We start from the raw sequence: 230,686 nt of genomic DNA, 5'->3' as shown, positions 1-230,686 counted from the left end.
TTCGCTCAGGGCAAGAAAGTACCGGGCTATCTGGAAGAAGAGGGCGCGAATAAAACCAGCAACACCGAAACGTTCGTTGCTATCCGTGTCGACATTGATAACTGGCGTTGGGCGGGGGTGCCGTTCTACCTGCGCACCGGTAAGCGTCTGCCGACCAAGTGTTCTGAAGTGGTTGTGTACTTTAAAACACCGGAACTGAACCTGTTCAAAGAGTCCTGGCAGGATCTGCCGCAGAACAAGCTAACGATTCGTCTGCAGCCGGATGAAGGGGTGGATATCCAGGTACTGAACAAAGTGCCGGGTCTCGATCACAAACATAATTTGCAGATTACCAAGCTGGATCTGAGCTATTCCGAAACGTTCAATCAGACACATCTGGCAGATGCTTATGAGCGTCTGTTACTGGAAACAATGCGCGGTATTCAGGCGCTGTTCGTGCGTCGTGACGAAGTGGAAGAAGCCTGGAAATGGGTCGATTCCATCACGGAAGCCTGGGCGGCGGATAACGACTCGCCGAAACCTTACCAGGCGGGAACCTGGGGGCCAGTGGCCTCGGTGGCCATGATCACCCGTGACGGCCGTTCCTGGAACGAGTTTGAGTGATTTGCTGTCGGTTAAAGTTGCGCAATTTTACCGGTAACATGATCTAACTCAGCTATCCGAACAATTTTTCATCTTTCAAGCCCCGACTGGATTCACCAGCGGGGCTTTTTTTATTACACTGGCTGAAGCGATTTTGCCTTTGGGGCGCGGCGCTCTGGTGTTTTCAGCTTGTTACGTAAAGCTAATCGCACTGTTAACGCGGCTTCCCCGGACAGATAAATTTCAGGAGCCTCTATGAACCCGACAATGTTACGCGTAACAAATCGAATTATTGAACGTTCGCGCGAAACCCGCTCAGCCTATCTGGCACGTATTGAACAAGCGAAAAGCGATACCGTACGCCGTTCAACACTCGCCTGTGGTAACCTGGCGCACGGCTTTGCCGCTTGCCAGCCCGATGATAAAGCCTCCCTCAAAAGCATGTTGCGCAACAACATTGCGATCATCACGTCTTATAACGACATGCTCTCCGCGCACCAGCCTTACGAGGTTTATCCGGATATCATCCGTAAAGCACTGCATTCAGTAAATGCAGTTGGGCAGGTGGCTGGTGGTGTTCCGGCCATGTGTGATGGCGTAACGCAAGGCCAGGACGGGATGGAATTGTCCTTACTGAGCCGCGAAGTGATTGCGATGTCTGCTGCGGTCGGCCTGTCGCACAACATGTTTGATGGTGCGCTGTATCTTGGCGTGTGCGACAAAATCGTCCCGGGACTGGCAATGGCAGCATTGTCGTTTGGCCACCTGCCGGCACTTTTTGTGCCATCAGGCCCGATGGCGAGCGGCCTGGCAAACAAAGAGAAAGTGCGTATCCGCCAGCTTTATGCTGAGGGCAAAGTCGATCGCATGGCTCTGCTGGAATCTGAAGCCGCATCCTATCACGCTCCAGGCACCTGTACCTTCTACGGTACTGCCAATACCAACCAGATGGTGATTGAGTTCATGGGCATGCAGTTGCCGGGTTCCTCGTTTGTCCATCCTGATGCGCCGTTGCGCAAAGCGTTGACGGAAGCTGCGGCCCGTCAGGTAACGCGTCTTACCGGTAACGGCAATGAATGGATGCCGCTTGGCAAAATGATCGATGAAAAAGTGGTGGTCAACGGTATCGTTTCGCTTCTGGCGACCGGGGGGTCCACTAACCACACGATGCATCTGGTGGCGATGGCGCGAGCTGCAGGCATCATCATTAACTGGGATGATTTCTCCGATCTCTCTGACGTTGTTCCTTTACTGGCGCGCCTCTACCCGAATGGCCCGGCGGATATTAACCACTTCCAGGCCGCAGGCGGTGTTCCGGTATTACTGCGCGAGTTGCTGAAAGGTGGCCTGCTGCATGAAGATGTCAATACGGTCGCAGGTTTTGGTCTGGCGCGCTATACCCATGAGCCGTGGCTCAATAATGGCGAACTGGACTGGCGTGAAGGCGCAGCCGCGTCGCTGGATGACAACGTTATCGCCAGCATCGATAAACCGTTTTCTAAACATGGCGGCACTAAAGTGCTGAGCGGCAACCTCGGGCGTGCGGTAATGAAAACCTCCGCTGTTCCGGTAGAAAACCAGGTGATTGAAGCGCCGGCGGTGGTTTTTGAAAGCCAGCATGACGTACTGCCTGCCTTTGAAGCAGGTCTGCTGGACCGCGATTGTGTGGTGGTTGTTCGCCATCAGGGGCCAAAAGCGAACGGTATGCCAGAATTACATAAACTCATGCCGCCACTTGGTGTATTATTGGACCGCCGTTTCAAAATTGCATTAGTTACTGATGGACGGCTGTCAGGGGCATCAGGTAAAGTGCCGTCGGCAATCCACGTTACACCAGAAGCATATGATGGCGGGTTGCTGGCAAAAGTGCATGATGGCGACATGATTCGGGTTAACGGGCAGACCGGCGAATTAACGCTGCTGGTTGATGACAACGTTCTTGCCGCACGTCAGCCACATATTCCTGACCTTAGCGCGATGCGCGTGGGCACAGGGCGTGAAATGTTTGGTGCGCTGCGGGAAAAACTTTCCGGCGCAGAGCAGGGCGCGACCTGTATCACTTTTTAAGACGACAAGATTTTAGTTCTGGCGAGAGAAAAACACTGATGAAAAACTGGAAAACGAGTGCAGAAGCAATCCTGAAAACGGGTCCGGTAGTGCCGGTAATCGTAGTGAACAAACTGGAGCACGCCGTACCAATGGCGAAAGCGCTGGTTGCAGGTGGTGTTCGCGTTCTGGAAGTGACTCTGCGTACGGCTTGCGCTATCGATGCTATTCGCGCTATCGCGAAGGAAGTGCCGGACGCGATTGTCGGTGCGGGTACTGTGCTGAACCCGCAGCAACTGGCAGAAGTGACCGCAGCTGGCGCACAGTTCGCCATCAGCCCGGGCCTGACCGAGCCGCTGCTGAAAGCCGCGACCGAAGGCACTATCCCGTTGATCCCGGGTATCAGCACCGTTTCTGAACTGATGCTGGGTATGGACTACGGTCTGAAGGAGTTTAAATTCTTCCCGGCGGAAGCCAATGGCGGCACCAAAGCGCTGCAGGCGATTGCGGGTCCGTTCTCGCAGGTACGTTTCTGCCCGACTGGTGGCATCTCTCCGGCTAACTACCGTGATTACCTGGCGCTGAAAAGCGTGCTGTGCATCGGTGGTTCTTGGCTGGTACCGGCCGATGCGCTGGAAGCAGGCGACTACGATCGCATCACTAAACTGGCTCGCGAAGCAGTTGAAGGCGCGAAACAGTAATTTTCGCTGGGCCTGAAGCCCGCCTGATAAAAGCCCGGTTGTATAACGTCGACCGGGCTTTTTTTATGACTCTGACTCGTCTTGGGTCACGGACATCGAAAGATGTGATTCTGGTTAATGCCCCCAGAGTTAACTCTCAGGGGGCTGGCAGGTGCTTCTTTATTAAGGGGCCTTGTGCGTTTCAGTAAATACTCACGCCCCTACAGGAAGGGCAGTTTACCCGTTGACCTTCACCGCCGCCGCTGCCGCAACGGCGTATTCCACCGCTTTTTCGACGTTATCTGCCACAGCCAGCGCGACCCCCATACGGCGGGAACCCGCAATTTCCGGCTTGCCGAACAGGCGCAACTGCACGCCAGCACCCACAGCGTTGTCCACATTATCAAAGGTGACATTCTGACTGGTCAGGCGTGGCAGGATCACGGCCGAAGCGGACGGTCCATACTGACGAATGGCGCCAATGGGCATGCCGAGAAACGCGCGGACATGCAGGGCAAACTCGGAAAGATCCTGCGAAATCAGCGTCACCATGCCGGTATCGTGCGGGCGCGGAGAAACTTCGCTAAAGATAACGTCATCGCCGCAAACAAAAAGCTCAACGCCAAACAGACCGTAACCGCCAAGCGCCAGCACCACTTTGCTGGCAATAGCTTGCGCGCGCTCCAGCGCCAGGGGCGACATTTGCTGCGGTTGCCAGGATTCGCGGTAGTCGCCATCTTCCTGGCGATGACCGACTGGTGCGCAGAAGTGAACACCGTCGACGGCGCTGATGGTCAGCAGCGTGATTTCAAAATCAAAATTGACCACGCCTTCAACAATGACGCGCCCGGCACCGGCACGACCACCTTGCTGGGCATATTCCCAGGCGCTTGCTAACTGATCGGCGCTTTTAATAAAGCTCTGGCCTTTACCGGAGGAGCTCATCACCGGCTTTACAATACAAGGCAAACCTATCTCCGCGACGGCTTGCTGAAAGGCAGCTTCACTGTCGGCAAAGCGATAGCTGGAGGTCGGCAACTGTAACTCTTCAGCCGCCAGGCGGCGGATACCTTCACGATTCATCGTAAGCCTGGTGGCGCGTGCGCAGGGGACAACATGTTGACCCTGCGCTTCCAGTTCAATCAGCGTATCGGTGGCGATAGCTTCGATCTCCGGCACGATAAAGTGGGGCTTTTCCTGCGCAACCAGCGTTTTCAACGCTGTGCCATCGAGCATATTGATGACATGCGAGCGATGCGCAACATGCATCGCTGGTGCGTCGGGATAGCGATCCACGGCGATCACTTCAATACCCAGACGCTGGCATTCGATAGCAACTTCCTTGCCCAGTTCGCCAGAGCCTAATAACATCACGCGTGTTGCTGCAGGGCGCAGCGCCGTTCCTAAAAGAGTCATAGCATTGTACCGTTAGAAAAAATTTGCGCGCAGTATAAACGAAAACGTTTGCGTCTGTCTTTTATCACTTGCGGTGGTTTTTTCATCGCGCTACTATACTGTATAAATACACAGTTAAATGAGGCTGCATCATGGCGGTAGAAGTTAAATACGTAGTCATTCGTGAAGGTGAGGAAAAAATGTCTTTTGCCAGCAAAAAGGAAGCCGACGCTTACGATAAGATGCTCGATTTGGCCGAAGTTCTCGGTGACTGGCTTGCAACAGGGCCGGTAGCACTGGAAGACAACGTGCGTGATGAGATGGCGCTGTGGCTTGCTGAGCAAAAAGAGGCGCTTAACGGCATTCTGAAATCAGGCAAATTACCGGGTGCTGAAACGGAAGACGCGGCACCGGCCGACTCTTCTGATGCAGAAACCGCTGACGCTGTGGATATCAAAACTGCAGCGAAACGCGTGAAAGTCGCCTGATCTTGCACTGCCAGCAATTTGTACCATGCTTTGAAGGGGTAAAAACCAGGAGATAAGCATGAAAATAGCAGGAGTTTTCACTGGTCTGCTTTTGCTGGCAGGTAGCACGGCGGCGTATGCCGCCACGGATAAGTCGGTGAAATTTCCCTCGTGCGAGGGGCTCAAGGCAGACGGCATTGCCGCCAGTGTTAAGCGGGATTATTTGCAGAATCGTATTGTTCGATGGGCTGATGATCAAAAGAAACTGGGGCAGGCCGATCCGGTTGCCTGGGTCAATCCGAAGGACATTACTGGCAAGGATGATAAATGGGTTGTGCCGTTAACCGTTCGCGGGAAAAGCACGGACATTCACTATAGCGTCGCCATCGATTGTAAAGCTGGAACCGCAGAGTATCTGCCGCGATCGTAACAGCGCATTTTCCCATTCTTTTCAGATATAGACACTTCCTGACATCCCCCTCGCTTACTCTGTGCGCACAACTATCATGGTAAGCGAGGGTTCTATGAGCTGGTTAAATCAACTGCAGTCGTTACTTGGTCAGAAAAGTGATACACAGACGCCGAGTTCAGGTGGGCAGGGGCTTAATAATTTATTGGTGCCGGGTGCATTAGGTGGCCTGGCGGGTCTGCTGGTTGCCAGTAAATCATCGCGTAAATTGCTCGCGAAATATGGAACGGGTGCTTTGCTGGTGGGCGGCGGCGCCGTTGCGGGCAGCGTGCTGTGGAATAAGTACAAGGATCGCATCCGGGATGCACATCAGGGTGAGCCGAAATTTGGCCAGCAAAACACGCCCCTGGATGTACGCACTGAGCGGCTGATCCTGGCGCTGGTATTCGCCGCTAAAAGCGACGGACACATCGATGATAAAGAACGCGCGGCGATAGAACAGCAATTGCGTGAAGCGGGTGTGGAAGCGCAAGGGCAGCAACTGGTGTCGAATGCTATAGACCAGCCGCTGGATCCTGCGCGACTGGCGCAGGGAGTGCAAAACGAAGAAGAAGCGCTGGAAGTTTACTTCCTGAGTTGCGCCGTTATCGATATTGATCATTTTATGGAGCGCAGCTATTTAAACGCGCTGGGTGATGCGTTAAAAATTCCGCAAGACGTGCGAGAAGATATCGAGGCGGATCTCAAAAAGCAGAAATTAGCGCTTAGCTCATGATCTACATTACGTTTCGCTTGCATCGCGCGTGGGTTTTGCCACCCTTATAGGTATGTAAAACCAAATAAGAATTGTGTTATGTCGCCGAAAGCAAAAAAAATCCCGCACGCCATGACAATGCATGGTGATACGCGTATCGACAACTATTACTGGCTGCGGGATGATACGCGCTCGCAGCCAGATGTTCTGGATTATCTCCATCAGGAAAATGATTACGGGCGTGAGGTAATGGCCTCCCAGCAAGCGTTGCAGGACGACGTGCTGGCAGAAATCATCTCGCGAATACCTCAGCGCGAAGTCTCCGCGCCCTATATTAAAAATGGCTACCGTTACCGGCACATCTACGAGCCGGGAAATGAATATGCCATTTATCAGCGTCAGTCGGTTCTCAGTTCCGAATGGGATGAGTGGTCGGTGTTACTGGATGCCAACCAGCGTGCGTCACACAGTGAGTTCTACACCCTTGGCGGCATGGAAGTCTCACCCGACAACACCATCATGGCGATTGCCGAAGATTATCTTTCCCGCAGACAATATGGTCTGCGTTTTCGCAATCTTGAAACGGGCAACTGGTATCCGGAAATGCTGGATAATGTCTCGCCGGAATTTGTCTGGGTTAATGATTCTGAAACGCTCTACTATGTGCGCAAACATGCCACAACTTTACTGCCTTACCAGGTCTGGCGACACACGATAGGCACGCCTTCGCAGCAGGATGAGCTGGTGTACGAAGAGCAGGACGAGACCTTTTATGTTGGCCTGAGCAAAACTACCTCCCAGCACTACATCACTATTCATCTCGCCAGCGCGACTACCAGTGAAGTTCTCCTGCTTGATGCAGAACTGCCGGATGCGCAACCGCTGCGTTTTCTGCCAAGACGTAAAGATCACGAATATAGCCTCGATCATTACCAGCACACCTTTTATTTGCGATCTAACCGGGACGGTAAAAATTTCGGCCTGTATCGCACCAAAGTGCGCGATGAACGGCGTTGGGAAGTGCTGATCCCGGCGCGCGAGCAGGTGATGCTCGAAGGGTTTACGCTGTTTACTGACTGGCTGGTTGTGGAAGAACGGCAGCGCGGCTTAACCAGTTTGCGCCAGATTAACCGCAAAACGCGGGAAGTTGTCGGTATTGCGTTTGATGATCCCGCCTATGTCACCTGGCTTGCCTACAATCCGGAACCGGAAACATCACGCCTGCGTTATGGCTACTCATCAATGACCATGCCGGATACGCTGTTTGAGCTGGATATGGATACCGGAGAGCGGCGTGTGCTGAAACAAATGGAAGTAGCGGGGTTTGATTCCAGCGATTATCGCAGCGAGCACTTGTGGATCCATGCCAGAGATGGTGTCGAAGTGCCGGTGTCGCTGGTTTATAACCATAAACATTTCCGCAAAGGCGAGAACCCATTATTGGTTTATGGGTACGGTTCTTACGGCGCCAGTATGGATGCAGATTTTAGCAGTAGCCGGCTCAGCTTGCTGGATCGCGGGTTTGTCTGCGCTATCGCGCATATTCGCGGCGGCGGCGAATTGGGGCATTCCTGGTATGAGGACGGGAAGTTCCTCAACAAAAAAAACACCTTTAATGATTTTATCGATGTCACCGACAGCTTGCTGGCGCAAGGCTATGGCTCGCCACTGTTCTGTTATGGCATGGGGGGGAGCGCGGGCGGATTACTGATGGGCGCAGTCATCAACCAACGTCCATCGCTGTTCCATGGCGTCATTGCCCAGGTGCCGTTTGTCGATGCTCTGACCACCATGCTTGATGAGTCAATTCCGTTAACCACCGGGGAATTTGAAGAGTGGGGCAATCCGCAGGATGAAACCTATTATCACTACATTAAAAGTTATAGCCCGTACGACAATATTGCAGCGCATGCCTATCCGCATATGCTGGTAACGACCGGTCTTCACGATTCGCAGGTGCAATACTGGGAACCCGCAAAATGGGTGGCGAAACTGCGTGAATATAAAACCGATGATAATTTGCTATTGCTGTGCACGGATATGGATTCCGGACATGGCGGGAAATCCGGCCGGTTTAAATCCTATGAAGGTGTTGCGCTGGAATATGCGTTTTTAATCGCCCTGGCGCAGGGAACATTGCCCGGAAAAGGGAACGGTTACTCTTCGCCCAAGTAGTGTTTTAATGTTAATCGCAGCTCCGGGCTCATGCGCTCCAGGTTGTTAAACAACCAGCGCAGGTATCCCGGATCGCGATCGGCGATTTCAGAAACGGCTTTCCCCCGGTATTTACCGAACGTAAATGTTGTCAGCAACGCGGGGCGACCGGTTACTGTGGCCATTTGATCGGGTGTCCAGCCGGACACCTGCATAATGTCGATCAACAGCGCAGCGGTGATGTAGCAATCATATAACGCGCGGTGGTGATGCAATCCGGCAGGCGTTTGAACACTCAACTTACGTGATTTATACAGCGCCATATTGCTGTATTTGATGCCGGGCCACAGGCGGCGCGCCAGTTTCATGGTACAAATCCACTCTCCCGGCATTTCAGGCAACACCCGGCGGTCAAAACTGGCATTGTGCGCGACATACCAGTCGCTCCCGTAATAGTGCGGGACAACCTCCTCAATCCACGGCTGATGAGCGACCATCGCTTCGGTGATATGGTGTATCGCCATCGCCTGCGGGCTGATTGGCCTGTCCGGGCGTACCAGATGGCTCATCGGATTAACAATCTGCCCGTTGACGACATCAACGGAGGCAATTTCAACAATGCCTCCTTGCAAATCGCAGGTTTCGGTATCGATAACGCGTAACATGCCTGGCTCCATTATTTTACTTTGGGCTCGTAAGGCAGGCGGGAGAGCGACACAGAGGCCAGACGGTGGGCTATCAACCGCTCTCTAAACCAGTTCCGCAGATGTTCCGGTTGCTCGCGTTCAACGGCTTCGGCAATCACCGGCATGTTGTAACGCTCTTTAAACGCGACACCCGCCGCAGCAAGGTCAACGTTGACCTTGTCCATCTCTTGTTGTTCAAGCTGCGCAAGATTGGTAATCATGATGTTCTCCTGGGTTCACGCGGCAAAAGTTACTAAGCCTGTCGCAGAAAGACAAGCGTGCCGACGATGATACTCGACGCGATTATTGTACAGCGTTATTCTTTGTGTCATATGCATAACTAAAAGGAATGAACAATATGCCTGTTGCAGCCTGTCGCCACTGGCGAGCCATCGCATTGATTGTCAGCCTCTTCGCGACACCTGTTGCTCTGGCGCATGCCCATCTTAAAGGGCAGTACCCCGCCGCAGATGCCGCCGTTGTGGCCGCGCCACAAGCATTAACGCTGAATTTCTCTGAAGGCATCGAGCCTAAATTTAGCGGCGTCGCAGTGACCAATGCGCAGCAGCAAATTATCAAGACTGGCGTGGTAAAGCGCAATGAGAATGACAAAAAGCAGATGATTGTTCCGCTGGAAGAACCGCTGCCAACGGGCAACTATACTGTTAACTGGCATGTCGTTTCCGTTGATGGGCACAAAACCAGTGGCCAATACGCATTTTCCGTGAAGTGACTGATGTTAGCAGCCGTGTTGGTTGGATTACGTTTTGTGCATTTTGCGTCTCTGATGCAGGTCTTGGGCTGCACGTTATTTAGTGTATGGTTCGCGCCGGGCAGCCTGCAACGGCTTCTCGCGCAACGCTTTCTTTTTTGGCAACGAGGCTATTTATGGCTTGCCGCAGTCAGTGCAGCAGCGATGTTTGCCGTGCAGGGCGGTGTAATGGGCGATGGCTGGTCTGATGTGGTGCGTCCCGATATCTGGTTGGCAGTCGCTGGCACACAAACCGGGGCGGTGCTGGTGTGGCAAGTTGTTGCTGCGTGTCTGGCGCTTGTTGTCGTGCTTATGCAACCGTTACAGCAACGTAAAATACTGCTACTGGTAATTCTGCAATTTGTACTGGCCGCAGGAATAGGGCATGCCGCGATGCGTGAGGGCGCAATGGGCGTCGTGCAGCGGGGTACTCACGCAGTGCATTTATTATGTGCCGCGATGTGGCTGGGCGGGTTGTTGCCGGTATTATTCTGCATGAAACTGGCTCGCGGCCCCTGGCGTGCATCGGCAATTGCCGCCATGATGCGCTTTTCCTGGTACGGCCATTTCGCCGTCGCGGGGGTGATCCTTACTGGCGCTATCAATACGCTCTTAATACAGGGTTTGGCCAGGCCATGGCAGAGCCTCTGGGGCCAGGGGTTATTGTTGAAATGTGCGCTTGTGGCGTTGATGGTAGTAATAGCTGTCATGAATCGGTATGTTCTGGTGCCGCGACTGACTCTGCAAAGTGACACTGCCCGGCAGCGTTTTATCGCATTGACCTGGGCTGAAGTCGGGCTGGGCGCACTGGTGCTGGCAGCAGTAAGTTTATTTGCAACATGGGAACCTTTTTGAATGAACCTGGCGGGAAAAATGAAGAAGAGTTTATTAGTTCTGGTAATGCTGGCATGTTCAGGTACGGCACTGGCTTCGCCGCAGGTCATTACGGTAAGCCGCTTTGAGATTGGCAAAGACAAATGGGCATTTAACCGTGAGGAAGTGATGCTGACGTGCCGGCCAGGTCATGCGTTGTATGCCATCAACCCCAGCACGTTGGTGCAATACCCATTGAATGATGCGGCTGAAAAAGAAGTTGCCAGTGGTAAGACTATTGCTCAGCCGATTAGCATCATCCAGATCGATAATCCTGCCAAACCTGGTGAAAAAATGAGTCTTGCCCCTTTTATTACGCGAGCTGAGACGCTTTGTTAAAATCCAGCGTTAATCCGCTGATCCACAATAAAAAACCGCAAGCCTGAATAAACAAGCCTTGCGGTTTTCGCCTTTCATTAGCGTGACGGTAACCCAATTTTTCTGACCACTTTTGTCGCGGACTGGAAAACCTGACGCCGTCATCTATTCTTAAAGTGCAAGGCGACTTAGCCTGCATTAATGCCAACTTTTAGCGCACGGCTCTCTCCCAAGAGCCATTTCCCTGGACCGAATACAGGAATCGTGTTCGGTCTTTTTTTATCTCTACGTCATGCAGGTTTCTTTATCTCGTCCTGAAAATTCCCAAAACCGTGCATCGCCACAAACCATAACATATTCTGCACCGCGTGCGTCCAGGTATTTTTTTGTGATTACGATGTTTTTATGACTACAACAATGCGTGCCAGAACATCTCTTTATGCCGCATCTAATAACCAGCCTGTAAGCCACGGGAGACCGTCACGTACCGCGGGGTTATGGTTTCCCGAGGCTCAGAAGTAAAAGCATCTACGCTGGAGAGGTTCTGATCGGGAGTCCGTTGATAGTTTCACGCGATGTACGTCAGTTTTAACGAACGTTTTTGACCTGTTTGCCCTAGTTCTGGAGCTTCGCTGACATCTTCACATCACTCCGGTCGCGGCAACCCGCGTAAGTCAAAAGAAGTACTGCTCGCAAAAAACATTGCATGAAATAGCAACATGCAGAGCGTAGTGATGAAAAATGTAAATATTACGACGATATAACCGATAAAACGATCCGCCTTTTCAAGGGAATGCACTTATTATGAAAATAAAGATGTTATTAGCTTCCATGGCGCATGTGGTTTATGGGTAGAGCAATATATAACGTAATGAGCTGAACAGGCTGTCATTAATTTTTTTGAGAAAAGTAACTTAATCCCGGCAGGGTGCCAATTCGTAAAGGAAAACCAGGCAAAAGACCCAAATAACCAACCGGCAAAGGAAATGCTGCCAGGTCTTTGTGATAGCAATATTGCTTTTATAAAGCCGGTATCTTTCTCTGAACTTTCACTACACCGATATGCGGGAGAGTCTTATATCTGCGGTGTCATCTCAGGAGAAACTGAACTTGGCCGTAGAATTGGCATCCGATTTATTTCAGCAGAATCTAGTCACCTGTTATCGGTTTTACGTTCTCGCGACGACCGATTACCTATATTGCTAAAAACCCGCTTGCAACTCTCGAATACCGTCGGGAAATGGATTCGTTTATTAATCTCAATAGCGAAATTTGCCTTTAGGCCTGCTGGTATTAAAGCTCGATAATTAGTTGATATTCTGGCCGTATTTTGCATCGCTGGCACAGCGAGTTGCCGCAGTTCAGGAATACTCCACCGTACTCGCGGCAATATTAAACAGCTGACAATTACATTGACTTCACGGAGGGGACAGGCCAGTGGCGCGAAGCATCAGGAGAGTGCTTGTTGAACCCAGAGGATTTGATGAAAAAAAAACACAGCGGGCACAAGAGAATATCAATCGTCCAGTCCAGGGAGCAACTCACGCTAGCTGGACGATTTATCAACACACGCTGTTATGCCGCAAATAAGTGGTTAATTTTTACAATCACATCGTCCAGTAATTCGAAACGGCGGCGGTATTCAGCACGTTTTTTACTGGCGATCGCCTCCAGCGGTTTACGCGCGAATTGCACCGGTAAACGCCAGCGCCATGCACTCTCTTTTTCGCCTTCAATTGACGCCCAAAACTCATCATAGCTGGCGTGGAAATGGCGGCCTTTGCTCAGGCGATAGCGCAATGCGTGGAATACGTGCCCGTTGTCACTGACGCCATACATTGCTGAAACGCCGGTAAGCAGGGCAATCTGACTTAAGACTTCAAGCAACATTTTTTTCGGGAAGATACCGTGGCAGGCGCGAGTTGCGACTTTAATCACTTCATGGCTGACACTGCGGCGCGGGCCTTGTAAACCACCAATCACCAGCGCGCGATGGCCTTCTTCTCCCACCACACTAAAGGTTACGCTTGCCAGCAAGGTCTGCTCACCATCATACATCCACAGGGTGCTTTCTCCCTCGCGTTCAGCTTTACTGGCGCAAGAGGCATAAACGCTAAAATGCGCATCATCCTTACCGGTAAATTCAATTATCTGCACCGGGACGGGCGAACTCAGCGCTTCCGCCAGTTTCGGCGATACTTTTTCATCAAGCCAGGCGTAGTGGCTGATGATGGCATCTGCACGTTGCGAAGCATTTAACCCGAGCGTTAAATATTGGCGATGAGATTTGCTCGGCAGCGTTATTTGCGCGTCAAGTAAGCGGCTAAAATCCGGGCGCTGAGAAAGCGCGGTAAGCATCCGGTTTGTGGACGACCAGAACAGCAGCGAACGTAATAAAAACTTAATGCGGTAATTACTTTTCTCCCAGATAGGACCTGGCACAAGACGTCCGCTTACCAGGTCGGAAATAATATGCGCATTATAATTTGAGTTAAGTTCTGTTTGCAGGCTGGTATTGGACACGGAGAAAGACCTCTAAAAGTTCAGCGCTTAGTTTAGAGATCATGGAAATACAAATTAACCTTGCTCCCGGCTTTATTTCCGTTCTGTTTAACTTCTATTTAGAAATAGAGGCAAAAAACGATTCTCTCTTCCTGGTGCAGGATTTTCCTATACTGGAAAGAGAGGGGGAATGAATATGTATCAACGTATTGACGGCATTCACTGGCGCCATATCTGGATTGTCGGCGATCTTCATGGTTGTCACCAACGTTTAATGCAAGCCTTACGGGAACGTCACTTTGACCCCTATCAGGATTTACTTATCTGCGTCGGGGATTTAATCGATCGCGGTCCGCAGAGCCTGCAATGCCTTGAATTGCTCAAAAAACCCTGGTTTCGTACCGTGCGTGGTAATCATGAACAGATGGCTATCGACGCGCTACGTTACGGCGAGATGGCAATGTGGCTGCTTAATGGCGGCAACTGGTTTAGCGCGCTTGATGAAGCACAGCAGCAACAGGCGCTCGAAGCACTGCGAGCTTGCGCTGAATTGCCATACATTATGGAGCTGCGCTGCAAGGGGGAGGTGAATGTGATTGCCCATGCAGACTACCCGGCCGAGGAGTACCTGTGGGAACAGGCGGTGGATCGCGAATCCGTGCTCTGGCGTCGCGACAGGCTTAACCAGTTGCTGGCAGGTAAAGGGAGTCGTATCGCGGGGGCCGATCATTTCTGGTTTGGTCATACTCCACTCAAGCAGCGTTTTGATGGGCAAAACCAGCACTATATCGATACCGGGGCAGTTTTTGGTGGCGAATTGACGCTGGTACAGATTCAGTGATCAGAAATCGCTGAACTCATTAGCCGGGTGCCAGAAACCATCGATAAACTCTTCTACAGGAAAACAGCCGCCGTGGCGCATGCGCTGCTCCTTCATTGCGATAAGGCACTGCTGTTCCGTGTTATAGACATCGACCACGATGTCATCGCATCCACCATCCAGGTAGCAAACAAATAATACCAGAGCGAACATTCCATCCTCGGCGCTGTACAACGTAACGATAAGTGTAGGGGATGAATGAGGGCAGGGGAAATCGGGCAGGTAAATAACCCGTCTTGCGGACGGGTTCCCATTGGGTCAGGCAAGACGCATAACCCAGGTATCAGATTTCTGATCGTAATGTTCGCGATAAAGCACCGAGTGTTCACCATTCAGGATCGCGGGAATGCTGGTATCCGCGTCCCAGGCATCAAGCTGCATACATAAATCCGGGTCAGAACTGCAGGGAATGCGTAACGTTCGCTCGCCCTGATTATCTCCCTGCAACTCGGCATCATCGATTTCAAATGCGCCAATACGCACGCTGGTTTTCGTCATAATGCTCTCCGTTGATGGTCAAAAAATGTGGTATGACCAGTAATGTCACCCCTATTTCAGCCTGGTACAACACTGAGCAAGTCGCCAGTCAAAAAATGCGTTTTTTTAGCGCGCCGTCACGCATGACCGGCGAACAATCGCCCATCACGAACCAGTTCACGGGGATAACTGTTTTTCAGACGCGAACCGATTTTTTTGGCAAGCCCCAGAGGCTGGCCCTGGAACGTGACAATCACTTCATCACCTTGGGGGGGATTTTGCGGGTAAATATCGCGCCCGCGATACCACTCTTCCGCCTCGGCGAGCGTTAGCGCAAATGCCAGCGGATTATCACGGCTGGCGAGGGCAATAATCGCTTCATGTTGCCAGCGATACCCTTTGTTATAGGTCTCAGCAAGACGAATACCGATACGTGAAAAACGCACTTTACCAATCAGTGGTTCTATCTGTGCCGGGAACAGCCAAATCTCTTTATCCCGCAGCCATAAATGCAGCTCGTCGCCCCATTGAAGGCCAACTTGTGCGGCAGCCGTTGCCACCAGAGCGGAATCTTTAGGTTTCAGCGGGGTAAAGGGAAAATTACCGACCTTGTAAGTCGGCGCGGGCATCGGCGCTATCGCGGCGGTTTTACGCAGGCGCGCGACGAAAAAACCTTCGCAGTCATAAATCTGAGGGAACACATGCAGAAAACCTTCTGCAGTTAGCGCCTGGCTGGCTTGCGGGAACAGATCCCCAAGCGGCAAAAACTGTACAGCATGCGGATATTGCGCCTGCAGCCAGTGGCAAATCGCTTCGTTTTCGTCACGATTGAGGGTGCAGGTTGAGTAGACCAGGGTTCCCCCGGGTTTTAAGGCGTGAAAGGCGCTGTCGATCAGCTCGCGCTGGGTGGCGGCAATCTCAAGGTTACTGGCAACAGACCAGTTTTTTAGTGCGTCGGCATCTTTACGTACCACACCTTCGCCGGAGCAGGGCGCATCAAGCAAAACGGCGTCGAACATCTCTGGCAATGCCGGACCGAATACGCGTCCGTCAAAATGGGTCAGCGCCACGTTGCTGATGCCGTTGCGACTGATGTTGGCATGCAATACTTTTACGCGGCTGGCGGAAAACTCATTCGCGAGGATCGCGCCATTGTTGCCCATCCGGGCTGCAATCTGCGTGGTTTTAGAACCGGGGGCCGCGGCAACATCCATCACTCGCTGTGGCATTTCTCCGTCGGCAAACAGCGCCGCGACGGGTAGCATTGAACTGGCTTCCTGAATATAAAACAGGCCGCTCAGGTGCTCTGCGGTGCTGCCCAGGGGCAATGCTTCTTCATCATCGCGCTCGATCCAGAAACCTTCCGCACACCACGGCACTGGCGTTAATTGCCAGCCATAAGGCGCGACCAGTTCCAGAAAGTCGTTAACGGAAATTTTCAGCGTATTGACGCGGATACTGCGTCGTAGCGGGCGTTGACAGGCAGCGATAAATTCATCGAATGAGAGATGTTCCGGCATCGTTTGACGCATTTGCGCCAGAAATTCATCCGGAAGATAGACAGCGTTTTGAGCCACGGGGCGTACCACAGGAGTAAAAACAGGCGCGCAGTGTAACATAAAGGCTCCGGCGCAAGCACGCCGGAGCCCGCAGGCTTAACGCGGCAGGGCAGTGCCCCACTGGCGCCACTCTTTGGGTTCGCTTTCCAGCAGCAGGAAGTGTTTACCCGGTTGCGCTTTCGGTGCCAGCGGTGTTTCCGGCGGCGTAGCGAAAGCGATACCACCGCGAATAAACTGGTTGAACGTTCCTGTTTTCACCACGCCGCCAACCAGGCCAAAGTCCAGCGAGTAGCCGGAAGCGAGCCAGAATACCGAATTATTCCGTACCAGATGCTGATAGCGTTTACTGATCCGCATGCCAATCATCACGCGATCGGAAAGCGTTCCCAGCATCATGCCGGTTACAGTGCCCACTTCGATACCACGGAACAACACCGGCGTGCCGATGTTGATCGAACCCGCTTCCGGCGCTTCGACGACGATATTGAGGCCATCGAGGTAGCGGGAATCCGTAATGGTGGCTTCTGAAATCTCAAAGTCGCGTCGCGCATCGCCGCGGCCAGGCTCCACATTGATATAGGGTTGCAACAAGGTATCGAGATGTTCGACACCCGCCGCGGAGATTTGCGGGGTGATCACCGAGAAGCGTGACCCGGCGCGGGCGAACGTCTGGACATATTCCGGATACAGCACCGCGCTCGCCTGGACTTCGTTCTTATCGGTAATCAGTTGCAGATTCTGAATCTGCCCGATATCAATTCCCAGATAACGAATAGGCATGCCCGCAGCCAGTTTGCCGGCGTCAAAGGCATGTAATGTAATCTGTCCACCGACCGCGCGAGCCGCGGTTTCCGAAGCGTAAAGTACGCGTTTATCGCCTTTGCGCACGCGGCCACTGGCGCCGCTAAGGTTATCGAAACTGATAGCGCCTTTTATCGCACGCGAGAGCGGAGACGCCTGTACGGTAAGGCCGCTACCGTTAAGTTGTACTTTCGCGCCACCTTCAGCCCAGAAAACGCTATTGCTGGTCAGTAAATTGCGGTATTCCGGTTTGATATGCAGTTCGATATCAAAAGCATTCGCGCGCGGACGCACGGTAATCACTTCGCCCACTTCAAACTTGCGGTACAGCACCACCGACCCGGCCTGCACGTCTGGCAGCGTGTCTGCCGTCAGTGTCAGCGTGGTGGTTGGCAGGTCGCTCAGGCTGTTTTCGAGAGCCTTATCCAGGTTGGCGAACAGAGGGTAACTGTTTTTCATCTCGCCTTTGGCACCAGGCAGAATGCGGATGCCGCCGCTGAGCCACTCGTTAGCGCTGGCGGCGAGGAACTCAACGCCATCCAGCCCCATTTTGACATCAACGCGACTGTTGACGACGAACTTGCTATCCCCGTGCACTAAATCGCGATACTGCGGATCAATAGCGACGGCAAACGTCACGCCCTGGTTCGTCAGGTTGCGCTCCAGCACCTGGCCGACCTGCACACCATGCAAAATCAGCGGTTGCCCGGCGTCAATACCGTAACTTTCCGGTGCGGTAAGCGTCAGGGTTACAACACCGGGTTCCTGCAACAGGTTTTTGTCCGCCGGCAGAACAACAAACTGATTACGGGGTTGACCTTCACCCGGCACCAGCTCCAGCGTGCTGCCGGTCAGCAGGGAACTGAGATTGGTATTACTCAGTGAGATTTTTGGATTGTGCATCTCGATACGCGTGTTATCGCGCAACAGATTCACCACACTCGGATCAACCGTTAATTCGCCGCTGACAGCGCCGCCAGGGTTGAGATTGATTTTAGTCAGTTGGCCTACTTCCAGCCCCTGATACATCAGCGGTGTTGAACCGGCTTTTAATCCCTGGCCACCAGGCAAATCGAGTTTCACCAGTACGCCGCGCTGGCTGTGCGCCAGGTCTTCGTATAAACCATATTCGTCGTCCTGGGCGGCGGGCTGCGAGGCTTCGGGGGAGTCAAAAGCGATGGCGCCGTTGACCAGTGCCGCCAGGCTTTCAAGTTCGACTTTGGCCCCGCTCAAGCCGACATCAGCTTTTACACCGGAAACGTTCCAGAAACGGCTACCTTTTTTCACCAGGTTAGTAAAACGGCGCTCGATCAGGACATCAATGGTTACGCCCTGTTTATTGGTATTGATCGAATAGTCGTAGACGCGACCGACCGGGATTTTACGGAAATAGACCAGCGAGCCGCTGTTCAGCGCACCCAGGTCCGGAGCATGAAGGTGGATCATTAATTCGCCGTTGTTAAGGCGATATTTGGGTTGCGTATCCAGGGCGGTGAAGTGCTCCTGCGGCTCACCTTTACCTGGCATCATGCCAATATAGTTACCGCCTACCAGCGCATCGAGCCCTGAAACGCCCGCCAGCGACGCTTTCGGTGTAACCAGCCAGAACTGCGTTTCACTGCGCAGTGCATCTTTCATATTGGATTTGATGCTGACGCGGACTTCGATTTTTTTCAGATCTTCACTCAGGCGGATGTCCTGCACCGTGCCGACTTCAACGCCCTGATAGCGGACAGGCGTTCGCCCAGCAACAATGCCATCGGCGGACATAAAATCAATCGTGATGGTGTTGCCACGATCCTCATAAGTGCTCCAGATAAGCCAGCCCGCAATGAGCAGGGCGATGACAGGGAGCAACCAGAAAGGCGAAATGCGCCGTTTTGTTTTAATACGCGCCTCAGTCGGCGAAGCGGGGGTTTCCTGACTCATTTGCATCCCAAAGTAAGCGGCTGTCCAGCCATTCCACAGCAAGAATAGTCAAAATTACCGCCGCGCCGAAATAAAACGCAGCGGGTCCCATCGTAAAGTTGAGTAACTGGTCGCGATTAATCAGTGACATCATGAGTGAAATGACAAACAGATCGAGCATCGACCAGCGCCCAATCCAGGTCACAAAGCGCAAAAGTAAAATGCGAGTGCGTAACCCCTGTTCAAATTTGAAATGGATGCTCAGCAGCAGTGTAAAGAGCACAATCACTTTGGTAAACGGCACCAGAATACTGGCGATAAACACCACACCTGCCACGGCAATATTGCTGTGCGCCAGCGAAATAATCCCCGACATAATCGTATCTTCTTGTCGCGAACCATTGACGTAAATAACGGAGATCGGTAACAGGTTCGCCGGGAAAAGAAAGATCAACGATGCGAGAAGTGACGCCCAGCATTTCTGCAAACTCTGTTTACGGCGAAGCGTTAATGGAATGTGGCAGCGAGGGCAGCGGCCGCGAACGTCGGGAAAGCCCGTAAAATGACAGCCCAGACAGACCTGCAATTTGGGATCGGGGCGTTTCGCCGGGCGTTGCGGATAAAAACGCTCCCATAACTGTTCTACGTTCAAATGGATCAGCGTCATTACGCTTAACATCACAAGCGCGCCAAACGCGAACAGCCCGATCCCTGGTTGTAGATAGGCGTAATCCTGCACTTTGATAGAGGCGACGCCAACGCCAACCAGATAGATATCCAGCATCACCCACTCTTTGAGTTTTTCCAGCATTAGCAACACGGGACGCAAATTCATGCCGAGGATGTTGCCAAGCCATAAATAGGCGATAGCCGTAACCAGCACCAGCGGCGCGCCAACGGTGCAAAACAGCACCATCGCGCCGGTAATGGGCGAGCCTTGCGCGGTCATTTGCCAGATACCCTGCAACAAATTGGCGTCAATACGTACACCGAGCAAATAGAGATGCAGCAGCGGTTCACCCCAGGCGAAGGGCATCAAGAGGATCATGGTTACCGCCATCGCACCGAGGCGCGTTAAGGACCAGTCGCGTCCGTCACGGACTTTGGCATCACAACTGGGGCAAAATGCGCTTTGGTGCGATTTCATAACCGGTAACGCAAAAAGCGTATCGCACTGGGGACAGCGCTGATAATGTGCGCGTGGCAGCGCTTCGCCCACGCGATGAACGGCGATTTTTTTCCCCGGCGTAATTTGTTGTATCTTTAGTGCCATTGCGGGTATCAAAAAATGTTTAGATGTATCTATCTTAACTCATGAATGGAACATCTTGAGCATCAACGCATTTAATGCTTATTTTAATAGGCTAAGCAGTTTTTCGAAGTAAGACACCAAAGTGGTTGGATAATGAACAAAACAGAATTTTACGCGGACTTAAACCGCGATTTTCAGGCGTTAATGGCAGGTGAAACCAGTTTTTTAGCGACGCTCGCGAATACCAGCGCGCTGTTATTTGAACGCCTTGATGGGGTGAACTGGGCCGGTTTTTATCTTCTGGAAGCGGATACGCTGGTATTAGGGCCGTTCCAGGGCAAAATTGCCTGTGTGCGCATTCCTGTTGGGCGTGGCGTTTGCGGCACTGCGGTCGCGCAGAACCGCGTACAGCGTGTGGAAGATGTGCATCAGTTCGATGGTCATATTGCCTGCGATGCGGCAAGTAATTCTGAAATTGTACTGCCGGTAACGGTAAATAATCAGATTATTGGCGTACTGGATATCGACAGCGTCGTCTTTTCTCGCTTCACCGCCGAGGATGAACAGGGGCTGCGCGAGCTGGTTTCGCATCTTGAAAACGTTCTTGCGGCGACCGATTATCAAAAAATCTTTGCACCCGTCGCAGGATAATCAACGGATAACGTAGCATTTACCGATAGCGTCATTATAATGACGCCTGTTCATGCCTGCGCTTGTTGGCAACGTCCGTTGTAATCAGGAAATTTCATGGAAAATCAACCTAAGTTGAATAGCAGTAAAGAAGTTATCGCTTTTTTGGCCGAACGTTTCCCACACTGTTTCAGTGCTGAAGGCGAAGCACGCCCCCTGAAAATCGGTATTTTTCAGGATCTCGTCGAGCGTGTGGAGGGTGAGATGAATCTCAGCAAAACCCAACTTCGTTCCGCTTTACGTCTTTATACTTCAAGCTGGCGTTACCTGTACGGTATCAAAGCTGGCGCGGCGCGTGTGGATCTCGATGGCAACGCTTGTGGCGTGCTGGATGAGCAACACGTAGAGCATGCCCGCAAACAGCTTGAAGAAGCCAAAGCGCGCGTTCAGGCACAACGTGCTGAACAGCAAGCGAAAAAACGAGAAGCCGCTGCTGCCGCAGGTCAAGAAGAAGCGCCGCGCCGTGAGCGTAAAGCCCGCCCGGCTCCGCGTCGTAAAGAGGGTGCAGAACGCAAACCTCGTACTGACAAGCCTGTTGCGAAAACCCAGCGTGCGCCCCAGCAGGAAGTGCGCCACACGCCAGTTTCAGATTTATCTGTGCTCAGCGTGGGTCAAAACCTGAAGGTGAAAGCAGGGAATAATGCGATGGACGCCACGGTGCTGGAAATCACTAAAGATGGCGTTCGCGTACAGCTTAGCTCGGGTATGTCGATGATTGTACGCGCAGAACATTTAATGTTCTGAAACGGAGGCCTGGCCTGGCATGAACACTTTGTTTAAGCGCACAGCATTGGCTGGTCTGTTATTTGTAACAGGCCACGCTCTGGCTGTGGAAGATATTACCCGTGCCGATCAAATTCCGGTATTAAAGGAAGAGACCCAGCACGCGACGGTGAGTGAACGCGTAACCTCGCGTTTTACCCGCTCTCACTACCGTCAATTTGATTTAGACGCCGCTTTTTCGGCGAAGATTTTCAATCGCTATCTCAATCTGCTCGACTATAGCCACAATGTGCTGTTGGCGAGTGATGTCGAACAGTTCTCCCAGAAAAAAAGCCTGATTGGCGACGAACTGCGCACCGGTAAGCTGGACGTATTTTACGACCTGTACAACCTGGCGCAGAAACGTCGTTTTGAGCGCTACCAGTACGCGCTGAAGGTGCTTGAGCGTCCGATGGATTTTTCCGGTAACGACACCTTTAATCTTGATCGTAGCAAAGCGCCATGGCCGAAAGATGAAGCCGAACTGAACGCGCTCTGGGACAGCAAAGTTAAGTATGACGAACTTAGCCTCAAGCTGACCGGGAAAGACGAGAAAGAGATCCGCGAAACGCTGACGCGTCGTTATAAGTTTGCGATTCGCCGTTTGGCACAAACCAATAGCGAAGACGTGTTCTCGTTAGCCATGACCTCTTTTGCGCGTGAAATTGACCCGCACACCAACTACCTCTCTCCGCGTAATACCGAACAGTTTAATACCGAGATGAGCCTTTCTCTTGAGGGGATTGGCGCGGTGTTGCAGGGAGATGACGACTATACCGTGATCAACTCTATGGTCGCAGGCGGCCCGGCAGCGAAAAGCAAAGCCATCAGCGTTGGCGATCGTATCGTTGGTGTTGGGCAAACCGGGCAAAACATGGTCGATGTCATCGGCTGGCGTCTTGACGATGTGGTTGCGCTGATTAAAGGACCCAAAGGCAGTAAAGTGCGCCTCGAAATCCTGCCGGCGGGTAAAGGCACCAAAACGCGCATTGTTACACTGACGCGTGAACGGATTCGCCTCGAAGATCGGGCGGTGAAAATGTCCGTGAAGAGCGTCGGCAAAGAAAAAGTTGGCGTACTGGATATTCCTGGTTTCTATGTCGGTCTGACTGACGATGTCAAAGTCCAGTTGCAAAAACTTGAAAAACAAAACGTTAGCAGCGTGGTTATCGACCTGCGTACTAACGGCGGCGGCGCGCTAACGGAAGCGGTATCGCTCTCGGGCCTGTTTATTCCGTCCGGCCCGGTGGTACAAGTGCGTGATAATAACGGAAAAGTGCGTGAAGACAGCGATACCGACGGCGTGGTCTATTATAAAGGCCCGCTGGTGGTGCTGGTTGACCGCTTTAGTGCCTCGGCATCAGAAATCTTTGCCGCTGCGATGCAGGACTATGGTCGTGCGCTGATCGTCGGCGAACCGACGTTCGGTAAAGGTACTGTTCAGCAATATCGCTCGCTCAACCGTATTTACGATCAGATGCTTCGTCCTGAGTGGCCGGCGCTGGGATCGGTGCAGTACACCATCCAGAAATTCTATCGTGTAAACGGTGGGAGTACGCAGCGCAAAGGCGTAACGCCGGACATTATTATGCCGACGGGGACGCAGGTTACTGAAACCGGTGAGAAATTTGAAGACAACGCATTGCCGTGGGATAGCATTAACGCGGCGACGTTCGTGAAGTCTGGCGATTTAAAACCGTTTGGCGCGGAGCTGCTCAAAGATCATGAGGAACGGATCGCCAAAGATCCTGAGTTCCAGTACATCATGAAGGACATTGCGCGTTTCGATGCGTTGAAAGGTAAACGTAACATTGTTTCTCTTAACCTGGCGCAGCGTGAGAAAGAGAATGCGGAGGATGATGCCATTCGTCTCTCGCGTCTCAACGATCGCTTCAAACGCGAAGGCAAGCCGCTGCTGAAAAAACTGGACGATTTGCCAAAGGATTATCAGGAGCCCGATCCGTATCTCGATGAAACGGTTCATATTGCCCTGGATCTGGCGCATCTGGAAAAAGATCAACCCGCGGAACAACCCGCTCCCACGAAGTAAAAATAAAACAGGCACAAGAAATTGTGCCTGTTTTTTTAACAACTCTTCTCTGGCGTAAGCAATATACTACAAAATGTAAAGTTGTGTTTTTCTCGTGACTTACGCTGCCCTGATGCTTGAAAATAACCGGTATGCCCATACGATGTGGGTAATCGCATAGTGCGTTTTGTTAAGTCGAGGTTAAAAGAAAATTATGATGCGAATCGCGCTCTTCCTGTTGACTAACCTGGCCGTCATGTTGGTGTTCGGTCTGGTACTTAGCCTGACGGGCATTCAGTCGAGCAGCGTTCAGGGCTTGTTAATTATGGCGCTGCTGTTTGGTTTTGGCGGTTCGTTCATTTCGTTGTTGATGTCGAAATGGATGGCGCTGAAATCTGTTGGTGGTGAAGTGATTGAACAGCCACGTAACGATATGGAGCGCTGGCTGATGGACACCGTTGCCTGGCAGTCTCGCCAGGCGGGTATCGCGATGCCGCAGGTGGCTATTTACCATGCGCCGGATATCAATGCCTTCGCAACCGGTGCGCGCCGTGATGCTTCGCTGGTTGCTGTCAGCACCGGCCTGCTGCAAAACATGAGCCGCGATGAGGCCGAAGCCGTTATCGCCCATGAAATCAGTCATATTGCGAATGGCGACATGGTCACCATGACGCTGATTCAGGGTATTGTGAACACTTTTGTTATCTTCATTTCTCGCATCATTGCGCAAATTGCGTCAGGTTTCCTCAGTGGTAACCGTGATGATGGCGAAGAAACTAACGGCAACCCGTTGATCTACTTCGCGGTTGCAACGGTGCTGGAGCTGGTGTTCGGTATCCTGGCGAGCATTATCACTATGTGGTTCTCGCGTTACCGCGAATTCCATGCCGATGCCGGATCTGCAAAATTGGTGGGGCGTGAGAAGATGATTGCTGCTCTCCAGCGTTTGAAAACCAGTTATGAACCGCAGGAAGCAAGCAGCATGATGGCTTTCTGTATTAATGGTAAGTCAAAATCGCTGAGCGAACTGTTCATGACTCACCCGCCGCTGGACAAGCGTATTGAAGCATTGCGTTCTGGCGAATATCTGAAATAACAGGTTATCCGGAAGTAAAAAAACGCGTCGAATGACGCGTTTTTTATTGCCCGTTCAAAACCACGCGCTTAGGACGTGGTAAACAACATATTTTGGTACCTCAGGACTTAAAGCTTACAGAACGTTAATCTTTTCGATTGTTTTATCAACGACTTGTTATACAAGTTTTTTACTCACTGGCGCGCGGCTGTGTAATTCGTAAGCTGCTGATTACGGCAGCAATCGTGGCGAGCGTTCCTGCAAGTAGCAACGAGGTATGCGTCCCATGCGTTTCAAAGAGATTAAACATCAACGCTACCAGTGCGGCACCGGAGCTTTGCCCCAGTAAACGCGCCGTACCCAGCATGCCACTGGCACCGCCACTGCGCTGGCGCGGTGCGGCAGTAATGATCGTGTGGTTGTTGGGCGATTGAAACAGGCCGAAACCCGCACCGCATAACGCCATTCGCCAGATGATTTCAATATCTGTCGGTGCCGATGGAAGCAGTGCTAGTGCAAATAACCCGCCCGCCATCATGACCATTCCTAACCCACCCAGAAGCCCGGCATGTACACGCTCAATCAGATATCCGGCCAGCGGAGCCATTACCATTGTCGCCAGCGGCCAGGGCGTTAACAGCAAACCCGTTTCCACTTCACTGCGCCCAAGCACCGTCTGCAAGAAGAAGGGCAGGGAAACCAGAGCCAGCATCTGCGCGCAAAATGAACAAACAGAGGTGCCAATCGACAGGGAAAAAAGCGGGATCCGCAATAAATCAACCGGTAATAAAGGCACCGGTAATTTCAGCTGCCGGCGAACAAAAAGTGAACCGATGAGCAACAATGCGACCAATTCCACTAACACTAACGTCATGGATTGTCCCTGAGCGAAGCTGCTAAGTGCAGTGATTAACAGGCCGAATGTCAGCGCATTCATCACCGCGCTGGGCAGGTCAAATTTAGGTTTTGCACTGCGTGTCGCATTGGGGGGTAAGTATTTTACTGCCAGCAGCAAAGCGAGAATACCCAGAGGCACATTGATCAGGAATAACCATTGCCAGGAGGCAACAGAAAGAATAGCCGCTGCAATGGTTGGCCCTGCTGCGGATGATACGGCAACAACGAAGGAGTTAATGCCCATGCCGCGCCCCAGGCTGCGATAGGGATAAATCAGCCGAATGAGCGCAGTATTGACGCTCATCAGCGCCGCACCGCCAAAGCCCTGCGCAACACGCGCCAATGTTAAGGTCAATAACGAGTCGGAAAGCGCGCAGAGTAATGAGGTAAGCGTAAAGAGCACCAGTCCGCATTGATAAACCCGGCGATAACCAAACATATCGCCAAGGAATGAAAGGGTTAGTAGTGAAACGACAATGGCAATTTGATAGGCGTTAACGATCCAGATTGAACTCGCAGCGGAAGCATTCAGATCCCGTGCAATGGTCGGTAGAGCAACGTTAGCAATTGCACCGTCAAGCACGGCCATGGCGATGCCAAGAATAATTGTCAGAATTGCGCCGTAACGCTGTGGAATGGGCAAGCCATCAAAGGAAGATTTATCCATGGAAATTTCAGGGTTAATGTCACAAAGTTATTTGTATAATAATTCTATCATTGGCATTCCGGTTTTATGTCGCAGATTTGTAACGAAGTTGACAAACGCACATTGCGGTGACCGGATGACGAATTTATAATAAAAACCGATTCTGAATTTTATAAAACACAGGCGATGAGGTGATTAATGGCAATCGCAGATTTGGACAAGCAGCCAGATTCTGTCTCTTCTGTATTGAAGGTATTTGGCATTCTGCAGGCGCTCGGAGAAGAGCGTGAAATCGGCATCACCGAGCTTTCGCAGCGTGTCATGATGTCGAAAAGCACCGTCTATCGCTTTTTGCAAACCATGAAATCGTTAGGTTATGTCGCGCAGGAAGGGGAGTCTGAAAAATATTCCCTGACGCTGAAGCTTTTTGAGCTTGGTGCGCGGGCATTGCAAAACGTTGATTTGATCCGCAGCGCGGATATCCAAATGCGCGAGCTTTCTCGTCTGACGAAAGAGACCATCCACCTGGGCGCGCTGGATGAAGATAGTATCGTCTACATTCATAAAATTGATTCAATGTACAATCTGCGTATGTATTCACGCATTGGTCGCCGTAACCCGCTGTACAGTACTGCGATTGGTAAAGTCCTGCTGGCATGGCGCGATCGTGAGGAAGTGCAGCAGATTCTCGAAGGTGTAGAGTATAAGCGCAGCACTGAGCGCACTATCACCAGCACCGAAGATCTGTTGCCGATGCTGGATATTGTGCGTCAGCAGGGGTATGGCGAAGACAACGAAGAACAGGAAGAAGGCTTACGCTGTATTGGCGTACCGGTTTTTGACCGTTTCGGTGTGGTGATTGCTGGTTTAAGTATTTCTTTCCCGACATTGCGCTTTTCGGAAGAACGCCTGCATGAGTACGTTGAAATGTTGCACAATGCCGCGCGTAAAATTTCCGAACAGATGGGTTATAACGACTATCCGTTCTGAATGAAGACAAAAAAGCCGCCTGAAAAGGCGGCTTTTTCTTGTGTAAAGGGTTAGCCGTTATCGACTACGGTATCGCTTTTGCGCAACAGCGGGCAGTTTGCCAGACCAAAAAAACCATTACTGGAATGCACATATTGTGCGGTGCTGGTGCCTCGTGCAGTAGCATATTTACATTGCAAGCCCAGCCCAGCCGCGTTTTCCGTACTGTTAATCAGCACCCCGTAACCGCTCAGCAAGAGCCCAATCCACAGCAGCGCCACAATGATAACGCTTCGTATGAGTGTACGCATATTTGCTCCTTGCATATCGGTAGACTTTATCACAAGGCTACGGTATTTACCTGGTGAAACAAGTCCAGCATTCCTAAAAATACCGAAAGGAGATACAGTTAGTCGCGGTTTAAGGAAGCCATGATAACCTGGTTACACCTTGCAACGTATCGGAGAGTGGAGTGAGAAAATATAGATGGCTGATTCTGGCTGCCGTATTGGTAGTCTGCCTGCTGCTCTGGACTCAAATGCTTAACGTGATGTGTGATCAAGATGTACAATTCTTCAGCGGCATCTGCGTCATCAATAAATTCATCCCCTGGTAGTGGCATTTTTTCAGTGAGAGATTTCCTTCCTTGACGTCAGTGGTAGAATGCCGCGTCTATATTGAGGTGGTGAAATGAACGAAGTTTTAAATTCAGGCGCGATCAACCTTGCGTCAATAGTCCTTTCTTTGGTGGTTCTGCTTGTCGGTCTGGTTTTGTGGTTCTTTATCAATCGAGCCAGTTCGCGCACGAATGAACAAATTGAGTTGCTCGAAGCGCTGCTGGATCAGCAAAAACGACAAAATGCGCTGCTGCGCCGCTTGTGCGAGTCTAATGAACCCGAAAAAGACGAAGCGGTTGAGCCAGTAAAAGCGCAAGAAAAAGGCGATGATGATTTCATTCGCCTGGTCGCAGAGCGCTAACCTGCCCGGGAGTGCGAGATGGTGTGGAGAAACCCCTGGTATAATCCTGCAATCTCGCACCATACGCCGGAAGGTTTTACCAACTCGGCATCTGTCGCCCATCAACCCGGAGATGTTAAGCGCTGGCGAAAAGAGCGGCAGGCCGCCGGCCTTCCCAGACCACCTTCCTGCGGTTACCCAGGATTTATCGAACAGTGGTGGCAAAAAGCTAATGTTGTTGGCGAGGAAGATTGCCTCTGGTGGTTAGGCCATGCCAGTATGCTTTTGCGTCTTCAGGGTCAATATCTTCTCACAGATCCCATCTTTTCCCGTCGTGCCTCACCTGTAAGTTTTGCAGGTCCACAACGTCATACACCGACAGCGCTCTCAATTGTTGACATTCCACAGCTGAATGCGATTCTTATTTCTCACAACCATTACGATCATCTGGACGCATGGACGGTGCGCGCGCTGCTGCGTCGCTTTCCGGATGTGCATTTCTTTGTACCGCTGGGGGTTGGCGATTGTCTTCGTTGCCGCGGTGCGCAGCATGTCACTGAGTTAGACTGGTGGCAAAGTTTTATATTACAGGGAATAACCTACACCGCAGTGCCTGCACAACATTGGAGCATGCGCACATTATGGGATCGCAATCGTTCATTGTGGTGCGGCTGGGTCATTGAATCATCAACGCAGCGTTTTTGGTTTGCGGGTGATACAGGTTACACGCCAGAATTGCTCACCATTCCTCAACGGTTAGGTCAACTGGATACTATCGCGCTGCCAATTGGCGCTTATGCGCCACGCTGGTTTATGGCGATGAATCATATGGATCCCCAAAGCGCTGTTACACTCTGGGAACAGCTGGGGACACCACTTGCTGTTCCCATTCACTGGGGAGTATTTGAACTGGCGGACGAATCGCTTGATGAACCGGTAAAAGAGTTACAGAGAGCATTAACCGAAACGGCAGTGGAAAAGGACACCTTTCGCATCTTAAAAATTGGGCAGTATTTGCCCCTTTGTTAATTCAGACCGTCCTTCAAAAAGATGAGTTTTTTTATAATCATCTTCTTTTATTTATATCGAAACGTTTTCTTTGCCTTTTTATGAGGCAGTGTCATCATAATTTCATTATTTTGGTGCACAACTTTGCTTATTTGCACAAGAAATATCCATAATGGTTCGAGGTAATAGCTTCCGCGATGTGTATATTTGTTTAGGAATCTTCCTAGTCTAAGAAAATGGCATAAGTATGCGCAAAAAGTTCTTACGATATACGCTATATGTATAGCGGAGCAGGAGCGGACGTGGAGCAACGGAACTTATTGAGCTATAGTAATAAATTCGCTGCTTTGAGTATTGGTATTGGTGTTCAGAGCGTCTGTTATAGCGTTCAATGTTATGCATAAACGTGCACAACAAGTGTTGATGACCGTAGAATTTGTGCGACGGATCCAGACATGTTTAAAAATGGCTTGCCATAATTTACGTATTATGTGATAACACGTTTTGGGTCAATCGAGGTACAGTTCTGTTTATGTGTGGCATTTTCAGTAAAGAAGTCCTGAGTAAACACGTTTCGTTGAATACAGCTTCTCTGCCGAACCTTATATTAGTGCCTCAAGCAGTAATGTCTCAGTTTTCTCAGTCAATGCCTGCGGGCGAAGTATATACATTAAGGAATTTTGCAAATGGCAAAGATTAAAGGTCAAGTTAAGTGGTTCAACGAGTCTAAAGGTTTTGGTTTCATTACTCCGGCTGACGGCAGCAAAGATGTATTCGTACACTTCTCTGCAATCCAGGGTAACGGCTTCAAAACTCTGGCCGAAGGCCAGAACGTTGAGTTTGAAATTCAGGACGGCCAGAAAGGCCCGGCTGCAGTTAACGTAACTGCTATCTGATTTCGACACCCCTGAGCTTGAAGCGCATGTAGCGCATCAATGTCAGACATAAAGCCTCGCCTTCGTGCGGGGCTTTTTAATTTCCACGGCACAACAAATGGCGGTACACTTTCGCCCTTTAAGAATGCCCCGGAGTTTTTATGGCCTTCAGTTGCCCGCTCTGCCACGAACCTTTGCACCGTCGAGATAAATCCTTCTTTTGCGCGCAGCGGCATCAGTTTGATGTTGCGAAAGAGGGGTATGTTAATCTTTTGCCCGTTCAGCATAAACGCTCAAAAGATCCTGGTGATAGTGCGGAGATGATGCAAGCGCGCCGCGCTTTTCTGGATGCGGGGCATTATCAGCCCTTACGTGATGCAATTGGTGACATTTTGCATGCGCGACTATCGCTGTTAGCCGATGCGGTGCTGGATATAGGCTGCGGGGAAGGGTATTACACCCAGGCTTTTGCCGCGATTGCACAGCAACATGGCGCGCAAATGTTAGGGCTGGATGTTTCAAAAGCGGCGATCCGCGCGGCTGCAAAGCGCTATTCGGCAATCATGTTTTGTGTTGCTTCCAGCCACCGCTTGCCTTTTGATGATGGCTGCATTGACGGGCTGGTGCGTATTTATGCGCCCTGTAAAGCGCAAGAACTGGCTCGCGTAATGAAACCAGAAGGTATTGTCATCACCGCATCACCAGGACCCCGCCACCTGATGGAATTAAAGGGGCTTATCTATGATGAGGTGCATTTGCATGCGGAAAATAACGGCGATATTGCAGGGTTCAGGCTACTGGAACAGCAATCGCTCTCTTATGAGATGACATTGACGGGCCAGCAAGCCGTTGCGTTATTGCAAATGACGCCTTTTGCCTGGCGGGCAAAACCGGAAGTGTGGGAAAAATTAGCGGCAATGGAGCAATTCCACTGCCAGACCGATTTTACGATCCACTGTTTACAGCGGGTAAGTTAAGCGGCGAAGTGGCTCCACAAGATCTGCGCGCCAATGCCAATCAGTACGATCCCGCCGAGGATTTCGGCGCGCTTTCCAAGGATGGGGCCAATAAAGCGGCCAATCATGATCCCTACCGTGGACATAATAAAAGTGGTGCAGCCAATCGCCAGTGCGGTCGCCACAATATTCACTTGTAGAAAAGCGAGGCCAACACCCACGGCCATCGCGTCGAGGCTGGTAGCAATTGCAGTGGTCACCAGCAGCCAGAAACCATGGCGCTGAGGCGTTTCTGCTTCGCTGTCCTCATCGCTACGTATTCCCTCCAGCACCATTCGGCCACCGAGAAACACCAGCAGCACAAACGCTATCCAGTGATTCCATTCCAGGACAAATTTCGTTGCCAGCAGGCCCAGCCCCCAGCCAATCAGCGGCGTCAGGGTTTCAATCACGCCAAAGATAAGACCGGTGCGCAATGCTTCAGAAAACTTCGGCTTATGTAAGGTGGCACCTTTACCGATAGAAGCAGCGAAAGCGTCCATCGACATGCCGAAAGCGAGGAGAAGAGTGGCAGATAAATTCATGTGAGCGTCCTGACCGGGAGTTCCATATAACACATCTCTGCCCCCAGTAAACAGCAGTTGATGTGCCAATGGTCTCGCCTGACTGATAACTTCAGTCCGTACGTGCCACGTTTTGCAACGAGTATGTTGACACGTACATTTCCTGGTGGTGGAAATCGGCTACTCCCCAACGACGAACGCACCTTAACATATTTTGAGAATATAAAACAACAACAGCAATATATAATGTTGTTTATTTATCGATAACGATTAGTATTTAGATTTATTGGTAATAATTACGTTAATAAATATAAGTACATCGCCCCATAAATATAGCAAAGGCTATAAGTTTGTTGATTATTTACGCGGAGCGATCTCCGCGCCACAAAATCTTAACTTACTGAGTTTTAAGTAAAACAGCAGAGATCTTTTCCAGGTCGTCGATATTTCGTACGCGAATAAGCAAACGTCGTTGTTCTAATTGCATCACTAACACACCATCTTCCGATAAATTCATCTCTTTTATACGGCAATATTCAATCCACGCATTTGCAAAGAAAAAACCTCGCATTTTAAAGATGATTTTGGGGGCGCGGATCCAGAATAGATAAATACCCAGTAAAGCCAGCGCAAATAATAACCACAGGGTTAATGGTGAACCGCCATTAGCCGTGTTGTTATAGATAAGGATCACCAGTAAGCCGACAAAAATAGCGCCATCGGTACGACTTCTGCGTAACAGGGGAACCGCCAGGAGCGTGGCACCATTGCGGCGTGGCATAATGAATTCATCATAGATGGCGAAAGCCAGCAGGGCGGCGATAAACAGTACCAATACGATATCCGTAATCGTCATTGTTTCTCCTTACATAAAAAAACCGGGGGCAAGCCCCCGGTTATCACATCACACATTACAGACCCAGAAGACCAATGGCGTAACCCACAATCCCGATTACGAAGAAGCCAACGATAATCCACAGCGGGTTAACTTTCTTACGCAGCAGCCACATGCAGGCGAAAGTCAGCAACAGCGGTACCAGGCCCGGCATTAATTGATCGAGAATGGTTTGCACCGTCGTGACGTTGGTTTTACCGGTCTGATCGGTAATTTCTGACACCACAAGCGGAATGTTCACATGCGTCCACTTGTTAACCAGCGCACCCATGACGAACAGGCCGAGAATTGACGCCCCCTCGGTCAGTTTTTGCAGGAAACCACCGCCCATATCTTTAACAATGTCGATACCTTTACGGTAGCCGTACGCCACGCCGTAATAACGTGTCGCCAGGCGGACGATATTGAACAAGAAGAAGAACAGCAATGGCCCGAGCAGGCTGCCACTCATGGCAATACCCGCACCGAGCGCCGCAAATACCGGACGCACCGTACCCCAGAAAATCGGGTCACCGACGCCTGCCAGTGGCCCCATCAGACCAACTTTGATGCCGTTAATCGCACCATCGTCGATCTCTGCGCCATTTGCACGCTGCTCTTCCATCGCCAGCGTCACACCAAGTACTGGCGCAGCAACGTATGGATGGGTGTTAAAGAACTCCAGATGACGTTTGATGGCCTGACGGCGCGCTTCGTTATTTTCCGGGTACAGGCGTTTGATCGCCGGCACCATCGAGAAGCAGAAGCCCAGTGCCTGCATACGTTCGAAGTTCCATGACCCCTGGAACAGGTTAGAACGCAGGAACACGCCACGAATGTCACTCTGGGTGAGTTTTTTCTCAGTCGGAGTTTTTGTCATATCAACCATGTCGTTCACCTGTTAATCCAGTTCGTTATCAAGATCGTTGGAACCCGCAGCCGGAGCAGCGCCGCCTGCTGAACGGTTATATTTCGGGCTGAGCTGAATGTAGAGAATCGCCATGACTGCACCGATAACACCCAGCGAAACGAGGTTGAAATTGGTGAATGCCGCCGTCACGAAGCCGAGATAGAAGAACGGCATCAGGTAGCCTGCGCGCATCATATTAATGACCATCGCATAACCTACCACCACGATCATGCCACCGGCGATATTCAGGCCACTGGTCACCACTTCAGGAATGGCGTTCAGCATGCTCTGTACTTCACTGGTACCGACAGAGATAGCGACAATGACCGCCGGGATAGCGATACGCATAGCTTGCAGGAACAGGGAAGAGACGTGGATCCAGGAAAGTGCCGTCAGGTTGCCGGTTTCGGCTGCCTTATCCGCGGCATGCTGGAAGCCGACGGTAATGGTACGAACAATAATGGTCAGAACCTGGCCTGCCGCCGCCAGAGGAATGGCCAGCGCGATACCGGCGCCAATACTCTGATGACCGCCGATGACGAGAATGGTCGAGATAATCGACGCCAGCGCTGCATCGGGAGCGACCGCCGCACCGATGTTCATCCAGCCCAGAGCAATCATTTCCAGCGTACCGCCGATAATGATACCGGTTTTCATATCACCCAGAACGATGCCCACCAGCGTACATGCCACCAACGGACGGTGGAACTGGAATTCATCGAGTATCGACTCCATACCGGCAATACACGCGACGACGAACACCAGCACAATCTGAAGAGTGGTAATCTCCATTGTACTTCTCCTATAGCTAAATCAGACGTAAGTGTGAAAACTGAGTCAATCAGGCCGCCGCGGTTATTTCGCCACTTTGCTGATTAAATCCATCATTTTCAGTTTCGGATCGTTGGAAACTTTGCGGACTTCCAGCTCGATATTGCGTTCGTTCAATTTCTTGAATGCGGCAATATCTTTCTCATCCACCGAAACCGCGTTATTCACCTGGGTTTTACCCTGACGGTAAGCCATACCGCCGATGTTGACGGAGGTGATTTTTACCCCTTCTTCAACGACGCGCAGCACATCCGTCGGATTGGTGAACAACAGCATCACGCGCTCGCCCGCGTATTTAGGGTTGTTATATACACGCACCATTTTGGCGACATCAACGACATGCGCCGTCACGCCTGGAGGCGCAACCTGAGTCAACAGGGTTTTACGGACATTATCTGCTGCCACTTCGTCGCTCACGACGATAATACGCGTAACGTTAGTCTCTTTTGTCCAGCGGGTAGCAACCTGGCCATGGATCAGACGGTCATCGATACGGGCAAGGCCGATAACCATATAATCGTTCGGTCCCATGGGTTTGGCTGGCGCTGCCGCTTTCGGTGCCACAGGCGCCGGTGTGGGTTTGGCCACCGGCTGGGCTTTGAGCGCTTTCACGCCTTCACGTCCGGTCTCCACCGCCAGCGCCACCAGTTCGTCAAATGTCGGGTTGTCATCCCGGGCCATCAGTGTTTCCACCAGCATCGGAATATTGACGCCAGCAATAACTTCATAATGCTCTTTATCGACGACAATGCGGCTGGCAGCGTTAAACGGGCTGCCGCCCCACGTATCAACGAGAAACAGCACACCTTTGCCGGTATCCAGCTTCGCCAGTTGTGCGTTGTACTTTTCGATCAACGTTTCCGCATTTTCACCGGGAACAAAATCAATCCAACCGACGTTCTCCTGCTCGCCCAGCAGCATCTCGGCGGTTTTGAGCAACTGTTCCGCAGCCCAACCATGTGTGCCTATAACAATAGCAATGGTCACTTGCTACCTCCTTCTTCTTGTCGTTAACACATCATTAATTGATGTATTGTGAATCTGTCCCGGTAACGGTAAACCGAATCGATTCAGATAAGGGTTAAAGAGAACACCTATGACTTTCGGGAATTATTTTAGATAGCGAAAAAATAATTTATGTGATGAAGATCCGTAATTTAGGTTTCCTCTTCGTGAAATTTCGAAGCGCAAAATATCCACACAAATTGCAAATTCCGGTAAATCTTTGCAAATGCCAAAGTCTCTCTGATATGTTTATCCTCCGTTTAATTAGTCAGGAGTATAGGGCAGCAGCCCACCGTATGGATCGTCACCGACGTCAGTTCACTTTTTGGCCTTCTCGTGCCACGCAGTCCGGCGTTTTCCGCCATTTCCCATCGACGTTCAATGTCATATTTGTGCGTTTCCGCACACTGAATAACGCATCTCTTATCAGGAGCCTGTCATGGAATTCTTAATGGATCCCTCGATTTGGGCGGGATTATTGACGCTGGTTGTTCTGGAAATTGTTCTCGGTATCGACAACCTGGTGTTTATTGCCATCCTTGCCGACAAACTGCCGCCGAAACAGCGTGATAAAGCGCGTCTGATTGGCTTGTCGCTCGCGTTGGTGATGCGACTGGGGCTGTTGTCGCTGATCTCGTGGATGGTCACGCTGACACAACCGCTTTTTTCCGTCTGGGATTTCACCTTCTCCGGTCGCGATCTGATTATGTTGTTCGGCGGTGTGTTCCTGTTATTCAAGGCGACGACGGAGCTGCATGAACGGCTGGAAAACCGCGAACATGACAGTGGGCATGGCAAAGGCTACGCCAGTTTCTGGGTGGTCGTCGTGCAGATCGTTATTCTTGACGCGGTGTTCTCACTCGATGCGGTCATCACCGCGGTAGGTATGGTCAATCACCTGCCGGTAATGATGGCGGCTGTCGTTATTGCTATGGCAGTGATGCTGCTGGCGTCAAAACCGCTGACGCGTTTTGTAAACCAACATCCCACGGTGGTTGTGCTCTGTCTGAGCTTCCTGCTGATGATTGGTTTGAGCCTGGTGGCCGAAGGTTTTGGCTTCCATATTCCGAAAGGTTACCTGTACGCGGCGATTGGTTTTTCCATCATCATTGAGTTCTTTAACCAGATTGCGCGCCGGAACTTTATTCGTCATCAGTCACATCTGCCGCTGCGCGCCCGTACGGCTGATGCCATCCTGCGTCTGATGGGCGGCCGCCGCCAGTCGAACCCGCAAATTGAAGCGGATAGCCAGGCCTCCGTGCCGGTGCCGGAAGGGGCGTTTGCGGAAGAAGAACGTTATATGATTAACGGCGTATTAACGCTGGCCTCACGCTCGCTTCGCAGCATTATGACGCCGCGCGGTGATATCAGTTGGGTAGATGCCAACCTGGGTGTTGAACAGATCCGCCAGCAACTGCTGTCCTCGCCGCACAGCTTGTTCCCGGTTTGCCGTGGTGAGCTGGATGAAGTCATTGGCATTGTGCGGGCGAAAGAGATCCTGGTAGCGCTGGAAGAGGGCGTGGATGTTGCAGCGATCGCGTCGGCAACACCGGCGATTGTTGTGCCGGAAACCCTGGATCCGATTAAGCTGCTGGCCGTATTGCGCCGGGCGCGCGGAAGTTTTGTTATCGTCACCAATGAGTTTGGTGTCGTGCAAGGCCTGGTAACGCCGCTGGACGTGCTGGAAGCCATCGCCGGGGAATTCCCGGACGCGGATGAAACGCCAGAAATCGTTGCCGACGGTGATGGCTGGCTGGTCAAAGGCACCACAGATTTACATGCGCTGCAGCACACCCTGGGCCTTGACAACTTCATTGATGAAGACGAAGACATTGCCACCGTGGCCGGTCTGGTGATTGCCGCGCGAGGGCAAATCCCGCCAGTGGGCGAAACCTTCGAAATGGCACCGTTGCATATCACCGTGATTGAAGCCAACGATTACCGTGTTGATCTGGTCCGTATTGTTAAAGAGCAACCTGCTCACGACGAAGAAGAGTAATTTTTACCCCGGCATTAACGGCGCGACATGGCCGTTATGCCGTTCCGGCGGCGGGGAGATATTCCCTGCCAGCCAGGCCGGAAAATCCTTCACCGGCATGGGTGCCGCAAAAAGAAATCCCTGCAACATATGCACACCCTGTTGACGTAAATACTGCGCTTGCTGCGTGGTCTCCACCCCTTCGGCGACCAGCTCGATATTCAGCCGTTGGCCGAGCGCAATAATCATATCGGTCACCGTCGAGTTCACTGCATCCGTACCGATAGCTGCGGTATAAGACTTATCAATTTTCAGAATGTCCGGGTGTAATTTCTCCAGCCATGAAAGCGAGCTATTCCCCGTACCGAAATCATCAATGGCGATCTTCGCGCCATGGCGATGAAGTTCGCGCAGCATTCGTGATTCGACATCCAACAGCGCATCGCGCTCCGTGAGTTCAATGGTTAACTGCTGGGCAGGATTTTTGCTAAACCAGAGCTGGACGACATCTTTTAGCAATTCACCGTGCCGTAAATGGCTTGGTGCGGCGTTGATACCAATATGAAAGTGAGGATCATCCGGGAAGAGCGCCAGCTGACGCTGCGTTTCAGTCAACACATAACGTGTCAACGGCGCGATCAGGTGCTGCTCTTCGGCGATCGGGATAAATATTTCCGGCGAAATCCAACCCTGGCGCGGATTGTGCCAGCGCAACAAAATTTCGACGCCCGCACACTGCATGTTGTGTGCATTGAGTAACGGCTGGCAAAACAGCTCAAACTCATGCCCGGCAAGCCCGAGGTTTATCTCGCGGGAAAAACTCATGCGATTGGCGGTGGCAAACCAGGCAATAAACCCGGTCAATAAACTCATCATCAGCGCCAGAGGCAACTGTGAAGGCAAATGCCACAGCGCCAGCCGCGTAGAACCCGGCCCGGTAACGCTGACGGTAAAAGGAAAATGGGCAGAGGTACGCTGGTAGCGCTTTTCGTTTTCCAGCGGCGGTAAGTTATCCAGCACACCTTTGCCTTCGACCAGATGTTTGCCGCCCACGCTGAGGCTAACGCTGGTAATCAATGGCGCTTGCGGCTCCAGCATTAAGTTGCTCAGCAGCTCAATATTTACCGCTTCCATCACACCGCTTTGCCCGTCTTCGCTGGTGGGATACCACATGATCAAGATAGGGCGATCTTTTAATAGTGATTGATCAGTGGTGAGTACCAGCTTTTGCGAACGTGAAGGCAGCGAGGGTTGAAGATGGTGAATGGCAACATCACGTTGGCCAAAGATACTCGAACAATAGAGCGTTCCGTTTTGAATCAGACCGATAGATCGCACGGTCTGCAGGCTTGCTGCTAGTTTGCGAAGTTGCAGGTGGATTTCGTTACAGGGAATGCCAACCAGAGGCACCAGCACACTGCGACCCGCTTCCAGCGGCAGCATCAAGCGCTCAAGGGTTTGAACTGCGTGGCTGGTAAAGGCGTAAACGCGCTGATGATTTAAATTACGCTCCGAAATAAAGCGAAACGTGAGGGTCAAAAATAGTGCGACAGCGCCAACCAACACGCAAACAATGGCGCGCCGTCGTCGGTAACTTTTAATGATCCGTTGAGCCGTTTGCATGCCGCTGCCGCCTGTAAAATCCCTGGCCTGATTTCCATGCCAGAACACTCAAAGTGTAGTGGGGAATTACCGAAGCGACGATAAATCGGTGAAAGCTCACTCAACTGCAGCAAAGGTTAAAAAAAACGCCGTTCGGCTGAACGGCGTTGATAAGCAAGCATTAATCACACTGTACTTTGATGGCCAGCCCGCCACGCGATGTTTCACGGTATTTGGCGTTCATATCTTTCCCGGTCTCGTACATCGTTTCGATCACTTTATCGAGCGAGACGCGTGGCGCACTGGTGCGGCGCATGGCCATACGCGAGGCGTTAATCGCTTTCACCGATGCAATAGCGTTACGCTCAATGCACGGGACTTGTACTTGCCCGGCCACCGGGTCACAGGTCAGACCGAGGTTGTGCTCCATGCCAATTTCCGCCGCCACGCAGACCTGTTCCGGGCTGGCACCCAGCAGTTCCGCCAGGCCCGCTGCCGCCATAGAACAGGCAACGCCCACTTCGCCCTGGCAGCCAACTTCGGCACCGGAAATGGAAGCATTCATTTTATACAATGCGCCGATGGCGCCAGCGGCGAGGAAATAGCGGATATAAATATCCGGGCTGACGGATTCGATAAAGTGGTCGTAATAGGCCAGCACCGCCGGAACGATGCCGCAGGCACCGTTAGTTGGCGCGGTGACCACGCGGCCGCCGGCGGCGTTTTCTTCGTTAACCGCCAGCGCAAACATATTCACCCAGTCGATAACGTTCATCGGATCGCTGGAGAGCTTGTCACTGGCAACCAACATACGACGCAGTGCGGAAGCGCGGCGCGGAACGCGCAGCGGCCCCGGCAATACGCCTTCCGTATTCATGCCGCGATCGATACAGGCGCGCATGGTAGACCAGACATTACCGAAGTACTCTTCAATCTCTTTTTTCGAGTGCAATGCCAGTTCGTTCTGCATCACCATGCCAGAAAGCGACAAACCGGTTTCTTTGCAATACTCCAGCATCTGGGTCGCGGAATTGAACGGATAAGGGACATCGACCGAACTGGTGGTCTCTTTACCAAAATGCTCTTCATCGACGATAAACCCCCCGCCGATGGAGTAGTAGGTTTTGCTGTAAATGACGCTTTCGCCATTCAGCGCGGTGATGCGCATGCCGTTCTCATGCAGCGACAGGTTATCGCTGTGAAAACGCATCCCGTCATTCTGTGGGAAATCGACTTCATGATGCCCCTGCGCCAGCAGCAGACGCCCGCGATTTTCCACATCACGGATAAAACCCGGAATTGCATCGATATCGACCGTGGCCGGCTCGTTGCCCGCCAGCCCCATGATGATGGCGATATCGGTATGGTGACCTTTCCCGGTAAGGGAGAGCGAGCCGTACACATCAACCACCACGCGGGTGACGTTATCCAGCAATCCTTTTTCGACCAGGTCATCGACGAACTGCTTACCGGCCTTCATCGGGCCTACAGTGTGGGAAGATGAGGGACCGATCCCCACCTTAAACATGTCGAATAGACTAATCACATTAACGCTCCTGACAGGGTTACCGGCGTTTCCAGTAACGATGTAATAACTGCGCATAGTGTAAGAGGGAAGGCCATCATCAGCTTAACTATTCACATGAATTAAACTAATGGCTAACCCTGATTTTACTAATAGCGCGTACACTGTCACAAAAGTGCGATATGTAAAGTATAGTCAAGGTCTCCGCCCAATCTGCAGCGCCAGCGAGCGAATTATTCCTGCCGTCATGCCCCAGACAAAATAATGCTGATACCAGGATAACCACACCCGATGCGCATTGCCGTGGCGGTGAATATCCAGCGGATGATAGCGACCAAGACGCAGCGCTTCGGCCAGCGGCATCTCAAACACCGCGGCCACTTCGTCTTCACTGGCGTGATAGGGCAAATCCGGCGGGATAATGCCGACCACTGGCGTAACCTGAAAACCGGTCACGCTATCAACCGGCGGCAAAACGCCAATCACCTCGACGGCTTCAGGCGGAATGGCGACTTCTTCCTGCGCCTCACGCAGCGCCGCAGCGATGAGCGACGCATCCGTGCTGTCAACCGCGCCACCGGGGAACGCGACCTGACCGGCATGCTTGCGCAGCAGAGGCGAGCGTTGCGTCAGTAATAAGCCGGGCTGCTCACGGCGTACCACCGGCACCAGCACCGCCGCCTGACGTGTATTTGCCACCGGCGGGTTGAGTTGCGGGCGTAGAAGCTGAAAGCGCGATAAAAAATCATCCAGAGTTAAAGCCGGTTGCTCCACGAATCATCTCTCCAGTTGCCGCAGGATACGGTTAACTTTATCAAAAGTTTCCTGATACTCCGCCTCTTCCTGGCTGTCGGCCACGATGCCACCACCTGCGGAACAGTAAATTTTCCCTGCACAGGCGCTGAGCGTGCGAATGGTGATGCTGGTATCCATGTTCCCGCAGAAACTGAGATAGCCAATCGAACCGCACCAGGCGTTACGCCGTTGCGGTTCAAGCTCGTCAATAATTTCCATCGCCCGCACTTTCGGAGCGCCAGTGATCGAGCCCCCCGGAAACGCCGCGCGCAGCAGATCGCTGGCATGTCGCCCGGCGGGCAATTTTGCCGTTACGGTGCTGACCAAATGGTGCACGGCAGGAAAAGGTTCGACCACGAACAGTTCCGGCACGCGCACCGAACCGGGAGTCGCCACGCGTCCGATATCATTACGCATTAAATCAACAATCATCAGATTTTCAGCCTGGTCTTTCGGCGAGGCGGCGAGTTTCTGTGCTTGCTGCGCATCGGCCTGCGGGTCGGCAAGCCTTGGCAGTGTGCCTTTAATGGGACGCGTTTCGATATTGTCGCGTTCGAGGCGAATAAAACGCTCCGGCGACAAACTCAGGATCGCGCCGTGTTCAAGGCGTAAAAAAGCGCTGAACGGCGCACGGTTTTCGCGATTGAGTTGGCTAAATGCCAGCCACTCATCCCCGTAATAGTCCGCCGCAAAACGTTGCGCCAGATTGACCTGGTAGCAGTCGCCGCTGTGTAACCACGCCTGAACCTGGCGGAATTTTTCGCCATATTCGCGACGCGTCATATTGGCCTGCCAGGCGGATGTCAGCCGAAACGCCTGGCGCTGCGGTTCACGTTGCGCCTGTAACCATGCCAGCCTTGTGTTAACATCGCGATGGCTGAACAACGTCACACGTTGCAACTGATGGTCGACAACCAGCGCCCAGTCATAAATCCCGACTGCCATATCCGCAATGCTAATGTCCTGTTCGGCAATCGCCGGCAGCTTTTCGAAACGGCGGCCTAAATCATAGCCAAACAGCCCCAGCGCACCGCCCTGAAACGGCAGATCCGCATGAGGTTCACATCGAAAGGGGTAGGCATCCAGACGCTGTTGCAGCAGGTGTAGCGGATCTTCCAAAGATATCTCGCTACCATTAAGGGTCGTTGCCTCGCCGCGCGTCGTCAGCGTCTCCAGGGGATCGGCCACCAGAATATCAAAACGATTATGCGGATGTTCTGCATGGCCAGAATGCAACAGCATAGCCCAGGGCTGGTGGCTGAGGGGGGCAAAGTAGTGTTCGGCGGCGTCCTGGCGCCACGGCAGTGAAATAACGGCAGGGGATAACGTCTTCATTGATCCTGACTCATGTGCGTCTGCGCTGGTGAAGCGCGCCGACGCATGGAATAATTAGCGCCAACAATTTAGCAGGAGTTGACAATGTTTGCAGGTTTACCTTCCCTCAGCCACGAGCAGCAGCAAAAAGCGGTAGAGCGTATTCAGGAATTAATGTCCGGTGGCATGAGCAGCGGGCAGGCGATTGCGCAGGTTGCTGAAGAGTTACGCGCCAGCCATACCGGCGAACGGATTGTGGCGCGCTTTGAAGATGAAGATGACGAGTAATTAGACTGCGGCGATGATTTTGATTTCCACTTTATAACGCGGGTTCATCAGTTTTGCCTGCACGGTGCAGCGCACCGGTGCATGGCCCGCCACAACCCAGGCATCCCACGCTTTATTCATGGCGGCGAAGTCGCCGTCATCGGCCAGAAAAATGGTGGCATCAAGAATGTGCGTTTTATCGCTGCCTTGCTTGTGCAGAACCGCATCTATTTGCGCCAGCGTATTGGCCGTCTGTTCAAACGCGTCGGCATCGAGGTTTTCCGGCACGCCAGTGTAGTAAAGCGTCTGGTTGTGAATAACCACATCAGACCAGCGGGCTTCCGCATCAATACGCTTAATTGTCATTATCTGTTCCTTCTTATTTGCCATGAATTCGCGGGCAAGAGTGCCATAAAAACCTGGCTGGCGTAAATCCGCTCGCCCTGACATAATCACTGGCGATTTAACCAGGGGGTAGTGTGACGGACGATTTTGCAACAGACGGCCAGTTAGCCAAAGCCATTGCGGGATTCAAACCGCGTGAACCGCAGCGCCAGATGGCGCAAGCCGTCACACACGCGATTGAGAAAACGCAGCCGCTGGTGGTGGAAGCGGGTACCGGTACCGGTAAAACCTACGCCTACCTTGCGCCTGCGCTGCGCGCCGGGAAAAAAGTGATTATCTCCACCGGTTCGAAAGCCTTGCAGGATCAGCTTTACAGCCGCGATTTACCCACCGTCGCCAAAGCGCTTGAGTTCACCGGCCGTACTGCTTTGCTGAAAGGGCGCTCCAACTACCTCTGTATTGAACGTCTCGAACAGCAAGCGCTGGCAGGCGGCGATCTTCCTGTACAAACCCTCAGCGATGTTATTTTGCTACGCTCATGGTCGAATCAAACCATCGATGGTGATATCAGTACCTGCGTCAGTGTGGCGGAGGATTCGCAGGCGTGGCCGCTGGTGACCAGCACCAACGATAACTGTCTGGGTAGCGACTGCCCGATGTACAAGGACTGTTTCGTGGTCAAGGCGCGCAAAAAAGCGATGGATGCCGACGTGGTGGTGGTCAACCATCATCTGTTTCTTGCCGATATGGTGGTGAAAGAGAGCGGTTTCGGGGAGTTGATCCCGGAGGCCGAAGTGATGATCTTTGATGAAGCGCACCAGCTTCCGGACATCGCCAGCCAGTATTTTGGTCAGTCACTCTCCAGCCGCCAGCTTCTTGATCTCGCAAAAGACTTCACCATTGCCTATCGCACCGAACTGAAAGATACCGCGCAGTTACAGAAGTGCGCCGACCGCCTGGCGCAGAGTACGCAGGATTTTCGCCTGCAGTTAGGTGAGCCGGGTTATCGCGGTAACCTGCGCGAGCTGCTGGCGGATGCGCATATTCAACGTGCGTTGTTGCTGCTCGATGATGCACTGGAACTCTGTTACGACGTGGCGAAGCTGTCGCTGGGTCGCTCCGCACTGCTGGATGCCGCGTTCGAACGCGCAACGACATACCGTGCCCGGCTGAAACGGCTCAAAGAGATCAACCTGCCAGGTTACAGCTACTGGTATGAATGTACCTCGCGCAACTTTACGCTGGCGTTAACGCCGCTGACCGTAGCGGATAAGTTTACCGAGGTGATGGCGCAGAAAAAAGGTAGCTGGATTTTCACTTCAGCAACGCTTTCAGTGAATGACGATCTGCACCATTTTACCGCGCGGCTTGGTATTGAAGGGGCGCAATCGCTGTTGCTGCCAAGCCCCTTTGATTATCAACGCCAGGCACTGCTGTGCGTTCCGCGCAATCTTCCGCAGACCAATCAGCCAGGCGCTGCGCGCCAGCTGGCGGCGATCCTCAGGCCGATGATCGAAGCCAACAATGGCCGCTGCTTTATGCTGTGCACCTCGCACGCCATGATGCGCGATCTCGCCGAACAATTTCGCGCCACCATGAGCCTGCCCGTATTGCTGCAGGGAGAAACCAGCAAAGGGCAACTGTTGCAGCAATTTGTGAATGCCGGTAATGCGTTACTGGTGGCAACCAGTAGCTTCTGGGAAGGGGTGGATGTGCGTGGCGATACGTTATCGCTGGTCATTATCGATAAGCTGCCGTTTACGTCTCCGGAAGATCCGTTATTAAAAGCGCGGATGGAAGATTGCCGTCTGCGCGGGGGCGATCCCTTTGATGAAGTTCAACTGCCGGACGCGGTTATTACCCTGAAACAGGGCGTCGGCCGTTTAATTCGTGATATTGACGATCGCGGCGTGCTGGTCATTTGCGATAACCGACTGGTGATGCGCCCATACGGTGCCGTGTTTCTTGCCAGCCTGCCGCCTGCGCCGCGAACCCGTGATATTCGCCGCGCGGTTGAATTCCTCGCCTCTCCCCCGGCGCAGTAATTTTCTGCGGACTGTGGTAAGATGCGCGCCATTTTGTTTTTCATGGACCGCTATACCCATGCGCATTCTGGCTATTGATACTGCCACAGAAGCTTGTTCTGTCGCCCTATGGAACGATGGAACCACCTTCGCTCACTTCGAACTTTGCCCACGTGAACACACGCAACGCATCCTGCCACTGGTCAGGGATGTGCTTGGCGACGCTGAACTTAAACTGACGCAGCTGGACGCACTCGCCTTTGGTCGCGGCCCGGGAAGTTTTACCGGCGTGCGCATTGGCATTGGCATTGCGCAGGGGCTGGCGCTCGGCGCTGAACTGCCGATGATTGGCGTTTCAACGCTGGCGACGATGGCGCAGGGCGCGTGGCGCAAAACGGGCGCGACACGCGTACTGGCGGCGATTGACGCACGGATGGGCGAAGTCTATTGGGCAGAGTATCAGCGCGATGAAAATGGCGTCTGGCATGGCGAAGAGACGGAAGCGGTAGTAAAACCGCAAGCCGTAACTGAACGTCTGCAACACCTGGATGGCGAGTGGGCGATAGTCGGTACTGGCTGGCCCGCATGGCCTGAGATGAGCAACAACAGTACGGCAACACTGCGCGACGGCGAGATCTTATTGCCCGCCGCGGAAGATATGCTGCCCATCGCGCGTCAACTGTTGGCTGCGCAGAAAACCGTCGCTGTTGAACATGCCGAGCCGGTTTATTTGCGTAACGAAGTGGCGTGGAAGAAACTTCCTGGCCGGGAATGAATCTCAGTAGTATCCACTGGGGTAAGGAGTCGCATCATGGCGGGTCAAAAAAAGGTTGTGCGCGGATTGCTGGCTGGGCTGGCGATCGCGGTATTAAGCGGTTGTGTTTCTGTGCCTGACGCGATTAAAGGAACCAGTCCCACGCCGCAGGATGATTTAGTGCGGGTGATGAGTGCACCGTCGCTGTATGTCGGCCAGGAAGCCCGCTTCGGCGGTAAAGTCGTTGATATCCAGAATCAGCAGGGGAAAACCCGGCTTGAGATCGCAGCCGTACCGCTCGACAGCGGTGCGCGTCCGATTTTAGGCGAGCCATCCGTCGGGCGTATCTTTGCCGAGGTGAACGGTTTTCTCGACCCGGTCGATTTCCGCAATCAGCTGGTGACCGTGGTTGGCCCGATAACCGGCACGGCCGACGGCAAAATTGGCAACGCACCGTATAAATTTATGGTCATGCAGGCGGAAGGTTACAAACGCTGGCGGTTAACCCAGCAGGTGATGTTGCCGCCGCAGCCTATCGACCCGTGGTACTGGGGGCCGGGGCCGCACCCACGCGCGTGGCACGGCGGGTACGGTGGATGGGGCTGGTTCCCACCCGAACCTGCGCGAGTCGAGACAGTCGTAACAGAGTAATTTCTTGTTTTATCAGGAAAACGAAACAGCGGCTAAGCCGCTGTTTTTTATATTGGGCTTTGTATAAGAAAAATAATTAGTGACGCGCTTCGCAACCTTCAATCCGCTTAATTAATAAACTGGTACGCTGAGTTAATATTATGTTAACGACTTGTTTATTAACTGGGGTTGTGATGACCAAGAATACTCATTTTAGAGGTGATGCATTGAAGAAGGTTTGGCTAAACCGGTATCCCGCCGATGTTCCGGCGGAGATCAATCCTGACCGTTATCAATCCCTGGTTGAATTATTTGAACACTCCACGGCGCGTTACGCCGACCAGCCTGCGTTTATCAACATGGGCGAGGTAATGACGTTTCGTAAACTTGAAGAGCGCAGCCGGGCGTTTGCGGCTTACTTACAGCAGGGGCTGGGGCTGCAAAAAGGCGATCGCGTTGCGTTAATGATGCCGAACCTGTTGCAATACCCGGTGGCGCTGTTTGGTATCTTGCGCGCCGGGATGATCGTGGTGAACGTCAACCCGCTGTATACCCCGCGTGAACTGGAGCACCAGCTTAATGACAGCGGGGCTGCCGCGATTGTTATTGTGTCGAATTTCGCCCATACGCTGGAAAAGATCGTTGATAAAACACAAGTGCGGCATGTCATTTTGACGCGCATGGGCGACCAGCTTTCCCCGGCAAAAGGGACGCTGGTGAACTTCGTGGTGAAATACGTGAAACGGCTGGTGCCCAAGTATCACCTGCCGGACGCGATCTCCTTTCGCCGGGCGCTGCAGACCGGTTATCGCATGCAATACATCAAACCGGAAGTGGTCGCCGACGATCTCGCCTTCCTGCAATACACCGGCGGCACAACTGGCGTGGCAAAAGGAGCAATGCTGACGCACCGCAATATGCTGGCAAACCTTGAACAGGTGAACGCGACTTACGGGCCGTTGCTGCATCGCGGGAAAGAGCTGGTGGTAACCGCGCTGCCGCTGTACCACATTTTCGCCCTGACCATGAACTGCCTGCTGTTTATTGAGCTCGGCGGGCAAAACCTGTTGATCACTAACCCGCGCGATATCCCCGGGCTGGTGAAGGAGCTTGGCAAATATCCCTTTACGGCGATGACCGGTGTGAACACGCTGTTCAATGCCTTGTTGAATAATGAAGATTTCCGCAAGCTGGACTTCTCCTCGCTGCATCTGTCCGCCGGTGGCGGGATGCCTGTTCAGCAGGCGGTTGCCGATCGGTGGGTGAAATTAACCGGACAGTATTTGCTGGAAGGTTACGGTCTGACCGAATGTGCGCCTCTCGTTAGTGTGAACCCGCATGATATTGATTACCACAGCGGTAGCATCGGCCTGCCGGTTCCCTCAACAGAAGCTAAGCTGGTCGATGACGACAACAATGAAGTTGCGCCAGGCGAACCGGGCGAGTTGTGCGTGAAAGGGCCGCAGGTGATGCTGGGATACTGGCAGCGCCCGGACGCCACGGATGAGATCCTGCGCGACGGCTGGCTGCACACTGGCGATATTGCGGTAATGGATGAGGAAGGCTTCCTGCGCATCGTCGATCGCAAAAAAGATATGATTCTGGTTTCCGGTTTTAATGTCTATCCGAATGAGATCGAGGATGTGGTTATGCAACATGCCGGCGTGCAGGAAGTGGCGGCTGTTGGCGTACCGTCGGAAAACAGCGGCGAAGCGGTGAAGATTTTCGTGGTGAAAAAGGACGCCTCGCTGAGCGAAGAGGCGTTGATCGCTTTTTGTCGCCGTCAACTGACCGGATATAAAGTGCCGAAGCTGGTTGAATTTCGCAATGAACTGCCAAAATCGAATGTCGGTAAGATTTTAAGGCGAGAATTGCGTGACGAAGCGCGTGGCAAAGTGGACAATAAAGCTTGAGCTATGCGTAAGTCCCCTTAACGCCGGTTAAGCCGGCGTTTTTTATGGGCGCAACTAAAGAGAAGATGACGTGAATTACCAGATGATAACGACGAACGATGCGCTCGCAGCGTTATGTGACGCCGCCCGCGCATTTCCAGCGATTGCCCTGGACACCGAATTTGTCCGCACCCGCACCTATTATCCGCAACTGGGGTTGATCCAGCTGTATGACGGTGAACATGTGGCGCTGATTGATCCGCTGACCATCACCGACTGGACGCCGTTTCGCGATTTGCTCATCAACACTGCCGTGACCAAATATTTGCATGCGGGGAGTGAAGATCTGGAAGTGTTTCTCAATGCGTTTGGCGTACAGCCTCAGCCGATGATTGACACGCAGATCCTCGCCGCGTTCTGCGGCCGCCCGCTGTCGTGGGGCTTTGCTGCGATGGTGGAAGAGTTTACCGGGCTGGTGATTGATAAGAGCGAATCCCGCACCGACTGGCTGGCGCGTCCGTTAACCGAACGCCAGTGCGATTACGCCGCCGCCGATGTGTGGTATCTCCTGCCTATCGCCGGTAAATTACTGGCGGAAACCGATCAGGCGGGAAGGCTGGATGCCGCGCTGGATGAGTGCCGCTTGATGATGCAACGCCGCCAGGAAGTGTTAGCCCCGGAAGAGGCGTGGCGCGAAATTACCAACGCCTGGCAATTACGTACGCGCCAGCTTGCCTGTCTGCGCTTACTTGCCGACTGGCGCCTGCGTAAAGCGCGTGAGCGCGATTTAGCCGTCAACTTTGTGGTGCGTGAAGAGAATCTGTGGGCAGTGGCGCGTTACATGCCTGGCAGCATGGGCGAGCTGGACAGTATTGGCCTTTCCGGCAGCGAAATCCGCTTCCATGGCAAGACGTTGCTGGCGCTGGTCGCGCAGGCGCAGGCCTTGCCGGAAGAGGCGCTGCCGGAGCCCCTGCTTAACCTGATGGACATGCCGGGTTATCGTAAAGCGTTCAAAGCTATCAAAGCGCTGGTGCAGACCATCAGCGAAAGTCAGAGCATTAGCGCTGAGCTGCTGGCATCACGTCGGCAGATAAATCAATTACTCAACTGGCACTGGAAATTGAAACCGCAAAATTCGTCACCGGAATTAATTAGCGGCTGGCGCGGGGAATTGATGGGCGAGCAGCTGAAAATATTACTTGCGGAATACCCGCGTTAAATACTGTAAATAAATACAGTTTATTTGCGGAAATAAAATAAAAAAGGCAGAGAATATTCTGCCTTTTTTTATCCTTGCATTTGCGGGGATCTATTTTGTCTCTTCGGTTTCCGGTAAGGTGACGTTCAGTTCCAGAATGGAAATATCATCCCCTTTTTGCTCCAGTTGCACCGAAACCATTTCCGGATCGATTTGCACATATTTGCAGATCACTTCCAGAATGTCCCGCTTCAGTTGCGGTAAATAATGTGGTTCAGCATCGCTGCGGCGGCGTTCTGCAACAATAATCTGCAGACGCTCTTTCGCAATGCTAGCGGTGTTCTTTTTTCTGGAGAGAAAAAAGTCGAGTAATGCCATAACTTATCCTCCGAACAGGCGTTTGAGGAAACCTTTCTTCTCTTCTTCAATGAAGCGGAAAGGACGATCTTCTCCCAGCAGACGCTCCACGGCATCGGCATAGGCTTTGCCGGCGTCAGCATTGGTATCTAAAATAACCGGCTCACCCTGGTTTGACGCACGCAACACCGACTGATCTTCCGGGATCACGCCAATCAGTTTGATACGCAGGATTTCCAGCACATCTTCCATACTGAGCATGTCACCACGGTTTACGCGACCCGGGTTATAACGGGTGAGCAACAGGTGCTCTTTAATCGGCTCTTCGCCATTTTCCGCGCGGCGGGATTTCGACGCCAGAATACCGAGAATCCGGTCAGAGTCGCGCACGGAAGAGACTTCCGGGTTGGTGGTAATAATCGCTTCATCAGCGAAGTAGAGCGCCATCAATGCGCCAGTCTCAATGCCTGCCGGGGAGTCGCAGACGATAAAATCGAAGTCCATTTTCTTCAGGTCTTCCAGCACCTTATCGACGCCTTCGCGAGTCAGTGCGTCTTTATCGCGCGTTTGCGATGCCGGGAGAATGTAGAGGTTCTCAGTGCGTTTATCTTTAATTAACGCCTGGTTGAGTGTGGCATCGCCCTGAATAACGTTAACGAAATCATAAACCACGCGGCGCTCGCAGCCCATAATCAGGTCGAGGTTACGCAGGCCGATATCGAAGTCGATAACGACGGTCTTTTTGCCCTTCTGGGCTAAACCAGTAGCGATGGCCGCGCTGGAGGTGGTCTTGCCAACGCCCCCTTTACCCGAAGTAACAACAATAATGCGTGCCATAGGAGTTCCTTGTTAAAAGGGCTTAATTTAAGGGTTGAATTGTCAAAGCGTCGTTGGCCAACTGCAAACGCGCCGCTTTGCCATAAAATTCGGCCGGGATCTGATCGCTCAGCCAGTATTCCCCCGCAATGGAGACCAGCTCCGGCGTGAGATGAGAACAGAATATTTGTGCGTCTTTATCACCACTGGCGCCTGCCAGCGCCCGACCGCGCATCATGCCATAGACATGAATGTTGCCATCGGCGATAAGCTCCGCGCCCGCACTGACGTGGCTGGTCACAATCAAATCACAATTTGGCGCATAAATGCGCTGCCCGGAACGTACCGGCGCGTCAATTAAGCGTGTTTTTGTGACCGGAGCCGCAACCGGCGACGGTTCCGCAGCGCGCTCTTTACGCGGTGCTTTCTCTTTTCCTTCCGTCAGCAGCGGAAGGCCAGCGCGTTCAACTTCAGCCTTCAGTTCTGGATCTTTGCAGCCGCTGATGCCAACCACATGTAAATCTGTTGTGGTAATAGCCTGCAATAGCGCGGGCCAGTTAACAGCGCCTTCCAGCGCGGAGACATTGACAACAATAGGAGCGTGCAGCAAAAAAGCGGGAGCCTGAGCGATTTTGTCTTCTAACGCCTGACGAATAACCTCGGGTTTTGCATCATGCAAGTGAACCACTGATAAGGTAAAACTACTGCCTTTTAGCTCGATGGGCGTATTTGACATCCTGACCTTACTCATTTTGCTATTATCACCCGTATCTTGAGTGATATTCCGAAGACTATCAGGCATGTTATAGTCACTATTATTTTCAGGCAAGTAACCTCCCGATAATTCCGAGTAAAAGTATGTTTTGTGTGATCTACCGAAGTGCCCGACGCGATCAGACTTATCTGTACGTCGAAAAAAGAGACGATTTTTCCCGCGTTCCGGAAGCATTAATGCAAAGTTTCGGTCAGCCGCAACTGGCAATGATTCTGCCGCTTGATGGACGGAAAAAATTAGTCGGTGCAGATTTAGAAAAAGTAAAAGAGGCGTTAATTTCGCAGGGCTATTATTTGCAACTTCCTCCGCCGCAAGAAAATTTATTGAAGCAGCATCTCGCCGACCAGGGTAAAGAATAATCCTGCGGCAATAACGGCGGAGCTCTCCGCCGTTTCTTATTTATGGCTATTGTATCGCCGTAACATATTGGCATTTGACAAACCGCCGGGTGGCGCGGATAGTCATTTTTCGCTCATGTTCAATGTGTTACCGGAGGTCGTACACCATGTATCAACATCATAACTGGCAGGGCGCTCTGCTGGATTTCCCGGTGAGTAAAGTGGTTTGCGTTGGCAGCAACTATGCCAAACATATTAAAGAGATGGGGAGCGCTACCCCGGAAGAGCCTGTACTGTTTATTAAGCCCGAAACTGCGTTGTGCGATCTTCGCCAGCCGCTGGCGTTGCCGCAGGATTTTGGTTCGGTTCACCATGAAGTTGAGCTGGCGGTGCTGATTGGCGCAACGCTGCGTCAGGCGACGGAAGATCATGTGAAAAAAGCGATTGCCGGTTATGGTGTCGCGCTCGATCTGACGCTGCGCGATCTGCAAGGCAAAATGAAAAAAGCCGGGCAGCCATGGGAAAAAGCGAAAGGGTTTGATAACTCCTGCCCGATCTCAGGGTTTATCCCGGCGGCGGAATTCCAGAGCGATCCGCAAAACACCACGCTTGGACTTAAAATCAACGGCGAAGTGCGCCAGCAAGGCACCACGGCAGATATGATCCATAAAATTATTCCGCTGATTGCTTATATGAGCCGCTTTTTCACCTTAAAAGCCGGCGATGTCATTCTGACCGGCACGCCAGAAGGGGTAGGGCCGCTAAACAGTGGCGATGAGCTGGAAGTCAGTTTTGACGGGCTGTCGTTAACGACCCGCGTACTTTAAAGCAGTTTGCCGCCTTTCCTGGCGGCAAAACTTGCATCCGCGTGCCAGACTGGTTATAAGGTGCACCCTGGATTTCAACGGCGGATTTCATCATGAGCGACACTCCTTTCTGGCAAAGCAAAACCCTCGAGCAAATGACGGATGCGGAGTGGGAGTCACTGTGCGACGGCTGCGGACAGTGCTGCTTGCATAAACTGATGGATGAAGACACTGACGAAATCTATTTCACCAACGTCGCCTGTCGTCAGTTAAACATAAAAACCTGCCAGTGCCGCAACTATGAACGCCGCTTCGAGTATGAGCCGGACTGCATCAAGTTGACCCGCGAAAATCTCCCCACTTTCGAATGGCTGCCGCCAAGCTGTGCTTATCGCCTGCTGGCGGAAGGCAAGGCGTTGCCGCTATGGCACCCGCTGCGCACCGGCTCAAAAGCCGCTATGCATGCTGAACGTATTTCGGTGCGCCATATTGCGGTGAAAGAGTCAGAAGTCCGCGACTGGCAGGAGCATATCCTCAATAAGCCGGAATGGGCTGATTAACGAAAACGTCATAAATAACCGAGACAATCAGTAGCCAGCAGGGCAGAGAAAAGTGAAGAACCGCTTTCTTGTCACGATTGCAGTTTAGGCTCAACAAGATGACAAAAGTGATGAGCAGGCAGGCAACTAACAGGCCGGTAAGAAGCGCATTTGCGGCAGCAATGTGCAGAGCCACGTAGAGAATAAAAGAAGAGACAATGGCGAACAGCTTAATTTTCTGCGTAAAAACGACCGTCCCTAATGTGAAGTAAAAGAGTGCGATAATTCCAGCCACCCGAATCGTCCTTTTCCCTGTGGGTATTTATTTTTGTGGATGTTTCTGTCCCCGGATCAGTCAAAAAAAACGCTCCCGAAGGAGCGTTCTGTTAACGACCAAACAGGTCACGTTTTTTCGGTTTAAACGGCTGGGCAATCAGCACCAGCAGCGCAACAACCAGATAAGCGACAAAAATACCCAGTAACCATTGTGGCATTTCCAGTGTCAGGAATGACCACTGGCGCTCGGCACAGTCGCCGGAAGCAACAAACACCTGCGGCAGCCATTTATCCAGCGGCAGCCAGGTCGGAAAACGCGCGGCAAAATCGCACGTCATAAACGGCGAGGGATGTAACTGGATCATCGTATGTTCCCAGGCCAACTGGATGCCGCGCCACGCGCTGTAGATCCAGATAGCCAGAGCGACATAACGTAATGGTGTTTTCGGCGCAATGGCCCCGACAATACCCGCGCCCATTACGCCAAAGAGCGCGCTGCGCTCATAAATACACAGGACGCAAGGTTTAAGCAGCATGACATGCTGGAACCACAATGCGACCATTTCCAGCGCCAACGCTGTTAGCGCCATCAAAATCCAGGCACCGCGCCCGCGTGAGCACCCGTTTAAATATCGCAACATAATCATTTCCCTGGGAGATGCGTAGACAAAGCAGTGTAAACGAAATCATTGCGCAGGCCACTAGCGGGTAAGAAAATAATGCATAATCGAATGTTTATCATGCGAAAAGTCAAACCTGGCAACAAAGTGCTGCCATTTACGCAACAAAATATCCGGCGTCCTGCGGCGTCACGAGTTCGTATTAAAGCCCTGCCGCTGTTGCGGATAAGCGCCGTTAAATCGCCAAAATGGATCCCCGATCCCCTTTTTTCTTCATGAGGTACGCTATCTGCACCGGGTGCGGTCTGGTATGATGAGTGTCCTTTGCTTAGCTGTGTAATGGAAATCTCTCTATGGTCATTAAGGCGCAGAGCCCGGCGGGTTTCGCGGAAGAGTACATCATTGAAAGTATCTGGAATAGTCGCTTCCCTCCAGGGTCGATTCTTCCGGCTGAACGCGAACTCTCTGAACTGATTGGCGTCACTCGTACCACATTGCGTGAAGTTTTACAGCGCCTCGCCCGTGATGGCTGGCTGACAATTCAGCACGGCAAACCGACAAAAGTGAACAACTTCTGGGAAACCTCCGGGCTGAATATTCTGGAAACGCTGGCGCGTCTCGATCACGAGAGTGTTCCGCAACTGATCGATAACCTGCTTTCGGTGCGTACCAACATTTCCACGATTTTTATTCGCACTGCGTTTCGTCAGCATCCGGAAGACGCGCTGAAAGTGCTGGCCAGCGCGCGTGAAGTTGAAGATCATGCCGATGCCTTCGCTAACCTGGATTACAACATTTTCCGCGGTCTGGCCTTTGCATCCGGTAACCCGATTTATGGTTTAATCCTTAATGGCATGAAAGGACTCTATACGCGAATTGGTCGCCACTATTTCTCAAGCCCGGAAGCCCGCAGCCTGGCGCTCGGTTTCTATCATCAACTGGCGCAAGTGTGCGAACAGGCGCAGCATGACAAAGTCTACGAAGTCGTGCGTCGGTATGGGCATGAAAGTGGTGAGATCTGGCATCGCATGCAGAAAACGATGCCGGGTGATTTAGCCTTACAAAGCCGATAAGCAAAGAAAACCCCTCAACAGAGGGGTTTTTCATTACAGGCTGTTGGGGCGGGGCGGGCAACGTTCCAGTAACTCCACACTACCATCTTCGTTTTGCTGTTCCAGCAACACATCAAAACCCCACAAACGATGCACATGTTTCAGCACTTCGCGGCGGCCCTTATCGAGCGGCGCGCGGTTGTGCGGAATATAGCGCAGCGTCAGCGAACGGTCGCCGCGCAGATCCACATTCCACACCTGGATGTTGGGCTCAAGGTTGCTGAGATTATATTGTGACGACAGCTTCGAGCGGATCTCCCGGTAACCCTCTTCATTATGGATAGCGGCGATCTCAAGGTAATTGTTACGGTCATCATCCAGTACGGTAAAGAAGCGGAAATCACGCATGATCTTCGGCGACATAAACTGGCTGATAAAGCTTTCATCTTTGAAATCGCGCATCGCGAAATGCAGCGTTTCCAGCCAGTCCGAACCGGCAATATCCGGGAACCAGTAGCGGTCTTCCTCAGTTGGCGACTGGCAAATACGCTTAATATCCTGGAACATCGCGAAGCCCAGCGCATACGGGTTAATGCCGCTGTACCACGGGCTGTTATAGGGCGGCTGGAACACCACATTGGTGTGGCTGTGCAAAAATTCCAGCATAAAGCGGTCGGTCACTTTGCCTTCGTCATAGAGGTGATTAAGGATGGTGTAGTGCCAGAACGTCGCCCATCCTTCGTTCATCACCTGCGTCTGTTTTTGCGGGTAGAAATACTGGCTCACTTTACGCACAATGCGCAGGATCTCGCGTTGCCACGACTCCAGTAACGGCGCATTTTTTTCCATAAAATAGAGCAAGTTTTCCTGCGGCTCCGCCGGGTAGCGACGCGCTTGCGCGATAGTGATTTCTTCTTCGCGTTTGGGCAGGGTGCGCCACAGCATATTCACCTGGCTTTGCAGATACTCTTCACGACTTTTCTGCCGTGCCTTCTCCTCCTGCAACGAGATTTTCTGCGGGCGTTTGTAACGATCGACGCCGTAGTTCATCAGCGCATGGCATGAGTCGAGTAACTTTTCCACTTCGTCCACACCGTAGCGTTCTTCACAATCGGTGATGTATTTACGCGCGAAAATCAGGTAGTCGACAATCGAGCTGGCATCGGTCCAGCTGCGGAATAAATAGTTGTTTTTAAAGAAAGAGTTGTGCCCGTAGCAGGCGTGCGCCATCACCAGCGCCTGCATGGTAATGGTGTTCTCTTCCATCAGATAAGCGATGCAGGGGTTAGAGTTGATGACTATCTCGTAGGCCAGCCCCTGTTGCCCATGCTTATAAAGCCGCTCGGTTTCAATAAATTTCTTGCCGAACGACCAGTGAGGGTAATTGATCGGCATGCCGACGCTGGAATAAGCGTCCATCATCTGCTCTGAGGTGATCACTTCGATTTGGTGCGGATAGGTATCCAGCCGATAAAGTTTCGCCACCCGGTCAATCTCTGCCAGGTAATCATCCAGCAGTTCGAAAGTCCAGTCGGGTCCATCGCTCAGACGAATAGAATCCTTATTCATTGAGTCAATCGTAGCCATTAGCGCGCCCTCGTTGTTAACGACACTCTCTGTATGGAGCGTCTCATTTCAAGCATAGAACACGCAATTAAATCTGTACCTAAGCCATAAATTTTTCTTCGCGATTTTTCATCACATCAACGGCGTAAATAGCAAGTGTTGCGAAATATTATGCTGCGGCGAAAAGTCGTGCAGCAGGAGATGCTAAATAACAGAAACCCTTGTCATACGGCGAAGCTGTGAGGAAGCTCACCATAAAAAAGCCATATGTTGAATAATATTTTCATCTGGGTTATCAATTTGTAATCAGATGATCGTGCTTTACTCACAGGAGAGGGATATGCGAGTTGTTGTATTAGGCAGTGGCGTGGTGGGTGTCACCAGCGCCTGGTATTTACGCCAGGCCGGGCATGACGTCACGGTGATTGATCGCCAGCCTGGCCCCGCGCAGGAAACCAGCGCCGGTAACGCCGGGCAGATCTCACCGGGCTACGCTGCGCCCTGGGCGGCTCCAGGTGTGCCGTTAAAAGCGATTAAATGGATGTTCCAGCGCCACGCGCCGCTCGCAATTAGCCTTGATGGCACCTCATCGCAACTGAAATGGATGTGGCAGATGCTGCGTAACTGCGACACGCGCCACTATATGGAAAACAAAGGGCGCATGGTGCGCCTGGCGGAATACAGCCGTGATTGCCTGAAACTGTTGCGCGAAACCACCGGCATTCAGTATGAAGGGCGGCAGGGCGGCACATTGCAGCTCTTTCGCACTGCGGAGCAGTATGAAAACGCCACGCGCGATATTGCCGTGTTGCAGGATGCCGGCGTGCCTTATCAATTGCTGGAGTCTGCGCGGCTGGCGGAAGTCGAACCCGCGCTGGCTGAAGTTGCACACAAACTGACCGGCGGTTTGCGTCTGCCAAATGATGAAACCGGTGACTGCCAGCTTTTCACCCAGCAACTGGCGCAGATGGCGGAACAGGCGGGCGTGGCGTTTCGTTTTAACACGCCGGTGGATCGCCTGCTATACGAAGGCGAGAACATCTACGGTGTGAAGTGCGGTGAAGAGGTGATCAAGGCCGACGCGTATGTGATGGCATTTGGCTCCTGGTCTACCGGCTTACTGAAAAACATCGTCGACATCCCGGTGTATCCACTGAAAGGGTATTCATTAACGATCCCCATTGCCGAAGAAGACGGCGCGCCAGTGTCAACGATCCTTGATGAAACCTACAAAATTGCCATTACCCGCTTTGATCAGCGTATTCGCGTCGGCGGCATGGCGGAAATCGTCGGGTTTAATACTGAACTGCTGAAACCACGCCGCGAAACGCTGGAGATGGTGGTGCGCGATCTTTTCCCGCGTGGCGGATTTGTCGAGCAGGCAACCTTCTGGACCGGCCTGCGCCCCATGACGCCAGACGGCACGCCAGTTGTCGGACGCACACCGTATAAAAATCTGTGGCTGAATACCGGGCACGGCACCCTTGGCTGGACGATGGCTTGCGGTTCCGGCCAACTGCTAAGCGACCTGATGTCCGGCAGCACCCCTGCGATTGCTGCCGATGATTTAAGCGTGGCGCGCTATATGCCAGGTTTTACCCCTGTGCGCGCCCGGCATTTGCACGGTGCTCATAACTGATTCGAAGAAGGAATAGGAATGTCTCGTCCGGTTCTCGCCACGCTTGATTTAACGGCGCTGAGCAATAATTTACAGGTCGTGCGCCGCGCGGCACCCGCCGCAAAAGTCTGGTCGGTGGTGAAGGCGAACGCGTATGGCCACGGTCTGGATCGTATCTGGCGCGCCCTCAACAGCACAGATGGCTTCGCGATGCTCAATCTTGAAGAGGCAATTTTGCTGCGCGAACGCGGCTGGAAAGGGCCGATTCTGATGCTGGAAGGGTTTTTCCATGCCGATGAACTGCCGCTGTTTGACAAATATCGCCTGACGACCAGCCTGCACAGCAACTGGCAGATCAAAGCCTTGCAGGACGCACGCCTGCAAGCGCCGCTCGATGTTTACCTGAAGATCAACAGCGGCATGAACCGGCTCGGTTTTATGCCTGAACGCGTACATACCGTGTACCAGCAACTCAACGCCTTAACCAACGTAGCAACGGTGACGCTGATGTCCCATTTTGCTGAAGCGGAGCGGGCTGACGGTATCGCCGCGCCGCTGGCGCGCGTTGAACAGGCGGCTGAGGGTATTGACGCGCCGCGCTCGCTGGCTAACTCTGCCGCCACGTTATGGCACCCCGAAACGCATTATGACTGGGTACGCCCCGGCGTAGTGCTGTATGGCGCTTCGCCATCGGGCGCGTGGCAGGATGTCGCCAACAGCGGTATCCGCCCGGTCATGACGCTCAGCAGCGAGATCATTGCCGTGCAGACGCTAAAAGCCGGTGAGACGGTGGGGTATGGTTGTCGTTATCGTGCGCAGAGCGAGCAGCGTATTGGTGTTGTCGCCTGCGGTTATGCCGACGGCTACCCGCGCATCGCGCCTTCCGGCACGCCAGTACTGGTGGATGGCATTCGTACCGGCATTGTTGGCGCGATCTCAATGGATATGCTGACGGTGGATTTAACCCCGTGCCCGCAGGCCGGCATTGGTACGCCGGTTGAGCTCTGGGGTAATGAGATAAAAATCGATGAAGTGGCGGCGGCGGCCGGAACGGTAGGGTATGAGTTGATGTGCGCCCTGGCGCCGCGTGTACCGGTTGTGACAGTGTAACTTAATGCGAGGCGGTTATTCCGCCTCGTCTTCTGCCACGCGAACGCCGACTTTCAGTACGGCATTATCGGCTTTTTCCGCTACTGTCCAGATCATCCCAGCGAACTCGACCTGATCCCCCACGACTGGCGCGGCACCCAGCAGTTGCTGCACAATATCGCCCAGCGTTTGCTGGCTTTCACGATACTCCAGCCCATCTTCCAGGCCGTAAATCAGCGCCACATCGGCAAATTTCGCGTCGGCTTCAAGGATAAAATCACCGAAGAATCGCTGATCCAGCGCCACCGGCGGAGACTGGCTAAACAGTTTCCCGAGCGCGGGGAGATCGCTTTCGCGGCCAATTACGCATAACACATCACCTTCACGCAGCCGGGTGCTGCCGGTGGGGTGCAGAAGGCTATTGTCACGAAATAGCGCGGCAATGCGCGTATCCGCAGGCATATGTAAATCGCGCAGCGCGGCACCCACGCACCATTTATCCGCACTGAGTTGATAAACGAACTGCTCAAACGGGTTGTCCGGATGAATATCCAGACCAACCCGGGAGACCGGCCAGCCAACCGGCGGCACGACAACTTTGGCTTTTTTCGCTGCCCACGAGAGTGACGTTCCCTGGAAAAGCAGCGAGATTAACACCACGAAGAAGGCGACATTAAAGAACAGGCGCGCGTGATCAAGCCCGGCCATCATCGGGAAGGTGGCGAGAATAATCGGCACTGCGCCGCGCAGACCCACCCAACTGATAAAAACGCGTTCGCGCAGGTTAAAACCGCGAAACGGCAACAGACTGGCGAACACGGACAGAGGGCGGGCAACAAAAATCATCCATGCCGAGAGGATGAGTGCGGAGGCCGCAATCGGCAACAAATCAGACGGTGTGACTAACAACCCGAGCACCAGGAACATGGCGATTTGCGCCAGCCAGGCCAGACCATCAAAGTTTTGCAGGATGCCGTAACGGTTACGGATAGGGCGGTTGCCCAGCACAAAACCACACAGGTAGACCGCCAGAATGCCGCTACCGTGCAGGGCCGTGGTTAAGGCGAAAACCAGAATCCCGCCGCTCAGCGCCAGCAGCGGGTAAAGACCCGGCGGCAGAGAGATGCGGTTAATCATCTGCTGCAACAGATAACCGCCCAACCCGCCGAGCAGAATACCGAGACCAAACTCCCGCACAATATGCACCAGGAACATGATATCGAGGTCAGCGTTGTGCTTCTGGATCATCTCAATCAGCGTGATGGTGAGGAACACCGCCATCGGATCGTTGCTGCCGGATTCGATTTCAAGCGTTGAGCCGACGCGTTCGTTCAGCCCTTTACCGCCGAGCAGCGAGAACACCGCAGCGGCATCGGTGGAGCCAACAATCGCGCCGATCAAAAAGCCTTCCATAATATTGAGCTTGAACAACCAGGCCGCCATCATCCCGGTTAAGCCTGACGTGACCAGCACACCTATGGTTGCCAGGGAAAGCGCGGGACCAAGCGCTACGCGAAACGAGCTGGCGCGGGTACGCATGCCGCCATCAAGCAAAATGATCGCCAGCGCGAGGTTACTGACCATGTAAGCAAACGGGTAGTTATCGAACGGAATACCGCCGATACCGTCAACACCGGCTAACATACCGATTGCCAGAAAGATAACCAGAATGGGAATACCAAGGCGGGAGGAGAAAGAGCTTAATAAAATACTGCAGGTTACAAGAACTGAACCCAGAATAAACAGACTGATTATCGCCTCAGCGTCCAATGGTGTGCATCTCCTTAATTTTCACCGTGCTGGATCCCGGGCGGCGTTGACCGGCCGGGTTGAATAGTGCGCCATATAATAACGGCAGAAACAACGTTTTAATAAGCGCATAAAGGGCTTTTTTTACATCAAGATCGTGGGATGACCCGATAAGGTCAGTTGCGTCTTTTCAGCATGTTGCAACCGGGCATGCGCGCCGAGCGGCAGTGTGACGGTCTGCGGTTCATGACCAAACGCCAGCCCGCTGACAACCGGGATCGTCAATTGCGCACGCAGATAGTCGATCATCTTATTAAGATTGTAGCCCGCATCGTAATCGTTGGGTTGCGCCAGTGAGAAACTGCCGAGGATCAGCGCCCGTTGCTGCGCCAGAATGCCGGCGTGCAACAACTGCAACAGCATGCGTTCCACGCGGTAGGGATGTTCATTGATGTCTTCCACGACCAGAATACCGCCGGGTATAGAAGGCAGCCAGGGCGTACCAATCAGCGAGGTTAACATCGCCAGATTTCCCCCCCACAGGAGGCCTGCCACGTCACACTGCGGGCCTTCACCGTGCCACTCGATAGTGAAGGTTTCATTGCTGATAGCTCGCCAGAAGTGCTCTGCCGTAAAGGTATCCAGCGTTTCGGCACCGAAATTTCCCGCCAGCATTGGCCCGCTAAAGGTGATGACCTTTCCGTGTGCCAGCAACCCAAGTTGAATGACGGTGAAATCGCTATGGCCGCAAATCAGCAGCGGGTGATGCTGCTGGCGCGCTACCAGCGCCTGCCAGTCGATATCCGGCAGCAGACGGCTGGCGCCGTACCCTCCGCGCACCGGCATCACGATAATGTTTTCACCCGGCAATTGCGCCAGTGCGTTGATATCCGCCAGTCGTTCTTCGTCACGCCCGGCGAAACGCTCATGACGGCGGGTAATGACGTGTTGGTTGTTAACCTGATGTCCCTGCTGAGTAAGACGTTCGACGCCACGCGCCGCTGCGTGCTGGTTAATGCAATAGCCGGAAGGGGCAATCAGGTGGAAGGTGGACATGGCAATTCCTTGCTGACATCTATAGGGAAACGGTTATCATGCCGCTAACCTGTGTCGTTGTCATCCGTCGCCGATGACACTTATAGAAGGATTAGCTTGCGTGAAATTGAGATGGTTTGCTTTTTTAGTGGTACTGCTCGCCGGATGTAGTTCAAAGCAGGATTATCGTAACCCGGACTGGAACCCGGAAGTTCCGGTAAAACGCGCAATGCAGTGGATGCCCATCACCGAAAAAGCCGGTGCAGCCTGGGGCGTCAGCCCGCAATTGATCACCGCGATGATTGCCGTGGAATCCGGCGGTAATCCTAATCTGGTCAGTAAATCAAACGCTGTTGGTCTGATGCAGCTTAAAGCCTCCACCGCCGGGCGCGAAGTTTACCGTCATATGGGCTGGAGCGGACAACCGTCCACCAGCGAACTCAAAAACCCGGAACGCAACATCTCCATGGGGGCGGCTTATTTGAGTATTCTCGAGCATGGGCCGCTGGCCGGCATCCGCGATCCGAAAGTGATGCAGTACGCGCTGGTGGTCTCGTATGTGAATGGCGCAGGCGCGCTACTGCGGACATTTTCGTCCGACAGAAGCGAAGCCATTGAAGAGATAAATGATTTAAGCGCAGACGCGTTTATGAAGCATGTGGCGGAAAACCACCCCGCGCCGCAGGCGCCGCGCTATATCTGGAAAGTGCAAAAAGCGATGGATGCGATGTAATTAGCGCACCCGGTTGGCGCGTTCGCGCGCCTCGCGCTCCAGGGCAAAAATAATGCGCTGGAGCTCGCGCTCCACGCCCGGGCTGACATTCAAAAAGCGAAAACTCAGGCGCGGCGTAACAATGGTTTCATTCTTGCCATCAACGACTTTACGCTCGCCAATCGCAATCAACTGGGCGTCAAAATAGAACTGCCCCCACGACGCCATATCCAGTTCCACTTTGGAAAAACGCATGCCTGGTTGTAACGCGGCAGGCGCTTCGCCATCCAGCAGGGCGCCCATGCCACCTAATGACAGGTCGAACAAACGAAAGCGGATCTCGCTTTTATCCGGCATAAAGGCTTTACAAAAATAGGCCGGGTGGAGCGGGGCGCTGATGCGAAAATATTCACGGCGTTGAATAAACCACAGCGTTTCCGGAAGCGGAGTAATAAAAGCAGGTAACGCCTGAAAATCGCCGGCAGAAAGTTTTGTCAGTGTGAATTCGACTTTGGCGCCGTGTGTTTCAGCGGTCACGGTCACTTTTCCGGCACGCTGTACTGCGTTGTTCTCGTACTCCTGGCTACCAAAATCCATGATCAGCTCTTCTGGATTCACTTCCAGTATCTTACTGATGAACTGACCGCTACCCCAGGTAATGCACACGGGTACCTGGTTTTTTTGCAGGTCGCGTAACACGCCCAGCACGGCCAGAGGATTTTGTTTCAGGAACTGCTCACTGTAATTGCTCACGCCGAATGGCTCCTTGATGGCTGACACACCTTCGTTGCGTTATCGGCATTTTCAGCAAGAACTTAATACAAATAACGTAATTATTTTCGTAATCCGTTTGAATTAAGTCTGTGAGATGAAAATGTTTTATGACCGACAACTATACTGTAGCTAACGCGTCGCCGAAGTGGTATGGGCGCGTCAACAAGACTAACAGAAGGAGAGAGAAACATGGGCATTCTCGCGTGGATCGTTTTTGGCCTGATTGCTGGCGTTATTGCGAAATTGATTATGCCAGGACGGGATGGGGGCGGTTTCATTCTGACTTGTATCCTTGGGATCGTCGGGGCCGTGGTCGGCGGCTGGCTCGCGACACAATTTGGCTATGGCGGAGATATTACTGGCTTCAACTGGCACAGCTTCCTTATTGCGGTGCTGGGTGCGATTGTTGTGCTGGCCGTATTCCGGCTGTTCAGACGAGGTTAACCGCCTGTTCATCCGTTTTTGAGACAAAAAAGCCGCAACATGATTGTTGCGGCTTTTTACTGCGTGCGGATTACTGCGCGACGGCTTGCTGCTGTTTTTGCGGCTGCGTCGTCGTTTCCACCTTCGCGGCAGGCTGCTGTGCGGGCTGCGTTTGCGGGACGCTGTCGCACGGTTTCTCTTTCGGGCAGATCAGGTCGAGCATTTTCAGCGTCACACCGTTCGTCCAGCCGAAACCGTCCTGCAACGGATATTCGCCTCCGCCGCCACCAGTACCGGTCGTGCTGACATCATATTTCTCGACCAGCTTTTTCTCACGATCATAGGTGTGCTGCACATTGGTCAGAAAACGCCAGCTCACTTCCATCGCCAGTTTCTGCTGATCGTAATTTTGCAGCCCAGCTGTTGCCACCCATTGCAGCGGTGCCCAGCCATTCGGCGCATCCCACTGCTGGCCGCTGTTTACCGTGGTGGTCGCAATTCCCCCTGGTTTCAGCAACCGTTCTTTTGCCGCGCTGGCCACTTTATCGGCGCGATCTTTGGCGGCGGCATTAACAAACAACGGGTAAAGCGCCGCGGCTGTCAGCTGATTACGCACCTTCTTCGTCTTCAGATCGTAATCCGCGTACCAGCCCTCTTTTTCATTCCACAGATTGGCTTCAATGCCTTTCTGACGCGCGTTCGCCAGTGCATCATACTGGCTTGCTTTTGCGCTATCGCCGGCGGCCTGATAACCACGGGCGAGCATTTTTTCCATCTTGAACATCAGCGCATTCAGATCGACCGGCACAATGCTGGTGGTCCGGATAGTCCCAAGCTGATTGGGATCGTCCATCCAGCGGGAGCTAAAATCCCAGCCCGACGCGGCGGCAGAACGCAAATCGCGGTAAATCTCGGTAGCCGGGCGATTGGGGTTATTTTTTGCCGTCGTCACATCATCCAGCCACGACTCCGGGCGCGGCGTATCGCGATCGTCCCAGTAGCGGTTCAGCACGCTGCCATCGCTGAGCTTAACCACGCGCTTACTGGCCTGGCCTGGTTGCAGTGTATCCGCACCTTCCATCCAGTACTGGTACTCTTTTTCCATTTGCGGCAGCCAGGTTTTCAGCGCCTCATCACCGTCGTGCGTGGCCAGCAGTTCCACCATCAACGAGAAGAATGGCGGCTGCGAGCGGCTCAGGTAGTAGCTGCGGTTGCCGTTAGGAATATGACCCCAGGTATCGATTTCATGGCCAAAGTTGGTGACCATGTCTTCAATCTTGTCCCAGTGGCCGCTCTCGGCGAGGCCAAGCATCGTGAAATAGCTATCCCAGTAATAGACTTCGCGAAAACGTCCACCCGGCACCACATACGGTTTTGGCAGTGGCAGCAGCGAATCCCACTTCCCGGCGCTGTCGGTGGTGCGTGTTAACACCGGCCACAGCCCGTCGATATGTTCACGCAGGTTTTGCCCTTCAGGCGGAACATATTTTTCCCCCTCTTTGGGCAGCGTAAAGTTCACATTCACAAAGTGGCGTAAATCGAAACTGGTTTGCGTGCGTTGCATGCGGTAATCGGCGAGGATCATCAGCGGGTCGCCTTTCGGCACAGCATCAGCGAAGGTTTTTTGATCGGGGAATAGCTTAGCGCTTTGCACATCGCTAAACAGCGGACCGAACAGAATATCCGGTGGCTGCGGCGAGTTTTGCGCCTCGGTGGCGAAAGTGTGAGGCGCAGAGGCGAGTAACGCGCCGCCTAACGCGATTTGCAGTACCAGCAGCAGGGCGCGCGGCCGGTGTAGAACAGGTCTTGTCATCGATTATTCTCCTTAGCGGGTGCACAGCGGTGCTGCCGCAATCAACCTTGCACAAAACCATAGTCGAAACTGAAACAAATCGTGTGTCGCGTTTGGCATTTTGCACGATTCCAGACAATTTCCCCGTTTGGCTGGCAGAGTAGGAGGGCGGATTTTTATGCGATCCGCGCACGAATAGTGCGCGCCAGTTGCATATTTGTTCGCCATGAGCCTTTTATTTATTTGCTCAAAGGCGCATTGCGGGTAAATAGTGCGCTGAATCAATTCTGCTGAAAGGGTTCATTTATTACCTGTTCACAAGAATTAAGTATGACTACACAATTTAAAGAGGGGGGACGTTTCATATGAAAGTAAAAAATGTTTCCGCGCAGGAACTGTTACACCCTTGACTATCTTGCCAGGGAAATAATCTTTTTTTGTTCAATATATTTTGCCTATCAACGCAGAAATAACACCTTTGCCTGTCTTTTATGTTAATCCGCACTTTTATTCCGGTAATTTCACTACTAAATATCGTAGGGTTTATCACATTAAATTAGCTTTTAGGATTCATCCTATCCCGCAACTTAAAATATATGCTATTGGATTGTGATTAATAATATCTATTAATAATCAGCCATTTATGCAAAGATCGCGCACCGTTATTAACGTGGTGGGTTGGCATCTTTAGGGATTATCATCTAAAGTGAAATTCTTTCTTGAGAATTGTCCTAATTTGCAAAAAAATTAAATAATAGTATTTCAACAGGTCGGAGATCATATTGAATTGAATAACCTGATCTGTAAAATTGTGTCACGATAGTCAATGAAAAGTAATATTATTGCGGCCTGTCCCTGCGACAGACTCATGCGGTAGCTATGCCTTTTATTCATTATCTGAGCGTTTAACTGGACATGGATTTGCGTCATTTAGAGCGATTTAAATACCCTTTCCAAAACGCTCCAGGTCAACACAGTAATATATTTGCAATGGAAAAAAACGTTATGAACATGCGAATGGTATTGGCTCTTCTTTTTGTCTTTGGCGTTTCGGCTTGTAAAGCGCCACCTAAGCCCGCCCCGACCGATGACACCATCGTCACCAGCGAAGTGAACGGTGTCACGCTGACACACCGCTACGCGGTTATTCCGCCGAAGGAATTCCAGCCTATCAAACAAGACTATCGCGCGCTTTACCCGGCGTCGGTGATGAGCACGCCGGATTTCGGCGGCAAAGTGATTCGCCAGCTGCAAGCCGGTAAAACCTATGTGGTGCTGGGCCAGGTTGAACACTTCTGGATGGCGCTGGCCGATGAAGGTCAGGAAGAGCTGATTGGTTATGTGCCGATGCGTGCCGTAGTGAAAAGCGAACTGTACGAAAAAACCCTGCGCGATGACAAACGCCGCGTCGTGCGTAAAAAACAGACCTGCGTGACTGTCGATGGCAGCGGTAAGGCTTGCAAAAACGCCAACTCCGGAACGTGGATCATCAATTAATCCAGCCGTGACGAGTACCTGGTATGAATAATAATTCGGTTGTACGCCAGATTAGCCTGGTGTTTTTCTTTGTGCTGGCCACCCTGGCCAGCGGTTGTGGCTCCTCTTCACACAGCGTACCTACCAGCTATAACCTTCAATTCAGGGCTCATCCGCAGATCAATGAGTCCGCTCCCCTTAAAGTCAGGGTGTTGCTGTTGAAATCGGACGCGACATTTATGTCCGCCGATTTCTGGTCGCTGCAAAACAACGCAGATAGCGTACTTGGCGCCAACCTGCTGAACAGTGATGAATTTTTCCTGATGCCCGGCCAGTTGTCGAAAACGCTGAGTGGTAAAAGCGCGCCCGACGCGCGTTACATCGGCGTGATGGCCGAGTATCAGGCGCTGGATGGCAAAAAATGGCGGATGTCCTTACCGCTCCCGGTACAGGGAGAGACGCACTTCTACGAATTCTGGAAATCCTCGTCTGACGAACTGGAAGCCAACATCTTCCTCGACATCAATGGCATCCGCGTGATTTCCAAATAGCGCCAGTCTTAACAGGAAAACCGTATGAACAAAGCAGAAAAGGTCGTGTGGACCGAAGGTATGTTTCTGCGCCCTCATCACTTTCAGCGTGCGGAAAGCTATCTGCAACACCATATTCGCGAGTGGGGGACACTGCAGCGCCCGTATCTTTGGGGCTACCTTGATATCGAGCTCGACGATGCCATGCTGCGCCAGGGCTGTATTGCCCTGAGTTATGCCAGCGGTTTACTGCCGGATGGTACCTTCTTCTCATTCCACGATGCTCGCCAGGCGCCCACACCGCTGGCTATCCCTGACAACATCAACAATGAGCGTGTGGTGCTGGCGCTGCCGGCCCGTCGCGGCGGGCGTGATGAGGTGATCTTCAGCGAAGAGAAAGACTCGCTGGCGCGTTATGTCACCTGGGAAAGCGAAGTCGATGACGATAACGCCATGTCAGTAGGACCGGCGGCGGTACAGTTTGGCCGTCTGCGGCTGAAACTGATGCTGGAAAAAGATCTCTCGGCAGAGTGGACGGCGATCGGTGTCGCGCATGTCGTAGAAAAACGTAACGATAACCACGTTCGTATTGATAGCCGTTATATTCCGCCGATGCTGAATGCGGTTAACAATCCGGCGATTTACGCCATTATCAACGATCTGCAAAGCCTGCTGATGCAGCGTAGCCAGCAGATTGGCCAGCGTCTGCGTCAGCCGGGGCGTTTTAATACCTCCGAAATGGTGGAATTCACGCTGCTGGCGTTGATTAACCACCATGTCGGCCAGGTTTCCCATCTGAAAACGTTGCCGATGATCCATCCGGAAGAGTTGTGGCGTAGCTGGCTGGCGTTTGCCACCGAGCTGACCACCTGGACCGCCTCGCGCGCGCCGGAAGAGACGCTGCCGGTTTATGACCATGACGATCTGGCCGGCTGTTTTGGCAAGTTACAACTGATGCTGCGCAACGGATTGTCTCTGGTGATGGAAGAGCACGCCATCCAGTTACCGCTTACCGAACGCACGCATGGGTTGAATATCGCCACCTTGCCGACCACCACCATGGCGCGCGAGTTTGGTTTCGTGCTGGCAGTGAAAGCCAGCGTGCCAGGCGAAATTCTGCAAACCCATTTCCCGGCACAGATGAAAGTCGCGCCGGTGACCAAAATCCGCGACCTGGTGCAGTTGCAACTGCCGGGTATGAAGCTGCGCACCATGCCGGTCGCGCCGCCGCAAATTCCGTGGCATGCCGGTTACAACTATTTCGAACTGGAAAAGGGCGGCGAGCTGTGGAACGAAATGGAGAAATCGGGGGCTTTCGCCCTGCATCTGGCAGGTGAATTCCCGGGTCTTGATATGGAGTTTTGGGCCATCCGTAGCCCGACTGAATAATACAGCGAGCGCACAATATGCAGGAACAACAAGCCTCCGGCAGCGATGCCGCTCTGGCAGGAGCAAGTGGCAACAATCCTTTGGTCGCGGCCGCCAACCCGCTACTTAACGCCATACCGCAGATCCGCTATTCCGTTTCTCATGATGATCAAAGCGGTCTGCGCCAGCACTTGATTGATGAAATTCGCCGTTTTGAAGTGCGCTGCCAGCAATCCGGGCTGGCCTATGAAGTGATCGTCGGCGCCCGTTACTGTTTATGCACCGCGCTGGATGAAGCGGCGGCGCTCACTCCGTGGGGAAGCCGTGGCGTCTGGTCCGGTAGCGGTCTGCTGGTGACCTTTCACAACGAAACCTGGGGCGGGGAGAAATTCTTCCAGCTGCTGGCGCGCTTATCGCAAAACCCGCGCGAGCATATCGCGCTGCTGGAGCTGATCAACTTCTGCCTGTTACTCGGTTTCGAAGGGCGTTACCGGGTGATGGACAATGGCCGCACGCAACTGGAAACCATCAAACAGCGCTTGTGGCAGATGATTCGCGGTGTGCGTGGCAACTATCCGCCGCCGTTGTCGCCGCACCCGGAAGATCAACCGGTGATGCGCAAATTGTGGCGTCCGGTGATCCCGCTGTGGGCTTGTGTCGGGCTGGCGGGTTTTCTCGCCTGCCTGTTCTATATCGTGCTCAACTGGCGTCTGGGTGACAGCACCAACCCGGTGCTGGCGAAAATTTATCAGACTCAATTGCCGGAAGCTTCCATTGAGCAACCGGTACAAAACGTGCAGCCGGTGCTTAACCTGCGCGCGTTTCTGCGCCCGGAAATTGAGGCAGGGCTGGTGGCGGTACGCGATGAAGCCGATCGCAGCGTCGTGACGCTGAAAGGTGATGGCCTGTTCGCTTCCGGATCGACCGTCGCACGCGAAAGCTATGAACCGGTTATCGATCGTGTGGCGCAGGCGATGAACAACGTGAGCGGGAAAATTCTGGTGGTCGGCTTTAGTGACAACGTGCCGATCCGCAGTGCGCGTTTCGCCTCGAACTACGAGCTGTCGCTGGAGCGTGCGCGTTCTGTGCAGTCGCTGTTGCAAAAACACCTGTCGCAACCGGCGCGCGTGAAAGCGGAAGGGCGAGGGGAGATGAACCCAATAGCGCCGAACAACTCGGCTGAAAACCGCGCCCGTAACCGCCGCGTTGAGATTACTTTGCTGGTGTCGCCGGGAAATACGGCCGCCGAGCTGAACGGATTGCCGCAAGGAAACTAAAGGATGAATATGTTGCTTTCATTGCTGACCAACCGCATTTTGTGGGGTTTCCTTGGCGTAACGGGGCTGGCCGCAGTTATCTGGATGATTGGCCCGCTGCTCTCCGTCGTGGACTCCCGCCCGCTTGAGTCTGAGCAAAACCGCATGATCACCATTGCGGTGATGTACCTGATTTGGGTTCACAGCCACATTGTGCCGCGTCTCTACAACGCCTGGCTCAACCGCAAGCTGATGGACAACCTGAAAAGCGAAGAAGCGAAAGATCCGGTTGAGCGCAAACGCCTCAATAACGAAGATCAAGTGCTGAACGAGCGTTTCGAAGAAGCCGCGCAGGTGCTGAAAAAAGCGCACTTCAACCAGCCCGGTCAGCGCGGACAGTGGGCGCAGCGCTTCAGTACCCAGTATCTGTATCAGTTGCCGTGGTATGTCATTATCGGTGCGCCGGGTTCCGGCAAAACCACCGCGCTAGTGAACTCCGGTCTGCAATTCCCGCTGGCCGATCGCTTTGGTAAAACCGCGCTGCGCGGTATTGGCGGTACGCGTAACTGTGACTGGTGGTTTACCAACGAAGCGGTACTGCTCGATACCGCCGGGCGCTATACCACGCAAGAGAGTGAGCAGGTTCAGGATGCGAGCGAATGGCTGAAGTTTCTGGGCCTGCTGCAAAAGTATCGCCGTCGCCAGCCGATTAACGGCGTGATTGTGACGGTGAGCATTGCCGATCTGCTCACCCAGTCCGCCGAGGCGTCGCGCGAACAGGCGCTCAACCTGCGCCAGCGTTTAACCGAACTGCATGAACAACTGGGTATTCGTTTCCCGGTGTATGTGCTGGTTACCAAAGCGGACTTGCTGAAAGGTTTTCGCGCCTACTTTGCTGGCTTTGATAAAGCGCAGCGCGATCAAATCTGGGGTTTCACCTTCCCGTGGGAAAAAGCCAAACTGGCGGATTTCGACCTGCAGGGCAGCTTTCTTCAGGAGTTCGCGCTGCTGCAACAGCGTCTGGACGCGGCGCTGCCGGATACGCTGCTGCGCGAAAGCGATGCGCAGGCCCGCGCGGAATGTTTCCTGTTCCCGCAGGAGTTCGCCGCGCTGCGCCCGCTGCTGGCTGATTACCTGAACACCATTTTTGCCCGCTCCAACTTTGAAACCGAGTTCTCCCCGCGCGGCATCTATTTTGCCAGCGGTACGCAGGAAGGCCTGCCGTTTGACCGCGTGATGGGCGAGCTGAACCGCGCGCTGTCGCTGCCGCAAGGGAAATCGGGCGATAACTGGGATTCGGTCAGCAAAGAGGAGCCGGTGCCAGGCGGGAAAGGGCAGAGCTTCTTTATCAAGCATCTGCTGCAAAACGTGATCTTCCAGGAAGCCGGTATCGCCGGGCAAAACCGCTGGTGGGAACTGCGCAGCCGGGCGGTGATTTGGTCGGGCTACGCGGCGCTGCTGGCGCTGTTGATTATTATCAGCGCCTTGTGGTTCACCAGTTACGGCAATAACCGCGATTATCTGGATGAAGTGCAGGCCAAAGTGCCAGCGCTCGATCAACAAATCAAAGCGCTGCGTAACCGCCAACAGGGCGATCTCTTTGCCTTGCTGCCGCTGCTTAATGGCCTCTCCGCGCTGCCGGAAAGTGAGAAGTTTGACGTCAATAATCCGCCGATCACCCGCCGTATGGGGCTGTATCGCGGTAACGATGTCGCCGACGCCTCGCAAACGCTGTACCAGAAAGCGCTGCAACAGATGCTGCTACCGGAAGTGGCGATGCGCATCACCACCTGGTTGCGTAACGACAACGGCAGCGATGTGGAATACAGCTATGAAGCGCTGAAAGCCTATCAAATGCTGTATCAGCCGAAGCATTACGACGGTAAATTCCTGCATTCTTGGGTGATGCTCAATCTGCAACGTAACCTGCCGCAGAACGTCACCAAAGCACAGTTAAGCCAGCTTGAGTGGCACCTGGCGCAACTGCTGGAGCCGCAAATTCAGTCCTCGCCGTATGCCAAAGACGAGGCGCTGATTAGCCGCGAACAGGCATTAATCAACCAGCAACCGCTCTCCACCCGCGTTTACGGGCGACTGAAACGCCTGCTGGAGCGCGATGAAAACCTGAAACAGGTTTCGCTGGCGTCGCTGGGCGGCCCGCAGAGCGAGCTGGTCTTTTCCCGCAAAAGCGGCAAGCCGGTCGGTGAAGGGCTGCCGGGGTTGTATACCCCGGAGGGTTACTGGAACAGTTTCAATGCGCAAATCGCGCCGGTCACCGCCTCGCTGCATGAAGATGATGTATGGGTGCTCGGTTCCACCACGCAAGCAGAAGACAAACAGCAAACCGATAACGCGGTGCGCCAGCTCTATGCGCGTGATTTTATCGCCATCTGGGATAACTTCTTAAGCGATATTCAGTTGAATAACAGCGCGGATCTGAACCAGCGCATCAACACCGCGCGTCTGCTTTCCGGGAATAACTCGCCGCTGCGCCGGCTGGTTATCAACCTCAGCCAGCAGTTGAAACTCAGCCGCGATGAGGTGGCTGACGGCAAAGAGAAAGCGCCGGAGAGCAGCAACCGTGGCACGCAGATGCTCGAAACGCTGTTCAGCAACCACGACAGCGCGTCAGCAACGGCAAACGCCGCCGCCAGCCAGACGCCGGAACAGCGTGTCACCGAACATTTCGCGCCAATCATTGAACTGGCGCAGCCGCTGGAAAAGGGCGGCAAGACCATTGTGTTTGATGATTTTCTCAAACAGGTTGATGAGCTTTATCGTTACCTGACCGCCGTGCAGGATGCCGCCAACAGCGGGATGCCACCGCCGGGCGGCGAAGCGATTAGCCGTTTGCAGGCCAGCGCCGGGCGTTTACCGGGCGGGCTGCAAACCATGTTCAGCAATATGGCGGTCGGCGCGAGCAGTGATACCCAGCGCCGGGATATGGAAAACGTGCGCAAGCGCATCAGTGTTGAAGTGGGCAGCTTTTGCCGCCAGGCGATTGCCGGGCGTTACCCGTTAGTGCGTTCCGCCAGCGCAGAAGTGACCCCGGACGATCTGGCGCGCATGTTTGCGCCGGGTACCGGTCTGATGGATGTCTTTTTTCGCGACAACCTGACCAACAAAGTCGATACCACCCAGGCAACCTGGCGTTTTATGCCGGGCATCGATGGTAAAACCTTGCCGGGCAGCGAAGGCGTGCTGGTGCCGTTTCAGCAGGCGCAATCCATTCGTGATGCGTTCTTTGCCAACGGCAGCGCAACCCCGTCGTTTCGCACCACGGTGCGTACGGTGCGCATGGATAACACCATCCTGAATATGACGCTGGATGTGGACGGGCAAATCCTTCGCTACAGCCACGGCCCGCAGGCGGTGCAAATCGTTAGCTGGCCGGGTTCCGGCGGCACCAATCAGGTGCGCATGCAATTAGGGCTGGCCAACGGCACAACGGCTACGCTTGTGACCAACGGTGCCTGGGCGCTGAACCGCTTTTTCGATAAAGCGCGCGTCAGCCCCGGCAGCAGCAGCCTGAGCCGCCAGGCGACATTCACGGTTGACGGACATCAGGTGACGCTGGAATTCGCGCCGAACAGCATCCGCAACCCGTTCCAGCTTCCACGTTTCGCATGTCCTTGAACTGCAAAGGAACGCCTAATGACTACGACTTCTGCAATTAGCTGGTATGGCAAACTGCCCAGTGCGGGCGATTTTTTACAACGCCGCTTTCCTGATGCGCTTCAGCGTCAGTGGTCCCACTGGTTCCAGGTGGGGTTGATGAACTGGCAGAAAGAAGAACAGCGGGCAAGCGACCGGCAGTTCAGCAATGCACCGATCTGGAATTTTGTCGTGCCGCCAATGCTCGGCGGGCAGCAGGTGCAAATGGGCTGCCTGCTGCCAGGGCGTGACAGCGTCGGTCGCCAGTATCCGCTGTGTGCGTTGATGGCGATTAACCCGCTGGAGTGGTCGCCGCGCCATTTAGCGAAGGCGGGCGACTGGTATGAACAACTCGGACGAACCATGCTGCATGCCGTGCGAAATGGTTTTTCGCCCGAACAGCTCGACCAGGCGCTGCTCTCCATTCCACCCGTACAACTGGTGGAGCCGGAAACGCGCTCGGAAATTCTGGATGTGATTGGTTATGACGGCGACGGCGAATCCACCATCGGCTGGCGACAGGCCGCCGAATGTTTTGATCCGCTGCGCCAGATAAGTTTCTGGTGGACCAACCGCAGCGATGGCTACCCGCTCTATACGCATGTGCACAGCGGCAATTTTACCGGCCAGCTATTCACGCTGTTGTTTGAGCCGGCGGGGGGCGCAAGACCCGGTCGCCACGGCCTCTACCCACCGATGTTTGAAGAATAAGCAGGTTGCGGATGACTATAGAATCGTTACTCGCTCCGGTCAGCCCGGAGCAACCGTGCGGTGAGAATCTGGAGTACGACGCCGATTTCCAGGCGATGGAGCAGGCGAGCCTCGGCAAGGCCGAGCAGCAGTTTGGCAGCACCATTATTCCCGCCGAACCGGCAGACTGGACGCGGGTGGAAAAACTGGCCACCGGGCTTCTGGCGCGCACCAAAGATATCCGCGTAATGATGGCATTAACCCATGCGTGGACTCGACGTCGCGGACTGGAAGGCTATGCTGATGGTTTAATGCTGTTAGGTCAGGCGCTGGCGCTGTACTGGGATCAACTCTGGCCTGCGCTGACGGACGGCGGTGAGTTCGATCCGTTTTATCGCATTAATGCGCTGGCGGGGTTAAGCGATAAGTCTTCGCTGACCACCACGCTGCGCCAGGCGACGCTTTTGCGCAGCAATGGTGATGAGCTAAACGTGCGCGACGCGCAGGCGTTGCTTGACGGCAGCAAAACGGAATGTGCAGGCTATCCTGGCGGTCGGGTGCGTCTGATTGATGAACTCACGCGCGGCGGTCAGCCGGGGGTTGAAGCCATTGGTCAAATCGAAGGGCGTCTGCAAACGATCCGTACATGGCTGCTCGAACAACTGGGCGAAAGCGGGGTGCCGGAAATGGAACAGTTACTCAAAACGGTCGGGTTGATAGCCGGCGTCAGCCGCGCTAACCGCACGCAAGAGCCACAGGCGACAGAACAAACGGCGCCTGCGGATAGCGCGCCGCAACCGGTCGTCGCCGCGCCGCTGGCGGCGCATACTGACTGGCGAACCGCGCAGGTTACCACGCGTGCCGATGCGCAACTGATGCTGGAAAAAGTGAAGCAATATTTCACCCAGCATGAGCCGAGCCACCCCGCGCCGTTGATGATTGACCGCGTACAGCGGCTCATCGAACTGGACTTTATGGAGATTATTCGCGATCTGGCGCCCGATGGCGTGAATCAACTGCAAAACATCTTTGGGCGTCAGGACTGACGCGTACCGAGTTATGACGGCAGGCGTGTTGCCGATCGTCAAACCTTCACCGCGCATATTCGATGGAGAACATCATGGCAATAAGTAACAGTGGTCAGAAATTTATCGCCCGCAACCGTGCCCCCCGCGTACAGATTGAGTACGACGTGGAAGTGTACGGCGCGGAGCGCAAAATCCAGCTTCCGTTTGTGATGGGCGTAATGGCGGATCTGGTAGGGAAACCGGTGGAGAACTTACCCTCTATTGAGGATCGTAAATTCCTCGAAATCGATGTCGATAACTTCGACGAACGCATGAAAGCGCTGAAACCGCGCGTGGCGTTCAATGTCGACAACACCCTGACCGGCGAAGGCCGTCTGAACGTCGATTTAACCTTCGACAGCATGGATGATTTCCTGCCGGACGCGGTGGCGCGCAAAGTTGAGCCGCTGAACAAACTGCTGGAAGCACGCACGCAGCTCTCCAACCTGCTGACCTACATGGACGGCAAAAACGGCGCGGAAGAGTTGATTGCCAAAGTGTTGCAGGACCCAACCCTGCTGAAATCGCTCAGCCAGTTACCGAACAGTGAAGACAGTGCGCAAGGTAAAGAGGAGTAAACCATGAGCAACCCTTCTCAACAGCAAGAATTGCAGCAGGGCGCACAGGCCTTTAGCCAGGATGAATTCAGCGCGCTGCTCAGCAAAGAGTTCCGTCCGAAAACGGACCAGGCGCGTTCCGCGGTAGAAAGCGCGGTGAAAACCCTGGCGCAACAGGCGCTGGAAAACACCGTCACGTTTTCCAGTGATACCTACCGCACCATTCAGAACCTGATTGCCGGTATCGATGAAAAACTGTCCCAGCAGATTAACCAGATCATCCACCACGAAGATTTCCAGAAACTGGAAAGCGCGTGGCGCGGTCTGAGCCATCTGGTGAACAACACCGAAACCGACGAGATGCTGAAAATCCGCTTTATGAGCATCTCCAAGCAGGAACTGGGCCGTAACCTGAAACGCTTTAAAGGCGTGGGCTGGGACCAGAGCCCGCTGTTCAAAAAAATCTATGAAGAAGAGTATGGCCAGTTTGGTGGCGAGCCGTTTGGCTGCCTCGTTGGCGATTACTATTTCGACCACAGCCCGCAGGATGTCGAACTGCTGGGCGAAATGGCGCGCATCGGCGCGGCGGCGCACTGCCCGTTCATTACCGGTACTGCGCCAAGTGTAATGCAGATGGAGTCCTGGCAGGAGCTGGCGAACCCGCGCGATCTGACGAAAATCTTCCAGAACACCGAGTACGCCGCCTGGCGTTCACTGCGCGAATCTGAAGATGCCCGTTACCTTGGCCTGGTGATGCCGCGCTTCCTGTCGCGTCTGCCATACGGTATTCGCACCAACCCGGTTGACAGCTTCGATTTCGAAGAAGAGACCGACGGCGCGAACCACAACAACTATTCGTGGGCGAACGCCGCGTATGCGATGGCAACGAACATCAACCGTTCATTCAAAGAGTACGGCTGGTGTACCTCGATTCGCGGTGTGGAATCCGGTGGTGCGGTGGAAAACCTGCCATGCCATACCTTCCCGAGCGATGACGGCGGCGTGGACATGAAGTGCCCGACCGAGATCGCCATCAGCGACCGTCGCGAAGCAGAACTGGCGAAAAACGGCTTTATGCCGCTTATCCACCGTAAAAACTCCGACTTCGCCGCGTTTATTGGCGCGCAGTCGCTGCAAAAACCGATGGAGTACCACGACGCCGACGCGACCGCTAACGCACGTCTGGCTTCGCGTCTGCCGTATCTGTTCGCCTGCTGCCGTTTTGCGCACTACCTGAAGTGCATTGTGCGCGACAAAATCGGCTCCTTCCGCGAGCGTGACGAAATGGAACGCTGGCTGAACGACTGGGTGATGAACTACGTCGATGGCGACCCGGCGAACTCCTCGCAGGAAACCAAAGCGCGTAAACCGCTGGCGGCGGCAGAAGTGCAGGTGCAGGAAATCGAAGACAACCCTGGCTACTACGCGGCGAAATTCTTCCTGCGTCCGCACTACCAGTTGGAAGGTCTGACGGTTTCTCTGCGTCTGGTATCGAAACTGCCATCGCTGAAAACCAAAGAGGCGTAAGCCAGGCGGGCCGGCTTCATTAACCACAAGGATGTGACGATGCGACAGCGCATTATGTTAGCCGGTCTGTTGTTCTGTTCAGCGTTAAGCTGGGCAGAACAGGATTACACCCCGCGCGCGCAGGCGTTGCCGCAGGACGATACGGCTAATTTTTTGCGCGACCCGGCGTTGCTTACCAGCCAGGATGTGAATATGTCCGGCGAGCGCTTTTTCAACGCCTGGACATCAAAAAGCAACGAGCGCGAGCGCATTAAAGCCGATCTCTATTTATTAGGCGTGCTGGATACCACGGAAGGGACAGTCTGGTGCAGTTACCGGCGGTTCAAATCCATCACGCTGCATGAAATTGTGTATAGCTACTTTCGCAGCTTGCCACCTGAGAGGCTGAAACAGGCGCGCGCGTCGAGGTTAATTATCGACGCGATGACGCAGCATCATGGTGGCTGTGAAAAAAACAAACCATCGCGCAATAAATAACGCGAGCGAATTATCTGAACGCTGATAGTGCTATTTCCGTAACGCCACGTCGTTATATTGGCGTCAGAATGTCATGAATTCTTTCTCTCAACCGAGGGAATGAGTGTTTCTGAACAGATGCATAATCTTTTCAGAATCAAACGAGGCAGAGGTAAAATATGGACGGTTTTATTCGGCCCCATGCTTACCCGTTTGCCATATAAGCGCTTTTTCGAAAGCAATATTTATCATTAACGAAGAGTAAATATTATGGCTATTGATATGTTTCTGAAGGTCGATGGAGTTACGGGTGAATCTAAAGACTCTAACCACACCGGCTGGACTGATATCACATCTTTTTCCTGGGGTGCTTCACAACCTGGAAATATGAGCGTTGGCGGTGGCGGCGGTGCCGGTAAAGTCAATTTTAATGACCTGCATGTTAACGCACTCATTGATAAATCCACGACGGCTATCCTGAAACATTGCGCCAGCGGCAAGCACTTGACCAAAGTTGAGCTGTCTGTCTGCAAAGCAGGCGGCCAGCAGGTTGAGTACGCGCGCATCACGCTGGAAGATGTGCTGGTGACCTCCGTTCAGTACACCGGTGCTGACAACGGCGACACCGTGGGCGTGACCTACGCATTCCAGGCGGCGAAAGTGAAACAGCAGTACTGGGAGCAGTCCTCCTCTGGCGGTAAAGGTGCTGAAACCAGCGCTGGCTGGAACATCAAAGAAAACAAAGAAGCGTAATTGCTGTGGTGAGCCCGCAAGGGCTCACCGTGTTTTTATTCTGCCAAATCACGATTTACTTATTACATTGCTGTCTCTTTTTAATATCGGATGAGTCGCGTTGTCCCCAACAGAATAATTTGCTACTCAAACGCAGCCGCTTTTATGAAAGCTGTTTCTTTTGAGTGCGTATAAATATTAAAAAATATTTTGAGGATGAACGAATGAGTGTTATGCGCAAGGGTGATCGTGGTACGAATGTTAAAGAGTTACAGCAGCTGCTGAATAAATCGGGAGCGAAAGTCGGTGAAGATGGTATTTTCGGCTTAAAGACCGAACTGGCTGTCAAACAATTCCAGGCGAAACAGAATTTACACGTCGATGGTATTGTCGGGCGACGCACCCTTGCGGCATTGGGTAAACCGGTCACCACCCGCGCGCCGCAGCCGCCTATCTCCGGCAGCGCCGGGCGACAGGCTGTCGGTGCGATGGATATCTCCGCCAGTGGCATGACCTTTATTTTTCATCGCGAAGCCTGGGCAAACAAAAGTTGTTACCTGCACTGGCCTGGCGGCGCGAGCGGCGTGACGCTTGGACCGGGCTACGATATGAAAGAGCGCTCTGAGCAGTCCGTTAAAGCGAAAATGATTGAAATCGGCGTTGATGCGATCACCGCAGAAAAGATCAGCAAAGCGGCGGGATTAAAAGATGATAAGGCCAGTCAGTTTGTCGCCGATAACGCCAAACTGGTGCGCCTTACCGCCGATCAGGAGACCAATTTACTGCGTGCCACCGTTCCGCCGTACGTTAACGCGGTGAGAAATGGTATTTTTGTGCCGCTCAAGCAGTATGAATTCGACGCGCTGGTCTCCTTTGCGTATAACCCAGGCGGACGGCTTAACAACGTGTTTGGTTTTATCAACCGCGGGCAGATCTCTGACGCGATGACGGAAATTAAACGCGCGAATACCAGTAAACACAAAGTTATGAAGGGTTTGATTAATCGTCGTAATTTTGAAGTGAATCTTTTCTTAAACGGCGACTACGGGACAAATTGATCAATGACGACTCACACTAAACAGATCGCAGCGGCAACCATTACCTGCCTGGCGTTGTTCTCTTCGGCGGTGCTGGCGGGCAATTCACCGGTACAGGGCGAGTGGCAAGTAGAGAAAGCGTTTATTAATACCGAAACAGAGCGCACCCTGAATTATCAGTTCAACGATGATCGCCTTGTCGGGCGCTTTCTGAGCGTGACGCCGCAAGGCATCAGCACTACGCTGCCGGGCGGCGCGAATTGCCAGTCGCCGGTGATGAAAGAAACGAGCAGTACACTGGATGCCTGGGTTGCAGCAACGCAATCCATCCCTGAAAAAGACGCGGCGAAAACCTATGAGCTGGGGTTAGACGGGAGCGCGAAAACGCAGGTCGAAAACATTACCTGCGCAGCGGGCCACTTTGCTAACGGCGATGCGGGTGGTGATGCCAGCCTGGCGTTAGTCAATCAGCGTTTACTGCTGAACTGGACGGATGGCACCATCCTGTTGCTCACGCCGGTGGATAAAAACAGCAAACCACAGGCATCGTTTGATTGTGCAAAAGCCGCTTCCGCGCCGGAAAAAGCAATTTGCGGCGATCGCGAACTGGCGTCACTGGATAACAGCGTTGCCCGTTCTTACCGATCATTTCGTAAAGAAGCCGTTTCGCTTGGCAATAAAGATCTGGAAAACAAACTGCAATCGCAGCAGAAAGCCTGGTTAAGCCAACGCAATAGCTGCAATAGCGATGTGCAATGCCTGAAAAAATCGATGAATGATCGTCTGGAAACGCTGGCGCACAGCCTGGATGGGGTCTGAGTCGTAGCTGGTAATAAGGGGATGGCGGGCTGCCATCCCTGCTAAGCAGTAAACCTTGTACCTATTGCGCAATCGAATAACGAACTGGCGGCCTGGGATCGCAGCGTGACCGATGCCTACACTATTCAGTTGCAGCAACAGCAAGAAATTGACCCGGCGGATAAAACCGCGTTGGCGGGCATGAAAGCGGCGCAGCGCGACTGGCTTAAAAAACGCAACCAGTGCCAGACAGACGCGGCCTGCTTAACAAAATCAATGCAACAACGGAGCTTTGAATTGGTCAGTAAAATCCAGTAAAACAAGAGACTTATCCGGTGGCTGCGCCGGATTCGCGAACGTCGACCTTCTTTTCGCTTGTATTCAAACGCAGCCGTTTTAGCTAAAGCGGCACCGTTTGAGTGCACATAACTCCAGCAGGAATACGCGATGCGATTCACTATTATTACCAGTAAACCCGGTCATCAGCCGCCACAAAGTAGCTGCGACTTTTATCCCCCGGGCGGCACCATTGGCCGCGGCACGGACAACAATCTGGTGCTGCCGGACAATGACCGTTCCATTTCACGTTTGCAGGCGATTGTTCATATTGCCGGTAATGGCGAATGCCGCGTCACCAACCGTGGCAACGTGACCCGCGTTGTACTGAATGACATCCCCCTGGAGCGTGGTCGTCAGGTTGAGCTGCAGGATGGCGATATTCTTGGCATCGATGAATACCGTATTGAAGTCACCGATCTGATCCAGGATACCCGTCCTGTCACCCGTATGGCGGAAGAGATGTATCCGAAGCCAGCGCAGCCGCAGGTGGCAAAACCGGCACCTGCTCCGGCGCAGAAAAGCGCGCCAGAAGGCGCACCGGCGTCCGTGCCGACGGAAATCTGGGACAGCCTGATGCAGGAGTTTTCCATCTCCGACAGCATCTCCAGCAGCCGTGCGAAACCGCAGGACGCGCAAAATCTTAACCCGTTCGCCGCGCCGAAAGGGCCGGAACGTAACCCGGAAGATCCGCTGTCGCTGCTCAATAACAATGAACCGCTGGTAACGCCGAAATCGCTGGCCTCGGATCAGCTGTTTAACGACGAGCAGTTGTTTAAAAACGACAGCATTTTCAACGACTCCACACCTTCTGCGCTGGTGCCGCCGGTTGAACCGGCACAAAAATCGCACTCGCCGGATAGTGACGAACTCGATCCGCTGGCGCTGTTTGGCGGGAGCGGTAGCACGAAGCAAACCCGCAGCGACGATCCGCTTGGTCTGCTGAGCGGCGCGGTGCCGCTGGCGCATGCCGATGAACTGGCAGCGCAGAAACCGGCTGAACCGAAACCGATCATTACCGATCTGAACACGCCGGAGCCGCAGCCAACCACTCAGCCGATTATTACCGACCTGCGCCCGGAAGATTTAAGCTCGACGCCGCTGTTTGCCGACGACGCGCCGCTCGCCGCGCCGGAAGAGGTGCAGGAGCCGCAGGATTACGCCGGTATCACGCTGCCAACACCGCAGGCGGTACAGCGCAGCGCAGCGCAAACACCGAAAGGGCGTCTGCGTATCGACCCGGTACAAAGTAATGGCGCCAAAAGCGCGCCGTCTGCCAGCACCGGCGACAGCGGTGATGTACTGAAAGGCGAACTGCTCGACGCGCTGCTGGAAGGCATGGGGCTTAGCGATATGCAGCCAGTGCCGCAGTTCGATAAAGAAAACATGCGCCAGTTTGGTCAGATGCTGAGCATGTTCTCGCAGGGTACGGTCGCGCTGTTGTCGTCGCGTTCTATTCTCAAACGCGGTGTAAAAGCGGACATGACGATGGTGCTGGACGATGCGAACAACCCGTTCAAACTGTTGCCGTCCGGTAAAACCGTATTAATGCAGATGTTCGGTACGCGTATGCCTGGTTTTATGCCGCCGAAAAAATCGGTGCGTGATGCGCTGATTGATTTGCAGGCGCACCAGCTGGGGATGATCTCCGGTATCCGCGCGATTATCGCCGCCATGTTGCAGCAATTTAATCCGGAGCAACTGGAAGATGACGCCAAACGCGACGGCGCAACCGCGCGGCTTGGCGTGCTCTCTAACCGTAAAGCCGCGTTATGGGATTACTACGTACGTACCTACGCCCAGACGGCCGGTGAGATTGACGATGACTTCCACACCCTGTTTGGCGAAGCGTTTCTCCACGCTTACGACATGGAAGTCAACCAGTACAAAGACTCACAAAGCGGATCGGAAGAATGAATATCAGCACGGCCTCTATTTCGCGACAGGGCGAACGTGCCAGTAATCAGGATCAGACCGGGGAAACCATCGGCGAGCGCGCCGCCTGCTTTGTGGTCTGCGACGGCATCGCCGGTTTACCCGGCGGTGACGTGGCGGCGCAACTGGCGCGAAATGCCATTATCACCCGGTTCGACGGTGATGAGCACCTCAATGCCCAGTACATTCGTCAATACGTGAACGGCGCTAACCGCGCCATCCGCGAAGAGCAAAAAGCGGTGCAGGATTATCACCGCATGGGCACCACCATGGTGAGCCTGTTTATCGACCGCGATTACCAGCTCGCCTACTGGGCGCACGCCGGTGACAGCCGGTTGTATCTGTTTCGTCGCGGCTGGCTTTACCACGTCACCACCGATCACAGCCTGGTGCAGCAGATGAAAGACGCCGGGCACCAGACCGAAGGCATCAACGGTAACTTGCTCTATTTCGCGCTGGGATTGGGCGAGGATGAGCGTGAACCGAGCTACAGTGATGTGGTGCCGATTGAAGATGGCGACGCGTTTTTGCTGTGTACGGATGGTTTCTGGCACGGCGTCACCGAGGAGCAGATGCAACAGTCGCTGCACATGGTCAATACGCCTGATGAGTGGCTGACGTTGATGAATCAAATCCTGCTGAAAAACGGTGTCGGGGCGCAGACCCAGCAGGACAACTATAGCGCCGTAGCGGTGTGGATGGGCACGCCTCAGGAGACGACGCTTTTGCATACGCTCTCTGAAGCCGCGCAGTTTTTCCCTCTTCGTGATTGATACAGCTTACAAGGACTTTTATGAAACTTTGGCTACCGGGTTTGGCCCTGCTGGCAGTGTGTGGCAGCGTGCAGGCAGAAAACTACCGCATCGTGCAATCGCCTTCGCAAAAACTGGATGTCTGGATCGACAACATCGCCGATAACACGCCAAAAAGCTGGTGTGCGAAGACGCTGCCGTTGCGCATTGTCGCCAGCGGCGATAAAAAACCCTCGGTACTGAATAGCTTTTTACCGCGTCTGGGCGCGCTGCTGGAAAACCAGTGCGGCACGCTGACTCAGGTGCGCTGGAAACTGACCGACCCACAAGGCACGACGCTGGCAGAAGGCACCGCCGATAAAGCCAAAGAGTGGGACCCGGTAGTCACGTCAACCGGTGCGACTAACGCGCCCGCCACTACCCAGACTTCCGGGCTGATTGCGCCAGCCGGACGCGCCGAAGATCTTTCCCCCGCCGCTAACCGCGCGCCATGGCAGGAGTTCACCCTGCAGGATGGTTGCCATTTGCGCACCTTCTGGCAGGGCGGTGCCAGTACGCCTGCGCTGTTTATTCCTGCTAAAGAAGATGGCAAGTGTGAGAAGGGCGGCTGGCTGAACGGGCGCAGCGTGGTGACGCAACTCAGCAACGGCGTGGAAAAGAAAATCACCATGACCTTTGTGCATGGTTTCCCGGTCAGCGGTCTGAATGCCAGTGTGGATGCGGATCGCCTGTTGATCACCACCGTCAACAACGAACGTATGGTGGTCAGCGAAGGTACGCTAGCGCAGAGCTGGATGATCCTGCCGTATGTCGACAGCCTGAATGGCTGGCAGGCCAACGGCACCGTGGCGGTGGAGATCTCCCGCGATGTGGCAAATGACCAGGCGCGTTTACAGGCGCGTATTGATGAAGTGCGCAAAGCGTGGACGCCGTGGTTTGAACCGGGTACGCATCTGAACATTTTGCTGATTGACTCGCTGCACCCGCAGCTGCGCAACCCGGCGGTTGGCACCTACAAAACGGTTAATTAAGGAGCGGCGATGAATACGTTGTTTCAACAGCTGGCGGGCGAATCGTTGCAGGAAAGCCTGGCGCAGCTCGAAAGCCGTATCCGCACACAGCCGGGCGACGCCGATCTGCGCGCCGCTTTTGCCCAACTGTTGTGCCTCGATGGTAACTGGTCGCGCGCGCTGGCGCAGTTAAAAAGCTGGCAGGCGTTAAAACCGCAGGCACAGCCAACTGTTACGCTGCTGGAGCAGGCGATTGAAGGCGAACGCCAGCGCGCGGAAGTGATGGCCGGGCGCGCGCGTCCGGTTACGCCGGATCAACAATGGCCGTGGCTGGCGTCAATGGTCAGCGCGCTGGATCCGGAAGCGGCGAATGCCGGCGCGGATCGTGAAACCGCCCTGGAAATGGCCGACGCCAATCCTGGCCAGTTAACGACGCAGGACGGTCAAACCCTGAGTTTTGACTGGCTGATGGATGGCGACTGCCGCTTTGGCCCGGTCTGCGAAGCTATCGTCAATGGCCGTTATTTTTGGCTGCCGTTCAGCGCCATTTCCGCGATGCAATTCCAGCCCCCGGCCAGCGTCACCGATTTAGTGTGGCGTCACACGCTGGTGCGCTTACAGGATGGCAGCGAACAGGTGTGCCAGATCCCGGCGCGCTACCCGCTGGATGTCAATGCCGATGACCGCTTCAAGCTGTGTCGCGTCACCGAATGGCAACAGTTGCCTGGCGATGCGCCGCACTATATCGGGCAGGGACAAAAAGTGTGGCTTAACGACAGCGCTGAATATTCGCTGCTCGATCTGGCAACCCTCAGTTTCAACGTGGAAGCCGCAGATGAGTAACTCTGCGCATGATGAAGAGAGCGACCTGCTGCGTAGCGGCTGGCGCTCACGGCGCGGGAAAGAGACCGTTGGTGCGCGCGATAAAATGCAGCCGTCGCTGCTCGATCGCCTGACGGATGACGCGCCGGACAAAGCGCAGGAGCCGGTGAACAGCAATCTGGTTTCGCACTCCGCGCTGCGCCGCCATGTGCTGCGCGATTTGCAGTGGCTTTTCAACACCATTAATAACGAAGCGCAACAGGATCTCTCAGGTTTTGACCAGGTGCGACGTTCGGTGGTGAACTTTGGCGTGTCGCCGCTGGCGGGTAAGCGCATGTCGGATATCGAATGGCAGGATATCCAGCGCAAACTGACCGACGCGATTTTGCATTTTGAACCGCGCATTCTTCCGCAAGGATTGCAGGTGCGCTGCATCTCCGATACCCAGTCGCTGGATCTGCATAACGTCCTGTCGATTGAGATCAAAGGGCGCCTGTGGTGCGTGCCTTATCCGTTGGAGTTCCTGTTTCGTACCGATGTGGATCTGGAAAACGGCCATTTCGAGCTGAAAGACGCGGGGTAACGATGGACAGCAAATTACTCGAATATTACAACCGCGAACTGGCCTGGCTGCGCGAAATGGGCCAGGAATTCGCCGGACGCTACCCGAAAGTTGCCGGGCGTCTGGGCATGCGCGGCATGGACGTCTCCGACCCGTATGTCGAACGCCTGATGGAAGGTTTTGCCTTTCTGACCTCGCGTGTGCAGTTAAAAATGGACGCCGAGTTCCCGCGCTTCTCCCAGCGTTTGCTGGAAATGGTCGCACCGAATTACCTCGCGCCCACGCCGTCCATGGCGATCGCCGAACTGCAACCGGACAGCGCGAAAGGCGATTTAAGCAACGGTTTTGTGGTGCCGCGCGGCACCATGATGGACAGCCAGGTGATGAAAAAGAACGGTGTCACCTGTAGTTACACCACCGCGCATGATGTCACGCTGCTGCCGCTGAAAATCAGCCAGGTGGAACTGGGCGGCGTACCCGCCGATCTGCCGCTGGCGCAGGTTGGTTTAAGCCAGCGCGGGGCGCAAAGCGCACTGCGCATTCGCCTGAGTTGCGACGGCCCGGTCAACCTCAGCCACCTTGATTTCGACCGTCTGGAGTTCTTTTTAAGCGGCCCGGATATGCAGGCGCTGAAACTTCTCGAACTGATCATGGGTCACCAGGTCGGGATGCTGTGTCAGGCGAACGGGCAGAAAACCCCGCCGCTGGTGCTGGCCGACGATGCGCTGCGCCAGGAAGGGTTCAGCGCAGACCAGGCGCTGCTGCCGGACGATCTGCGCAACTTTGACGGCTACCGTCTGTTGCAGGAGTACTTTGCTTTTCCGTCGCGCTTCCTGTTTATCAGCCTGCATGGCTTGCGCACGATGCTGGCGCAAAGCGGCGAAGCGAAGTCCTTCGATATCATCATCCTGCTCGACAAAGCCGATGCGCAGCTTGAGCGGGTGGTGGATAAAAGCCATCTCGCGCTGCACTGCACGCCGGTGATTAATCTGTTCCCGAAAGTGGCGGAACGCCAGAAGCTGAGCGACAGCCTGCATGAGTACCATCTGGTGGTCGATAATATTCGCCCGCTGGATTACGAGATTTACGCCGTGACCAAAATTCACGCCAGCATTGATGGCCAGCGTGATGAGCAAACATTTCGCCCGTTCTGGAGTAGCTGGAGCGAGGACGAGGGCAACTACGGCGCCTACTTTTCGCTGCGCCGCGAGCAGCGCGCGTTATCAGAACATGCGCAGCGTTACGGCACGCGTACCGGCTACATCGGATCTGAAGTGTTCGCCTCGCTGGTGGATGAACAGCATGCGCCGTGGCGTGAAGAATTACGCTACATCACCGCCGAAGTGCTGTGCACCAGCCGCGATCTGCCGCTAATGTTGCAGCAGGATATCGGCCAGTTTGTGTTACCGGATTCACTGCCGGTCAAAACCTTACAACTGCGAAAAGGCCCGACGCCGCCGCGTCCGGCGCTGGCGGAAGGGCTGAGCACCTGGCGGCTGATCAGTCAGTTGCAGATGAACTATTTAAGCCTGATGGATGGCGAAGACGGCGCGGGCGCCGCGGCGCTGCGCCAGTTGCTGGGACTCTATACCCGGCTGGCGGAAGCGCCGGTCGCGCGTCAGATTGAAGGCGTGCGCCACTGTGTGCTCGAACCGGTACATCGCCGGGTGCCGGAACCGGGGCCGATTGTTTTCGCGCGCGGTATTGGCATCACGCTGACGGTCGATGAGCAGGCCTTCTCCGGCTTCAGCCCGTATCTTTTTGGCAGCGTACTGGAGCGTGTTTTTGCCCGTCTGGTCGGCATGAACAGCTTTACCGAGTTCACGCTTAAGAGCCAGCAGCGCGGGGAAGTGGGTTACTGGCCGCCGCGCATGGGCAAGAGGGCGCTGATATGACCGAAACGCTGAGCAGCGCGCCGGTCATTACGCGCGCCAGTGCGTTGCCGGAGGCGTTCTGGCAAAACGTGATGGCGACGCCGTGGCGTTACGATCTGTTTACGCTGCTGCGCCGCGTCGATGCGCGAGGCGGCGAGCGTTACCCGCTGGGGCGCGCGCCGCTACCGCGATTCGAACCGTTGCGCATTGGTCAAACCCCCTCGCTTGGCTTTGCGCCGTCGACGCTGTCAAGCGTGCGCCAGCGCGAAAACTCGTCGCTGTATGACGTATCGATTCTGAGTTTTGGCCTGTTTGGCCCCAACGGCCCGCTGCCGGTTCACCTGACTGAATATGCCAGCGAGCGTATCGCGCACCACCAGGATGACAGCCTGAGTGCCTTCGCCGATCTCTTTCATCACCGCCTGGCGCTGCTGTTTTATCGCGCCTGGGCTGATGCGCAGCCGACCGTTTCACTGGATCGCCAGGACAATAAACGGTTTGAGCAGTACATCGCCTCGCTGATCGGCATGGGCCAGCCCGGACAACTGGAAAAAGGCAGCTTAAGCCCGCATGCGCGCTTTGCTCTGGCCGGACATCTGACCCGCAACGGACGCGACCCGGAAGGGCTGGAGAAGATCCTGCGCAGCTATTTCAACGTGCCGGTCACCATTGTCGAAAACGTGCCGCAGTGGATGCCGCTTAGCGAACGTGAACGCGCGCGCTTACAGGGCGGGCGACACGCGCCGCGCCTCGGGCAGTCGGCGTTTCTTGGCGAAGCCGTGCGCGATGTGTGCCATAAGTTTCGCATCGAAATTGGCCCGCTTCCCGTCGATACCTACCGGCGCTTTATGCCGGGTGAAAAAGATGTTGCCGCGTTACGCGACTGGGTGCGCCAGTATCTGGGCATTGAGTACCAGTGGGCGGTGAAAGTGATTTTGCGCAGTGAAGATGTCGCCGGTGCCACGCTTGGCGGCGCCGGGCGTCTGGGTTACAGCGCCTGGCTTGGCGCTCAGCCGACGCCACAAGCGCGAGGAGATTTGGTTTTCAGCCCGGAGGGGTAACCTCCGTTGTTAGTTTCCTGGTCTGACGTACGCACACATCCTGCATGTCGTATCGCGCGACGAGCTGGCTTGTCAGGATGACTGCACACTAATTATGAATAATGGATGAACTCATGTCAGAAATCAGCCGCGCCGTTCTGTTCGGCAAACTCGATACGCTGTTATTTACCTCGCTGGAAAGCGCCACCGCCTTTTGCAAGCTGCGTGGCAACCCGTATGTGGAGCTGGTTCACTGGCTGCATCAACTGATGCAACAGACGGACGGCGATCTGCAGCAGGTTATTCGCCACTTTTCGCTGGATGAAGAGGCGCTGACGCGCGATATCGTCGCGGCGCTGGACAAACTGCCGCGCGGCGCAAGTTCGGTTTCCGACTTGTCAGAACACATTGATACCGCCGTTGAACGCGCGTGGGTGTATGGCTCGTTAAAATATGGCGTGACGCGCATTCGCGGCGGCCATCTGCTGGCCGGGATCCTGAAAACCTGGAGCCTGGCGAACGTGCTGAAAGGCATTTCGCCGCAGTTTGAGCGTATCAGCGCCGATGCGTTGCTGGATAACTTCGACGCCATTTTCGCCAACAGCAAAGAGAGCCAGCAAGTGACCGTGGCGCTGAACGATGCCGCAGGCGCGGGCGTACCGCAGCAGCAGGGAACACTGGCGCAGTATGGTCAGGATCTGACCGCCCGGGCGCGCGACGGCAAAATCGATCCGGTAGTGGGGCGTGATGAAGAGATCCGCCAGATGGTGGATATTTTGATGCGCCGTCGCCAGAACAACCCGCTGCTGACCGGGGAAGCGGGTGTCGGTAAAACCGCGGTGGTTGAAGGGCTGGCGCTGCGCATTGCCGCAGGCGATGTACCGGAGCCGCTGGAAAATGTGCAACTGTGGCTACTTGATATCGGTATGTTGCAGGCGGGCGCGGGTATGAAAGGCGAGTTTGAAGCGCGTTTACAGTCGCTGATTAACGAAGTGCAATCGAGCCCGACGCCGATCATTCTGTTTATCGACGAAATCCACACGCTGATTGGCGCAGGCGGTCAGCAGGGCACGGGCGATGCCGCTAACCTGCTGAAACCGGCGCTGGCGCGTGGTCAGCTTCGCACCATCGGCGCGACCACTTGGGCGGAATACAAAAAATACATCGAGAAAGATCCGGCGCTGACCCGCCGTTTCCAGACCGTACAAGTCGCGGAACCCGACGAAGAAAAAGCGGTGCTGATGCTGCGCAGCACCGTGTCCGCCCTGGAAAAACACCATCGCGTGCTGCTGCTGGATGAGGCGGTTGTCGCGGCGGTGAAACTCTCGCACCGCTACATTCCGGCACGCCAGTTACCGGATAAAGCCGTTGCGCTGCTCGATACCGCCTGTGCGCGCGTCGCGGTAAGCCAAAGTTCACCGCCGCCGCAGTTAGAAGATTGCCTGCACCGCATTGCTGCGCTGGATGTGGAGATTGAGATTGCCAACCGTGAAGCGAAAATGGCGACCGGGGAAAGCGATCGGGTGGAAAAATTGCAGGTCGAGCTGGAAAAACTGGCGCAACAACGCGACGAACTGACGGCGCGCTGGGAGCAGGAGCAGGCGCTGGTTGACGCGATTATTGCGCTGCGCGCGCAGTTGCACACCTCGCCGGAAGAGTCGCTGGCCGATTTACGCGCCACGCTGACGCAACAGCAGGCCGAACTGCGAACGCTTCAGGGTGACGCGCCGCTGCTGTTTACCTCGGTCGATGCCAACGTGGTGGCGGCAGTGGTTTCCGACTGGACCGGCATCCCGCTGGGCCGGATGGTGAAAAACGAAATCGACGCGGTGTTAAAACTGGCCGATACCTTGAACGAGCGCGTGATTGGACAGCGCCACGGTCTGGAGCTGATTGCCAAACGCGTGCAGACCTCGCGCGCGCGGCTGGACGATCCGAACAAACCGGTAGGCGTCTTTATGCTGTGCGGCCCGTCTGGTGTCGGTAAAACCGAAACCGCGCTGGCGCTGGCGGAGTCGCTGTACGGCGGCGAGCAGAACGTTATCACCATCAACATGAGTGAATTCCAGGAAGCGCACACGGTTTCCACGCTGAAAGGTGCGCCTCCGGGCTATGTGGGTTACGGTGAAGGCGGTGTGTTAACCGAAGCGGTGCGCCGCCGTCCTTACAGCGTGGTGCTGCTCGATGAGATCGAAAAAGCCCACCCGGATGTGCATGAAATCTTCTTCCAGGTGTTTGATAAAGGCTGGATGGAAGATGGCGAAGGCCGCCATATTGATTTCCGTAACACCATTATTATTCTCACCTCCAACGTCGGGACAGAGCTGATTACCGGCATGTGCGCCGATCCGGAACTGATGCCGGAACCGGATGCCCTGCGCGACGCGCTGCGCCCGCCGCTGTTGCAGGTTTTCCCGCCCGCGCTGCTGGGCCGTTTGCTGGTGGTGCCGTACTACCCGCTCAGCGACGAGATGCTGGCGATGATTGTGCGCCTGCAGCTTAAACGCATTCAGCGCCGTCTGGCGGACAACCACGGCATTGTGTCGGAAGTGGACGACAGCGTGGTGGCGCAAATTGTTGCCCGCTGTACGGAAGTCGAATCAGGCGGCCGTATGGTGGACGCCATCCTTACCAATACACTGCTGCCGCTGATGAGCCAGCTATTACTCGACGCCAGCGCGCGCGACGAGCAATATAAGCGCTTACGGGTCACGTTTGAGCAGGGTGAGTTTCACTGTCAGTTTGCGGCGTAAAGCCATTATCAAGAGAGTTTTCCAATATGACGGATCACGATAACAACCGGAGTGTACCGAATGCGCTGCCACCGGGATATCGCTTCAACGAGTTCGAAATTTTAGAAGTGATCGGCGGCGGTGGTTTTGGCATCGTCTATCGCGCCAAGGATCACCAGCTTGAGCGAACCATCGCGATTAAAGAATTTATGCCGTCGTCGCTGGCGGTACGTAATGATGACATGACGCTGGTGCTGCGCAGCGAGCGCTTCAGTAAAGCGTTTACCGCCGGACTGAACAGTTTCATTCAGGAGGCGCGTCTGCTGGCGCGCTTCAACCACCCGAACCTGCTGCATGTGCTGCGCTTCTGGGTACAGAACGACACCGCCTACATGGGAACGGTGTTTTACAGCGGTACCACGCTTTCCCGCCTGCGTGAAAAGAACCCGACGCTGATTAATGAAGCGTGGATCCGCCGCATGCTGCCGATGCTGCTGGGGGCGATCAAAACCATTCATGACGAAGGCTATCTGCACCGTGATATCTCGCTGGATAACATCCAGATTCAGGATAACGGTCTGCCGGTGTTGCTCGATTTTGGTTCTGCGCGCCGCAGTATTGGCTCGGTATCCGATGAAACCGAAACCATGCTGCGTCCGGGTTATGCGCCAATTGAGCAATACACCGACGACAACGAAAGCGAGCAGGGGCCGTGGACCGATATTTACGCCCTTGGCGCGGTACTGCACACGCTGATTATTGGCTCACCGCCGCCGGTAAGCGTGGTGCGCAGTATTCAGGACACTTATGTCCCGCTGACGCAGCGCGGTTTGCCGGGGTATTCACACACGCTGTTGCAGGCGGTGGACCGCGCGCTGTCGCTGAAAATGGAAGACCGTCCGCAAACGGTGGATGAATTCGCTGCGCTGATTGAAATGCCGGTCGCCGGCATCGACGACGTCATGAGCGTAAAACAGCCGGGTACCATGCTGGTGCCGGTGGAAGAAACAGCGGAAAAAACCGATGCGCTGAGTAGCGTGAAACGTTACAAAGTGCCGGGGCTGGTGGCGGCGGGCGTGATCGTTGGGGTGATTGCGGGGGCGGTGCTGTTTGGCGGGAGTTCCTCGCCGGACACGGCGGCGACGCAAAATGCCAGCAACACCAATCAGCAGCAAACCACGCAGCAGGTCGCTGAGCCGCCGCGCCAGAGCGTGCAGGAGACAACCACCGCAGCTGCGGCGACGCCTTCGCAAACTACGCAGGCACAAAGCCAGACCACGGCACCTGCGGTACAGGAGCCGGTTGCGCAGATTTTTGTGCGTATGAACGAGGGCGAAAAACTGACGCTCAACGGCGAAGCGCAGTCTGTTTCTCCGGCCACTAACGGTTTTGCTTCGCTGAAGCTGCAACCGGGGCGTTACAACCTGGTGTTGCAGGGCAATGGTCAGACCCGCAGCCAGACCATTACTATTGGGCAGCCAGGCACCTGGCTTATTAACCCGCAAGCGCAATAGTGATGATTCCTCCGGGCTGACGCCCGGTAGCGTGCGGGAAGCCATTCCCGCGCGCGTCATTTTTCACATTGCATGATGGTGCAATGTCTTCTTGTAGCAATAACAACGCTCGTCTCGCTCGTTATATTAAAAAGACAGAACTATGAATTTATTAACACACAGCAATCAGGGTGGCGGTGAATTTACGTTTGTCGTATCGCGAAGTAATGCAAAAGCTGACGATAAAGTTCACGCCCTCGCAGCCCGAAAAACGCGTGAACTGGAGATGACGCTCATTGATTTTCATCTTGAATCGTCGGAAATGCTGGAAGTGGACGGTTATCCCGCCGTGGAGCTCTTCTACCAGTTCAAAAATGACAACCACGTTATCTTCCAGCGGCAGACGTTAATTTTGCTCGACGATCCCGCCGGTAAAAAAATGGTGAGCTACGTAGGCACCTGCCCCGGCGAATTCAGCGAAGAACACCAAAAGCAATATCAACAAATTATCCAGAGTATTAAATTTCATCGCGCAAAATAGCGTACAGATTTTACCATGCGCTGATTGCCGCTGACGGACATTGAGTAGGGATCTCTTGTTATGCAGAACAGAATCACGGTCAGGCTGCCGGTCGACGGCCTGCTTTTCTGGAAACTCTCCGGGCGCGAGGCGCTGTCGGAGTCATTTACGCTGGCGCTGACGGTGCTGAGTACCGATGCGCGCGTCGACCGCAGCAAGCTGCTGGGCCAGCCGGTGACCGTCAATATTCCCACCCAGGGAACGGGCACGCGCTATATCAACGGCAAAATCACCCGCGTGGCGGTGAGCGCCGTGGAACTTTCCGGAACGCGTTACGCGGTGTATCAGCTCACCGTGGAGCCGGATTTGTGGCCGATGAAACGCGACCGCAACCTGCGTATCTTCCAGGGCCAGACTGCGCCGCAGATTGTGAAAACGCTGCTCGGCGAATATCAGGTGAACGTGGAAGATAAGCTGACCGGCAGTTACCGCACCTGGGATTACTGCGTGCAGTACCAGGAATCGAGCCTCGATTTCATCAGCCGTCTGATGGAGCTTGAAGGCATCGCCTACCATTTCCGCCACGAAGCCGACCGCCATGTGCTGGTGCTGACCGACGCGGCGACGGAACATCAGCCTTTCAGCGGCTATGAAACCATTCCCTATCACCAGACGCCGTCCGGCGGCAGCACGGACGAAGAGGGCATCAGCCAGTGGGCGCTGGAGGACAGCGTGACGCCGGGCATTTACAGCCTCGACGATTATGACTTCCGCAAACCAAACGCGTGGCTGTTCCAGGCGCGGCAGAACCCGGCGTCACCGCAGCCGGGCAGCATTGATGTTTATGACTGGCCGGGGCGCTTTGTCGAGCACGGTCACGGGGAGTATTACGCGCGTATCCGCCAGGAGCGCTGGCAGGTGGAGCACCAGCAGATTCAGGGCACCGCCACGGCGATTGGCGTGGCACCGGGAAACACCTTTGCGCTGTATAACGCGCCGTTTTTCAGCGATAACGGCGAGTACCTGACCACCGAAGCGAACTACTTTTTCGAGGAAAACCGCTATGCCAGCGGTTCCGATGGCGAAACGGTGCACCGTATCGATTTCACCGTGATTCCGTCGACGGTGGTGTTCCGCCCGGCGGCGGTGACGGCGTGGCCGAAGACCTACGGTCCGCAGACGGCGAAAGTGGTCGGGCCGCAGGGCGAGAGTATCTGGACGGATAAATATGGCCGGGTGAAGGTGAAATTCCACTGGGACCGGCTGGCGAAAGGCGATGACACCAGCTCCTGCTGGGTGCGTGTGTCGAGTGCCTGGGCGGGGCAGGGCTTCGGCGGGGTGCAAATCCCGCGCGTGGGCGACGAAGTGGTGATCGACTTTATCAACGGCGACCCGGACCGGCCGATCGTCACCGGGCGTGTCTATAACGAATCCAGCATGCCGCCGTGGTCACTGCCGGACGACTCAACGCGCATGGGCTTTATGACCCGCAGTAAAGACGGTAGCAAAGACAACGCCAGCTACCTGTTTTTTGAGGATCGGTTAGGCAGTGAATCCGTCGATCTGCATTCGGAACGCGATATGAATGTATCGGTTGAAGGTGTTCATAATGAAGTTGTGCACCAGCAAACGATATACACGCACAAGAATACCCGTTCGGTAACCGTTGATGATCACGATACGCAGACCTTTAATAAGGGCCAGACCATCTCGATTACCGCTAAAGGACGCGAAGAGACAATCGTTGATAACGAGAAAAAGTCTGTTACGGGGTTCTCAGATAACAGCTACACGAGCAATTTGGTGTTTAAAACCGATGCGAGTGTAAGTACGACTGCTGCCGCGAAAATAATGTATGAAGTTCCGGAAGTCGTATTTGGGCAAGTTATCGATGCACAGGGTAATGAAAGTTCTGTGACGCCCGTGCCTTTTGATATAAAGCAGACAAAAGGTCAAGTACTCGCACCTATGGGTACCGTTACAACAGCTGCAGATTTTTTATCATCTGCATCAAGCGCGGCTATTAGTGCTGCGACTAAAGTAACTTACAAGAAAGGTGTGGTAACAGATATTCAAGGTGTAGATAAGCTGACGGTTCATCAGAATCAAATCACTGACGTTAAGGGAAATGTCGCAAGAAGTATCACTGGGCAACTTAATGAAAATGTGTTTGGTGGCATGGACTTTTATTCCCCGAAAAAAATCACTATCAAAAGTGATGAAAAGGTTGAAATAATAAGTCCTTCTGAATACTTCGAATATAAAAATGCATCTTCAAGTCTGAAAATTAATGACATCTCAGTAAATATGACTTCAATCGGCGCCACTCCTATTTTAGGTGTTTCGGCTAATGGGTTAAAGCTCGAAAACGCAGGTGCGGTAATTAAGAAGGATGGCGGTAATATTATAATCCGCATTGGCGGTACTAATACGAGGATTACTACTATGTCTCAATTCATTAATGCATTAACATCTTTTTTATAAATGAGGGATTATGAGCTTTTTATCATATATTATGCCTAAGCTTGCTTGGTTTATTCCACTGTGCATACTGTTATTCGTTGGCTATGTTGTTCATAAGAATAGGCAGCGCGATGCATATGATGCATATATTAAAGAGCACGGTGTTAGTCTGGAAGCTGAAATATCAGATGTGGTTTATGACAAGATTCAAAGGATAAACAATTATTTTGTGGTGGTAGCTACGGTGAAATATAATTACAACGGAAAGAATATTACTTCTAAAAGAGGGCTTTCTTTCTTAGTAACCGATAAGGAAAAAATCGAACCTGGGAAAATTATAAAAATCAGAGTAAGTCGTGATATGCCAGAGCGGTTTTATTATGAGGAGTATCAAAATTATTAACAAAAAAGCTTAAGGTTAGTATACTTTATGATTTGTTAATTCAATTTTAGCTTCTTAGGCAATACCAGCACGATTAGGTTGTCACATATATAATCAAGGAATCTCTTCATGGGTTATTTGAAAGGACTGCATGTTGTATTGGTCGTGCTGGTAGTTGGTCTTATAGTTTATTTTATTTGTAGCGACATAGTTCGGGGCGTAATTAAAAGAGTAATTCTTAGAGATCCGGTCTATACCCATGCGACTATCTCTGCCGTTATGCCAGGAACTCCATCATCTGCCGGATTGGTTAACTTAACGATTGATTATGAATTTAAAGATCTAACTGGAGCGAACTATTCTCGCAAGAACGTACTGACAATAATTAAAACAATAAACCTTTTCGAATACCAGATCGGTAATACCGTTCCGGTTGTCTATTTACGGACTAATCCTGAAAAACATTTTCTGAACGAAGGGAAAGATGGCGTGTTAGTCAGGTGAATCTCTATTGTCACCATTCCATTCACGAATCCAAAATTTGGGTGTTAATCCGATTTGTTTATTTACATGACAGTGAATATGAGTGCTTTCACAGAAACTCCTTTAATAATTGGTGTTATCGTATCTATCCTGGGAATTATACTGGCCTTTTGATTATAAATAAAATCTATAACGCTTTTAAAACAATGAATAAAGATGCTTTTGAATTAATATCGTATGTATATATATTTTTTTTTGATATTATATTTCAGCTGAAGATATTCATTAAAAGCCATCATATCGACAAATATAAATCTTAAGAGGGCATAATGTTCACTGGCGATAATGTTGGCCTGATATTAAGTATTGCAGCGCCATGCTTCCTTATTTATTTAGTATTTCATATAGGGATGGTTCATGATGATTTTAAAAATAACGGTATAAGGACAGTTGCTAAGATAAACAATATCAAGCAAATATCCACTTCAGGAACGGGGTCGCCAAAATGTGTTTTTACACTTTTCTTTTACTACGCAAGACGGTCAAGAGATAACTCTGGAAAAAACACAGGTTGTTACTGTATTAGATATAATGCCTCTTGAGCGAGAGCGCAAAGTGGATATTTATTACAAGAAAGAAAATCTTAAAAAGTATGGCTTATACTTGAATCCGAAAGTCGCATAAAGTAATTACAAATGGTTTTGTCTGGGCGTTGTCACCGACAACGTCTCACTTCTACTATCGTGCTAAGCGCACGGTTATGTTAATTGAAGCAGAAAGTGCCATCTTCAACCACAACCAAACGAAAACCATCAAGAATGGATGTACGCTGAATATTACCCGCGGTGGCGTAAGTAATCTAAACAAGAAATTAACGGGTTAGCAGCTCTTTAAGGTTAATAGATGTCAGATTCAACTATGTGGTCTATTGCGCTCACTGTATTAATTATAGCCTGGCTTATTTATGGGATTATGAAGGCCGGTTATGATGATGACAAGTTTAGAGCTAAGGGCATTAAAGTAGAGGCAAGGATTGTTGATAAGAAAAATATCGGTGTATCCGGCACGGGTAATATTAAATATAAAGTTGTAGTGGAGTTTGAAACAAGAAATGGTGTCGTCAGAGCACAAACTAAAAGATATTTTACACCTGAGGACTTGATCAAAGTAATGAGAAAAAATACGGTGCAGTTATTTTATTTGCCAGAGGATCCTCAACAAATCTATTTGGTTCCTCAAGATATGGAATAGCCACTTTGTAAATGGTGACTCGAATCGAACAGTTGCAAAGTTAATCCTGATCGGCTTTTTTAAAGGTCGGAGGCTATAAAGCTATCGCTTTTAAATTGAGTTCATTCTTTTTTAAAGTGAAAAATTAATTTATATTGTTTAAATTATTTAAACCACGGCGGCTATCGTGCTTGACTCTCCCGTTGTTACCATCTCAATTATTTTTATTGTTTGCATGGGTGTCTTTTTATACTGTTATCATACAGGTGTTGTTCACGATAAATTTAAGAAAGAAGGGATCAGAACAGAAGCGAAAATTTTAAGTAAGGAGAAAATTGGCGCATCAGGCACGGGAAATACCCGATTTCGCATGGTTGTCGAGTTTACAAATAAAAATGAAACTATAACCGTTACAACTAAAAGATACTTTACGCCTGAGGATTTAATAAAAATCATGAGGAACAACACTGTTGTGCTTTACTATCTCCCTCAGGATCCTCAACAAGTACTTCTTATGCCGAGTGAAATGGAATAAGTTAACTGGTTTTTTTTGAGTGTACGTGACTGGTTATACTATCGGGTTGCATTTCAAAAAAATTTAAAGCGTTAATAACAACTACACGGCATGATTAAAAGGTCCAAATGGCAATTTCTTACTATGTTACTTATCCCTTGCTGGTTGTCTTTTTTGGCATGTTTGTCTTCTTTATCTATAACATCATCATGGCGGGTAGAGGGGCGGTTAAAATTGACCCGGCTGATGCGGGGCAAGCACAGGGGGAGATTATTAACATTCGTAGTTCCAGTGGCGAGAACTCCGCATTTATTAATGCGATTATTCAGGTGCGGTTTATTACCGCCGATCATAAAATCGTTAACACTGAAGTCAAAGCAGTTATTGATGTAGTTAAGGTTCCTGAATATCAAAAAGGAGCAAAGGTGCCGTTGATTTACTCCAGGAAAGAACCTAAGAAAATAAAGTTGAAAATCCCCTCTCCACTGGATAAGTAAATTGCCAAGTATCAGTGAAAAGGAATAGCAATTCAGTCTGCCCTGTCCGAAACGTACTCCCGTAGATGGTAAAAACAAGGAAAAACTAGGCAACTATTTTAGTTGCCAGAAAACCCTTAACGGATTTTATTCGATTTTTCTAAAATTACGACAAAACCATGTTTACATCAGTTCTGAAGTCAGTTTGTGTTTTTCTATGTATTATATTTGCACAGTTGTTGACTATGTGCTTATGTAAAAAGGATTGAACAATATGATGGGGATTTTATTAGCGATTGGCATGCTTGCTGTGATGGTTATTATGTGTTTTGTTTCTGTTAATAAAAGGGAGAAAATAATCCGTGACGGCCGCCAAATTATGGCCGTGATTGAAAATATCAGACCTGTTTCCACGGATGAATCAGGGAATACAACTGTAGCTTATGTTTTAAATGTTGAAGGGCGTAAAATTAAAGGTCGTGAAAAGATCGATACCTTTTACGCTCCACAAATGCAACCTGGAATGCAAATAAAAATTATGTATGTCGATGATAAACATTATGTTTTCATGTTTGAGAAATAAAATACATACAATAACAAAACCCAGTGTGCTGCTTATTATTGACTGTTGTTTATTATTGAAAGTGAAATTATCGCCTGCAAAATAAGCGGCGATAGATTTGGCAATGACTTCTTTTATGATATTCGCTTTTATCTGCCGGGCGATACTCAACTCTACATTGCTAAGACGCTGGTGAATATTTCTCAGATGCCATTGATCCAACCTGGACTGCGAATCAAAGTGAAGAAAGGAAGCGAAGGCCGCTTAGCGGTCATTAAAATTGAGTTTTAGCGAAGATAAGGTATTGCCATTCATGACGGACCTCATTGCAAAAAACCTCACGCTCTTTACATGGTCTATATTGGCTATTTTTATTTACCTTCTCACTAAAGGTCTGCGTGAGCCTACAGGTGACGCGAAATTAATCCAGGATCGTGCAACGTTACGTGACTGGTATGGCCCTGAAAAAGAGGGGGTGCTGGAAACATGGGAACCGTTAAAATCAACGCGAGAAGGCGAATATTTTCTATTTCACTTCATCATTGTGATTGACCGGAAAGCGCAAAAGAAAAAAGCAGCGGCTTTCATTAATGCAAACGATATCGCAAGATTAAAACCGGGTCTTAAGCTGCGCATAAAATATCAAGGGTTGCTAACAAAGAAAATCGCTGTCGCCGATATTATTTTTGATGAATCATCTCAGGAAACGTAATGGATTATTTTAAGTATCTGGCTTCTCTCTTGCCCGCGCTGGTAGTTGTTGTTTTTATTAAAATCGCGATTCGCGATATAAAAAACAACCGAATAAAAAAGCGCATCGCCAGCGATCCTGTGCATGTCAATGCGCGAATAACTCAGGCCGTGCCGGGAACGCCCGCGCCAAATGGCATCGTCAATGTCACACTGGATTATGAATTTAACGATCATACCGGCAGGGTTTTCACCCAACAAAATGTGGTTACCGTGGTGAAAACGATGGAGATGCTTAACTATAAAGTGGGCGAAACCGTTCCGGTCATGTATTTGCGCAGCGATCCGTCACTCAATAAGGTTAATCTCCCGCGCGTATTCTAAATTCATTAATCATTTCATCGTAAGGCGGTCTTTCCTGACGTTAAAAAAACGCCAACGATACGCTTAATCTTCCAAAGGATGTTATATGAAGATTATTAAACCGCTGCGGCTGAGCGTGCTTAATCGCCCATTTCGCCTGCAGGGGCAAAATCACCTGGGTGTTTCTGTTCTCGCGCTGCTGGATATGGGCGCACAACCAAAATTACGTCCTGAAGTTGAGCTTTGGCAACTGGCTGCCAGCGAGCTGCAAACCAGCGGCGGCGTGCTGGATATGGCAATGCCGAAAGCGCGCGCCGAATTCCTCGCTACCGGCTTCGCTTACTCGCACCATCATCAGGATAAAACCGCCTGTGCGGTGCGCATTGAGATCGGCGAGCTCAGTAAAACCCTGGCCGTCACCGGCGATCGTTACTGGGCCGGTTCGCGCCCGACTGCTGCCAAACCTTTTGATCAGATGCGCCTCGACTGGAGCCGCGCTTTCGGTGGCGAAGGTTTTGAGGAAAACCCGCACGGTATCGGTGCCGTGGAAGAAGACCACAACGGTACCCGGTTCCGCCGCCTGCCCAATATTGAACTCTTAAATCAGCGTATTACGTCTCCGCGCGCTAAACCAGAACCTGCCAGTTTCGGCCCGCTGGATCTGCTGTGGCCACGCCGCTTTCGCCGGATGGGTAAAAACTACGATGCCCGCTGGTTGCAGCATGATTTTCCTGGTTTTGCGCCCGATATCGACTGGCGGGTATTTAACGCCGCCAGCCCCGATCAATGGTGGGAAGATAAAGATGCGTTACCGCCGCAGGCCGTATGGCGCATCTGGAATATGCACCCGGAACAGCATTTGCAGGAAGGCACGCTGCCGCCGTGGCAGGCGCGCTGCTTTATGCAGCGCCAGCGCGGCGATGAGATCCTGTTTGAAGAGATCGCGCTGCGCGCCACCACGGTGTGGTTTTTCCCCCATCTTGAGCAGATGGTGCTTATCTGGCAGGGCAATCAGCGTATTAATGAAGACGATGCCGCAGACGTTTTGCAACTGATGCCGGCGCTTGAAAAAACCGGTGCTGCCCGTTCGGTCAACCACTATCGCAAAGTCCTTCATCAGCGGCTGGATAAAGAGAAAGGCGCGCTGTTTGCCTTCCGCGAAAAAGATCTGATCCCTGAAGATATCATCGGCCCGTGGATTGACAGCGAGGTACAGGAAAACCACAGCCCGATGCGTGATAACCAGCAAAACCGCGCTATGCAGCTTCGTGAACAGCATCGTGCGCGGCTGGAAGCGCAGGGGGCGGATACCGCCGATCTGCTCAAGGAGATGGAGGAACCCGCACTTCCGAAGCTGGAGGATTTGCCTGAATTTATCGAAGAGATGGAGCGCAAAGCCCAACAACTGCAGGAGCAGGCCGAAACACGCAAAGCAGAAATGGAGGCGCGTTTCCCGCAGATGAATGCGCAGGAAAACCAGCCACGCGGGCCTGAGTCGATGATGCGCATGCAGGATTTACTGGAGCGTAACGCCGACAACATGAGTGAGAAAAAGCTCAAGCAGAGCCGGGAAGCGCTGCACAAACTCTATCTGATGTCTGCTGCCGAACAACCACCTGCCATCAAACTGACTGGCGATATCGCGCTGATTATTCGCCAGCGTGCTGAAAGAACGATGGCGCAGGGCGGGGATTTCAGCGGGCTGGATCTGACCGGCGCGGATTTCTCCGGCATGGATTTGCGCGGCGCCAATTTCCGCAATGCACTGCTGGAGTGTGCGAACCTCAGCCAGTGCCAGCTTGACGGCGCTGATTTCAGCCACGCGATGCTGGCGCGCACGGATTTACAGGGGGCTTCGCTTCGCGAATGCAACTTCACCGAAGCAAGCCTCGCGCTGGCGCAGTGCCGCCAGACCAATTTCACCGGCGCGCAGTTTACAGAATCCGAAATGACTGACGCGCTGTTTGACGCGTGTGATTTCAGCCATGCACGGCTGGAAAACCTGCTGCTGCGTAAAACCGGCTTTAGCCAGTGCGTATTCCGTCATGCGACGCTGGATAACTGTGTATTTATGGAACTTACGCTACCGCAGCCTGACTTCAGCGCGGCAAACATGAATAAAAGCAGTTTTATCAAATGCGAACTGCAAAGTGCCTCGTTTGCCGGGGCGCACCTGGATGGCTGTTCCTGGGTAGAAAGTCGCCTGGAGCGCGCCCTGTTTCGTGACGCCACGCTTATCACCTGTGCGGTGGCATCCGCAGGCACGCTGTGCGGCGCGGATTTCAGCGGCGCGCAGCTTAAGCAGAGCAATTTACGCCAGGCGGTGCTGACTGGCGCGCATTTCGTTCGTGCGAAACTGGATAACAGCGATCTCAGCGAGGCGCAATGTGAAGGCGCGGATTTTAGCGGCGCGACGCTAACCGGCAGCCTGTTTATACGTACTGATTTCCGGGGCGTACGTTTTACTGACGCCAATTTAATGGGCGCGATGATGCAAAAAAGCCGCCTTGAAGGTGCCGATCTGAGTTTCAGCAATCTGTTCCGCGCCGATCTTTCCCAGTCTATCGCGGACAGCGCCACAAAATTTGAGGGTGCCTATAACAAACGCGTGAAAACCCTGCCGAAGCGCGACGGGGAGGTGATATGAGTCAGTTAAGTGCCGCAGAGCTGCAACAGAAAGTGAAAAGCGGCGAAGCCATTATGGAACTCAACCTTGATGGCTGCGATCTGCGCGGATGTGATTTATCCGGCGGGATTTTTCAGGAGGTGTCGTTCGCAGGGGCCAATCTGCAAGGCTGTAATCTGCAGGAGAGCGTTTTTACCGAATGCCAGCTTAGTGGCGCGGTGTTCACCGCAGCCCACCTCGAAGAGACCGTGTTTAACCAGTGCGATTTAGCCACGGCGAATTTCAGCAATACCTCGCTGCTGCGCTGCGTATTCAATGAATGCACATTGACCGGCTGCGACTTTTCACAGTCGGCTTTTGACAGCACGCAGTTTATGCGCAGCCCGCTGAACAAAACTGTTTTTACCGGTGCGCATCTGGAACGTTCGACCCTGTTTGAGTGCCCGCTTGACGGGGCGAAGCTCAATCATTGCCATAACCTGCTGACCACGTACTACGGCATTGATCTGCGCGATACGGATCTCAGCGGGAGCCAGTTTGAACGGGCGGTGTTCTTTAACTGCGACCAGCGCGGCAAAAACTATGCGCAACATCAGTTCACTGGCTGCCAGTTTACCGATAACCAGCTTGATGGCGCTGATTTTAGCGGGGCGCAACTCACCCAGTGCAATTTCAAAGGCGCATCGCTTAAACAAGCACGACTGAACAACGTTAATGCCACGCAGGCGCTGTTTATGCAGGCCGATTTGAGCGGCGCACACGCCCACGGCAGCCTGTTCGATCAGGCGATTTTTGTCGGCGCGACATTGCACCAGGCCAGCTTTAAACAGAGCCGTTTTTTTCAGAGCATCCTGCAACATGTTGCCGCCCGGCAGGCCGATTTCACCCTGTGTGATTTTACCTATGCCGACTTCAGCGGCGCGGAGGTGGGCGACGCCGATTTTCGCGGCGCGACCTTCTCACGCAGTCGTTTTCATCGCGCGCGGCAAGAGGGCGCGCGTTTTGCCGATCGCAAAGGCATTCTTGAGTACGACGAAGAGTTACTGGCGGCGGAGGCCTGGACTGCCGAACGCCACAGCCGAATTTACGGAGACCCGCAATGAACAACCTCAACCAACCTTTGACTCTCGCCACGCTGCCCGGCGGGCAATTTTCCGCACGCGTCACCCACTGTTTTGACGATGGCAGCCTGATGGTCGAATGCGACGGGCGCGGCTGGCACTGCCGCCGGGCAGTAAGCTGCGTGATCGCGCCGCAGGCGGGCGATACGGTGCTGATAAGCGCGGTCGATAACCAGATGTGGCTACTCGCCGTGCTGGAGCGCGGGAACGAGGACGCCACCGAGCTTAATGTGCCGGGCGACTTACGTATCACCAGCCTGGGCGCGTTAACCCTGAGCAGCGATGCGCTGAATGTCAGTGCGGCGAAAGGTGATTGCCATATCAGCGAGATGAACTATAGCGGCGACAACATTTCCGCGTGGGTTACGCTGTCGCGCATTGTTGGTAAACGCGCGGAATCCGTTTGGCAGACGGTCACGCAGATAAGCCAGCACCTGTTTCGCACCACCCGTCAGACCGAGCATGTGCGCGCCGGGCAACTGGATATGAAAGCGGAAGATTATTTGCGGATGCACGCACAAAACACGGTGATCACTTCGAAAGCGATCACCAAAGTTGATTCTGAACAGATCCATATGGGGTAATTCGATGTTTGCAAACTGCCAGTTGATGGGTGTTGATCTCGCGTTTCCGGATGTCTGCCTGACGCCAATGCCCGCCCCGACGCCAATCCCGTATCCGGATATCGCGCTGGGGCCAACCGCGATCCCGAACGCGCTCAATATTCTGTTTATGGGCATGCCCGCACACAATATGGCGACCATTACGCCGCTGACCAATGGCGATAACCCAGGTGTGGCGACGGGGGTCGCGTCCGGTACGGTGATGGGGCCGTCGCGCCACCTGACCGGCGCATTCACCGTGCTGCTAAAAGGCACTCCGGCAACGCGTTTAACCAGCGTCAGCCTGCAAAATTCCACCAATGCCATTGGCATGCGCATTGTACCCAGCCAGTTCAAAGTGCTAATGCTGGCACCGTAACGGCACACGCTACGCACAGTCTTTCCCACTTAAAAAAACGAACGCACAGGCCAACAGCAAGTGCGCTTTCCGGTGATTGATTTTTACGGAATCATGGTTATGGCGAACAGAATCACGGTCAGGCTGCCGGTCGACGGCCTGCTTTTCTGGAAACTCTCCGGGCGCGAGGCGCTGTCGGAGCGCAACGGCGAGCGTCGCCAAACCAGCACCATTGCTGTTGATAATGGATAATGGTTTTAGTAACGAGAAAAGCAAAGAAGTTATGCCGTTTAGTGATAGCGTGGAGGAGAAAATAAAGTGTTCGTCAAATGGGATAACGTACGATGCTTATATGCAAAATAAGACATTTCATTAAAATACCTTTTATTATGCTGGCTTTATTCTCTTCGCCCAACTTGTTTGCGGAAGGAAATAATACCGAAATTGAATCATTGTGGCGATTCGCAACGCAGCTTAAAAACACCGTAGGACAAGATGTAAATAAACTTGATGCAATAATTCCTGTGCCGCTCGTACGTGAAGATCAAAATATTGCTGAGCGGTTAAAAGCTGCACCTTTCTCTATTGAAGGCGGGATAGAAATCACGAAGATGAGCGTTCGCCTTGATCCCGATAATCCGGGTAAGATTTATATTATTTCTTACGATGTGGCGAATGCTAATATTTTGTTAGAAGACGTCAGGAAAACCTACCCACAATTAAAGCTAATTGACGTTCCGCACGGGCATTCAAAGGATGAAACTTTCTCCTGGATCACACCCTTTGATAAAAACGGTAACGGTATTGGATTTGGTTTCCCATATGCGCAACCCTCTTATTTAAAAAATATGACCCTCCGCAATTTTGTAAATTAACCTGTGCAATATACCCACAAGGAAGGACCTTTTCGCTATGTCCGGTCAGCTGGTTGGACACCAGTACGACTATGCTTAGCGATGCACTTTTATTGCCGGTGTTTTATAGAATTATCAGGAGAAGCTATGGCTGAAGTGAACGTTATCCATAAAGAAAAGGGCGATTTCTTTATTTTGCAAAGCGACGACAAATATCTTATTTGCATGATTTGGCCCTATAACAGTATGTGGGATGTGCAAAAATGTTTTATTCTCGACAATGCCGAGTTAAGTCGATACAGCGATTTTCATGAAATGGTCTCGTTAGCAAAAGATATGCGCGACAATTATGATAAATACAAACATCGTGAAGTCCCGGTTCCTGAGTTTAAAGTGCGCTAAAACGGATGTGAATTAAATTTATGCGAGATCTTTTTTCTGGCCATGTGCGTTCGATCCTTTTTGTTTGCTTGTTCTCTTTTTTCTCCTTTGACGCTGCTGCGGTTATTGATATTAACCATTTTGACACGCTCGAAACTGTCGAAAATATCACCATGGATAAGCAGGTGCAGGCGTCGTTAAAAAAAGTATTAGGGCCGGATTACGCTGCGTTTACAGGTAATTTCGATGTCTATGGCGAACCGCGACACACTGCGGATGGCGGGTTATTCGTGGAAGGCTGGCTGAAAGATCTCTATCTGGAAAATGCCTCCGCATTTGTCATTTACCCCGATGGCCGGCTTTCTGCCGCATGGGTATTACCAACGGCATCGGTTGCGCACTATAAAAGCAACACAGGCGAAAAACGCATTCCTGACGCGCTGCAACAATGGGTTAGCCGCTTTCAGAACGTGTCGTTTAACACGCCCGCGGTTAATCAAACGGCTGAGACCTTCGTCGATTTTTTTGAAACCCCTAAATTTACGATAAAAGTGGTCACGGTGTGTGGTAACGGCGCGAATTGTGACGAGGCAACGTACTATGGCGTGCGTAAAAATGATCGGGCCGAAGTCAGTCTGCACGGCTTTGCGGTGCGCAAAGCGTGTGAACAGGCAATCTGCCCTGTTATTACCTACACCTTTAAAAACGGCACCACCACTTATCTGCTGAGTAAAATTGATAACAGCTTAACCGTAATACAAAACAATAAAATCCTTCTCGATGAAAAAGGTATCTGGAAAGCGCATGAGTAGATTCGCATGCCATGTCACCATGCGTTCCAAAGGCGCAAGTAATAGTGCTGAAAACAGAGATGCGTTGATGGCGTTATCGAGGGTAATTATTTCAGCCATCATCTTTTCGCTGCTGGATTAACCGTATGAGAAAATGCGCATGGATCTGTTAACCCGTGAAGAGGGCGAAGCGTTACTGAACAAATTCCTCAGCCGAGCGCTTAAAAATCCGGCGGATATTGAAACATTAATGACACTGGCCAGAGAACATCCATCGACCATTCCCATGAAAGGGATTATCTACCAGTACGATCGCATGGAAAAAAACGTGTTATCGAAAGCGGATCTTGACGATCTCTCGACACTGATGTTCTTTTACGGGCCTTAAGAATCAACTTATTTGCTGTGATGCTGAAAGGAACAGATGCACGTTATGCACCGTATATATTCAACTCACCCAAGGTTCTATTTTGTCGCTGCGAGCTTTTTACTCTCCTGTTGCGCCAGCGCGGTGTCGGCAGCTGATTTTTCCGGGCAGTGGCACGGCAGTGAAAGCAGCGAATCTACACTTTCCCTGAAATTATCCCAGCAGAATAATACGCTCAGCGGATCGTATTGCTTTATTACTCAGCGCGGCAACCGCATCGATTGCCCGGATGAACAGCAGGATAACCTGCGCGGCGAGGTTAAAAATAATACTGCCATCGTAACGTTTGATTCGAGCTTTGGCGGTAAAAATGGCAAAGCTACACTGGTTATTAATGGTGACAAACTGGCGTGGCATCTGACGCAACCACCTGAACACGGTGACTATTACGCCCCGGAAAATTACGCGCTAATTAAAGAACGTGTTCATGCTGGCGCGACGACGAAAATTATCCGCACTGATAATTTTATGATTGCCATCCGCAATAATTGCGGCGCGTTCACCACGCCTTGCGATGACCTGCTTTATACCGGCGCACGAAACCGCGACAGCCAGCAGATTAGCCTGCACGGTAAAACGCGGGTGGATGATGCAAATCGCGTGAATGGCGCAGAATTCCGTAATGGCGATGTGCTTTACCTTATCGATTACAACCCGCCGAAACTGGTGGTGACGCAGGCGGGTAAAACGCTTGTCAACCAGCCGGGTAGCTGGCTTAAATAGCGCTTCTTTTGACGGGAGATGGAAAGGTTAATGCGTCGAATATTCCCTGTTTTTGCGCTGCTGTTTGGCTTTTCTGCCCAGGCGTCACCAACGCCGCTGACGGAAAACGACTTCACCGTGGAAATTAATAACCAGGCTATTACCCTGGGGCAGGAGTGGGATCGCCATCTGATGGCGGCGCTCGGAAAACAAGCCAGCGAGGATTTTGTCGGTGAAGTGCCGTTTGGCGATGAAAACTATAAATTTTACCGCCACATTTATGCGGGCTTTGATATCTACAGCGCCAATATCGACTGGCAGCAGCGCGGAAAAAGCATCGACAGTTATGTTATCGGGCAAATAACGCTGCATTCCCCCGCATTGCATACCGCGCGTGGTGTGGCGCCCGGCGATGCGACACAGCGTGTGATTGAGCATTATGGTGCGGGTGAAACCGATAACAGCGATGGACAGCAGTGGATTATGTATTCACTGAAACGCAAAAATATCGCTTTCGATGTCACCGGTGGCAGCGTGCAGGCCATTAATATCAGCGTTGGAAATGACTGAGCGGGCGGCCTGTCCCGGCCGGAGTGACGAAGATGAGAATCGACAAATTTATTAAGAAACGCGTCATGCTGCACGATGGCGTTGAAACGCGCTTTTTTAATCAACGTGTCGAATTGATTTGTCCGCGTTGCCAGAAGCCAATTGAGCCGGATCTCTACCAGAGCCAGGATTTTGCCCGGCTGCCGGAGCACATCCAGGCCGCCGTGGCGGCCAGAATCAAAGCCATTACTTTCCATCCTGAGGCGTTTACCCGTTACTCCGCGCCAGAGGGCTCGCTTCTTTGTTCTGCGCATAGTTGTGAGGACGGGCAGGGGAAAACGCTGGTTATCTTCAGTTATAAAGAGCAGCAGCCTGCCCGTTACATCGCCACACTTTATGCGCTGCTGGTGGTTAGCGATGATCAATAAAGCGTGGCGCGAGGAGTTGCAGGAACTGAAGCGCGATGGTTCTGCCTGTCAGTTTCATGACGCCGAGTGGGGCGTTATTCGCCTTAAATTGCTTTACCGGGGCGAGTTTCTTTTCTTTCAGCTTAATGAACGGGCACTGATTTGTGAGGTTTCTGCGCGCTACAGCACGCTGGATAAAACGAGCCTTAAACGATGGGATGACGGCAGTGTCATTGGGGATGGCGAACGTGAAGCGCTGGCGAAGATTATTGCGCGCTATTATCGGCTCTGCTGGAAAGATGATCTCCGCATCAACTAAACATGCGCTGATCTATGAACAATAAAAACCCCCGGTCGGGAACGCCGCCGGGGGTTTTTGACATTTTACTTAACGCTGGTTACAGCCGGCGCACTGTTTGTTCTGGATCTGCTGGAAGAAGTCGTTACCTTTGTCATCCACCAGAATGAACGCCGGGAAGTTCTCCACTTCAATTTTCCAGATCGCTTCCATACCCAGTTCCGGGTAAGCCACGCATTCGAGGCTCTTAATGCTCTGCTGCGCCAGTACGGCAGCCGGGCCGCCAATACTTCCCAGATAGAAACCGCCATGTTTGGCACAGGCATCGGTCACCTGCTGGCTGCGGTTGCCTTTTGCCAGCATGATCATGCTCGCGCCGTGCGATTGCAGCAGATCCACGTAGGAATCCATACGCCCGGCGGTGGTTGGGCCAAGCGAACCGGAAGCATAGCCTTCTGGCGTTTTTGCCGGGCCGGCGTAGTAGATCGGGTGATCTTTCACGTACTGCGGCAGCTCTTCGCCATTATCAATCAGCTCTTTCAGTTTCGCGTGGGCAATATCGCGCGCCACGATAATTGTGCCGTTCAGCGAAACGCGGGTCGATACCGGGAACGCGGAAAGCTGGGCGAGGATCGCTTTCATCGGCTGGTTGAGATCGATTTTCGCCACATCGCCTTCGCCCTGCTGGCGCAGTTCTTCCGGAATATACTGCCCCGGATTGTGCTCCATCTTCTCGATCCAGATCCCGTCGCGGTTGATCTTCGCTTTGATATTACGGTCGGCGGAGCAGGAGACGCCCATGCCGATAGGGCAGGAGGCACCGTGGCGCGGCAGGCGGATCACGCGGATATCGTGAGCAAAATATTTACCGCCAAACTGTGCGCCAAGACCGAGGTTCTGCGCTTCTTGCATTAATTCCTGTTCCAGCTGGACATCGCGGAACGCCTGACCGTGCTCGTTACCTTCAGTCGGCAGACCATCGTAGTAGCGGGTGGAGGCCAGTTTCACCGTTTTCAGCGTTGATTCAGCCGACGTACCGCCAATCACAAACGCGATATGGTAAGGCGGGCAGGCTGCCGTGCCGAGGGTACGCATTTTCTCAACCAGGTAGTTTTTCAGCTTCGCCGGGGTAATCAGCGCTTTGGTTTCCTGATAGAGATAGGTCTTGTTAGCTGAACCGCCGCCTTTGGCGATACAGAGGAATTTGTACTCGTCGCCGTCCACGCTGTAGAGATCGATCTGTGCAGGCAGGTTAGTGCCGGTGTTGACCTCTTTGTACATATCCAGCGGTGCATTCTGCGAATAACGCAGGTTGTCTTCGGTGTAGGTGTTGTACACACCACGCGCCAGTGCCGCTTCATCGCCGCCGCCGGTCCACACGCGCTGACCTTTTTTACCCATGATAATTGCCGTGCCGGTGTCCTGGCAGGTCGGCAACACGCCTTTGGCGGCGATTTCGGAGTTACGCAGGAATTGCAGAGCAACGTATTTGTCGTTTTCGCTCGCTTGCGGGTCATGCAGAATGGCGGCAACCTGCTGCTGGTGGGAAGGACGCAGCATAAAGGAGGCGTCATGGAACGCGCGTTGTGCCAGCAGCGTCAGCGCTTCCGGCTCGACTTTCAGCACTTGCTGGCCGTCAAAGTCGGCAACAGAGACATATTCACGGCTCAGCAGATAATATTCCGTATCGTCTTTCGCCAGCGGGAACGGGTCCTGATAAACAAAGGGTTTGTTCGACATAGCTCTTTACTCCATAAAAATAAAACCGCCGGGAATGCCCGGCGGTTACGAATCAGAACATCATGGTGATCCACGGATAACCAATCAACAGCAGGGCGGCCAGGAAGATAGCACCGAAGATGGTGCCCAGACGCCAGTAATCTTTGGTCGGCAGGTAGCCGCTACCGTAGTAAATCGGGCTTGGGCCAGTACCGTACGGGGTGATGATGCCCATCACGCCGAGCGAAGTACACAGCACCAGAACCACCACTTCCATATTGATGCCAGGAATTGTCGCGGCGATGGTCAGCATCGCAGGCAGCAGCGCCGTGGTGTGCGCGGTAGTACTGGCGAACAGATAGTGCAGCAGGTAGAACGCCAGCAGCAGGGCGATGGTCGCCATCCCCGGAGAGATACCGCTCATCAGCAGGCCACCTTCTTTACCCAACCAGGCGATAAAGCCAGTGGTGGAGAGACCATCGGCCAGCGCAACTAACGTGGCGAACCAGACAAAGGTGTTCCAGGCCGGTTTGTTGCTGGTAATGTCGTTCCAGGTTAACACGCCGGTCCACAGCATCAGCACGACCACCAGCAGCGCGGCAAGCGCAGGCTCGATAAAGTCGGCGGCGAAGATCCACATCAGCAGCGCACAGCAGACAAACACCAGCAGCAGGATCTCATTGCGTGACATTCTGCCCAGTTTTTCCAGCTCGCGGCTCGCCCACAGCGGCACTTCGTCATTGATTTTCACTTCTGGCGGGTAGAACCAGTAAGCCAGCAGCGGCATGGTCAGAATCAACAGCACGCCCAGCGGCAGGAAGGCGATAAACCAGCTACCCCAGGAGATGTTAATGCCAACGGTGCTTTTCACCAGCGCCAGCGCCAGCAGGTTCGGTGCCAGTGCGGACAGGAACATAGAACTGGTGATACAGGCTGCGGTAATCGCTACCCACATCAGGTAAGAACCGATGCGGCGCGCGCTCGGATCATTCGGTTTAGAACCGTACAGCGGCGGCAGGTTGGCGATAATCGGATAGATGGTTCCGCCGCTACGCGCGGTGTTTGACGGGGTGAACGGTGCCAGCAGCAGATCGGCGAAAGTAATGGCGTAACCGAGCGTCAGGCTGCGGCGGCCAAGGTATTTCACCAGAATCAGCGCCAGGCGGCGACCAAACTGGGTTTTATCGTAACCGGCGGCAAACATAAACGCGCCGAAGATAAGCCACACGGTGGAGTTACCGAAACCGCTCACCGCCCATTTAAAGGACTGGCCAGCCAGCTTGAATTTCGGGTCGGCCAGTTGTTCCGGGCTGAATAACAGCCACTGGCTACACAGCGCGATAACCACCACGCCGGTCATGCCGATAACCGCACCCGGCAGGGGTTCGAAAATCAGGCCGACGATAACGCCAACGAAGATAGCAAAGTAGTGCCAGGCGAACGGCGGTAAACCTTCCGGTACCGGGACAAACAGCAGAAGCACTGCCACGATAATCGGTAACGCCATCATTATCAGGCGGTTTTTATTTCCGGCTTTGGCACTGGCTGCAGGAGCAGACGGTGGGGTTGTTGTTTTCTCTGTCATAGTGAGCATCTACAAGTAGTTAAAAATTCGGTCATGCGCGGAAAGTGAATCTCTGATTATTTTAGTTTCAAAAGTTACTTTAATTTTTTATTGAGACTTTTCACATTCTGGCATGTGTTGTTTAACGCAAATTCAATCGCATTAAATAAAAATCTGAGCGTATTTATATATTGCTCTTCCATTGGTGAAGGCTATTGATTGAGATCAAGAAAACGAAACGAACGACACTTTTTTTAATAAAATGAATACCCACAGAGTATTATGTGGTTAATTTCACAAAATTACCGTAAATGTTAAAAAACGGTGCTGATAATAACTCTCATTAACGTGGATTTTTCTTTTAACTGTATGATATTTTTCTGTTTTATTGTTTTAATAAAGCTGGAAAGGAAAAGTGCTAAGTAATCGCAATGTTACCGGTAATTAAAGTGATGTGAACGCGATATTTAAAAATGATAATACGCTGGAGGTAGCTCTGTTATTAGGGTGGTTAAATAGTTTTATAACTAACGTAATTAATTTGGTAATTAAAATTCACGGTATATTAAATACACGACATCAGGATTAATAAACAGAACGAAAAATAAATCCGTCACCGAATTCAAAGTTTTTAATTTTTAGATTTGGAGTTTAATTATGACCAGCAACGAACGCATCCTCAGCCCGTTTACCTTGCCGAATGGCGCAGAACTGAAAAACCGTTTGTTAATGGCGCCAATGACCACCTGCACAGGTTATTTTGACGGCACTGTCAGCAGTGAACTGGTGGAATATTATCGCGCCCGCGCCGGAAGTATCGGCACCATTATTGTTGAATGTTGTTTTATCGATGATCTCGGCCTGGCATTTCCGGGTGCGATTGGTATTGATAACGACGAAAAAATCGCCGGTCTGGCGAAAATTGCCTCGGCGATTAAATCCGAAGGCTCGAAAGCGATTTTGCAGATTTACCACGGCGGCCGCATGGTCGAACCGAAACTGATTGGCGGCCGTACTCCGGTTGGTCCGAGCGCTATTGCCGCTCCGCGTGATGGCGCGGCAACCCCGGTAGCGCTGACTACCGCTGAAGTGGAAGGGATGATCGGTAAATTTGGTGAAGCCGTGCGCCGCGCCATTCAGGCCGGTTTCGACGGTGTTGAAATTCACGGTGCCAATACCTATCTGATTCAGCAATTCTTCTCGCCAAACTCCAACCAGCGCGATGATGAGTGGGGCGGCAGCCGCGACAATCGCGCGAAGTTCCCGCTGGCCGTACTGGACATCACCCATAAAATGGCGCGCCAGTACGCCGACGATGCCTTTATTATCGGTTACCGCTTCTCGCCGGAAGAGCTGGAAGTGCCCGGCATCCGTTTCGATGACACCATGTTCCTGCTGGAAAAACTGGCGGCGCGCGGTGTTGATTACCTGCACTTTTCGCTGGGTGCGGCGCTGCGTCCTTCCATTAACGACACCAGCGATCCGACGCCGCTGATTAAAAAATATTGTGCCATGCGTTCCGCTACGCTGGCGCAAGTGCCGGTGATGGGTGTTGGCGGTGTGGTTAACGCCGCCGACGCTGAGCAGGGGCTGGATCACGGCTATGACCTGATTGCGGTAGGCCGTGCGTGCATCGCGTACCCGGACTGGACGGCGCGTATTGCTAACGGTGAAAACCTGGAGCTGTTCATTGATAGCACCCAGCGTGAAGCGCTGAATATCCCGGAACCGCTGTGGCGCTTCTCTCTGGTCGAAGCGATGATCCGCGACATGAGCATGGGCGCATCGAAATTTAAGCCAGGTCTTTTTGCTGAAACGGTTCAGGACGACGCCAACGAACTGGTTATCAATGTCAGCCTCGACACGGACCGCATCGTCGACATTGAACTCGCCTCAAGTACCGTTGATAGCGTTGAATTCACCAGCAGTTTTGAAGAGATCCGTGGCCGCATCCTGACGGCGAACAGCCCGCACGTTGACGCGATTTCTGGCGCCACCAGCCAGAGCGAAGCGGTGAAAAAAGCGGTGTCAAAAGCGATGGTGAAATCCAGCAAAGCGCTGGCGGCAGAAGAGGGTAGTGACACTCAGGAAGCCAAACGCTATGACGTTGTGGTTGTCGGTAGCGGCGGCGCGGGTCTGGCGGCGGCAATTCAGGCCCACGACGAAGGTGCGAGCGTGCTGATTGTCGAAAAAATGCCGACCATCGGCGGTAACACCATTAAAGCCTCTGCGGGGATGAACGCCGCCGAAACCCGCTTCCAGCGCGTGAAAGGCATTCAGGACAGCAAAGAGTTGTTCTACGCGGAAACCCTGAAAGGTGGCGGTAACAAAAACAACCCGGCGCTGCTGCGTCGCTTTGTGGAAAATGCGCCGGAAGCCATCGAATGGCTGGCTCGTCGCGGCATTATGCTTAACGACATTACTACCACCGGCGGGATGAGCATTGACCGTACGCACCGCCCGCGCGACGGATCGGCAGTCGGTGGCTATCTGATTAGCGGCCTGGTGCGTAACGTCACCAAACGCGGCATTGATGTGATGCTTGATACTTCAGTCGACGACATTCTGTTCGAACACGGTGAAGTGCGCGGTGTGCGCCTGCTGACCGAAGAGCAGGAAAGCATGATCGTTGAAGCGAAAAGCGTGATTGTGGCGACCGGTGGTTTCAGCGCCAACAGCGCAATGGTGGTGAAATACCGCCCGGATCTGGACGGGTTTGTGACCACCAACCATAAAGGCGCGACCGGGGGCGGTATTGCACTGCTGGAACGTATTGGCGCGGGCACGGTGGATATGGGCGAAATTCAGATCCACCCGACCGTTGAGCAGAACACCTCGTACCTGATTTCCGAATCGATTCGCGGCGGCGGTGCTATCCTCGTCAGCCAGCAGGGTAAGCGCTTCTTCAACGAAATGTCGACCCGCGATAAAGTCTCGGCGGCCATCATCGCGCTGCCGGAACATTACGCTTACATTGTGTTTGATGAGCATGTCAGAGCGAAAAACAAAGCGGCAGACGAGTATATCGCGCGTGGTCTGGTCACCAGCGCCAGCTCACCGCGCGAACTGGCGGAAAAACTGGGTATCGATTACCACACTTTCCTGGCGACGCTTGAGCGCTACAACGGCTTTGTGGAAAAACAGCACGATGAAGACTTTGGTCGCACCACCGCGCTGCGGGCGCCGATCAACGAAGGCCCGTTCCACGCCATCCAGATTGCGCCGGGTGTGCACCACACCATGGGCGGCGTGACCATCAACACTGAAACCGAAGTGTTGAACACGCAAAACCAGGTTATCCCAGGCGCTTATGCCGCCGGTGAAGTGGTTGGCGGCCTGCATGGCGGCAACCGTATCGGCGGCAACGCGGTGGCCGATATCATTATCTTCGGCTCACTGGCGGGACACCAGGCTGCAATGCGCGCCAAACGCGCTTAACCACGTGCTACACTTCAGGCCTGCCACTGCGCAGGCCTGTTCAATTTAGCCCATGAGGAGAGTGCGATGTCCGATAACCGTGTCTGGAGCTACTCTGCAACCCTGATGGGCTCTCCCATTCTGCTGAAACTCTTTGCCGATAACCCGGCGCTCGCCTCCCGCGTTTTTGGCCTTATCAAACGTTACGAAGATCTTCTGACAGTAAACCGCGCCCATTCGCAGGTGATGGATATCAACCACGCGGCGGGGCAGCATCCGGTGGCGGTCAGCCGCCCGGTGTATGAACTGATTAAATGTGCCAAGGCCGCGAGCATGGTGCAGGACAGCGCCTTTAACCTGGCGATTGGCCCGCTGGTGAAGCTGTGGCGTATCGGTTTTAAAGGCGACCGCGTACCGCCAGCCGACGAGATAGCGGCGCGGCTGCACATTACCCATCCGCAGGATGTGGTGCTGAATGATGCCGACACCAGCGTGTTTCTTACCCAGCCGGGGATGGAGATCGATCTTGGCGCGATTGCCAAAGGCTTTATCGCCGATCGGGTGCGGGATTACTTGCATCAGCAGGATGTGCGCGACGGGCTGATTAACCTTGGGGGAAATGTTCAAACCCTGGACACGCCGCAAGGTAGCTGGTCAATCGGGCTTAAAAAACCGTTCTCGTCCAGTGATGCCCTGGTGGGGTCAATTGAAGTAGTGAATCAATCGGTGGTGACATCCGGCACTTACGAGCGCTATTTCGAACAGGATGGCAAACGCTGGCACCATATTCTTGACCCGCGCAGTGGTTACCCGCTGGATAACGAACTCGACAGCGTGACGATCATTTCCCGCGATTCGCTCGACGGTGATATCTGGACCACGCTTATCTTCGGTCTCGGTGTGGAAAAAGGCTGTGCACTGCTGAAACAGCGCGAGGATATTGAAGCGATTTTCGTCACCAAAAACCGCGACATTATCCTCTCTTCACAGCGTCAGTTCCGCTTTACGCCGTGCGACGACAGTTACCGGATCACTGACTGTACTGCTTAAGCAAGCTGTATTGATCGGCAATTAACTGGTAGCGATACACCGGGCGACCGGTCGCGCCGTAGTGAATGGTGGTATAGAGAATATTGATTTGCGCAAGCCAAATCAGGTATTTACGGCACGACACGCGCGATATGTTCACGGCATTCGCCAGTTCATCGGTGGAAAACTCAATGCCCGGATGGGCGTCAATCCACTGGCAAATGGTGCGCAATGTCTGCGCGGTTAACCCTTTTGGCAGACGGCGCGTGTCTGCGGCTTCCGGCGCGCCACCGTGTAACAGGCGGTCGACATCGGACTGCTCATAATAAGGGTGTGCGCTCATCAGCTTGCGCTTTTCGCGCCAGCCAGTCAGCGCCTCTTCAAAACGCGGGAACTGGAAGGGCTTGATCAGATAATCCACCACGCCATAGTGCAGCGAAGTCTGAATGGTTGCCGCATCGGCGGAGGAGGTGATCATAATGACATCAATCGCCCGGCCGCTGGCGCGAATGATCGGCAGCAGATCCAGCCCGCTGTCCTGCTGCATATAGACATCCAGCAGCACCAGATCGATATCCCGTTGTGGATCGTTAATCATCTCCTCGGCCTGGCGCAGCGTCGACGCCGTGCCGCAGCACTGAAAGCCGGCGATCTGCGCCACATACATGCGGTTCAGCTCGGCGACCATGGCATCATCGTCAACAATTAATACATTTATCACGCGTTCTTCCTTTCACTATCCCAGGGGAGATGGACAAAAAATTGGGTAAAAACACCGGGTTCAGACTCGACGGTGATTGTGCCACCAAGTTCGGTAAGTTGCTGGCTGGCAAGAAACAGCCCAACGCCCCGGTTATCACCTTTCGTTGAGAATCCTTTACGGAAAATGGCGTCGATATTGCCCGGCGCAATGCCCGGACCATCATCGCTCACTTCGCCAGTCAGCCAGCCATCCTGATAATGCAGCAGAATACCCACTTCGCCTTCCGGCTGATTATTCATGGCATCAAGCGCATTTTCGATAAGATTTCCCAGCACCGTCACCAGCACGGTAACTTGCTTCTCATTGGGGTTATCCGGCACCAGGCTCTCATCTGCCAGCGTCAGCGTAAAACCGCGCTCTTTCGCCCGGTTGATTTTACCTAACAGAAAACCCGCCACCACCGGGGATTTAACCCGGTGCTGAATAGCGCCAATATCGGTTTGATAATTCTGCGCGGTTTGCAGCACATACTCTTCAAGCTTGTCATAACTTTTCATGTTTAACAGGCCGAGAATAACATGCAGCTTGTTCATAAATTCGTGGGACGTGGTGCGCAACGCATCAACATAATTCACCATCCCGTCCAGCCGCTGGAGCAACTGGCTCACTTCGGTTTTATCGCGAAACGTGCTGATAGCGCCAATCACCACGCCCTGGCTGCGCACCGGCACCGTGTTGCTGAGCAACAGCAGACCGTTGCAACCGAGCTCGCGGTCATGGGTAGGTTCCCCGGTTTCCAGCACTTCGAGCAGGTCGGCGAGCAGTGGCCCGTGCCCGGCGGCACCGTCCGGTGCGTTAGTCAGCAGCATCTGCCGTGCGGCATGGTTAAGCAAGGTTACGCGCCCGTCAGCATCAACGGCAATCACCCCTTCTTTGAGCGACTGCAACATTGCCTGGCGCTGCTTGAACTGCGCCGAAATTTCGTGCGGCTCAAGGCCAAGCAGAATACGTTTCAGCACGCGCACCAGTTGCCAGGTGCCGAGTGAGCCGACCAGCGCGCTGAACAGCAGCGTCCACATCACCGCCCAGCGGCTGCGGTTGACTTGCTGATCAACTTTGCTCAACGAAATACCGACAACGACCACGCCAATTTGCTGACTGGCGTCGTTATAGACCGGCGTAAAAACGCGTAATGCCGGTGCCAGCACGCCGCGGTTCACCGCGACATTCTCTTTGCCTTTCAGCGCCGGATTAAGATCCTCGCCAATAAAGTGTTGCCCGATGATCCCGGCGTTCGGGTGCGAATAACGGATGCCGTGCATATTGGTGACGATGGCATACAGCAGATCGTTGCGGGCCGCGACCGCTTGCGTCAGCGGCTGGATCACGTTGCTGTCGGGCGGCAACAATAACCCGCGCTTGATTTCAGGCGAATCAGCCAGCGTGCGCGCAACGGCCAGCGCCGTCTCTTTTACGCCATCGCGCGTGGCATTACTGATTTGCCAGAACCACAGGGCAAAGGCCAGCAGCAACACCGAACCGATAACGCTGCATATCATGAGCGTCACGGTGGTACTGAGTTTCATAGGGCGTTTGCGTGGCTTTACCCGCTGCGCTAACTCTTTCATGCCAAACCCAATTATTCACATCAAGATAGTTATTATCACTGAAGGCGTAAAAATCTTAAAGCGCCGTTAAGCGCACATAATGTGTAGCGTAGCCGTGAAGCGTGACCTCATTCGCAGGTAAGGCAGATAAATAACCTTATAGTGAGTGTGGAACCATTCAGAAGGAGCAAGGTATGAGCAGTAAGCCAAACGGTTCACTAGTGGAACGTCGCAACCGCCGCACGACCGACATCGACCGGCTCGCCACGCTGGATATGCTGACGCTCATCAATGAGGAAGATAAACAGGTTACCGACGCGGTAAGCGCCTGTTTGCCGGAGATCGCCCGGCTGGTGGATAACGCCAGCGCGACGCTGAATCGCGCCGGCAGGGTGGTGATTATCGGCGCGGCTGCTTCCGGGCAGGCGGCGGTACAAACCGCGCAAGGGTTTGCTCCCGATACGCGTCACGGTGTTATCGGTTTGTTGGCCGGTGGCATCCATGCTAACGCGCAAGAGCGTGACGCGACGGCGGCAAATTATGAACGCGGCGTCGCCGATTTACAGGCCATCAACTTTAGCCATGACGATATGCTGGTGGCGCTGTCGGTCAGTGGTAAAACGCCGTGGACGTGCGGTGCGCTGCGTTACGCCTGGTCCCTCGGCGCGCGTATCGCGCTGGTTTGTCGGGGCCACGATAGCGAAGCCGCCCGGTTGGCGGATATCGTGCTGGCACCGGACAGCGGCGCGGAAGTGGTGAGTGGCTTTAGCGAACCGAAAGCGCGGCTTGCCCAGCAGCAAATCCTCACTATGCTGGCAACCGGTCTTGCTATCCGTACCGGGCGTGTTTACAGCAACCTGCGGGTGGATGTGCAGGCGACCAGTACGCACTGGGCAGAGCGGCAAATCACGCTGGTGATGGCGGCAACGCAGTGCTCACGCGAGCAAGCGAAAAGCGCGCTGGCAAGCTGCGACCATCACTGCCGTACGGCGATACTCATGGTGCTGACCGGCCTCGATGCCTGGCGCGCGCGCGATCTGTTAACGGAGAATAACGATCATCTGCGAATCGCCATACAGGAGGCGAAAACGCATCTTGCTGACGTCTGAATAACAAAATAAGCCCGCAGGCACTCGTCTGGCGGGCTTTTTTATTTTCAATTAATTTTCCTGGAGTTGTTTGATATTTCTCTGCTTTAAAATAAATCCCACCGAAATTAATTCCACACAAAATACGTCACTGCTTTTTTTAATTTAAAAAAGCAGATAAATAATATTTCCGCCGTTTAGCTGATTTGTGAATGATATTTTAAATTAACGTAAAAGTGAGTTAATATATGTTTTCACAAATCACACCTGCTATGTAACCTTATAATTATGCCTGCAATGAAAAAGACAATTATCTCGCTGAGCGCCGTCGCGTTACTCGTCAGTTCCGTGACCGGTGCGTATGCGGAAGAGACGCAAAAAACGGACTTCCTGCTGATTGGCGGCGGCATCATGAGCGCCTCTCTGGGCACCTGGCTGCAAGAGCTGCAGCCGGAGTGGAAACAAGTGATGGTGGAAAAACTCGATGGCGTGGCGCTCGAGTCTTCTAACGGCTGGAATAATGCCGGTACCGGTCACTCGGCAAATATGGAACTGAACTATACGCCGCAGCGTGCGGACGGCTCTATTGATGTCAGCAAAGCGCTGGAAATTAATGAGCAATTTATGATTTCCCGCCAGTTCTGGTCGGCACAGGTGAAGCGCGGTATTTTGAATAATCCGCACGCGTTTATTAATTCCACGCCGCACATGAGTTTTGTCTGGGGCGATAATGTTGATTATCTGGCAAAACGTTATGCCGCGTTGCAGCAAACGACCTTATTCCAGGGCATGAAATTCTCCACCGACCACCAACAAATTAAACAGTGGGCACCGCTGGTGATGGAAGGGCGCGACCCGAACCAGAAAGTCGCCGCCACCTGGACGCCGGTCGGCACCGATGTTAACTACGGTGAAATTACCCGTCAGCTGGTTGGCAGCCTGAAAAAAAGCAGCAACTTCTCCCTGCAAACCTCTTCCGAAGTGACCGATTTCAAACGCAATGCCGATAACTCCTGGCATGTCACCATCAAAGACGTAAACAGCGGCAACGAGCACGCCATCGATGCGAAATATGTCTTTATCGGTGCCGGTGGCGGGGCGCTGAAGCTGCTGCAAAAAACCGGCATCCCGGAAGCGGATAACTATGCAGGCTTCCCGGTTGGCGGCTCCTTCCTGATGACGGAAAACCCGGCGATCACCAGCCAGCACCTGCAAAAAGTCTATGGCCAGGCTTCCGTTGGCGCGCCGCCGATGTCCGTGCCGCACATTGATGCCCGTTATATTGATGGCAAACGCGTGGTGCTGTTTGGGCCGTTCGCGACGTTTTCCACCAAGTTCCTGAAAAACGGCTCCTTCTTCGACCTGCTGAGCACCACCACCACCAGCAACTTTATGCCGATGACCCATGTAGGGCTCGATAATTTCGACCTGGTGAAATACCTGATTGGTCAGGTGATGCTGAGTGATGAAGACCGCTTTGAAGCGCTGAAAGAGTACTATCCGCAGGCGCGTAAAGAGGACTGGAAACTGATCCAGGCCGGCCAGCGTGTACAGATCATCAAGAAAGATGAAGACAAAGGCGGCGTGCTGAAGCTGGGCACCGAAGTGGTGGTCGATCAGCAGAAAACCATCTCTGCGCTGCTTGGCGCATCGCCGGGCGCGTCGACGGCTGCGCCAATCACCCTGAATGTGCTGAAGAAGATGTTCCCGGAGCAGTTCAACTCGCCGCAGTGGCAGAGCAAAATCCGCGACATCGTGCCGAGCTACGGCCAGCAGATGAATGGAAATGTGGCGCTGACCCAGAAAGTATGGGATGACACGGCCGCCACGCTGCAACTGGCGAAACCGCCGGTGATTGAGATGAACGATCAGAAAAACGCCCCGGCTGGCAAACCGGCAGAAGCGAAAAGCGAAGCCTCTGCGCAGCACGATATGGCGCTGTAAGCAGGAAAAAGGGCGCACCGTGGTGCGCCCTTTTTCTCTCCCGGTCTGCGGCGGTTCCCGCCCAGGTTAAAACCCGTTGTTAACCCGTCACGCATTCAACTGCTGATTTGCCGTTTCTCCAGCCGCCGATAAAGGGTGCTGCGCGATATCCCCAGTTTTTTTGCGGCCAGACTCATATTGCCCTGCGCTTCGTCAATCGCACTCTGCTCATCCTTCGGCGTTAGCGCAACCACGGGCTGTCGCGTGGTGGCTATCTCGGCCGGTAAATCCGCAAGCGTAATGCAATCGCCGTCTTCCGCCAGCGCCATCAATACCCGCAACTGGCTGAGTAACTGGCGCACATTTCCCGGCCACGGGCGACCCGCCAGCGTGGCTATCACCTCGTCACTCAGGGTAAGGCCGCGGCTGGCTGCGCCCAGCTCCTGCCACAGTTTCCGGATAAACCCATCAACATTTTGCCATTCGCGCAAGGGGGGAATGCGCAGATGAAACTCCTGAATGCGGTACAGCAGATCTTCGCGGAATGTCCCGGCCTGTACCCGGGCGGCGAGATCCTGATGGGTAGCGCAAATCAGCGTGAAATTGACGTCATACACGTTATTTGCGCCAAGCGGCGTCACTTTCTTCTCCTGCAACACGCGCAGCAGGCGGGTTTGCAGCGCCAGCGGCATATCGCCAATTTCATCAAGGAATAGCACACCACCATCGGCTTCCCGGCACTTACCGATATACCCTTTCGGGCTTGCGCCCGTAAATGCGCCGGGAACATAGCCGAACAGCTCGGACTCAATCAAATGCTCCGGGAGCGCCGCGCAGTTGATAGCGACGAAATTTCCCGTCCGCCACTGGCTGCGGGCATATAACTCGCGCGCCAGATACTCTTTTCCGCTGCCGGTTTCACCGGTGACGCACAAGGCAATCCCGGCATTCACAATGCGCAGCGCTTTCTCTTTTTCCTTCGCCAGTTGATCCTTGACGAATGCTGCGCCGCGCCCGATATAGCGCCGCGCGGGTAGCGTCTGACGTGCGTAGTAGCGCCGGGTATTGCTGGCGGCGAGCGTGGTTTCGCCAGCCTGCAAACTGGCCTCCGGGAAGAGCGTTTGCAAAGCGAGTTCGCCAAAGTGCTGCGGCGTCAGCGAAAACTCATCCATCGCCAGTTTGTTGGCACCGAGCAATGTCTGATCGGCAAAAATCAGCAACAACTCCTGCGCACTGCCGAGCACCGACGGGTCGTGATGCAAACTCAGCAGCCAGCGGTCAGCGCCAAGCGCGCTGGTGGCCCACTCATGTTCTATTTGGCATACAGCGCGACGGATCAGCGCAGCGGCATCGCGGCGCGGTGCCTGGGCGGGTGTTGAGAGATCTAACACCCCGGCAATTTGTCCGTCCGGTCGAAAGACGGGGGACGCCGAGCAAAACAAACCTGCATTGCGGCTGAGATAATGTTCGCCGCCGGAGACTTCACAATGGCGCTGCAATGCCAGCGCTGTGCCTATTGCGTTGGTGCCGCGCGCGTGTTCGCCCCACAGGTTGCCGGGTGCCAGCGCATAGCGCTGCGCTTTTTGCAGAAAGTCGCGGTTGCCGTGGGTCTCCAGCACCAGACCGGTAGCGTCGGAAAGCACCATGATCGACGGATGACTGGCAAGCTGCGGGCGCAGCCGCGCCAGTAGCGGAGCGGCCAGATGGTTGACCCAACCGTTTTCCGCACGGGCATCTTTCAGCATGGATGTCGCCACCCAGGGCTGGGCGTCATCATCGCGGGTCAACCCGTAGCTGAGACTACGCTGCCAGGAGTTTTCAAGCAGGCAGGGCAACCCGGCAGGAGCGAGGGACAAGGCGCGTGGCGGCATGTGACTCTCCATTAAATGAGATGTTACATTTGTGTAGCATAACAGTGTCCCGTATGTAGCGACGTGCGACACACTTCCCGCACCCCGTAGCGCGCTTTTTTGTGTCATTTCATTCCGGCAAAAGCCCGAATTTCATTTATCCCCTTGTTTTATCAGCATAAACAAAGCTGTGTCGGAGTGTTTTCTAAGATCTGGCATAAGAACTGCTTATGTCACAGTGTCCGCCACGGTGCGCGACGCCTCACCTGTACCGATAATAAAAGAGGAACATCTTATGAAATATGTCCACCCTGGCCTTGCTGGCGCGAAAGTCTCTTTCAAACAGCGTTATGGCAACTATATTGGCGGTGAATTTGTTGACCCGGTGGAAGGGCGTTGGTTTACCAACACCTCGCCGGTCACCGGACAGGTGATTGCCGAATTCCCGCGCTCAGACGCGGCGGATATTGAGAAGGCTCTCGACGCAGCGCATGCTGCCGCCGACGCCTGGGGAAAAACCAGCGTGCAGGATCGCGCCAATGTGCTGCTGGCGATCGCTGATCGCATTGAAGCCAACCTGGAAATGCTGGCGTTAACAGAAACCTGGGATAACGGAAAACCGATCCGCGAAACCATGGGCGCGGATTTGCCGCTGGCTGTTGATCACTTCCGTTATTTCGCCGGTTGTATCCGCGCGCAGGAAGGGACTGCGGCAGAGATCGACAGCAATACGGTGGCCTACCACATCTATGAACCGCTGGGCGTGGTCGGGCAGATCATCCCGTGGAACTTCCCGCTGCTGATGGCGGCATGGAAACTGGCTCCGGCGCTGGCGGCGGGCAACTGCGTGGTGCTGAAACCGGCTGAACAGACGCCGCTTGGCATCTGCGTGTTGATGGAACTGATTGGCGATTTGTTGCCAAAAGGGGTGCTGAATGTGGTGCACGGTTTTGGTACGGAGGCCGGTGAACCGCTGGCACGCAGCAAACGCATCGAAAAAATCGCCTTTACCGGCTCTACGCCGATTGGCCGCCATATCCTCTCGTGCGCGGCGGAGAACATCATCCCCAGCACCGTTGAGCTCGGCGGAAAATCACCGAATATCTACTTTGAAGATGTGATGAACGGTGATGAAGGTTTTATTGATAAAGCGGTGGAAGGCGTGGTGCTCGGGTTCTTCAACCAGGGCGAAGTCTGCACCTGCCCGTCGCGCGTGCTGGTACAGGAGTCGATTTATCCGCAGTTTGTCGAAAAGGTCATTGCCCGCATGGAAAATATCCGCAAAGGCGACCCGTTTGACACCGACACCATGATTGGCGCGCAGGCGTCTCAAGAGCAGTACGACAAAATCCTCTCTTATATCTCGATTGCCCGCGACGAAGGCGGCGAAATCATTACCGGCGGAGCCCATGTTGAACACGGCGACGGGCTGCAAAATGGCTTCTATATCCAGCCGACGTTAATTAAAGGCCATAACGGGATGCGCTGCTTCCAGGAAGAGATTTTTGGGCCGGTGCTGGGCATCACCACCTTTAAAGATGAAGCCGAAGCGCTGCGTATCGCCAACGACACCGAGTTTGGCCTTGGCGCCGGGGTGTGGACGCTGGATATCAACCGCGCATGGCGCATGGGACGCGGCATTAAAGCGGGTCGCGTATGGACAAACTGTTACCACCTCTACCCGGCACATGCGGCGTTTGGCGGTTACAAAAACTCAGGCGTCGGGCGTGAAACCCACAAACTGGCGCTGAGCCACTATCAGCAGATCAAAAACCTGCTGGTGAGTTACAGCGGTTCGCCGCTGGGGCTGTATTAATTATCTACATCAGGATGAGGCGATAATATGCAACTGAAAACCATGAAAGCCGCAGTGGTGAAAGCCTTTGGTCAGCCGCTGGTGATTGAAGAGGTAATGGTGCCGGCGGTTGAACCGGGCAAAATCCTTGTCAAAATTGAAGCGACCGGCGTGTGTCACACGGATTTACACGCCGCTGATGGCGACTGGCCGATTAAACCGAACCCGCCGTTTATCCCGGGCCACGAAGGTGTCGGCCATGTGGTGGCGGTCGGGCCGGGTGTGAAGCATGTGAAAGAGGGCGATCGTGTCGGTGTGCCGTGGCTCTACTCGGCCTGTGGTCACTGTGAACACTGTCTTGGCGGCTGGGAAACCCTGTGCCACTCGCAGCAAAACTCCGGTTATTCGGTGAACGGTACGTTTGCCGAATATTGCCTGGCCGATGCCAGCTATGTCGGGATTTTGCCGGATAACGTCGATTTTCAGAGTATCGCGCCAATCCTCTGCGCCGGGGTGACGGTCTATAAAGGTCTGAAAATGACCGAAGCGCGCGCCGGAGAGTGGGTCGTGGTGTCGGGTATCGGCGGTCTGGGACATCTGGCGATTCAGTACGCGGTGGCGATGGGCATGAACGTGGCGGCGGTCGATATTGATGATGACAAGCTGGCGTTCGCCCGCCGTCTCGGTGCCTCGGTAGTGGTCAATGCGCGACAGGAAGATCCGGGCACGCGTTTCCATAGCGAGTTTGGCGGTGCGCACGGCGTGCTGGTAACAGCGGTATCGCCAAAAGCGTTTGAACAGGCAACAACCATGATGCGCCGTGGCGGCACCATGGTGCTTAACGGCTTACCACCGGGGAAATTCGATCTGTCGATTTTTGACATGGTGCTTGATGGCACCACGGTGCGCGGTTCGATTGTCGGCACGCGTAAAGATCTGCAGGAAGCGCTGGATTTCGCCGGGCGTAACAAAGTGCATGCGGAAATCGCCGTGGAGCCGCTGGAGAATATCAACAGCATCTTTGAGCGGATGCGCGCCGGGAAAATCACCGGCAGGATCGTGGTTGATATGTCGAAGTAACACCATAAAACGGGGCAGCGATGCCCCGTTTTGTGTTTCAGGGCAGAGAATCCGCAAAATCTGCCAGTTGCTGGTTAAAACGGGCTGGCTCTTCAAGGAACGGGGCGTGCCCCGAATGGTCAAACCACACCGCGCTAATCCGGGGATTCACGCTTCTGGCCCGCGCCAGCGACGTCTGCGGATTTACCAGCCGATCGTGTTTGCCGTAGATAAAGCGTACCGGGATTGTCGCTTTTCCCAACCCTTGCTCAAGCTCAACTTTCATCGACGGCACGGCGCGTTGCATCTCCCAGGAGGCCATCGCCGCATTGGCTTGCAGGCGCGCGAAGGTAACTGTATCAGGCTGCCGGTAGAAGCAGAGCCGCAGAAACTCGCGCTCGCCATCCAGATGGGTGGTTAAATCCGCCGAGGTCATCGTCTTATACACGTGTGGATGCGCCGGGATCTGATCGGGCGTTAATTCCACCACGGCATCGACATACAACGCGCCGGAAAGCGCCTTATCACCGGCGTCCGCCAGATAGTGACTGATCACCGCACCACCCAGCGACCAGCCGACCAGCAGTGGTTTTTTTGCATGGCTTGCGGCAATCACGGCGGCGACATCTTCTGCCCAGCGGCTTCCCTCACGGTAGGCCTCTGCCTGTGTCGGTTTTGCCGACAGACCATGGCCGCGCAAATCAAAACTGATTAAGCGAAAACGTTGCAAAGCCGGGTCCTGACGCTGTTTTTCCCAGTTCAGGTGGCTGCCTAATAACCCGTGAATAAAGATAATCGGTTTACCTTGCGGCGAGCCGGACTCTTGTATCGCCAGTTGCACACCGTCCGCCGAGGTGGCGGTGTACTGCCTGTCGCTGGCAAACAGCGAGGCGGAAAAGCTGAATAACAAAATGGCGAGGTAACGACCAGGGGATAACAGCATAAAATGTTCCTCCAGATGAATGTACGCCGCTATCCTCAACCCTGACACTGGTGTCAGAGTCAAGCCATTTACCGGGAGGAAGAGGATGTTATCAATTGGCGAACTCGCCCGACAAACGGGCATCAGCGTGCGCGCCATTCGCCATTACGATCGCCACGGTCTGCTGTGCAGCACGCGTGCCTGCAACGGTTATCGCTACTTTCCGCCGCAGGCGCTCGGGCAGGTGAGGCAAATCCAGCAGTTAATCGCCACAGGTTTTAGCATTGCTGAAATTGCCGCTTTTCCTGCCTGCATGCGCAATGAAGAAGGGGCGAGGATGTGCCCGCAAACGCGCGCGTTGCAGCGTGAACGGCTGGCGACGATTGAGGCGCAAATCGCTACCCTTGAACGCCGCCGCGCGCAGCTGGCTGCCGCGTTGGCCGAGACAGAACAAAAAACGACGCCCTGAGGCGTCGTCGTAGAGTGAAGGCGTGTCGCCCGTTACAAACCGCGCTGAGCCATACGTACAGCCAGCTCAACCAGACGATTCGAGAACCCCCACTCGTTGTCATACCAGGCGAGGATTTTCACCAGATTGCCGCCAATCACCAGGGTTGATAAACCGTCGATGATGGATGAGCGCGGATCGCCCTGGTAATCGCTGGAAACCAGCGGTTCATCGCTGTAACCGAGAATACCCTGCAGCGGGCCTGCGCTGGCGGCTTCGCGGAATGCGGCATTCACCTCTTCAGCCGTCACATCACGCTTCAGTGTTACCGTCAGGTCAACAATCGACACCACCGGAACCGGTACGCGCAGGGAGTAACCGGTCAGCCGCCCGTCGAGTTCCGGTATCACTTTGCCGAGCGCTTTCGCCGCACCGCTGGAGTAAGGCACAATCGACAGCGCCGCGGCACGCGCACCGCGCAGATCTTTTTCCGGCTGGTCATGCAGCGCCTGGCTGTTGGTGTAGGCATGGGTGGTATTCATCAGGCCATGCTCGATGCCGAAACGTTGATGCAACACCTGCGCGGCAGGGGCGAGGCCGTTGGTGGTACAACTGCCGTTGCTGACCACGAAATGGCGCTGCGGATCGTATTCACGGTCATTGACGCCCAACACGATGGTTAAATCATCATTTTTTCCGGGCGCGGAGATAATCACCCGTTTTGCACCGCCGCGGCTGATATGCACTTCGGCTTTGTCGCGTTCGGTGAAGAAACCGGTGGCTTCAATCACCACTTCCACGCCAACGTCACGCCACGGAATGTTGCCCGGATCGCGTTCGCTGAACACGCGCACCGCTTTGCCATCGACGAACAACTGGCCTTCACCCGCTTCTACCGGAACGGGCAGGGTGCCGAGCAAAGAATCATGTTTCAGCAGATGGGCGAGGGTTTTGCTGTCCGTCAGATCGTTAATCGCCACGATCTGAATCTCTGCGTTGCCCAGCGCCGCGCGTAACACGTTGCGTCCAATTCTGCCAAAACCATTAATGCCGACCTTAACCATAATTGACTCCTTCCTGTGCGGTAACTAACTGCAGTTACTGTAGGCCGGTCGCGGTTTGGCGTAAACGACAAAAAAGGATCACTTTACGCCAATTTGCGGCAGTGGAAGCGCTGGCGGTAATCGCCTGGTGTGAGGTGTAACTGGCGTTCAAAAATGCGCCGCAGATTGATGCTGCTGCCAAAACCGGTGGCGGCGGCTATCTGCTCCAGGGTTTCACTGGTTTGTTCCAGTCGGTTACGTGCGGCGGCAAGGCGCGCTTCGGCGACATAGCGCGCGGGTGGAACGCCGCTTTCACGGGTAAAGACGCGGGTGAAATTGCGCGGGCTCATCGCAACTTGTGCCGCAAGACGTTCAACGGATAAATCCTCAGCCAGGTTGGCCAGGATCCAGTTTTGCAGCTCGCTGATGGGCCCGACGCCGCTGGCCTGCTGTAATTGATAGCGGCTGAACTGCAACTGCCCGCCGGGGCGGCGCAGGTACATCACCATGTTTTGCGCGATATCCAGCGCGAGAGAGAAGCCGTAGTCATCCTCGACCAGCGCCAGCGTGAGATCGAAGCCGGAACTGACGCCGCCGGAGGTCCAGACTGGCCCGTCCTGAATATAGAGCGGGCCGCCTTCAACGGTGACTGCGGGGTACTCTTTCTGCATGGTTTCCAGTAACCGCCAGTGGGTGGTTGCGCGTCGCCCGTTGAGCAACCCACTTTGTGCCAGTAGCATCGCGCCGCCGCAAATAGAAACGACCCGGCGCGCGTGCGGCGCGGCAAGACGCAGCCAGTCCACCACGGCCGTGCCTTCCTCGGCATCGGTACCGCGTCCGGTTATCATAATGGTATCCCACGGCTGGCGCGGATCGATATCCGGCAGGCGGTGATCTGCCAGCAGGTTCAGCCCGGACTGGCCGTGGATCACCTGGTGAGGTTGGGGGGTGGCAACGGTAACGCGATAGCGCGGCTGCGCGGTCTCATTCGGGTGCAGCTGGTTGGCCTGCATCAGAATGTCGGCAATACCGGCGGCTTCAAACAGCATGCCGCCATCAGGAACAATAATCAGGAATGTTTTCATGTCCTGAAAAGTACGCTAATTACTTTTTAAGTCAAGCCCGTTCGGAAGATGACGGACGAAGGGGCAATAAAAAACCCGGAGCCTCCGCTCCGGGCAAATCTAACAAGACACAAAGGGTTATGGAATAACGCGCGCTGCGGGCGTTACTCACTGGCCTGTTTACGATTAGCCATCGTCGTGACCAGATATTCCTGCACGGGGTCGAGAGAAAGTTCGGGTTGCGGCAGTTCAGCCTCATCATGGTTGCTGGCGGGTTGCCCGGCAACAAAGGGTTTTTGTTGTCGGGCGCGTTCGAACTCGCTCAACACCTGCCAGCCAAGATCGTCACTGGTACGGTTGTTCATTAACACATTCCTTACGCGTTTCAGCTTTGGCAGCATCGTCGTCTCTCCATTAACAGTTAACGCAGGTTATTTTTTCGCCTCAACGCCAGGTGCGCTGGAGCGGTCAAGGAATTGAGTTGTCACTTCCGGAACGTGCTGGAGCATCCACTCTGCCATTTCAATCTCTTGCGCCACAATTTTTTGCAGCACCTGCACGCCGTTAACATCACCCAATTCTTCAGCCGTTCTAATCAATGAGGTGTAGCAAGCAATTTCAAATTGCTCAAAGACATAGCCACCTATTGCGCCTTTAACCACCTCATCGGAATTAAAGACACCGCCAACGGCCTGACCCATCGCCGCCATTTTACCCATGGTATCTTTCAGGACCGATCGCGATATTCCGCATTGATCAATAAGCCCTTCAAGTAACACTATTTGTTCGCGGGTTTCGGCTAAATGACTTTCAATTTTACTTTTTAATACAGGATAATTGTCGATGCGTTTAGCCATCGCCTCCAGCATCGACTCTGCCTGTTTTTCCATCCCATGTGCGTCACGTAGCCAGTCGTGATAATTCTCTTCGCGTGTCATACGTTTACCTCAGGTGGAATTAACTTAATGACTTTTATTCTACTTCCGCTTTGGAATTAATTTTGCTGGTCGCAATTTTAGTAAGCAGATTGTCGGTGGTTTTTTCCTCTTCCAGCGTTTGCGCCAGAAGTGTTTTCGCTTTTTTATAGCCTAATTGATCGGCAAGGGTGCAGAGCGTGCCGTAAGAGGCAATTTCATAATGTTCAACTTTTTGCGCAGCGGCAATTAAAGCAGCGTCACGAATGGTGCCTTTTTCTGTGCTTTCAATAACCTCGTCTGCTTCTTCAACCAGACCTTCCATCGCATGGCACTTCATGCGTTTTAACTTGAGGCCGCTTTCGGCTTCAAGCAGCTGATCGATGCGCTCTATCTGGCCTTGGGTCTCTTCCATGTGTTGTTTGAACGCTTGTACCAGTTCGGTGGTAGAGGCTTCGCGTGCCAGTTTGGCTAACGCGCGAGCAAGTTGTTTTTCGGCGCTGTAAATATCCGACAAGCCATGAATAAATAAATCGTTTAGCGTATTAATCTGCATAATTAAAGACCTTTAATTCCAGGGTTAAAAATAGCGAGCCGTTGCCGGCTCGCCAGTAATGCAATAAATATATTGGTGCGGTAAAAAATTAAATCAGAAATTAATCCCCTGATTTACGGCCGCCGCTGTGGCTATTCTGGCCGCCTTTTTTACCTGCTTCGGAAGCGCGCTGTGGATCATTTTTGAAATTACCACCGCTGTGTTGACCGCCTTTGCGGCCCGCTTCGGACGCTTTTTCACGATCTTCGGCGAAATTACCTGAGCCGCCACGATGTTCAGCCATAATATTTCTCCTGTTTCGTTGTTAAATATATGAACATGAATATTCAATAACATGTTCTCCGCGTTCAGGGATTAAAGTTAGTCGCTGTGAAAAAATAGTCAAACGTGAAAATTCCTACGTTAAAAAATACTCCTTAAGGTGTGGATGTCGCTTATTTAAACAAAGCGGCATTGAGGATGTATCTTTAAAATAAGTCACTTAGCAAAAAGTAGATAGAAAACGAATATTACCTCTCGTTATTACCTACCTTTTTTCATGTGGTTTCTGGCATGAAAATGGCATTTATTGACATAAATTTACATTTGGCTTTGGTGAAACATCATTAATGCTAATGATTTTAAGAGAAGTCTTAAACAGGGATACAGAATGCCAGTTACCGTTTGGCTCGTCGTTAATGCGGCAACTACTTTTAAACTTCATAACCGATACGTCACCCTGAACAGGAACGACTTTTTGCCAGTTCACTGAACTGTCGAACCGGGGAGTGCGCGTACAGCCTTTTTTGGTGAGGAAGCAAGATGAGCCTGCAAAAATGTACCGTCCTGTACGACGGTAGGGTGCTGGTTGGCCCGGAAAATGTCCCGCTGATCGATTTTCTTGAAACCTGCAATATCACGTTACCCCACGTTTGCTACCACCCGGCGCTCGATCCGCTACAGACCTGCGATGTGTGCTGGGTCGAACAGGAGGGGAAGCTGGTGCGCGGTTGTACGCTGCGAAGCAAAGAAGGGCTGGTAATTAACTCGCTGGACACCCAGGCACGCGCGGCGCGCGAAGAAGGCATGGATCGCCTGCTGGCTAAACATGAACTTTATTGTACCGTGTGCGAACACAACACCGGCGACTGTACCTTGCATAACACCATGGTGGATATGCATATTCCCATTCAGCGCTACCCGTACACGCGCAAGCCGTATGTCAAAGATCACTCCAACCCGTTTTACACCTACGACCCGGATCAATGCATTCTGTGCGGGCGCTGCGTGGACGCGTGCCAGAATGTGGAAGTCAACGAAACGCTGAGCATTGATTACACCATGGAGCACCCGCGCGTGCTGTGGGACGGGGGAAATCAGATTGCCGGTTCGAGCTGCGTTAGCTGTGGGCACTGCGTGACGGTCTGCCCGTGTAATGCGCTACTGGAAAAAAGCATGCAGCCGGATGCCGGGCCTTTTACATCGATGCGCCAGTCGCTCAAACGGCCGCTGATTGATGTGATTAAAGTGCTGGAAAATTCTACCGGTGCTGAAATTATCTCCGGTATTTCGGTGATGGATACCGCATTACGCCAGCAGGAGATCAAACGCACCAAAACCGTCTGCACCTATTGCGGCGTAGGATGCAGCTTTGAAATGTGGACCCGCGACCGCCAGCTTCTGAAAGTGCAGCCCGTCGTTGATGCACCGGTGAATGGCATCTCCACTTGTGTTAAAGGCAAATTCGCGTGGGACTTCATTAACAGCCCGCAGCGCCTGACCACGCCGTTGATTCGTGAAAATGACCGTTTCCGCCCGGCAAGCTGGGAAGAAGCGTTAACCCTTGTCGCCAGCCGCTTATTACAGACCCGTGACCAGTACGGCCCGGACAGCATTGGTTTTATCGGTTCCAGCAAAGGCAGTAATGAGGAAGCCTATCTGACGCAGAAAATTGCCCGCGCGATTATTGGCACCAACAGCGTGGATAACTCATCGCGCTATTGCCAGAATCCGGCCACGGAAGGGCTGTTTCGTACGGTGGGCTATGGCGGCGATGCCGGGACGATTGACGATCTGCAACAGGCTGAGCTGGTGATCATTGTTGGCAGCAACACGGCGGAAAACCATCCGGTGATCGCCTCACGCCTGAAAGCCGCAAAAAAACACCGCCAGCAACAGTGGCTGGTGGTCGACCCAAGACGCCATGAAATGGCCGAACGCGCCGACCTGCATTTACGCATTCATCCCGGCACCGATCTGGTATGGGCATCGGCGATGGCGCGTTACATGTTTGATCACGGTTATGAGGATAAAACGTTCCTCGCTGAACGTGTCAACCCGGTTGACGACTATCGCCAGTCGCTGGCGCCTTTTACGCTGGATTACGCCGCGCAAATCACCGGCATCCAGCAAGAGACGCTGCGCGAAGCGGCAGAGTTGATCGGCAAGGCGGGTAGCGTCTGCATTATGTGGGCGATGGGCATCACGCAGCACAGTCACGGCGCAGACACCAGCACCGCGTTATCCAACCTGTTGCTGGTGACCGGCAACTATGGCAGACCCGGCACCGGCGGCTACCCGATGCGCGGACATAACAATGTGCAGGGTGCCAGCGACTTTGGCTGCCTGAAAAACTTCTACCCCGGTTATGAATCGGTCAGCGATCCACAGATCCGCGAAAAATGGGCCAGAGCCTGGGGCGTACCGGCTGAGCGCCTGTCGCTCAAGGTCGGCCAGGATAACTTTATGATGGTCGAACTGGCACGCCAAGATGCGATCCGCGCCATGTATGTCATTGGCGAGGAAACCGCCTTTTCCGATGCGGATGCGGAAAATGTCCATCAGGGCTTTACCAATCTCGATTTTCTGGTGGTGCAGGATCTATTTCTGAGCCGTACGGCGCAGTTTGCCGATGTGGTGTTGCCTGGCTGCCCGAGCGTGGAAAAAGAGGGTTCATTTGTGAACACAGAGCGGCGAATTCAGCGCTTTTATCCGGTTATGGAGCCGCTCGGCGACAGCCGTCCTGACTGGTGGATCCTTACGCAACTGGCGGCGCGTATGGGCCATGACTGGGGCTATCAACATCCGCAGGAGATCATGGCGGAAGTGGCGGGCATTGCTGAAAGCTTTGCCGGAGTGAGCTATTCACGTCTCGAGGGCTGGAAATCGCAAATCTGGCCGGTCAACGCCGATGGCAGCAGCACGCCGCTGCTCTATACCGAACGCTTTAAATCCCCCGACGGGCGCGCCACGCTTTATCCGCTGAGCTGGCAACCGCCCGCTGAAGAGGCCGATGCCGAATATGATTTGTTGCTCAACAATGGCCGGATGCTGGAGCATTTCCAGTCCACCAACCAGACCGGGCAGGGCGGGCGCACAACCAGCCTTTCGCCGGACTGGTTTGTGGAAATCAGCCCGCAGCTGGCGAGCGCGCGCAGCCTGCAGGAGGGGGACTGGGTAAAACTTATCTCCCGGCGCGGAGAAGTTGAGGTGCCGGTGGTGGTGACCGATCGCGTTCAGGGGAAGGTGCTGTTTATCTCCATTCATCAGGGTAAAGATGGCATTAACCAACTCACTGGCGAACACCACGATCCGTCGGTCAATACGCCTGCCTACAAAGAGCTGGCTGTGCGCCTGGAAACGCTGGATCGCCCGCCGTTGCCCGACCCGCTACCGAAGTACAATTTCCGCCACGGTAAACGCACCCCGATTGACAAGGTGCCAGTAGAAGCGAAATGGCGGCGCGAAGATTACCGCGAACCGCCCGCAACCGAACCTCACCCGGAGAAATTCTGATGGCAAAAGCGATTGATTATCAGCCGGAACCGGCAAAAATTGGCCCCGATGCCCATGAAGAGCTGACGCGGCTGCTGGAGTCGCTGCATCAGCATGGCGTGCTGCGCCTGGCGAATGATTTGGTAGGTGCCAATCAGGAGATCGCGCAGGTGCTGGTTAAAGGCTTACAGCGCGAAGGCACGCTCAATGCGATACAGAATATCTCAGTGCTGCTGCTCGCGCTCTCCAGCATCCCGCCAGAGAGAATGTACAAACTGGCCTTTGGCCTGCGCGATATGGTCGATGCGCTAAGCCAGCCTGGCGACGCGGGTGAGCATAACGCTCCGGGTCTGCAGGGGGCGTGGAAGATGCTGCAGGACGAGGAGCTGTGGCATGCCCTGCAACCGCTGCTCAGTGGGATGAAAGCCTTCGCGCGGCGCATGGAGGAGCCGGTTGATAAGCCGATCTCCGCGTGGAGCGGTAAACCCAGCGACGCATAATGAACGAGGAAACCGCGCTGTTGCTGGCTCGCGGCCAGTTTGCTTTTACCATCGGCTTTCATATTGTGCTGGCGGCCTTTTCCATTGGCCTGGCGCATTTTTTGATGTTCCTTGAGGCGATGTGGCTCTGGCGCAGGCAGACGCTCTGGCTGTCGCTGTGGCGCTACTGGAGCAAAATTTTTGCGCTTAACGTGGCGGTGGGCGTGGTCACCGGCGTGGTGATGGAGTTCGCCTTCGGCACAAACTGGAGCGGGCTTGCCAGCCGCGCGGGGGCAGTGCTTGGCCCGATGATGTACATGGAAGTGCTGGTCGCTTTCTTCCTTGAAGCGGGGTTTATGGGGGTGGTGCTTTTCGGCATGGGCAAAGTCCGGCCGTGGGTACATTTTATGGCGACCTGCATTGTGGCGCTTGGTTCGCTGTTCAGCGCGTTCTGGATCCTTGCCGCCAACTCATGGATGCAAACGCCGGATGGCTTCGCCGTGGCGGCCGATGGGCGCTTTGTGCCGGTCGACTGGTGGGCGGCAATCATCAACCCGTCATTTCCCTGGCGCATGGCGCATATGGTGGTGGCGGCCATGTTAGGCACCGCGTGCCTGGTGGCGGCTTGCGGGGCGTGGCATCTGCTGCGCGAGGCGCGACATCCGGCGGCGCGGCAGATGTTCTCGCTGGGCCTGTGGATGCTGGTGATCATGGCACCGGTACAGATCGTGCTTGGCGATCTGCATGGCGAGAACACGCGAGACCATCAGCCGATAAAACTGGCGGCGATGGAAGGCGCGTGGGATCCACCGCCGCCGGGTGAAGGCGAGCCGCTGCGGTTGTTCGCACTACCGGATATGCAACAGCGCCGCAATCTGTATGAAATCGCCATTCCCGATATCGGTTCACTCTACTTGCGCCACAATCTTGAAGGACGCATTCATACGCTCAACCAGTACCCGGCGGAAGCGTTGCCGTGGGTGCCGGTGGTGTTCTGGTCGTTTCGCGTGATGGTCGGGCTTGGTCTCGCCATGGCGGCGGCGGGTATTGCCGGGCTGATAGTGCGTCTGCGGAGGCGTTTGTGGCACGCACGCTGGTTACAGCGCGTCATGGTGCTGCTGGCACCCGCCGGGTTTATCGCCATGCTCGCGGGCTGGCTGGTTACGGAGGCGGGGCGTCAGCCGTGGACGGTCTACGGCTTGCTGCGTACATCGCACAGTGTTGCGCCGGTTTCAGCGGAACTGGTGTTGGGCTCATTGCTGGTCACCGTGGCGGTTTATATTGCGCTTTTTGCGCTGGGACTGTGGTTTTTGCTTAAGCTGATGTCGCGCTTACCCACCAGGCATGAAAAAGGTGCCATGCCCGAGGTGGCCGAACGCAGCGGGAAGGGGACGTGATATGCCGGATATTTTAGGTTTGCCCTGGCTTGATGCGCTTTGTGCCGCGGCGCTGGCGCTCAGTTTGCTGATCTATGTTCTGCTTGATGGCACGGATTTGGGCACCGGCATCCTGTGCGCGTTTCAGCGCAGCCCTGAATCGCGCCATATTATCAATCTCTCTTTACTGCCGGTCTGGGATGGCAACGAAACCTGGCTGGTACTTGCGGTGGGCGGCTTGCTGGGACTTTTCCCGCTGGCGTACGGCATTATCCTCAGCGCGCTCTATATCCCGGTGTTTGTGATGTTGCTGGCGCTGGTGATGCGCGGAATGGCGATTGAGTATCGCCACTATGCGCCACGGCTGTTTGACTCGATGCTGATCGCCGGTTCACTGCTGGCCGCGCTGGCGCAAGGGATTATTGTGGGCGCGCTGCTACAGGGAATTTCCACCGATGGGCGCCAGTTTACCGGTAGCGGTTTCGAGTGGCTGCGTCCTTTTCCGCTCTATTGCGGCCTGGCGCTGGTGTGCGGATATAGCCTGATGGGGGCGGGGTGGATAATCTGGCGCTGCACCGGCGAGCTGGAAATGTGGGGACGACGAGTGATGCCGTGGCTCGCCATTGTTACCGGGTTGCTGCTGGCGGGTTTGCTGGTGTGGAGTGCGCAGTTACACGAAACCTGGCGTCAGCATCTGTTTAACCCCTGGCTGTGGTTGCCCCTGTCGCTGGTGGCTGCACTGGCCGTCGCGTTGTTAGCGCTGGGGCTGATATTGCGGCGCATATTTCTCCCGCTGGCGGCGGTGCAGGTGATGGTGAGTTGTGCTTTTTGTGCGCTGGTGTTTACGCTTTTTCCGTGGATTGTGCCGCCTGTTCTCAGCATTACGCAAACCGCCGCGCCACCGGCCACGCAGCGATTTCTGCTGCTGACATTTGCCTTACTGGTGCCGGTAACGTTGCTGTATAACAGCTGGGTTTTTCGCATCTTCAGTGGAAAAATTGCGGGTTAGTTCGGCAAAACAGGCTATAAAGTAAAGGCGAGATTTACTGTAAGCAACAGCATGCGCGGAGACTTATCCATGGCTATAGCAAAAGCTTATAACTTAAAGCAGGCATATCAAATGATTAGCTCAGGAAAGCATCAGGAAGTTGAGCTGGCATTTGATGTCGATGCGGATACTTTTTTTATGCTCTCGTCAAACTACGGCAACAGCGGGGCGAAGATTGCCCGTCACGATAACCATTTTGTGCTCAGGCTGGAGAAAGAAGCCGCTTCAGGTTGAACACACGCGGGTACCATGTTTCACCAGTGGCTCAGGAGTGCATGCGACGGGCGGATGATTCGCAACCGACGTCGTGTCATCTCTGCGTTATATTGATCCCTTTTAATAGCCGCGAGCCCTGCCACTGATTCTGTTCTTTCCGGCTTGCGGCTTCATTTGTTGTTACCCAGATTTCGTGGCGGCGCATTTTGCCGCCACGCTCAAACTCGTTATCAATCCAATCATTCCCGGCATTACGCCGGGTTTTTTTTCTCTGTGCGCAGCCCATTCGCCAGCAAAATAAACGCGTCGATGACGTTGGGTAAGGTCTGTTGCGGGTTATCACTGGCCGCAACCCATAGCGCGGCATTCAGCGCTGCGCCGTTGAGCAAACGCGCGGCGGATTCCACATCCACCGCTTTCATCTCGCCATTTGCCACCATGTTGGCGACGGCAACACGGGTTGCCTGCAGGCAGGCATTCTGGCTTGGCCAGCGCGAAGGATCGCCAAGAAACGCCGGGCCATCGAGCAACACAATGCGCTGGATTTCAGGATCGAGCGCCATCTCGATATAGGCGACACCTTCAGCCAGCAACGCATCCCAGGCATTATCGGTGGCTTGCGCCTGCATTTTTGCGCGCTGTGCCATTTCGCCATCGACCTGCGCCACCACGGCGGCAAGTAAGCCCTGTTTATCGCCAAAGTTGTGGTACAGCGCACCGCGCGTTAAGCCGACGCTGGCGGTCAATTCATCCATCGATGCCGCTGCAAACCCTTTTTCGGCAAATGCCTTGCGGGCAGCGGCGATAAGTTTGGCGCGGTTCTCTTCCATGGTTTGGGCGCGACGTTTAACGACCATACTGACTCCATTTTAAATACATCGCGTATGTGAATTGACATACGCAGTGTATGTGGATTAACTTCATATACGAAGTGTATCTTAAATTCAGCCATAAAAGGTAACCCAATGATCCCTCGCGAACCCGTTTTTCCCGCTCATCGCCATGCGTTGTATGAACAACATGGTTACTCCGCCGCAATACGCTCCGGCGATCTGCTGTTTGTGTCCGGACAGGTTGGCAGCCGCGCCGATGGCAGCCCGGAGCCCGATTTCGCCGCGCAGGTGCGCCTGGCGTTCGATAATTTGCAGGCCACGCTCGCGGCGGCGGGGTGTACTTTTGATGATCTGATTGATGTCACCACCTTTCATACGGACCCGGAAAATCAGTTCGCCACCATCATGGAGGTCAAACAGGCGATTTTCCCGCAACCGCCGTACCCCAACTGGACAGCCGTGGGCGTGAACTGGCTGGCGGGTTTTGATTTCGAAATTAAGGTGATTGCGCGCATTCCCGAACGCGCGGCATAAAAAAAGCCTGCGACTACGGTCGCAGGCTTGCAGATAAAGTGGGGGATTACAGCAGGTCGAAGCGATCGAGATTCATCACTTTTGTCCAGGCGGCAACAAAGTCGGTGACGAATTTCTGTTTGCCGTCGGCGCTGGCGTAAACTTCGGCCAGCGCACGCAGCACCGAGTTGGAGCCAAACACCAGGTCGGCGCGAGTGGCGGTGTATTTCACCTCACCGCTCTTGCGGTCGCGGCCTTCAAACAGCTCTGATTTCTCGTCGGTGGCTTTCCATGCGGTGCGCATATCCAGCAGGTTAACGAAGAAATCGGTGCTCAGCACACCCGGCTGGTCGGTAAAGACGCCGTGCTTGCTGCCGTCATAGTTCGCGCCCAGCACGCGCAGGCCGCCGACCAGCACGGTCATTTCCGGGGCGGTGAGCGTCAGTTGCTGCGCTTTATCAATCAGCAACGTTTCGGTGCTGATGCCATCCCACACGCGGCGATAATTGCGGAAACCATCGGCCAGCGGCTCCATCAGTGCGAAAGAGTCCACATCCGTTTGATCCTGACGCGCATCGACACGCCCCGGCGTAAACGGCACATTGACCTGCACACCGGCTGCTGCCGCGGCTTTCTCAACGCCAACCACGCCCGCCAGCACAATCACATCCGCCAGTGAGGCTTTCGCCAGCGTTTTCTGAATGCTTTGCAACGCGGGCAGGGCTTTCGCGGCGATGGCGTTCACTTCCCAGCCGTTTTGCGGTGCCAGTGCCAGGCGCGCGCCGTTCGCGCCGCCACGTTTATCGCCGCCACGGAAGGTGGAGGCAGACGCCCAGGCGACCGAAATCAGTTCGCTTACCGATAAGCCGGATTCGGCAATCGCCGCTTTCAGGTTAGCGATATCCGCGCCATTCGGCTGATGCACTGCCGCTGGCAGCGGGTCCTGCCAAATCAGATCTTCTTTTGGCACTTCCGGGCCGATGTAGCGTGATTTCGGCCCCATATCGCGGTGGGTCAGTTTAAACCATGCGCGGGCAAAGGCTTCATTAAACGCTTGCGGATCGTTGAGGAAACGGCGCGAGATCTTTTCAAATTCCGGGTCGAAACGCAGCGTCAAATCGGTCACCAGCATGGTGGGTTTGCGTTTTTTCTCCGGGTCAAACGGATCAGGGATAACTTCCGGCGCGTCTTTGGCTTCAAACTGTATAGCACCTGCCGGGCTGCGGGTTTGCACCCACTCATATTTGAACAGGTTTTCGAAAAAGTAGTTGCTCCACTGGGTCGGCGTTTGCGTCCAGGCCACTTCCAGACCGGATGTGATGGCATCTGCGCCTGCGCCACTACCGTAGCTGCTCATCCAGCCCAGCCCCTGCGCTTCCAGCGGCGCGGCTTCCGGCTCTGGCCCGACATGGTTATCCGGCGTGGAGGCTCCGTGGGTTTTGCCCAGTGTATGACCACCGGCGATCAGCGCGACGGTCTCTTCATCGTTCATGCCCATATTGCCGAAGGTGGCGCGAATGGCAGAGGCGGCGGAAACCGGCTCGCCGCTGGCGTTCGGGCCTTCCGGGTTAACGTAAATCAACCCCATTTCGGTGGCACCAATGGCGGCCTGCGCCAGGCTTTCCGGGTGGCGGTGGCTTAACCACTCTTTTTCATTACCCCAGTCGACATCCATATCCGGTTCCCAGACATCTTCACGCCCGGCACCAAAACCGAAAGTGCGGAAACCGGCATTTTCCAGCGCCACGTTGCCCGCCAGAATAATCAGATCGCCCCAGGAGATTTGTTGACCATATTTTTGTTTCACCGGCCACAGCAGACGACGCGCTTTATCAAGACTGACGTTATCCGGCCACGAGTTGAGCGGTGCGAAGCGCTGCTGGCCGCGACCCGACCCCCCACGACCATCGACGGTGCGATAGGTGCCTGCGCTGTGCCAGGCCATGCGAATAAACAGACCGATATAGCTGCCCCAGTCTGCTGGCCACCACTCCTGAGAGTCGGTCAGCACACTGCGGATGTCGGCTTTCAGGGCGGAGTAATCGAGCTTTTTAAACTCTTCGCGGTAGTTAAAATTTTCACCCAGCGGGTTAGAACGGTTGGAGTGTTGGTTTAGCAAATCTACGCGCAACTGGTTAGGCCACCAGTCGCGGTTACTGGTTACCGGGCCTGCACTTTTTTCATTGCTTTTGTTATGAAAGGGGCATTTCTCGACGGATGACGAGAGGGATTGATCGTCTGACGTGCTCATATCGGGCTCCATTTGCTTGTGTTCTGTCGTTACGATATACACTGCTTCCTGATAAAGGTATTTGAATGAATCTACAGATTTGATAGTTAATACCTTTCTATAAAATGGTAAAAACTTGACGCAAATCGCTTAACTGCGCTACCCACTCCTAAACCTTAGCAATTCCACCACTGCCGTTACGGTTTTTTTCAGGGCGTAGCGCATTTTTTGTGACGGCAAAAGCAAGTGGAGCAGGCGCGGCCTGCAAGCGTATGCAACAGAGGTTTGTATTTTCCCGGCGAAATTAAACGTCCACGGTTGGTCGAAATATATCCATAACCGTGTGCGAAATACTGTTTCGCTGTGTTATCGGTGCCCTGTTAATTTAATCAACCGAAAAGGCAGAGCGAATAAATACGCAATGTCATCAGTGCATTTCGCGGCGTTTGCTCAATGAAAAATAAATGACGATAACGCATTTGCTTGCCGTCGTGGGACCGGCGTTGCGGATAGTCTTATCTGCAGAGAGATATTTTTTCTTTTCTACCGTTTCGCTAATAATGACGTGACTGCACATTATTACGATATAACTGGCCGAATACGCAGCATACGCTAACCTGATTATTCCACCTGACTTTAAGGAAAAAGATCAATGCGTCTGGCTTTACCTCTTATTATTCCTCTGCTGCTCGTTGGCTGTGGTGCCAATAATAGTGCGCCGCAAACGGCCATACCTGGCGAGAAAACCTCCGCAAAAATGAAAACCCTCGAAACAGGCGCGGCGCTGATACAATCTCGCCCGCCGATTGAGGCAATAAGCGCCTACCTTGATGGCTTTCATTTTTATAACGGCGATCGGCAAGGACAAATGGAAGCCCATCATTATGTCACCGTGTTAAATAATGATGTCATGCAGGCGGTGATTTATGACGGAAATACCGCAAATGCACGGCTGATGGGCGTGGAATACATCATCAGTGAACGACTTTTCAAAACACTCCCGCCGGAGGAGAAAAAACTCTGGCATAGCCACCGTTATGAAGTGAAATCCGGCTCGCTTATTGCGCCGGGTTTACCGGCCGTCGCTGAAAAAGCCTTGATGAGCAATATCGTGAATACCTACGGCAAGACCTGGCATACCTGGCACACTGAGCGTGACCAGACGCTGCCGCTGGGCGTACCTGCGTTAATGATGGGATTTACCCAGGATGGACAACTCGATCCGGCGCTGCTTGCCGATCGCGATCGCCGTTTCGGCGTCAACACGTCGGCTATCAGGCAGCAGCGTAAAGATCTGCCTGCGCACCCGGTGGCGCAGGGTGCGGATGCCTGGGAACAGGGACAGGTGATTCAAATCAAACCCGTTACGCTCCCGGAAGATACACATGCCCATAAATAACGCCCGCGGAGGGGAAACGTGATTATTCACCATCTTAATTGCGGCTGTATGTGCCCACTCGGCGGCGCGTTGTATGACGGTTTCAGTAAAGGAGTGCATGCGCATCTGGCGTGTCACTGCCTGCTGCTGGAAACACAACGCCACGGCCTGGTGCTGGTGGACACCGGGTTCGGCACCACCGATATGCGCCAGCCCCGGCGAAATATTCCGGCCTTTTTTCGCCTGTTGAACAACATTCAGCGCCGGGAAAGCTTAACGGCGCTGGCACAGGTGAAGGCGCTGGGGTTTCAGGCTGAAGATGTGCGGCACATTGTGTTAACCCATCTGGATTTTGACCACGCAGGCGGCCTGACCGATTTCCCGCAGGCGCAGATCCATCTCTTACAGCGCGAAATCGACACCGCACAGCAGCGGCACAGCTGGCTGACACGTGAGCGTTATCGACCCGGCCAGTGGCAGGCCGTTTCGGGCTGGCAGGGATATGCCGCCGAAGGCGAACAATGGTTCGGCTTTGATGCCGTGACGGCGCTGCGTGGGCTGCCGCCGGAGATTTTGCTTATCCCGCTGGCCGGCCACACGCTGGGCCACGCCGGGGTGGCCATTCAACATTCAGATGGCTGGTTACTGCACGGAGGTGATGCATGGTTTTACCGGGGGGAAATTGGTCTGCCGGAACGCCACTGCACGCCGGGGCTGCGTTTTTATCAATGGATGATGGCGATGGATAACGGTGCCAGAAGGGTCAACCAGCAACGTCTGCGCGAACTGGCGCTAACACAGGGTAAGGAAGTGCGGCTGTTTTGTAGCCACGATGCGCAGGAACTGCGCGCCTTACAAGAGGGATAAAAAAAGCATCTGCAAGGCAGATGCTTTCGGGAGGCTTATTTCGGTTGCGGTTCACCGTGGCCGAGTTCGGCACCGGTGAGCGGATCAACGCCCGGATCGGATTTGGTGCGTTCTGCCATCGCTTTTACCAGCGCCAGTTGTTCCGGGCTGAGCGTGGTGGTGGCGGAACCATCACCGCCGTCGACCGCCGGTTGTGGATCGGCGACATACTCAAAGTTTTCATCGCTGTTCCAGCTACCACGCGGATCGTCACCTTCCGACATGTTGTAATAGACGTTGGTGTACTGTTCGATTGGCGGTAATTTTCCTGGCGGGAAATTATTGCGAATCGAGTAGAGCGCCTTCTCAAAAGAGAGCATATGCGCGGCTTCACGCGTCATCAGGAAACCTAACGCGTCTTTTACCCCCGGATCGTCGGTGACATTGATTAAACGCTCATAAATAATCTTCGCGCGCGCTTCGGCGGCGATATTTGAGCGTAAATCGGCGGTCACTTCGCCAATCGTATCAACATAAGCCGCTGTCCACGGCACGCCTGCCGAGTTTGTCAGCGCCGGGCCGCCGCCGTACAGCAGCGAAGTGATATGGCTGTCATTACCGTTTTCGGTTAACGAGCGGTACAGTTCCGCTTCATTTTCAGTACCTTCGGCCAGCTCGCCTTTTGCGCCTTTATTGAGCATGCCGACCAGCGAACCGATAATTTCCAGATGGCTGAGTTCTTCTGTCGCGATGTCCATCAACATCTCTTTGCGACCGGCGTCTTCATCACCCAACCCCTGGGTGAAATAGCGGCATGCCGCAGCCAGTTCCCCTTGCGGGCCGCCAAACTGTTCGAGCAGCAGGTTGGCCAGCCCAGGGTTCGGTTCACTGACGCGCACGGTGTATTGCAATTGCTTAACATGACGAAACATTGCTTGCCTCCTGAAAAGGAAAAATTATTATTTTTTAGCTTCCACGCCTTCCGCTGCGCTGCGCAGCAAAAATTGTTCTGTCACATCCGGAATATGATTGATCGCCCATTCGGCCATCGCTTTTTCTTCAGCCAGAATCTGTTTGAATATATCGATGCTGGCGCTATCACCGGCTTTTTCCGCCGCGGCAATAAGCGAGGTATAACAGGCAATTTCAAATTGCTCGAAGACATAACTACTGATTGCGCCTTTAACGATTTCATCCGGTGCAAACATGCCGCCAAATGACTGACCCATCGCCGCCATTTTGCTGGTGGCATCTTTCATTAGCGAACGGTTAATATCATTACGATCCATCACCGTTTCCAGTAATTTAATTTGCCCTTGTGTTTCTGTTAAATGTTGCTCGATCCTTGCCCGTAAATCGGGGTAATTATCGATGCGGCTGCTCATGGCATTAAGCATTGATTCAGCCTGTTTTTCCATTGCGTGTGCATCGCGTAACCAGTCGTGATAATTTTCTTGAGGCGTCATATCTAATCCTTTCATGGTTGAGTGGATAAGAAAAAGGGGACACTGCCGCTGTAATCAGCAGTTATACAATTAATAAGAAATATCAGGGGGAGTAGTGCGCTGTTATATTGGCGCGAGGTAAATAAAATAGATAAATAGTAATCCTGATATCCTTACTGCTTTATATTTGCATGCTAACGTGTATCGCTTGTTATTAAATTTAGACGTTGACTTCATTTAGTCAAACCGAGACGTAAATAGCCTTGCTTAAATATATTTTTCGCACACCGCTTCGCTTGATTTTATATTTTTAAAAATAAATCTTCCTGAATATTAGTAAGTTAGCGGAATGCACTTTCGTTTTCATTAATCACACCCGTCACTATCACTCATTTTTGGCAGGTATTGCTGATGGTTTAGTGGCCTTTTTTGACATTTCTTTACCTTTAGCCAGCGGCTAATAGCGTGATATCCAGCCAGTTTAAGAACTATCTCAACCCGTAACGCGCCCGCCAACGGGCATTACCACCAGATTGCGCAGTTGAGCCGATCCATTCCCGACGTTATAAAGGCAGGTTGGTGTCATAAGGCAAGAAGGGATGACGGTATTAACGTCGATTACCGTTGCTTTCTCTGGCGCTTATTAACTGCGGATTGGTTGAAACCGCCGAATACTTTCAGCGCACGTAACATAAAAAACCAGGTGACAGATAAGATGAGTTATATCGACAGTTACGATCATGAACTGATTGGTCGTCTGGGCTATTTACCCCTTTACCGCCCGTTAGAAGTAATTGCCGGCGAAGGGTGGGGTGGCTACGACTTTAGCGCCACGCCGGATAATCTGATCCTTGGCGGCGGAAGTGGAGAACATCCGGGGCTCGTCGTGCATCATTTACCGGCGCTGGCTACTCGCTTTTTATACGCACAGCTCAGCGATGCCGAGGAGGAGATGCTCAGTACAGAGGATAAAGACGTTGTTGAGGATCTCTATTTCACCTCTGACACGCTGGAATTTTGCGGCTGGCAGATTGCGGATTACGCTAATTTGCACAAGATGGCGCAAAGCGAGGCATTGATGACACCCTTAGCGGAGGGGATGAAGGTGGAAACGTGGCTGGAGCAATCGCTTGGTGAACTTATCTGGTATGCGCTGCCGGAGCTCAATCGGCATCATTCGCAGCTTCAGCGGATCTTTGCCCCTTTTCACATTGCCCCAACAATGCGCAATATCGTCATTGAGCCGCCGGGTTACCCGCCTTGTGGCGGGCGCACCACCGAAAACGGGCGTGCGAAATGGGGAAATGTTCGCTGGAGCAAACGGGTATGAACGGCGCTATTGTCACGACATTTCCCGTTTTTGCTTTTCCATATGAGGATTATTGCTAACCAGAATGACGTTCAGGGCGTTGATGGCTCGTTACCCTTAAAGCCAGCGAGGAGAACATCATGAAACCACTGGGAAATGCCCATCCTGAGACTTTCCGCGCCGTGCAATTTGTCCTGACGGACATGGACGAAACCCTGACATACAAGGGAAAACTGGCTGCGGCTACCTACCAGGCGCTGGAACAGTGACAACACGCCGTATCAATTCAATGCCTTAAAGTGATTTCTCCCCCTCCAGAGCACCCTCTCGCACTGACAAAATGTGCGCTTATCTTGACAATTCATTGACAGTTAACTGCCTGGTCAGTAGTTTCATTTGTAATTACTGACCAGGCAAATATCATGACCAACGCTACGGATATTCCCAACCCTAAACTGCACCTCGGTTTGTTGATTCATCTGGCAAACCAGTTCAAAGACCAGCTAATAAGTCAGTACTTTTCCTCTGCGGATATCACCGCCGCACAGTTCAAGGTATTGATAAGTATCTATAAAGGCTTCAATAGCCCGGTTGAAGTCAGCAAAAATCTGCTGATGGACGCCGGGGCGATGAGCCGTATGCTGGAGCGCATGGTCAAGCGCGATCTGATTGTGCGCACCACCAACCCGGAAGATAAACGCCAGGTCATTCTCGACCTGACCGACAAAGGGCGAGTGATTTGTGACCGTTTTCAGAATGAGGCGCTGGCCTCGATTCTCACTACGCTGACCAGCCGCCTGACCGCTGACGAGTCACGGCTGCTGGTTGAACTCCTGATAAAAATGTTGCCGGACGAGGCAACCCGCCCACATCGCTAAGCTGTCCCGAAAAGGTATCAAGATGCAAACTTCATCTGCACAACCCGAACGCGCGCCGAGCAAACGTAAGCGCAACTTCGCTATCCTGTTCGTTGTTTTGCTGCTTATCGCCGCAGGCTGTCTGGCCTGGTATCTGTTATATGCCCGTTACTACGAAAGCACGGATGATGCGTATGTCAACGCCAATCTGGTGACCTTAACGCCGCAAATCGGCGGCACGGTGACGCAGGTTACCGTTGATGAAGGCGATTACGTCGAAAAAGGGCAGCCGCTGGTGTTGCTGGATCCGAGTGACACCGAAATTGCCCTGCAGCAGGCAGAAGCCAACCTGGCCAGCACCGTACGCCAGGTGCGCGGCTTGTACAGCACGGTCGATAACTACCGCGCGCAGGTCGCGGCGAAACAAACTGCGCTGCAAACCGCGCAGAACGATTATGCGCGTCGGCAAAAAATAGCCACCAGCGGCGCGATTTCCGTTGAGGATTTAGCGCACTACCGCGATGCGGTTGCGACGGCGAAAAGCGATCTGGCGGCGGCGCAACAGGCGTTAAGCACCAACCTGGCGATGACCGATGACACGGTTATCGACAGCCATCCGGAGATCAAAAGCGCGATTGCCACCTTGCGCCAGCGTTACCTCGATAACGCGCGTAGCACCATTGTTGCGCCGGTAAGCGGGTTTGTCGCGAAACGCGCGGTGCAACTGGGGATGCGCGTCGATTCCGGCACCACGCTGATGTCGATTGTGCCGCTGGATCAGGTTTGGGTGGACGCCAACTTTAAAGAGAGCCAGATGAACACCATGCGCCTGGGGCAGAAAGTGACGCTGACCGCCGATCTCTATGGTGATGATGTGGAATACCACGGCACCATTGAGAGTCTGGGCATTGGCACCGGCAGTGCGTTTTCGCTGCTGCCGGCGCAAAACGCCAGCGGGAACTGGATCAAAATCATCCAGCGTTTGCCGGTGCGCATCACCCTTGACCCGCATGATATGCAGAAGCACCCGCTGCGTGTCGGACTGTCGATGTTTGCCCGCGTGGATATTCGTAACGCCGATGGCGATCTGCTGCCGCCCAAAACGGTTGTCGCGCCGCGCTTCACCACTGACGTTTACCAGAACGCGCTGGAAAACGCCGATCAACTGGTGGCGAAAATTCTTCATGACAACAGTCAGGCGCTAGCAACCAGCGCCCGCTAAGAGAGACGTTATGCAAGATAAGTCGGCGTTTACGCCACCCAGCCTGTTGCTGGCGACAATTGCGCTGTCGCTGGCGACCTTTATGCAGGTGCTGGATACCACCATCGCCAACGTGGCGCTGCCGACCATCGCCGGTAACCTTGGCGTCAGTTCGGATCAGGGCACCTGGGTTATTACCTCGTTCGCGGTGTGCAACGCCATTGCGCTGCCGCTGACCGGCTGGTTTACCCGCCGGTTTGGTCAGCTCAGGCTGTTTGTCGGTTCGGTGGCGCTGTTTACCCTGACCTCGTTCCTGTGCGGGTTTGCCCACAGCATGACCGAGCTGATTATCTTCCGCGCCTTGCAGGGCTTTTTCGCCGGGCCGATGTTCCCGATGTGCCAGACGCTGTTATTGGTCATTTTCCCGACCAGTAAACGCAGTATGGCGCTGGCGTTGCTCTCGATGGTGACCGTGGTTGCGCCGATTGTCGGGCCGATTACCGGCGGCTGGATCACCGACAATTACTCGTGGCCGTGGATCTTCTATATCAACGTACCGATTGGGATTTTCGCCGCCATCGTGGTCTGGACACAGCTGCGCGAGCGCGAAGAAACCACCTCGCACTCGCCGATTGATTACATCGGCATTGCGCTGCTGGTGCTCGGCGTGGGCTTGTTGCAGGTGGTGCTGGATAAAGGCAACGACATGGACTGGTTTAACGCCACGGAAATCATCGTCATGTCGGTACTTTCCGCCATTGCGCTGGTGTCGTTTGTCATCTGGGAACTGGGGGAGCAGCACCCGATTGTGAACCTGCGGCTGTTTAAAGATCGTAACTTCGCCATCGGCACCGCAACACTGACGCTCGGTTATGCGGCCTTTTTTGCCATTAACATTATCCTGCCGCAGTGGCTGCAAACCCAGATGGGGTATACCGCTATCTGGGCCGGGCTTGCCGCCGCGCCGATGGGCTTTTTACCGCTGCTGTTAACGCCGTTTATCGGCCGTTATGCCCATAAAGTGGATCTGCGCCTGCTGGCGTCGGTGTCGTTTCTGACGATGGGCGCATCCTGCCTTATCCGCGCGCAGTTTAATACCAGTGTTGATTTTCGCACCGTGGCGGAAGTGCAGATGTTTATGGGTATCGGCGTGGCGTTTTTCTTTATGCCGATCACCACCATTGTGCTGTCGAATCTGCACGGTGCCGAAGTGGCGGAAGGCTCCGGGCTGGCGACCTTTTTCCGCGTGCTGGGCGGCTCGTTTGCCTCGTCGCTCACCACCTGGATCTGGTCGCATCGCGAGGTTTACCACCACGCTAACCTGACGGAAAGCGTCTCGGTTTATAACCCGGCGGCTACCGATTATCTGCATAAAATGGGCGGCGCGACGCAGCAACACCTGGCGGCGGTGGATAAAACCATTGAGCAACAAGCCTATATGCTGTCGACCATCGACTATTTCTGGCTGTTGGGCTGGGGATTTATGGCGCTGGTGGTGGTGATTTGGTTTGCCCGCCCGCCATTTGTGCGTTCCGGTGCGCCGGGCGCGCCGTCGGCAGGACACTAATAACAGAGATGGAATAATGTATGGCTCCGGTGTTACCTGGCAGTGATGGTCGTTTATTGCAGCATCGTTCGTTTGTCGCCTTCTGGCTGGCGCGAACCAGTTCCAGCTTCGGTTTCCAGATGTTATCTATCATCGTCGGCTGGCAAATTTACTCCCAGACCCAGAGCGCCTTCTGGCTGGGGATGATTGGTCTGGTGCAGTTTATTCCCTCGGTGACGCTGGCGTTGCCTGCCGGGCATATCGCCGACCAGTTTGACCGCCGTCGCGTGGTGCTGCTGGCGCAGATTTTCGAGTGGCTGGCTATTGCCGCGCTGGCATGGCTAACGTGGCAGGGCGATGCCAGCGTGTGGGTGATTTTGTCGCTTATCTTTGTTATCTCTTGCGCCAAAACCATTGAGTCGCCGTCGATGATTTCGATGTTGCCTGCGCTGGTGCCGCTCTCCATTTTACCGCGCGCAACGGCCGCGAATGCGGTTTCCGGCCAGGCGGCGCAGATTGTCGGCCCGGCGCTGGGCGGTTTTCTCTACGCGGCGGGAGCCGATGTGGTGTACAGCGTTACCGCCGGGCTTTATCTGGTGTCGCTGCTGCTGGTGATGACGCTGCGTTATGAACAGGCGCAACCGCCGCGCACGCCGGCAACCCTATCATCGCTGTTTGCCGGCGTTGGGTTTATCCGCAATCGCCCGGATGTGCTGGGGGTAATTTCGCTCGATCTGTTTGCCGTATTGCTCGGTGGCGCGACCGCGCTGCTGCCTATTTTCGCCCATGATGTACTGCATACCGGGCCGCTCGGTCTGGGCTTGCTGCGCAGTGCGCCAGCCGTTGGCGCGCTGCTGGTGGGTTTCTGGTTAAGCCACCGCGCGCTGACGCGCAATGTCGGCATGATCATGTTTATGTGCGTGGCGGGGTTTGGCGTGGCGACGCTGGTGTTCGCCTTTTCAAGCTGGATGTGGTTGTCGCTGCTGGCGCTGTTCGCGCTTGGAGGTTTCGACATGGTGAGCATGGTGATCCGCGGTTCGCTGGTGCAACTCGATACGCCAGACGAGATGCGCGGGCGGGTCAACGCGGTTAACTCCATTTTTATCAACACCTCTAACCAGCTCGGCGAGTTTGAATCCGGCATGCTGGCGGCGTGGCTCGGCGCGGTGCCTGCGGCGGCGATTGGCGGTGTCGGCACGTTGATTGTGGTAGCCCTGTGGATGAAGTGGTTCCCTGGTTTGCGCCACCGCCAGCGGCTGGAAAGTGAGATGGGGTAGGTTACTGCGAGCCCGGTTTATACCGGGCTCTGTTCAGGGAAGGGATAATTGCCTGGCAGGATGGTTAACCCTGCGCAGTAGCGGGTTCGCTCTCTTCGGCAGTGGTGGACGGAAGGTTCAGAAACGCCATGATCTTTGCGATTTCGTTTTCAGTCAGCATGCGGGTTTCGCGTGACAATGCCGCTATAAATTCTGCTGAACCATTTGAAATATAGATTTTCTCCGCCAGCGCGCGTCCCGGATTACGTTCATCAAAATCAAACAGTTTGTGAAGGGTGCTCTGAACTTTCTCCGGATCGTTTAAATCTTCCAGGTTAGTGCTTATATTCCCGGAAATAACGGCCAGCCGCGCGGCAAGCGAAATAATTTCCTGGCGAACTGATGAGGAGAGTTGTCGGGTATTGCTGAGTGATTTTTGGGCGTTATCAAGTTGAAATTGGGCTTTTGCAAGATCGACTTCGAGTGCCTGCGTTTTTCTTAATGTCTTTGATCTGCCTGCGTTGAGACGTTGCACAATCCATTGCCATGCGGTATTTGCAACGCGATCTGACCAGTGAACGCCAATACGTACAAATGAGGAGAGTAAATTAACAATAAAATCCAGTACCGGCATGGCTATCGACATGCCAAAACCCACCACCAGCGGCCAGTAAAAATAGTTGTGCGAGAAATGGTAAGTGTCGGTGATATTTTTAAGGAGGATTTCTATTTTCTCATCCGACATGGCGATGAGTAATATGTGCTTCCAGTTAAACGCGACCAGTGAGCACAATAAATAGATATACAGAGGCCCTTTTAATCGGCTGGAAATAACGTTACTGGCAAAATCGGCTATTTGTTCCTTCAATCCTGAATCTGATGCTTTATCTGTCACAACGCTCCCCCTGATTAACCTTATTTTCCTGAGCCAACTGGCGAAGCGATTATAACCAGAGCTGATGATCCGCGCGATCATCAGGAGTAGTGGGGGACGAACGTTTTTCAGCAAACCGACAGCGGCAGAGAAACAAGGCTGAATTGAACGCCAGACTCAAAGGCTTTCTGCTTTACCGCTGTGGTGAGCAATAGCAAAACCCTGCTCCCGCCAGTGGGCAAGCTGCTGCGACTGGCTGCGCGTGAGCGGTTTGCCGGTCCAGACAAACAGATGCTGGCCGGGAAAAAATTCCGGGTGAGGGGAGTCGAGCGGCTCGGCGAGAACATCGATGCGCCAGCCCTGCTGTGAAAGGCGCCATGCTTCGAGCCATAGATGGGTACGATCGTCATTTCCCCAGGCGATCAGCAGCGCCATTTTTGCGGCCTGTTCACGCGCGGTGGCGATGCCTGACGCGGCGAACTCCACTAACACGCCATCCAGCAGGCTTAGCGCCACGCGCGCGGTATTTTTATCACGATTGAGCCGCTGGCGTACCGGCACCAGAATGTCGTCGATAAGCACATCGGCTGCGTGTGTCTGGCTTAACGCGTGAAGGGTTGCGCGTAGCCGGGAGGGATTCACTTGGCGCAGTATGGACATCAACTCTTCCTGGAGTGACGCCCAGCTTGTTTGCCCGGCGAATTTGTTGTCGTCGAGCAAGGCCTTAACTTTGCTTACGGAAATGCCGTTGTCGATCCAGCGCTTGATTTCCACAATGCGCTGAATGTCAGACTCATCGAATTGACGATGACCGCCTTCACTGCGCTGCGGTTTTAACAGCCCATAGCGACGCTGCCATGCGCGTAGTGTGACCGGGTTTATCCCGCAGCGTTCGGCAACCTCGCCGATACTATAAAAAGCCATGACTCCCTCGTACTCTTTACCGCCAGTGTGCCCATTTCACAGACTAAGTTAACTTCGCAAAGTTGTACAAATCCTTTTTTGTACAACATCCTTGCACAGCTTATACCATCTCATCTCTTTTTTCTGGCCAGGCCACGGCCGGAATGCCGTTTAAATCCGGGTGCGCGAAAAGGTGTCCCTGGAACTGAGAAATGCCCGCCGATTCAAGCCACATCCACTCTTCCGCTTTCTCGACGCCGACGGCGGAAATGGCAATTTCCAGCGAGGTACAGCATTTGATGATCGCCTGAACAATCGCCTGGCGGGAGCCACTTTTGTGCACATCCGCAATCAGGGCGCGGTTGATTTTGATGCGATCCGGCTGGAATTGCGTCAGCAATACCAGCCCGCCAAACCCGGCCCCGAAGTGATCGATAGCCACGCGAATACCGGCACCTTTTAGCATTTTCACCGCCTGCGTAAACGCATCAAGGCATGAAAACACGGCGCTTTCGTTAAATTCAACGATGACCTGTTCAGGAACCAGCCCGTTTTCTTTAATCGCCTGCACAATAAATTCAGCGGCACCAGGCACCTTTACCAGCGTCATGGGCAGCAAATTTACCGAAAGCGACTGCGCGCCCAGCTTTAACGCGGCAGCCATTGCAAAAGCGACGCGCTTGCTTTGTAAATCGGCGGTGTAAATATCATCCCCGGCCATATCGTCGAACCACTCTTGCGGCGAGCCACCTACGCGGGTGCGCAGCAGGGCTTCGACAGCGACAATCTGGCGGGCAAAGGGGTCGACAATAGGCTGGAAAGCAAAATGGCAGTCGGCACCGCTATCCGGGACGCCTGGCGGCAGGGTTATCGCGTTGTCATCGGCCATAAATTCCCAGGCATCGCCCGGCGGAATTTCGTAGTAGAACTCTTTCTCGCTGTCTTCAACGAAGGTCTGAAAGAACTGCAAGGCGCGATCGCCATACGTCAGTTGGTATCGCGTTGTGCCTTTATCGAACACGGTCTGCAATACCGCTTCACGGTCGTGATCGCGTAAGTCGAACAGCTCCATACCCGTCTTACCGAAGCGCCTTGACGGGGCGTAGTCCCTGAGTAATTCGACCAGATTGTAGTGCCGGTCATCTATACAGATGTCCTGATAAATGGCCGCCACATTTTCTTCTGGCCCTTCAAGCAGTTGAAAAAAATGGGTGCCATTGAATAGCAGGATCCCCGTCACGCTGGCCCGACCATTTTTGATATTGGCGGCTGCGACCATCTCTTCAAGCATCTTAAATGAGACATGGTCATGCAGGTGGCTGCGGTAAATGATGGTGGTGAGCATACGCGTTCCGGCAGGAGATTTAGGAATATTTACCTTAGCAGAGGATAGCCGAGTCGTCTTGCCGTTATTCCATTTGTTTTCAATTAGTTCGCTTATGTCCGCAGGTGATAATGCAGAAATGTTAACAACCAGGCAGGCACCGATACAGACAATTTGTACAAGCCTCAGGCGTCTGGAGGGTTTTGTTTTTCATATAACACAATGATAAATATGTATTTATTAAGTGTTTCTATAGGTGGCTAATTATTTTGTACAATTTCTATGTACATATTAGCAAACTTTGTATAACTTTAATTGTACTTTCCTGACTCATGGACTTTAGAGGAGTAACAGATGCAACAGAATAGTTTTCTTCCGAACACAGCGAATGCCGTTACCCGCTATTTTGATAAAGCGACGCTGCCGACACAGCAAGAAACATTAGGACGCATTGCTGTCGAGATCCTTACCGAAGGCCGCAATCTGAACCGTAAGGCTATTTGTACCAAATTATTGTCGCGGCTTGAAAAAGCATCCGGCCCGGAAGAGGAGAGCCACTATCACACGCTGATTGGCTTGCTGTTTGATCGTTGATATGAAAAGGCTAATCGCAATAAATCACCTGGTTATTTGAGTCAATTCTCACGGGGTGCCATCAGCTGTGGCAGAACGCTACCACGTGAGAATTGGCTTCATGCCGCAATTGCACTTCGGCAACCGGCGGCAACCCGAGATGCAGTTATGAACAGTAGTGAAATAGAGCAACTGACAGATGAACTTATTGGAGTGGCCGTGTTGTCCCTCCTTAAAGATAACTCTCCTATCAGCACTCAGGCTCTGATAGCCCGGTTGCGTTCGATGGAGAGCAGTGAACCAGACAGCCAGCGGCGCAAGGTGCTGGGGCGTATTATTGCCGAAATCAGCAATAACACCTTCGGCGAAATGCGGCGTGGCGAAGACGCGGTAGGCATGGAATGGAATGAGGATCGCAGGGATAACATTTATCCACTGTTTGGCAACAAGCAGCCTGGCAGTAGTAAAAAACACTGACTTAAGTGCTGATAAGAATGAACTCAACATGGGGTAATGAAATGAGCCAGGCTATGCTTGAAAGTTCTGATGGGTACGAAAATCTTCCTGATCTTTCGCTCATGGAATATTTTCGCAGCGGTGGTGAAAAACTTGCAGAGGAATCAGCCATTCTTGGTGTCGCCATCAGACGCATAGTCGCAGCCGATGAACGTATAACCCATAAGGCGTTGATTCTTGAGCTGATCCGCATGATCGAAAGCACGGATGATGTGGTACGAAGCGACATTATCCGCAATACGCTGGAAATTGTTGTACACCATACGACGGATGATATCTGACCTCAGGAACGAGGGGTTATTGCCACCGTCCGCGAAACCAGACGGTGGCAATAATCGGCCAATAGCGGTTTTTTGCCTTCCCTTTATTGGCTTCTACTGGCTCCACTTGTTGAAAACACCTTTTGCCAACACCTGCCACACCAGGGTTTTTTTACGTTTGCCTGCCGACGACGGGATTTGCCGCAATCTGAGACATGCCACTATCCTCTGAGCACGTTTTCGTAACGGTATCGCCGCGTCTGGTGACGAAGAGCAATAATGTCAGCTTGTAAACTCATCCCACTTGCCAGAAAGCTTGCCATTGGGCTGCTTGTGCCCGGCATCGTTTTTTCATTGGCCGCGTTTACCCTGCCGGTTTTCACCCCAACTGGAACCGCTCGCAAGTATTGCTGCCGCAAGGCGACATTCTCGGCGCGGCGGTGTTGCTGCACGGGCTGACGGATTCGCCCTATAGCATGCGCTACCTGGCACAGGCCTGGCAGCAACAGGGGTTTGTGGTGGTGTCCCGGGTCATGGCACGGCACCGGGGGCGCTGGCGAACGTGAATCGCGTCAGGGGCGCAGAATAATACGCCCCAACACGCGGTTTTCTTCTGCGTAGCGGTGGGCTTGCACAACATCCTGCAGGGAAAATTGTCTGTCGATGATCACGCTGAATTTTTTATCCCTGGCATCCATCAGCAGCGCGTCGACGGAATTCCTTGCCTGCTGATGGGCAAGTTCGCGTCCCCAGAATAGCCCGCTAATCGTCTGATTGGCTTGCTGTAATGCCGCCAGATCGGCGTGGGCATTTCCTCCCGCGTTACCAGCCAGTACCACAGTTCCCCATTCACGCAGGCAGGCGATCGATTGTTCCAGTGTCGAACCGACCAGATCGAGGACACCGTCTACGCCGGCTGCGTTTGTTAGCCGTTTAACCTCAGCGACAATATCCTGCTGGCGATAATCCAGCGCGACATCAAGACCGAGTTTTGTCAGGTGGCTCACGCGGGCATCACCGGAAAGCGTGGCGAACACGCGCGCGCCCTGCGCCTTCGCAAGCTGAATGGCGGCAACCCCAACGCCGCCCGCACCGCCCTGAATAAGCACGCTATCGCCCGCTTTGATCTTTAAACGCGAAGAGAGCGCCCAGGCGGCTGTACCAAAACTCACCGGAATAGCAGATGCCGCAACAACATCCAGCCCGTCGGGAATGACCCATGACCATTGCGCTGGCGTAACGCGGTATTCGGCATGCGATCCCGACAGCGCGAGCGTGGCCACACGTTGTCCGGCGTGGCGATCTTTCACCTGCCTACCGACTTCAATAATTGTGCCTGCAGCAGAATAACCGGGAATGCCACCTTGCGCGCCGGGGAAGGCTGTGGCGCGATTAATCACGTCGCCGCCCTCAAGCGCGATGGCTTCTACACGGATCAGCACATCATCAGGACCACAGACCGGTTCGGGGACATCGGTATAACGTAAAACCTCGGGTTTTCCCGGCTGAAAATAGCGTGCGGCTTTCATCGTTGCCTCCTTTTTTACGTCAGGGTGATCATTCCTGCACCGACGCGCGCAGCAACGCTACGTCTGCTTAGGTATAGTCGTTCGCGTGTTCGCAGCGACATTCAGCGCTGTTCCTGTTTTCGCCGCAGAGTGAGTAACGGCGTGACCGAAATACCGTGCACCAGCACGCTCAGCGTCACAATGGTGATGGCGATATCGGTAATCGCCACTGCGTTCTGCAGGCCATGCGTCCAGGCATAGGCAATATAGTTAAGACTGCCGATCCCGCGGATACCTAACCAGCCAAGACTTAACCGATGCAGCACGGATTCACCCGAACGCCATGTCAGCAACCAAACGGCGAGAGGGCGAATGATGATAAACACGGTGAATGCCAGCAGCAGTGCGTGGACATCCCAGTGGCGTGACAGTGTCACACCAAGCACGATCACCAGCCCGGCGGCGAGCAACCGCTCAACGGTATCGCCAAAGGAGAGCGCATCGCCCACCACCAGGCCCACCGATTTGATCGGGTTATGCTCTTCGAGCCCATGCCGGGTATGCGGATTGACCTGCATCTCGGCTGGCAGGTCATGATCCTCCTCGCTGGTGTGGCGTTTTTGGACGCTCATCTCCGCGCTGCGCAGGCCAATACCGGCGGCGAACGCCGCGAGAAAACCGGACGCGCTGAGCATCATTGCCAGCGAAAAGCTCAGGCAAATCAGCGCTAACGCAATAAAATCGCTGGGTGCCACTTCCCCCTGCGCGTGGCGTGAGCGCGTGGCAACCAGACCAATTAACCGTCCGAGAACAAAACCGATACCCAGCCCGCCAATCAGCGCCCAGAGCAGATCGACACTTAACCAGTGAAGCCACTCATCGGCGCTAATTGCGCCGCCGGCTTTTTGCCAGACCAGCGCCAGCATCAAAAAAGGCAGCGCGGTGCCATCATTGAGACCCGCTTCACTGGAGAGCGCGATCCTAAGACGGTCATCATCCTGCGCGTCGTTGATGGCGACCAGGCTTGCCAGCACCGGATCGGTAGGCGCGAGAATGGCCGCCAGCGCCAGCGATAATGGCCACGACAGATTGGCCATAAAATGGGCGGCGAGCATAATCCCGGCGATGGTCAGCAGCATGGCGGGCAGCGCCAGTACGATGCCCATGCGCCAGTAATGCGAGGTCAGCGGCAGGCGGATTTTGAGCCCGGTGATAAACAGTGATGCTGCCATCGCCATTTCGGTTATCCGGCTGGTGAGCGGGGCGTGACGAACAATATCGATGCCAATCAGCCCCAACATCCACGGCCCGCAGGCGATGCCCACCAGCAGATAGAGGCCAAAAATGGGCACCGGGACACGGCTAATCCAGCCGTAAGAGAGAGACATAAACAACAGTAAACAACCCGCCGCAGCGGTCCAGGCCAGATATTCCATACAGCTCCCGAGCAAAATCATCGTCTTAACAGGTATAGCCGCTACCAGAAGATGCGCCAGCAATGAGCTCCCAACGCAAACACGCCGCGTGTCGTGAACGGCGTGTTTGCTGCGTAATGCAGGGGACATGACGCGTGCGGGCTGGGTGCCCGTTTACTCCGGTGCGTTGCTTTCGCCTTGCTGTGATGGCCATTTCCAGTTCTGCACTTCAGGCAGATCTTCGCCATATTCGCGTACATACCGATGGTGCGCGGCAATTTTTTGCGCCAGCTCCTCCAGAATGTCATCCGCTTTGCCCTGTAATGACGGCACGCGCACAATCGCCTCCTGCGCCAGGTGAAAACGATCCAGTTCATTGAGCACGGTCATATCAAACGGCGTGGTGGTGGTGCCTTCTTCCATAAAGCCGTGCACGTGAAAATGACGGTGGTTGTTGCGCTGATACGTGAGGCGGTGAATCAGGCTCGGATAGCCGTGAAAGGCAAAGATCACCGGTTTATCGGCAGTAAAAATCGCCTCGAAGGCCTCTTCGCTCAGGCCATGCGGATGCTGATCCTGGGTTTGCAGCGCCATTAAATCCACGACGTTTACCACCTGAACACGCAGTTCCGGCAGGTAATTCCGTAGCAGATCGACCGCGGCGAGGGTTTCCATGGTCGGCACATCGCCGGCGCATGCCATCACCACATCCGGGGTTTCATCAGGCGGCACGTTGCCGGCCCAGGACCAGATCCCCATTCCTGCGGCGCAGTGTTTTGCCGCCTCGTCGGGATTGAGCCACTGAGGCGCAGGCTGTTTTCCCGCCACGATGACGTTAATGCGATCCCAGGTTTTCAGGCAGTGGTCAGCGACACACAGCAGGGTGTTGGCATCCGGCGGCAGGTAAATGCGCACAATATCCGCTTTTTTATTGGCGACATGATCGATAAAACCGGGATCCTGATGGCTGTAACCATTGTGGTCCTGGCGCCAGACATGCGACGAGAGCAGGTAATTGAGTGACGAGATCGGCGCGCGCCAGGGCAGGTTGCGCGTCACTTTTAGCCACTTCGCATGCTGGTTAAACATCGAGTCGACAATATGAATAAACGCCTCATAGCAGTTAAACAGCCCGTGACGCCCGGTCAGCAGATAGCCCTCCAGCCAGCCCTGGCACTGATGTTCGCTCAGGATCTCCATCACCCGGCCATCGCGCGCCAGTTGCTCATCATAGGGTTTCAGCGGCTCCAGCCAGGTGCGATTCGTTACGTCGAACACTTTGCTCAACCGGTTTGAGGCCGTTTCGTCGGGACCAAACAGCCGGAAATTATCGCGGTTGTGCTCGAAAATCCCGGCCAGATACGCGCCCAGCGCGGCGGTGGATTCCGCCTGCGTTTCGCCCGGTGAGGTCACGTCGACGGCGTAGTGGTGCAGGTCCGGCGTTACCAGTTCCCGGCGTAAGCGGCCACCGTTGGCCCACGGCGACGCGCCCATGCGCTTGTCGCCGACCGGAGCCAGTACCTGTAGTTCTGTTTTGAGTTGTCCCGACGCATCGAAAAGATCGTCTGGCTGATAGCTGCGCATCCACTGTTCCAGCAGTTGCCGGTGCTCATCGTTTTCACGGCATGACGAGACCGGCACCTGGTGCGCGCGCCAGAAATCCTCCACTTTTTTGCCATCGACAGTCTGCGGGCCTGTCCAGCCTTTGGGGCTGCGCAAAATGATCATGGGCCAGCGCGGCACGGTGGTCTGCGCCTCGCCACTGCGCGCTTGTTGCTGATAGTCACGGATGCTGTTCAGCGCCTGCTCCAGCGTTTGTGCCATCAGGCGGTGCATCCTCGTAGGTTCATGGCCGCTGACAAACAGCGGTTCGTAGCCGTAGCCGCGAAAGAGCTGCTGTAAATCATCATCGCTGGTGCGTCCGAGAAGCGTGGGATTAGCAATTTTGTACCCGTTCAGGTGCAGGATCGGCAGCACCGCGCCGTCGCGGGCGGCATTGAGAAATTTAATACCGTGCCAGCTGGAGGCCAGCGGGCCGGTTTCCGCTTCGCCATCGCCAATCACGCAGGCGGCAATCAGTGATGGATTATCGAACACCGCGCCAAACGCATGAGAGAGTGAGTAACCCAGCTCGCCGCCTTCGTTAATCGAACCGGGCGTTTCGGGTGCAGCGTGGCTGGGGATACCGCCGGGGAAAGAGAATTGCCGGAACAGCTTTTTCATGCCGTCGGCGTTCTGGCTTATCTGCGGGTAGATTTCGCTGTAGCTCCCCTCAAGCCAGGTATTAGCCACCATGCCGGGCCCGCCATGGCCCGGGCCGCAAATATAGAGCATATCGAGATCGCGCTGGCGAATGGCGCGGTTGAGATGCACATAGATAAAATTCAGCCCCGGCGTGGTTCCCCAGTGGCCGAGCAGGCGCGGTTTGATATGCTCCGGCCTGAGCGGCTCGCGCAGCAGCGGGTTATCCATCAGGTAGATTTGCCCGACAGAGAGATAATTGGCCGCGCGCCAGTAGCGATCAAGCAGCTGAATTTCGTGGTCAGAGAGAGACGATATCGGTGTCATGCTTTCCTCGCGTCGTCAGAAGGTAAACCAGGCGTTGCCTTTGCAGGCGAACAAATTTCCCTTTAAGCCTGGCACACGGTGTTATCTGGCGACGAAATGAACAGCTTCAGGCTCCCTTTGCCATGGGCGCGAGGACGCAAAGCAGAACGATCAACCCGGTCCTTCACTGCCCGCGGCCAGCAGCGGAACCACCACATCGCTGATGGGGGTGGGAATGCCATGTTTGCGGCCATAGCGCTGCACCACGCCGTTACGGATATCCCACTCCAGCGGGCGGTTCGCCTGGCGGTCGGCGAGAATGGATGTGCCCAAATCAGCCGGCGCACGGTGAAAACCGTCAACAATCTCCCGGGCAACGTTATCGTCGAGCACGGCGCCTTCCGCCCGCGCCACGGTCAGACATTCGCGCAGGTACGTCAGCGCCAGCGCGGTGATATCCTCGCGCGAGAACATGCCGGCGCGGCGATTGGCGAGCACCATCAGACCGGCGACCGCATTTTGCAACAGCTTGCGCCAGGCGATCGAGGTAAAATCCGCTGACAATTCTACCGCGCAGCGTGTGTCGCGAAGCGCTTTCACCACCCGTGCTGCCTGCGGCACATCCGGCAGCGTCAGGCGCGGTTTGGCGCGCAACCAGACGGAGGCATCCGGCTCTCGCTGCGCCGGGAACCAGACGACGGACGGCAGCACGGTTGCGCCGTTAACCAGCGGCGCCAGCTGACTTTTCTGCTCGACGCCATTTTGCAGCGCGCACACAACGGTGTTCTCATCGCATAAGCTGGCCAGCCAACCAGCACTGTCTGCGACCTGGGTGGTTTTTACCGCTACAAACAGCAGATCGAACGGCTTGTGCAGCGCTGCTGGATCGTTCAATACCGGGCCGGGTACCACAATTTCCCCCTCATCGTGGCGCAGAATTAACTGTTGGTGCGCGGTACGCCCGCACAAAACGGGCGCGCGGCCCACTTCATGCAGTGCCGCCGCGATAGTGGTGCCGATAGCCCCCGGGCCAAGCAGCGCAATTGTCGGAAAATCAGACATGGTGAGTTCTCCTGATGTGGTTAACCAATCATTACCGTGCCGGTCGCAATTACCGTGCACGCCAGCACTTTTCTTAGCGTTAAGGTTTCGCCGAGGAACAGATAACCCAGTAGCGCGGCAAACAGGACGCTGGTTTCACGCAGCGCGGAGACAGCCCCCATTGGCGCGGTCGCCATCGCAAAAATAATGATGCCGTAAGCCAGCAGCGAAATCAGCCCGCCGGTGGCCGCACGCACTACACCTGGCCGCCAGCGCAGTAAACTTTTGGCGTCGCGAAGCCCGATATAGAGCGCGGGCATCAGCGCGCCCCATAACGCACTCATCCATACGGTATAGGCGATCGCATTACCCGCAATGCGCACGCCAATACCATCCACCACGCTATAGGCGGCGATAAACGCGCCAGTGGCCAGCGAATATTTCAGACCCGGTAGCGCCAGTCGGCGGCGTTGCAGGGCAAGCAGCAGAATACCGCCGGAAATCAGCGCAATGCCAGCCAGCGCGTTCAGGGCCATTTTTTCGCCGGCAAACAGTGCCGCCGCCGAGGTCACCATCAGCGGTGAAGAACCGCGCGCAATCGGGTAGGTTTGGCCGAGATCGCCGCTCTGATAACTGCGCACCAGACACAGGTTATAGCCGACATGCAGCACCGCTGACAGCAGCGCGTATTTCCAGCTGGCATACGCCGGCAGTGGTAAAAACGGCGCCACGACAATGCAGGTGAGGGCTATCGTCGCGCACATGATGGTCATCGACCATAACCGATCCGTGCCGCCGCGTAAGAGCGTATTCCAGCTGGCATGGAGCAGCGCGGCGAATAATGTCAGCAAAACAAGGTAAGTGGGCATGTATCGATGCTAATCAGCCCACGCCTGGATGAAAAGTGAAGTGTCATCACACCGGCATGAGTAAATACTCATGCTTAGCGATAGTTAAGCTGTGCCTGTTGTGACTCTGCTAACAGCCAGCTGCGGAATGTCACAATGTGCGGTTGTGTTTCGATCCCCTGCGGGCAGACAAAATAGTAGGCGGCGGGCGACGGAAAAGGCAGGTCAAAAAGCCGCACCAGTGAGCCATCGGCAATCTCTTTTTCAACGTGCCCACTGCGCGCCAGCGCAATGCCCTGGCCCAGTAACGCGGCTTCAATGGTCATATTGGTATCGGCGAAACGCACGTTTTCGTGCAGCACGTCGGTGTTGACGCCAACCTGCTTAAACCAGGCGTCCCATTTGGGAACCAGATCGGCGCCATCGCGCGTCAGTAGCGGGTAGCGCAGCAGTTCGGCCGGTTCATCCGGTGTGCCAAAACGCTGCAAAAGCGCCGGGCTGGCAACCGGAAAAAGCTGCTCGCGGAACATAAATTCCGTGTGCAGCGCCGGATAATTCCCGTGACCAAAGCGGATCGCCACATCGGCATCGGTGCTGGCGAAATTAATCGCCTGATCGGTGCTCTCCAGCGTCACCAGAATTTCCGGGTGTAAGCGCGCCAGACCCGGCAAGCGCGGGAGCAACCATTTCAGCGCAAAAGAGTAAGTGGTGTTGACGCGCAGCCGCACCCGGCCTTTTTGCTCACGCAAATCCGCCAGCGTGGTTTCCAGTTTGCTAAAAAATTCACGCACCAGCGGCGCGAGCGCGGCACCGGCTGGCGTCAGGCTGAGGGTCTTTCCGCGTTGAAACAGCGGCAATCCCCAGATTTCCTCCAGGTTTTTCAACTGGTGGCTGACGGCACTTTGCGTTATACACAGCTCGGCCGCCGCCGCAGTAAAGGTGGTGTGGCGGGTTGCCACTTCAAATGCGCGCAGCGTCGCAGTGGGGGGAAGATCACGCATCATACGGTTCCTGTTAATGAGCTAATGCTCATAACACCCTATGCCGAAACCGTGGTGAAAGCTACGTGAAGGGAACAATAAACTGCCGCGATTCAGAGCAGGGTAACGGTGTTGTCTAACCAGTCGGGAAGATGTTCCCGATACCAGCTAAGATAGCGCGGAAGATCGGCTTTCTGCCGTGCAGCAAGTAACGTGACCACTTCGGTGACAATCCACGCTTTGGCGATGGCAATCTCCCGACCGAGTTCACGCGCTGTTGCATGCGCCGAAAGAGGGCAGTAGCGTTCGGCAAGCGCCTGAAAGGCGTCGGTTGTGCCCATCCCTTTTATCAGCGGCGCGAGGTCAATCGCCGGGCTTCCCGTGGAAAAGCGTTCCCAGTCGAAAAGCACCCGCTCGCCGTTATCCCGTCGTCCCCAGTTACCCGCATTGCTGTCGCCGGAAAGTAAACCCGCATGGCGAAAGAGCACCTCGCTGGATTGCTGGAAACGGCGCAGTTGTTGCGAAGCCTGTTCCGGCAATGCCAGCAGCGACAGCGATTTTTCCAGTGCGGAAACTGACCATGTATGCGTGTGATAGCGCCATGACGCATCGGGCGGAAAGCGATGCAAGCGAGCCAGCATGGCTAACGTCTCATCACCTGCCACGGCATCCTGCGAAACCGGGTGGGGAATATACTCAAGCCTGAGTAGACGCCGCGCAGGATCGGCGAATAGCAGCTTTGGCGAGGCAATCTTTGCCGCGTTGAGCCGATGCGCCGCATGTTGATAGAAAGCATACTCGACGTCACTGACCGGATATTTTTCAATGACGCGCTGGCCTTGCTCATCAACAAAAAGCGCCACGTTAGCGGTGCCCATTTTTGATAAATTCTGAGCTGACATCCCTTATTCCTTCCGCGCTGGTCGAGCGTTTCAGTGTAGCCTGGATTGGCGGCGACACTGGCTGAAAGGGCGTGGTTATTCCTGCGTCGCCTGCTCCTGGGCATGCAGGCGAAATTGTCTTGGCGTTAATTGATAGTGCTCGCGAAACGCGCGGCAGAATGTCGATTGCTGCTGGTAACCCAGGTGCAGCGCAATATCAGTAATAGAGCGATGGGTTTCGCGCAATAAGGTTTTTGCCATCGCCATTCGCCGGTAACGGATATACACCCCTGGCGACATCCCGGCGATTTGTTTAAAGCCTCGCTGGAAATGCCAGGCCGAATAACCGGATTTTTTCGCTAACACGCCAAGCGGTAAAGGCTCGGCAATATTGCTCTCTATCCACAGGAGAATATCCTGAATGGTTAAGCTCATCAGATATAACGAGGACTTTTTTCTCATTTCAGTACCTGCTTTTAATGCGCAGCGTTGGGGAGGTCGCTTTATTTCCTCCCCGTACGCAAAAGCGTCACGCGTCACTCTCTTTGCGGGCGCATGTCAGATTATCCGCATCAGCAATCTTCAATAATTACGTAGACGGCATTAAGCGGCCCGTGGACGCCGACGACTTTTATCAGCTCAATATCGGCCGTCGAACTTGGTCCGGCGATAAGATTGATACACGAGGGAAGGGGGGCGCCTTCCTGCACCCGCTGGCGCAAAACGTGCGCCAGTTGCGTGACGCCATACAGCAATCGGCTCTTATAGATAACGAACAACGTTGTGGTGGGAAGCAGGCTGATAGCGCGCCCCTGGAACGGGGAGGAAAAGAGCACCACACCGCCGGTTTCGCACAGACCATACTCGGCGTAGACCACACCAATACTGGCTTGTGCTGCACGACGCAGATTCTCTTCTCCACCCGCTGCGTCCCAGCAATGTGCTGGAAACGCGTTCTGCAAATGCGCGGTAATGCCGACATTCGCAAGCCGGGCGTCGCCGCTAATCAGCAGCGGACCGCCGCCGTACTGGTTACAGATCCGTTCGGCAAGGTGGGGAATTTTCGCCAGCGGAGCCACTTCGCAGTGGGCCTGCATCACCGTGGTCGCATATTCGATAAAACTGTCGCAGGGGTGCTGCTGGATCTGCCCGGCATAGCGGCTGGTCAGCGGCGCGTGTCCGGTAAACTCCAGCGGTTGCGGTGTTTGACGCGGTTCGCGACCGAGCCGTCCGGCAATTTTTTGCATAAACACATCGCGGTTTTCCATCAGCCTTGCTCCCCGTTTTTATGCTGTTTTTGGTGTTTTTTAAACCAGCTACGGAAACTCGCGCCATCGGCATCGGGCAGATCGCGGGCCTCCGTCCACTTGCCAATGGCTGAGATCGTAAAGGGCATCTTGCCGTTGCGGATCATCAATTGGGCGGCGCGCGCGCCAGCGACCATGCCTACCTTCCACAGCCGTGGATGGCGGTTGGCGTAGTTGAACAGGTGTACGGTGTGCTTTTCCATCGCGGGTGTTCTTCCGCTTTCCGCCAGCGTGCGGCGGTGCTCAAGGATCAGTGACGACAGCGGAATGCGCACCGGGCAGACATCATCGCAGGCGGTGCATAACGAGCAGGCATAGGGCAGATTTTTGAAATCATCATAACCGCCGAGCAACGGCGTGAGCACCGCGCCTACCGGGCCGGGATAAATCGAGCCGTAACCGTGTCCGCCAATATGACGGTAGGCGGGGCAGGTATTCATGCAGGCGCCGCAGCGTATGCAGCGCAGGATGTCCTGGAAAGGCGAGCCCAGCACCTGCGAGCGGCCATTGTCGACAATAACCAGATGGAACGATTCCGGCCCGTCGCTTTCCATGCTGCCTTTCGCGCCGGTAAGCCAGGTGTTATATCCCGTAAGACGGGCGCCAACCGCGTTGCGCGCCAGCATGGTCAGGATGATATCCAGCTCCGCGAAGGTCGGCACCACGCGCTCCATGCCCATCACGGCAATATGCGTTTCTGGCACCGTGGTACACAGCCGGGCATTGCCTTCATTGCTCACCAGGCTGAGCGTGCCGGTTTCCGCGACCGCAAAGTTGCACCCGGTGATGCCGATGTCGGCGCTGAGGAAATCTTCGCGGATCTTCTGGCGAATAAAGCGCGTCATGGCTTCCGGGGTTTCGGGGCCGTTATAACCCAGCTTTTCGCGCAACACTTGCTGAATTTGATGGCGATCCCGATGAATGGCCGGAACCACCACGTGCGAAGGGGCATCTTTGGCGAGTTGCAGAATATACTCGCCCAGATCCGTTTCCACCACCTCCATGCCTGCCGCTTCGAGCGCGGCGTTCATGCCAATCTCTTCGGTCACCATCGACTTCGATTTAACGATTTTGCGCGCCTGTTTTTCCCGGGCAACCTGCAAAATATAGCGGGTGGCATCTTCACGCGTATCGGCAAAAAAGACGTGACCGCCATTCGCGCTGACCTTTTCGCTTAACTGGTAGAGATAGGCATCCAGATTGTCGAGAACATGGGCGCGAATTTCAGCGGCGCGGGAACGCCAGTCGGGCCAGTTTTCCAGTTCATCGACCATTTTCTGCCGATTAATGCCAATTCGATCCTGCGCATTCGCCACCGCATGGCGCATCACCGGATCGTCAATTTGCTGTTGTACCCGGTCATAAAAAGGAATATTGCTGGTTTTTAGCGACATAGTGTTTCCTTAGCGGCTCATCAGCACATCAGCGATATGCAGCACGCGCACATTCTGGCCTTCACGCTGTAAACGCCCGCCAATATTCAGCAGGCAACTGGCGTCCGCGCCGATCAGGTAATCCGGTCTGGCTTGCATGATATGCGCGACCTTTTCCTTCACCATCTCGCCGGAAATTTCGGCCATTTTGACCGAAAACGTACCGCCAAAACCGCAGCAGGTTTCCTGGGCGCCAAACGGCACAATTTCCAGATCGCGCACCGCACGCAGCAGTATGAGCGGTTCATCACGCACGCCGAGCTTGCGAAACAGGCTGCAAGAGGGGTGATAGACCGCCCGTCCTGGCAGGCGCGCGCCGACGTCGGTTACGCCAAGCTGGTTAACGATAAAGGAGGTCAGATCAACCATGCGGCTGGCCACCTTTGCGGCGCGCATCGCCCACTCAGGTTCATCGACCAGCCAGTCGGCATAGTGGCGGATCGCGTTCATGCAGGAACCGGCAGGCGAGATAATCGGGTAGTCGTTGATTTCCAGCGCCGCAATCTGCGCTTTCATGCCCGGCACGGCGTCACGAATGTAGCCGCTATTAATTGCCGGTTGACCGCAGCAGCCCTGTTTTTCAGGAAACTGAACATGGCAGCCTAACTGTTCGAGTAGCAGGACACTGTTTCGCGCCATGCGTGATTTAAGCGCGTCCCCAATGCAGGTAACAAAGAAATTTACGTTCATATTATTTAGCTTCCAGCGAAGATAACAGCATCGTGTCATTTTTCGTTTCAGGCAGGCGTTGAGGCGTGTGTGCTTGCCTGTTTCATCGTCTCTTTAGCGCGCCACGCGCAGCCCGCCGGTGACGCCGCGGCTTAATACGATTTGCCAGAGCTGGATATTTCTGGCGCGAAACGCTCCCGCACAGGCGGTGAGGTAATAATTAAACATGCGATGAAATTGCGTGGAGTAATTGCCCGCTATTTGCGGCCACGCCTGATTAAAACGGCGATGCCAGGCCATTAATGTTTTATCGTAATCGGCGCCGAAATTATGCACATCTTCAATAACAAAATAGGGTTCGCTGGCTTCAGCAATCTGTTTTAAAGAGGGCAGGCAGCCATTAGGAAAAATGTATTTATTGATCCAGGCATCGACATTATGCAGGCTCTTATTCGAACCGATGGAGTGCAGTAAAAAGAGACCATCCGGCTTCAGGCAGCGATCCACGGCGTTAAAATAGGTTGCATAGTTTTTCGGGCCGACATGTTCGAACATGCCGACGGAGACGATGCGGTCATAGCGTTTATCCAGATCGCGGTAATCCTGCAACAGGATGCGAATATCCAGCCCTTCGCTGTGGCTTTCGGCGTAGGCTTTTTGCTCTGCCGAAATGGTGATGCCTTCAACGCTGACACCGTAATGGCGCGCCGCGTATTCCGCTAAACCACCCCAGCCGCAGCCAATATCCAGCAGCGTCATGCCAGGTTTAAGCTGCAGTTTTTCACAGATCAGCGCGAGCTTATCTTCCTGCGCGGCACAGAGTTCATCGGCGTTTTTCCAGTAACCGCAGGAGTACTGCATATGGGGATCGAGCATGCGGCTAAACAGATCGTTACCAAGATCATAATGCACTTCGCCCACTTGCCAGGCGCGGCGACGGGACTGCGGGTTGACGAGACGCGCCGCGGCAATGCGCATCAGGTCGGCGAAACGCGCCGGGCGCTGCTCATCAAGCCTGGCGCGCAGCAGCTTGTCAAAAAACGCATCAAGCTGTTTGCAATCCCACCAGCCCTCCATATAACTTTCACCGAGCCCGAGTGAACCCTGCTGCAATACGCGCCTGAAAAAACGCGTGTCATGCACGCGGATATCCCAGGGTTCGGGGCCGTTAATCCTGATGCCTGCCTGCGACAGCAGTTCCTGGACGATCCGCAGCCAGTGGCCGGGTTTACTGATCACCTCGACGGTACATTCGTTTGCCATCATCTTTCCTTCAACGTAACGTGCGCTCAGCCGGTAATTCCCCCGTTATTCACTGCCCGTCAGTGCGAAAAAGGCTTATCGCTCAGGCAGCTGGCTGGTAAATTGTTCACAACGGGTGAAACAGAGTTATGACCCGTTCATTATTCAGGAAACCCGTTTTGCCTGCGCTGTGCTATCAAGACAAACTTCATCGAATAGAGGTCAGGTTGTTATGTGCTCTAAGCTTGTGTTACCGCCTCGTCAGCCCATTAGCGGCCAGCCCGCGCCGGTGCTGATGGCCTTGCCTCGCCCGGTGTACTTTCGCAGTTACCCTTTACGGGGCGATACAGGCGTGGACATGCATGAGCATCCTTTCGCGGAGTTTCTCTATGCGCGCGAGGGCAGTATGCGGGTGGAAATTGAAGGGAAGACGCTGGTGGTGCCCGTGCTCTACGGTGTCTGGATCCCGGCTCGTGTGCCGCACCGTCTTCTTGCCGTCAGCGACGTATTGCTGGAAAGCCTGTATGTGGAGGCCGATTTTGCCACCATCCCCTTTAGCGGCAGTAAGGTGGTGGTGGTGAGTGATTTTGTGCGTGAGTATATTCACTACGCCACGCAAAACGTGCCGGAAAAGTATGAGGATGCAGGTGATGACGCGCAGCTGGTGCAGGTGCTGATTTCCCTGCTCAGACACTTACCCGATGCCGGATTATCGGTCTCCTGGCCGGTATCGCCGTTGCTGACAAAAGTTTGCAGCCAGATCCAGAAAACGCCCGGCGACGCGCACAGCATTGAACAGTGGGCTTCCTGTAGCGGTATGTCGGTGCGCACGTTTTCGCGCCGTTTCAAAAAGGAGACTGGCGTGGCGTTCAGCGAATGGAAAAAACGGGTGCGCTTGCTGGAATCCGTGGTGAGGTTAAAAAACAAGCGCAGCGTTACCCAGGTGGCGCTTGAACTGGGTTATTCAAGCCCGGCCTCGTTTACCTTTGCATTTCGCGCCATGTTCGGCGTGCCGCCAACGCGCTATTAATTCGAAACCACGCTTATTCAGCAGCACGCCCGCCGGGTCTTAATCATACTGCCGCGCTTGGCGATCGCCGGAAAAAAAGCGGCGTAACCACCAGGTCAGAAGGGCCAGCAAGGCTATGGCGCCAAGTACGGCAAACGCCACGCTCCAGGAATACTTTGCTGCAATCGTTCCCGCCATCGCGGGGCTGAATGCGGCACCGATGCCCTGCAACAACATGATAAAGCTCTGCCCGGCGTTGGTATGCCCACTGCCTTCCAGCAATTTAACGATATAACCGGGTACCGCCACGCCCAGCAGCCCTGCGCCCACGCCATCGAGTATCTGAACCGGGATCATAAAAAGCGGCCCGGCCGAGAGGCTGGCAAGCGCCGCGCGCAGCGGCAGAACCAGTAACGCTGCCGTGATCAGCAGCGGGTAACCATATCTCCCCGCCCTGGCGGCGGCGAATAAGGCGACGGGAATCATCACCAGCTGCGAAATAATGACCGTCGCCGCCGCATACACCCCGGCGCTCATTTCCCCGCCGGGTGCGGAGGCCACCCGCATACTGAGCATTGGCAGCAGCGCAGCGTTAGCCAGATGAAACAGCATCAGCGTCACGCCAGTCGCGATGAGGGCAGGGTGAGTGATAATCGCCAGCAGGCGGGGGGCTGTCGCCGGATCGTCGTCGTGACGAAGACCCCGCGCGGCGCGGTTATCAATATCGTTATTGCGAACAGCAAACACCGCGAGCGTTGCGCATATTGCCATGCCGGTCATCAGAATAAAGACGGCATCAGTGCCGAAGTACCACACCAGAATGCCCGCCAGTATCGCGGCGCTCATATTTCCGCCGTGGTTAAACGCCTCGTTTCTGCCCATCTGCTGGTTAAACCCTGACGGGCCGGTTAAGCCAAGCGTAATGCCCATTAGCAGCGGCGCGATAAAAGCGGCGGCTATGCCGGTGACAAGCTGTGAAAAACCGACAACAAAAAACGTCGGATACGCCCAGAGTAACAGCGTGGCGGCGGTGATCAGCAAACCGCAGGCGACGAGGAGCCCTCGCTTATGCCGCGTGGCGTCAGCGACCAGCCCGGAAGGCAGCGTCGCCATCAGGCCCGCCAGACCACCGGCCGTCATCATCCAGCCAATGTTGTCGGCTTTCCAGTGATGTTCAGTGAGATAGATCCCCAAAAAGGGGCCAAGACCGTCCCTGACATCCGCCATGAAAAAGTTCACTAAACAGAGTGCCTGTAGCGAGCGTAACGGCATAGAAACCCTTTTTATGTGCATGCTGCGTTCCTGAAGTCCCGGTTTTCCGCATCCTGAAATTGCAGCGGATGGCAGACAAAACAGATGCCTTCGCGAGCACCTGCGAGGAGGGATAATAATCGGCTTTCACGTCAATTGTGTGATACCTATTTGTAACATTCTGTCGTGCAGGCGAAGGGAATGATGAATGGCGGTCGAAGGCAAAAGTGCGGTAAGCCTGCATCATCACTGTGGCTGACGATGCAGACAGTGTTTAACGGCTATGCCAACAAAATCACGCCCCAGACCACGGCGACCATCAGCAGCGCCGTGGTCTGGGCTGCACTGCCCATATCCTTTGCGTTTTTTGAAAGCGGGTGGTGTTCCAGTGAAATACGATCGACCACCGCTTCGATGGCAGAATTGAGTAGCTCCACTAGCAGGCTGATCAAGCACATGGCCAGCAGCAGCGCTCGTTCAACCCCACTGACGTTGACAACCAAAGCGCTAACCATCAGCACACTATGTAAAACAAGAAGCTGGCGGAACGCCGCCTCGCCGTACACGGCGGTAAGAAAACCGTCGCGCGAATAAATCAGCGTACTGAAGATCCGCGCGATCCCGGTTTTGCCATGGGAATATTTGCCGGTCGCGCCGGGGCCTGACGATTGCATGGGCATCTCCTGAAAAATGATGGGCTTGCGCAGTATGCAAAAAGAGATGTCAGGAAATTGTCAAAACCTTACCGGAAACAGCAATCTGTCGAAACATCGCCGTGACGGGCTAATGCGCGGGCTGCATATCCAGCGTAAAACGGCACCCTTTATCTGAGCTTTCGACCGTCATACGCCAGCCAAGATGCTCCACGATGCGTTGCACAATCGATAAACCGAGCCCTTCGCCATTTTGCTGCGTGCCGGAGTGAAAGCGCTGAAAATGGCGCGGATCGATACTCGACGGCAGGCCGGGGCCGGTGTCAGAAATGGTCAGGGTCACGCCATGCAGCGCCAGACGAATTTCGCCCTCTGCGGTGTACTGGCAGGCATTGCGCAGCAGGTTCCAGAAAACGCTGCGCGCCAGCTCAGCATTGGTCGGTATGTGGATCTGCTCCGCGGCGTCCAGTATCAGTGCGACGGGCTTTTTTGCCAGCCAGGGGTGGCAGCGCGCGATGCACTCTTCGAGTAAAGGGCGAAGCGCAACCTCGCTGCGGGGCAGGGTTTGCGGATCGCGCGAAAGCAGCAACAGGCACGTCAACTGGCGTTGCATCTCCTGGGTGGTGCGCACGATCCGCTCCGCGCCAGGTACAAGATGGCTGTCGGCAGGTAACTGGTACACGATCGTTTCTGCCGCACCGCCAATGATCGCCAGCGGTGTGCGCAATTCATGACTGGCATCGCCGACAAAGCAGCGCTCACGCTGGAGAAAGCGCTCCAGCTCATCGCTGTGCCGGGCAAACGCGCGCGCCAGCACGCCGATTTCATCATTCGCGTCCTGGAAAGGTAACGGCTTTTGATTGCGCTCGACGGCATTGGCCAGCCGCGTGATGGGAACGGTAACGCGAGCCGATGTTAACCGACCAATCCAGAAAGCGCCCAGCACGCACAACAGCATGATAAGCGGCGCGAAACCGTCAATCATCCACTCCAGCCAGGCGTAACGGTTGCCATCCTGCAACAGGTAGTAGCGCTGGTTATGCAGCGTGAATACCAGCAAGTGCTGTTCGTCAGGTGCTTTCAGCCGGTGGTAGCCTGGCGTGTACTGGCGCAGCGTATCGGGCGCGGTCCGGGCGTGATAAAGCTGGCTGCCTTGCGGCATGGACGGAAGCGTGCCGCTGGCAATCGCCTCTTCCAGACGGGGAGCTTCAGCGCGCAGGCTTTCTGCCATCACCCTGGCGCGGAGTTCGTCGTAGTCGAGTTGTTCGGCCACGACCACAAACGCCATGACGGCGACCATCAGCAGCACAAACGAAACGGTAATGCGCGTATTGAGCGTCATCTGCTGGTAAAGGGATTTCATAATGGATGCGCTGCCCCTGATGATTATTCTGCGCAAGCCCCCCCGGGCTTGTGCAGGCGTAAACCGATGCCATGGACCGTTTCTATCAGTGCAGATGTGAAGTTTTTGTCAACCCGCTGGCGCAAGTCATGAATATGGGTGCGCAATGCACCGCTTTCCGGCGGTTCGTCGCCCCACAGCAGGTACTCCATCTCCTGCTTTTTGACGACGCCGGGTGCGGCGCGCATCAGACTCAGCAACAATTTGTGGGTGGTGGGCGTCAAATTGATGGTCTGGCCTTGCCGCCATGCCTGCGGCGCACGGGTATCCACCAGCAGATCTTCCCAGCTTAGCGTGCCTTGCACCTGCCGCCCCTGGGCGCGGCGCACCAGCGCCTGGATACGTGCGTCCAGCTCTTTAAGGGAAAAGGGTTTTACCAGGTAATCGTCCGCGCCCAGCGCAAAGCCCTGCACGCGGTCATCTACCGGGTCGCGCGCGGTCAGCATGAGCACCGGCACCGGGTTCTGGTATTCGTGGCGAAGTTTGCTGCACAGCGTCATGCCATCCAGGCGCGGCAACATCAGATCCAACAGGATGGCATCGTAGTCATTCTGCGTGGCCATACGCAGGCCGGTGGCACCATCACGCGCATCATCCAGCACGTAGCCCAGCGGCTCAAAGAAGTCGTACAGGTTGGCCACCAACTCAGGGTTATCTTCGATAATGAGCAGGCGAGTCATAGAAAACCGGCATTGTGAAAAAGGAGCCGGCTACCTTAACAACTTCCTGACACCAGGGCGTTGATACTGCGCACATTTCTAACCCATTGAGAATTGCGCATGTTTCAACGTCTGTCGTCGTTTCGGTTCAACCCGGTGCAACTGACCTGGGTCGCCGCTCTGTTCTTCACCACTTTTGGCAATATTGCGCTGTGGCAAACGCTATGGTCCAACGTTGAGATCACTAGCCTGCACACTGTGCTGTTTGTTATCAGCCTGCCGCTGTTCCTGTTCTGCTTTTTTAACGTGTTGCTGACACCGGTCATGATATTGCCGTACTTGCGTAAGCCCCTGCTGGCGGCGCTGGTCGTTATCAGCGCCAGTTGCAGCTATTTTATGCTGCGCTACAACGTGCTTATCGACCGCAGTATGGTGCAAAATTTCTTTGAAACGAATCAGGCTGAACTCACTTCGTATCTTTCTGTTCCGCTGGTGCTTACCCTGCTTTTTTTAGGTGTGTTACCTGCGGCGGCGATGGTGTCGCTGCCTGGCAAAAAAATCGGCCGTCCCTTACAACACCTGTTCTGGTGGCTCTGCCATCTGGTTGTGACATTGACCCTGTTTGCCGCCGTGACGCTGGCGTTCTACAAGGATTACGCTTCGCTGCTGCGCAACAATATGCAGATAAAAGACCAGGCGCTGCCGTTTAACATTGTCCGCAATACCAATGGTTACCTGAAACGGAAGTACAGCGTGAAATCGCAGCCGTTGCGCACGGTGGCGGAAGATGCCACGCGTACGGCGGCGGGCGAGCGGCCAAAACTGGTGATTGTTGTAGTCGGGGAAACCGCACGGGCGCAGAACTTCCAGCTTAATGGGTATGCGCGCCCGACCAACCCGATGCTGTCGCAGCGCGAGGACATCATCAGCTTTCAACATGTCTCATCCTGTGGCACGGCGACGGCCATTTCGCTGCCGTGCATGTTTTCGCGTATGACGCGTTCGCAGTACAACGACGTGCGCGCCGCGACGGAAGAGAACCTGCTCGATATTTTGCAACGCACCGGCATCCATATTCTCTGGCGTAACAATAACAATGGCGGGTGCAAAGGTATTTGCGAGCGCGTGCCCACCGATAATATGCCCGCGCAGAACATTGCCGGCCTCTGCGTCAATAAAGATGGCACCTGTTATGACGAGGTGCTGTTGCACCAGATCACGACGCGAATCGATGCCATGGCAGGGGACGCACTCATTGTGCTGCACCAGATTGGCAGCCATGGACCAACCTACTTCGAACGTTACCCGCCGGAGGCCAAAACGTTCAGCCCTACTTGTGATAGCAATCAGATTGAGAAGTGCAGTAACGACGCGCTGATGAATACGTACGACAATACGCTGGTCTACACCGACCGGATGCTGAATAAAACCATCAAGGTGTTGCAAGGCTATGCAGCACAGCGCGACGTGGCGATGATTTACGTTTCCGACCACGGGGAGTCGTTGGGCGAGCGGGGGATGTACCTGCACGGCACGCCTTACATGATTGCGCCCGATGAGCAAACGCATGTCCCGCTGGTGATGTGGCTTTCCCCCGCGTTTGCCCGGCATTCAGGACTTAATCTCGCTTGTCTGCGCAGCAATGCGGATAGCACCCGCTATAGCCATGACAATCTCTATCACTCGATTCTCGGGCTGTTTACTGTGCGAAGCCACGTTTATCAGCCCGGACTGGATATCTTTGCCGGGTGTCGAAACGCGATGCCGCGTCAATAACGCGGCTGCCAGCACGGTTGATTAACAGAGGTAGAACGGCTGCTCGTCTGGTTGTTGGAAAATCCGGCCCGCTGCGGTGTGTTGCCAGCACATTCACCGCAGCGGGTGACGCCAGTCCGTCTCTTTCTGCTCTTTTTGGGATATAGTAGAAAACGCTCTTTTTGTAACAGGTGGCACTGGCAATGGCTTTGATCCCAAAAAACTACGCGCGGCTGGAAAGCGGTTATCGTGAGAAAGCACTTAAAATTTATCCGTGGGTGTGTGGACGCTGTTCACGCGAATTTGTTTATTCCAATCTGCGCGAATTAACGGTTCACCATATCGATCACGACCATACCAATAACCCCGAAGATGGCAGCAACTGGGAGTTGTTGTGTCTGTTTTGCCATGACCACGAACACTCGAAGTACACGGAGGCCGATCAGTACGGGACAACCGTGGTGGCGGGCGAAGACGCGCAGAAAGATGTTGGCGCCGCAACCTATAACCCGTTTGCCGATTTAAAATCGCTGCTGAACAAGAAAAAATAGTGCCAGCCACGTTTGCTTCTGCCGGCAAAAATCAGCGCTGTGCAGGTCGGTAATCTGTCGTCAGGCGTTGCTGTAAATATGTGTGCTTAACAGGTTTTGCCCGCAAGTTCAGATAAGGATCTCCATGATTAACGTCAGCAAGCCTCTTCTGGCACCGCCTCTTCAGGTCGGAGACACCATCGGTTTTTTCTCTTCATCCGCACCGGTAACCACCACGGCACCCCATCGGTTTAGCCGTGGAAAACGCTTCCTGGAGGAGAAAGGGTTTCGTCTTAAAGCCGGTCGGCTGACCGGCAAGTCTGATTTCTATCGCTCCGGCACGATTGCGGAGCGAGCGCAGGAGTTCAACGAACTGATTCGCGATCCGTACATTCGCTGTGTGATGTCGACAATCGGGGGGAATAACAGTAACGCCTTGCTACCGTTTATTGATTATGACGCCCTGAAAGCAGACCCTAAAATCATCATCGGTTATTCCGATACCACCGCGTTACTGGCGGGGATTTATGCGCAAACGGGGTTAATTACCTTTTATGGCCCGGCGCTGGTTGCTTCTTTTGGTGAGTTTCCGCCTCTGGTTGATGAAACCTATCGCGCTTTTAGTGAAATACTTTGCACCGGGCATCAAGGTTTCTACGACTATGTTTTACCGGAAAAATGGACGGATGAACGGCTTAACTGGAATGATCCAGCGCCGGTACGGGCTAAAACACTGTATGCGAATAACTGCCGGTTTATCGGGCAGGGGGTAGAAAAAGGGCGCGTTATTGGCGGTAACCTTAATACCTTATCGGGGATCTGGGGGAGCGAATGGATGCCTGAAATCCGATCCGGTGACATTCTGTTCATTGAAGATAGCTTAAAAGACATTGCCACGGTTGAACGTTCATTCGTAATGCTGAAACTCAACGGCGTGTTTAAAAAAGTGCGTGCGATTATTCTTGGCAAACATGAATTATTCGATAACGCGGGAAGCGGCCGTACGCCTTACGATGTATTGCGGGAAGTGTTAGGTGACGAAAACGTTCCTATCGTTGATGGATTCGATTGTTGCCACACGCATCCGATGCTGACACTGCCCCTTGGTGTGACACTCAGCATCGATTTTGTCAATCGCAAGGTTTCCATCGTCGAACCCTGGCTATCAGAGAGGCAATAAGCCGCCACCTGTTTATGACGGCGCCGCGAACCGTGCCCGCCGCAACAGGTGGGCACGTACTGCATAGTGTAATCGTCAGAACGATTCCCAGTCAGTGCCTTGACCGGTCGACGTTGCGGGTTTCAGATCAACTTTGCGGTGATTCGCCGCTGGCGTGTATTTGGGCTTAGCGGTATCGGAACGCAGTTTGAACACGGAAACCAGTTGCGCCAGCTGTTCAGCCTGTTGCTCCAGTGATGAGGATGCCGCAGACGACTCCTGAACCAGCGCGGCATTCTGCTGCGTTGTGGAATCCAGCTCGGTGACCGCTTTACCAATCTGATCGATACCTCTGCTCTGTTCTTCCGACGCACTGGAGATTTCGTTCATAATGCCACTCACGTTAGTGACAGAAGAGACAATCTGCTCCATGGTCGTCCCGGCTTTGTTGGCCATTTCTGAACCGGTCACCACGCGTTGTACGGACTCTTTAATCAGACTTTCGATCTCTTTAGCGGCCTGAGCGCTGCGCGATGCAAGACTTCTGACTTCTCCCGCCACCACGGCAAAACCGCGCCCCTGTTCACCTGCGCGCGCCGCCTCAACGGCTGCGTTTAGCGCAAGGATATTGGTCTGGAAAGAGATACCATTGATGACGCTGATAATATCGGTGATCTTGTTTGAGCTTTCGGTGATCGTCTCCATCGTGCTGACGACATCCCAGACAATTTTCCCACCGGAACGCGCATGTTCCGCCGCCAGCCCGGCGAGCTGGCTGGCTTCGCGCGCATTGTCGGCATTACGCTTAACCGTTGAGGTCAACTCTTCCATGCTTGCCGCCGTTTCAACGACGGCGGCAGACTGCTGTTCAGTGCGGGAGGCCAGATCCGTATTGCCTGCTGAAATGTCCGAAGATGCATTAGCCACGTGAACGACCGACTCTTTTATTTGGGTGATCATTTCGCGAAGCTTATCGTTCATCACACCCATGGCCAGCGTCAGGCGACCCAGTTCATCTTTTGACTGCGGCTCAATGGTGGCGGTCAGATCACCTTCGGCAATACGTTCAGCCAGCGTCAGGTTGTGTTTTATCTGCCGCGTCATTTGCCGCGTAAGCAGCCAGGCGACCAGTAACCCCGTCAGGACGGCGCAAAGGGCAACCCCCCCCATGATGATCATCACCCGCTGAATGATATCGATATTTTTCTGCGTCTGGCCTGTCACTAAATCCGAGGTAACGGTATTAATTTTTTCGGCAACGCCGGTCAGTTCCGTCGCCGCCTTCTGCGACTCTTTTAACGCAGCGGCATACGCCGTGACGTGCCCCTGCAGGCCGCTAAGAAATGCCTGCGCCATCGCTTTGTCTTCAGGGGTAAACGCAGCATTTTCAGCATGAAGCAGTTTCGTCGCTTCATCATATTGGCGGGCAAAAATGTCCACTCCTTGCTTACCCGCGGATGACTGGATTTCATACGCCGTCGCCCAAATCGTATTGAGGCGATTCAGCAATGCTATCTCGTTTTGGGTGGTGGTTTCCTGCTGCTCAAGGCGGGTACTGAATTGATCGAGCAGGGTTTTCATATCAGCCGATGTCAGGTTTTTGGACTGCTCTACGGTCACTTTTTCCAGCTTAACAAACGTGTCCCGGTGTGTGGCGTAATCAGGGATAGTGCTGCGCAGTTCATCAAACAACACGCGGGCGTCATCGTCCCAGGTGTAATCCAGACCCGTAATCGCTTTCTGATCCATTTTGGCAATGGCGACTTTGTTCGCCTCAAGGGATTTTTCATCGTGGTTTAATTGGTACGTCAAACGGTTACGCCGTGCGGTATTTAACTCCGTACTGATTTCATTGATGAGTTTTCCTTTCAGGGCATGGTCGCGGATATTGCTGGATTGCTGAATGCTGATAAGTGAGGACAGAACAATGATAATTATCAAAACCGCAAATCCACCAAACAGCTTGGCAGCGACGGGCAGGTTTTTTATTGACGGTAACAGCTTTGGCATAGAGGTATCCTCAATAATAATTCTTAATATTCAAAAGACGGTTTCATTTTCACTTCTTATCAGGTTGCAGGTGTCTTCACGCCTTAATAGGACGCTGGAAATAGGGCTTATCAAATTACTTATCGACAATTGCCGCACTTTTTTTAATGAAAAAAAAGAAAAAATTACCGGCGGAGGATATATTTTAAATAAATGAAAGATATTGCATGATGAATACTGGAAAAGCAGTGTGATTTTATTCGGTTATCGTCATAATCATAAGTCAGCAAAGATTTTTCATTGCGGCATGTCCGCAGAGAGGGGATATATTATATGCGCCGCAATTTATATTGACGTGCTTGCACAATTGCCAGTTAGCATGGTGTTAATTAGCGTTCAATGTTATTTGGTGATAGCGGTAAATTAAAACTGGGCAGGTGCTCAATAGTTATTAATCGGGCAGGATATTTCTCAATGCCGCTTTTCTGGTTCTGCCAAAACAGACCGCCTGTTTTGCGCCAGCGTGGTCATTCCTGGCGAAATACAGGCAATAAAAAACCCGCACCAGGCGGGTTTGTTCGTCTCAGTCGTGCTTAGCTGCTCAGGCTGTTCGCCTTCATCGCTGTTGTAAGCGCCGCTGATAAAGGGCGGGGCTTACAGCGCGGTAACGTTACCTGCGGCCGGGCCTTTCGCGCCACTTTCGATGGTGAAGGAGACTTTCTGACCTTCATCCAGGGTTTTGTAGTTGTCGCTCTGGATAGCGGAGAAGTGAACAAACACATCTTTGCTGCCATCGTCCGGAGTGATAAAGCCAAAACCTTTATCAGAGTTGAACCATTTTACTAAACCAGTCATTTTATTAGACATAGATATTTCCTTAATTAATGAGCCACGAAGTGCGGCGATAATGGCCTGTGATTATAGAGTAACTTATTTGGCACTTAGGAGGAGGCTCACGAAGAAGGGTATCTTTGGATAACTCTTGAACTGAGGACTGCTTTACTAAAACTGCTTTCATAAGGTCTGTATTCCAAACCGATGGCGCTATTAAGACATAGCGAGTTCGATTTGGCAATGTTTATGTTTTTTTATTTTAACCACTTACACGCCCGGATGGCTGCATGGCTGTCTGTTTTGCTTGCCTGTCAGTACTTTCTCAAGCCGGTTATTTCGCAGAGCGTTAGCAAAATTGCGTTGCCAGTTCGCTTATCTTGCAACACAAAAAGGCCACCGCAAGGTGGCCCCGGTCATCACTTCCTTGGTTTACCTGCGTCCGCGCGTTTCTCACGAACCCTGCCGTTATTGTTGCGATCGCGAGGTTGCGTGCCACCACCAGGCTTAGGTACGACGACGTCTGGATTAAGTGGTCTTCTGTCAGCCATGTTTTCGTCCCCAAAGAATGGCAAAAGTGCCATCGACGGTGATACGCCTCGCGTGTTTGCTTTGCAACGCGGATCGGACTACAAATTGCGCAGCATCAAGTTTATCCTCGTATCGGCACAGGCCTTCGAACCAGTCATATGGCTCCGGTCATGCAGACCGGAAAGCAGGGCATTAAACGAAGCGGAATGGATACTGGCTACCGTGACAGACTTTTTCTCAGAACAGAATGAGGCCGTTATGGATCTGACAACGCATTTTACAGCGGTTGATGGTCTCTTTTATCGCGCGGTTGATCCGGCTTACCGGCGCTTTGCATTAGCCGGCTCCCGAACGCCGGGGCGCTATTCGGACAGCCAGCAACCGACGCTGTATCTGAGTTCATCGCCTGCAGGCGTAGAGGCAGCGATGCAATCCCACCGCGACAACAGAAATGCCAGCCTGGAAATAGTTAAAGTCAGGGTTATCGCGAATAACATTTTTGATCTCCGCAATGCGGATGCCGTGCTGGCTGCGGGCATTCACCTTCACGATGCGATTGCGCCATGGCAGGACATTGTGAAGGAGGGCGGTGTTCCCGGCTCGTGGGGTGTGCGTAATCGTCTGGAATCACTCGGCTTTAATGGCTTAATCGACCCTTCCCGTAAAGCACCCGGGCTCTGGCATCTGGTACTTTTTGCCTGGAATAACGACAGCCAATGCCATGTCACTCTTCTTGAATAAAGCACGGGCTGACATAACGCACCGGATAAAAGTCACTCCGCTCTCTCTGCGACACTTACCCCCGTTCCGGAAGCCAAAAGCGCAACGCAGGTGATAGAAAGCACCCGGCGCGGTTATGGGTAATTGCGTCGTGCTGTTGTCTGGCAATTTTCTTTTCTTGCGAAACACGTTCACATTCCCTTCTTGTTGGCGGGCTATTTTCACCTCTGGTGACGTTTTTTTAACCACAAACGCGGAGAACAGCATGAGAAGAGTAACCAGCACATGGTTTGCCACTGCTTTTATGGTCTGCACTTTTTCGGTCAGTGCAGCAACAGAGTGCGATATCAAACCGCCACCGTTACAAAGGGATAGCCCGCCTGTACCTGGCCCGGCACCGCTGGTTTATGGTGTCGTTCAGCAAACGACCACGCCGGTCGATGCATTAAACAATGTGGTTAAAACTCTGCCGGCGCTGGAAAATGGCAAGCGTTATGAAGTCCGGCTGGAAGTGAGGGAACTGGCGCCCGTTCCCGCGCCGCCCGTTCCCCCCGCACCCTAGTTAACGCCTGTTCAGCCCCTTTCCGGGGCTTTTACACCAACATATCCGGTTTTTGTCGGCCTGTTTATACCTCATACTTTGGGTTCATTTAAGGATCGCAAACCCCTGTCAAAAAGCGTTGTTACCACGATAAAAAATACCGGCACGAAGAAAACCGCGAATAAGGTGGCGCTGATCATGCCGCCGAAAACCCCAATACCGATGGCATTCTGCGTGCTGGCGCTGGCACCGCTGGCGAGTATCAGGGGAACAACGCCCAGCGTGAAAGCTAACGAGGTCATCAAAATCGGACGAAGCCGTTGTCGGGACGCCTGTAACGTTGCTTCCAGGGTGCTCATGCCCTGGCGGCGTAGCTGACGGGCGAATTCGACAATCAAAATGGCGTTTTTGGCTGAAAGACCAATCAGTGTGATTAAGCCCACTTTGAAAAAGACATCGTTGGTCATACTGGCCGAGCTGACAGCAATAAGCGCGCCGATAAGCCCCAACGGCACGGCCAGCATCACGGAAACGGGAATTGACCAGCTCTCATACAGTGCCGCCAGCACCAGAAATACCACCAGCACAGAGAGGAGGATTAACCCTGGCAACTGGGAAGCTGAGGCCTTTTCCTGCAACGAACTGCCTGCCCACTCGCCGGTAAATCCAGCTGGCAATGCCTTTGCCAGCTGTTCCATGGTTTTCATCGCATCACCACTGGCGTGACCCTGGGCCGCGCTGCCGGTGATGCGAATGGCCGGATATCCCTGATAGCGATTGAGTTGCTGCGGGGCCTGTCGCCACGACGAGGTGACAAAAGCGGAAAGCGGCACCATTTCGCCCAGTCTGTTTTTGACGGCTATTGTTAACAGCGTTTCAGGCTGCATTCTGTAAGCTGCATCGGCCTGCACAATGACCTGCTGGACACGGCCAGCATTAGTGTAGTCATTGACATAGTTTGAACCCGAGGTGACAGAAATGGCCTGATTGATCTCCTCAAACGATACGCCTAACGCTTGCGCTTTTTCCCGGTCAATGTTCAGGGAAATAGAGGCTCCCTCTGGTAATCCATCGATATAGACATCCGCAAGATTCGCACTGTTGTTTGCCTGTAAAACCAGTTTGTCTGCGGCCTGTTTCAGCGCCTCGTAGCCTTTGCCCGCTCTGTCTTCAACATAAAAGGTGAACCCGGAAGAGGTGCCCATATCGGAAATAGCGGGCGGCAGCAGGCTCATGGTTACTGCGTCGGGTACGGACTGCATTTTTGCCTGGATACGCTCGGCTTCATCCTGGGCGGAGATGCCTTTGCGGGATGACCACGCTTTTAACGTTGTAAAGGCCAGTGCGGAGTTTTGCCCCGAACCTGAAAAACCGAATCCGAGGATCATAATATTGCTTTTAATGGCTTGCCTTGAGGCTACTTCATCTTCATAGCGTTTCACCACCGCGAGAGTGCGCTGCATGGTGGCCTCGGAAGGGAGCTGAATGGAGGACATAAAATATCCCTGATCCTCTTCGGGCAAAAAAGAGGATGGCAGCGTGATTAACCCCATCACCAGGGCCGCGCACAGCGCGGCATAAAGCAGCATCATCCGCCCGGTTCGCTTTACCACATACCCCAGACCCGACACATAACGCGAAGAGAGCAGGTGAAAATAACGGTTAAACCCGGCGGCGAATCGTCCCGCTGGTGACGCGTTTTTCTGCTGCGGTTTCAGCAGGGTGGCACAGAGCGCAGGGGTGAGCGTTAAGGCTAAAAACGCGGAGAACAGGATCGATACCGCCATCGACACTGTGAACTGGCGGTAAATCACCCCGACCGAACCACTGGCAAATGCCATCGGGATAAACACGGCGGTGAGCACCAGCGTAATGCCAATAATCGCCGGTGTGATTTCCCGCATCGCTTCGCGTGTCGCCTCGTGCGGAGATAGCCCTTTTTCTGCCATCAGCCGCTCAACGTTCTCGACGACGACAATCGCGTCATCGACGATGATGCCAATGGCGAGCACCATGCCAAACATGGTCAGAATATTGATGGAATAGCCGCTTAACAGCATGACAGTGAATGTCCCGAGAAGCGCCACCGGGACGACAATAGCCGGGATGAGCGTGCAACGGATGTTGTGCAGGAAGATCAGCATCACCAGAAAAACCAGCACCATTGCTTCGCCTAACGTTTGTACCACTTTGATGATCGAGGCTTTTACAAAAGGAGCGGTGTCGAACGGAACGGTAAACGCCATGCCCTCAGGCAGCGTGGTGCTCAGCTCTGCCAGTCGCTGGTGAATTCCTGCGGCGGTGCTGATGGCATTCGCGCCCGGCGAAAGCTGAATGGCTGCTGCCGTCGCCGGAACGCCATTTTCCCGGATGCCATAGGTATAACTCTGTAGCCCTGACTCCACGCGAGCAATATCACCCAGCCTCAGACGAGCGCCGTCAGTGGTCGCTTTAAGCGTGATATTGTTAAACTCCGCAACAGAGGTGAGTTGCCCCTTCACCGTTAACGGATAAGTGACGTCCTGCCCCGGCAGCGCCGGTTCGTCTCCCGATCTGCCGGGTGATACCAGCACATTCTGTTGGCTCACCGCGCTGATGACGTCGCTGGCTGAAAGCTGGTAATGGTGCATTTTGACCGGGTCAAGCCAGATGCGCATGGCTTTTTCACCGCCGAACAACTGAACCTTGCCCACGCCCGGCACGCGGCGAAGCGCATCGCTGATGTTTCTGGCGAAATAATCACTCAGATCGGCCTCCTGATAGGCTCCCGTGGTGGATTTCAGACCGACCATCAGCAGAAAACCAGACTCGGCCGCTTCAACGCTGACACCGTTTTGCCTCACCGCTTGTGGCAGACGTGGCTCCACCGTTTTTATCTTATTTTGCACATCCATCTGCGCGAGTTTGCTGTCCGTTCCGGGTTTAAACGTTACGGTGATAGAGGCCATCCCGGTGGTGTCGCTGGTGGACTCGAAATAGAGCAAATTGTCCACCCCCGTGATCTCGCGCTCAATAAGTGAAACCACCGAGGTATTCATCATCTCAGGCGACGCGCCAGGAAAACTGACCGAAATAATAATACTTGGCGGCGCGACCGCCGGGTATTGCGCGACCGGAAGATGCGGGATGGATAAACACCCACTCAATATAATGAACAGTGCAACAACCCAGGCAAAGACAGGCCGGTCAATAAAAAACTGTGGCATCAATTAATTTCCGAACAAGTAAGGCGAGAGAATTAACATCAAGGTTTCTGCTGCGGTGATAATGTCCCGCTATCAACATCATCCGTCCTGACGCGTTTACCTATATCTTTAAGTTGTGAAAACTTTTCCAGAAGTTGCGGTGCATCATCAAGGCTGGTGGCAAACATCCACATATACGTCATGACCGAATAAATATGTCCGGCATTCACCCCCTGGGTTGATGTCATTACTATGATGGTCAGGGTAAAGAGCAGGGCGATCAGCACGCCGATCGCGAGGTATCCCAGTGCTTCACGATCGGAAAGGCTGATTCGCAAGCGGGCAAGCGATGAATAATGGCGATTAAGCGAGAGTGTGGAAGCTTTATGAACATAGTCCACCTCCTTTTCCAGTCGGTTATTTAGCCGGTTAAACAGCACCTCATTTTTACGGGTATAACCTTTAAGAAAGCACGACAGAATAATGACGATAACCACACACATCATCCCGGCGTGAAACTCAATAATGAGCAGCATAATCGCGGCGCCAAAAAGGGAAATCAGCGAGGTCATCAGCATCGGCAAATGCATTTCAAAGAAATCAACAAATTCACGGGATAACACCACCCGCGCGGCGATGGTTGAGTGATTAAGCTGATATTTACGCTGAGCAATAATCACCGATACGGCAAGGCCGGCATAAATGCGCGCAAACGTACGCGTATCGACACTGCGCCGGGTTGCCCCGAGGATCCAGATAAACAGGATCATCAGCCCATACAGCGCGGCGGTGAGGGCATTCCCCGCCAGGATCGCGTTGATAGCGATGCCTGCCAGCACGGGATACAATAAATAGGTCACGTTTTCCGCAATCACCAGCAAAAAAGTCACCGAGAGCTTTTTCCCGTTTTTTACGGCCAAATGTTTTAATGTCCTTTTCACATTTTCAGCAGAGGACGGTGGGGTTTTATTTATCGATGTCATTATAAAAAATTATCTGCCCGGTCTGGATGAACAATCCTGGCTTGCCGTTATGCTTAATCACCCATGCGCTTTCATTGCGAGCCGATTAAGATATGCGCCTGGATTACACGGCGTTTATGCAGTATATCGTTTGGATGTTTACGCAGAATGCATGTTTTATGGAGGCTATATGGAGGTGGCTAATTCCTCTGCAATGTAAAGGTGTCGGATTTTCTGGCTACTTGTCACTACGCGCATAGTCAAAATCTGACGCCTCACATTCGACGATATTCAGAGGATCCGCAATAAAAGATACATCGGCGTGACACCGAGGAAAATAATTAAAAAACACTCATAATAAAAACTAAAGTCATAAATATCAGGGAGCCTGAGTAAGAGAAGGTTAAAGATAAGAATAAGATGAAGAAAAATGATCACCAAAAAGAAGGTTACAATAGCCAGCTCTTTCAGCACGCCCGCTTTTTCTTGTATCAAAAACAGTAAAAGAGAAACGCTTAACGCCACATAGATAAACGGCGATGAAAGCAGCGTCGCACCAACTTTTTCCTCAACGTTGTGCATCAAAATAAGCCATATATAGAACATTCCCCATAACCATGCAGAAAATATCATCAATGAACTGATTTTTTCAGCGGTGAGTTTCCGTAAGTACTTCATTGATATGTCAACTCCGGGAGAGCGCTTTACCGGTAATGAAATGACCATGCACGATCTGGTTTGCCGTGTTTATTTACGTCATCTTACTTACCCGTAACGCGGTATTTATGTGGCTTACCTTCTATTGTTATCCAGCACTGTGGAAAATTAATTACCCGAATGTGGAGCGAGTGTGTATGCCTGCCTGGTAAATATTCGCTTGCGGATGTTGCCATCAATGATTGAGAAAAAAATGAGACGTCAGTGCGTTTCTGCGGATGCAACTTTCTTTGCATCAGCGGGTCTCATGTTCGCTGATGACCTGCGCGTTGCTGCCAGGGTTCAGAAACAGCTTAGAAAAACGGCGTTTGCCTGAGGCCAGTACCCGAAGCGAAATCGTCGGTGTCGGCTTCAGGGCAAGCCTGGTCACAGAATGCCCGCAGTATCAGTGGTGAGTGGAGAAATCATGAACGACAACTATCTAATTCTTGTTGCTGAAGATGACGATGAAATAGCGGATATTCTGACCAGTTATATTCAGCGTTCAGGGATGCGCACCCTGCGTGCGGCGGATGGCGAGCAGGCGATAGATGCCTGCCGGCTGAAAAAGCCCGATTTGGTGTTACTGGATATCCAGTTGCCGGTGTTCGATGGCTGGACTGTCCTTTCCACACTGCGAAAAGAGAGCAATATTCCGGTCATCATGGTTACGGCACTGGATCAGGACATCGATAAACTGATGGGGCTGCGGCTTGGCGCGGATGATTATGTGGTGAAACCTTTCAATCCCACCGAGGTTGTCGCACGTATCGAAGCCGTGTTGCGCAGGGCAAAGGCCAGCCACCAACAACTCAACAATAAGCCTATCCGGACAGCCTGTTTAACGGTTTATCCGCAGGACTTTTATGTGGAGATTAATGGCTGCGGCGAGGCTATCTCTCCCATCCTGACAACGACCGAATTCAAACTGCTGGCCTACCTCGCGCGCAACCCCCGCAAAGTCTGTTCGCGTGAAGAGTTGCTCAACGCCTGTCTGCCAGAAGGCGATACGCTTGATCGCACGGTGGACAGCCATATGAGCAAGCTGCGCAAAAAACTGGAAAAATGCGGGTTAAAAGGGGTTCCGGAAAGTATTCGCGGCATGGGTTACCGGTTAGGTGAAAACAAATGAACAGAGGCCACCCGTTAAGCCGCCAGGTGCTGGCGTTTATGATCTCGCTGACGCTGACGGTTATCGCTGTCTCGGTTATCGGCTCCTACCTGTTTTATACCTTCATCATTTATTACCTTCCCGGCGGGGCAATAGCCGGGAATGAGGATCAGATGACCTATCTGGACTGGTTATGGATCCTGGTCGCCTCCCTGATAAGTTTATCCGTCTCGCTTTTTTTTACGGTGAAACTGTCGGCAAGAATATTGACCCCGTTAAGCTCTGTTGCCACCAGCCTGCGAAGAATAGCCCAGGGCGATCTGGGCGCGCGGGCGTTTTGTGCGAGTACGCATCTGGGCGAGCTTAATAATCTTGTTAATGATTTCAATGACATGGCTGAAAAGCTACAAACAATGGATGCGCAGCGTCGATCCTGGAATGCCGCTATCGCCCATGAACTGCGCACGCCGGTTACCATCCTGCGGGGCCGCTTACAGGGGCTGGTTGATGGCGTGTTTGAGCCAAATCCGACCTTGTTTAACTCGCTGCTTAAGCAAACAGAGGGCTTAACCAGCCTGATTGAAGATCTGCGGGTGGTGAGTTCATCCGGTGGGGCCGAATTTACGTTAACGCTTGTGGATGTTGATTTGCAGGAGATCATTCAGAGCGCAGTGGATTCCTTTGCGCTGGAATTTAAACGCAGCCATTTTAGCGTCGTGACCGAATTACACCCCCAGCAATGCCAGTGCGATCCGCTGCGAATTATTCAGTGCCTGACGGTCCTTTTCGATAACGCGATAAAATATGCCACCTCTAAAAGCATGGTGGTCAGCCATGGTGCTGGTGAACACGAGAACTTTATTGTCGTTGAAGATAGGGGACCGGGCATTCCGGAAGCATTCCACAAATTTATGTTTCACCCCTTTCAGCGCGGAGCCAGCGCAAGGGACACCAATCCGGGGGGCTGTGGGTTGGGGTTGTCGGTGCTAAAAGCCATCATGCTTGCTCATCAGGGCGACGTCACCTACACGTTAACCGATAAGGGCCATTCCATTTTTAAACTCTCATGGCCCTTACGGAAAAAACAGTAATTACGCTTTCTGCGTATGCAATTGCTGATTGGCTGGAATCGCGGTCATTTTCCACATCTCACCCAGCCGGGTATCCCACTCTGGCGGTGAGATTTGTAACTTGCCGCGCCGGGGGCTGAGGGTGATTTCACTGAAATAAATGACATCACGCTGCAGCATCAGATCAATTCGGCAATAATCGAGCCCGGTGGCGAGCTCCTGCGCCGCGGTTATTGCCTTATGCAATAATGCCGGTTCGGGTATCGTCCAGGGCGTATTGGGATATTCCATCTTAAAGGGCTGCAATTGCCAGCACTGATTGTAGACATTAATGAAACCATGACCGGAGTGATCGGTAAAATCCGCTTCGATAAAACCCGCGATACCGTGAAAGCAGTGTATTCTCAGCATTTCAGGCGTTCGGCTTTTGTCTCTTTCGGAAAATAAATCAATATATTTTTCGCACAATATAACCGATTGGATATTTTTATACTGCCATTCGCGAGTGGTGTAATACATATTTTTGCGCAGGGCAAAATCAAGCTTCTGCAACGCGCGTGCAATATTGAGTTTATCCTTATCGGTGCATATTACTGCGCTACCGCTGTCGTGATTACACTTCAGCACAAATTTGTCCGGTAACTGGCTGAAATCGATGCTTTGCACGTCATTATAAACACCAAGCAGTGTGGGTAATTGTACTCTTTGCGTACGCGCAGAAACGTAATCGCGTACTGCCAGTTTATCTGCCAGTCGCGTATAAAGCGGGTTATGATCATATATTAATCGATAACATATTTTTTCGCTCAGCGTCACCGGATTAACCAGATCGGGGGTTCTGCCAGTGACTCGTTTTAATCTTTTGCTGTGAAACTGCTGATCCTGAACCAGACAGGTTAAAAATTTTCGAGCAAGATACTCGGTGTATTTCATAAAATAGTTAAATCTGTTCATTATTCCTCCTGCGGACAGTAAACATTCTGCAGAGGATTTATTGAGTTATATTGCCGCTAATATGGAGCGACGATGGAGTAGCAACTGGCAAAATATCCTTAACCGAGTCGAGTAAGTACTGCTTGCCAGATGGGAACAGGTGATATGTTCCTTTAAGTTAAATTTGAACGCAGATATCAGTGTGTTAGCCGCTAACAAGGGGACGGGAGCAAGGAAAGTGAAACGCGAATTGGCATTGCAGGAAGGCCGGTGCTGCGAAAGAGAAAGGTCTTTCTTATCGGCTTAACAAATTACGCAGAAAATGGGTTCAGAATTTACTGAAGCCAGATATATTACCTGTCAGGTCACCTTTTCTATGATGGAGCGAGAAATGACGGATTACTGTTTTTATCAAAAAGGTAAGCAACTCGTCGTGCTGAAAAGCGCGGAAATGGATGCGGCTTCTCAACTGGTGGCGCAGGGTTTCGAAAAACAGTTTGAAGAGATCAGCGCGACGAATGAAAAAAACGCGCTTGCCCGCTTTGCGGATATTCGCCGTGATAACCAAATCGATCGCGAGAACTTTCTCGCAGGTGCAGGGCCGATGCCGCTTATTGGCGGATTGACGGCCATTGTCACCTCGCTGGTGCGCAAAAAAGAGAAATGATGAATACAGACTGCGCCGCGAGTCGCCGCGTAGTCACACCGATAAAAGGCCCGGCATGAAAAGTATTGATGAATTAAAAACAACCTATCCCGGCGCACAGGCATGGTCATTTGGCGACAACCCGGAGATGGCAAACGCGCTTGCAGGCTTAGTGGTGAGTGGAAGAAAAACGGCCTCCTGCGGCTCGCTTGCCTCGTATCTGGCGGAAGAACCGGCACCTAAAATCGGCAGTTATCATATTATTCTCGACGGGCAACATTCCCCGGTTTGCGTCATCAGACTGCTCGCGATGCGTCTGGTACGCTTTTGCGATGTCACGCACGAGTTTGCCAGAAAAGAGGGCGAGGGCGATTTAAGCCTTGAATACTGGCGCCAGGAGCACAAAGCCTTTTTCACCCGCGCGGGGTTTTTCTCTGAAGAGATGGAGCTTGTCGCAGAAGAGTTCCGGGTTGTTGAGGTTCTCTGAACCTGTGTATCGACATTTCTATCACAGCCTCTGCGAAACGCGGCTGTCGCGTTTCGCAAATCAAGCCGCCAATATTCACCGTAAAAACTCGCACCGCTGAAATATGCCAAAAAGCGCACTGTGCAAAAATTCAGCGTGCTGTTCAGAACTCCCCCTCGCTTTCTCCATCCCGTTCAACGTGGTTAAAAATCCCTGATTTACGCAACATATATCGCAAAACGCACAGAAACAGGTTTTTAAAAATCCCGTCGATACGCAAACTTTTGCTGCCAGCCTTCATGAGTGACCTTTATCCGGTGTATGTAGCGGACACACGCCGTGGAGGCTGGCATTCAGGTTGAAGCGTGGTGGGAATGCGCTAACAAGTTCTGCCTTAACGAAAAAGAGAATGAGGGAGTGGATATGAAAACAAACATCACCTGGCTTGCGCTTACTGTCAGCGCGCTTGTGGCGGGCGCGACGCTTCCTGCCGTTGCCGCGCCATTACCGGTAACGCCGGATTTATCAATACCAGTGAGTCAGTATGTGACCCAGGTAAACGCCGACAAAAGTATTACTTTTCGCCTTTTCGCGCCGGGCGCAAAACGGGTATCGGTGGTGACCGGTTCTACGCCGGACAGTTTTGTCTCCCATGATATGCAAAAAGATGAGAGCGGCATCTGGTCGTGGAAAAGCGCGACGCTTGTTCCGAATCTTTACGAATATTATTTTGATGTCGATGGTTTTCGTTCTGTGGATACCGGGAGCCGGTTTCAGAAACCGCAGCGCCAGGTCAATACCAGCCTGATTCTGGTGCCGGGCAGTATTCTCGACGACCGCGCTGTGCCCCATGGCGATCTGTTGACGGTGACCTACCACGCGAAAGAACTGCGTTCAGAGCGTCGCATGTATATCTGGACGCCGCCGGGTTACAGCGGGAAAGGCGAACCGCTGCCGGTACTCTATTTCTACCACGGCTTTGGCGATACCGGCCTTTCCGCCATTGATCAGGGGCGGTTGCCGCAGATAATGGACAATCTGTTAGCCGAAGGGAAAATTAAACCCATGCTGGTGGTGGTGCCGGATACGGAAACGGATATCGTGCAGGCGATCCCGGAAAATTATCCGCCGAAAGAGCGGCGCAAAATGTTCTATCCGCTTAATGCCAAAGCGGCCGACCGCGAACTGATGCATGACATTATTCCGCTGGTTGATGCCCGCTTTAATGTGCGCAAGGATGCGGGAGGACGTGCGCTGGCCGGGCTCTCACAAGGGGGCTTTCAGGCACTCGTTTCCGGGATGAACCATCTGGACAGCTTCGGCTGGCTGGCGACATTCAGTGGCGTCACGACCGCCACCGTTCCGGACGCTGGCGTGACGGCGCAGCTCAATAAGCCGCAGGAAGTGAATAAGCAGTTGCATAACTTCACGGTGGTGGTCGGGGAAAAAGATACCGTCACCGGGCAGGATATTGCCGGGCTTAAAAAAGAGCTGGAGCAAAAAGGCGTCACGTTTAGCTATAAAGTGTATCCCGGCCTGGGGCATGAAATGGATGTCTGGCGTCCCGCCTATGCCGAGTTTGTGCAGAAGCTGTTTAAATAAGACGTTGCAGCCTTGTCCGCTGGCGCCGCGCCGCCAGCGGACAAAAGCATAAGACATCATTCAACGCTTTGATTATTCACTGGTGATTCGTGCGAGTAACGACGGAGAGATTTTCCACCCGGACGGCTCCACCGATACACTGGCGGATAAACCCGCCACTAACTCCACGCCCGCAGGGAGCTGGTCGATATGAATACGCACCGGTACGCGCTGCGCGAGCCGCACCCAGTTAAAGGTGGGGTTGACGTCCGGCAGGCCAAGACCGCCTGTTTCGTCATTACTGTCGCCGATGCCGTGCCCGATGCTCTCAATGTGACCGGTTAAGACAGGTTCAAAGCCCATCAGCGCGATATGCGCGCGATTTCCGACATGAATATGCCGCAGTTTTGTCTCCTCAAAATAGCCCACAACCCAGAAACTGTTCGCATCAATGATGGCCACTTTGGTTTCCCCGGCGGTGGCGTAGTCGCCCGGACGCAGCCGGAGATGGGTAACATAGCCCGCGACCGGCGCGCGCACCGTGGCATGGGATAAATTAAGCTGTGCCAGTTCCAGCGCCGCCAGCGCGCCGTGATAATTTGCCGCCGCGATGCTGGCCGCGCTGCCTGTTTGTTGCAAGTCCTCGCTGGAGATCACGCCTTTGATCTGTGAGCGCCTTGCCGCCGCATCCTGGCGCATTAACATCTCATGACGTTTCGCCTCGACATCTGCCTGCGCACTGGCCACCGCCAGCTTCAGCCAGTGCGGATCGATTGAATAGAGTACATCGCCACGATTAACCCACTGGTTATCGCGAACCGCGACATTTGCCACCGGCCCGGAAACATCCGGCGCTATCTGTACCACATCAGCCCGCACCCGGCCATCACGAGTCCAGGGACGCTGCGCGTAATGTTTCCACATCATGTAAGCGAGGAAGGTAGCCACCAGCACAGCGCTTAAGGTCAGTGCATAACGGCTTAAAAGAGAAAAAAAGGATTTCATACAACTAACCCCAGTGCGTTCAGCCCCTGCATAAGCAGGAAAAAAGTCACAATGTAAGTGGATAAACTCATCAGCGGACGCCATGGCAAACGGCGATAGCGCCTGCTGAAAGTGAAAAGTGGTAGCCATAACAGCGTGCAGAACAGGGCGGCAAGGGCGATCACCAGAAGGCCTGGGACGTATACCCCGCCGAGATTAATGTCATTAATCATCGGCGGGCCCCGTGTACGGTTCGCTTAACGCGCAGTGCAGATCAACCAGGCAGTCAATAAGCTGGCGCGACTGCTCATGGGGATGCAGGGATGTAAGGCCAATCATGGCCTGAATCCGCTGACGTAGCGCACTCGGTGTGGTATCGCGGGCAAGCAGAGAGAGGAGCTCGCCAATGTCATGCGCTTTTTGGCGGTCTTTCTGCGCCTGAAAACGGCGTAAGTGCATCACGGAAAGGCCAACGCGCAACGCGTGCAGCATCTGGTTAAGCGTTTGCTCTGCGGAGTGCCCGCTCCGCTGTAAACGCGGCAGTAATAACGCGGTCCGGTCTATCATCAGATTGGTCCAGTGGGTTTCATCGGGTTTGAATACGCCTTTCACGCTGCGTCGAACGTCGCGTCGGCAGACGCGTAGCAAGCGTTCAATGGCGGCGTCAGCCTGCACGGTTTGCAGCAAGCTCATACTGACCACCGCAAAGCCGGTGGCGGCAAAGAGCGCGATGGCGGTATTGACGGCCACGGCGAAATCGCCGCTGTAGTGGGCGCCTAACTCGCACAAAATAGGCAGTGTCAGGGTGATCCCCATGGCCATGAACGTGGTGGCGGGGCGAGCCTGTAACGATCCCGCCAGCAGATAGGCCGGTGCGAGCACCGCCACCAGCAGCGGAAATTCAGTCACCAGAGGCAGCAGGGCGAAGCTGTAAAGCAGGCTTATCATCACGCCCCAGGCTGAACCCACCATATATTTCACTATGTGCGGCGCCGGGGTATCGAAACTGCCAAACAGCGTGCAGCAGACCCCGAGGATAGAAACCGCCGTCGCGCCATCGGGCCACGCGGAGTCAATCCATATCAGGCAACCGCTCAGGATGGTGACAAATGCACCCAGCGCGGTACGCGCCGCAGACAGGCTGTCGCGGTGGAAGACATAGCCTTTCGCTGGTTTCTCTTCGGCTGGCATTTGCGTCGGTTTTGCATGCGCGAGGGCGTTCGCGAGCCGCTCGCATTGCAGCAAAAGCGTAATGGCTTCATGCAGGTGACGGACAAGGTTCCTCTGAAGCGCCGTTTCAAAGGTCAGCGTCTCTGCGGCGGCGAATTGTTCGGCTAACGTCGCACTGCGTTCTGCCAACGCTTGTCCGGTGATTTTCCGTTTTGCACTCTCTTCCCCGGCGAGCCAGCTCTGCACCTCTTCCAGCAGCGTCTGAACATTGGCGGGCAGCGCAGTGACCAACAGCAAACGATCATGTATTTCACCGCTGACGATCAACAAGCGCGCCAGCTTGTCATGAAGGGCTTTGCGCGCATGACGAACCGGTGCTGAGTAGGCGAAGTCGTAAGGAATATGGTGGCTCAGGCCTTGCAGAAACTGTAACGCCAGCGCCAGTCGCAGATTGGCGGCCGCCTCATTGGCACTGCCTGCTAACGCGTCGGCCAGCATCTGGCGCGCAGAATGCAGCGTTTGCGCTATTTTGCTGTTGAACAGGCCGGAGATCCGTTTTGGCAACACATAGCGGTGAATCAGCGCCGCACAGAAGATGCCAATCCCGATCTCCTGTACGCGAACAATGGCGGTATCAAAAATCGCGCCGGGGTGAAATACCGCGGGAAAACCGATCAGACTCGCCGTATAACCAGCCAGCACAAAGGCGTAAGCACGGGGTGTGCGCTCAAGCAGCGATAAATAGAGACAAAAGGTGATCCAGCCGGTGAGTACCACGCTACAGACAATCGGCGTGTTCACGAAAGTGGGCACAATCAACACCGTCGCGCCGGCACCCACTATCGTACCGGCTAAGCGGTAGACGCTTCTGCTCAGCGACGCGCCAACGGAGGTTTGCGACACAATATAAACGGTAATGATCGCCCACGAAGGTTTTTCAAGGCCGATCGATAAGGCGATGTAATACGCGAGCATTGCCGCGGCAAAACTTTTGGCGGAATAGAGTAATGCGTTGGCATCGCCCGTCAATGCGACTGAACTAAACATCGCGCCCGTGCGACGGCGCAGGGCCGATAAGTCGCGCAATAAACGGCTGGGTGAGGAATCGATTTTGTTCATGCCGGGAAGTATTACCGGCTTGCGTACGCTATTAAATACTCTATTCTGTCAAAAAATACCTAAATGTTGCCAATCGTATGCAGCCTAACTACGCCACCACCGTGTTTGACCCCGACGACACGCACAGCCCGGCTGTCGCCCGTCGTCTGGATTTCGTTGATTACGAAGCCGAAGTGCCGGTGCATACGCACCGCAAAGGACAATTAATCATTGCGCTATATGGTGCGGTGACCTGTCGTGCGGAAAACGAGATCTGGATAGTGCCGCCGCACTGCGCGGTATGGATCCCAGGCGGCACGCCTCACAGCGCCAGCGCCACCTGGAACGCGCATCTGAATTATCTTTTTATTGAACCCGGCGCCGCAGCCCTGCCGAATCGCTGCTGCACGCTGGCTATTTCTCCGCTGGTTAGAGAGTTAGTTGATCGCTTAACCCGTGAACAGGTCGATTACCCGCCAGATAGCCATGCCGCGAGGCTAACCCGCGTCACGCTTGATGAACTGGTCACCATGCCGCAGCAGAACTTCAGTTTACCGGTTTCGGCCCATGCCAAAATACGCGCCATGGCCGATACGCTGGTGAGCCATCCGGAGGATCGCAGCACGTTTAAAGTGTGGGCGAAGCGCCTTGCGCTCAGTGAACGCTCCCTTGCGCGCCTGATGTTGCGCGAGACGGGGCTGACGTTTGGGCGATGGCGTCAGCAACTCCACTTGATTATTGCGCTGCAGGCGTTAGCCAGCGGTGAATCAGTGCAAAACGTGGCGACAAAACTCGGCTATGAATCCGTTAATGCGTTTATCACCATGTTCAGAAAAACGATGGGCAGTACGCCAGCCCACTACTTTGCCGAGCGGAAAACGCCGTAACCTGCAAGCGACTGGGCCTGACATCATCCCGGGCGCTTGCAAGCAGAGACAACATTCACCGCATCAGCAGGGCAATCAACGCCAGTAGCGCCGGAAGCGCCTGCACAACGAGTATTTTCCGGCTGGCTGTGATGGCACCGAAAACCCCGGCAATCAGCACACAGATCAGAAAAAAGAGTGTGACAGGAACGCCGCTTTCACCCAGCCATAATCCCCAGCATAACCCCGCCGCCAGAAAGCCGTTATAAAGCCCCTGGTTGGCAGCCAGCACGCGGGTGTCGCGTGCAAACTCCGCGCTAAGATTAAAGGCTTTGCGGCCTGTTTTGGTGTCCCACAAAAACATTTCGAGCACCAGAATGTACAGATGAATAGCGGCGACAATGGCAACGAGAACAGTAGCTAACACAGGAAACCTTACTGGATAAGGGCAGGTGACGTGGAGTATAGATAATTGCGGCGGCCGGCGCAGCGAGCATGATGAGGATGATGTCGTTTTTCGCGCCTCATCGCATTTCGCCCCACCGATAATATGACTGATGGCAGGTTTGAGCAGGGTAGTGGTTAATGATGAACATGTACGAAAAACAGTATCGGGAACTGATAGCAAACGGAGAAGCCGCCTGGGCTGGAAGCGGTTATCTCAGAGCGAAGGAACAACAGGAGCAGGTTTTCTCATGGCTTGGGCAGCACCACTATCTCCCGCAACCTGGCGCAACGGTGCTTGAACTGGGCTGCGGTAATGGCGCGATGGCCGCGGACTATTTTGCCAGCCGGGGTGACGATGTCTGGGGCGTGGATTTCGCGCAAACCGCGATCCGCTGGGCTGAAGAACGTTTTACGCAAGCAGGGCTGAGTGCGCACTTTTTTGTCGGTGATGTCTGCCACCTGCCGCAGTGCGAAGCGGCAATGTTTGACCTGATCATTGATGGTAGCTGCTTGCACTGCCTGATCGGGGAGGCAAGGCAGCGCTGTTTTGCTGAAGTGCGACGATTGCTCAAACCAGCAGGTCATTTCGTTGTCAGCTCAATGTGCGGTATGCCGCGTTATCAGGAAGACTGGGAGAATTACGATGCCGAACACCATCACCTGCTCAGAGAGGGTCAACCCTGGCGCACGTTAAAACCACTCCCGGCCTTAGTGGAGGAGCTGCAGAAAGCGCAATTCACCGTGCTGGCAAGCCGTGTTAATTGCAACCCGTGGTGGGATCATGCGACCTTAGTTTGCGCAGCGCATTGACCTGCGGGGAGTGATTTGCCACGACGTACAAAAGCGAAATACCGATCAGAGTAGGCGGGGGAGCCGCTGGCCGTCGCACTACGCGCAACGAAAAAAAAGACGACAAGAGATGTCGTCTAAACGTGGAACGTGAGGAGCCCGTATCAGGGTCATTCGAGCTTTCTTGTGATGGTATTCAGTTGACGGTCAGGCGAAGACCAAGCACGTCCGGGTAGGGGGCAAAGTAATTTTGTTTTAACAGGTAGCGATCCGGGTATTCGGCCAGATAGTGCTTCAGCAGCGTTATTGGCGCGAGGATCGGCAGCAGCCCGTTGCGATAATGAAGGATCACATCGCGCAGTTCGCCGCGCTGGCGGCTGTTCAAATGTTCACGGAAGTAGCCCTGAATGTGCATCAGCACGTTGGTATGATTTTTCCGCGACGCGGTTTTTTTCAGGATCGCCATCAGCTTTTCGCGGTATGCCACAAAGAAGGCGTCCAGATCGTCCCATTCGTGTAGCGAGGCGACGAAGGGGCCAATCTCCCGGTAACCGGCCTGGTCGTGCGCCAGCAACTGGAGTTTGTAGCGGCTGTGGTAGTCCAGCAACGCGCGACGGGTCAGCCCGTGAGCCTTGAGGGTGTTGAGTTCGTGCAGAGCGAAAACGCGCTCGACAAAGTTTTCCCGCAACAGCGGATCGTGCAGACGGCCATCCTCTTCAACCGGTAACCACGGATAGCGCTCCAGCAATGCGCCGGTAAACAGGCCCACACCCTCTTTACGCCCGCGATTGCCTTTTTCATCATACAGCCGCACGCGCTCCATGCCGCAGCTCGGCGATTTGGCACAGACGATAAAACCAGAAAACGCGCTGACTTGCGGAAGATATGCCCCGGTGAAGTCAGCCATTTTTTGCGTTACATCTTCATGTGGCGCATGGCTGAAACGCATGCGGAGCGCTGCATCGCTGTTCTGCACCAGACGCAGCGCCGGGCGAGGTACGGGCAGGCCAATAGACATTTCAGGACACACCGGTTTGAACGTCACCCACTGTGCCAGCTCGTCCATCACAAAACCCATGCGTTTGTGCCCGCCGTCAAAGCGTACCGCCGAGCCGGTTAAACATCCGCTAATGCCAATGATGGGTTGCGTGTTCATGAGGTTATCCTCTTACTGCGCGTTATGGATGAAGAAACATGCCGCTTCGCAAATGGTCGTGGCGGATGTCTTCGTGCTGGTTGTATTACGTAGAGCCCTGTAATGACTGCCGTTGCCTTTCACCTGCCTGCGGAATGGCTTGCCCATGCTTTGAGAGCGTTAGCACTGAGACCTTCCGGAGGCGCTAAATAACGTGGTATTACGGCATACTTCAAACTTACACAATTAAATTTATTTGTCCAAGTTTTGCTGAGGATATTTTTAATTTGTCAATAAATTCAATGTGATGCAAATGCCGTCATTATGCGATTTTAATGCCTGTAGCAGACCCGCAACGTTTCACGGTTGTGCTGCGAAGAGGGCGAGTGGCGAAAAATGAATTTAGAGGGAGATAATCTCGAGGGAGACGACAGAGGCTTGCCAGAGCGCGATCTGCTTTTTACGCGCGGCGGAGAGTGTGCCGGTGGTGACCAGTAGCCACTTTCGCTGCGGGAAAATCTCCGGAGCCAGCGTGGCGGGCGGTACGGGAAGTACGTCGATACGGTGACCCTGGCCGGTACGTTTAAGCGCTTCGAGCCAGATTTCACACGGGTCGGTAAGATGCCATCCGCTAATGAGATAGTTATCGCCAGGCGCCTTTTTGTCGCCTTCGAGGCAAAACGAGGTGTAGGAAAGGATGATGCCGTCCAGAACTTCGCGCAGGGTCATCATGGCAGGAATATTGGCTGAAACTTTGCTGCGCAGCGGGCGCAACACTTCGTTGACCAGCTCCGGGCGTGGATATTCGCGGCCTGAATCGTAAATTAACTGGCGCAGGGATTCGATTTTTCCCTCTTTCAGCCGCTGCAACATGCTCTCCTGTAGGGTGAGCCAGTTGTTAGTTCTGGGCGCTTCCGGACGCGCCAGCAGGGGTTTCACCTGACTTACCGGCACCCCTTTTTTCACCCAGTCGAGGATTTTCAGCGCCTGCTGGACATCATCATCGCTGTACAGCCGGTGGCCGCCCCCGGTACGCATCGGTTTAAGCAGGCCGTAACGTCGCTGCCACGCACGCAGCGTTGTCGGGGTGATCCCGCAAAGTTGAGCAAATTCGCCGATGGAGTAAGACATGAGGGAAACCTGATAAGAGAGAATGCTCTCAATATACTACGAATACTAATGGGTTGAATGAAGAGCGGACCGTTTGCACTACACTTTACTGCCAACTGCGACAATGAAAGGAGTTCTCATGAAGCTATGGCCTGTGGTGACCGGTGTTGCTATCGCTTTGACACTGGTTGCCTGTAAATCCCCCACGCCACCAAAAGGGGTTCAGCCGATCACCGGCTTTGACGCCAGCCGTTATCTTGGTAAATGGTATGAAATTGCCCGCCTGGAGAACCGCTTCGAACGCGGGCTGGAACAGGTGACGGCTACCTACGGCAAACGCGGCGACGGGGGCATCAGCGTTCTCAACCGCGGGTATGATCCGCAAAAACGCAAATGGAGCGAGAGCGAAGGGAAAGCCTATTTCACCGGCGAACCGTCGACAGCCGCGCTGAAAGTCTCTTTCTTCGGCCCGTTTTACGGCGGCTATAACGTCATTAAACTTGATGATGATTACCAGTATGCGCTGGTGAGCGGCCCGAACCGCGACTATTTGTGGATCCTGTCGCGCACGCCAACGCTGCCTGAGGCGGTGAAACAAGATTATCTGAATACCGCCCGCGGTCTCGGTTTCCGGGTTGATCAACTGGTGTGGGTAAATCATTAGCAGGGCGGTAAAACATCCATCATGTTGCGCTGTAAAGGGTTTTTATCGGTCGGGGATTTGTCTGCGAGTCGGTAAGAACATCTGCGATGCTGAGCAAACAAAAATCCACGCAAGCGCGTGGATTTTATAGGGTTTGTGAGCTTCATGAGATGTTCTGACATCTCATGAGACAACACATTTTAGACGTTGAACAGGAAGTTCATCACATCGCCATCTTTCACGATGTACTCTTTGCCTTCTGCACGCATCTTGCCGGCTTCTTTCGCTCCTTGTTCGCCTTTGTACGCGATGAAATCTTCATACGCGATGGTCTGCGCGCGAATAAAGCCTTTTTCGAAGTCGGTATGGATTTTACCCGCCGCCTGCGGCGCGGTTGCGCCAACCGGGATGGTCCATGCACGCACTTCTTTCACACCGGCGGTGAAGTAAGTTTGCAGGTTCAGCAGGGAGTAACCTGCGCGGATCACGCGGTTCAGCCCTGGCTCTTCCAGACCCAGTTCGGCCATGAACTCGTCACGTTCTTCATCGTCCAGCTCGGCGATATCCGCTTCGACTGCCGCGCAAACCGGCACCACGACAGAACCCTCTTTTTCCGCAATCGCGCGAACCTGGTCGAGGTACGGGTTATTTTCGAAACCGTCTTCGTTCACGTTAGCGATATACATGGTCGGCTTCAGCGTCAGGAAGCTCAGGTAACGAATAGCTTCTTTCTCTTCTTTGCTCAGATCCAGCGCGCGCAGCATACCGGCGTTTTCCAGCTGCGGCAGGCATTTTTCCAGCGCGGCCAGCTCAACTTTCGCGTCTTTATCGCCGCCTTTCGCTTTTTTGGACACACGATGGATAGCGCGTTCGCAGGTATCCAGGTCGGAAAGCGCCAGTTCGGTGTTGATAACGTCGATATCTTCCGCCGGGTTCACTTTACCCGCCACGTGAATGATATTGTCGTTCTCAAAACAGCGCACTACGTGGCCGATGGCTTCCGTTTCGCGAATGTTGGTCAAAAACTGGTTGCCCAGACCTTCGCCTTTGGACGCGCCTTTTACCAGACCAGCGATGTCGACGAATTCCATGGTGGTCGGCAGAATGCGCTGCGGTTTGACGATTTCCGCGAGTTTATCCAGACGCGGATCGGGCATCGGTACGACACCGGTGTTCGGCTCAATAGTACAGAACGGGAAGTTAGCCGCTTCAATACCTGCTTTGGTGAGCGCATTGAACAGGGTGGATTTACCTACGTTGGGCAGGCCAACGATACCGCATTTGAATCCCATGATGTAATTACCTTAATATCTTGATAATCAACCTGTTGCGAAAAACAGATTGTAGAAAAGTGAATAACTTTGGCTATTATACACGTAACCGCTGTAACGCGCGGCAAAAATGCCGCCGCAACCCGCTTACTGCGCCTTAAAGGCATGCAGGCGATTGGTGGCTTTGGTTAAACCCTCTTTCAGCCAGATCTCGGTACAACGCGCCGCTTCGTCTACGGCTTCGTCAATCAGCTTTTGCTCGGAAACCGGCGGTTTGCCCAGCACAAAACCAACAACCTTGTTTTTATCACCCGGATGACCAATTCCAACGCGTAAACGGTGAAAATTGGGGTTATTGCCCAGTTTACTGATGATATCTTTCAGGCCATTGTGGCCACCGTGACCTCCACCCAGCTTAAATTTCGCCACGCCAGGCGGCAGATCCAGCTCATCGTGGGCGACAAGGATTTCGTCCGGGTTGATGCGGTAAAACGTCGCCATGGCCGCGACCGCTTTACCGCTCAGGTTCATAAACGTCGTGGGAACCAGCAGCCGCACATCTTCGCCTGCCAGATTGATGCGCGAGGTGTAACCGAAAAACTTCGGCTCGTCACGCAGCGGCGCGCGCGCGCGATCTGCCAATAAATCCACATACCAGGCGCCCGCGTTATGGCGCGTCGCGGCATATTCAGCGCCGGGGTTCGCCAGCCCGACAATCAGTTTAATCGTCACTTTTTATTCCTGACCAGATCAATCTCCGGCGCGTAGTTTACGTTGTGCGGGACGCGAAGACAAAATTCTCCCGGCGAAACGCGAAAAATGATAATGATTGCTCACCTGAACCATTCGAATTTCATGTAGTTCAGTGGGTTATTTGTAAATTTGTGTTAGTCAGAGATGTGTAATTGTGATCGTGCCCGCAACCGCTAAAAGGGGGGCTGTCTATACTTTACGCACAAGGATTGGGGTTATCCCATCCAACCCGTCGTTCCGGAGGTGACAGATGAAACGCAAAAACGCTTCGTTGCTCGGTAATGTGCTTATGGGGTTGGGGTTGGTCGTGATGGTTGTCGGCGTTGGTTACTCGATTTTAAACCAGTTGCCGCAACTTAACCTGCCGCAGTTTTTTGCCCATGGCGCTGTGCTGAGTATCTTCCTCGGAGCCGTTCTCTGGCTCGCTGGCGCCCGCGTAAGTGGTCATGAGCAGGTGTGCGATAAGTACTGGTGGGTGCGTCATTATGACAAGCGCTGCCGCAGGGACCGCCAGCATCATAGTTAAAAAGTCAGTTTCGATAACGGTTCCTGCGGGAGCCGTTTTTTTTGGCTTTTTTCTTGACCCTCACGTAACGTGAGGCTTGATAGTCCAGTCTGTGGGCGAGAAAGGAGCAGCTATGTTGATTCAGGTGGGGGAGTTAGCTCGACGTGCGGGGATCAGTGTGCGTACGTTGCACCACTATGAGCAAATCGGTCTGCTTTTGCCTTCTGCCCGAAGCGCCGCCGGATACCGGCTTTATGCGCTCGATGACGTCAAACGCCTGCATATGATCCAGGCGCTGGCGAAAGCGGGCATGGAACTGGCGGCAATCGGGGATTATCTGGCGCGGGAAACGCGGCCGCTGGCGGAATTACTGGATGACCAAATCATGCTACTCGACAAGCAAATGCGCAATATTGTTACCCTGCGCACACAGCTTGCGGCGCTGCGTGATGGTCTCGCCAGCGGTGTGGAGCCCGATCTGGAGTCCTGGCTACAGACCCTGGAGTTAATGAAAATGTATGATCGTTGGTTTAGTCCGCAAGAGTTACAGGAATTACCCTTTGCCTCACGCGATGAGGCGCGCGAGCGGTTCTGGGCGCAAATGGTGGGCGAAGTACAAACCCTTTTAGCACAGAAGTGCCCGGTGGATGATCCGCGCGCAATGGCGCTGGCAACCCGCTGGATGACGCGGCTGGAGCAGGATACCGCTAACAAACCGGAGTTTCTGACCCGCTTAAATGAGATGCACCGCGTGGAACCCCAAATGCGTGAGCAAACGGGCATTACGCAGGAAGCGGTCGATTTTATTACCCGTAGTTTCGCGGAAAGTAAGCTCGCCATCTGGCAGCGTTATTTGTCTCCACAAGAGATGGCGTTTACCCGTGCGCACTATTTTGACCGCATGATGGAGTGGCCGCCGCTGGTGGCGAAACTGCATCTCGCGCAACGTCAGGCGTTAGATCCAGAGTCTGACGAGGCGCAGGGACTGGCTGCTAGCTGGCTGGAACTGTTTCAGTCTTACGCCGGAACCGATCCGCAGACGCAGCAAAAATTCCGCAGTGCGATGCAGCAGGAGCCGCATCTGATGAAAGGGACGTGGATGACGCCCGAGGTGCTGCAATGGCTACAACGGGCGATCGAAGTCATGATGCGGCGTCGCGCCTCATGATGACAGGTCGGCTAAGGCCGCATCGCGGTTAGGGAAGAACGCCAGACGGCCAGGGATTGGCTGTATACCTGCGCGCGCCATCGTACGCAACGGCTGGAACTCAAGATTGCTGACGCGCAGCTCCGTGCCTTCCGGCAGGCGGTTGACGAAGCGACGGAAAGCATCCAGCCCGCCGGCATCCAGCACCGGCACCGCATCCCATTTCAGCACCACGATGCGCTTCCCGGCGATACGGGTTTCCAGATCGCTGAACACACTTTCTGCGGCAGCAAAGAATAGCGGGCCTATCACGCGCAGCACCAGCACATCATCCGGTACGCTGACGTTCACTGCGGCCAGGCGAGTCATCCGCGCGATACGTCGCATAAACAGCAACGAGGCGAGCACAATCCCTACGCTGATGGCGATCACCATATCGAACAGCACCGTCAGTGACATACAAATCAGCATCACCACAATGTCATCCACCGGGGCGCGGCGCAGCAGGTCAATCACTTTGTGCGCTTCACTCATGTTCCACGCCACCATCAACAGCAGCGCCGCCATGGCAGACAGCGGCAGCCAGGAGAGCAGGGGAGCCAGCGCCAGCAGCGCCATGATCACTAACAGCGAGTGGACCACCGCCGAGATTGGCGAAGTGGCACCGGCGCGGACGTTGGCTGCTGAGCGGGCAATTGCTGCGGTTGCCGTGATCCCACCGAAGAACGGTGCGGCGATATTACCCAGCCCCTGGCCAATCAGCTCGCTGTTGGCTTTGTGTTTGGTGCCGGTCATACCATCCAGCACGACAGCGCACAGCAGTGATTCGATAGCACCGAGCATGGCCATAGAAAATGCCGCAGGCAGCAACGCGCGCAGCGAATCCCAGCTCAGGGTAAATTCAGAACCGGGCAGATCCCACGGCAGCACCAGTTGCGGCAGAAGTTGCGGAATACCGTTGCCCTGAGAACCATCCGCCAGCACGTAGTGAAATTGCGAACCAATGGTCGCGACATGACCGCCGAGCAGATTGACCACCAGCATCACCGCGCAGCCCGCCAGCAGCGCGGGCAGATGCCCCGGCAGACGTAAACGCAGGCGCGGCCACAGCACCAGCGTGGCAAGGGTGACAATACCAATCGCCGCATCACCCGGATTGAGCGTGGGCAGCGCCATCACCAGCGCGCCGACTTTTTGCAAATAGTGTTCCGGTACGTGCGGCATTTGCAGACCGAGAAAATCTTTTATCTGCATGGTGGCAATGGTAATGCCGATCCCGGAGGTGAAACCGAGCGTCACGGAAAGGGGAATGTATTCAATCAAGCGACCAAAGCGCGCCAGCCCGAAGAGGATCAGAAACACGCCGGACATCAGCGTCGCCACCAGCAAGCCCGACAGACCAAACTGCTGCGAAACCGGATACAGAATAACCACGAAGGCGGCCGTCGGGCCGGAAACGCTGTAGCGCGAACCGCCGCTCAGGGCGATAACAATCCCGGCAACTGCTGATGTATAAAGCCCGTATTGCGGTGCCACGCCGCTGCCAATTGCCAGCGCCATCGCCAGCGGGATAGCAATGATACCTACCGTTATGCCGGCAATCACATCCCGGGTGAAACGGGCGGTGGTGTATTTTTCTTTCCAGCACGCGTCGATTAGCGCGCGAAAAGGCATGACATGAGGTGAGAACAATCTGTTCACAATGATCTTGCGTCCCCTGGAAATCATTCGATAACTAATTAATAAATCATACAAATAATATTTAAAGCTAAAAAAACCCGCCTGAGCGGGTTTTTTATACAGCAACGATTAATGTTCGAACATAGCCGAAATTGATTCTTCGTTGCTGATACGACGGATAGCTTCAGCCAGCATGCCAGACAGCGTCAGCGTACGTACGTTAGGCAGCGCTTTGATCTCATCGCTCAGCGGAATGGTGTCGCAGACAACCACTTCGTCGATCACAGAGTTGCGCAGGTTATTTACCGCATTACCGGAGAAAATCGGGTGAGTGGCATAGGCGAACACGCGTTTCGCACCACGCTCTTTCAGCGCTTCCGCGGCTTTGCACAGCGTACCGCCGGTATCGATCATGTCGTCAACCAGAACGCAATCACGGTTTGCCACATCACCGATGATGTGCATCACCTGGGAGACGTTAGCGCGCGGACGGCGTTTATCAATGATTGCCATATCGGTATCGTTTAACAGCTTGGCAATCGCACGGGCGCGAACGACGCCACCGATATCCGGGGAAACCACAATCGGGTTGTCCAGATTCAGTTGCAGCATATCTTCAAGCAGGATTGGGCTACCGAAAACGTTATCGACCGGTACATCGAAGAAGCCCTGAATCTGTTCAGCATGCAGGTCAACGGTCAGTACGCGGTCAACGCCGACGCTTGAGAGAAAATCGGCAACCACTTTTGCGGTAATCGGTACACGGGCGGAGCGCACGCGGCGGTCCTGACGGGCATAGCCAAAGTAAGGAATGACCGCGGTGATACGACCTGCGGAAGCACGGCGCAGGGCATCGACCATGACAACCAATTCCATCAGGTTGTCGTTGGTAGGGGCACAAGTGGACTGGATGATGAAAATATCACCACCGCGTACATTTTCATTGATTTGTACGCTGACTTCGCCGTCGCTAAAGCGACCTACGGCGGCGTCGCCGAGAGAAGTGTACAGGCGGTTGGCAATACGTTGTGCTAGTTCCGGGGTAGCGTTACCAGCAAAAAGCTTCATATCAGGCACGAGAAGAACCTCAGGCATGCGTCCAGTGGTGGATAGAATCGGCCAAAATGTGCGGTCAGGGCTGAATTCTATCCATGCGGTGTATTAAAGAGCGCGATGCAACGTCTGGAACAGGTGTGACGTTGTCACCGGAGCTCAGCTTGCCCGGCGATGGTCTGCGCTAGTGGCGAGCGGTTGACGCCTCGCGCGACAAAACCGTGCAGCCATTCCGGGGCTTGCTCAAGCACCTGACGAGCGGCGGATTCGGTGTCAAATTCGGAAAAGACACAGGCTCCTGTGCCAGTCAGGCGCGACGGCGCGTATTCTAACAGCCAGGAAAGCGCGGCATCAACCTCGCGAAAACGTTTTCTTGCGATAACCTCGCAATCGTTGCCGAATTCACATTTTAATAACGTATCAATTGACCTTTGCGGCGTATTTCTCGGCAGCTCCGGATCCTTGAAAATCACCGGCGTGGGAATACTGACGCCAGGGTGCGCGACCAGATACCATTTTTCCGGCGGATTGACTGGCGTAAGGATTTCGCCAACCCCTTCGGCGAAAGCTGCGTGACCGCGGACAAACACCGGTACATCGGCACCGAGTTGCAGACCGAGTTCAGCTAACTCATCAACGCTCAGTTTGCAGCCCCACAGGTGGTTGAGGGCGACCAGCACGGTAGCTGCATTCGACGACCCGCCGCCGAGCCCGCCACCCATTGGCAGACGTTTGTCGATAGCGATCTCTGCGCCGCTACCCGCAGGCAGACGACCGCTTTGCGCCGCGCGCTGCATGAGCAGACGTGCGGCGCGTACAATCAGGTTCTCTTCGTCTGGCACGCCTTCGACTGGTGTCAGCAGGCGGATCTCTCCATCGCTGCGCGGTTCAATGGTCAGCGTGTCGCCATAATCGAGAAACTGAAACAGGGTTTGCAGCGTATGGTAGCCATCGGCGCGCTGGCCGGTAATGTATAAAAACAGGTTGAGTTTCGCCGGAGCGGGCCACGTTGTCATTTGGCAATCCAGTTGTCCATCTTCAGCTTGATGCGCTGTTTGCCGTCACTCAGCTCCATGTTGGCTGGCAGAGCAGGCTGGCTGTTGTCATATCCGCCATATACCACTTTCCAGCTTTTGCCGCCCTGGGTGTAGTTCAGCTCGCTCAGACGATATTGCGCATCGAGTTTATAATCGGTGGCATCGCCTGGCAGACCAAGGATCCACTGGCGCAGGCTGTTAAGCGGAATTGGCATGCCGGTCAGTTTGCCAATCATCTCTTCGGCATCATCGGCGGTATAACGTTTGCCTTTGTTGTCCACCAGTTGCACGTTACCCGGCTGGGCGTTAAGTTCCACTTCAGTGCTGCCCAGCGGGTTGGTCAGCAACAGACGATAGCGATCCTGACCGGTTTGCTGCCAGAAGAAGCGGGCATACACTTTTTGCTCGTCAGAGATATAAGCGAACGCGCCGCGCGTTTGATACTGATTTAAGTTGCGCACCTGTTGCTGGTGTTCGCGCCACTGCGGCGAATCCGGGCTTTGTCCTGGCCCTTTTGGCGCATTGAGCGTACAGGCGGTTAACACGAGGCTTGCCAGCGGCAGCAGGCGAATAAAACGGAAGTCTGGCAGAGTCATAACGAGGGGAAATCCTTGCGAGGTTGCAGTATTACGCTTAATGCTAGCGCCGCTCTGAAACAGCGTCTACGTTCAAGTTGTCTTAAATCATTAAATTACCAATTACTCCGAAAGGGTAGTGTCTCTTTTATTGACCTCACTCATCCTGTATGATGCGTACAGTCTAACCTTATCAACGTTGGTACTATTCCCGCGCTCATGACCCTTTTAGCTCTTGGCATCAATCACAAAACGGCTCCCGTTTCGTTGCGAGAACGCATTGCATTTTCGCCGGAAACGCTTGACCAGGCTTTAGAAAGCCTGCTGTCGCAGCCGATGGTGCAAGGCGGTGTGGTGCTGTCAACCTGCAACCGTACCGAGCTCTATCTGAGTGTTGAAGAGCGGGATAACCTGCAAGAAGCGCTGGTGCGCTGGCTGTGTGATTATCACCATTTGCGTGAAGACGAAGTGCGCCAGAGTCTCTACTGGCACCAGGATAACGACGCCGTCAGCCATTTAATGCGCGTGGCGAGCGGGCTGGATTCGCTGGTCCTCGGCGAGCCGCAAATCTTAGGCCAGGTGAAAAAGGCATTTGCCGATTCACAGCGTGGGCATGATAAGGCCAGCGATCTGGAACGCATGTTCCAGAAATCATTTTCCGTCGCCAAGCGTGTGCGCACGGAAACCGATATCGGTGCCAGTGCAGTATCGGTCGCTTTCGCCGCCTGTACGCTGGCGCGTCAAATCTTCGAATCTCTGGCGTCGGTCACTGTGCTGTTAGTGGGCGCGGGCGAAACCATTGAACTGGTTGCGCGCCACCTGCGCGAGCATAAAGTGCAGAAAATGATCATCGCCAACCGTACGCGTGAACGCGCGCAGGTGCTGGCGGATGAAGTCGGTGCGGAAGTCATCTCGTTAAGCGACATTGATGAGCGTCTGAAAGACGCTGATATCGTGATCAGCTCCACCGCCAGCCCGCTGCCGATTATTGGTAAAGGGATGATGGAGCGCGCAATGAAAGCGCGGCGTAATCAGCCTGTTTTGCTGGTGGATATTGCCGTGCCGCGCGATGTCGAGCCGGAAGTGGGCAAAGTGGCGAACGCTTATCTTTATAGCGTCGACGATCTGCAAAGCATTATTCAGCACAACCTGGCGCAGCGTAAAGCCGCTGCGGTGCAGGCGGAAACTATCGTCGCTCAGGAAACCAGTGAATTTATGGCCTGGCTGCGTGCGCAAAGCGCCAGCGAGACCATTCGCGAATACCGCAGCCAGTCTGAAACGGCGCGCGATGAGCTGACCGCCAAAGCGCTTGCCGCGCTGGAGCAGGGCGGCGATCCGCAAACTATCATGCAAGACCTGGCGTGGAAACTGACCAACCGCCTTATCCACGCCCCAACCAAATCTCTTCAGCAGGCCGCCCGTGACGGGGACGATGAGCGCCTGCATATTCTGCGCAACAGCCTCGGGCTGGATTAGCACAACACTCTCTTATTATTAAAAGGTGCATTTACGCCTATGAAGCCTTCTATCGTTGCCAAACTGGAAGCCCTGCATGAGCGCCATGAAGAAGTTCAGGCGCTGCTCGGTGACGCGCAAACCATCGCCGACCAGGATAAATTCCGTGCGTTGTCACGTGAATACGCACAGCTGAGCGATGTGTCGCGCTGTTTTACTGACTGGCAACAGGTTCAGGAAGATATCGAAACCGCGCAGATGATGCTCGACGACCCGGAAATGCGCGACATGGCACAGGATGAACTGCGCGACGCGAAAGAAAAAAGCGAACAGCTTGAACAGCAGTTGCAACTGTTGCTGCTGCCAAAAGATCCCGATGATGAGCGCAACGCGTTTGTCGAAGTGCGCGCCGGAACCGGTGGCGACGAAGCCGCGCTGTTTGCCGGTGATTTGTTCCGTATGTACAGCCGTTATGCCGAATCCCGCCGCTGGCGCGTCGAGATCATGAGTGCTAACGAAGGTGAACACGGTGGCTTTAAAGAAGTGATCGCCAAAATCAGCGGCGAGGGCGTTTACGGCCGTCTGAAATTTGAATCCGGCGGTCATCGTGTGCAGCGCGTTCCGGCAACCGAATCGCAGGGTCGTATTCATACTTCTGCCTGCACCGTGGCCGTGATGCCGGAGCTGCCGGAAGCCGAAATGCCGGATATTAACCCGGCCGATCTGCGTATTGATACCTTCCGCTCTTCCGGCGCGGGCGGTCAGCACGTTAACACCACGGATTCCGCGATCCGTATTACCCACCTGCCGACCGGGATTGTGGTCGAGTGCCAGGATGAACGTTCGCAGCATAAAAACAAAGCGAAAGCCTTGTCAGTGCTCGGTGCGCGCATCCACGCGGCGGAAGCCGCGAAACGCCAGCAGGCAGAAGCCTCAACCCGCCGTAACCTGCTGGGCAGCGGCGATCGCAGCGATCGTAACCGCACCTATAACTTCCCGCAGGGCCGTGTGACCGATCACCGTATCAACGTCACCCTTTACCGCCTCGACGAAGTGATGGAAGGCAAGCTGGATATGCTGATCGAGCCGATTGTGCAGGAATATCAGGCCGACCAGCTGGCGGCGCTCTCCGAGCAGGAATAATGGATTATCAACAGTGGTTGCGTCAGGCGATAAATGAGCTGGCCGCGAGTGAAAGCCCGCGCCGCGATGCGGAGATCCTGCTGGGTTTCGTTACTGGCAAATCGCGTACGTTTATTCTCGCGTTTGGCGAAACTTTGCTTGAAGCCGGGCAATTGCAACAGCTGGCGACATTACTGGCTCGTCGTGTGAATGGCGAGCCAGTAGCGCATCTGATTGGCGTTCGCGAGTTCTGGTCACTGCCGCTGTTTGTCTCTCCGGCAACCCTTATTCCACGGCCCGATACCGAGTGTCTGGTAGAACAGGCGCTGGCGCGTCTTCCTTCCTCACCGTGTCGCATTCTCGATTTAGGCACCGGCACTGGCGCCATTGCGCTGGCGCTGGCGAGCGAACGCCCGGACTGCAACGTCACGGCTGTCGATCTGATTCCGGATGCGGTGGCGCTGGCACAACGCAACGCCGAACATCTGAACATCACCAATATTGAGATCCTGCAAAGCCGCTGGTTCAGCGCGCTTGACGGACAGCAATTTGCCATGATTGTCAGCAATCCGCCTTACATTGATGAGCACGATCCGCATCTTGCGCAGGGCGATGTGCGTTTTGAACCGCTCAGTGCGCTGGTGGCGGCCGACAACGGGCTGGCAGATTTACAGACCATTATTGATGATGCCCGCCAGCATGTGTTGCCCGGCGGCTGGCTGCTGCTGGAACATGGCTGGCAACAGGGGGCAGATGTTCGCGCTATCTTCGCACATTACGGCTGGCAGCACGTCGCAACGTGCCGGGATTATGGTGATAACGAACGCCTGACGCTGGGACAATGGCCGTTGCAGGAGTAACAGGCAATGAACGTTTTTAACGTGCTGATTACATTGCATTTGACGTCTGTTGCACTCACCATTAGCCTGTTCGTTTTACGTTACTGGTGGCGTTGGTCGGGCGATCCGCGTATTAACACCCGCTGGGTGCGGGTGGTGCCGCACACGGTGGATACCGTGCTGCTGCTGAGCGGCGCCGGGTTGATGTGGGTAACAGGCTATTTGCCATTTACGGTTAAAGGCGCATGGCTGACTGAAAAGCTGTTTGGCGTTATCATCTACATCGTTTTGGGTTTTATTGCGCTGGGGCGACATCGCCCGCGCAGCCAGCAAACCGGTTTTATCGCCTTTTTGCTGGGGCTGGTGGTGCTGTACATCATCATTAAACTCGCCGCCACAAAAGTACCGATACTGGGGTAAGACATGAGATCGTTAGCTGATTTCGAATTTAACAAAGCGCCGTTATGCGACGGGATGATCCTTGTTTCCGAGCTGATTCGCGATGACTTTCCTTCACAATATGTGCAAGACGAACTGGAGCGGTTGCTCAGTCTGGCTCGTGAGGAGATAGGTCAGGCAAAGCCTCAGGACTGGCAACTGGAAAAACTCGTTGAGCTGTTTTACGGCGAATGGGGTTTTAAAGATACGCGTGGCGTGTACCGTCTATCTGACGCGCTATGGCTGGATAAAGTGCTGCAAAACCGTCAGGGCAGCGCGGTATCACTGGGCGCGATTTTATTGTGGGTCGCCGGTCAACTGGATATTCCGCTGACGCCGGTGATTTTCCCGACTCAGCTTATTTTGCGCGCCGAATGGCTGGATGGCGAAATGTGGCTGATTAACCCCTTTAACGGCGACACGCTGGATGAACACACGCTGGAAGTGTGGCTGAAGGGTAATATCAGCCCGGTTGCCGAGCTGTTTAATGAAGATCTTGATGAAGCCGACAATGCCGAAGTGATCCGCAAACTGCTGGATACATTGAAGTCGGCGCTGATGGAAGAGCAGCAGATGGAACTGGCATTGCGCGCCAGTGAAGCGCTGTTGCAGTTCAATCCCGAAGATCCGTATGAGATCCGTGATCGCGGTCTGATTTACGCGCAGCTGGATTGCGACCATGTGGCGCTGAATGATTTGAACTACTTTGTAGAGCAGTGTCCTGAGGATCCGATAAGCGAAATGATCCGCGCGCAAATCAATTCGATTGCGCACAAGCAGATTACCCTGCATTAAAGATTTGTTCCGATTCACACTCGATAAGGCGATTTTATGAAACAAAAAGTGGTCAGCATTGGCGACATTAACGTCGCGAACGACCTGCCGTTTGTACTGTTTGGCGGTATGAACGTGCTGGAATCCCGCGATTTGGCAATGCGCATTTGCGAACACTACGTCACCGTGACCCAGAAACTGGGCATCCCGTACGTGTTCAAAGCCTCTTTTGATAAAGCCAACCGTTCTTCCATCAAGTCCTACCGTGGACCGGGCCTGGAAGAGGGGATGAAAATCTTCCAGGAACTGAAACAGACTTTTGGCGTGAAAGTGATCACCGACGTGCACGAAGCGTCGCAGGCGCAGCCGGTGGCTGATGTGGTGGATGTGATCCAGCTTCCTGCCTTCCTCGCGCGCCAGACCGATCTGGTAGAAGCGATGGCGAAAACAGGCGCGGTCATCAACGTGAAAAAACCGCAGTTTGTAAGCCCAGGCCAGATGGGCAACATCGTGGATAAATTCCACGAAGGCGGCAACGATAAAGTGATCCTGTGCGATCGCGGTGCGAACTTCGGTTATGACAACCTTGTGGTCGACATGCTGGGCTTCGGCGTGATGAAGAAAGTTTCCAATAACTCGCCGGTGATTTTCGATGTCACCCACGCCTTGCAGTGCCGCGACCCATTCGGTGCGGCATCTGGCGGTCGTCGTGCTCAGGTAACCGAACTGGCGCGCGCCGGGATGGCAACAGGCCTGGCTGGGCTGTTTATTGAAGCGCACCCGGATCCGGACAACGCCAAGTGTGACGGCCCGTCCGCGCTGCCGCTGGATAAGCTGGAGCCGTTCTTAAAACAGATCAAAGCGATTGACGATCTGGTGAAAAGCTTCGACGAACTCGATACCGAGTAAGCAAAAAAACCCCGCGAGTGCGGGGTTTTTTATTTCTGCCTGTCAGGCAAATATCGTCATCAGATACGCTGCGAATAGCGCCAGGTGCGCCGCGCCATTAAGCACATTGGTACGCCCGGTAGAGAACGATATCTGGCACAGTAGCAGCGAGGCGACCATAACTATCATTTCCGGCGCGCCAAGGCCGAACACCAGGTCATTACCGGTTAGCCACGCAATTAAGGTCACCACCGGGACGGTGAGGGAAATCGTTGCCAGCACCGAGCCAAAGAACAGGTTCATTGCGCGCTGTACCTGATTGTTCAGCACCGCTTTTAACGCACCTAACCCTTCCGGCGAGAGGATCAGCAGCGCCACCAGGAAACCGGTAAATGCCACCGGCGCATTCATTTCTGTCAGCAGCGCTTCAAGCGGCGTCGCATTCATCTTCGTCACGGCAATGACCGCAACCAGATGGATAATCAGCCACAGCGTGTGCCACAGATTTCCGTGCGCGGACGGTTTGCCGTGGTGCGGATCGTCATCATCGCTTTCGTCTTCATGTTCATACACGAACAAGCTCTGGTGCGTTTTGGTCTGGATAAGCAAAAACACGCCGTACATGGCAGCCGAGATCAACGCCACCAGCAGCGACTGACCCGTCGTAAAATTGCCCTGTGGCAGCGCCATCGGGAAAACCAGCACGATAATCGCCAGCGGAAACAGGGCGATAAGATACTGTTTAATACCAAACAGATTCATATATTGCGTGGCGAACTTGCGCCCGCCCAGCAACAGCGAAAAGCCCACCAGACCGCCGGTAACAATCATGATGATGGAATAGAGCGTGTCACGCATTAGCGTCGGCGCGGCGTCGCCCGTTGCCATCAATGCGGAAATCAGACTGACTTCGAGGATAACCACCGACAGGCTGAGGATCAGTGAACCATAGGGCTCGCCAAGCCGGTGGGCAAGCACGTCGGCGTGGCGCACCACGCTAAACGCGCTGGATAAGATACCAACCAGTGCTAATAAATTAATGCCGATAACCGCTGGTAGTGACTGCGAATCTCCCCAGAAAAGCAGCACCGCCAGCGCCAGAACCGGGAAAATAAGGGATGTCTCCTTGTGGCGGGTTTTCACCGCCTCGTGCGTTGTTGTCATTATGATGCTCCATCACAGTGCAGGTGTTTGCGAATTATAGATACAAAAAGAACGGCTCATAAAATAACAAAAATCACTGTTTTCATGGGGTTTTTTACGTAGTTTTACCCTCAGCGCTTCGTTTTGTTATCAACTAAATAAAATATCCATTCTCGTTTAATTTGTGTTTATCTTACAGTGAGATAACGATGACTTTCTGGCAATTTATTTCCCTTTCCTGGCGTACCCGGCGTTTGTCGTCCAGGCTTACTTCTTTAAGCTAAAAGGAGCGTGAAATGCCGTATAAAGCGAAGTCCGATCTACCAGAGAGCGTGCAACATGTATTGCCTGCCCATGCGCAGGAAATTTATAAAGAGGCGTTTAACAGCGCCTGGGAGCAATATAAGGATAAAGACGATCGCAAGGGCGACGCCAGCCGCGAAGAGACGGCGCACCGCGTTGCCTGGGCTGCGGTAAAAAATGATTATCAGAAAGGTGACGATGATAAATGGCATAAAAAGAAGTAACGCGCTGAAATAATTACTTTTCGCCATTTATAGCTCTATTCGATGGATTGACGCTATTGCCAGCGGCCTGTGAATTGCATAAGGTCGTAGTAAGCTGCGCTTAAAGCAGCATTTGCCGGGAAGGCAGCAGTTGAGCAGTCGCACGGAAGCAGGCAGTGGCGGAGGTAAAAGATGTTAACGCGTGATTTTTTGCGAACAGCGGATTGCAAAACGGCATTCGGCGATATTGACGAGTCGTTACTTTGGTCGGCGGAACAGCGAGCGGCGTCGCTTGCGGCGACGCTGGCATGTCGGCCGGACGATGGCCCGGTGTGGATTTTTGGTTATGGGTCGCTGATGTGGAACCCGGCGCTGGAGTTTAACGAATCCTGCACCGGTACGCTGACCGGCTGGCACCGCGCCTTTTGCCTGCGCTTGACCGCCGGTCGCGGCACCGCCTGTCAGCCTGGCCGCATGCTGGCCCTTAAAGAGGGGGGGCGCACCACGGGCGTGGCGTACCGTTTATCCGATGACACCTTGCATGATGAGCTGACGCTGCTGTGGAAACGCGAAATGATCACCGGCTGTTACATGCCAAGCTGGTGCAAACTGGCGCTGGACGATGGCCGCACGGTGAATGCGCTGGTGTTTATTATGGATCCGCGCCATCCGCTGTACGAATCCGACACGCGTGCGCAGACTATCGCCCCGCTGATTGCCGCCGCCAGCGGCCCCCTCGGCACGAATGCGCAGTATCTTTTTTCACTGGAACAGGAGCTGATTAAGCTCGGCATGCAGGATGATTGCCTGAACGATCTGGTGGGGAAGGTGCGTTTGCTGCTGGAGGGAGAAAAACCAGGCCCCGAAATGCAGCCTGGTTTTGCCTGCTAACCGCAACCGTTAAGCGGCGACGTAGCTGATCGAGTGCTCCAGCGACTGGCTGTGGCTGTCGATCAGCACACTCCAGACGCCGCTGTACGGCACAGCCAGATAGGCGCTTGCGCGATTCTGGACACTCAGAATATCCGTTTGAGCGTTCGGCGTTCGGCTCTTCTCGCTCATCAAATGAATGTGACAACTTTCGGAACAACGAACAACTACTGTATCCCCACCAAATAACTTCAGACTTGCTTTTACCACCGCCATTTTTAACCCCGTAGTTTTTTAACAACGCGATCCGTGCGGGAAGGATCCCCGTGCGTGATTTTGTTCACAATTCACTCAGTGCATAACACCAAACGGATGGGGTTCGAATGCTGATTTTGATCAAATAATGACGTAACGATTAAACAAAAATTACATTATTCGGCGGGGAAAGAAGTCGGCGCGTAAAACCGTGGTTAAAACGCGCCGATAAAAGATTAAATGCGGAAATGACCGGCAGTTTCAGCAAGCTCGGTCGCCTGCGTGCGCAGCGCGCCAGCGGCGGCGGTCGATTCAACCACCAGTTCCGCGTTTTGCTGCACCATGCGGTCCAGATCAAGTACCGCATGGTTGATTTCCTGAATGCCTTTCATCTGCTCGCTGGTGGCAACGGAGATTTCACGCATAATCACCGACACACTGTCGATACTGGCGACAATATCGGTCATGCTGTCACCCGCCAGGCGGACAAAACGAGAACCAGTCGCCACGCTTTCGGTGGTGGTGTCGATCAATGTTTTGATCTCTTTCGCCGCTTGTGCGCTTCGGCTTGCCAGATTACGCACTTCGCCAGCGACCACCGCGAAACCGCGCCCCTGTTCGCCTGCGCGGGCCGCTTCAACCGAGGCGTTGAGCGCCAGGATATTGGTCTGGAAAGCAATACCGTCAATTACGCTTGTGATATCGCCAATTTTTGCCGAAGCCACTTCAATCGACTGCATCGTATTGATTGCTTGCGTCACGACCTGGCCGCCGCGCGATGCCGCCTGGGACGCCACATGAGCCTGATCGTTGGCCTGTGCTGCCGCGTCTGTAGACTGCGCCACCGACGCCGTGATTTGCTCAACCGCACTGGCCGTTTCGCGCAGACTGGAGGCGGCTTGTTCGGTTCGCCCGGAGAGATCCTGGTTGCCGGCGGCAATCTGTTGTGCGGCCACTTGTACCGAGTTGCTGGAATCGCGCAGTTTTACCATCACTACTGAAAGCTTGTCGCTAAAAGCGTTAAAGGCATGTGCTATTTGCGAAACCTCGTCATGGCCGTCCACCGGTAAGCGCTGCGAGAGATCGTTGGTGCCGCTGCTGATGGCGTTCATGGCATCGCGTACCGTCAGCAGACGTTTCAGCAGGGTGGCGACAATCCAGTGCATCAAGGCACCCGCGATAAGTACCAGCACAATTAACGACAGCGCAGAGGCTTTCAGTTGTGCGCGTAACCCTGCGGTAGAATCAGCGCTATCAAGCGCCACCGCCAGCAGCCAGTTGGTGCCTTTCACCGGGCTTGCCAGCAGCACTTTATCTTCGCCGGCATAAACACCTTCTACCCGTTTTCCTGCCCGCAACTGCTCGAAGCTGACACCGCCAATCGCCTCGGAGAAGGGCTTCATGGTCAGTTTGTCGTTGGCAGCGGCAATCACTGAACCATCACTCGCCAGCAACATGCCGGTACTGTTCGGTGTTGGGCTGATACCGCGCACGTTAGCTACCACGCTATCCATCGATACATCGCCTGCGACCACGGCTTTTAACGTCCCGTTCTCTTTGACCGGGACGGCAAACGTCACCACCAGCGCACCGGTGCTGGCGTCAACATAAGGTGCAGTAACGACAGGCGCGTCGGCTTTTACTACTTGCTGATACCACGGACGGATTGTCGGGTCGTAATCTGCCGGCACGCCGCCCGGATCGGAGAATTTGGCGGTTTTTGTCGCATAGCCGACATAGACGTTGATAAATCCACCGGCGCGCGCGATCTGCGCGAAAACCGGCACGGGATCGTCGGTTAACGCCACGCTTTGCAACGAGGCAATCATGTTCATTTTGCTGGCGACCCAGTCGGCAATCGCAATGCTGTGACTGGCGCTGGTGCTGGAGAGAATATCCTGCTGGGTTTGTTGGCTGTGCTGGCTGGTTACCTGATAGTTAATAATGGTGTTAAGCAGCAAAGCGCCGGCGAGACACCCCGCCGTGGCTGCAATAATACGGGACTTAATCGATCTGAACATAGTTATAGTACCTGCTGTGTTGTCTTAAAGGGCTATCGGCAACACAGCAGGCAAACTTGATGACGTAACGCCACCCATAAGAAAAAAATATTAAACTCGCCGCAATATTAAAACGTTAATACTTTGTCGGCCGCCAGCGTCCACTGCGCCAGCTCCACCAGCGTGCCGATCTCGACACCGTCAATTAGCGGCAACGTGGTGATGCCACGCCCGTCGGTGCAGGTTTTACACAGTTTCACCGGTACGTTTTGCGCCGTCAGAATTTCCAGCATCTGCTGGATGTTGTAGCCCTCGGCGGGTTTTTGTCCTCGCAACCCGGCGGTTACCGCGTCGGACATCAAAAACAGCCGCAGTTCAGTGTCGCTACTCTGCTCTCGCAGCGCGATGGCCAGCCGTAAGCTGTTGAACAGCGACTCGCTACCGTATGCCGCGCCATTGGCGATAATCACGATCTTTTGCATCTTCACTCCTTCGATAAACAGGACTCGTGGCGCTTATGCTACTGCGCCGTTGCTGCGGGCGAAAGGCAGTGGTGCAACAATTACTGACCAAAGCGACCGATAAGCCCGGTGGCGGCGAGCGTGTGGCCTTTCAGTTTTGCGAATAATTCTTCGCGGGTAAGCCCTTCGGGAAGTGTTGGTTTAAGCGACGTTGCGATCAGCGTGAAGGTGTAATGATGCGCGCCGCTGCCCGGCGGAGGGCACGGGCCATGCCAGCGCAGATTCCCCGGCGTGTTTTTGCCGCCCGTATAACCTTTGCCATCGCGCAGATCGTTTTGCGCAAAGCCAGTGCTGGACGGGGATATGTTATATGCCACAAGGTGCGTTACGCCCAGCCCGGTCGCGCCTTCAGGATCGTGTACCACCAGCGCGTAACTCTGTGTATTGGCCGGGGGATTGTTCCACACCAGCGATGGCGAAAAATTCTCACCGGTACAGTTCGGGTTATTGCTGGCGTTACCGGCGAATTTTTTCTCCATTAAGGCGTTATCCGCAAATGCGGAAGATTGCAGGGTAAACAGCTCGTTCGCGCAGGCCTGCGCGGCATAAAACAGGATCGCACTACACAAAAGTTTATGCTTAATGTTCATGTCAGCTCTCCGGTAAGGGGTGCATTAACTGTAGCTGCAGCGAAGCGCAAGGATCAGGTTTTTCCTGGTATTTTGTCTGCGGCTGTAAAGCCCTGGCAAAACCGTTAAACTTAACAATATGAATTATCCTCTCCTCACACTTCTGATGCTGTCACTGATAAGCGGCGTCGCCAGTGCCCGGCAGAATAGCTTCGTACAGCAAGCAGAAAACCCCTTTGATAATGACGGCGATGGTTTGCCGGATCTTGGCATGGCTGCGGAAAATGGCGCGCAGGAAAAACATTTCGCCGAGATGGCGAAAGCGTTCGGTGAAGCCAGTATGACCGATAACGGCCTGACCCCCGGTGAGCAGGCGCGGCAGTTTGCTTTCGGGCAACTGCGTGATGTGGTCAGCGACGAAGTTAATCAGCAAGTAGAATCCTGGCTTTCACCGTGGGGCAGCGCCAGCGTGGATTTCAAAGTGGATAATGAAGGCGGGTTCACCGGCAGCCACGGCGACTGGTTTGTGCCATTGCAGGATAATAATCGCTATCTCAGCTGGAGCCAGCTTGGGCTAACGCAGCAGGATGCCGGTCTGGTGGGCAATGTTGGCGTCGGCCAGCGCTGGATCGCCGGTGACTGGCTGCTGGGCTATAACACCTTTTACGATAATCTGCTGGATGACAATCTCGGTCGCGCCGGGCTGGGTGCCGAAGCGTGGGGCGAGTATTTACGTTTTTCGGCAAACTACTACCAGCCGGTAAACAGCTGGGAGTATCAGACCGCCACGCTGCAACAGCGTATGGCGCGGGGTTATGATGTCACCGCGCAGGCCCGATTGCCGTTTTATCAGCAGCTCAATACCAGCGTCAGCGTCGAGCAATATTTCGGCAACAGCGTTGATCTTTTTGACACCGGGACGGGCTATCACAACCCGGTGGCGGTGAAGCTGGGGGTGAATTATACGCCGGTCCCGCTGGTAACGCTGACCGCCGAACACCGGCAGGGGGAGAGTGGGGTCAGCCAGAACGATTTAGGTCTGAAAGTGAACTATCGCTTTGGCGTACCTCTGTGGAAGCAACTCTCTGCCAGCGAGGTGGCAGAGAGCCGTTCGTTACGCGGTAGCCGCTACGACAGCCCGACGCGCAACAATGCACCGGTTTTCGAATACCGCCAGCGTAAAACGTTATCAGTCTTTCTTGCCACGCCGCCATGGGATTTGCAGCCGGGTGAGACGGTGGCGCTGAAACTGCAAATTAACAGTACGCACGGTGTGCGCTCGATAACCTGGCAGGGTGACACCCAGGCGTTAAGCCTCACGCCGCCGGCTAATGGGCGCAGCAGCGATGGCTGGACATTAATCATGCCGCGCTGGGATAGCGCAGAAGGCGCAACCAACCGCTGGACGTTGTCGGCACTGGTGGAAGATGATAAAGGGCAGCGCGTGGAGTCGAACACTATTGAACTGAAGCTGACGGAGCCGGTGATCCCGCCAGCGGAAAACAGTAACACGGACTGGACGCTGCCAGTCCCGTAACCTGTCAGAAAATACGTTCCTGATGCACCCACACTGCGGCTTCAACGCGGGATTTCAGTTTCATTTTCTTCAGCATGTGTTTGACGTGAACTTTAACCGTGCTTTCGGTGATGTCCAGGCGGCGGGCAATCATTTTGTTCGGTAGCCCCTGGGCAATCAGCTTGAGAATGTCGCGTTCGCGCGGCGTCAACTGGGTGATATCACGATCGGTGGTGGCGCGGTTGGCGCGCAGGCTGGCGGCCAGCACCGGGGTGAGCGCTTCGCTGAGTACCATTTCTCCCGCGGCGGCTTGTTGCAGCGCTTTCAGCAGATCTTCCGGCTCCATATCTTTCAGCAGGTAACCATCTGCGCCGCGTTTTAATGCGGTCACCACATCTTCTTCATGGTTGGAAACGCTAAACACGACAACGCGGCCCGAAAGGGTTTTTTCCCGCAACTTATCCAGCGTTTCCAGCCCGTTCATGCCTGGCATATTGAGATCCAGCAAAATCAAATCCGGGTCCAGTGATTCCGCCAGTTCAATGCCTTGCTCCCCGTTGCTGGCTTCGCCGACGACGGTGATGTCGGGCGCCATGCTGATTAACTGCTTCACGCCGGTTCGCAGCATTGGATGATCGTCGATCAGGAGGATGGTGGCCGGATCCTGATTACTCATGGGTATCTCCTTGCATGGATGAGAGAAACGTCTCGGGTATAAACGTCACGACGACCTCGGTGCCGCCGGATGCTCCGGGGCGAACCTGGCAATCGCCGCGCAGGCTTTGCGCGCGGTCACGCATAATGATCAATCCATAATGGTTCGTCCTTTCAGCATTGACCGGGATGCCGCAACCATTGTCGGTAATGCGCAATATGACCCGGTTTTCCTGCTGTTGCACTGCGACGCTGACCGCGGTTGCGCCGGAGTGTTTTAATGCGTTGTTCAGCGCCTCGCGGGCTATCTGTAGCAGGTGAATCGCCTGATGTGCAGGAACCAGTCGGGGCGGGAGCTGGTAATCAAGACGCACCTGGAAACCGAAACGACCGCTGTACTCCTGGCAACTGGACTCCAGCGCCGGGCGCAGTCCTGGTTCTGTTAATTGTAAACGAAACGTGGTCAGCAACTCGCGCAACTGCGCCCATGAAGTATTCAGCTCGTTGCGGATTTGTCCCAGCAACTGCTGGCTGTTTTCCGGCAGCGCGTCACCCTGCATTTGCAGGCAACTCACCTGCATCTTCATGCACGAGAGAGACTGGGCGATGGAGTCGTGTAATTCGCGGGCAATGGTGGCGCGCTCTTCCATGACCATCAACTGCTGCTGCCTGTCCTGATGGCGATCGAGTGCCAGCGTCGCGGTAAGTTGTTCCACCAGCGTGTCGACCAGTTGCTGCTGGTCATGGCTTAAATGGCGACCCGGCGGCAGCGTTGCCAGCAGCAAACCATATTGCATATGCGCATCCGCCAGCCGCCATTTCAGCGTGGTGCCAAACCCGCTGGATTCCGTGAGGATACCGTTGCGCGGGCATAAATGGCAGCCTTTGTCATCGCAGCTGGCATCCGACTGGCAGGTAAAATCCTGATGATTTTCCTCATCTTCCAGATCGTAAACCCGCAGCTCAATATCATGCAGCAGGGTTAAATTCTGTAAGCCATTCAACACCGGCGACAGGCGCTCGCACATCGGGATACGCGAATGCAGCCGGTGGTTAGCCTGCCATAAAAACGACAGGATCTGGTTCTTTTGCTCAAGCCCGGCGGTTTTCTCCTGAACCCGGCGTTCCAGTATCGCGTAGCTCTCGCCCAGCTCGGCCGACATGTTATTTAATGCCTCGCCAAGCGTCGCCATCTCATTACGCCCGCTGATACGCGCGCGCTGGGTAAAATCACGCTGGCTGACCGCCCGCGCCATGCTCAATAACTGCTGCCACGGACGGAGTAGACGCGCCCGCAGCCAGACCACGGCAAACAGCAATAACAGGCCCATCACTATCGCCATCAGCCGGTGCATCAACACCACTTGTTCAATACGGTGTTCGGTGCTGCGGTCAAACGAGGTAACCAGACGATCGATACGCCCGACAAAAATCGCAATAATTTCCGCTGCTTGTGCCGGTTGTTGCGCCTGTTTTATCGCCGGAACGACCTCGCTGCGCCAGTAGTTTTGCAGCGCGGCGAGTTGCGGTTGCTGTCCGTCGCGCTGTGCCGCCTGCGCCAGCTCCGGGCTGAATGCGGTGTACTCCATTTCGTCGAGCAAATATTGCTCGTCTTCATGCAGCGGAATGGCGGACAACAGGCGGTAACTCTGCATACGCAGTGAACCGGCTTTGTTGATCGCATGTGCGCTGCCCTGAACACCCTGTACCAGCCAGCCGGAGATCGCCATGCCCGTCACGCCGATGGCGGTCGACAGCAGCATCAACAACGCCAGTTGGTTAACCAGCGAGATTGGTGAAAAAAGGCGTTTTAGCATAGGTGATTAAGGCTCCTCGGCCGCGTGCGGTGCGGATGGCGCTATTGTCTGCCATCGCCTGGGGTATACCCATACCTCTAAAGAGTTACCCCTTTATTGCCAGCGAGCCGACAAGAGTGGGAACAATCTGAGTAGGGAAGGTCAGGACCGTGAAAAACCACACCTTTTTTGCCAGTAAACGCTACTCATAAATGAGCATGGCGATTTTTCACGCGCGAAATGGGCTGCTTTTCCTTTGATTTATATCAACTTAACTACCGCCATAAAAACTAAGGTGGCAGGCATCAAACCGATCAGCAGAGGTGTATATGCAGCACACATCCATCCCGGAAAAAAGTTCGTCAGCGCGGGTTATAACCGACTGGCGTCCTGAAGATCCGGCATTCTGGCAACAGCAGGGCCATAAGATTGCGAGCCGCAACTTGTGGATCTCCGTGCCTTGTCTTCTTCTGGCTTTCTGCGTCTGGATGCTTTTTAGCGCCGTCGCTGTCAATCTCCCGAAAGTGGGTTTTCAGTTTACCACCGACCAGCTCTTTATGCTGACCGCGTTGCCATCCGTTTCCGGCGCACTATTACGCGTACCGTACTCTTTTATGGTGCCGGTGTTCGGCGGTCGTCGCTGGACAGCTTTCAGTACCGGGATCTTAATCATTCCGTGTGTGTGGCTCGGATTTGCCGTGCAGGATCTGAGCACGCCGTTTAGCACGTTTATCATTATCTCGCTGCTGTGTGGTTTCGCCGGTGCGAACTTTGCTTCCAGCATGGCGAACATCAGCTTCTTTTTTCCAAAACAGAAGCAGGGCGGCGCGCTCGGTATCAACGGTGGTTTCGGCAACCTCGGTGTGAGCGTGATGCAGTTGATCGCACCGCTGGCCGTCTCTTTCTCTATTTTTGCCGCCTTTGGCGGTACCGGTGTCGTCCAACCTGATGGTTCGTTGTTGTATCTCGAAAACGCCGCCTGGGTATGGGTACCATTACTGGCGGTATTTACCCTGGCAGCCTGGTTCGGGATGAATGAGCTGGCGACCTCTAAAGCCTCGCTGAGCGCGCAACTTCCGGTACTCAAACGTTCACACCTGTGGATTATGAGCTTCCTCTATCTGGCAACGTTCGGCTCATTTATCGGCTTTTCTGCCGGTTTTGCGATGCTGTCGAAAACCCAGTTTCCGGACGTGCAGATCCTGCATTTCGCCTTTTTCGGCCCGCTGGTGGGCGCACTGGCACGCTCCGCAGGCGGTGCGATTTCTGACCGTCTGGGTGGGACTCGCGTCACGCTGGTGAACTTTGTGCTGATGGCGATTTTCAGCGCCTTGCTGTTCCTGACGCTGCCGTCCGGCGGCACCGGCGGCAATTTCACCGCATTCTTCTGCGTCTTCCTCGTGCTGTTCCTGACTGCCGGGCTGGGCAGTGGTTCGACATTCCAGATGATTTCGGTGATTTTCCGCAAAATGACCATGGAGCGCGTACAACAAAGCGGCGGTTCTGAAAGTGAAGCAATGCGTGAAGCTGCCACCGAGACAGCCGCGGCGCTGGGCTTTATCTCAGCAATTGGCGCAATTGGCGGCTTCTTTATTCCTAAAGCATTCGGCACTTCACTGGCGTTGACCGGTTCACCGGCAGGCGCAATGAAAGTGTTCCTGGTGTTCTATATTGCCTGCGTGGTTATCACATGGGCGATATACGGGCGTAAAAAACAATAACACTCAGTAAATGTTGATTATCCTTGCGCGGTGAAAGCCGCGCTTTTTTTACATCGTTATTAGTTACAACATACTTATGATTCTGTCATCAATCGTGCTGCGGAAACCTCTGTGACAGACATCACTTTGCAGGCCACCTTAGGGGTCATCTACCCCTTAATACCTCCTCGCCGTTAAAACAGACTCAGTTTTTGAGTGAATTAATATAAAACCCTTATTTATCAGCTAAATAAAAAACAGAAAATCCTAACTCTTTGGGAGTACTCCGCATTTTGGCCGCCAAATTGAAGCCGTGGCAGCTTGATCATCATCAATTCTCTTTGTCTTTGTGAGGGTTACCTTCGCCGCAATTGCAGCAATGTCGATTTACCAAGAGAGCCTGACAGGCTCCAACAGGAGAACCCCCGATGAGTAAATTCCTGGACCGGTTTCGCTACTTCAAACAGAAAGGCGAAACCTTTGCCGATGGGCACGGTCAGCTCTTAAACACCAACCGGGACTGGGAGGATGGATACCGTAACCGCTGGCAGCACGACAAAATCGTGCGTTCTACCCATGGCGTAAACTGCACCGGCTCGTGCAGCTGGCAGATCTTCGTGAAGAACGGTCTGGTCACCTGGGAAACCCAGCAGACTGACTACCCACGCACCCGCCCGGATATGCCGAACCATGAGCCGCGTGGCTGCCCGCGTGGCGCCAGCTACTCCTGGTACCTCTACAGTGCTAACCGCCTGAAATACCCCCTGATGCGTAAACGCCTAATCAAACTGTGGCGTGAAGCGAAAGCGCAGCACAGCGATCCGGTTAATGCCTGGGCTTCCATTATTGAAGATGCGGAAAAAGCGAAGAGCTTTAAACAGGCGCGTGGTCGCGGTGGTTTCGTGCGTTCCTCCTGGCAGGAAGTGAATGAACTGATTGCGGCTTCGAACGTTTACACCGTGAAAACCTACGGCCCGGATCGTGTGGCGGGCTTCTCACCGATTCCGGCAATGTCGATGGTCTCTTACGCGTCCGGCGCGCGTTATCTCTCGCTGCTGGGCGGCACCTGCCTGAGTTTCTACGACTGGTACTGCGACTTGCCGCCAGCCTCTCCGCAAACCTGGGGCGAGCAGACTGACGTGCCAGAATCAGCCGACTGGTACAACTCCAGCTACATCATCGCCTGGGGTTCCAACGTTCCGCAGACCCGTACGCCAGACGCCCACTTCTTTACCGAAGTCCGTTACAAAGGCACCAAAACCGTTGCGGTAACGCCGGATTACGCCGAAATCGCCAAACTGTGCGATTTGTGGCTGGCCCCGAAGCAGGGCACCGATGCGGCAATGGCGATGGCGATGGGCCATGTCATGTTGCGTGAATTCCATCTCGATAAACCGAGCCAGTACTTCACCGATTACGTTCGCCGTTATACCGACATGCCGATGCTGGTGATGCTCGAAGATCGCGACGGATACTATGCGGCGGGTCGTATGCTGCGCGCCGCCGATCTGGTGGATGCGCTGGGCCAGCAAAATAATCCGGAGTGGAAAACCGTTGCCCTTGATAGTGAAGGCAACCTGACCGCGCCGAACGGCTCTATCGGTTTCCGCTGGGGTGAAAAAGGTAAGTGGAACCTTGAGCAGCGTGACGGCAACAGCGGCGCAGATGTTGAGCTGAATCTCAG

General features: G+C 53.9%; 228 protein-coding genes, 3 pseudogenes and 1 riboswitch (2 of these 232 cut by a window edge). Of the genes and pseudogenes, 139 read left to right on the top strand and 92 right to left on the bottom strand.

Going from position 1 to position 230,686, the window contains the following annotated elements:
• The 3 genes from zwf to kdgA form a co-directional block, all read left to right on the top strand.
• Positions 1–603: the final stretch of a glucose-6-phosphate dehydrogenase gene (gene zwf / locus IP581_RS13550; RefSeq protein WP_086874068.1), read on the top strand. It extends 873 nt beyond the left edge of the window; the window shows 603 of its 1,476 coding nt (coding positions 874–1,476); its start codon lies off the left edge, out of view; the stop codon is at positions 601–603.
• A gap of 234 nt (positions 604–837) precedes the next feature.
• The gene (edd, locus tag IP581_RS13545; protein WP_193820618.1) at positions 838–2,649 is read left to right on the top strand and encodes a phosphogluconate dehydratase; all 1,812 of its coding nucleotides are present in this window, start codon (positions 838–840) and stop codon (positions 2,647–2,649) included.
• Between the two features lie 38 nt (positions 2,650–2,687).
• Positions 2,688–3,329 carry a bifunctional 4-hydroxy-2-oxoglutarate aldolase/2-dehydro-3-deoxy-phosphogluconate aldolase gene (gene kdgA, locus IP581_RS13540; RefSeq protein ID WP_193820617.1) on the top strand — a complete coding sequence of 214 codons (642 nt, stop codon included), beginning with the start codon at positions 2,688–2,690 and terminating at the stop codon, positions 3,327–3,329.
• 216 nt (positions 3,330–3,545) lie between these two features.
• On the opposite strand, the gene purT is transcribed toward kdgA, so the two are convergent.
• Positions 3,546–4,724 carry a formate-dependent phosphoribosylglycinamide formyltransferase gene (gene purT / locus IP581_RS13535; protein WP_193820616.1) on the bottom strand — a complete coding sequence of 393 codons (1,179 nt, stop codon included), beginning with the start codon at positions 4,722–4,724 and terminating at the stop codon, positions 3,546–3,548.
• A gap of 131 nt (positions 4,725–4,855) precedes the next feature.
• Between purT and IP581_RS13530 the strand changes: the two genes are divergently transcribed.
• The 4 genes from IP581_RS13530 (at position 4,856) to ptrB (ending at position 8,508) form a co-directional block, all read left to right on the top strand.
• Positions 4,856–5,191 carry a YebG family protein gene (locus IP581_RS13530; RefSeq protein ID WP_097399569.1) on the top strand — a complete coding sequence of 112 codons (336 nt, stop codon included), beginning with the start codon at positions 4,856–4,858 and terminating at the stop codon, positions 5,189–5,191.
• 58 nt (positions 5,192–5,249) lie between these two features.
• On the top strand, positions 5,250–5,600 hold the full coding sequence (yebF, locus tag IP581_RS13525) for a protein YebF (protein ID WP_193820615.1): 351 nt from the start codon (positions 5,250–5,252) through the stop codon (positions 5,598–5,600).
• A 94-nt stretch (positions 5,601–5,694) separates the two neighbouring features.
• Positions 5,695–6,354, top strand: coding sequence for a tellurite resistance TerB family protein (locus IP581_RS13520; RefSeq protein ID WP_086874073.1), 660 nt, complete (start codon positions 5,695–5,697; stop codon positions 6,352–6,354).
• A 78-nt stretch (positions 6,355–6,432) separates the two neighbouring features.
• Positions 6,433–8,508, top strand: coding sequence for an oligopeptidase B (ptrB, locus tag IP581_RS13515; RefSeq protein WP_193820614.1), 2,076 nt, complete (start codon positions 6,433–6,435; stop codon positions 8,506–8,508).
• On the opposite strand, the gene exoX is transcribed toward ptrB, so the two are convergent.
• The gene (exoX, locus tag IP581_RS13510) at positions 8,490–9,152 is read right to left on the bottom strand and encodes an exodeoxyribonuclease X (protein WP_193820613.1); all 663 of its coding nucleotides are present in this window, start codon (positions 9,150–9,152) and stop codon (positions 8,490–8,492) included. The genes ptrB and exoX overlap by 19 nt on opposite strands.
• A gap of 11 nt (positions 9,153–9,163) precedes the next feature.
• On the bottom strand, positions 9,164–9,394 hold the full coding sequence (locus IP581_RS13505) for a DNA polymerase III subunit theta (protein WP_017456949.1): 231 nt from the start codon (positions 9,392–9,394) through the stop codon (positions 9,164–9,166).
• 137 nt (positions 9,395–9,531) lie between these two features.
• Between IP581_RS13505 and yobA the strand changes: the two genes are divergently transcribed.
• Genes yobA through IP581_RS13490 form a run of 3 tightly spaced genes read left to right on the top strand, consistent with a single transcriptional unit; the run spans position 9,532 to position 11,136 of the window.
• Positions 9,532–9,906, top strand: a complete 375-nt coding sequence (gene yobA, locus IP581_RS13500) for a CopC domain-containing protein YobA (RefSeq protein WP_193820612.1) — start codon at positions 9,532–9,534, stop codon at positions 9,904–9,906.
• A gap of 3 nt (positions 9,907–9,909) precedes the next feature.
• A complete protein-coding gene (gene copD / locus IP581_RS13495) occupies positions 9,910–10,779 on the top strand; it encodes a copper homeostasis membrane protein CopD (RefSeq protein WP_193820611.1) in 870 nt (289 codons plus the stop codon).
• 18 nt (positions 10,780–10,797) lie between these two features.
• Positions 10,798–11,136 carry a YebY family protein gene (locus IP581_RS13490; protein ID WP_193820610.1) on the top strand — a complete coding sequence of 113 codons (339 nt, stop codon included), beginning with the start codon at positions 10,798–10,800 and terminating at the stop codon, positions 11,134–11,136.
• A 1,554-nt stretch (positions 11,137–12,690) separates the two neighbouring features.
• On the opposite strand, the gene IP581_RS13485 is transcribed toward IP581_RS13490, so the two are convergent.
• Entirely contained in the window at positions 12,691–13,638 is a 948-nt protein-coding gene (locus IP581_RS13485; protein WP_193820609.1) for a VirK/YbjX family protein, read from the bottom strand.
• A gap of 175 nt (positions 13,639–13,813) precedes the next feature.
• On the opposite strand from IP581_RS13485, the gene pphA reads away from it, so the two are divergent.
• A complete protein-coding gene (gene pphA / locus IP581_RS13480; RefSeq protein WP_193822699.1) occupies positions 13,814–14,458 on the top strand; it encodes a protein-serine/threonine phosphatase in 645 nt (214 codons plus the stop codon).
• Here pphA and IP581_RS13475 read toward each other — a convergent pair whose 3' ends face one another.
• The 5 genes from IP581_RS13475 to yebS form a co-directional block, all read right to left on the bottom strand.
• Positions 14,459–14,650 carry a YdfD/YebW family protein gene (locus IP581_RS13475; RefSeq protein WP_097399576.1) on the bottom strand — a complete coding sequence of 64 codons (192 nt, stop codon included), beginning with the start codon at positions 14,648–14,650 and terminating at the stop codon, positions 14,459–14,461.
• 105 nt (positions 14,651–14,755) lie between these two features.
• A complete protein-coding gene (locus IP581_RS13470) occupies positions 14,756–14,995 on the bottom strand; it encodes a YebV family protein (RefSeq protein ID WP_017456958.1) in 240 nt (79 codons plus the stop codon).
• A gap of 116 nt (positions 14,996–15,111) precedes the next feature.
• Positions 15,112–16,551: a 16S rRNA (cytosine(1407)-C(5))-methyltransferase RsmF gene (rsmF, locus tag IP581_RS13465; RefSeq protein ID WP_228007767.1), complete on the bottom strand. Its 1,440-nt coding sequence runs from the start codon at positions 16,549–16,551 to the stop codon at positions 15,112–15,114.
• Positions 16,552–16,629: 78 nt separating this feature from the next.
• Positions 16,630–19,263 (bottom strand): PqiB family protein, encoded by a 2,634-nt coding sequence (locus IP581_RS13460; protein WP_193820607.1) that lies wholly within the window; start codon positions 19,261–19,263, stop codon positions 16,630–16,632.
• Positions 19,232–20,515 carry a membrane integrity lipid transport subunit YebS gene (yebS, locus tag IP581_RS13455; protein ID WP_193820606.1) on the bottom strand — a complete coding sequence of 428 codons (1,284 nt, stop codon included), beginning with the start codon at positions 20,513–20,515 and terminating at the stop codon, positions 19,232–19,234. Before yebS ends, IP581_RS13460 begins: the two co-directional genes overlap by 32 nt.
• A 132-nt stretch (positions 20,516–20,647) precedes the next feature.
• On the opposite strand from yebS, the gene IP581_RS13450 reads away from it, so the two are divergent.
• The 4 genes from IP581_RS13450 to htpX all read left to right on the top strand — a co-directional run bounded on the left by IP581_RS13450 (position 20,648) and on the right by htpX (position 25,071).
• The gene (locus IP581_RS13450; protein WP_017456962.1) at positions 20,648–21,145 is read left to right on the top strand and encodes a GAF domain-containing protein; all 498 of its coding nucleotides are present in this window, start codon (positions 20,648–20,650) and stop codon (positions 21,143–21,145) included.
• 96 nt (positions 21,146–21,241) lie between these two features.
• The gene (gene proQ, locus IP581_RS13445) at positions 21,242–21,928 is read left to right on the top strand and encodes an RNA chaperone ProQ (protein WP_086874086.1); all 687 of its coding nucleotides are present in this window, start codon (positions 21,242–21,244) and stop codon (positions 21,926–21,928) included.
• A 19-nt stretch (positions 21,929–21,947) separates the two neighbouring features.
• Positions 21,948–23,996, top strand: a complete 2,049-nt coding sequence (gene prc, locus IP581_RS13440) for a carboxy terminal-processing peptidase (protein ID WP_193820605.1) — start codon at positions 21,948–21,950, stop codon at positions 23,994–23,996.
• 193 nt (positions 23,997–24,189) lie between these two features.
• The gene (gene htpX, locus IP581_RS13435; RefSeq protein WP_086874088.1) at positions 24,190–25,071 is read left to right on the top strand and encodes a protease HtpX; all 882 of its coding nucleotides are present in this window, start codon (positions 24,190–24,192) and stop codon (positions 25,069–25,071) included.
• 169 nt (positions 25,072–25,240) lie between these two features.
• Here the strand turns inward: htpX and IP581_RS13430 are convergent, their stop codons facing one another.
• Positions 25,241–26,614 (bottom strand): MFS transporter, encoded by a 1,374-nt coding sequence (locus IP581_RS13430; protein WP_086874089.1) that lies wholly within the window; start codon positions 26,612–26,614, stop codon positions 25,241–25,243.
• Positions 26,615–26,791: 177 nt separating this feature from the next.
• Here IP581_RS13430 and kdgR point away from each other — a divergent pair, with 177 nt between their 5' ends.
• Complete coding sequence (kdgR, locus tag IP581_RS13425) at positions 26,792–27,583, top strand: DNA-binding transcriptional regulator KdgR (protein WP_045511376.1); 792 nt, start codon at positions 26,792–26,794, stop codon at positions 27,581–27,583.
• A gap of 50 nt (positions 27,584–27,633) precedes the next feature.
• Here the strand turns inward: kdgR and IP581_RS13420 are convergent, their stop codons facing one another.
• Positions 27,634–27,873: a YobH family protein gene (locus IP581_RS13420; RefSeq protein WP_086874090.1), complete on the bottom strand. Its 240-nt coding sequence runs from the start codon at positions 27,871–27,873 to the stop codon at positions 27,634–27,636.
• A 161-nt stretch (positions 27,874–28,034) separates the two neighbouring features.
• On the opposite strand from IP581_RS13420, the gene mgrB reads away from it, so the two are divergent.
• From mgrB to rlmA, 6 genes and pseudogenes are all read left to right on the top strand, one after another.
• Entirely contained in the window at positions 28,035–28,178 is a 144-nt protein-coding gene (gene mgrB, locus IP581_RS13415; RefSeq protein WP_017456969.1) for a PhoP/PhoQ regulator MgrB, read from the top strand.
• A gap of 74 nt (positions 28,179–28,252) precedes the next feature.
• Complete coding sequence (locus tag IP581_RS13410) at positions 28,253–28,540, top strand: YebO family protein (RefSeq protein ID WP_131409625.1); 288 nt, start codon at positions 28,253–28,255, stop codon at positions 28,538–28,540.
• Positions 28,541–28,558: 18 nt separating this feature from the next.
• Positions 28,559–29,548 carry an MBL fold metallo-hydrolase gene (locus IP581_RS13405; RefSeq protein WP_193820604.1) on the top strand — a complete coding sequence of 330 codons (990 nt, stop codon included), beginning with the start codon at positions 28,559–28,561 and terminating at the stop codon, positions 29,546–29,548.
• A 511-nt stretch (positions 29,549–30,059) separates the two neighbouring features.
• A pseudogene (locus IP581_RS13400) lies at positions 30,060–30,201 on the top strand (DUF2627 domain-containing protein).
• Between the two features lie 12 nt (positions 30,202–30,213).
• Positions 30,214–30,423, top strand: a complete 210-nt coding sequence (gene cspE, locus IP581_RS13395; RefSeq protein ID WP_001062678.1) for a transcription antiterminator/RNA stability regulator CspE — start codon at positions 30,214–30,216, stop codon at positions 30,421–30,423.
• Between the two features lie 140 nt (positions 30,424–30,563).
• On the top strand, positions 30,564–31,379 hold the full coding sequence (gene rlmA / locus IP581_RS13390; protein ID WP_193820603.1) for a 23S rRNA (guanine(745)-N(1))-methyltransferase: 816 nt from the start codon (positions 30,564–30,566) through the stop codon (positions 31,377–31,379).
• Here the strand turns inward: rlmA and mntP are convergent.
• The 5 genes from mntP to manX form a co-directional block, all read right to left on the bottom strand.
• Positions 31,376–31,942 carry a manganese efflux pump MntP gene (mntP, locus tag IP581_RS13385; protein ID WP_193820602.1) on the bottom strand — a complete coding sequence of 189 codons (567 nt, stop codon included), beginning with the start codon at positions 31,940–31,942 and terminating at the stop codon, positions 31,376–31,378. The genes rlmA and mntP overlap by 4 nt on opposite strands.
• Before the next feature lie 6 nt (positions 31,943–31,948).
• Positions 31,949–32,122: riboswitch (yybP-ykoY riboswitch) on the bottom strand.
• A 196-nt stretch (positions 32,123–32,318) separates the two neighbouring features.
• On the bottom strand, positions 32,319–32,777 hold the full coding sequence (locus IP581_RS13380; protein WP_193820601.1) for a DUF986 family protein: 459 nt from the start codon (positions 32,775–32,777) through the stop codon (positions 32,319–32,321).
• 55 nt (positions 32,778–32,832) lie between these two features.
• Complete coding sequence (locus IP581_RS13375; RefSeq protein WP_065368270.1) at positions 32,833–33,684, bottom strand: PTS mannose transporter subunit IID; 852 nt, start codon at positions 33,682–33,684, stop codon at positions 32,833–32,835.
• A gap of 12 nt (positions 33,685–33,696) precedes the next feature.
• On the bottom strand, positions 33,697–34,497 hold the full coding sequence (locus IP581_RS13370; protein WP_017456976.1) for a PTS mannose/fructose/sorbose transporter subunit IIC: 801 nt from the start codon (positions 34,495–34,497) through the stop codon (positions 33,697–33,699).
• Between the two features lie 63 nt (positions 34,498–34,560).
• The gene (manX, locus tag IP581_RS13365; RefSeq protein ID WP_086874097.1) at positions 34,561–35,523 is read right to left on the bottom strand and encodes a PTS mannose transporter subunit IIAB; all 963 of its coding nucleotides are present in this window, start codon (positions 35,521–35,523) and stop codon (positions 34,561–34,563) included.
• Between the two features lie 155 nt (positions 35,524–35,678).
• Here manX and IP581_RS24130 point away from each other — a divergent pair, with 155 nt between their 5' ends.
• Positions 35,679–35,993, top strand: coding sequence for a protein YoaL (locus IP581_RS24130; protein ID WP_407659155.1), 315 nt, complete (start codon positions 35,679–35,681; stop codon positions 35,991–35,993).
• Positions 35,981–37,540: a CNNM family cation transport protein YoaE gene (gene yoaE / locus IP581_RS13360; RefSeq protein ID WP_086874098.1), complete on the top strand. Its 1,560-nt coding sequence runs from the start codon at positions 35,981–35,983 to the stop codon at positions 37,538–37,540. The genes IP581_RS24130 and yoaE overlap by 13 nt, the downstream gene beginning before the upstream one ends.
• 3 nt (positions 37,541–37,543) lie before the next feature.
• Here yoaE and IP581_RS13355 read toward each other — a convergent pair whose 3' ends face one another.
• The 4 genes from IP581_RS13355 to pabB all read right to left on the bottom strand — a co-directional run bounded on the left by IP581_RS13355 (position 37,544) and on the right by pabB (position 42,776).
• Positions 37,544–39,142, bottom strand: a complete 1,599-nt coding sequence (locus IP581_RS13355) for an EAL domain-containing protein (RefSeq protein ID WP_193820600.1) — start codon at positions 39,140–39,142, stop codon at positions 37,544–37,546.
• A gap of 160 nt (positions 39,143–39,302) precedes the next feature.
• Complete coding sequence (gene sdaA, locus IP581_RS13350; RefSeq protein ID WP_193820599.1) at positions 39,303–40,667, bottom strand: L-serine ammonia-lyase; 1,365 nt, start codon at positions 40,665–40,667, stop codon at positions 39,303–39,305.
• Between the two features lie 174 nt (positions 40,668–40,841).
• Complete coding sequence (locus tag IP581_RS13345) at positions 40,842–41,420, bottom strand: CoA pyrophosphatase (protein WP_086874101.1); 579 nt, start codon at positions 41,418–41,420, stop codon at positions 40,842–40,844.
• A 3-nt stretch (positions 41,421–41,423) separates the two neighbouring features.
• Positions 41,424–42,776 carry an aminodeoxychorismate synthase component 1 gene (gene pabB / locus IP581_RS13340; RefSeq protein WP_086874102.1) on the bottom strand — a complete coding sequence of 451 codons (1,353 nt, stop codon included), beginning with the start codon at positions 42,774–42,776 and terminating at the stop codon, positions 41,424–41,426.
• Positions 42,777–42,860: 84 nt separating this feature from the next.
• Here pabB and IP581_RS13335 point away from each other — a divergent pair, with 84 nt between their 5' ends.
• Positions 42,861–43,043, top strand: a complete 183-nt coding sequence (locus IP581_RS13335; RefSeq protein WP_097399590.1) for a YoaH family protein — start codon at positions 42,861–42,863, stop codon at positions 43,041–43,043.
• Here IP581_RS13335 and IP581_RS13330 read toward each other — a convergent pair whose 3' ends face one another.
• Positions 43,044–43,388, bottom strand: coding sequence for a RidA family protein (locus IP581_RS13330; protein ID WP_086874103.1), 345 nt, complete (start codon positions 43,386–43,388; stop codon positions 43,044–43,046). It lies immediately after the preceding gene.
• Between the two features lie 113 nt (positions 43,389–43,501).
• Here IP581_RS13330 and IP581_RS13325 point away from each other — a divergent pair, with 113 nt between their 5' ends.
• The 5 genes from IP581_RS13325 to rnd all read left to right on the top strand — a co-directional run bounded on the left by IP581_RS13325 (position 43,502) and on the right by rnd (position 49,886).
• A complete protein-coding gene (locus IP581_RS13325; RefSeq protein WP_193820598.1) occupies positions 43,502–45,412 on the top strand; it encodes an ATP-dependent DNA helicase in 1,911 nt (636 codons plus the stop codon).
• A gap of 58 nt (positions 45,413–45,470) precedes the next feature.
• Positions 45,471–46,166, top strand: coding sequence for a tRNA (adenosine(37)-N6)-threonylcarbamoyltransferase complex dimerization subunit type 1 TsaB (gene tsaB / locus IP581_RS13320; protein WP_086874105.1), 696 nt, complete (start codon positions 45,471–45,473; stop codon positions 46,164–46,166).
• Positions 46,167–46,202: 36 nt separating this feature from the next.
• A complete protein-coding gene (locus IP581_RS13315; RefSeq protein ID WP_086874106.1) occupies positions 46,203–46,796 on the top strand; it encodes a Slp family lipoprotein in 594 nt (197 codons plus the stop codon).
• 206 nt (positions 46,797–47,002) lie between these two features.
• Complete coding sequence (gene fadD, locus IP581_RS13310; RefSeq protein WP_141399327.1) at positions 47,003–48,688, top strand: long-chain-fatty-acid--CoA ligase FadD; 1,686 nt, start codon at positions 47,003–47,005, stop codon at positions 48,686–48,688.
• Between the two features lie 70 nt (positions 48,689–48,758).
• Entirely contained in the window at positions 48,759–49,886 is a 1,128-nt protein-coding gene (gene rnd, locus IP581_RS13305; protein ID WP_097399593.1) for a ribonuclease D, read from the top strand.
• Between the two features lie 90 nt (positions 49,887–49,976).
• Here the strand turns inward: rnd and minE are convergent, their stop codons facing one another.
• From minE to minC, 3 genes are read right to left on the bottom strand one after another with little or no spacing between them, the layout of a single operon-like run.
• The gene (gene minE / locus IP581_RS13300) at positions 49,977–50,243 is read right to left on the bottom strand and encodes a cell division topological specificity factor MinE (RefSeq protein WP_017456990.1); all 267 of its coding nucleotides are present in this window, start codon (positions 50,241–50,243) and stop codon (positions 49,977–49,979) included.
• A gap of 3 nt (positions 50,244–50,246) precedes the next feature.
• A complete protein-coding gene (gene minD / locus IP581_RS13295; protein WP_017456991.1) occupies positions 50,247–51,059 on the bottom strand; it encodes a septum site-determining protein MinD in 813 nt (270 codons plus the stop codon).
• A 22-nt stretch (positions 51,060–51,081) separates the two neighbouring features.
• Positions 51,082–51,774 carry a septum site-determining protein MinC gene (minC, locus tag IP581_RS13290; protein WP_193820597.1) on the bottom strand — a complete coding sequence of 231 codons (693 nt, stop codon included), beginning with the start codon at positions 51,772–51,774 and terminating at the stop codon, positions 51,082–51,084.
• A gap of 122 nt (positions 51,775–51,896) precedes the next feature.
• On the opposite strand from minC, the gene IP581_RS13285 reads away from it, so the two are divergent.
• The 3 genes from IP581_RS13285 to IP581_RS13275 all read left to right on the top strand — a co-directional run bounded on the left by IP581_RS13285 (position 51,897) and on the right by IP581_RS13275 (position 53,517).
• Complete coding sequence (locus IP581_RS13285) at positions 51,897–52,172, top strand: YcgL domain-containing protein (protein ID WP_086874110.1); 276 nt, start codon at positions 51,897–51,899, stop codon at positions 52,170–52,172.
• A 146-nt stretch (positions 52,173–52,318) separates the two neighbouring features.
• Entirely contained in the window at positions 52,319–52,978 is a 660-nt protein-coding gene (locus IP581_RS13280) for a fumarylacetoacetate hydrolase family protein (protein WP_086874111.1), read from the top strand.
• Positions 52,979–53,070: 92 nt separating this feature from the next.
• A complete protein-coding gene (locus IP581_RS13275; RefSeq protein WP_020454068.1) occupies positions 53,071–53,517 on the top strand; it encodes a YcgN family cysteine cluster protein in 447 nt (148 codons plus the stop codon).
• On the opposite strand, the gene IP581_RS13270 is transcribed toward IP581_RS13275, so the two are convergent.
• A complete protein-coding gene (locus IP581_RS13270) occupies positions 53,492–53,791 on the bottom strand; it encodes a hypothetical protein (protein ID WP_086874113.1) in 300 nt (99 codons plus the stop codon). The two genes, IP581_RS13275 and IP581_RS13270, sit on opposite strands and share 26 nt — an antisense overlap.
• 91 nt (positions 53,792–53,882) lie before the next feature.
• Positions 53,883–54,413, bottom strand: coding sequence for a disulfide bond formation protein DsbB (dsbB, locus tag IP581_RS13265; RefSeq protein ID WP_097399595.1), 531 nt, complete (start codon positions 54,411–54,413; stop codon positions 53,883–53,885).
• 332 nt (positions 54,414–54,745) lie between these two features.
• On the opposite strand from dsbB, the gene fadR reads away from it, so the two are divergent.
• On the top strand, positions 54,746–55,465 hold the full coding sequence (gene fadR, locus IP581_RS13260; protein ID WP_086874115.1) for a fatty acid metabolism transcriptional regulator FadR: 720 nt from the start codon (positions 54,746–54,748) through the stop codon (positions 55,463–55,465).
• Positions 55,466–55,498: 33 nt separating this feature from the next.
• On the opposite strand, the gene IP581_RS13255 is transcribed toward fadR, so the two are convergent.
• On the bottom strand, positions 55,499–57,031 hold the full coding sequence (locus IP581_RS13255; RefSeq protein WP_193820596.1) for a SpoVR family protein: 1,533 nt from the start codon (positions 57,029–57,031) through the stop codon (positions 55,499–55,501).
• A gap of 277 nt (positions 57,032–57,308) precedes the next feature.
• On the opposite strand from IP581_RS13255, the gene IP581_RS13250 reads away from it, so the two are divergent.
• Both IP581_RS13250 and dadX read left to right on the top strand, forming a co-directional pair.
• On the top strand, positions 57,309–58,649 hold the full coding sequence (locus IP581_RS13250; protein WP_407659154.1) for a D-amino acid dehydrogenase: 1,341 nt from the start codon (positions 57,309–57,311) through the stop codon (positions 58,647–58,649).
• 18 nt (positions 58,650–58,667) lie between these two features.
• Complete coding sequence (dadX, locus tag IP581_RS13245) at positions 58,668–59,738, top strand: catabolic alanine racemase DadX (protein WP_193820594.1); 1,071 nt, start codon at positions 58,668–58,670, stop codon at positions 59,736–59,738.
• Between the two features lie 15 nt (positions 59,739–59,753).
• On the opposite strand, the gene IP581_RS13240 is transcribed toward dadX, so the two are convergent.
• Both IP581_RS13240 and ldcA read right to left on the bottom strand, forming a co-directional pair.
• The gene (locus IP581_RS13240) at positions 59,754–61,487 is read right to left on the bottom strand and encodes a potassium/proton antiporter (protein WP_086874118.1); all 1,734 of its coding nucleotides are present in this window, start codon (positions 61,485–61,487) and stop codon (positions 59,754–59,756) included.
• A 123-nt stretch (positions 61,488–61,610) separates the two neighbouring features.
• Positions 61,611–62,522: a muramoyltetrapeptide carboxypeptidase gene (gene ldcA / locus IP581_RS13235; RefSeq protein ID WP_193820593.1), complete on the bottom strand. Its 912-nt coding sequence runs from the start codon at positions 62,520–62,522 to the stop codon at positions 61,611–61,613.
• A gap of 100 nt (positions 62,523–62,622) precedes the next feature.
• On the opposite strand from ldcA, the gene emtA reads away from it, so the two are divergent.
• A complete protein-coding gene (emtA, locus tag IP581_RS13230) occupies positions 62,623–63,234 on the top strand; it encodes a membrane-bound lytic murein transglycosylase EmtA (protein ID WP_086874120.1) in 612 nt (203 codons plus the stop codon).
• Here emtA and ycgR read toward each other — a convergent pair whose 3' ends face one another.
• The gene (gene ycgR / locus IP581_RS13225; protein ID WP_086874121.1) at positions 63,235–63,966 is read right to left on the bottom strand and encodes a flagellar brake protein YcgR; all 732 of its coding nucleotides are present in this window, start codon (positions 63,964–63,966) and stop codon (positions 63,235–63,237) included.
• 210 nt (positions 63,967–64,176) lie between these two features.
• Here ycgR and IP581_RS13220 point away from each other — a divergent pair, with 210 nt between their 5' ends.
• A complete protein-coding gene (locus IP581_RS13220; RefSeq protein ID WP_017457007.1) occupies positions 64,177–64,431 on the top strand; it encodes a GlsB/YeaQ/YmgE family stress response membrane protein in 255 nt (84 codons plus the stop codon).
• Between the two features lie 70 nt (positions 64,432–64,501).
• Here the strand turns inward: IP581_RS13220 and IP581_RS13215 are convergent, their stop codons facing one another.
• Positions 64,502–66,223, bottom strand: a complete 1,722-nt coding sequence (locus IP581_RS13215) for an alpha,alpha-trehalase (RefSeq protein ID WP_193820592.1) — start codon at positions 66,221–66,223, stop codon at positions 64,502–64,504.
• A 984-nt stretch (positions 66,224–67,207) separates the two neighbouring features.
• Between IP581_RS13215 and IP581_RS13210 the strand changes: the two genes are divergently transcribed.
• The 48 genes from IP581_RS13210 (at position 67,208) to IP581_RS12985 (ending at position 110,726) form a co-directional block, all read left to right on the top strand.
• Positions 67,208–67,699 carry a hypothetical protein gene (locus IP581_RS13210; RefSeq protein WP_086874123.1) on the top strand — a complete coding sequence of 164 codons (492 nt, stop codon included), beginning with the start codon at positions 67,208–67,210 and terminating at the stop codon, positions 67,697–67,699.
• A 23-nt stretch (positions 67,700–67,722) separates the two neighbouring features.
• Entirely contained in the window at positions 67,723–68,229 is a 507-nt protein-coding gene (gene tssJ / locus IP581_RS13205) for a type VI secretion system lipoprotein TssJ (RefSeq protein WP_193820591.1), read from the top strand.
• Between the two features lie 24 nt (positions 68,230–68,253).
• The gene (tssK, locus tag IP581_RS13200; RefSeq protein WP_193820590.1) at positions 68,254–69,597 is read left to right on the top strand and encodes a type VI secretion system baseplate subunit TssK; all 1,344 of its coding nucleotides are present in this window, start codon (positions 68,254–68,256) and stop codon (positions 69,595–69,597) included.
• Positions 69,598–69,614: 17 nt separating this feature from the next.
• The gene (locus IP581_RS13195; protein ID WP_086874124.1) at positions 69,615–70,853 is read left to right on the top strand and encodes a DotU family type VI secretion system protein; all 1,239 of its coding nucleotides are present in this window, start codon (positions 69,615–69,617) and stop codon (positions 70,851–70,853) included.
• 3 nt (positions 70,854–70,856) lie between these two features.
• Positions 70,857–74,468 carry a type VI secretion system membrane subunit TssM gene (tssM, locus tag IP581_RS13190; protein ID WP_193820589.1) on the top strand — a complete coding sequence of 1,204 codons (3,612 nt, stop codon included), beginning with the start codon at positions 70,857–70,859 and terminating at the stop codon, positions 74,466–74,468.
• 18 nt (positions 74,469–74,486) lie between these two features.
• Entirely contained in the window at positions 74,487–75,197 is a 711-nt protein-coding gene (gene tagF, locus IP581_RS13185; protein ID WP_086874126.1) for a type VI secretion system-associated protein TagF, read from the top strand.
• Positions 75,198–75,208: 11 nt separating this feature from the next.
• Positions 75,209–76,222 (top strand): type VI secretion system protein TssA, encoded by a 1,014-nt coding sequence (gene tssA, locus IP581_RS13180; RefSeq protein ID WP_086874127.1) that lies wholly within the window; start codon positions 75,209–75,211, stop codon positions 76,220–76,222.
• A 74-nt stretch (positions 76,223–76,296) separates the two neighbouring features.
• Positions 76,297–76,821, top strand: coding sequence for a type VI secretion system contractile sheath small subunit (gene tssB / locus IP581_RS13175; RefSeq protein ID WP_016495653.1), 525 nt, complete (start codon positions 76,297–76,299; stop codon positions 76,819–76,821).
• A 3-nt stretch (positions 76,822–76,824) separates the two neighbouring features.
• Positions 76,825–78,327 carry a type VI secretion system contractile sheath large subunit gene (gene tssC, locus IP581_RS13170; protein ID WP_017457015.1) on the top strand — a complete coding sequence of 501 codons (1,503 nt, stop codon included), beginning with the start codon at positions 76,825–76,827 and terminating at the stop codon, positions 78,325–78,327.
• A 39-nt stretch (positions 78,328–78,366) separates the two neighbouring features.
• Positions 78,367–78,804 (top strand): Rap1a/Tai family immunity protein, encoded by a 438-nt coding sequence (locus IP581_RS13165; protein ID WP_193820588.1) that lies wholly within the window; start codon positions 78,367–78,369, stop codon positions 78,802–78,804.
• A gap of 249 nt (positions 78,805–79,053) precedes the next feature.
• Positions 79,054–79,536, top strand: a complete 483-nt coding sequence (locus IP581_RS13160; RefSeq protein WP_017457017.1) for an Hcp family type VI secretion system effector — start codon at positions 79,054–79,056, stop codon at positions 79,534–79,536.
• Between the two features lie 203 nt (positions 79,537–79,739).
• Positions 79,740–80,573, top strand: a complete 834-nt coding sequence (locus IP581_RS13155) for a peptidoglycan-binding protein (protein WP_097399604.1) — start codon at positions 79,740–79,742, stop codon at positions 80,571–80,573.
• A gap of 3 nt (positions 80,574–80,576) precedes the next feature.
• The gene (locus IP581_RS13150) at positions 80,577–81,371 is read left to right on the top strand and encodes a lysozyme inhibitor LprI family protein (RefSeq protein ID WP_193820587.1); all 795 of its coding nucleotides are present in this window, start codon (positions 80,577–80,579) and stop codon (positions 81,369–81,371) included.
• Between the two features lie 63 nt (positions 81,372–81,434).
• Positions 81,435–81,668: a lysozyme inhibitor LprI family protein gene (locus IP581_RS13145; protein ID WP_407659153.1), complete on the top strand. Its 234-nt coding sequence runs from the start codon at positions 81,435–81,437 to the stop codon at positions 81,666–81,668.
• A 129-nt stretch (positions 81,669–81,797) separates the two neighbouring features.
• Complete coding sequence (gene tagH, locus IP581_RS13140; protein ID WP_086874135.1) at positions 81,798–83,603, top strand: type VI secretion system-associated FHA domain protein TagH; 1,806 nt, start codon at positions 81,798–81,800, stop codon at positions 83,601–83,603.
• Positions 83,600–84,394: a PP2C family protein-serine/threonine phosphatase gene (locus IP581_RS13135; protein WP_017457022.1), complete on the top strand. Its 795-nt coding sequence runs from the start codon at positions 83,600–83,602 to the stop codon at positions 84,392–84,394. The genes tagH and IP581_RS13135 overlap by 4 nt, the downstream gene beginning before the upstream one ends.
• 20 nt (positions 84,395–84,414) lie before the next feature.
• The gene (locus IP581_RS13130) at positions 84,415–85,404 is read left to right on the top strand and encodes a hypothetical protein (RefSeq protein WP_086874136.1); all 990 of its coding nucleotides are present in this window, start codon (positions 84,415–84,417) and stop codon (positions 85,402–85,404) included.
• 9 nt (positions 85,405–85,413) lie between these two features.
• Complete coding sequence (locus IP581_RS13125; protein ID WP_097399609.1) at positions 85,414–86,226, top strand: type VI secretion system accessory protein TagJ; 813 nt, start codon at positions 85,414–85,416, stop codon at positions 86,224–86,226.
• On the top strand, positions 86,219–86,788 hold the full coding sequence (gene tssE, locus IP581_RS13120; RefSeq protein WP_097399610.1) for a type VI secretion system baseplate subunit TssE: 570 nt from the start codon (positions 86,219–86,221) through the stop codon (positions 86,786–86,788). The genes IP581_RS13125 and tssE overlap by 8 nt, the downstream gene beginning before the upstream one ends.
• Positions 86,789–86,790: 2 nt before the next feature.
• Positions 86,791–88,662, top strand: coding sequence for a type VI secretion system baseplate subunit TssF (gene tssF / locus IP581_RS13115; protein ID WP_193820585.1), 1,872 nt, complete (start codon positions 86,791–86,793; stop codon positions 88,660–88,662).
• On the top strand, positions 88,659–89,702 hold the full coding sequence (gene tssG, locus IP581_RS13110; RefSeq protein ID WP_193820584.1) for a type VI secretion system baseplate subunit TssG: 1,044 nt from the start codon (positions 88,659–88,661) through the stop codon (positions 89,700–89,702). Before tssF ends, tssG begins: the two co-directional genes overlap by 4 nt.
• A gap of 113 nt (positions 89,703–89,815) precedes the next feature.
• Entirely contained in the window at positions 89,816–92,434 is a 2,619-nt protein-coding gene (gene tssH / locus IP581_RS13105) for a type VI secretion system ATPase TssH (RefSeq protein WP_193820583.1), read from the top strand.
• 26 nt (positions 92,435–92,460) lie between these two features.
• Positions 92,461–93,927 carry a serine/threonine protein kinase gene (locus IP581_RS13100; RefSeq protein ID WP_193820582.1) on the top strand — a complete coding sequence of 489 codons (1,467 nt, stop codon included), beginning with the start codon at positions 92,461–92,463 and terminating at the stop codon, positions 93,925–93,927.
• Between the two features lie 142 nt (positions 93,928–94,069).
• Positions 94,070–94,447, top strand: a complete 378-nt coding sequence (locus IP581_RS13095; RefSeq protein WP_016495669.1) for a DcrB-related protein — start codon at positions 94,070–94,072, stop codon at positions 94,445–94,447.
• Between the two features lie 60 nt (positions 94,448–94,507).
• Entirely contained in the window at positions 94,508–96,910 is a 2,403-nt protein-coding gene (locus IP581_RS13090; protein ID WP_228007766.1) for a type VI secretion system Vgr family protein, read from the top strand.
• A gap of 10 nt (positions 96,911–96,920) precedes the next feature.
• Positions 96,921–97,292, top strand: a complete 372-nt coding sequence (locus IP581_RS13085; RefSeq protein ID WP_065368302.1) for a hypothetical protein — start codon at positions 96,921–96,923, stop codon at positions 97,290–97,292.
• 108 nt (positions 97,293–97,400) lie between these two features.
• A complete protein-coding gene (locus IP581_RS13080; protein WP_097399614.1) occupies positions 97,401–97,775 on the top strand; it encodes a hypothetical protein in 375 nt (124 codons plus the stop codon).
• Between the two features lie 882 nt (positions 97,776–98,657).
• Positions 98,658–99,005, top strand: a complete 348-nt coding sequence (locus IP581_RS13075; RefSeq protein WP_193820581.1) for a DUF3592 domain-containing protein — start codon at positions 98,658–98,660, stop codon at positions 99,003–99,005.
• 166 nt (positions 99,006–99,171) lie between these two features.
• Positions 99,172–99,519, top strand: a complete 348-nt coding sequence (locus tag IP581_RS13070; protein ID WP_193820580.1) for a DUF3592 domain-containing protein — start codon at positions 99,172–99,174, stop codon at positions 99,517–99,519.
• 107 nt (positions 99,520–99,626) lie between these two features.
• On the top strand, positions 99,627–99,995 hold the full coding sequence (locus tag IP581_RS13065; protein WP_193820579.1) for a hypothetical protein: 369 nt from the start codon (positions 99,627–99,629) through the stop codon (positions 99,993–99,995).
• A 253-nt stretch (positions 99,996–100,248) separates the two neighbouring features.
• Complete coding sequence (locus IP581_RS13060) at positions 100,249–100,557, top strand: hypothetical protein (RefSeq protein ID WP_193820578.1); 309 nt, start codon at positions 100,249–100,251, stop codon at positions 100,555–100,557.
• 45 nt (positions 100,558–100,602) lie between these two features.
• A complete protein-coding gene (locus IP581_RS13055) occupies positions 100,603–100,827 on the top strand; it encodes a hypothetical protein (protein ID WP_193820577.1) in 225 nt (74 codons plus the stop codon).
• Between the two features lie 22 nt (positions 100,828–100,849).
• Positions 100,850–101,248 (top strand): hypothetical protein, encoded by a 399-nt coding sequence (locus IP581_RS13050; RefSeq protein ID WP_193820576.1) that lies wholly within the window; start codon positions 100,850–100,852, stop codon positions 101,246–101,248.
• The gene (locus IP581_RS13045) at positions 101,248–101,610 is read left to right on the top strand and encodes a hypothetical protein (protein ID WP_193820575.1); all 363 of its coding nucleotides are present in this window, start codon (positions 101,248–101,250) and stop codon (positions 101,608–101,610) included. The genes IP581_RS13050 and IP581_RS13045 overlap by 1 nt, the downstream gene beginning before the upstream one ends.
• An 85-nt stretch (positions 101,611–101,695) precedes the next feature.
• On the top strand, positions 101,696–104,236 hold the full coding sequence (locus IP581_RS13040) for a DUF2169 family type VI secretion system accessory protein (protein ID WP_193820574.1): 2,541 nt from the start codon (positions 101,696–101,698) through the stop codon (positions 104,234–104,236).
• Complete coding sequence (locus IP581_RS13035; protein ID WP_193820573.1) at positions 104,233–105,318, top strand: pentapeptide repeat-containing protein; 1,086 nt, start codon at positions 104,233–104,235, stop codon at positions 105,316–105,318. The genes IP581_RS13040 and IP581_RS13035 overlap by 4 nt, the downstream gene beginning before the upstream one ends.
• The gene (locus IP581_RS13030) at positions 105,315–105,920 is read left to right on the top strand and encodes a DUF3540 domain-containing protein (RefSeq protein ID WP_193820572.1); all 606 of its coding nucleotides are present in this window, start codon (positions 105,315–105,317) and stop codon (positions 105,918–105,920) included. Before IP581_RS13035 ends, IP581_RS13030 begins: the two co-directional genes overlap by 4 nt.
• A gap of 4 nt (positions 105,921–105,924) precedes the next feature.
• Positions 105,925–106,317, top strand: a complete 393-nt coding sequence (locus tag IP581_RS13025; RefSeq protein WP_016495682.1) for a DUF4150 domain-containing protein — start codon at positions 105,925–105,927, stop codon at positions 106,315–106,317.
• Positions 106,318–106,416: 99 nt separating this feature from the next.
• Positions 106,417–106,548: a hypothetical protein gene (locus IP581_RS24005; protein ID WP_265579982.1), complete on the top strand. Its 132-nt coding sequence runs from the start codon at positions 106,417–106,419 to the stop codon at positions 106,546–106,548.
• A gap of 92 nt (positions 106,549–106,640) precedes the next feature.
• Positions 106,641–107,171 (top strand): hypothetical protein, encoded by a 531-nt coding sequence (locus IP581_RS13020; protein ID WP_228007765.1) that lies wholly within the window; start codon positions 106,641–106,643, stop codon positions 107,169–107,171.
• A 126-nt stretch (positions 107,172–107,297) separates the two neighbouring features.
• Positions 107,298–107,552 (top strand): hypothetical protein, encoded by a 255-nt coding sequence (locus IP581_RS13015; protein ID WP_193820571.1) that lies wholly within the window; start codon positions 107,298–107,300, stop codon positions 107,550–107,552.
• Positions 107,553–107,572: 20 nt separating this feature from the next.
• Positions 107,573–108,343 carry a hypothetical protein gene (locus IP581_RS13010; RefSeq protein WP_193820570.1) on the top strand — a complete coding sequence of 257 codons (771 nt, stop codon included), beginning with the start codon at positions 107,573–107,575 and terminating at the stop codon, positions 108,341–108,343.
• Positions 108,336–108,464, top strand: a complete 129-nt coding sequence (locus IP581_RS24000; protein WP_265579981.1) for a hypothetical protein — start codon at positions 108,336–108,338, stop codon at positions 108,462–108,464. The genes IP581_RS13010 and IP581_RS24000 overlap by 8 nt, the downstream gene beginning before the upstream one ends.
• A gap of 18 nt (positions 108,465–108,482) precedes the next feature.
• A complete protein-coding gene (locus IP581_RS13005; RefSeq protein ID WP_193820569.1) occupies positions 108,483–108,710 on the top strand; it encodes a hypothetical protein in 228 nt (75 codons plus the stop codon).
• 45 nt (positions 108,711–108,755) lie between these two features.
• Positions 108,756–109,472: an aldo-keto reductase family protein gene (locus IP581_RS13000; protein ID WP_193820568.1), complete on the top strand. Its 717-nt coding sequence runs from the start codon at positions 108,756–108,758 to the stop codon at positions 109,470–109,472.
• 30 nt (positions 109,473–109,502) lie between these two features.
• Positions 109,503–110,021, top strand: coding sequence for a hypothetical protein (locus tag IP581_RS12995; protein ID WP_193820567.1), 519 nt, complete (start codon positions 109,503–109,505; stop codon positions 110,019–110,021).
• Positions 110,022–110,053: 32 nt separating this feature from the next.
• On the top strand, positions 110,054–110,428 hold the full coding sequence (locus tag IP581_RS12990) for a hypothetical protein (protein WP_086874165.1): 375 nt from the start codon (positions 110,054–110,056) through the stop codon (positions 110,426–110,428).
• On the top strand, positions 110,418–110,726 hold the full coding sequence (locus IP581_RS12985; RefSeq protein WP_193820566.1) for a hypothetical protein: 309 nt from the start codon (positions 110,418–110,420) through the stop codon (positions 110,724–110,726). The genes IP581_RS12990 and IP581_RS12985 overlap by 11 nt, the downstream gene beginning before the upstream one ends.
• A 69-nt stretch (positions 110,727–110,795) precedes the next feature.
• Here IP581_RS12985 and fumA read toward each other — a convergent pair whose 3' ends face one another.
• Both fumA and IP581_RS12975 read right to left on the bottom strand, forming a co-directional pair.
• On the bottom strand, positions 110,796–112,445 hold the full coding sequence (gene fumA / locus IP581_RS12980) for a class I fumarate hydratase FumA (RefSeq protein WP_193820565.1): 1,650 nt from the start codon (positions 112,443–112,445) through the stop codon (positions 110,796–110,798).
• 52 nt (positions 112,446–112,497) lie between these two features.
• Positions 112,498–114,009: an anion permease gene (locus tag IP581_RS12975; protein WP_017457050.1), complete on the bottom strand. Its 1,512-nt coding sequence runs from the start codon at positions 114,007–114,009 to the stop codon at positions 112,498–112,500.
• Between the two features lie 636 nt (positions 114,010–114,645).
• Between IP581_RS12975 and IP581_RS12970 the strand changes: the two genes are divergently transcribed.
• The gene (locus IP581_RS12970) at positions 114,646–117,426 is read left to right on the top strand and encodes a flavocytochrome c (RefSeq protein ID WP_086874168.1); all 2,781 of its coding nucleotides are present in this window, start codon (positions 114,646–114,648) and stop codon (positions 117,424–117,426) included.
• A 66-nt stretch (positions 117,427–117,492) separates the two neighbouring features.
• Positions 117,493–118,455: an FAD:protein FMN transferase gene (locus IP581_RS12965; RefSeq protein ID WP_193820564.1), complete on the top strand. Its 963-nt coding sequence runs from the start codon at positions 117,493–117,495 to the stop codon at positions 118,453–118,455.
• On the opposite strand, the gene dcuR is transcribed toward IP581_RS12965, so the two are convergent.
• Together dcuR and IP581_RS12955 are read right to left on the bottom strand one after the other, a co-directional pair.
• On the bottom strand, positions 118,436–119,155 hold the full coding sequence (dcuR, locus tag IP581_RS12960) for a two-component system response regulator DcuR (RefSeq protein WP_086874170.1): 720 nt from the start codon (positions 119,153–119,155) through the stop codon (positions 118,436–118,438). The two genes, IP581_RS12965 and dcuR, sit on opposite strands and share 20 nt — an antisense overlap.
• Entirely contained in the window at positions 119,152–120,765 is a 1,614-nt protein-coding gene (locus IP581_RS12955) for a sensor histidine kinase (protein WP_193820563.1), read from the bottom strand. Before IP581_RS12955 ends, dcuR begins: the two co-directional genes overlap by 4 nt.
• A gap of 173 nt (positions 120,766–120,938) precedes the next feature.
• On the opposite strand from IP581_RS12955, the gene IP581_RS12950 reads away from it, so the two are divergent.
• Positions 120,939–121,853: an N-acetylmuramic acid 6-phosphate etherase gene (locus tag IP581_RS12950; protein WP_193820562.1), complete on the top strand. Its 915-nt coding sequence runs from the start codon at positions 120,939–120,941 to the stop codon at positions 121,851–121,853.
• A gap of 267 nt (positions 121,854–122,120) precedes the next feature.
• Positions 122,121–123,776 carry a malate dehydrogenase (quinone) gene (gene mqo / locus IP581_RS12945; RefSeq protein WP_193820561.1) on the top strand — a complete coding sequence of 552 codons (1,656 nt, stop codon included), beginning with the start codon at positions 122,121–122,123 and terminating at the stop codon, positions 123,774–123,776.
• A 95-nt stretch (positions 123,777–123,871) separates the two neighbouring features.
• On the opposite strand, the gene IP581_RS12940 is transcribed toward mqo, so the two are convergent.
• A complete protein-coding gene (locus tag IP581_RS12940) occupies positions 123,872–125,626 on the bottom strand; it encodes a sigma-54-dependent Fis family transcriptional regulator (RefSeq protein ID WP_097399633.1) in 1,755 nt (584 codons plus the stop codon).
• Between the two features lie 274 nt (positions 125,627–125,900).
• Here IP581_RS12940 and exaC point away from each other — a divergent pair, with 274 nt between their 5' ends.
• Positions 125,901–127,421 (top strand): acetaldehyde dehydrogenase ExaC, encoded by a 1,521-nt coding sequence (gene exaC, locus IP581_RS12935; RefSeq protein ID WP_086874175.1) that lies wholly within the window; start codon positions 125,901–125,903, stop codon positions 127,419–127,421.
• Positions 127,422–127,448: 27 nt separating this feature from the next.
• Positions 127,449–128,480 (top strand): alcohol dehydrogenase AdhP, encoded by a 1,032-nt coding sequence (gene adhP / locus IP581_RS12930; protein ID WP_016495704.1) that lies wholly within the window; start codon positions 127,449–127,451, stop codon positions 128,478–128,480.
• Between the two features lie 37 nt (positions 128,481–128,517).
• Here the strand turns inward: adhP and IP581_RS12925 are convergent, their stop codons facing one another.
• Positions 128,518–129,402, bottom strand: a complete 885-nt coding sequence (locus IP581_RS12925) for an alpha/beta fold hydrolase (protein WP_193820560.1) — start codon at positions 129,400–129,402, stop codon at positions 128,518–128,520.
• Positions 129,403–129,487: 85 nt separating this feature from the next.
• On the opposite strand from IP581_RS12925, the gene IP581_RS12920 reads away from it, so the two are divergent.
• Entirely contained in the window at positions 129,488–129,850 is a 363-nt protein-coding gene (locus IP581_RS12920; RefSeq protein ID WP_097399635.1) for a MerR family transcriptional regulator, read from the top strand.
• A 32-nt stretch (positions 129,851–129,882) separates the two neighbouring features.
• Here IP581_RS12920 and gap read toward each other — a convergent pair whose 3' ends face one another.
• The 6 genes from gap to IP581_RS12890 all read right to left on the bottom strand — a co-directional run bounded on the left by gap (position 129,883) and on the right by IP581_RS12890 (position 133,689).
• The gene (gap, locus tag IP581_RS12915; protein ID WP_086874179.1) at positions 129,883–130,893 is read right to left on the bottom strand and encodes a type I glyceraldehyde-3-phosphate dehydrogenase; all 1,011 of its coding nucleotides are present in this window, start codon (positions 130,891–130,893) and stop codon (positions 129,883–129,885) included.
• Between the two features lie 83 nt (positions 130,894–130,976).
• Positions 130,977–131,957, bottom strand: a complete 981-nt coding sequence (locus IP581_RS12910) for a GlxA family transcriptional regulator (RefSeq protein ID WP_193820559.1) — start codon at positions 131,955–131,957, stop codon at positions 130,977–130,979.
• Between the two features lie 143 nt (positions 131,958–132,100).
• Positions 132,101–132,301 carry a hypothetical protein gene (locus IP581_RS12905; protein ID WP_193820558.1) on the bottom strand — a complete coding sequence of 67 codons (201 nt, stop codon included), beginning with the start codon at positions 132,299–132,301 and terminating at the stop codon, positions 132,101–132,103.
• Between the two features lie 66 nt (positions 132,302–132,367).
• On the bottom strand, positions 132,368–132,874 hold the full coding sequence (locus IP581_RS12900) for a ferritin-like domain-containing protein (protein ID WP_016495710.1): 507 nt from the start codon (positions 132,872–132,874) through the stop codon (positions 132,368–132,370).
• A 34-nt stretch (positions 132,875–132,908) separates the two neighbouring features.
• Positions 132,909–133,406, bottom strand: coding sequence for a YciE/YciF ferroxidase family protein (locus tag IP581_RS12895; protein WP_017457067.1), 498 nt, complete (start codon positions 133,404–133,406; stop codon positions 132,909–132,911).
• 100 nt (positions 133,407–133,506) lie between these two features.
• Positions 133,507–133,689, bottom strand: coding sequence for a con-10 family general stress protein (locus IP581_RS12890; RefSeq protein ID WP_016495712.1), 183 nt, complete (start codon positions 133,687–133,689; stop codon positions 133,507–133,509).
• A gap of 518 nt (positions 133,690–134,207) precedes the next feature.
• On the opposite strand from IP581_RS12890, the gene fdhF reads away from it, so the two are divergent.
• The 5 genes from fdhF (at position 134,208) to IP581_RS12865 (ending at position 140,296) form a co-directional block, all read left to right on the top strand.
• The gene (gene fdhF, locus IP581_RS12885) at positions 134,208–137,180 is read left to right on the top strand and encodes a formate dehydrogenase subunit alpha (protein ID WP_193820557.1); all 2,973 of its coding nucleotides are present in this window, start codon (positions 134,208–134,210) and stop codon (positions 137,178–137,180) included.
• Entirely contained in the window at positions 137,180–137,659 is a 480-nt protein-coding gene (locus IP581_RS12880; protein ID WP_086874184.1) for a DUF1641 domain-containing protein, read from the top strand. The genes fdhF and IP581_RS12880 overlap by 1 nt, the downstream gene beginning before the upstream one ends.
• Entirely contained in the window at positions 137,659–139,035 is a 1,377-nt protein-coding gene (locus tag IP581_RS12875) for a cytochrome ubiquinol oxidase subunit I (RefSeq protein WP_228007764.1), read from the top strand. Before IP581_RS12880 ends, IP581_RS12875 begins: the two co-directional genes overlap by 1 nt.
• Position 139,036: 1 nt before the next feature.
• Positions 139,037–140,023 carry a cytochrome d ubiquinol oxidase subunit II gene (locus tag IP581_RS12870; RefSeq protein ID WP_193820556.1) on the top strand — a complete coding sequence of 329 codons (987 nt, stop codon included), beginning with the start codon at positions 139,037–139,039 and terminating at the stop codon, positions 140,021–140,023.
• A gap of 69 nt (positions 140,024–140,092) precedes the next feature.
• On the top strand, positions 140,093–140,296 hold the full coding sequence (locus IP581_RS12865) for a hypothetical protein (RefSeq protein WP_141399330.1): 204 nt from the start codon (positions 140,093–140,095) through the stop codon (positions 140,294–140,296).
• Positions 140,297–140,529: 233 nt separating this feature from the next.
• On the opposite strand, the gene IP581_RS12860 is transcribed toward IP581_RS12865, so the two are convergent.
• Positions 140,530–141,135 (bottom strand): TetR/AcrR family transcriptional regulator, encoded by a 606-nt coding sequence (locus IP581_RS12860; protein WP_097399644.1) that lies wholly within the window; start codon positions 141,133–141,135, stop codon positions 140,530–140,532.
• 108 nt (positions 141,136–141,243) lie between these two features.
• Here IP581_RS12860 and IP581_RS12855 point away from each other — a divergent pair, with 108 nt between their 5' ends.
• Positions 141,244–141,645, top strand: coding sequence for a RidA family protein (locus IP581_RS12855; protein WP_097399645.1), 402 nt, complete (start codon positions 141,244–141,246; stop codon positions 141,643–141,645).
• A 46-nt stretch (positions 141,646–141,691) separates the two neighbouring features.
• On the opposite strand, the gene katG is transcribed toward IP581_RS12855, so the two are convergent.
• Positions 141,692–143,875 (bottom strand): catalase/peroxidase HPI, encoded by a 2,184-nt coding sequence (katG, locus tag IP581_RS12850; protein ID WP_086874190.1) that lies wholly within the window; start codon positions 143,873–143,875, stop codon positions 141,692–141,694.
• A 631-nt stretch (positions 143,876–144,506) separates the two neighbouring features.
• On the opposite strand from katG, the gene IP581_RS12845 reads away from it, so the two are divergent.
• Complete coding sequence (locus tag IP581_RS12845) at positions 144,507–145,253, top strand: OBAP family protein (RefSeq protein WP_193820555.1); 747 nt, start codon at positions 144,507–144,509, stop codon at positions 145,251–145,253.
• A gap of 18 nt (positions 145,254–145,271) precedes the next feature.
• Positions 145,272–146,099 (top strand): MBL fold metallo-hydrolase, encoded by an 828-nt coding sequence (locus tag IP581_RS12840; RefSeq protein WP_193820554.1) that lies wholly within the window; start codon positions 145,272–145,274, stop codon positions 146,097–146,099.
• Between the two features lie 35 nt (positions 146,100–146,134).
• Here IP581_RS12840 and IP581_RS12835 read toward each other — a convergent pair whose 3' ends face one another.
• Together IP581_RS12835 and IP581_RS12830 are read right to left on the bottom strand one after the other, a co-directional pair.
• Positions 146,135–147,010, bottom strand: a complete 876-nt coding sequence (locus IP581_RS12835) for a manganese catalase family protein (RefSeq protein WP_086874193.1) — start codon at positions 147,008–147,010, stop codon at positions 146,135–146,137.
• Positions 147,011–147,037: 27 nt separating this feature from the next.
• Positions 147,038–147,544: a ferritin-like domain-containing protein gene (locus IP581_RS12830; RefSeq protein WP_017457080.1), complete on the bottom strand. Its 507-nt coding sequence runs from the start codon at positions 147,542–147,544 to the stop codon at positions 147,038–147,040.
• Positions 147,545–148,238: 694 nt separating this feature from the next.
• Between IP581_RS12830 and IP581_RS12825 the strand changes: the two genes are divergently transcribed.
• The 6 genes and pseudogenes from IP581_RS12825 (at position 148,239) to IP581_RS12800 (ending at position 153,713) form a co-directional block, all read left to right on the top strand.
• Positions 148,239–148,853, top strand: coding sequence for a hypothetical protein (locus IP581_RS12825; RefSeq protein WP_193820553.1), 615 nt, complete (start codon positions 148,239–148,241; stop codon positions 148,851–148,853).
• A gap of 119 nt (positions 148,854–148,972) precedes the next feature.
• Positions 148,973–149,095 (top strand): annotated as a pseudogene (locus IP581_RS23995) (HAD family hydrolase); the annotation flags it as partial.
• Positions 149,096–149,254: 159 nt separating this feature from the next.
• Entirely contained in the window at positions 149,255–149,710 is a 456-nt protein-coding gene (locus IP581_RS12815; RefSeq protein WP_193820552.1) for a MarR family transcriptional regulator, read from the top strand.
• Positions 149,711–149,732: 22 nt separating this feature from the next.
• A complete protein-coding gene (locus IP581_RS12810) occupies positions 149,733–150,911 on the top strand; it encodes an efflux RND transporter periplasmic adaptor subunit (protein WP_193820551.1) in 1,179 nt (392 codons plus the stop codon).
• A gap of 10 nt (positions 150,912–150,921) precedes the next feature.
• The gene (locus tag IP581_RS12805) at positions 150,922–152,457 is read left to right on the top strand and encodes a DHA2 family efflux MFS transporter permease subunit (protein ID WP_086874198.1); all 1,536 of its coding nucleotides are present in this window, start codon (positions 150,922–150,924) and stop codon (positions 152,455–152,457) included.
• Positions 152,458–152,477: 20 nt separating this feature from the next.
• Positions 152,478–153,713 carry an MFS transporter gene (locus tag IP581_RS12800; RefSeq protein WP_086874199.1) on the top strand — a complete coding sequence of 412 codons (1,236 nt, stop codon included), beginning with the start codon at positions 152,478–152,480 and terminating at the stop codon, positions 153,711–153,713.
• Between the two features lie 64 nt (positions 153,714–153,777).
• Here IP581_RS12800 and IP581_RS12795 read toward each other — a convergent pair whose 3' ends face one another.
• The 3 genes from IP581_RS12795 to IP581_RS12785 form a co-directional block, all read right to left on the bottom strand.
• Positions 153,778–154,587, bottom strand: coding sequence for a hypothetical protein (locus IP581_RS12795; protein WP_193820550.1), 810 nt, complete (start codon positions 154,585–154,587; stop codon positions 153,778–153,780).
• Between the two features lie 156 nt (positions 154,588–154,743).
• Positions 154,744–155,490, bottom strand: coding sequence for a MerR family transcriptional regulator (locus IP581_RS12790; protein WP_086874201.1), 747 nt, complete (start codon positions 155,488–155,490; stop codon positions 154,744–154,746).
• 100 nt (positions 155,491–155,590) lie between these two features.
• Positions 155,591–156,814, bottom strand: coding sequence for a diguanylate phosphodiesterase (locus tag IP581_RS12785; RefSeq protein WP_193820549.1), 1,224 nt, complete (start codon positions 156,812–156,814; stop codon positions 155,591–155,593).
• Positions 156,815–157,147: 333 nt separating this feature from the next.
• Between IP581_RS12785 and ycgZ the strand changes: the two genes are divergently transcribed.
• From ycgZ to IP581_RS23910, 4 genes and pseudogenes are all read left to right on the top strand, one after another.
• A complete protein-coding gene (ycgZ, locus tag IP581_RS12780) occupies positions 157,148–157,387 on the top strand; it encodes a regulatory protein YcgZ (protein ID WP_086874203.1) in 240 nt (79 codons plus the stop codon).
• A gap of 147 nt (positions 157,388–157,534) precedes the next feature.
• Entirely contained in the window at positions 157,535–157,843 is a 309-nt protein-coding gene (locus IP581_RS12775; RefSeq protein ID WP_162842167.1) for a hypothetical protein, read from the top strand.
• A gap of 41 nt (positions 157,844–157,884) precedes the next feature.
• On the top strand, positions 157,885–158,163 hold the full coding sequence (locus tag IP581_RS12770; RefSeq protein WP_170829933.1) for a biofilm development regulator YmgB/AriR family protein: 279 nt from the start codon (positions 157,885–157,887) through the stop codon (positions 158,161–158,163).
• 314 nt (positions 158,164–158,477) lie between these two features.
• Positions 158,478–158,713: pseudogene (locus IP581_RS23910) on the top strand (alpha/beta hydrolase); the annotation flags it as partial.
• A 1-nt stretch (position 158,714) separates the two neighbouring features.
• On the opposite strand, the gene IP581_RS12765 reads toward IP581_RS23910, so the two are convergent.
• From IP581_RS12765 to cfa, 12 genes are all read right to left on the bottom strand, one after another.
• The gene (locus tag IP581_RS12765; protein ID WP_193820548.1) at positions 158,715–159,671 is read right to left on the bottom strand and encodes a quinone oxidoreductase family protein; all 957 of its coding nucleotides are present in this window, start codon (positions 159,669–159,671) and stop codon (positions 158,715–158,717) included.
• A 101-nt stretch (positions 159,672–159,772) separates the two neighbouring features.
• Entirely contained in the window at positions 159,773–161,086 is a 1,314-nt protein-coding gene (locus IP581_RS12760) for a cation:proton antiporter (RefSeq protein ID WP_193820547.1), read from the bottom strand.
• A gap of 153 nt (positions 161,087–161,239) precedes the next feature.
• The gene (locus IP581_RS12755; RefSeq protein WP_193820546.1) at positions 161,240–163,633 is read right to left on the bottom strand and encodes a phosphoketolase family protein; all 2,394 of its coding nucleotides are present in this window, start codon (positions 163,631–163,633) and stop codon (positions 161,240–161,242) included.
• A 150-nt stretch (positions 163,634–163,783) separates the two neighbouring features.
• Complete coding sequence (locus tag IP581_RS12750; protein WP_193820545.1) at positions 163,784–164,674, bottom strand: oxidoreductase; 891 nt, start codon at positions 164,672–164,674, stop codon at positions 163,784–163,786.
• 20 nt (positions 164,675–164,694) lie between these two features.
• On the bottom strand, positions 164,695–165,522 hold the full coding sequence (locus tag IP581_RS12745; RefSeq protein ID WP_193820544.1) for a DMT family transporter: 828 nt from the start codon (positions 165,520–165,522) through the stop codon (positions 164,695–164,697).
• Positions 165,523–165,596: 74 nt separating this feature from the next.
• Entirely contained in the window at positions 165,597–166,502 is a 906-nt protein-coding gene (gene gcvA, locus IP581_RS12740; protein WP_193822696.1) for a transcriptional regulator GcvA, read from the bottom strand.
• A 92-nt stretch (positions 166,503–166,594) separates the two neighbouring features.
• The gene (locus tag IP581_RS12735; protein ID WP_193820543.1) at positions 166,595–167,383 is read right to left on the bottom strand and encodes a phosphotransferase family protein; all 789 of its coding nucleotides are present in this window, start codon (positions 167,381–167,383) and stop codon (positions 166,595–166,597) included.
• A gap of 75 nt (positions 167,384–167,458) precedes the next feature.
• On the bottom strand, positions 167,459–167,824 hold the full coding sequence (locus IP581_RS12730; protein WP_086874212.1) for a helix-turn-helix transcriptional regulator: 366 nt from the start codon (positions 167,822–167,824) through the stop codon (positions 167,459–167,461).
• 110 nt (positions 167,825–167,934) lie between these two features.
• Entirely contained in the window at positions 167,935–168,630 is a 696-nt protein-coding gene (locus IP581_RS12725) for a LutC/YkgG family protein (RefSeq protein WP_193820542.1), read from the bottom strand.
• Complete coding sequence (locus IP581_RS12720; protein ID WP_193820541.1) at positions 168,630–170,063, bottom strand: LutB/LldF family L-lactate oxidation iron-sulfur protein; 1,434 nt, start codon at positions 170,061–170,063, stop codon at positions 168,630–168,632. Before IP581_RS12720 ends, IP581_RS12725 begins: the two co-directional genes overlap by 1 nt.
• 9 nt (positions 170,064–170,072) lie before the next feature.
• Positions 170,073–170,792, bottom strand: a complete 720-nt coding sequence (locus IP581_RS12715) for a (Fe-S)-binding protein (protein WP_193820540.1) — start codon at positions 170,790–170,792, stop codon at positions 170,073–170,075.
• A gap of 93 nt (positions 170,793–170,885) precedes the next feature.
• Positions 170,886–172,034, bottom strand: coding sequence for a cyclopropane fatty acyl phospholipid synthase (gene cfa, locus IP581_RS12710; protein ID WP_193820539.1), 1,149 nt, complete (start codon positions 172,032–172,034; stop codon positions 170,886–170,888).
• 337 nt (positions 172,035–172,371) lie between these two features.
• Here cfa and IP581_RS12705 point away from each other — a divergent pair, with 337 nt between their 5' ends.
• Positions 172,372–173,043: an AraC family transcriptional regulator gene (locus IP581_RS12705; protein WP_228007763.1), complete on the top strand. Its 672-nt coding sequence runs from the start codon at positions 172,372–172,374 to the stop codon at positions 173,041–173,043.
• Between the two features lie 39 nt (positions 173,044–173,082).
• Here the strand turns inward: IP581_RS12705 and IP581_RS12700 are convergent, their stop codons facing one another.
• The 4 genes from IP581_RS12700 to IP581_RS12685 form a co-directional block, all read right to left on the bottom strand.
• The gene (locus IP581_RS12700) at positions 173,083–174,315 is read right to left on the bottom strand and encodes an MFS transporter (protein WP_407659108.1); all 1,233 of its coding nucleotides are present in this window, start codon (positions 174,313–174,315) and stop codon (positions 173,083–173,085) included.
• Between the two features lie 239 nt (positions 174,316–174,554).
• Positions 174,555–174,947: a diacylglycerol kinase gene (locus IP581_RS12695; RefSeq protein ID WP_193820537.1), complete on the bottom strand. Its 393-nt coding sequence runs from the start codon at positions 174,945–174,947 to the stop codon at positions 174,555–174,557.
• A 109-nt stretch (positions 174,948–175,056) separates the two neighbouring features.
• Positions 175,057–176,289: a sensor histidine kinase gene (locus IP581_RS12690; protein ID WP_193820536.1), complete on the bottom strand. Its 1,233-nt coding sequence runs from the start codon at positions 176,287–176,289 to the stop codon at positions 175,057–175,059.
• A gap of 23 nt (positions 176,290–176,312) precedes the next feature.
• Entirely contained in the window at positions 176,313–177,008 is a 696-nt protein-coding gene (locus IP581_RS12685; RefSeq protein WP_097399670.1) for a response regulator transcription factor, read from the bottom strand.
• Between the two features lie 99 nt (positions 177,009–177,107).
• Between IP581_RS12685 and IP581_RS12680 the strand changes: the two genes are divergently transcribed.
• The 3 genes from IP581_RS12680 (at position 177,108) to IP581_RS12670 (ending at position 180,452) form a co-directional block, all read left to right on the top strand.
• Positions 177,108–178,763 carry a phosphoethanolamine transferase gene (locus IP581_RS12680; protein WP_193820535.1) on the top strand — a complete coding sequence of 552 codons (1,656 nt, stop codon included), beginning with the start codon at positions 177,108–177,110 and terminating at the stop codon, positions 178,761–178,763.
• A 182-nt stretch (positions 178,764–178,945) separates the two neighbouring features.
• Positions 178,946–179,293, top strand: a complete 348-nt coding sequence (gene yajD / locus IP581_RS12675) for an HNH nuclease YajD (protein ID WP_086874221.1) — start codon at positions 178,946–178,948, stop codon at positions 179,291–179,293.
• A gap of 124 nt (positions 179,294–179,417) precedes the next feature.
• On the top strand, positions 179,418–180,452 hold the full coding sequence (locus IP581_RS12670; RefSeq protein WP_193820534.1) for a S66 family peptidase: 1,035 nt from the start codon (positions 179,418–179,420) through the stop codon (positions 180,450–180,452).
• 75 nt (positions 180,453–180,527) lie between these two features.
• Here the strand turns inward: IP581_RS12670 and IP581_RS12665 are convergent, their stop codons facing one another.
• Positions 180,528–182,441: a methyl-accepting chemotaxis protein gene (locus IP581_RS12665; protein ID WP_193820533.1), complete on the bottom strand. Its 1,914-nt coding sequence runs from the start codon at positions 182,439–182,441 to the stop codon at positions 180,528–180,530.
• Between IP581_RS12665 and IP581_RS12660 the strand changes: the two genes are divergently transcribed.
• Entirely contained in the window at positions 182,359–182,637 is a 279-nt protein-coding gene (locus IP581_RS12660; protein ID WP_193822742.1) for a hypothetical protein, read from the top strand. The two genes, IP581_RS12665 and IP581_RS12660, sit on opposite strands and share 83 nt — an antisense overlap.
• A gap of 437 nt (positions 182,638–183,074) precedes the next feature.
• On the opposite strand, the gene cspE (IP581_RS12655) is transcribed toward IP581_RS12660, so the two are convergent.
• Entirely contained in the window at positions 183,075–183,287 is a 213-nt protein-coding gene (gene cspE, locus IP581_RS12655; RefSeq protein ID WP_086874224.1) for a transcription antiterminator/RNA stability regulator CspE, read from the bottom strand.
• A gap of 753 nt (positions 183,288–184,040) precedes the next feature.
• On the opposite strand from cspE (IP581_RS12655), the gene IP581_RS12650 reads away from it, so the two are divergent.
• Positions 184,041–184,523 carry an RES family NAD+ phosphorylase gene (locus IP581_RS12650; protein WP_193822694.1) on the top strand — a complete coding sequence of 161 codons (483 nt, stop codon included), beginning with the start codon at positions 184,041–184,043 and terminating at the stop codon, positions 184,521–184,523.
• 244 nt (positions 184,524–184,767) lie between these two features.
• Entirely contained in the window at positions 184,768–185,064 is a 297-nt protein-coding gene (locus IP581_RS12645; protein ID WP_141399331.1) for a hypothetical protein, read from the top strand.
• Positions 185,065–185,135: 71 nt separating this feature from the next.
• On the opposite strand, the gene IP581_RS12640 is transcribed toward IP581_RS12645, so the two are convergent.
• The 4 genes from IP581_RS12640 to IP581_RS23990 all read right to left on the bottom strand — a co-directional run bounded on the left by IP581_RS12640 (position 185,136) and on the right by IP581_RS23990 (position 190,277).
• A complete protein-coding gene (locus tag IP581_RS12640; RefSeq protein ID WP_193820532.1) occupies positions 185,136–188,249 on the bottom strand; it encodes a multidrug efflux RND transporter permease subunit in 3,114 nt (1,037 codons plus the stop codon).
• 38 nt (positions 188,250–188,287) lie between these two features.
• Positions 188,288–189,211, bottom strand: coding sequence for an ABC transporter six-transmembrane domain-containing protein (locus IP581_RS12635; protein ID WP_193820531.1), 924 nt, complete (start codon positions 189,209–189,211; stop codon positions 188,288–188,290).
• A gap of 270 nt (positions 189,212–189,481) precedes the next feature.
• Positions 189,482–189,916: a colistin resistant protein CrrC gene (gene crrC / locus IP581_RS12630; RefSeq protein WP_228007762.1), complete on the bottom strand. Its 435-nt coding sequence runs from the start codon at positions 189,914–189,916 to the stop codon at positions 189,482–189,484.
• Positions 189,917–190,142: 226 nt separating this feature from the next.
• Complete coding sequence (locus IP581_RS23990) at positions 190,143–190,277, bottom strand: hypothetical protein (protein WP_265579979.1); 135 nt, start codon at positions 190,275–190,277, stop codon at positions 190,143–190,145.
• 36 nt (positions 190,278–190,313) lie between these two features.
• Between IP581_RS23990 and IP581_RS12625 the strand changes: the two genes are divergently transcribed.
• Positions 190,314–191,018 carry a response regulator gene (locus IP581_RS12625; protein WP_193820530.1) on the top strand — a complete coding sequence of 235 codons (705 nt, stop codon included), beginning with the start codon at positions 190,314–190,316 and terminating at the stop codon, positions 191,016–191,018.
• The gene (locus IP581_RS12620) at positions 191,015–192,088 is read left to right on the top strand and encodes an ATP-binding protein (RefSeq protein WP_193820529.1); all 1,074 of its coding nucleotides are present in this window, start codon (positions 191,015–191,017) and stop codon (positions 192,086–192,088) included. The genes IP581_RS12625 and IP581_RS12620 overlap by 4 nt, the downstream gene beginning before the upstream one ends.
• Here the strand turns inward: IP581_RS12620 and IP581_RS12615 are convergent, their stop codons facing one another.
• Positions 192,089–193,021: an ATP-grasp fold amidoligase family protein gene (locus IP581_RS12615; RefSeq protein WP_193820528.1), complete on the bottom strand. Its 933-nt coding sequence runs from the start codon at positions 193,019–193,021 to the stop codon at positions 192,089–192,091. It abuts the gene before it with no gap.
• A 370-nt stretch (positions 193,022–193,391) separates the two neighbouring features.
• Between IP581_RS12615 and IP581_RS12610 the strand changes: the two genes are divergently transcribed.
• The 3 genes from IP581_RS12610 to IP581_RS12600 all read left to right on the top strand — a co-directional run bounded on the left by IP581_RS12610 (position 193,392) and on the right by IP581_RS12600 (position 195,714).
• Positions 193,392–193,667: a hypothetical protein gene (locus IP581_RS12610; RefSeq protein ID WP_097399680.1), complete on the top strand. Its 276-nt coding sequence runs from the start codon at positions 193,392–193,394 to the stop codon at positions 193,665–193,667.
• A 55-nt stretch (positions 193,668–193,722) separates the two neighbouring features.
• Positions 193,723–194,133, top strand: coding sequence for an ASCH domain-containing protein (locus IP581_RS12605; RefSeq protein ID WP_193820527.1), 411 nt, complete (start codon positions 193,723–193,725; stop codon positions 194,131–194,133).
• Between the two features lie 402 nt (positions 194,134–194,535).
• Positions 194,536–195,714: an alpha/beta hydrolase-fold protein gene (locus tag IP581_RS12600; RefSeq protein WP_228007761.1), complete on the top strand. Its 1,179-nt coding sequence runs from the start codon at positions 194,536–194,538 to the stop codon at positions 195,712–195,714.
• 72 nt (positions 195,715–195,786) lie between these two features.
• On the opposite strand, the gene IP581_RS12595 is transcribed toward IP581_RS12600, so the two are convergent.
• The 3 genes from IP581_RS12595 to IP581_RS12585 are packed head-to-tail and all read right to left on the bottom strand — an operon-like array spanning position 195,787 to position 198,966.
• On the bottom strand, positions 195,787–196,698 hold the full coding sequence (locus tag IP581_RS12595; RefSeq protein WP_193820526.1) for an HlyD family efflux transporter periplasmic adaptor subunit: 912 nt from the start codon (positions 196,696–196,698) through the stop codon (positions 195,787–195,789).
• Complete coding sequence (locus tag IP581_RS12590; protein WP_193820525.1) at positions 196,695–196,910, bottom strand: DUF1656 domain-containing protein; 216 nt, start codon at positions 196,908–196,910, stop codon at positions 196,695–196,697. The genes IP581_RS12595 and IP581_RS12590 overlap by 4 nt, the downstream gene beginning before the upstream one ends.
• Positions 196,903–198,966, bottom strand: a complete 2,064-nt coding sequence (locus tag IP581_RS12585; RefSeq protein WP_193820524.1) for an FUSC family protein — start codon at positions 198,964–198,966, stop codon at positions 196,903–196,905. Before IP581_RS12585 ends, IP581_RS12590 begins: the two co-directional genes overlap by 8 nt.
• Before the next feature lie 77 nt (positions 198,967–199,043).
• Here IP581_RS12585 and IP581_RS12580 point away from each other — a divergent pair, with 77 nt between their 5' ends.
• Positions 199,044–199,832, top strand: a complete 789-nt coding sequence (locus IP581_RS12580) for an AraC family transcriptional regulator (RefSeq protein ID WP_193820523.1) — start codon at positions 199,044–199,046, stop codon at positions 199,830–199,832.
• Positions 199,833–199,887: 55 nt separating this feature from the next.
• On the opposite strand, the gene IP581_RS12575 is transcribed toward IP581_RS12580, so the two are convergent.
• Entirely contained in the window at positions 199,888–200,238 is a 351-nt protein-coding gene (locus tag IP581_RS12575) for a DUF1304 domain-containing protein (protein WP_193820522.1), read from the bottom strand.
• Positions 200,239–200,399: 161 nt separating this feature from the next.
• Between IP581_RS12575 and IP581_RS12570 the strand changes: the two genes are divergently transcribed.
• Positions 200,400–201,068, top strand: a complete 669-nt coding sequence (locus IP581_RS12570) for a class I SAM-dependent methyltransferase (protein ID WP_193822691.1) — start codon at positions 200,400–200,402, stop codon at positions 201,066–201,068.
• Between the two features lie 175 nt (positions 201,069–201,243).
• On the opposite strand, the gene IP581_RS12565 is transcribed toward IP581_RS12570, so the two are convergent.
• Both IP581_RS12565 and IP581_RS12560 read right to left on the bottom strand, forming a co-directional pair.
• Positions 201,244–202,203: a YbgA family protein gene (locus IP581_RS12565; protein ID WP_193820521.1), complete on the bottom strand. Its 960-nt coding sequence runs from the start codon at positions 202,201–202,203 to the stop codon at positions 201,244–201,246.
• 381 nt (positions 202,204–202,584) lie between these two features.
• Positions 202,585–203,313, bottom strand: coding sequence for a MerR family transcriptional regulator (locus IP581_RS12560; protein WP_086874240.1), 729 nt, complete (start codon positions 203,311–203,313; stop codon positions 202,585–202,587).
• 118 nt (positions 203,314–203,431) lie between these two features.
• Between IP581_RS12560 and IP581_RS12555 the strand changes: the two genes are divergently transcribed.
• A complete protein-coding gene (locus IP581_RS12555; RefSeq protein ID WP_097399688.1) occupies positions 203,432–203,956 on the top strand; it encodes a lipocalin family protein in 525 nt (174 codons plus the stop codon).
• A gap of 179 nt (positions 203,957–204,135) precedes the next feature.
• Here IP581_RS12555 and ychF read toward each other — a convergent pair whose 3' ends face one another.
• Positions 204,136–205,227 carry a redox-regulated ATPase YchF gene (gene ychF, locus IP581_RS12550; protein ID WP_086868599.1) on the bottom strand — a complete coding sequence of 364 codons (1,092 nt, stop codon included), beginning with the start codon at positions 205,225–205,227 and terminating at the stop codon, positions 204,136–204,138.
• A 126-nt stretch (positions 205,228–205,353) separates the two neighbouring features.
• Positions 205,354–205,938 carry an aminoacyl-tRNA hydrolase gene (pth, locus tag IP581_RS12545; protein ID WP_086868600.1) on the bottom strand — a complete coding sequence of 195 codons (585 nt, stop codon included), beginning with the start codon at positions 205,936–205,938 and terminating at the stop codon, positions 205,354–205,356.
• A gap of 271 nt (positions 205,939–206,209) precedes the next feature.
• Here pth and ychH point away from each other — a divergent pair, with 271 nt between their 5' ends.
• Positions 206,210–206,485, top strand: a complete 276-nt coding sequence (gene ychH / locus IP581_RS12540) for a stress-induced protein YchH (protein ID WP_016495800.1) — start codon at positions 206,210–206,212, stop codon at positions 206,483–206,485.
• A 112-nt stretch (positions 206,486–206,597) separates the two neighbouring features.
• Positions 206,598–207,632 (top strand): MerR family transcriptional regulator, encoded by a 1,035-nt coding sequence (locus IP581_RS12535; RefSeq protein ID WP_193820520.1) that lies wholly within the window; start codon positions 206,598–206,600, stop codon positions 207,630–207,632.
• Here IP581_RS12535 and dauA read toward each other — a convergent pair.
• The 4 genes from dauA to lolB form a co-directional block, all read right to left on the bottom strand.
• Complete coding sequence (dauA, locus tag IP581_RS12530) at positions 207,627–209,312, bottom strand: C4-dicarboxylic acid transporter DauA (RefSeq protein WP_228007760.1); 1,686 nt, start codon at positions 209,310–209,312, stop codon at positions 207,627–207,629. The two genes, IP581_RS12535 and dauA, sit on opposite strands and share 6 nt — an antisense overlap.
• Positions 209,313–209,420: 108 nt before the next feature.
• A complete protein-coding gene (gene prs / locus IP581_RS12525; RefSeq protein ID WP_017457137.1) occupies positions 209,421–210,368 on the bottom strand; it encodes a ribose-phosphate diphosphokinase in 948 nt (315 codons plus the stop codon).
• A 125-nt stretch (positions 210,369–210,493) separates the two neighbouring features.
• Positions 210,494–211,360, bottom strand: coding sequence for a 4-(cytidine 5'-diphospho)-2-C-methyl-D-erythritol kinase (gene ispE, locus IP581_RS12520; protein ID WP_193820518.1), 867 nt, complete (start codon positions 211,358–211,360; stop codon positions 210,494–210,496).
• Positions 211,357–211,977, bottom strand: coding sequence for a lipoprotein insertase outer membrane protein LolB (gene lolB / locus IP581_RS12515; RefSeq protein ID WP_193820517.1), 621 nt, complete (start codon positions 211,975–211,977; stop codon positions 211,357–211,359). Before lolB ends, ispE begins: the two co-directional genes overlap by 4 nt.
• A 198-nt stretch (positions 211,978–212,175) precedes the next feature.
• Between lolB and hemA the strand changes: the two genes are divergently transcribed.
• From hemA to kdsA, 6 genes are read left to right on the top strand one after another with little or no spacing between them, the layout of a single operon-like run.
• Complete coding sequence (gene hemA, locus IP581_RS12510) at positions 212,176–213,432, top strand: glutamyl-tRNA reductase (protein WP_193820516.1); 1,257 nt, start codon at positions 212,176–212,178, stop codon at positions 213,430–213,432.
• Positions 213,433–213,471: 39 nt separating this feature from the next.
• Positions 213,472–214,554 carry a peptide chain release factor 1 gene (gene prfA, locus IP581_RS12505; protein ID WP_086868610.1) on the top strand — a complete coding sequence of 361 codons (1,083 nt, stop codon included), beginning with the start codon at positions 213,472–213,474 and terminating at the stop codon, positions 214,552–214,554.
• A complete protein-coding gene (gene prmC / locus IP581_RS12500; protein ID WP_193820515.1) occupies positions 214,554–215,393 on the top strand; it encodes a peptide chain release factor N(5)-glutamine methyltransferase in 840 nt (279 codons plus the stop codon). Before prfA ends, prmC begins: the two co-directional genes overlap by 1 nt.
• A 6-nt stretch (positions 215,394–215,399) precedes the next feature.
• On the top strand, positions 215,400–215,792 hold the full coding sequence (gene sirB2 / locus IP581_RS12495; RefSeq protein WP_193820514.1) for an invasion regulator SirB2: 393 nt from the start codon (positions 215,400–215,402) through the stop codon (positions 215,790–215,792).
• Positions 215,793–215,795: 3 nt separating this feature from the next.
• A complete protein-coding gene (sirB1, locus tag IP581_RS12490) occupies positions 215,796–216,605 on the top strand; it encodes an invasion regulator SirB1 (RefSeq protein ID WP_016495810.1) in 810 nt (269 codons plus the stop codon).
• Positions 216,606–216,641: 36 nt separating this feature from the next.
• On the top strand, positions 216,642–217,493 hold the full coding sequence (gene kdsA / locus IP581_RS12485) for a 3-deoxy-8-phosphooctulonate synthase (protein WP_016495811.1): 852 nt from the start codon (positions 216,642–216,644) through the stop codon (positions 217,491–217,493).
• A gap of 42 nt (positions 217,494–217,535) precedes the next feature.
• On the opposite strand, the gene chaA is transcribed toward kdsA, so the two are convergent.
• On the bottom strand, positions 217,536–218,636 hold the full coding sequence (gene chaA / locus IP581_RS12480) for a sodium-potassium/proton antiporter ChaA (protein ID WP_086868616.1): 1,101 nt from the start codon (positions 218,634–218,636) through the stop codon (positions 217,536–217,538).
• Between the two features lie 275 nt (positions 218,637–218,911).
• On the opposite strand from chaA, the gene chaB reads away from it, so the two are divergent.
• Positions 218,912–219,142, top strand: a complete 231-nt coding sequence (gene chaB, locus IP581_RS12475; RefSeq protein ID WP_016495813.1) for a putative cation transport regulator ChaB — start codon at positions 218,912–218,914, stop codon at positions 219,140–219,142.
• A gap of 171 nt (positions 219,143–219,313) precedes the next feature.
• Positions 219,314–220,012 (top strand): gamma-glutamylcyclotransferase, encoded by a 699-nt coding sequence (locus IP581_RS12470; RefSeq protein ID WP_086868618.1) that lies wholly within the window; start codon positions 219,314–219,316, stop codon positions 220,010–220,012.
• A gap of 9 nt (positions 220,013–220,021) precedes the next feature.
• Here the strand turns inward: IP581_RS12470 and IP581_RS12465 are convergent, their stop codons facing one another.
• The 4 genes from IP581_RS12465 to IP581_RS12450 form a co-directional block, all read right to left on the bottom strand.
• Positions 220,022–220,267: a DUF1883 domain-containing protein gene (locus IP581_RS12465; protein ID WP_016495815.1), complete on the bottom strand. Its 246-nt coding sequence runs from the start codon at positions 220,265–220,267 to the stop codon at positions 220,022–220,024.
• A gap of 215 nt (positions 220,268–220,482) precedes the next feature.
• Complete coding sequence (locus tag IP581_RS12460) at positions 220,483–222,267, bottom strand: methyl-accepting chemotaxis protein (RefSeq protein ID WP_086868620.1); 1,785 nt, start codon at positions 222,265–222,267, stop codon at positions 220,483–220,485.
• Positions 222,268–222,374: 107 nt separating this feature from the next.
• Complete coding sequence (locus IP581_RS12455; RefSeq protein WP_193820513.1) at positions 222,375–222,728, bottom strand: DsrE/DsrF/TusD sulfur relay family protein; 354 nt, start codon at positions 222,726–222,728, stop codon at positions 222,375–222,377.
• An 80-nt stretch (positions 222,729–222,808) separates the two neighbouring features.
• Entirely contained in the window at positions 222,809–223,357 is a 549-nt protein-coding gene (locus tag IP581_RS12450) for a YbhB/YbcL family Raf kinase inhibitor-like protein (RefSeq protein ID WP_193820512.1), read from the bottom strand.
• A 145-nt stretch (positions 223,358–223,502) separates the two neighbouring features.
• Here IP581_RS12450 and IP581_RS12445 point away from each other — a divergent pair, with 145 nt between their 5' ends.
• Positions 223,503–224,873 carry a YchO/YchP family invasin gene (locus IP581_RS12445; RefSeq protein WP_228007862.1) on the top strand — a complete coding sequence of 457 codons (1,371 nt, stop codon included), beginning with the start codon at positions 223,503–223,505 and terminating at the stop codon, positions 224,871–224,873.
• Between the two features lie 4 nt (positions 224,874–224,877).
• Here the strand turns inward: IP581_RS12445 and narL are convergent, their stop codons facing one another.
• Both narL and narX read right to left on the bottom strand, forming a co-directional pair.
• Positions 224,878–225,528, bottom strand: a complete 651-nt coding sequence (narL, locus tag IP581_RS12440; protein ID WP_016495820.1) for a two-component system response regulator NarL — start codon at positions 225,526–225,528, stop codon at positions 224,878–224,880.
• Positions 225,521–227,323, bottom strand: a complete 1,803-nt coding sequence (gene narX / locus IP581_RS12435; protein ID WP_193820511.1) for a nitrate/nitrite two-component system sensor histidine kinase NarX — start codon at positions 227,321–227,323, stop codon at positions 225,521–225,523. The genes narL and narX overlap by 8 nt, the downstream gene beginning before the upstream one ends.
• Positions 227,324–227,631: 308 nt before the next feature.
• Between narX and IP581_RS12430 the strand changes: the two genes are divergently transcribed.
• Positions 227,632–229,023: a NarK family nitrate/nitrite MFS transporter gene (locus IP581_RS12430; protein ID WP_193820510.1), complete on the top strand. Its 1,392-nt coding sequence runs from the start codon at positions 227,632–227,634 to the stop codon at positions 229,021–229,023.
• Positions 229,024–229,430: 407 nt separating this feature from the next.
• Positions 229,431–230,686: the beginning of a nitrate reductase subunit alpha gene (locus IP581_RS12425; protein WP_193820509.1), read on the top strand. Its footprint extends 2,488 nt past the window's final position; only the first 1,256 of its 3,744 coding nucleotides appear in the window; it begins with the start codon at positions 229,431–229,433; its stop codon lies beyond the right edge, outside the window.

Origin of the sequence: Kosakonia pseudosacchari, from assembly GCF_015167415.1 — a bacterium.
GTDB classification, from domain to species: Bacteria; Pseudomonadota; Gammaproteobacteria; order Enterobacterales; family Enterobacteriaceae; genus Kosakonia; species Kosakonia pseudosacchari.
The sequence above is the reverse complement of the archived record's forward strand: the minus strand, read 5'-3'. Positions and strand labels throughout refer to the sequence as shown.

Coding starts and splice junctions, on each gene's coding strand:
- IP581_RS13375 (WP_065368270.1), bottom strand. CDS start 33,684: ATGGTTGATATGACAAAAACTCCGACTGAGAAAAAACTCACCCAGAGT.
- IP581_RS13335 (WP_097399590.1), top strand. CDS start 42,861: ATGTTTGCAGGTTTACCTTCCCTCAGCCACGAGCAGCAGCAAAAAGCG.
- kdgR (WP_045511376.1), top strand. CDS start 26,792: ATGGCAATCGCAGATTTGGACAAGCAGCCAGATTCTGTCTCTTCTGTA.
- minC (WP_193820597.1), bottom strand. CDS start 51,774: ATGTCAAATACGCCCATCGAGCTAAAAGGCAGTAGTTTTACCTTATCA.
- IP581_RS12900 (WP_016495710.1), bottom strand. CDS start 132,874: ATGACACGCGAAGAGAATTATCACGACTGGCTACGTGACGCACATGGG.
- IP581_RS13470 (WP_017456958.1), bottom strand. CDS start 14,995: ATGACGAAAACCAGCGTGCGTATTGGCGCATTTGAAATCGATGATGCC.
- IP581_RS12800 (WP_086874199.1), top strand. CDS start 152,478: ATGGCTCCGGTGTTACCTGGCAGTGATGGTCGTTTATTGCAGCATCGT.
- ychF (WP_086868599.1), bottom strand. CDS start 205,227: ATGGGATTCAAATGCGGTATCGTTGGCCTGCCCAACGTAGGTAAATCC.
- fdhF (WP_193820557.1), top strand. CDS start 134,208: ATGAGCCTGCAAAAATGTACCGTCCTGTACGACGGTAGGGTGCTGGTT.
- IP581_RS13215 (WP_193820592.1), bottom strand. CDS start 66,223: ATGACAAGACCTGTTCTACACCGGCCGCGCGCCCTGCTGCTGGTACTG.
- purT (WP_193820616.1), bottom strand. CDS start 4,724: ATGACTCTTTTAGGAACGGCGCTGCGCCCTGCAGCAACACGCGTGATG.
- IP581_RS12925 (WP_193820560.1), bottom strand. CDS start 129,402: ATGCTGTTATCCCCTGGTCGTTACCTCGCCATTTTGTTATTCAGCTTT.
- lolB (WP_193820517.1), bottom strand. CDS start 211,977: ATGACTCTGCCAGACTTCCGTTTTATTCGCCTGCTGCCGCTGGCAAGC.
- IP581_RS12835 (WP_086874193.1), bottom strand. CDS start 147,010: ATGTTTCGTCATGTTAAGCAATTGCAATACACCGTGCGCGTCAGTGAA.
- IP581_RS12705 (WP_228007763.1), top strand. CDS start 172,372: ATGCATGAGCATCCTTTCGCGGAGTTTCTCTATGCGCGCGAGGGCAGT.
- IP581_RS12880 (WP_086874184.1), top strand. CDS start 137,180: ATGGCAAAAGCGATTGATTATCAGCCGGAACCGGCAAAAATTGGCCCC.
- IP581_RS13150 (WP_193820587.1), top strand. CDS start 80,577: ATGACGACTCACACTAAACAGATCGCAGCGGCAACCATTACCTGCCTG.
- IP581_RS13450 (WP_017456962.1), top strand. CDS start 20,648: ATGAACAAAACAGAATTTTACGCGGACTTAAACCGCGATTTTCAGGCG.
- prfA (WP_086868610.1), top strand. CDS start 213,472: ATGAAGCCTTCTATCGTTGCCAAACTGGAAGCCCTGCATGAGCGCCAT.
- narL (WP_016495820.1), bottom strand. CDS start 225,528: ATGAGTAATCAGGATCCGGCCACCATCCTCCTGATCGACGATCATCCA.
- IP581_RS12580 (WP_193820523.1), top strand. CDS start 199,044: ATGCAGCCTAACTACGCCACCACCGTGTTTGACCCCGACGACACGCAC.
- prmC (WP_193820515.1), top strand. CDS start 214,554: ATGGATTATCAACAGTGGTTGCGTCAGGCGATAAATGAGCTGGCCGCG.
- yebF (WP_193820615.1), top strand. CDS start 5,250: ATGAAAATAGCAGGAGTTTTCACTGGTCTGCTTTTGCTGGCAGGTAGC.
- IP581_RS12535 (WP_193820520.1), top strand. CDS start 206,598: ATGTTGATTCAGGTGGGGGAGTTAGCTCGACGTGCGGGGATCAGTGTG.
- IP581_RS12775 (WP_162842167.1), top strand. CDS start 157,535: ATGAACAGTAGTGAAATAGAGCAACTGACAGATGAACTTATTGGAGTG.
- IP581_RS12565 (WP_193820521.1), bottom strand. CDS start 202,203: ATGAACACGCAACCCATCATTGGCATTAGCGGATGTTTAACCGGCTCG.
- ldcA (WP_193820593.1), bottom strand. CDS start 62,522: ATGTCCACCTTCCACCTGATTGCCCCTTCCGGCTATTGCATTAACCAG.
- IP581_RS12465 (WP_016495815.1), bottom strand. CDS start 220,267: ATGGCGGTGGTAAAAGCAAGTCTGAAGTTATTTGGTGGGGATACAGTA.
- IP581_RS13095 (WP_016495669.1), top strand. CDS start 94,070: ATGAATTTATTAACACACAGCAATCAGGGTGGCGGTGAATTTACGTTT.
- IP581_RS12830 (WP_017457080.1), bottom strand. CDS start 147,544: ATGACGCCTCAAGAAAATTATCACGACTGGTTACGCGATGCACACGCA.
- gap (WP_086874179.1), bottom strand. CDS start 130,893: ATGGTTAAGGTCGGCATTAATGGTTTTGGCAGAATTGGACGCAACGTG.
- IP581_RS13000 (WP_193820568.1), top strand. CDS start 108,756: ATGCACCGTATATATTCAACTCACCCAAGGTTCTATTTTGTCGCTGCG.
- IP581_RS12790 (WP_086874201.1), bottom strand. CDS start 155,490: ATGGCTTTTTATAGTATCGGCGAGGTTGCCGAACGCTGCGGGATAAAC.
- ychH (WP_016495800.1), top strand. CDS start 206,210: ATGAAACGCAAAAACGCTTCGTTGCTCGGTAATGTGCTTATGGGGTTG.
- IP581_RS13315 (WP_086874106.1), top strand. CDS start 46,203: ATGGCGGGTCAAAAAAAGGTTGTGCGCGGATTGCTGGCTGGGCTGGCG.
- IP581_RS13085 (WP_065368302.1), top strand. CDS start 96,921: ATGAGCTTTTTATCATATATTATGCCTAAGCTTGCTTGGTTTATTCCA.
- tssG (WP_193820584.1), top strand. CDS start 88,659: ATGACCGAAACGCTGAGCAGCGCGCCGGTCATTACGCGCGCCAGTGCG.
- IP581_RS24000 (WP_265579981.1), top strand. CDS start 108,336: ATGAGTAGATTCGCATGCCATGTCACCATGCGTTCCAAAGGCGCAAGT.
- IP581_RS12845 (WP_193820555.1), top strand. CDS start 144,507: ATGCGTCTGGCTTTACCTCTTATTATTCCTCTGCTGCTCGTTGGCTGT.
- IP581_RS12555 (WP_097399688.1), top strand. CDS start 203,432: ATGAAGCTATGGCCTGTGGTGACCGGTGTTGCTATCGCTTTGACACTG.
- IP581_RS12640 (WP_193820532.1), bottom strand. CDS start 188,249: ATGCCACAGTTTTTTATTGACCGGCCTGTCTTTGCCTGGGTTGTTGCA.
- tssK (WP_193820590.1), top strand. CDS start 68,254: ATGAACAAAGCAGAAAAGGTCGTGTGGACCGAAGGTATGTTTCTGCGC.
- cfa (WP_193820539.1), bottom strand. CDS start 172,034: ATGGCAAACGAATGTACCGTCGAGGTGATCAGTAAACCCGGCCACTGG.
- IP581_RS13165 (WP_193820588.1), top strand. CDS start 78,367: ATGCGACAGCGCATTATGTTAGCCGGTCTGTTGTTCTGTTCAGCGTTA.
- IP581_RS13490 (WP_193820610.1), top strand. CDS start 10,798: ATGAAGAAGAGTTTATTAGTTCTGGTAATGCTGGCATGTTCAGGTACG.
- IP581_RS12905 (WP_193820558.1), bottom strand. CDS start 132,301: ATGAACAACCGTACCAGTGACGATCTTGGCTGGCAGGTGTTGAGCGAG.
- ycgZ (WP_086874203.1), top strand. CDS start 157,148: ATGCAACAGAATAGTTTTCTTCCGAACACAGCGAATGCCGTTACCCGC.
- cspE (WP_086874224.1), bottom strand. CDS start 183,287: ATGTCTAATAAAATGACTGGTTTAGTAAAATGGTTCAACTCTGATAAA.
- IP581_RS13505 (WP_017456949.1), bottom strand. CDS start 9,394: ATGATTACCAATCTTGCGCAGCTTGAACAACAAGAGATGGACAAGGTC.
- yebS (WP_193820606.1), bottom strand. CDS start 20,515: ATGGCACTAAAGATACAACAAATTACGCCGGGGAAAAAAATCGCCGTT.
- IP581_RS12870 (WP_193820556.1), top strand. CDS start 139,037: ATGCCGGATATTTTAGGTTTGCCCTGGCTTGATGCGCTTTGTGCCGCG.
- IP581_RS13060 (WP_193820578.1), top strand. CDS start 100,249: ATGATGGGGATTTTATTAGCGATTGGCATGCTTGCTGTGATGGTTATT.
- IP581_RS12695 (WP_193820537.1), bottom strand. CDS start 174,947: ATGCAATCGTCAGGCCCCGGCGCGACCGGCAAATATTCCCATGGCAAA.
- copD (WP_193820611.1), top strand. CDS start 9,910: ATGTTAGCAGCCGTGTTGGTTGGATTACGTTTTGTGCATTTTGCGTCT.
- prc (WP_193820605.1), top strand. CDS start 21,948: ATGAACACTTTGTTTAAGCGCACAGCATTGGCTGGTCTGTTATTTGTA.
- IP581_RS12860 (WP_097399644.1), bottom strand. CDS start 141,135: ATGGTCGTTAAACGTCGCGCCCAAACCATGGAAGAGAACCGCGCCAAA.
- IP581_RS13195 (WP_086874124.1), top strand. CDS start 69,615: ATGCAGGAACAACAAGCCTCCGGCAGCGATGCCGCTCTGGCAGGAGCA.
- dadX (WP_193820594.1), top strand. CDS start 58,668: ATGTCTCGTCCGGTTCTCGCCACGCTTGATTTAACGGCGCTGAGCAAT.
- IP581_RS12785 (WP_193820549.1), bottom strand. CDS start 156,814: ATGCTCACCACCATCATTTACCGCAGCCACCTGCATGACCATGTCTCA.
- IP581_RS12645 (WP_141399331.1), top strand. CDS start 184,768: ATGAGAAGAGTAACCAGCACATGGTTTGCCACTGCTTTTATGGTCTGC.
- IP581_RS13460 (WP_193820607.1), bottom strand. CDS start 19,263: ATGAGTCAGGAAACCCCCGCTTCGCCGACTGAGGCGCGTATTAAAACA.
- IP581_RS24005 (WP_265579982.1), top strand. CDS start 106,417: ATGGCGAACAGAATCACGGTCAGGCTGCCGGTCGACGGCCTGCTTTTC.
- chaB (WP_016495813.1), top strand. CDS start 218,912: ATGCCGTATAAAGCGAAGTCCGATCTACCAGAGAGCGTGCAACATGTA.
- narX (WP_193820511.1), bottom strand. CDS start 227,323: ATGCTAAAACGCCTTTTTTCACCAATCTCGCTGGTTAACCAACTGGCG.
- IP581_RS12805 (WP_086874198.1), top strand. CDS start 150,922: ATGCAAGATAAGTCGGCGTTTACGCCACCCAGCCTGTTGCTGGCGACA.
- IP581_RS12940 (WP_097399633.1), bottom strand. CDS start 125,626: ATGCCGCCACGCGCCTTGTCCCTCGCTCCTGCCGGGTTGCCCTGCCTG.
- IP581_RS12890 (WP_016495712.1), bottom strand. CDS start 133,689: ATGGCTGAACATCGTGGCGGCTCAGGTAATTTCGCCGAAGATCGTGAA.
- IP581_RS13370 (WP_017456976.1), bottom strand. CDS start 34,497: ATGGAGATTACCACTCTTCAGATTGTGCTGGTGTTCGTCGTCGCGTGT.
- IP581_RS12450 (WP_193820512.1), bottom strand. CDS start 223,357: ATGAACATTAAGCATAAACTTTTGTGTAGTGCGATCCTGTTTTATGCC.
- IP581_RS12605 (WP_193820527.1), top strand. CDS start 193,723: ATGAAAAGTATTGATGAATTAAAAACAACCTATCCCGGCGCACAGGCA.
- IP581_RS12720 (WP_193820541.1), bottom strand. CDS start 170,063: ATGTCGCTAAAAACCAGCAATATTCCTTTTTATGACCGGGTACAACAG.
- IP581_RS12665 (WP_193820533.1), bottom strand. CDS start 182,441: ATGCCAAAGCTGTTACCGTCAATAAAAAACCTGCCCGTCGCTGCCAAG.
- IP581_RS13275 (WP_020454068.1), top strand. CDS start 53,071: ATGAGCGACACTCCTTTCTGGCAAAGCAAAACCCTCGAGCAAATGACG.
- IP581_RS12735 (WP_193820543.1), bottom strand. CDS start 167,383: ATGTCAGCTCAGAATTTATCAAAAATGGGCACCGCTAACGTGGCGCTT.
- IP581_RS12585 (WP_193820524.1), bottom strand. CDS start 198,966: ATGAACAAAATCGATTCCTCACCCAGCCGTTTATTGCGCGACTTATCG.
- IP581_RS12985 (WP_193820566.1), top strand. CDS start 110,418: ATGATCAATAAAGCGTGGCGCGAGGAGTTGCAGGAACTGAAGCGCGAT.
- tssF (WP_193820585.1), top strand. CDS start 86,791: ATGGACAGCAAATTACTCGAATATTACAACCGCGAACTGGCCTGGCTG.
- IP581_RS13475 (WP_097399576.1), bottom strand. CDS start 14,650: ATGTTCGCTCTGGTATTATTTGTTTGCTACCTGGATGGTGGATGCGAT.
- IP581_RS13405 (WP_193820604.1), top strand. CDS start 28,559: ATGGTGTGGAGAAACCCCTGGTATAATCCTGCAATCTCGCACCATACG.
- rlmA (WP_193820603.1), top strand. CDS start 30,564: ATGGCCTTCAGTTGCCCGCTCTGCCACGAACCTTTGCACCGTCGAGAT.
- IP581_RS13160 (WP_017457017.1), top strand. CDS start 79,054: ATGGCTATTGATATGTTTCTGAAGGTCGATGGAGTTACGGGTGAATCT.
- IP581_RS13130 (WP_086874136.1), top strand. CDS start 84,415: ATGAAACTTTGGCTACCGGGTTTGGCCCTGCTGGCAGTGTGTGGCAGC.
- IP581_RS13520 (WP_086874073.1), top strand. CDS start 5,695: ATGAGCTGGTTAAATCAACTGCAGTCGTTACTTGGTCAGAAAAGTGAT.
- IP581_RS12990 (WP_086874165.1), top strand. CDS start 110,054: ATGAGAATCGACAAATTTATTAAGAAACGCGTCATGCTGCACGATGGC.
- IP581_RS13330 (WP_086874103.1), bottom strand. CDS start 43,388: ATGACAATTAAGCGTATTGATGCGGAAGCCCGCTGGTCTGATGTGGTT.
- IP581_RS13135 (WP_017457022.1), top strand. CDS start 83,600: ATGAATATCAGCACGGCCTCTATTTCGCGACAGGGCGAACGTGCCAGT.
- gcvA (WP_193822696.1), bottom strand. CDS start 166,502: ATGCGTGATCTTCCCCCCACTGCGACGCTGCGCGCATTTGAAGTGGCA.
- IP581_RS12680 (WP_193820535.1), top strand. CDS start 177,108: ATGTTTCAACGTCTGTCGTCGTTTCGGTTCAACCCGGTGCAACTGACC.
- IP581_RS12650 (WP_193822694.1), top strand. CDS start 184,041: ATGGATCTGACAACGCATTTTACAGCGGTTGATGGTCTCTTTTATCGC.
- IP581_RS12895 (WP_017457067.1), bottom strand. CDS start 133,406: ATGCAGATTAATACGCTAAACGATTTATTTATTCATGGCTTGTCGGAT.
- IP581_RS12855 (WP_097399645.1), top strand. CDS start 141,244: ATGATCCCTCGCGAACCCGTTTTTCCCGCTCATCGCCATGCGTTGTAT.
- IP581_RS12670 (WP_193820534.1), top strand. CDS start 179,418: ATGATTAACGTCAGCAAGCCTCTTCTGGCACCGCCTCTTCAGGTCGGA.
- IP581_RS12590 (WP_193820525.1), bottom strand. CDS start 196,910: ATGATTAATGACATTAATCTCGGCGGGGTATACGTCCCAGGCCTTCTG.
- tssH (WP_193820583.1), top strand. CDS start 89,816: ATGTCAGAAATCAGCCGCGCCGTTCTGTTCGGCAAACTCGATACGCTG.
- IP581_RS12570 (WP_193822691.1), top strand. CDS start 200,400: ATGAACATGTACGAAAAACAGTATCGGGAACTGATAGCAAACGGAGAA.
- proQ (WP_086874086.1), top strand. CDS start 21,242: ATGGAAAATCAACCTAAGTTGAATAGCAGTAAAGAAGTTATCGCTTTT.
- IP581_RS13155 (WP_097399604.1), top strand. CDS start 79,740: ATGAGTGTTATGCGCAAGGGTGATCGTGGTACGAATGTTAAAGAGTTA.
- exoX (WP_193820613.1), bottom strand. CDS start 9,152: ATGTTACGCGTTATCGATACCGAAACCTGCGATTTGCAAGGAGGCATT.
- IP581_RS12690 (WP_193820536.1), bottom strand. CDS start 176,289: ATGAAATCCCTTTACCAGCAGATGACGCTCAATACGCGCATTACCGTT.
- IP581_RS13280 (WP_086874111.1), top strand. CDS start 52,319: ATGTATCAACATCATAACTGGCAGGGCGCTCTGCTGGATTTCCCGGTG.
- IP581_RS13050 (WP_193820576.1), top strand. CDS start 100,850: ATGACGGACCTCATTGCAAAAAACCTCACGCTCTTTACATGGTCTATA.
- tagF (WP_086874126.1), top strand. CDS start 74,487: ATGACTACGACTTCTGCAATTAGCTGGTATGGCAAACTGCCCAGTGCG.
- IP581_RS13100 (WP_193820582.1), top strand. CDS start 92,461: ATGACGGATCACGATAACAACCGGAGTGTACCGAATGCGCTGCCACCG.
- adhP (WP_016495704.1), top strand. CDS start 127,449: ATGCAACTGAAAACCATGAAAGCCGCAGTGGTGAAAGCCTTTGGTCAG.
- edd (WP_193820618.1), top strand. CDS start 838: ATGAACCCGACAATGTTACGCGTAACAAATCGAATTATTGAACGTTCG.
- IP581_RS12625 (WP_193820530.1), top strand. CDS start 190,314: ATGAACGACAACTATCTAATTCTTGTTGCTGAAGATGACGATGAAATA.
- tssM (WP_193820589.1), top strand. CDS start 70,857: ATGAATATGTTGCTTTCATTGCTGACCAACCGCATTTTGTGGGGTTTC.
- IP581_RS12455 (WP_193820513.1), bottom strand. CDS start 222,728: ATGCAAAAGATCGTGATTATCGCCAATGGCGCGGCATACGGTAGCGAG.
- IP581_RS12920 (WP_097399635.1), top strand. CDS start 129,488: ATGTTATCAATTGGCGAACTCGCCCGACAAACGGGCATCAGCGTGCGC.
- pphA (WP_193822699.1), top strand. CDS start 13,814: ATGTATCAACGTATTGACGGCATTCACTGGCGCCATATCTGGATTGTC.
- IP581_RS12825 (WP_193820553.1), top strand. CDS start 148,239: ATGAGTTATATCGACAGTTACGATCATGAACTGATTGGTCGTCTGGGC.
- kdgA (WP_193820617.1), top strand. CDS start 2,688: ATGAAAAACTGGAAAACGAGTGCAGAAGCAATCCTGAAAACGGGTCCG.
- IP581_RS13285 (WP_086874110.1), top strand. CDS start 51,897: ATGTTTTGTGTGATCTACCGAAGTGCCCGACGCGATCAGACTTATCTG.
- tsaB (WP_086874105.1), top strand. CDS start 45,471: ATGCGCATTCTGGCTATTGATACTGCCACAGAAGCTTGTTCTGTCGCC.
- IP581_RS13430 (WP_086874089.1), bottom strand. CDS start 26,614: ATGGATAAATCTTCCTTTGATGGCTTGCCCATTCCACAGCGTTACGGC.
- pabB (WP_086874102.1), bottom strand. CDS start 42,776: ATGAAGACGTTATCCCCTGCCGTTATTTCACTGCCGTGGCGCCAGGAC.
- IP581_RS13005 (WP_193820569.1), top strand. CDS start 108,483: ATGGATCTGTTAACCCGTGAAGAGGGCGAAGCGTTACTGAACAAATTC.
- IP581_RS13210 (WP_086874123.1), top strand. CDS start 67,208: ATGAACATGCGAATGGTATTGGCTCTTCTTTTTGTCTTTGGCGTTTCG.
- tssA (WP_086874127.1), top strand. CDS start 75,209: ATGACTATAGAATCGTTACTCGCTCCGGTCAGCCCGGAGCAACCGTGC.
- IP581_RS12970 (WP_086874168.1), top strand. CDS start 114,646: ATGACCAGCAACGAACGCATCCTCAGCCCGTTTACCTTGCCGAATGGC.
- IP581_RS12715 (WP_193820540.1), bottom strand. CDS start 170,792: ATGAACGTAAATTTCTTTGTTACCTGCATTGGGGACGCGCTTAAATCA.
- tssC (WP_017457015.1), top strand. CDS start 76,825: ATGAGCAACCCTTCTCAACAGCAAGAATTGCAGCAGGGCGCACAGGCC.
- IP581_RS12770 (WP_170829933.1), top strand. CDS start 157,885: ATGAGCCAGGCTATGCTTGAAAGTTCTGATGGGTACGAAAATCTTCCT.
- hemA (WP_193820516.1), top strand. CDS start 212,176: ATGACCCTTTTAGCTCTTGGCATCAATCACAAAACGGCTCCCGTTTCG.
- minE (WP_017456990.1), bottom strand. CDS start 50,243: ATGGCATTACTCGACTTTTTTCTCTCCAGAAAAAAGAACACCGCTAGC.
- IP581_RS12620 (WP_193820529.1), top strand. CDS start 191,015: ATGAACAGAGGCCACCCGTTAAGCCGCCAGGTGCTGGCGTTTATGATC.
- IP581_RS13220 (WP_017457007.1), top strand. CDS start 64,177: ATGGGCATTCTCGCGTGGATCGTTTTTGGCCTGATTGCTGGCGTTATT.
- IP581_RS12635 (WP_193820531.1), bottom strand. CDS start 189,211: ATGACATCGATAAATAAAACCCCACCGTCCTCTGCTGAAAATGTGAAA.
- ptrB (WP_193820614.1), top strand. CDS start 6,433: ATGTCGCCGAAAGCAAAAAAAATCCCGCACGCCATGACAATGCATGGT.
- htpX (WP_086874088.1), top strand. CDS start 24,190: ATGATGCGAATCGCGCTCTTCCTGTTGACTAACCTGGCCGTCATGTTG.
- IP581_RS12445 (WP_228007862.1), top strand. CDS start 223,503: ATGCTGTCACTGATAAGCGGCGTCGCCAGTGCCCGGCAGAATAGCTTC.
- IP581_RS13040 (WP_193820574.1), top strand. CDS start 101,696: ATGAAGATTATTAAACCGCTGCGGCTGAGCGTGCTTAATCGCCCATTT.
- IP581_RS12430 (WP_193820510.1), top strand. CDS start 227,632: ATGCAGCACACATCCATCCCGGAAAAAAGTTCGTCAGCGCGGGTTATA.
- IP581_RS12660 (WP_193822742.1), top strand. CDS start 182,359: ATGATAATTATCAAAACCGCAAATCCACCAAACAGCTTGGCAGCGACG.
- IP581_RS12750 (WP_193820545.1), bottom strand. CDS start 164,674: ATGTCTGATTTTCCGACAATTGCGCTGCTTGGCCCGGGGGCTATCGGC.
- IP581_RS12975 (WP_017457050.1), bottom strand. CDS start 114,009: ATGACAGAGAAAACAACAACCCCACCGTCTGCTCCTGCAGCCAGTGCC.
- IP581_RS12610 (WP_097399680.1), top strand. CDS start 193,392: ATGACGGATTACTGTTTTTATCAAAAAGGTAAGCAACTCGTCGTGCTG.
- IP581_RS12955 (WP_193820563.1), bottom strand. CDS start 120,765: ATGAAAGAGTTAGCGCAGCGGGTAAAGCCACGCAAACGCCCTATGAAA.
- IP581_RS12950 (WP_193820562.1), top strand. CDS start 120,939: ATGAGCAGTAAGCCAAACGGTTCACTAGTGGAACGTCGCAACCGCCGC.
- IP581_RS13420 (WP_086874090.1), bottom strand. CDS start 27,873: ATGCGTACACTCATACGAAGCGTTATCATTGTGGCGCTGCTGTGGATT.
- IP581_RS24130 (WP_407659155.1), top strand. CDS start 35,679: ATGAAGATCCGTAATTTAGGTTTCCTCTTCGTGAAATTTCGAAGCGCA.
- IP581_RS12460 (WP_086868620.1), bottom strand. CDS start 222,267: ATGTTCAGATCGATTAAGTCCCGTATTATTGCAGCCACGGCGGGGTGT.
- IP581_RS12595 (WP_193820526.1), bottom strand. CDS start 196,698: ATGAAATCCTTTTTTTCTCTTTTAAGCCGTTATGCACTGACCTTAAGC.
- tssE (WP_097399610.1), top strand. CDS start 86,219: ATGAGTAACTCTGCGCATGATGAAGAGAGCGACCTGCTGCGTAGCGGC.
- kdsA (WP_016495811.1), top strand. CDS start 216,642: ATGAAACAAAAAGTGGTCAGCATTGGCGACATTAACGTCGCGAACGAC.
- tssB (WP_016495653.1), top strand. CDS start 76,297: ATGGCAATAAGTAACAGTGGTCAGAAATTTATCGCCCGCAACCGTGCC.
- IP581_RS12865 (WP_141399330.1), top strand. CDS start 140,093: ATGGCTATAGCAAAAGCTTATAACTTAAAGCAGGCATATCAAATGATT.
- IP581_RS13255 (WP_193820596.1), bottom strand. CDS start 57,031: ATGGCTACGATTGACTCAATGAATAAGGATTCTATTCGTCTGAGCGAT.
- IP581_RS12755 (WP_193820546.1), bottom strand. CDS start 163,633: ATGACACCGATATCGTCTCTCTCTGACCACGAAATTCAGCTGCTTGAT.
- IP581_RS12470 (WP_086868618.1), top strand. CDS start 219,314: ATGTTAACGCGTGATTTTTTGCGAACAGCGGATTGCAAAACGGCATTC.
- sirB2 (WP_193820514.1), top strand. CDS start 215,400: ATGAACGTTTTTAACGTGCTGATTACATTGCATTTGACGTCTGTTGCA.
- IP581_RS12615 (WP_193820528.1), bottom strand. CDS start 193,021: ATGAACAGATTTAACTATTTTATGAAATACACCGAGTATCTTGCTCGA.
- sirB1 (WP_016495810.1), top strand. CDS start 215,796: ATGAGATCGTTAGCTGATTTCGAATTTAACAAAGCGCCGTTATGCGAC.
- mqo (WP_193820561.1), top strand. CDS start 122,121: ATGCCTGCAATGAAAAAGACAATTATCTCGCTGAGCGCCGTCGCGTTA.
- ispE (WP_193820518.1), bottom strand. CDS start 211,360: ATGACAACGTGGCCCGCTCCGGCGAAACTCAACCTGTTTTTATACATT.
- IP581_RS13030 (WP_193820572.1), top strand. CDS start 105,315: ATGAACAACCTCAACCAACCTTTGACTCTCGCCACGCTGCCCGGCGGG.
- katG (WP_086874190.1), bottom strand. CDS start 143,875: ATGAGCACGTCAGACGATCAATCCCTCTCGTCATCCGTCGAGAAATGC.
- IP581_RS12700 (WP_407659108.1), bottom strand. CDS start 174,315: ATGCACATAAAAAGGGTTTCTATGCCGTTACGCTCGCTACAGGCACTC.
- IP581_RS13075 (WP_193820581.1), top strand. CDS start 98,658: ATGTCAGATTCAACTATGTGGTCTATTGCGCTCACTGTATTAATTATA.
- fadR (WP_086874115.1), top strand. CDS start 54,746: ATGGTCATTAAGGCGCAGAGCCCGGCGGGTTTCGCGGAAGAGTACATC.
- exaC (WP_086874175.1), top strand. CDS start 125,901: ATGAAATATGTCCACCCTGGCCTTGCTGGCGCGAAAGTCTCTTTCAAA.
- IP581_RS13530 (WP_097399569.1), top strand. CDS start 4,856: ATGGCGGTAGAAGTTAAATACGTAGTCATTCGTGAAGGTGAGGAAAAA.
- IP581_RS12765 (WP_193820548.1), bottom strand. CDS start 159,671: ATGAAAGCCGCACGCTATTTTCAGCCGGGAAAACCCGAGGTTTTACGT.
- IP581_RS13025 (WP_016495682.1), top strand. CDS start 105,925: ATGTTTGCAAACTGCCAGTTGATGGGTGTTGATCTCGCGTTTCCGGAT.
- IP581_RS13355 (WP_193820600.1), bottom strand. CDS start 39,142: ATGCAAACGGCTCAACGGATCATTAAAAGTTACCGACGACGGCGCGCC.
- IP581_RS12910 (WP_193820559.1), bottom strand. CDS start 131,957: ATGAAAACATTCCTGATTATTGTTCCTGATGGCGGCATGCTGTTTGAA.
- mntP (WP_193820602.1), bottom strand. CDS start 31,942: ATGAATTTATCTGCCACTCTTCTCCTCGCTTTCGGCATGTCGATGGAC.
- cspE (WP_001062678.1), top strand. CDS start 30,214: ATGGCAAAGATTAAAGGTCAAGTTAAGTGGTTCAACGAGTCTAAAGGT.
- fumA (WP_193820565.1), bottom strand. CDS start 112,445: ATGTCGAACAAACCCTTTGTTTATCAGGACCCGTTCCCGCTGGCGAAA.
- IP581_RS12685 (WP_097399670.1), bottom strand. CDS start 177,008: ATGACTCGCCTGCTCATTATCGAAGATAACCCTGAGTTGGTGGCCAAC.
- IP581_RS13015 (WP_193820571.1), top strand. CDS start 107,298: ATGGCTGAAGTGAACGTTATCCATAAAGAAAAGGGCGATTTCTTTATT.
- tssJ (WP_193820591.1), top strand. CDS start 67,723: ATGAATAATAATTCGGTTGTACGCCAGATTAGCCTGGTGTTTTTCTTT.
- IP581_RS12965 (WP_193820564.1), top strand. CDS start 117,493: ATGTCCGATAACCGTGTCTGGAGCTACTCTGCAACCCTGATGGGCTCT.
- IP581_RS12815 (WP_193820552.1), top strand. CDS start 149,255: ATGACCAACGCTACGGATATTCCCAACCCTAAACTGCACCTCGGTTTG.
- IP581_RS13090 (WP_228007766.1), top strand. CDS start 94,508: ATGCAGAACAGAATCACGGTCAGGCTGCCGGTCGACGGCCTGCTTTTC.
- tagH (WP_086874135.1), top strand. CDS start 81,798: ATGCGATTCACTATTATTACCAGTAAACCCGGTCATCAGCCGCCACAA.
- IP581_RS13380 (WP_193820601.1), bottom strand. CDS start 32,777: ATGACGATTACGGATATCGTATTGGTACTGTTTATCGCCGCCCTGCTG.
- IP581_RS12560 (WP_086874240.1), bottom strand. CDS start 203,313: ATGTCTTACTCCATCGGCGAATTTGCTCAACTTTGCGGGATCACCCCG.
- crrC (WP_228007762.1), bottom strand. CDS start 189,916: ATGGTCATTTCATTACCGGTAAAGCGCTCTCCCGGAGTTGACATATCA.
- IP581_RS12995 (WP_193820567.1), top strand. CDS start 109,503: ATGCGTCGAATATTCCCTGTTTTTGCGCTGCTGTTTGGCTTTTCTGCC.
- IP581_RS13080 (WP_097399614.1), top strand. CDS start 97,401: ATGGGTTATTTGAAAGGACTGCATGTTGTATTGGTCGTGCTGGTAGTT.
- IP581_RS12600 (WP_228007761.1), top strand. CDS start 194,536: ATGAAAACAAACATCACCTGGCTTGCGCTTACTGTCAGCGCGCTTGTG.
- dsbB (WP_097399595.1), bottom strand. CDS start 54,413: ATGTTGCGATATTTAAACGGGTGCTCACGCGGGCGCGGTGCCTGGATT.
- IP581_RS13045 (WP_193820575.1), top strand. CDS start 101,248: ATGGATTATTTTAAGTATCTGGCTTCTCTCTTGCCCGCGCTGGTAGTT.
- yobA (WP_193820612.1), top strand. CDS start 9,532: ATGCCTGTTGCAGCCTGTCGCCACTGGCGAGCCATCGCATTGATTGTC.
- IP581_RS13020 (WP_228007765.1), top strand. CDS start 106,641: ATGCTTATATGCAAAATAAGACATTTCATTAAAATACCTTTTATTATG.
- IP581_RS12810 (WP_193820551.1), top strand. CDS start 149,733: ATGCAAACTTCATCTGCACAACCCGAACGCGCGCCGAGCAAACGTAAG.
- IP581_RS13065 (WP_193820579.1), top strand. CDS start 99,627: ATGGCAATTTCTTACTATGTTACTTATCCCTTGCTGGTTGTCTTTTTT.
- IP581_RS13410 (WP_131409625.1), top strand. CDS start 28,253: ATGAACGAAGTTTTAAATTCAGGCGCGATCAACCTTGCGTCAATAGTC.
- IP581_RS12725 (WP_193820542.1), bottom strand. CDS start 168,630: ATGGAAAACCGCGATGTGTTTATGCAAAAAATTGCCGGACGGCTCGGT.
- yoaE (WP_086874098.1), top strand. CDS start 35,981: ATGGAATTCTTAATGGATCCCTCGATTTGGGCGGGATTATTGACGCTG.
- IP581_RS12875 (WP_228007764.1), top strand. CDS start 137,659: ATGAACGAGGAAACCGCGCTGTTGCTGGCTCGCGGCCAGTTTGCTTTT.
- IP581_RS13035 (WP_193820573.1), top strand. CDS start 104,233: ATGAGTCAGTTAAGTGCCGCAGAGCTGCAACAGAAAGTGAAAAGCGGC.
- IP581_RS12760 (WP_193820547.1), bottom strand. CDS start 161,086: ATGGAATATCTGGCCTGGACCGCTGCGGCGGGTTGTTTACTGTTGTTT.
- minD (WP_017456991.1), bottom strand. CDS start 51,059: ATGGCACGCATTATTGTTGTTACTTCGGGTAAAGGGGGCGTTGGCAAG.
- IP581_RS12745 (WP_193820544.1), bottom strand. CDS start 165,522: ATGCCCACTTACCTTGTTTTGCTGACATTATTCGCCGCGCTGCTCCAT.
- yajD (WP_086874221.1), top strand. CDS start 178,946: ATGGCTTTGATCCCAAAAAACTACGCGCGGCTGGAAAGCGGTTATCGT.
- IP581_RS13125 (WP_097399609.1), top strand. CDS start 85,414: ATGAATACGTTGTTTCAACAGCTGGCGGGCGAATCGTTGCAGGAAAGC.
- chaA (WP_086868616.1), bottom strand. CDS start 218,636: ATGACAACAACGCACGAGGCGGTGAAAACCCGCCACAAGGAGACATCC.
- IP581_RS12730 (WP_086874212.1), bottom strand. CDS start 167,824: ATGAGAAAAAAGTCCTCGTTATATCTGATGAGCTTAACCATTCAGGAT.
- IP581_RS13010 (WP_193820570.1), top strand. CDS start 107,573: ATGCGAGATCTTTTTTCTGGCCATGTGCGTTCGATCCTTTTTGTTTGC.